Annotated in this window: 181 protein-coding genes, 1 pseudogene and 1 riboswitch (2 of these 183 only partly in view); of the genes and pseudogenes, 129 read left to right on the top strand and 53 right to left on the bottom strand. The window is 72.1% G+C overall.

Features of this window, described 5'->3' with window-relative positions; genetic code table 11:
• From ACFYZA_RS32760 to ACFYZA_RS32715, 10 genes are all read left to right on the top strand, one after another.
• Window positions 1-535 carry the 3' portion of a HAMP domain-containing protein gene (locus ACFYZA_RS32760; protein WP_382593265.1) on the top strand. Its footprint begins 4,970 nt before the window's first position, so 535 of the gene's 5,505 nt are visible here — the last part of the coding sequence; its start codon lies off the left edge, out of view; its stop codon occupies window positions 533-535.
• A 244-nt stretch (window positions 536-779) separates the two neighbouring features.
• Window positions 780-1,454 carry a response regulator gene (locus tag ACFYZA_RS32755; RefSeq protein ID WP_344379412.1) on the top strand — a complete coding sequence of 225 codons (675 nt, stop codon included), beginning with the start codon at window positions 780-782 and terminating at the stop codon, window positions 1,452-1,454.
• A 123-nt stretch (window positions 1,455-1,577) separates the two neighbouring features.
• Window positions 1,578-4,346 (top strand): DNA translocase FtsK, encoded by a 2,769-nt coding sequence (locus tag ACFYZA_RS32750; RefSeq protein WP_388494307.1) that lies wholly within the window; start codon window positions 1,578-1,580, stop codon window positions 4,344-4,346.
• Window positions 4,347-4,740: 394 nt separating this feature from the next.
• Window positions 4,741-5,577: a RodZ domain-containing protein gene (locus ACFYZA_RS32745; protein ID WP_382593259.1), complete on the top strand. Its 837-nt coding sequence runs from the start codon at window positions 4,741-4,743 to the stop codon at window positions 5,575-5,577.
• Window positions 5,578-5,639: 62 nt separating this feature from the next.
• Window positions 5,640-7,109, top strand: coding sequence for a 30S ribosomal protein S12 methylthiotransferase RimO (gene rimO / locus ACFYZA_RS32740; protein ID WP_382593256.1), 1,470 nt, complete (start codon window positions 5,640-5,642; stop codon window positions 7,107-7,109).
• Window positions 7,106-7,774, top strand: coding sequence for a CDP-diacylglycerol--glycerol-3-phosphate 3-phosphatidyltransferase (pgsA, locus tag ACFYZA_RS32735; RefSeq protein ID WP_382593253.1), 669 nt, complete (start codon window positions 7,106-7,108; stop codon window positions 7,772-7,774). The genes rimO and pgsA overlap by 4 nt, the downstream gene beginning before the upstream one ends.
• On the top strand, window positions 7,771-8,280 hold the full coding sequence (locus tag ACFYZA_RS32730) for a CinA family protein (protein WP_382593250.1): 510 nt from the start codon (window positions 7,771-7,773) through the stop codon (window positions 8,278-8,280). Before pgsA ends, ACFYZA_RS32730 begins: the two co-directional genes overlap by 4 nt.
• Window positions 8,281-8,389: 109 nt before the next feature.
• The gene (locus ACFYZA_RS32725; RefSeq protein WP_100575835.1) at window positions 8,390-8,779 is read left to right on the top strand and encodes a helix-turn-helix domain-containing protein; all 390 of its coding nucleotides are present in this window, start codon (window positions 8,390-8,392) and stop codon (window positions 8,777-8,779) included.
• A 198-nt stretch (window positions 8,780-8,977) separates the two neighbouring features.
• The gene (locus ACFYZA_RS32720; protein ID WP_388494306.1) at window positions 8,978-9,448 is read left to right on the top strand and encodes a Dps family protein; all 471 of its coding nucleotides are present in this window, start codon (window positions 8,978-8,980) and stop codon (window positions 9,446-9,448) included.
• Between the two features lie 171 nt (window positions 9,449-9,619).
• Window positions 9,620-9,928 (top strand): hypothetical protein, encoded by a 309-nt coding sequence (locus ACFYZA_RS32715; RefSeq protein ID WP_388494316.1) that lies wholly within the window; start codon window positions 9,620-9,622, stop codon window positions 9,926-9,928.
• On the opposite strand, the gene ACFYZA_RS32710 is transcribed toward ACFYZA_RS32715, so the two are convergent.
• Both ACFYZA_RS32710 and ACFYZA_RS32705 read right to left on the bottom strand, forming a co-directional pair.
• Window positions 9,876-10,640 carry an SDR family NAD(P)-dependent oxidoreductase gene (locus ACFYZA_RS32710; protein WP_382593244.1) on the bottom strand — a complete coding sequence of 255 codons (765 nt, stop codon included), beginning with the start codon at window positions 10,638-10,640 and terminating at the stop codon, window positions 9,876-9,878. The two genes, ACFYZA_RS32715 and ACFYZA_RS32710, sit on opposite strands and share 53 nt — an antisense overlap.
• Before the next feature lie 206 nt (window positions 10,641-10,846).
• A complete protein-coding gene (locus ACFYZA_RS32705; protein ID WP_382593241.1) occupies window positions 10,847-11,614 on the bottom strand; it encodes a DNA-formamidopyrimidine glycosylase family protein in 768 nt (255 codons plus the stop codon).
• 219 nt (window positions 11,615-11,833) lie between these two features.
• Between ACFYZA_RS32705 and ACFYZA_RS32700 the strand changes: the two genes are divergently transcribed.
• Window positions 11,834-12,157 (top strand): hypothetical protein, encoded by a 324-nt coding sequence (locus ACFYZA_RS32700; RefSeq protein ID WP_388494305.1) that lies wholly within the window; start codon window positions 11,834-11,836, stop codon window positions 12,155-12,157.
• A 253-nt stretch (window positions 12,158-12,410) separates the two neighbouring features.
• Here the strand turns inward: ACFYZA_RS32700 and ACFYZA_RS32695 are convergent, their stop codons facing one another.
• Window positions 12,411-17,036 (bottom strand): ATP-dependent helicase, encoded by a 4,626-nt coding sequence (locus tag ACFYZA_RS32695; RefSeq protein WP_388494304.1) that lies wholly within the window; start codon window positions 17,034-17,036, stop codon window positions 12,411-12,413.
• 56 nt (window positions 17,037-17,092) lie between these two features.
• Between ACFYZA_RS32695 and ACFYZA_RS32690 the strand changes: the two genes are divergently transcribed.
• The 3 genes from ACFYZA_RS32690 (at window position 17,093) to ACFYZA_RS32680 (ending at window position 19,390) form a co-directional block, all read left to right on the top strand.
• Entirely contained in the window at window positions 17,093-17,920 is an 828-nt protein-coding gene (locus tag ACFYZA_RS32690; RefSeq protein ID WP_388494303.1) for an AraC family transcriptional regulator, read from the top strand.
• Between the two features lie 217 nt (window positions 17,921-18,137).
• Window positions 18,138-19,085: an AzlC family ABC transporter permease gene (locus ACFYZA_RS32685; protein ID WP_388494302.1), complete on the top strand. Its 948-nt coding sequence runs from the start codon at window positions 18,138-18,140 to the stop codon at window positions 19,083-19,085.
• Window positions 19,082-19,390, top strand: a complete 309-nt coding sequence (locus tag ACFYZA_RS32680; protein WP_382593230.1) for an AzlD domain-containing protein — start codon at window positions 19,082-19,084, stop codon at window positions 19,388-19,390. Before ACFYZA_RS32685 ends, ACFYZA_RS32680 begins: the two co-directional genes overlap by 4 nt.
• A gap of 102 nt (window positions 19,391-19,492) precedes the next feature.
• Here the strand turns inward: ACFYZA_RS32680 and ACFYZA_RS32675 are convergent, their stop codons facing one another.
• The gene (locus ACFYZA_RS32675) at window positions 19,493-20,425 is read right to left on the bottom strand and encodes a hypothetical protein (protein ID WP_388494301.1); all 933 of its coding nucleotides are present in this window, start codon (window positions 20,423-20,425) and stop codon (window positions 19,493-19,495) included.
• A gap of 80 nt (window positions 20,426-20,505) precedes the next feature.
• Between ACFYZA_RS32675 and ACFYZA_RS32670 the strand changes: the two genes are divergently transcribed.
• The 4 genes and pseudogenes from ACFYZA_RS32670 to recX form a co-directional block, all read left to right on the top strand.
• On the top strand, window positions 20,506-20,700 hold the full coding sequence (locus ACFYZA_RS32670; RefSeq protein ID WP_382593224.1) for a DUF3046 domain-containing protein: 195 nt from the start codon (window positions 20,506-20,508) through the stop codon (window positions 20,698-20,700).
• Between the two features lie 315 nt (window positions 20,701-21,015).
• Window positions 21,016-22,089: an AI-2E family transporter gene (locus ACFYZA_RS32665; RefSeq protein ID WP_382593277.1), complete on the top strand. Its 1,074-nt coding sequence runs from the start codon at window positions 21,016-21,018 to the stop codon at window positions 22,087-22,089.
• Between the two features lie 249 nt (window positions 22,090-22,338).
• Window positions 22,339-23,478, top strand: coding sequence for a recombinase RecA (gene recA / locus ACFYZA_RS32660; protein WP_388494300.1), 1,140 nt, complete (start codon window positions 22,339-22,341; stop codon window positions 23,476-23,478).
• Window positions 23,373-24,101 (top strand): annotated as a pseudogene (recX, locus tag ACFYZA_RS32655) (recombination regulator RecX); the annotation flags it as partial. The gene recA and the pseudogene recX, both read left to right, overlap by 106 nt.
• A 214-nt stretch (window positions 24,102-24,315) precedes the next feature.
• Here recX and ACFYZA_RS32650 read toward each other — a convergent pair.
• The 8 genes from ACFYZA_RS32650 to ACFYZA_RS32615 form a co-directional block, all read right to left on the bottom strand.
• Window positions 24,316-24,723 (bottom strand): rhodanese-like domain-containing protein, encoded by a 408-nt coding sequence (locus tag ACFYZA_RS32650; RefSeq protein WP_388494299.1) that lies wholly within the window; start codon window positions 24,721-24,723, stop codon window positions 24,316-24,318.
• Window positions 24,720-25,265 (bottom strand): cysteine dioxygenase, encoded by a 546-nt coding sequence (locus ACFYZA_RS32645; protein WP_388494298.1) that lies wholly within the window; start codon window positions 25,263-25,265, stop codon window positions 24,720-24,722. Before ACFYZA_RS32645 ends, ACFYZA_RS32650 begins: the two co-directional genes overlap by 4 nt.
• A 125-nt stretch (window positions 25,266-25,390) precedes the next feature.
• A complete protein-coding gene (locus ACFYZA_RS32640) occupies window positions 25,391-25,462 on the bottom strand; it encodes a putative leader peptide (RefSeq protein ID WP_309544753.1) in 72 nt (23 codons plus the stop codon).
• 131 nt (window positions 25,463-25,593) lie between these two features.
• The gene (locus ACFYZA_RS32635; protein ID WP_388494297.1) at window positions 25,594-27,321 is read right to left on the bottom strand and encodes an FAD-dependent monooxygenase; all 1,728 of its coding nucleotides are present in this window, start codon (window positions 27,319-27,321) and stop codon (window positions 25,594-25,596) included.
• A 143-nt stretch (window positions 27,322-27,464) separates the two neighbouring features.
• Window positions 27,465-28,379 (bottom strand): amino acid ABC transporter permease, encoded by a 915-nt coding sequence (locus ACFYZA_RS32630; RefSeq protein ID WP_388494296.1) that lies wholly within the window; start codon window positions 28,377-28,379, stop codon window positions 27,465-27,467.
• The gene (locus ACFYZA_RS32625) at window positions 28,376-29,023 is read right to left on the bottom strand and encodes an amino acid ABC transporter permease (protein WP_382593205.1); all 648 of its coding nucleotides are present in this window, start codon (window positions 29,021-29,023) and stop codon (window positions 28,376-28,378) included. The genes ACFYZA_RS32630 and ACFYZA_RS32625 overlap by 4 nt, the downstream gene beginning before the upstream one ends.
• A gap of 125 nt (window positions 29,024-29,148) precedes the next feature.
• A complete protein-coding gene (locus ACFYZA_RS32620) occupies window positions 29,149-30,069 on the bottom strand; it encodes a glutamate ABC transporter substrate-binding protein (RefSeq protein WP_382593202.1) in 921 nt (306 codons plus the stop codon).
• Window positions 30,070-30,315: 246 nt separating this feature from the next.
• Window positions 30,316-31,101, bottom strand: coding sequence for an amino acid ABC transporter ATP-binding protein (locus tag ACFYZA_RS32615; protein ID WP_382593199.1), 786 nt, complete (start codon window positions 31,099-31,101; stop codon window positions 30,316-30,318).
• A 295-nt stretch (window positions 31,102-31,396) separates the two neighbouring features.
• On the opposite strand from ACFYZA_RS32615, the gene ACFYZA_RS32610 reads away from it, so the two are divergent.
• Together ACFYZA_RS32610 and ACFYZA_RS32605 are read left to right on the top strand one after the other, a co-directional pair.
• Window positions 31,397-32,098 (top strand): response regulator transcription factor, encoded by a 702-nt coding sequence (locus ACFYZA_RS32610; protein ID WP_388494295.1) that lies wholly within the window; start codon window positions 31,397-31,399, stop codon window positions 32,096-32,098.
• 15 nt (window positions 32,099-32,113) lie between these two features.
• Window positions 32,114-33,517, top strand: a complete 1,404-nt coding sequence (locus ACFYZA_RS32605; RefSeq protein ID WP_388494294.1) for a sensor histidine kinase — start codon at window positions 32,114-32,116, stop codon at window positions 33,515-33,517.
• Between the two features lie 143 nt (window positions 33,518-33,660).
• Here ACFYZA_RS32605 and ACFYZA_RS32600 read toward each other — a convergent pair whose 3' ends face one another.
• A complete protein-coding gene (locus tag ACFYZA_RS32600) occupies window positions 33,661-34,653 on the bottom strand; it encodes a TAXI family TRAP transporter solute-binding subunit (protein ID WP_382593190.1) in 993 nt (330 codons plus the stop codon).
• 69 nt (window positions 34,654-34,722) lie between these two features.
• Between ACFYZA_RS32600 and miaB the strand changes: the two genes are divergently transcribed.
• Together miaB and ACFYZA_RS32590 are read left to right on the top strand one after the other, a co-directional pair.
• Window positions 34,723-36,210 (top strand): tRNA (N6-isopentenyl adenosine(37)-C2)-methylthiotransferase MiaB, encoded by a 1,488-nt coding sequence (miaB, locus tag ACFYZA_RS32595; protein ID WP_382593187.1) that lies wholly within the window; start codon window positions 34,723-34,725, stop codon window positions 36,208-36,210.
• 86 nt (window positions 36,211-36,296) lie between these two features.
• Window positions 36,297-37,001 carry a class III extradiol dioxygenase subunit B-like domain-containing protein gene (locus ACFYZA_RS32590; RefSeq protein WP_388494293.1) on the top strand — a complete coding sequence of 235 codons (705 nt, stop codon included), beginning with the start codon at window positions 36,297-36,299 and terminating at the stop codon, window positions 36,999-37,001.
• A 238-nt stretch (window positions 37,002-37,239) separates the two neighbouring features.
• Here the strand turns inward: ACFYZA_RS32590 and ACFYZA_RS32585 are convergent, their stop codons facing one another.
• Window positions 37,240-37,497: a gliding motility protein gene (locus ACFYZA_RS32585; protein WP_382593181.1), complete on the bottom strand. Its 258-nt coding sequence runs from the start codon at window positions 37,495-37,497 to the stop codon at window positions 37,240-37,242.
• 197 nt (window positions 37,498-37,694) lie between these two features.
• Here ACFYZA_RS32585 and miaA point away from each other — a divergent pair, with 197 nt between their 5' ends.
• The 6 genes from miaA (at window position 37,695) to hflX (ending at window position 45,871) form a co-directional block, all read left to right on the top strand.
• Complete coding sequence (gene miaA / locus ACFYZA_RS32580) at window positions 37,695-38,633, top strand: tRNA (adenosine(37)-N6)-dimethylallyltransferase MiaA (protein WP_388494292.1); 939 nt, start codon at window positions 37,695-37,697, stop codon at window positions 38,631-38,633.
• Between the two features lie 101 nt (window positions 38,634-38,734).
• Complete coding sequence (locus ACFYZA_RS32575; RefSeq protein WP_382593175.1) at window positions 38,735-39,319, top strand: hypothetical protein; 585 nt, start codon at window positions 38,735-38,737, stop codon at window positions 39,317-39,319.
• Between the two features lie 64 nt (window positions 39,320-39,383).
• The gene (gene dapF / locus ACFYZA_RS32570) at window positions 39,384-40,247 is read left to right on the top strand and encodes a diaminopimelate epimerase (protein ID WP_388494291.1); all 864 of its coding nucleotides are present in this window, start codon (window positions 39,384-39,386) and stop codon (window positions 40,245-40,247) included.
• Window positions 40,248-40,452: 205 nt separating this feature from the next.
• On the top strand, window positions 40,453-42,537 hold the full coding sequence (locus ACFYZA_RS32565) for a RelA/SpoT family protein (RefSeq protein ID WP_388494290.1): 2,085 nt from the start codon (window positions 40,453-40,455) through the stop codon (window positions 42,535-42,537).
• 141 nt (window positions 42,538-42,678) lie between these two features.
• Window positions 42,679-44,142 (top strand): M1 family metallopeptidase, encoded by a 1,464-nt coding sequence (locus tag ACFYZA_RS32560; RefSeq protein WP_388494289.1) that lies wholly within the window; start codon window positions 42,679-42,681, stop codon window positions 44,140-44,142.
• Between the two features lie 226 nt (window positions 44,143-44,368).
• Window positions 44,369-45,871, top strand: a complete 1,503-nt coding sequence (gene hflX / locus ACFYZA_RS32555; protein ID WP_382593163.1) for a GTPase HflX — start codon at window positions 44,369-44,371, stop codon at window positions 45,869-45,871.
• A 94-nt stretch (window positions 45,872-45,965) separates the two neighbouring features.
• Here hflX and ACFYZA_RS32550 read toward each other — a convergent pair whose 3' ends face one another.
• Both ACFYZA_RS32550 and ACFYZA_RS32545 read right to left on the bottom strand, forming a co-directional pair.
• Complete coding sequence (locus ACFYZA_RS32550) at window positions 45,966-47,135, bottom strand: trypsin-like serine peptidase (RefSeq protein WP_382593160.1); 1,170 nt, start codon at window positions 47,133-47,135, stop codon at window positions 45,966-45,968.
• A 169-nt stretch (window positions 47,136-47,304) separates the two neighbouring features.
• Window positions 47,305-48,528 carry a trypsin-like serine peptidase gene (locus ACFYZA_RS32545; protein WP_388494288.1) on the bottom strand — a complete coding sequence of 408 codons (1,224 nt, stop codon included), beginning with the start codon at window positions 48,526-48,528 and terminating at the stop codon, window positions 47,305-47,307.
• Between the two features lie 395 nt (window positions 48,529-48,923).
• Here ACFYZA_RS32545 and ACFYZA_RS32540 point away from each other — a divergent pair, with 395 nt between their 5' ends.
• From ACFYZA_RS32540 to ACFYZA_RS32520, 5 genes are all read left to right on the top strand, one after another.
• Complete coding sequence (locus ACFYZA_RS32540; RefSeq protein ID WP_388494287.1) at window positions 48,924-50,333, top strand: diaminobutyrate--2-oxoglutarate transaminase family protein; 1,410 nt, start codon at window positions 48,924-48,926, stop codon at window positions 50,331-50,333.
• Between the two features lie 37 nt (window positions 50,334-50,370).
• Window positions 50,371-52,239, top strand: coding sequence for an IucA/IucC family protein (locus ACFYZA_RS32535; protein ID WP_382593151.1), 1,869 nt, complete (start codon window positions 50,371-50,373; stop codon window positions 52,237-52,239).
• A gap of 546 nt (window positions 52,240-52,785) precedes the next feature.
• The gene (locus tag ACFYZA_RS32530; protein ID WP_388494315.1) at window positions 52,786-53,469 is read left to right on the top strand and encodes a GNAT family N-acetyltransferase; all 684 of its coding nucleotides are present in this window, start codon (window positions 52,786-52,788) and stop codon (window positions 53,467-53,469) included.
• A 60-nt stretch (window positions 53,470-53,529) separates the two neighbouring features.
• Window positions 53,530-55,530, top strand: coding sequence for an IucA/IucC family protein (locus ACFYZA_RS32525; protein ID WP_388494286.1), 2,001 nt, complete (start codon window positions 53,530-53,532; stop codon window positions 55,528-55,530).
• A 37-nt stretch (window positions 55,531-55,567) separates the two neighbouring features.
• Window positions 55,568-57,538 carry an ATP-dependent DNA helicase gene (locus ACFYZA_RS32520; RefSeq protein ID WP_388494285.1) on the top strand — a complete coding sequence of 657 codons (1,971 nt, stop codon included), beginning with the start codon at window positions 55,568-55,570 and terminating at the stop codon, window positions 57,536-57,538.
• A gap of 143 nt (window positions 57,539-57,681) precedes the next feature.
• Here the strand turns inward: ACFYZA_RS32520 and lexA are convergent, their stop codons facing one another.
• The gene (gene lexA, locus ACFYZA_RS32515; protein ID WP_382593142.1) at window positions 57,682-58,473 is read right to left on the bottom strand and encodes a transcriptional repressor LexA; all 792 of its coding nucleotides are present in this window, start codon (window positions 58,471-58,473) and stop codon (window positions 57,682-57,684) included.
• Between the two features lie 556 nt (window positions 58,474-59,029).
• On the opposite strand from lexA, the gene nrdR reads away from it, so the two are divergent.
• Both nrdR and ACFYZA_RS32505 read left to right on the top strand, forming a co-directional pair.
• Entirely contained in the window at window positions 59,030-59,551 is a 522-nt protein-coding gene (gene nrdR / locus ACFYZA_RS32510) for a transcriptional regulator NrdR (protein ID WP_388494284.1), read from the top strand.
• A 154-nt stretch (window positions 59,552-59,705) separates the two neighbouring features.
• On the top strand, window positions 59,706-62,600 hold the full coding sequence (locus ACFYZA_RS32505; protein WP_382593136.1) for a vitamin B12-dependent ribonucleotide reductase: 2,895 nt from the start codon (window positions 59,706-59,708) through the stop codon (window positions 62,598-62,600).
• Between the two features lie 104 nt (window positions 62,601-62,704).
• Here the strand turns inward: ACFYZA_RS32505 and ACFYZA_RS32500 are convergent, their stop codons facing one another.
• On the bottom strand, window positions 62,705-63,235 hold the full coding sequence (locus ACFYZA_RS32500; protein ID WP_388494283.1) for a TerD family protein: 531 nt from the start codon (window positions 63,233-63,235) through the stop codon (window positions 62,705-62,707).
• Window positions 63,236-63,628: 393 nt separating this feature from the next.
• On the opposite strand from ACFYZA_RS32500, the gene ACFYZA_RS32495 reads away from it, so the two are divergent.
• From ACFYZA_RS32495 to ACFYZA_RS32485, 3 genes are all read left to right on the top strand, one after another.
• On the top strand, window positions 63,629-64,234 hold the full coding sequence (locus ACFYZA_RS32495; protein WP_388494282.1) for a YdbC family protein: 606 nt from the start codon (window positions 63,629-63,631) through the stop codon (window positions 64,232-64,234).
• A 113-nt stretch (window positions 64,235-64,347) separates the two neighbouring features.
• Window positions 64,348-65,007 (top strand): histidine phosphatase family protein, encoded by a 660-nt coding sequence (locus ACFYZA_RS32490; protein WP_382593128.1) that lies wholly within the window; start codon window positions 64,348-64,350, stop codon window positions 65,005-65,007.
• 12 nt (window positions 65,008-65,019) lie between these two features.
• Window positions 65,020-65,937, top strand: coding sequence for an ADP-ribosylglycohydrolase family protein (locus ACFYZA_RS32485; RefSeq protein WP_388494281.1), 918 nt, complete (start codon window positions 65,020-65,022; stop codon window positions 65,935-65,937).
• On the opposite strand, the gene ACFYZA_RS32480 is transcribed toward ACFYZA_RS32485, so the two are convergent.
• Window positions 65,934-67,490 carry an MFS transporter gene (locus ACFYZA_RS32480; RefSeq protein WP_388494280.1) on the bottom strand — a complete coding sequence of 519 codons (1,557 nt, stop codon included), beginning with the start codon at window positions 67,488-67,490 and terminating at the stop codon, window positions 65,934-65,936. The genes ACFYZA_RS32485 and ACFYZA_RS32480 overlap by 4 nt on opposite strands.
• A gap of 300 nt (window positions 67,491-67,790) precedes the next feature.
• On the opposite strand from ACFYZA_RS32480, the gene ACFYZA_RS32475 reads away from it, so the two are divergent.
• The 3 genes from ACFYZA_RS32475 (at window position 67,791) to ACFYZA_RS32465 (ending at window position 70,066) form a co-directional block, all read left to right on the top strand.
• Complete coding sequence (locus ACFYZA_RS32475; RefSeq protein ID WP_388494279.1) at window positions 67,791-68,414, top strand: TetR/AcrR family transcriptional regulator C-terminal ligand-binding domain-containing protein; 624 nt, start codon at window positions 67,791-67,793, stop codon at window positions 68,412-68,414.
• A gap of 95 nt (window positions 68,415-68,509) precedes the next feature.
• Window positions 68,510-69,220: a ribonuclease HII gene (locus ACFYZA_RS32470; protein ID WP_382593116.1), complete on the top strand. Its 711-nt coding sequence runs from the start codon at window positions 68,510-68,512 to the stop codon at window positions 69,218-69,220.
• Window positions 69,221-69,442: 222 nt separating this feature from the next.
• On the top strand, window positions 69,443-70,066 hold the full coding sequence (locus ACFYZA_RS32465) for a hypothetical protein (RefSeq protein WP_388494278.1): 624 nt from the start codon (window positions 69,443-69,445) through the stop codon (window positions 70,064-70,066).
• A gap of 133 nt (window positions 70,067-70,199) precedes the next feature.
• Here the strand turns inward: ACFYZA_RS32465 and ACFYZA_RS32460 are convergent, their stop codons facing one another.
• On the bottom strand, window positions 70,200-70,841 hold the full coding sequence (locus ACFYZA_RS32460; protein ID WP_382593110.1) for a hypothetical protein: 642 nt from the start codon (window positions 70,839-70,841) through the stop codon (window positions 70,200-70,202).
• 217 nt (window positions 70,842-71,058) lie between these two features.
• On the bottom strand, window positions 71,059-73,230 hold the full coding sequence (locus tag ACFYZA_RS32455; protein WP_388494277.1) for a RecQ family ATP-dependent DNA helicase: 2,172 nt from the start codon (window positions 73,228-73,230) through the stop codon (window positions 71,059-71,061).
• Window positions 73,231-73,598: 368 nt separating this feature from the next.
• Here ACFYZA_RS32455 and ACFYZA_RS32450 point away from each other — a divergent pair, with 368 nt between their 5' ends.
• The 7 genes from ACFYZA_RS32450 (at window position 73,599) to ACFYZA_RS32420 (ending at window position 84,596) form a co-directional block, all read left to right on the top strand.
• Window positions 73,599-75,473 carry a DUF4192 family protein gene (locus ACFYZA_RS32450; protein WP_388494314.1) on the top strand — a complete coding sequence of 625 codons (1,875 nt, stop codon included), beginning with the start codon at window positions 73,599-73,601 and terminating at the stop codon, window positions 75,471-75,473.
• A gap of 182 nt (window positions 75,474-75,655) precedes the next feature.
• Window positions 75,656-77,686, top strand: a complete 2,031-nt coding sequence (locus ACFYZA_RS32445; protein WP_388494276.1) for a glycogen debranching N-terminal domain-containing protein — start codon at window positions 75,656-75,658, stop codon at window positions 77,684-77,686.
• A 95-nt stretch (window positions 77,687-77,781) separates the two neighbouring features.
• Window positions 77,782-78,546, top strand: coding sequence for an NUDIX domain-containing protein (locus tag ACFYZA_RS32440; RefSeq protein WP_382593098.1), 765 nt, complete (start codon window positions 77,782-77,784; stop codon window positions 78,544-78,546).
• 468 nt (window positions 78,547-79,014) lie between these two features.
• Entirely contained in the window at window positions 79,015-80,730 is a 1,716-nt protein-coding gene (locus tag ACFYZA_RS32435; RefSeq protein WP_388494275.1) for an ATP-binding cassette domain-containing protein, read from the top strand.
• Between the two features lie 160 nt (window positions 80,731-80,890).
• On the top strand, window positions 80,891-81,775 hold the full coding sequence (locus ACFYZA_RS32430) for a FadR/GntR family transcriptional regulator (RefSeq protein WP_382593092.1): 885 nt from the start codon (window positions 80,891-80,893) through the stop codon (window positions 81,773-81,775).
• A gap of 320 nt (window positions 81,776-82,095) precedes the next feature.
• Window positions 82,096-83,649, top strand: coding sequence for an RNA polymerase sigma factor (locus tag ACFYZA_RS32425; protein WP_382593089.1), 1,554 nt, complete (start codon window positions 82,096-82,098; stop codon window positions 83,647-83,649).
• 134 nt (window positions 83,650-83,783) lie between these two features.
• The gene (locus tag ACFYZA_RS32420; RefSeq protein WP_382593086.1) at window positions 83,784-84,596 is read left to right on the top strand and encodes a S1 family peptidase; all 813 of its coding nucleotides are present in this window, start codon (window positions 83,784-83,786) and stop codon (window positions 84,594-84,596) included.
• A 123-nt stretch (window positions 84,597-84,719) separates the two neighbouring features.
• Here the strand turns inward: ACFYZA_RS32420 and ACFYZA_RS32415 are convergent, their stop codons facing one another.
• Complete coding sequence (locus ACFYZA_RS32415) at window positions 84,720-84,950, bottom strand: hypothetical protein (protein WP_053725523.1); 231 nt, start codon at window positions 84,948-84,950, stop codon at window positions 84,720-84,722.
• Between the two features lie 433 nt (window positions 84,951-85,383).
• On the opposite strand from ACFYZA_RS32415, the gene ACFYZA_RS32410 reads away from it, so the two are divergent.
• The 6 genes from ACFYZA_RS32410 (at window position 85,384) to ACFYZA_RS32385 (ending at window position 92,548) form a co-directional block, all read left to right on the top strand.
• On the top strand, window positions 85,384-87,501 hold the full coding sequence (locus tag ACFYZA_RS32410; RefSeq protein WP_382600154.1) for a type IIA DNA topoisomerase subunit B: 2,118 nt from the start codon (window positions 85,384-85,386) through the stop codon (window positions 87,499-87,501).
• A 269-nt stretch (window positions 87,502-87,770) separates the two neighbouring features.
• On the top strand, window positions 87,771-88,286 hold the full coding sequence (locus tag ACFYZA_RS32405) for a DUF1453 domain-containing protein (protein ID WP_382600152.1): 516 nt from the start codon (window positions 87,771-87,773) through the stop codon (window positions 88,284-88,286).
• On the top strand, window positions 88,283-89,473 hold the full coding sequence (locus ACFYZA_RS32400) for a sensor histidine kinase (RefSeq protein WP_388494274.1): 1,191 nt from the start codon (window positions 88,283-88,285) through the stop codon (window positions 89,471-89,473). Before ACFYZA_RS32405 ends, ACFYZA_RS32400 begins: the two co-directional genes overlap by 4 nt.
• On the top strand, window positions 89,470-90,171 hold the full coding sequence (locus tag ACFYZA_RS32395) for a response regulator (protein ID WP_388494273.1): 702 nt from the start codon (window positions 89,470-89,472) through the stop codon (window positions 90,169-90,171). Before ACFYZA_RS32400 ends, ACFYZA_RS32395 begins: the two co-directional genes overlap by 4 nt.
• A gap of 116 nt (window positions 90,172-90,287) precedes the next feature.
• Window positions 90,288-90,953: a DUF485 domain-containing protein gene (locus ACFYZA_RS32390; protein ID WP_388494272.1), complete on the top strand. Its 666-nt coding sequence runs from the start codon at window positions 90,288-90,290 to the stop codon at window positions 90,951-90,953.
• Window positions 90,950-92,548, top strand: a complete 1,599-nt coding sequence (locus ACFYZA_RS32385; RefSeq protein ID WP_382600144.1) for a cation acetate symporter — start codon at window positions 90,950-90,952, stop codon at window positions 92,546-92,548. The genes ACFYZA_RS32390 and ACFYZA_RS32385 overlap by 4 nt, the downstream gene beginning before the upstream one ends.
• 115 nt (window positions 92,549-92,663) lie before the next feature.
• Here ACFYZA_RS32385 and ACFYZA_RS32380 read toward each other — a convergent pair whose 3' ends face one another.
• Complete coding sequence (locus ACFYZA_RS32380) at window positions 92,664-93,344, bottom strand: response regulator (RefSeq protein WP_382600142.1); 681 nt, start codon at window positions 93,342-93,344, stop codon at window positions 92,664-92,666.
• Window positions 93,345-93,508: 164 nt separating this feature from the next.
• Between ACFYZA_RS32380 and ACFYZA_RS32375 the strand changes: the two genes are divergently transcribed.
• The 3 genes from ACFYZA_RS32375 to ACFYZA_RS32365 all read left to right on the top strand — a co-directional run bounded on the left by ACFYZA_RS32375 (window position 93,509) and on the right by ACFYZA_RS32365 (window position 96,384).
• The gene (locus tag ACFYZA_RS32375; protein ID WP_382600140.1) at window positions 93,509-94,324 is read left to right on the top strand and encodes an ABC transporter ATP-binding protein; all 816 of its coding nucleotides are present in this window, start codon (window positions 93,509-93,511) and stop codon (window positions 94,322-94,324) included.
• The gene (locus ACFYZA_RS32370; RefSeq protein ID WP_388494271.1) at window positions 94,314-95,174 is read left to right on the top strand and encodes an ABC transporter permease; all 861 of its coding nucleotides are present in this window, start codon (window positions 94,314-94,316) and stop codon (window positions 95,172-95,174) included. The genes ACFYZA_RS32375 and ACFYZA_RS32370 overlap by 11 nt, the downstream gene beginning before the upstream one ends.
• A gap of 217 nt (window positions 95,175-95,391) precedes the next feature.
• Window positions 95,392-96,384: an ABC transporter substrate-binding protein gene (locus ACFYZA_RS32365; RefSeq protein WP_382600160.1), complete on the top strand. Its 993-nt coding sequence runs from the start codon at window positions 95,392-95,394 to the stop codon at window positions 96,382-96,384.
• Window positions 96,385-96,414: 30 nt separating this feature from the next.
• Here ACFYZA_RS32365 and ACFYZA_RS32360 read toward each other — a convergent pair whose 3' ends face one another.
• The gene (locus ACFYZA_RS32360; RefSeq protein ID WP_382600158.1) at window positions 96,415-97,092 is read right to left on the bottom strand and encodes a response regulator; all 678 of its coding nucleotides are present in this window, start codon (window positions 97,090-97,092) and stop codon (window positions 96,415-96,417) included.
• Window positions 97,093-97,103: 11 nt separating this feature from the next.
• Window positions 97,104-98,849 carry an ATP-binding protein gene (locus ACFYZA_RS32355; RefSeq protein ID WP_388494270.1) on the bottom strand — a complete coding sequence of 582 codons (1,746 nt, stop codon included), beginning with the start codon at window positions 98,847-98,849 and terminating at the stop codon, window positions 97,104-97,106.
• 344 nt (window positions 98,850-99,193) lie between these two features.
• Here ACFYZA_RS32355 and ACFYZA_RS32350 point away from each other — a divergent pair, with 344 nt between their 5' ends.
• From ACFYZA_RS32350 to ACFYZA_RS32320, 7 genes are all read left to right on the top strand, one after another.
• Window positions 99,194-103,468 (top strand): discoidin domain-containing protein, encoded by a 4,275-nt coding sequence (locus tag ACFYZA_RS32350; protein WP_388494269.1) that lies wholly within the window; start codon window positions 99,194-99,196, stop codon window positions 103,466-103,468.
• Between the two features lie 136 nt (window positions 103,469-103,604).
• The gene (locus ACFYZA_RS32345) at window positions 103,605-104,612 is read left to right on the top strand and encodes a LacI family DNA-binding transcriptional regulator (protein WP_382600132.1); all 1,008 of its coding nucleotides are present in this window, start codon (window positions 103,605-103,607) and stop codon (window positions 104,610-104,612) included.
• Between the two features lie 212 nt (window positions 104,613-104,824).
• Window positions 104,825-106,249: an extracellular solute-binding protein gene (locus tag ACFYZA_RS32340; RefSeq protein ID WP_388494268.1), complete on the top strand. Its 1,425-nt coding sequence runs from the start codon at window positions 104,825-104,827 to the stop codon at window positions 106,247-106,249.
• 63 nt (window positions 106,250-106,312) lie between these two features.
• A complete protein-coding gene (locus ACFYZA_RS32335) occupies window positions 106,313-107,257 on the top strand; it encodes a carbohydrate ABC transporter permease (protein WP_382600128.1) in 945 nt (314 codons plus the stop codon).
• Window positions 107,258-107,401: 144 nt separating this feature from the next.
• The gene (locus ACFYZA_RS32330; protein ID WP_382600126.1) at window positions 107,402-108,277 is read left to right on the top strand and encodes a carbohydrate ABC transporter permease; all 876 of its coding nucleotides are present in this window, start codon (window positions 107,402-107,404) and stop codon (window positions 108,275-108,277) included.
• A gap of 109 nt (window positions 108,278-108,386) precedes the next feature.
• Window positions 108,387-109,958 (top strand): glycoside hydrolase family 13 protein, encoded by a 1,572-nt coding sequence (locus ACFYZA_RS32325; protein ID WP_388494267.1) that lies wholly within the window; start codon window positions 108,387-108,389, stop codon window positions 109,956-109,958.
• Window positions 109,959-110,113: 155 nt separating this feature from the next.
• A complete protein-coding gene (locus ACFYZA_RS32320; RefSeq protein WP_382600156.1) occupies window positions 110,114-112,555 on the top strand; it encodes a discoidin domain-containing protein in 2,442 nt (813 codons plus the stop codon).
• Window positions 112,556-112,616: 61 nt separating this feature from the next.
• Here the strand turns inward: ACFYZA_RS32320 and ACFYZA_RS32315 are convergent, their stop codons facing one another.
• Entirely contained in the window at window positions 112,617-113,861 is a 1,245-nt protein-coding gene (locus ACFYZA_RS32315; RefSeq protein ID WP_388494266.1) for a citrate/2-methylcitrate synthase, read from the bottom strand.
• Window positions 113,862-113,992: 131 nt separating this feature from the next.
• Here ACFYZA_RS32315 and ACFYZA_RS32310 point away from each other — a divergent pair, with 131 nt between their 5' ends.
• Together ACFYZA_RS32310 and ACFYZA_RS32305 are read left to right on the top strand one after the other, a co-directional pair.
• Entirely contained in the window at window positions 113,993-115,150 is a 1,158-nt protein-coding gene (locus tag ACFYZA_RS32310; protein ID WP_388494265.1) for a citrate synthase, read from the top strand.
• A 13-nt stretch (window positions 115,151-115,163) separates the two neighbouring features.
• Window positions 115,164-116,306: a CobW family GTP-binding protein gene (locus ACFYZA_RS32305; RefSeq protein ID WP_388494264.1), complete on the top strand. Its 1,143-nt coding sequence runs from the start codon at window positions 115,164-115,166 to the stop codon at window positions 116,304-116,306.
• An 18-nt stretch (window positions 116,307-116,324) separates the two neighbouring features.
• Here ACFYZA_RS32305 and ACFYZA_RS32300 read toward each other — a convergent pair whose 3' ends face one another.
• On the bottom strand, window positions 116,325-118,787 hold the full coding sequence (locus tag ACFYZA_RS32300) for a DNA topoisomerase (ATP-hydrolyzing) subunit A (protein ID WP_388494263.1): 2,463 nt from the start codon (window positions 118,785-118,787) through the stop codon (window positions 116,325-116,327).
• A 208-nt stretch (window positions 118,788-118,995) separates the two neighbouring features.
• Between ACFYZA_RS32300 and ACFYZA_RS32295 the strand changes: the two genes are divergently transcribed.
• From ACFYZA_RS32295 to ACFYZA_RS32280, 4 genes are all read left to right on the top strand, one after another.
• Window positions 118,996-120,333, top strand: a complete 1,338-nt coding sequence (locus ACFYZA_RS32295; protein ID WP_382590372.1) for a M16 family metallopeptidase — start codon at window positions 118,996-118,998, stop codon at window positions 120,331-120,333.
• 17 nt (window positions 120,334-120,350) lie between these two features.
• Window positions 120,351-121,715 (top strand): M16 family metallopeptidase, encoded by a 1,365-nt coding sequence (locus ACFYZA_RS32290; RefSeq protein WP_388494313.1) that lies wholly within the window; start codon window positions 120,351-120,353, stop codon window positions 121,713-121,715.
• Window positions 121,716-121,939: 224 nt separating this feature from the next.
• Window positions 121,940-122,099: riboswitch (cyclic di-AMP (ydaO/yuaA leader) on the top strand.
• A gap of 13 nt (window positions 122,100-122,112) precedes the next feature.
• The gene (locus tag ACFYZA_RS32285; RefSeq protein WP_382590085.1) at window positions 122,113-122,877 is read left to right on the top strand and encodes a M23 family metallopeptidase; all 765 of its coding nucleotides are present in this window, start codon (window positions 122,113-122,115) and stop codon (window positions 122,875-122,877) included.
• A 181-nt stretch (window positions 122,878-123,058) separates the two neighbouring features.
• On the top strand, window positions 123,059-123,736 hold the full coding sequence (locus tag ACFYZA_RS32280) for a GntR family transcriptional regulator (RefSeq protein WP_388494262.1): 678 nt from the start codon (window positions 123,059-123,061) through the stop codon (window positions 123,734-123,736).
• Between the two features lie 209 nt (window positions 123,737-123,945).
• Here ACFYZA_RS32280 and ACFYZA_RS32275 read toward each other — a convergent pair whose 3' ends face one another.
• Window positions 123,946-124,227: an HPr family phosphocarrier protein gene (locus tag ACFYZA_RS32275; protein ID WP_100575907.1), complete on the bottom strand. Its 282-nt coding sequence runs from the start codon at window positions 124,225-124,227 to the stop codon at window positions 123,946-123,948.
• 152 nt (window positions 124,228-124,379) lie between these two features.
• Between ACFYZA_RS32275 and ACFYZA_RS32270 the strand changes: the two genes are divergently transcribed.
• The 4 genes from ACFYZA_RS32270 (at window position 124,380) to ACFYZA_RS32255 (ending at window position 129,956) form a co-directional block, all read left to right on the top strand.
• Window positions 124,380-127,355 carry a GNAT family N-acetyltransferase gene (locus ACFYZA_RS32270; RefSeq protein WP_388494261.1) on the top strand — a complete coding sequence of 992 codons (2,976 nt, stop codon included), beginning with the start codon at window positions 124,380-124,382 and terminating at the stop codon, window positions 127,353-127,355.
• 38 nt (window positions 127,356-127,393) lie between these two features.
• Window positions 127,394-127,981 (top strand): DUF5998 family protein, encoded by a 588-nt coding sequence (locus tag ACFYZA_RS32265; RefSeq protein ID WP_053725537.1) that lies wholly within the window; start codon window positions 127,394-127,396, stop codon window positions 127,979-127,981.
• Window positions 127,981-129,168 (top strand): alkaline phosphatase family protein, encoded by a 1,188-nt coding sequence (locus ACFYZA_RS32260; protein ID WP_382590096.1) that lies wholly within the window; start codon window positions 127,981-127,983, stop codon window positions 129,166-129,168. The genes ACFYZA_RS32265 and ACFYZA_RS32260 overlap by 1 nt, the downstream gene beginning before the upstream one ends.
• 137 nt (window positions 129,169-129,305) lie before the next feature.
• Window positions 129,306-129,956 (top strand): thymidine kinase, encoded by a 651-nt coding sequence (locus ACFYZA_RS32255; RefSeq protein WP_382590099.1) that lies wholly within the window; start codon window positions 129,306-129,308, stop codon window positions 129,954-129,956.
• A 173-nt stretch (window positions 129,957-130,129) separates the two neighbouring features.
• On the opposite strand, the gene ACFYZA_RS32250 is transcribed toward ACFYZA_RS32255, so the two are convergent.
• Window positions 130,130-131,335 (bottom strand): MFS transporter, encoded by a 1,206-nt coding sequence (locus ACFYZA_RS32250; RefSeq protein WP_388494260.1) that lies wholly within the window; start codon window positions 131,333-131,335, stop codon window positions 130,130-130,132.
• 109 nt (window positions 131,336-131,444) lie between these two features.
• On the opposite strand from ACFYZA_RS32250, the gene ACFYZA_RS32245 reads away from it, so the two are divergent.
• From ACFYZA_RS32245 to ACFYZA_RS32225, 5 genes are all read left to right on the top strand, one after another.
• Window positions 131,445-132,347, top strand: a complete 903-nt coding sequence (locus tag ACFYZA_RS32245) for a LysR family transcriptional regulator (RefSeq protein WP_388494259.1) — start codon at window positions 131,445-131,447, stop codon at window positions 132,345-132,347.
• The gene (locus ACFYZA_RS32240) at window positions 132,344-132,679 is read left to right on the top strand and encodes a hypothetical protein (protein ID WP_388494258.1); all 336 of its coding nucleotides are present in this window, start codon (window positions 132,344-132,346) and stop codon (window positions 132,677-132,679) included. Before ACFYZA_RS32245 ends, ACFYZA_RS32240 begins: the two co-directional genes overlap by 4 nt.
• A 99-nt stretch (window positions 132,680-132,778) precedes the next feature.
• Complete coding sequence (locus ACFYZA_RS32235; protein WP_388494257.1) at window positions 132,779-133,981, top strand: hypothetical protein; 1,203 nt, start codon at window positions 132,779-132,781, stop codon at window positions 133,979-133,981.
• A complete protein-coding gene (locus ACFYZA_RS32230) occupies window positions 133,978-136,185 on the top strand; it encodes a tetratricopeptide repeat protein (protein WP_388494256.1) in 2,208 nt (735 codons plus the stop codon). The genes ACFYZA_RS32235 and ACFYZA_RS32230 overlap by 4 nt, the downstream gene beginning before the upstream one ends.
• Window positions 136,169-136,699, top strand: coding sequence for a flavin reductase family protein (locus ACFYZA_RS32225; RefSeq protein WP_388494255.1), 531 nt, complete (start codon window positions 136,169-136,171; stop codon window positions 136,697-136,699). The genes ACFYZA_RS32230 and ACFYZA_RS32225 overlap by 17 nt, the downstream gene beginning before the upstream one ends.
• On the opposite strand, the gene ACFYZA_RS32220 is transcribed toward ACFYZA_RS32225, so the two are convergent.
• The 3 genes from ACFYZA_RS32220 to ACFYZA_RS32210 form a co-directional block, all read right to left on the bottom strand.
• Complete coding sequence (locus ACFYZA_RS32220) at window positions 136,662-137,084, bottom strand: helix-turn-helix domain-containing protein (RefSeq protein WP_382590120.1); 423 nt, start codon at window positions 137,082-137,084, stop codon at window positions 136,662-136,664. The genes ACFYZA_RS32225 and ACFYZA_RS32220 overlap by 38 nt on opposite strands.
• Before the next feature lie 181 nt (window positions 137,085-137,265).
• Complete coding sequence (locus ACFYZA_RS32215) at window positions 137,266-137,994, bottom strand: IclR family transcriptional regulator (RefSeq protein ID WP_382590123.1); 729 nt, start codon at window positions 137,992-137,994, stop codon at window positions 137,266-137,268.
• A gap of 162 nt (window positions 137,995-138,156) precedes the next feature.
• Complete coding sequence (locus ACFYZA_RS32210) at window positions 138,157-138,930, bottom strand: VOC family protein (protein WP_382590126.1); 774 nt, start codon at window positions 138,928-138,930, stop codon at window positions 138,157-138,159.
• A gap of 212 nt (window positions 138,931-139,142) precedes the next feature.
• Here ACFYZA_RS32210 and ACFYZA_RS32205 point away from each other — a divergent pair, with 212 nt between their 5' ends.
• Window positions 139,143-139,991: a sulfurtransferase gene (locus ACFYZA_RS32205; RefSeq protein WP_382590129.1), complete on the top strand. Its 849-nt coding sequence runs from the start codon at window positions 139,143-139,145 to the stop codon at window positions 139,989-139,991.
• 62 nt (window positions 139,992-140,053) lie between these two features.
• Here the strand turns inward: ACFYZA_RS32205 and sepH are convergent, their stop codons facing one another.
• A complete protein-coding gene (gene sepH / locus ACFYZA_RS32200; protein ID WP_382590132.1) occupies window positions 140,054-141,103 on the bottom strand; it encodes a septation protein SepH in 1,050 nt (349 codons plus the stop codon).
• Window positions 141,104-141,601: 498 nt separating this feature from the next.
• Between sepH and ACFYZA_RS32195 the strand changes: the two genes are divergently transcribed.
• On the top strand, window positions 141,602-142,672 hold the full coding sequence (locus ACFYZA_RS32195; protein ID WP_388494254.1) for a hypothetical protein: 1,071 nt from the start codon (window positions 141,602-141,604) through the stop codon (window positions 142,670-142,672).
• 9 nt (window positions 142,673-142,681) lie between these two features.
• Here ACFYZA_RS32195 and ACFYZA_RS32190 read toward each other — a convergent pair whose 3' ends face one another.
• Both ACFYZA_RS32190 and ACFYZA_RS32185 read right to left on the bottom strand, forming a co-directional pair.
• Window positions 142,682-143,992 carry a D-arabinono-1,4-lactone oxidase gene (locus tag ACFYZA_RS32190; RefSeq protein WP_382590138.1) on the bottom strand — a complete coding sequence of 437 codons (1,311 nt, stop codon included), beginning with the start codon at window positions 143,990-143,992 and terminating at the stop codon, window positions 142,682-142,684.
• On the bottom strand, window positions 143,961-145,199 hold the full coding sequence (locus tag ACFYZA_RS32185) for an MFS transporter (RefSeq protein ID WP_382590141.1): 1,239 nt from the start codon (window positions 145,197-145,199) through the stop codon (window positions 143,961-143,963). Before ACFYZA_RS32185 ends, ACFYZA_RS32190 begins: the two co-directional genes overlap by 32 nt.
• Window positions 145,200-145,395: 196 nt before the next feature.
• On the opposite strand from ACFYZA_RS32185, the gene ACFYZA_RS32180 reads away from it, so the two are divergent.
• Complete coding sequence (locus ACFYZA_RS32180) at window positions 145,396-146,553, top strand: ferrochelatase (RefSeq protein ID WP_388494253.1); 1,158 nt, start codon at window positions 145,396-145,398, stop codon at window positions 146,551-146,553.
• A gap of 10 nt (window positions 146,554-146,563) precedes the next feature.
• Window positions 146,564-147,364 carry an inositol monophosphatase family protein gene (locus ACFYZA_RS32175; protein ID WP_382590147.1) on the top strand — a complete coding sequence of 267 codons (801 nt, stop codon included), beginning with the start codon at window positions 146,564-146,566 and terminating at the stop codon, window positions 147,362-147,364.
• 83 nt (window positions 147,365-147,447) lie between these two features.
• Here ACFYZA_RS32175 and ACFYZA_RS32170 read toward each other — a convergent pair whose 3' ends face one another.
• The gene (locus ACFYZA_RS32170) at window positions 147,448-147,618 is read right to left on the bottom strand and encodes a hypothetical protein (RefSeq protein ID WP_167152800.1); all 171 of its coding nucleotides are present in this window, start codon (window positions 147,616-147,618) and stop codon (window positions 147,448-147,450) included.
• Window positions 147,619-147,962: 344 nt separating this feature from the next.
• Here ACFYZA_RS32170 and ACFYZA_RS32165 point away from each other — a divergent pair, with 344 nt between their 5' ends.
• The 4 genes from ACFYZA_RS32165 to ACFYZA_RS32150 all read left to right on the top strand — a co-directional run bounded on the left by ACFYZA_RS32165 (window position 147,963) and on the right by ACFYZA_RS32150 (window position 151,572).
• Window positions 147,963-148,616 (top strand): response regulator transcription factor, encoded by a 654-nt coding sequence (locus ACFYZA_RS32165; RefSeq protein WP_053725484.1) that lies wholly within the window; start codon window positions 147,963-147,965, stop codon window positions 148,614-148,616.
• Window positions 148,617-148,621: 5 nt separating this feature from the next.
• Window positions 148,622-149,863: a sensor histidine kinase gene (locus ACFYZA_RS32160; protein ID WP_388494252.1), complete on the top strand. Its 1,242-nt coding sequence runs from the start codon at window positions 148,622-148,624 to the stop codon at window positions 149,861-149,863.
• Window positions 149,864-150,256: 393 nt separating this feature from the next.
• The gene (locus ACFYZA_RS32155; RefSeq protein WP_100575921.1) at window positions 150,257-150,553 is read left to right on the top strand and encodes a DUF4193 domain-containing protein; all 297 of its coding nucleotides are present in this window, start codon (window positions 150,257-150,259) and stop codon (window positions 150,551-150,553) included.
• Between the two features lie 11 nt (window positions 150,554-150,564).
• Window positions 150,565-151,572 carry a hypothetical protein gene (locus tag ACFYZA_RS32150; RefSeq protein ID WP_382590157.1) on the top strand — a complete coding sequence of 336 codons (1,008 nt, stop codon included), beginning with the start codon at window positions 150,565-150,567 and terminating at the stop codon, window positions 151,570-151,572.
• A gap of 40 nt (window positions 151,573-151,612) precedes the next feature.
• Here ACFYZA_RS32150 and ACFYZA_RS32145 read toward each other — a convergent pair whose 3' ends face one another.
• Window positions 151,613-152,071, bottom strand: coding sequence for a DUF3093 domain-containing protein (locus tag ACFYZA_RS32145; RefSeq protein WP_382590160.1), 459 nt, complete (start codon window positions 152,069-152,071; stop codon window positions 151,613-151,615).
• A 57-nt stretch (window positions 152,072-152,128) separates the two neighbouring features.
• Between ACFYZA_RS32145 and ACFYZA_RS32140 the strand changes: the two genes are divergently transcribed.
• From ACFYZA_RS32140 to ACFYZA_RS32105, 8 genes are all read left to right on the top strand, one after another.
• Window positions 152,129-152,713, top strand: a complete 585-nt coding sequence (locus ACFYZA_RS32140) for a PaaI family thioesterase (RefSeq protein ID WP_388494251.1) — start codon at window positions 152,129-152,131, stop codon at window positions 152,711-152,713.
• Window positions 152,710-153,243, top strand: a complete 534-nt coding sequence (gene dut / locus ACFYZA_RS32135; RefSeq protein ID WP_120720889.1) for a dUTP diphosphatase — start codon at window positions 152,710-152,712, stop codon at window positions 153,241-153,243. The genes ACFYZA_RS32140 and dut overlap by 4 nt, the downstream gene beginning before the upstream one ends.
• Window position 153,244: 1 nt before the next feature.
• Window positions 153,245-154,024, top strand: a complete 780-nt coding sequence (locus ACFYZA_RS32130; RefSeq protein ID WP_382590167.1) for a DUF3710 domain-containing protein — start codon at window positions 153,245-153,247, stop codon at window positions 154,022-154,024.
• A gap of 327 nt (window positions 154,025-154,351) precedes the next feature.
• Window positions 154,352-155,107 carry an ABC transporter ATP-binding protein gene (locus tag ACFYZA_RS32125; RefSeq protein ID WP_388494250.1) on the top strand — a complete coding sequence of 252 codons (756 nt, stop codon included), beginning with the start codon at window positions 154,352-154,354 and terminating at the stop codon, window positions 155,105-155,107.
• Between the two features lie 143 nt (window positions 155,108-155,250).
• Complete coding sequence (locus ACFYZA_RS32120) at window positions 155,251-157,794, top strand: ATP-binding protein (protein ID WP_382590173.1); 2,544 nt, start codon at window positions 155,251-155,253, stop codon at window positions 157,792-157,794.
• Window positions 157,795-157,837: 43 nt separating this feature from the next.
• Window positions 157,838-158,530 (top strand): response regulator, encoded by a 693-nt coding sequence (locus tag ACFYZA_RS32115; RefSeq protein ID WP_382590176.1) that lies wholly within the window; start codon window positions 157,838-157,840, stop codon window positions 158,528-158,530.
• A 129-nt stretch (window positions 158,531-158,659) separates the two neighbouring features.
• Window positions 158,660-159,058 carry an OB-fold nucleic acid binding domain-containing protein gene (locus ACFYZA_RS32110; protein ID WP_100575930.1) on the top strand — a complete coding sequence of 133 codons (399 nt, stop codon included), beginning with the start codon at window positions 158,660-158,662 and terminating at the stop codon, window positions 159,056-159,058.
• 3 nt (window positions 159,059-159,061) lie between these two features.
• A complete protein-coding gene (locus ACFYZA_RS32105) occupies window positions 159,062-159,799 on the top strand; it encodes a DUF3159 domain-containing protein (protein WP_382590181.1) in 738 nt (245 codons plus the stop codon).
• A 78-nt stretch (window positions 159,800-159,877) separates the two neighbouring features.
• On the opposite strand, the gene ACFYZA_RS32100 is transcribed toward ACFYZA_RS32105, so the two are convergent.
• Together ACFYZA_RS32100 and ACFYZA_RS32095 are read right to left on the bottom strand one after the other, a co-directional pair.
• On the bottom strand, window positions 159,878-160,546 hold the full coding sequence (locus tag ACFYZA_RS32100) for a TrkA family potassium uptake protein (RefSeq protein WP_114039927.1): 669 nt from the start codon (window positions 160,544-160,546) through the stop codon (window positions 159,878-159,880).
• Entirely contained in the window at window positions 160,546-161,214 is a 669-nt protein-coding gene (locus ACFYZA_RS32095) for a TrkA family potassium uptake protein (protein WP_100575932.1), read from the bottom strand. The genes ACFYZA_RS32100 and ACFYZA_RS32095 overlap by 1 nt, the downstream gene beginning before the upstream one ends.
• Window positions 161,215-161,441: 227 nt before the next feature.
• Here ACFYZA_RS32095 and ACFYZA_RS32090 point away from each other — a divergent pair, with 227 nt between their 5' ends.
• Both ACFYZA_RS32090 and ACFYZA_RS32085 read left to right on the top strand, forming a co-directional pair.
• The gene (locus ACFYZA_RS32090) at window positions 161,442-163,487 is read left to right on the top strand and encodes an APC family permease (RefSeq protein ID WP_382590186.1); all 2,046 of its coding nucleotides are present in this window, start codon (window positions 161,442-161,444) and stop codon (window positions 163,485-163,487) included.
• Between the two features lie 145 nt (window positions 163,488-163,632).
• The gene (locus ACFYZA_RS32085) at window positions 163,633-165,003 is read left to right on the top strand and encodes a class I SAM-dependent RNA methyltransferase (protein WP_388494249.1); all 1,371 of its coding nucleotides are present in this window, start codon (window positions 163,633-163,635) and stop codon (window positions 165,001-165,003) included.
• Between the two features lie 220 nt (window positions 165,004-165,223).
• On the opposite strand, the gene ACFYZA_RS32080 is transcribed toward ACFYZA_RS32085, so the two are convergent.
• A complete protein-coding gene (locus ACFYZA_RS32080) occupies window positions 165,224-166,171 on the bottom strand; it encodes a methionyl-tRNA formyltransferase (protein ID WP_382590204.1) in 948 nt (315 codons plus the stop codon).
• Window positions 166,172-166,434: 263 nt separating this feature from the next.
• Here ACFYZA_RS32080 and ACFYZA_RS32075 point away from each other — a divergent pair, with 263 nt between their 5' ends.
• From ACFYZA_RS32075 to ACFYZA_RS32040, 8 genes are all read left to right on the top strand, one after another.
• On the top strand, window positions 166,435-167,802 hold the full coding sequence (locus ACFYZA_RS32075) for a lysine N(6)-hydroxylase/L-ornithine N(5)-oxygenase family protein (RefSeq protein ID WP_382590207.1): 1,368 nt from the start codon (window positions 166,435-166,437) through the stop codon (window positions 167,800-167,802).
• A gap of 128 nt (window positions 167,803-167,930) precedes the next feature.
• Entirely contained in the window at window positions 167,931-168,989 is a 1,059-nt protein-coding gene (locus ACFYZA_RS32070) for a FecCD family ABC transporter permease (protein ID WP_388494312.1), read from the top strand.
• On the top strand, window positions 168,986-170,047 hold the full coding sequence (locus ACFYZA_RS32065) for a FecCD family ABC transporter permease (RefSeq protein ID WP_388494248.1): 1,062 nt from the start codon (window positions 168,986-168,988) through the stop codon (window positions 170,045-170,047). Before ACFYZA_RS32070 ends, ACFYZA_RS32065 begins: the two co-directional genes overlap by 4 nt.
• A 40-nt stretch (window positions 170,048-170,087) precedes the next feature.
• Complete coding sequence (locus tag ACFYZA_RS32060; RefSeq protein WP_388494247.1) at window positions 170,088-170,933, top strand: ABC transporter ATP-binding protein; 846 nt, start codon at window positions 170,088-170,090, stop codon at window positions 170,931-170,933.
• A 107-nt stretch (window positions 170,934-171,040) separates the two neighbouring features.
• The gene (locus ACFYZA_RS32055) at window positions 171,041-172,102 is read left to right on the top strand and encodes an iron-siderophore ABC transporter substrate-binding protein (RefSeq protein ID WP_388494246.1); all 1,062 of its coding nucleotides are present in this window, start codon (window positions 171,041-171,043) and stop codon (window positions 172,100-172,102) included.
• A complete protein-coding gene (locus tag ACFYZA_RS32050; protein WP_388494245.1) occupies window positions 172,099-173,886 on the top strand; it encodes an ABC transporter ATP-binding protein in 1,788 nt (595 codons plus the stop codon). Before ACFYZA_RS32055 ends, ACFYZA_RS32050 begins: the two co-directional genes overlap by 4 nt.
• Window positions 173,887-173,943: 57 nt before the next feature.
• On the top strand, window positions 173,944-184,860 hold the full coding sequence (locus ACFYZA_RS32045) for an amino acid adenylation domain-containing protein (RefSeq protein WP_388494244.1): 10,917 nt from the start codon (window positions 173,944-173,946) through the stop codon (window positions 184,858-184,860).
• Window positions 184,847-186,550, top strand: coding sequence for an ABC transporter ATP-binding protein (locus ACFYZA_RS32040; protein WP_388494243.1), 1,704 nt, complete (start codon window positions 184,847-184,849; stop codon window positions 186,548-186,550). The genes ACFYZA_RS32045 and ACFYZA_RS32040 overlap by 14 nt, the downstream gene beginning before the upstream one ends.
• A 99-nt stretch (window positions 186,551-186,649) precedes the next feature.
• Here the strand turns inward: ACFYZA_RS32040 and ACFYZA_RS32035 are convergent, their stop codons facing one another.
• Window positions 186,650-187,795, bottom strand: coding sequence for an alpha/beta hydrolase-fold protein (locus tag ACFYZA_RS32035; RefSeq protein ID WP_388494242.1), 1,146 nt, complete (start codon window positions 187,793-187,795; stop codon window positions 186,650-186,652).
• Between the two features lie 191 nt (window positions 187,796-187,986).
• Here ACFYZA_RS32035 and ACFYZA_RS32030 point away from each other — a divergent pair, with 191 nt between their 5' ends.
• The 4 genes from ACFYZA_RS32030 (at window position 187,987) to ACFYZA_RS32015 (ending at window position 190,855) form a co-directional block, all read left to right on the top strand.
• Window positions 187,987-188,199 carry an MbtH family protein gene (locus ACFYZA_RS32030; RefSeq protein ID WP_382590232.1) on the top strand — a complete coding sequence of 71 codons (213 nt, stop codon included), beginning with the start codon at window positions 187,987-187,989 and terminating at the stop codon, window positions 188,197-188,199.
• A gap of 88 nt (window positions 188,200-188,287) precedes the next feature.
• Window positions 188,288-189,868: an amidohydrolase gene (locus ACFYZA_RS32025; protein ID WP_388494241.1), complete on the top strand. Its 1,581-nt coding sequence runs from the start codon at window positions 188,288-188,290 to the stop codon at window positions 189,866-189,868.
• Window positions 189,865-190,095: a hypothetical protein gene (locus tag ACFYZA_RS32020; protein ID WP_388494240.1), complete on the top strand. Its 231-nt coding sequence runs from the start codon at window positions 189,865-189,867 to the stop codon at window positions 190,093-190,095. The genes ACFYZA_RS32025 and ACFYZA_RS32020 overlap by 4 nt, the downstream gene beginning before the upstream one ends.
• A gap of 220 nt (window positions 190,096-190,315) precedes the next feature.
• Window positions 190,316-190,855: a GNAT family N-acetyltransferase gene (locus ACFYZA_RS32015; protein WP_388494239.1), complete on the top strand. Its 540-nt coding sequence runs from the start codon at window positions 190,316-190,318 to the stop codon at window positions 190,853-190,855.
• A 60-nt stretch (window positions 190,856-190,915) separates the two neighbouring features.
• Here the strand turns inward: ACFYZA_RS32015 and ACFYZA_RS32010 are convergent, their stop codons facing one another.
• The 5 genes from ACFYZA_RS32010 to ACFYZA_RS31990 all read right to left on the bottom strand — a co-directional run bounded on the left by ACFYZA_RS32010 (window position 190,916) and on the right by ACFYZA_RS31990 (window position 196,129).
• Window positions 190,916-192,070, bottom strand: coding sequence for an acetylornithine transaminase (locus tag ACFYZA_RS32010; protein ID WP_388494311.1), 1,155 nt, complete (start codon window positions 192,068-192,070; stop codon window positions 190,916-190,918).
• A 44-nt stretch (window positions 192,071-192,114) separates the two neighbouring features.
• The gene (argB, locus tag ACFYZA_RS32005) at window positions 192,115-192,987 is read right to left on the bottom strand and encodes an acetylglutamate kinase (RefSeq protein ID WP_388494310.1); all 873 of its coding nucleotides are present in this window, start codon (window positions 192,985-192,987) and stop codon (window positions 192,115-192,117) included.
• Between the two features lie 56 nt (window positions 192,988-193,043).
• Window positions 193,044-194,195, bottom strand: a complete 1,152-nt coding sequence (gene argJ, locus ACFYZA_RS32000) for a bifunctional glutamate N-acetyltransferase/amino-acid acetyltransferase ArgJ (RefSeq protein WP_388494238.1) — start codon at window positions 194,193-194,195, stop codon at window positions 193,044-193,046.
• Window positions 194,192-195,232 carry an N-acetyl-gamma-glutamyl-phosphate reductase gene (gene argC / locus ACFYZA_RS31995; RefSeq protein ID WP_388494237.1) on the bottom strand — a complete coding sequence of 347 codons (1,041 nt, stop codon included), beginning with the start codon at window positions 195,230-195,232 and terminating at the stop codon, window positions 194,192-194,194. The genes argJ and argC overlap by 4 nt, the downstream gene beginning before the upstream one ends.
• A gap of 156 nt (window positions 195,233-195,388) precedes the next feature.
• Window positions 195,389-196,129, bottom strand: a complete 741-nt coding sequence (locus ACFYZA_RS31990) for a DUF2470 domain-containing protein (RefSeq protein ID WP_388494236.1) — start codon at window positions 196,127-196,129, stop codon at window positions 195,389-195,391.
• Between the two features lie 304 nt (window positions 196,130-196,433).
• Between ACFYZA_RS31990 and ACFYZA_RS31985 the strand changes: the two genes are divergently transcribed.
• Window positions 196,434-197,900 (top strand): DUF4157 domain-containing protein, encoded by a 1,467-nt coding sequence (locus ACFYZA_RS31985; protein ID WP_388494235.1) that lies wholly within the window; start codon window positions 196,434-196,436, stop codon window positions 197,898-197,900.
• 108 nt (window positions 197,901-198,008) lie between these two features.
• Here the strand turns inward: ACFYZA_RS31985 and katG are convergent, their stop codons facing one another.
• The gene (gene katG, locus ACFYZA_RS31980) at window positions 198,009-200,243 is read right to left on the bottom strand and encodes a catalase/peroxidase HPI (protein ID WP_382590257.1); all 2,235 of its coding nucleotides are present in this window, start codon (window positions 200,241-200,243) and stop codon (window positions 198,009-198,011) included.
• Between the two features lie 584 nt (window positions 200,244-200,827).
• Here katG and ACFYZA_RS31975 point away from each other — a divergent pair.
• From ACFYZA_RS31975 to ACFYZA_RS31955, 5 genes are all read left to right on the top strand, one after another.
• Window positions 200,828-201,280, top strand: a complete 453-nt coding sequence (locus ACFYZA_RS31975; RefSeq protein ID WP_388494234.1) for a Fur family transcriptional regulator — start codon at window positions 200,828-200,830, stop codon at window positions 201,278-201,280.
• A gap of 101 nt (window positions 201,281-201,381) precedes the next feature.
• A complete protein-coding gene (locus ACFYZA_RS31970) occupies window positions 201,382-201,771 on the top strand; it encodes a cell division protein SepF (protein WP_161251283.1) in 390 nt (129 codons plus the stop codon).
• Between the two features lie 192 nt (window positions 201,772-201,963).
• The gene (locus ACFYZA_RS31965) at window positions 201,964-203,130 is read left to right on the top strand and encodes an AAA family ATPase (RefSeq protein ID WP_388494233.1); all 1,167 of its coding nucleotides are present in this window, start codon (window positions 201,964-201,966) and stop codon (window positions 203,128-203,130) included.
• Complete coding sequence (locus ACFYZA_RS31960; protein WP_382590268.1) at window positions 203,127-203,510, top strand: nucleotide pyrophosphohydrolase; 384 nt, start codon at window positions 203,127-203,129, stop codon at window positions 203,508-203,510. Before ACFYZA_RS31965 ends, ACFYZA_RS31960 begins: the two co-directional genes overlap by 4 nt.
• 125 nt (window positions 203,511-203,635) lie before the next feature.
• On the top strand, window positions 203,636-204,127 hold the full coding sequence (locus tag ACFYZA_RS31955; RefSeq protein WP_382590271.1) for a DUF6099 family protein: 492 nt from the start codon (window positions 203,636-203,638) through the stop codon (window positions 204,125-204,127).
• Window positions 204,128-204,214: 87 nt separating this feature from the next.
• Here the strand turns inward: ACFYZA_RS31955 and ACFYZA_RS31950 are convergent, their stop codons facing one another.
• Window positions 204,215-204,538, bottom strand: coding sequence for a hypothetical protein (locus ACFYZA_RS31950; protein ID WP_388494232.1), 324 nt, complete (start codon window positions 204,536-204,538; stop codon window positions 204,215-204,217).
• Window positions 204,539-204,787: 249 nt separating this feature from the next.
• Between ACFYZA_RS31950 and ACFYZA_RS31945 the strand changes: the two genes are divergently transcribed.
• The 7 genes from ACFYZA_RS31945 to ACFYZA_RS31915 all read left to right on the top strand — a co-directional run bounded on the left by ACFYZA_RS31945 (window position 204,788) and on the right by ACFYZA_RS31915 (window position 215,124).
• Window positions 204,788-205,717, top strand: a complete 930-nt coding sequence (locus tag ACFYZA_RS31945) for an LLM class F420-dependent oxidoreductase (RefSeq protein WP_382590277.1) — start codon at window positions 204,788-204,790, stop codon at window positions 205,715-205,717.
• A gap of 1 nt (window position 205,718) precedes the next feature.
• A complete protein-coding gene (gene mmuM / locus ACFYZA_RS31940) occupies window positions 205,719-206,744 on the top strand; it encodes a homocysteine S-methyltransferase (protein WP_388494231.1) in 1,026 nt (341 codons plus the stop codon).
• 111 nt (window positions 206,745-206,855) lie between these two features.
• On the top strand, window positions 206,856-208,415 hold the full coding sequence (locus ACFYZA_RS31935) for a 3' terminal RNA ribose 2'-O-methyltransferase Hen1 (RefSeq protein WP_388494230.1): 1,560 nt from the start codon (window positions 206,856-206,858) through the stop codon (window positions 208,413-208,415).
• Window positions 208,412-211,072 carry a polynucleotide kinase-phosphatase gene (locus ACFYZA_RS31930; protein WP_388494229.1) on the top strand — a complete coding sequence of 887 codons (2,661 nt, stop codon included), beginning with the start codon at window positions 208,412-208,414 and terminating at the stop codon, window positions 211,070-211,072. Before ACFYZA_RS31935 ends, ACFYZA_RS31930 begins: the two co-directional genes overlap by 4 nt.
• 90 nt (window positions 211,073-211,162) lie before the next feature.
• Window positions 211,163-212,395: an arginine deiminase gene (locus ACFYZA_RS31925; RefSeq protein WP_382590289.1), complete on the top strand. Its 1,233-nt coding sequence runs from the start codon at window positions 211,163-211,165 to the stop codon at window positions 212,393-212,395.
• Between the two features lie 107 nt (window positions 212,396-212,502).
• Window positions 212,503-213,525, top strand: a complete 1,023-nt coding sequence (gene argF, locus ACFYZA_RS31920; RefSeq protein WP_382590292.1) for an ornithine carbamoyltransferase — start codon at window positions 212,503-212,505, stop codon at window positions 213,523-213,525.
• A gap of 156 nt (window positions 213,526-213,681) precedes the next feature.
• Complete coding sequence (locus tag ACFYZA_RS31915) at window positions 213,682-215,124, top strand: amino acid permease (protein WP_388494228.1); 1,443 nt, start codon at window positions 213,682-213,684, stop codon at window positions 215,122-215,124.
• 54 nt (window positions 215,125-215,178) lie between these two features.
• Here the strand turns inward: ACFYZA_RS31915 and ACFYZA_RS31910 are convergent, their stop codons facing one another.
• On the bottom strand, window positions 215,179-215,616 hold the full coding sequence (locus ACFYZA_RS31910) for an ATP-binding protein (protein WP_382590298.1): 438 nt from the start codon (window positions 215,614-215,616) through the stop codon (window positions 215,179-215,181).
• Between the two features lie 269 nt (window positions 215,617-215,885).
• Here ACFYZA_RS31910 and ACFYZA_RS31905 point away from each other — a divergent pair, with 269 nt between their 5' ends.
• Window positions 215,886-216,713 carry an enoyl-CoA hydratase family protein gene (locus ACFYZA_RS31905; protein WP_388494227.1) on the top strand — a complete coding sequence of 276 codons (828 nt, stop codon included), beginning with the start codon at window positions 215,886-215,888 and terminating at the stop codon, window positions 216,711-216,713.
• Window positions 216,698-219,013, top strand: coding sequence for a bifunctional salicylyl-CoA 5-hydroxylase/oxidoreductase (locus ACFYZA_RS31900; RefSeq protein ID WP_388494226.1), 2,316 nt, complete (start codon window positions 216,698-216,700; stop codon window positions 219,011-219,013). Before ACFYZA_RS31905 ends, ACFYZA_RS31900 begins: the two co-directional genes overlap by 16 nt.
• Window positions 219,014-219,037: 24 nt before the next feature.
• On the opposite strand, the gene ACFYZA_RS31895 is transcribed toward ACFYZA_RS31900, so the two are convergent.
• Window positions 219,038-219,880 carry a PaaX family transcriptional regulator C-terminal domain-containing protein gene (locus ACFYZA_RS31895; protein WP_388494225.1) on the bottom strand — a complete coding sequence of 281 codons (843 nt, stop codon included), beginning with the start codon at window positions 219,878-219,880 and terminating at the stop codon, window positions 219,038-219,040.
• A gap of 4 nt (window positions 219,881-219,884) precedes the next feature.
• Window positions 219,885-221,501 carry an AMP-binding protein gene (locus tag ACFYZA_RS31890; protein WP_388494224.1) on the bottom strand — a complete coding sequence of 539 codons (1,617 nt, stop codon included), beginning with the start codon at window positions 221,499-221,501 and terminating at the stop codon, window positions 219,885-219,887.
• Window positions 221,502-221,633: 132 nt separating this feature from the next.
• Here ACFYZA_RS31890 and ACFYZA_RS31885 point away from each other — a divergent pair, with 132 nt between their 5' ends.
• Both ACFYZA_RS31885 and ACFYZA_RS31880 read left to right on the top strand, forming a co-directional pair.
• Window positions 221,634-222,743, top strand: coding sequence for an acyl-CoA dehydrogenase family protein (locus ACFYZA_RS31885; RefSeq protein ID WP_388494223.1), 1,110 nt, complete (start codon window positions 221,634-221,636; stop codon window positions 222,741-222,743).
• Window positions 222,740-223,138, top strand: coding sequence for a RidA family protein (locus ACFYZA_RS31880; protein WP_382590317.1), 399 nt, complete (start codon window positions 222,740-222,742; stop codon window positions 223,136-223,138). Before ACFYZA_RS31885 ends, ACFYZA_RS31880 begins: the two co-directional genes overlap by 4 nt.
• Window positions 223,139-223,275: 137 nt before the next feature.
• Here ACFYZA_RS31880 and ACFYZA_RS31875 read toward each other — a convergent pair whose 3' ends face one another.
• Window positions 223,276-224,664, bottom strand: a complete 1,389-nt coding sequence (locus ACFYZA_RS31875) for an aminopeptidase P family protein (RefSeq protein WP_388494222.1) — start codon at window positions 224,662-224,664, stop codon at window positions 223,276-223,278.
• A 206-nt stretch (window positions 224,665-224,870) separates the two neighbouring features.
• On the opposite strand from ACFYZA_RS31875, the gene ACFYZA_RS31870 reads away from it, so the two are divergent.
• Complete coding sequence (locus tag ACFYZA_RS31870) at window positions 224,871-225,794, top strand: dihydrodipicolinate synthase family protein (RefSeq protein WP_388494221.1); 924 nt, start codon at window positions 224,871-224,873, stop codon at window positions 225,792-225,794.
• Window positions 225,795-225,814: 20 nt separating this feature from the next.
• Window positions 225,815-226,816, top strand: coding sequence for a proline racemase family protein (locus ACFYZA_RS31865; RefSeq protein WP_388494220.1), 1,002 nt, complete (start codon window positions 225,815-225,817; stop codon window positions 226,814-226,816).
• Window positions 226,817-226,922: 106 nt separating this feature from the next.
• On the opposite strand, the gene ACFYZA_RS31860 is transcribed toward ACFYZA_RS31865, so the two are convergent.
• Window positions 226,923-228,449, bottom strand: coding sequence for a helix-turn-helix domain-containing protein (locus tag ACFYZA_RS31860; RefSeq protein ID WP_382590329.1), 1,527 nt, complete (start codon window positions 228,447-228,449; stop codon window positions 226,923-226,925).
• A gap of 419 nt (window positions 228,450-228,868) precedes the next feature.
• On the opposite strand from ACFYZA_RS31860, the gene acnA reads away from it, so the two are divergent.
• A protein-coding gene (acnA, locus tag ACFYZA_RS31855; protein ID WP_388494219.1) for an aconitate hydratase AcnA crosses the window boundary here: on the top strand, window positions 228,869-230,686 show its 5' portion. The gene runs 912 nt beyond the window's last position; only the first 1,818 of its 2,730 coding nucleotides appear in the window; it begins with the start codon at window positions 228,869-228,871; the stop codon falls past the right edge of the window.

Raw genomic sequence — 230,686 nt, 5'->3', positions numbered from 1 at the left:
CGGGACGCAGCCCGCGACGGCCGGACTGTTCCGCAGGCGCCGCAAGGCACTCGGCAACGACGGCCCCAAGGAACCCGCCCTGACCGGCGAACCCGTGGGCTCCGGCGAAAGCTGGGAGCAGAGCGAACCGGAGCGCACCCCCGCCAAATCGTTCCACTTCGGCGGCGAGAAGGTACTGATCGTCGACGACGACGTACGCAACGTCTTCGCGCTCACCAGCGTCCTCGAACAGCACGGGCTCTCCGTGCTGTACGCGGAGAACGGGCGGGAGGGCATCGAGGTCCTCGAACAGCACGAGGACACCGCCGTCGTCCTGATGGACATCATGATGCCGGAGATGGACGGCTACGCGACGACGTCCGCGATCCGGCGCATGCCCCAGTTCGCCGGCCTCCCCATCGTCGCGCTCACCGCGAAGGCGATGAAGGGCGACCGCGAGAAGGCCATCGAATCCGGCGCCTCCGACTACGTGACCAAGCCCGTCGACCCCGACCATCTGCTCTCCGTCATGGAGCAGTGGATGCGAGGAAAGTGACCGCCGGGCGCCCGGGCGGCCGGGCGGTGCTGACTGACTGTGGCCGAAGGCGTGTGAGGCGACGGTATTCGGGGAACCTTCTGGTCTCCCACTACGTTTCTGCTACGTGCACAGTGACATCGCGGTGACAGGGTGTGGCGACAGGCGGGGTGCGGCTACCATGACCGGCACAAGGACGGGCGACGCAAGGGAGTCGTCCCCTGGGGCGGCGCCCGGTGCACTGCCGGGGCGAGGAGGACGGGCCATGGTGCAGAAGGCCAAGATCCTCCTGGTCGATGACCGGCCGGAGAATCTGCTGGCGCTGGAGGCCATCCTCTCTGCGCTCGATCAGACACTGGTGCGGGCATCGTCAGGGGAGGAAGCGCTCAAAGCGCTACTGACGGACGATTTCGCGGTCATTCTGCTGGACGTCCAGATGCCCGGAATGGACGGGTTCGAGACCGCCGCGCACATCAAGAGGCGCGAACGCACACGGGACATCCCGATCATCTTCCTCACGGCCATCAACCACGGCCCCCACCACACCTTCCGGGGATACGCCGCAGGCGCCGTGGACTACATCTCGAAGCCGTTCGACCCCTGGGTGCTGCGCGCCAAGGTGTCGGTCTTCGTCGAGCTGTACATGAAGAACTGCCAACTGCGCGAACAGGCCGCCCTGCTCCGGCTCCAGCTGGAAGGCGGCACCCACGGCGGCGCCGCCAAGGAATCCGCCGGCCTCCTCGCCGAACTCTCCGCACGGCTCGCGGCAGTTGAGGAACAGGCCGAAGCGCTCTCCAAACAACTCGACGACGACTCCGCCGACGCCGCGGCCGTCGCCACCGCCGCCCACCTCGAACGCAAGCTCACCGGCCTGCGCCGAGCACTGGACGCCCTGGAACCCGGCACCGGCGGCGCGCCCACCCTCCCCTCCCAGAACTGACAGCCACACAACTGACGCCGCGTCCGCCTGACGCGGCGTCAGCAGCCGTGCCGCGTACGACACGGACGGGTGAAGCCGTAGGCACACGTGTCCACCGCCGCCGACCCAGGTAACCTCAGCACCATGGCCTCACGTACGTCCGGCAAGGGTTCCCAGGGCACGGCGGGCACCGCGAAGCGCACCGGCCGTACCCCGGCGAAGAAGGCTGCGCCCGCCAAGAAAGCCACCGCACCCAAAGCACCCGCCAAAAAGACAGCACCCAGAAAGCCACCCGCGAAAAAAGCCGCCGCCCCCAGGCCCGCACCCCAAGCGGCACCCTCCCCGACCGGCGGCGTCTACCGGCTCGCCCGCGCCATCTGGCTCGGCGCCGCCCACGCCGTAGGAGCGATGTTCCGCGGCATAGGACGCGGAGCCAAAGGACTCGACCCCGCCCACCGCAAGGACGGCGTCGCACTGCTGCTCCTCGGCCTCGCACTGATCGTCGCCGCCGGCACCTGGTCCAACCTGCGCGGCCCCGTCGGCGACCTCGTACAAATGCTGGTCACCGGCGCCTTCGGCCGCCTCGACGTCGTCGTACCGCTGCTCCTCGGCGCCATCGCGATCCGGCTCATCCTCTATCCCGAAAAACCCGAGGCCAACGGACGCATCGTCATCGGCCTGTCCGCCCTCGTCCTCGGCATCCTCGGCCAGGTCCACATCGCCTGCGGCTCACCCGGCCGCAACGACGGCACCGCCGCCATGCAGGACGCCGGCGGCCTCATCGGCTGGACCGCGTCCAAACCCCTCGAATTCACCCTCGGCGACGTCCTCGCCGTCCCCATGCTCGTCCTGCTCACCGTCTTCGGACTGCTCGTCGTCACCGCCACCCCCGTCAACGCCATCCCACAACGGCTGCGCCTGCTCGGCGTCAAACTCGGCGTCCTCGAACCCCTCCCCGGCGAACTCGGCGAGGACGAGACCTACGACGACGAATGGCGCGAGGACGAACCCGCCCCGCGCCCCCGCCGCCGCGCCGCCGCCCCCGCCGCACACGACCCCCAATGGGCCGAGGAAGAAGCACTCACCCGACGCCGGACACCCCGGCGCGGCTCGGTGCAGCCGGCCTTCGAGAACGGCCTCGACCCGGTCGACGTGGCCGCCGCCGCGGCCGCCGCCCTCGACGGCGCCGTCATGAACGGCCTGCCGCCCTCGCCCGTCGTCGCCGACCTCACCCAGGGCGTCACCGGCGAACGCGACAAGGAACAGCCCGAAGCCACCCCGCTGCCGACCGCCCGCGCCGCCGAAACCCCCGCACCCGCCCCACCCAGGACCCCGAAGGCCACACCCGGCGCACCCCCCGTCGTACCCGACCTGACGAAGCCGCCACGCGAAAGCACCGAAGCGCTGCCCCCGCGCGCCGAACAGCTCCAGCTCGCCGGGGACATCACCTACGCGCTGCCCTCCCTCGACCTCCTCGAAAAGGGCGGGCCCGGCAAGACGCGCAGCGCCGCCAACGACGCCGTCGTCGCCTCGCTGCAGAACGTCTTCATGGAGTTCAAGGTCGACGCCAACGTCACCGGCTTCACCCGCGGCCCGACGGTCACCCGCTACGAGATCGAACTCGGCCCCGCCGTCAAGGTCGAGCGGATCACCGCCCTCGCCAAGAACATCGCGTACGCCGTCGCCAGCCCCGACGTACGGATCATCTCGCCGATCCCCGGAAAGTCGGCCGTCGGCATCGAGATCCCCAACACCGACCGCGAAATGGTCAACCTCGGCGACGTGCTGCGCCTGGCCGACGCCGCCGAGGACGACCATCCGATGCTGGTGGCACTCGGCAAGGACGTCGAGGGCGGCTATGTGATGGCCAACCTCGCCAAGATGCCCCACGTCCTGGTCGCCGGAGCCACCGGTTCCGGAAAGTCCTCCTGCATCAACTGCCTCATCACCTCCGTCATGGTGCGGGCCACCCCCGAAGACGTCCGCATGGTGCTCGTCGACCCCAAGCGGGTCGAGCTGACCGCCTACGAGGGCATCCCGCACCTCATCACGCCGATCATCACCAACCCGAAGCGCGCCGCCGAGGCACTCCAATGGGTCGTCCGCGAGATGGACCTGCGCTACGACGACCTCGCGGCGTTCGGGTTCCGCCACATCGACGACTTCAACGAGGCCATCCGCAACGGCAAGGTGAAACTGCCCGAGGGCAGCGAGCGCGAGCTGACGCCGTACCCGTACCTCCTGGTGATCGTCGACGAGCTCGCCGACCTGATGATGGTCGCCCCGCGCGACGTCGAGGACGCCATCGTCCGCATCACCCAGCTGGCCCGCGCCGCCGGCATCCACCTGGTGCTCGCCACCCAGCGGCCCTCCGTCGACGTCGTCACCGGCCTGATCAAGGCGAACGTGCCCTCACGGCTCGCGTTCGCCACCTCCTCGCTCGCCGACAGCCGGGTCATCCTCGACCAGCCGGGCGCCGAGAAGCTGATCGGCAAGGGCGACGGGCTCTTCCTGCCGATGGGCGCGAACAAACCGACCCGCCTCCAGGGCGCCTTCGTCACCGAGCAAGAGATCGCGGCCGTCGTCCAGCACTGCAAGGACCAGATGGCCCCGGTCTTCCGGGACGACGTCACCGTCGGCACCAAGCAGAAGAAGGAGATCGACGAGGAGATCGGCGACGACCTCGACCTGCTGTGCCAGGCCGCCGAACTCGTCGTCTCCACCCAGTTCGGCTCGACGTCGATGCTCCAGCGCAAGCTCCGCGTCGGCTTCGCCAAGGCCGGCCGGCTGATGGACCTGATGGAATCGCGCAACATCGTCGGCCCCAGCGAAGGCTCCAAGGCCCGCGACGTCCTGGTCAAACCGGACGAACTCGATGGAGTGCTCGCGGTGATCCGGGGGGAGGCTCCCTGAGTGTGCCGGACAGCGGGAGCGGCGGCGGTGGTGGACGGTCGGCGGACAGAATCCGTCGACTGTCATCGCGCTGTCAGCTGACAGATTCTGTCGCCTGACCTCCCGCTCCCCGCCGCCGGGACCGCCGCCCCACCCGCCGCGCTCCAAGCCCCCACCCGGCCGCGTGTCGGCCGACCGGCCCAAACAGCACTCGTACGGGATCCCCGAGCAACCGTTTCCCTTGGCCGTACGTCAAGTTGAGGGAGGCGTGGAAGCAAGCGCGGCCACCGCTCCGTTGCCAGGGGCACCGGCCATACCGATGGCGTACAAACTCCGCTCCACCGGTTGCCCCACTCTTTCGTACCCCCCCTAGACTGAACACCCAGCAGGTGGCTCACGCTCGAAAGGCGCCCCCGTGTCCATCGGCAACTCTCCCGAAGACGACCGGCCTTCGATCGAAGACGACGGGCCATCGATCGGTCGTGTCCTCCAGCAGGCCCGTATCGCCGCCGGACTGACGGTCGACGAGGTCAGTTCCGCCACCCGGGTGCGCATCCCCATCGTGCACGCGATCGAGGAGGACGACTTCTCGCGCTGCGGCGGTGATGTGTACGCGCGCGGACACATCCGCACGTTCGCCCAGGCCGTCGGCCTCGACCCGGCCCCCTTGGTCGACCAGTACGACGCCGACCACGGCGGCCGTCCCGCTCCGACCCCCGCGGCCCCCCTGTTCGAGGCGGAACGTATCCGCCCCGAGCCGCGCCGCCCCAACTGGACCGCCGCGATGGTCGCCGCCATCGTCGTGGTCGTCGGCTTCGTCGGCTTCACCATGTTCAGCGGCGGCAGCGACAAGAAGAGCGGCAGCTCCGTCGCCGAAGGCCCCGCCCAGCAGAAGCCCCCCGCGCAGCCGGCCAGCCCCACCCCGTCCAAGCCCGCCGCCCCCAAGCCCACCCCGAGCCCCTCGGACAGCGCGATCGCCGCCGTCCCCGCCGACAAGGTCACCGTCAAGGTCACCGCGATCAACGACAAGAGCTGGATCTCCGCCAAGGACCACAACGGCAAGATGCTCTTCGACGGCCTGCTCCAGAAGGGCGAGGCCCAGACGTTCCAGGACGGCCAGCAGGTCGACCTGATCCTCGGCAACGCCGGCGCGATCGAGCTGTACGTCAACGGCAAGAAGATCGACAGCAAATTCGAGGACGGCCAGGTCGAGCGCCTGAGCTACACCAAGGGCGACCCCCAGGTCGGCTGACCCCACCCGGCCCACGACCCTCGCGGCGGGGGCGTGGGCCAGGACAAAGTAGTCTTGAGTCCATGCCCGAACGCCGCACCGTCGCCCTTGTCACTCTTGGCTGCGCCCGTAACGAGGTGGACTCGGAGGAGCTCGCAGGCCGCTTGGCAGCGGACGGCTGGGAGCTCGTCGAGGACGCATCGGACGCGGACGTCGCCGTCGTCAACACCTGTGGATTCGTCGAAGCCGCCAAGAAGGACTCCGTCGACGCCCTCCTCGAAGCCAACGATCTGAAGGATCACGGCAGGACCCAGGCCGTCGTCGCGGTCGGCTGCATGGCCGAGCGGTACGGCAAGGACCTCGCCGAGGCGCTCCCCGAGGCCGACGGCGTCCTCGGCTTCGACGACTACGCCGACATCTCCGACCGCCTCCAGACCATCCTCAACGGCGGCATCCACGCCTCGCACACCCCCCGCGACCGGCGCAAGCTGCTGCCGATCAGCCCGGCCGAGCGGCAGAGCGCCCCCGACGTGGCGCTGCCCGGGCACGCGCAGGACACCCCGCCCGAAGACCTCCCCGACGGCCTCGCGCCCGCCTCCGGGCCGCGCGCCCCGCTGCGCCGCCGGCTCGGCACCAGCCCCGTCGCCTCCGTGAAGCTGGCCTCCGGCTGCGACCGCCGCTGCTCGTTCTGCGCCATCCCGTCCTTCCGCGGCTCGTTCATCTCGCGCCGCCCCAGCGACGTGCTCGGCGAGACCCGCTGGCTGGCCGAGCAGGGCGTCAAGGAGGTCATGCTGGTCTCCGAGAACAACACCTCCTACGGCAAGGACCTCGGCGACATCCGCCTGCTCGAGACGCTGCTGCCCGAGCTCGCCGACGTCGACGGCATCGAGCGCGTACGGGTCAGCTACCTCCAGCCCGCCGAGATGCGTCCCGGCCTCATCGACGTCCTGACCTCCACCGACAAGGTCGTCCCGTACTTCGACCTGTCCTTCCAGCACTCGGCGCCCGGGGTGCTGCGCGCGATGCGGCGCTTCGGCGACACCGAGCGGTTCCTCGAACTGCTCGACACGATCCGCGCCAAGGCACCCACCGCCGGAGTGCGCTCCAACTTCATCGTCGGCTTCCCCGGCGAGACCGAGGCCGACTTCCAGGAGCTGGAACGCTTCCTCACCGCCGCCCGCCTGGACGCCATCGGCGTCTTCGGCTACTCCGACGAGGAGGGCACCGAAGCGGTCGGCTACGAGGGCAAGCTCGACGCGGACACCATCGCCGAGCGGCTCGCCCACCTGTCGCGCCTGGCCGAGGAGCTCACCGCGCAGCGCGCCGAGGAGCGCATCGGCGACACCGTGCGCGTCCTGGTCGAGAGCGTCGACGAGGAGGACGGGGCGGTCGGCCGCGCCGAGCACCAGGCGCCCGAGACCGACGGCCAGGTGACCTTCACCGAAAGCGCGGGCCTCGCCCCCGGCCTTATGGTCGAGGCCAAGGTCGTCGCCACCGAAGGTGTCGACCTCGTGGTCGAGTTGCTCGGCGGGGTTGAGGAGGCGGGCAGATGACCGGAGTCCCGGCATCGGCGGCGGGCGGTACCGGCCGGACGCCGGCGCCCGGCGGCAAGCTGGGTGCTGCGGCCGTCAACCAGGCCAGCCTCTGGAACATCGCCAACATCCTCACCATGATCCGGCTCGTCCTCGTGCCCGGCTTCGTCATGCTGCTCCTCGCGGACGGCGGCTACGACCCGGCGATGCGGGCCTGGGCCTGGGCGGCCTTCGCCGTCGCCATGATCACCGACATCTTCGACGGGCACCTGGCCCGCACGTACAACCTGGTCACCGACTTCGGGAAGATCGCCGACCCGATCGCCGACAAGGCGATCATGGGCTCCGCGCTGGTCTGCCTCTCGCTGCTCGGCGACCTGCCGTGGTGGGTCACCGGCGTCATCCTGTTCCGGGAACTCGGCATCACGCTCATGCGTTTCTGGGTCATCAGGCACGGGGTGATTCCGGCCAGCCGCGGCGGCAAGCTCAAGACCCTCGCCCAGGGCACCGCGACCGGCATGTACGTCCTGGCGCTCACCGGGCCGCTCGCCACCCTGCGGTTCTGGGTGATGGCGCTCGCCGTGGTGCTCACGGTCGTCACGGGGCTCGACTACGTGCGCCAGGCGATCGTCCTGAGACGCAAGGGACTCGCCGCGCAGCGCGAGGCCGCGGGATCCGCGTTGTGACCGAGGCGGCCCGGCTCCTGCGACTGCTCACGGAGCGTGACGAGACGCTCGCCGTGGCGGAGTCCCTGACGGGTGGCCTGGTGGCCGCCGAGCTGACGTCGGTGCCCGGCGCCTCACGGGCGTTCCGCGGCTCCGTGACGGCGTACGCCACCGAGCTCAAGCGGGACGTCCTGGGCGTGGACCAGACCCTTCTGGCCGAGCGCGGCGCGGTCGATCCCGAGGTCGCGCTGCAGATGGCGGCAGGGGTGCGCGAGGTGCTGGGGGCGAGCTGGGGGATCGCGACCACCGGGGTCGCGGGACCCGAACCGCAGGACGGCAAGCCGGTCGGGACGGTATACGTTTCGGCCGTTGGTCCGGCGGGAGCGAAGAAAACCGTCGCATTGAGGTTGAACGGCGACCGGGCGGAAATTCGTATGGAGAGTGTACGCAGCGTGCTCGAACTGCTCTCCAGTGAACTCCGCAAGGATGGGCGGGCACAGGATACGGAACAGAACGGGGGGATTTGATGTTTGCAGCCCTGAGTGAACACGACATCGCTCCCCGCACGGCCGCGGCGCGAGGCGGTACGGTGGGGCGTGAAGGATGCGGCTACGCGGTCCGAGGAGGGAGCCACCGATGATTCTGCTCCGTCGCCTGCTGGGTGACGTGCTGCGTCGGCAGCGCCAGCGCCAGGGCCGTACTCTGCGCGAAGTCTCCTCGTCCGCCCGAGTCTCACTCGGCTATCTCTCCGAGGTGGAGCGGGGGCAGAAGGAGGCATCCTCCGAGCTGCTCTCCGCGATCTGCGACGCGCTTGACGTACGGATGTCCGAGCTCATGCGCGAAGTGAGCGACGAGCTGGCACTTGCCGAGCTCGCTGCCTCTGCGGCGGCGAGCGACCCGGTGCCGGTACGTGCGCCGGTACGTCCGATGCTCAATTCGATCTCCGTGTCGTCGGTGACTGGTGTGCCGACGGAGCGGGTGACGATCAAGGCGCCCGCGGAAGCGGTGGACGTCGTCGCGGCCTGATCTTCAGGCGCGCACCCAGGCTTGCACTGAGCCCCGGCCGGTCTTCCAAGACCGGCCGGGGCTCTGCTTTTCCCGCCGCGCCCGATTCGGGGCTTCTGTGGCAGGGTGGTAGGAGATCGCGCATACGTCTGCATATGCCGCACGGGTGTTCCCCTCGCGTGGTGGCGCCGCGGGCGTTCCGTCCAGTGGAGGAAACGCATGTCCTACATCAAGAGCCCGCTGTCCGACGCCGACCTCAAGGTGGTCGGCGACGCTCTGCAGGGTGCGCTGGTCGACCTCGTGGACCTCTCCCTGGTCGCCAAGCAGGTGCACTGGAACGTGGTGGGCCCCCGCTTCCGTTCCGTCCACCTCCAGCTCGACGAGGTCGTCGACACCGCGCGCCTGCACTCGGACACGGTGGCCGAGCGGGCCTCCGCCGTCGGCGTCAGCGCGGACGGGCGAGCCGCCACCGTGGCCAAGTCCAGCGCGATCGGCACCGTCCAGGACGGCTGGATCAAGGACACCGACGCCGTGAAGATCCTCGTCGACGGGCTCGGCAAGATCATCGCCCGGATGCGCGAGCGCATCGAAGCGACCGCCGACCCGGACCCCATCACCCAGGACATCCTCATCGGCCTGACCGCCGACCTGGAGAAGCACGCCTGGATGTTCCAGGCAGAGACCGTCTGACCCCGGTGAACACCACGACAACGCCCCACCGCACGCGAATACCCCACGCGCGGGCCGGGTCGTACGCGATGAAGCGCGGGGAAACCGGAGCGCGCCGGGCCTGCACCCGGTGCGCCCTCCCGGCGCCTGGTCCGGCGGTCTAGCGTCGGCCCGAGGAGGCGACCCATGGCGGTGGCGGTGCGTTGGATGCCCGCGCTGGTGGTAGCGGCGCTGTGGTGGTGGGCCGTGCTACGGATGGCCCTGGTGCCCGGCCAGACCGGGTGGGTGGAAGGAGCGATGGTCGCGGGCGGCTGGGGCCTGAGCCTGCTGCCCGTCCACGTGGCGGCCGCGGCCGGCGCCCGGCCCGGACCCCCTGCCAGCCCCCAGCCCTCCACCAGCCCCCGGCCCTCTTCTGCTGGCCCCAAGGGCTCCACCACCGGGGGCAGGGCTACCAGGGCATGGAGACGCCGCCGTTCGGACGCAGGATCTGACCCGTCGTGAACGCCGAGGCGTCCGTCGCCAGATACAGCACCGCCTGGGCGATGTCCTCCGGCTGCCCCAGCCGGCCGAGCGGCGACAGACGCAGCATCATCGACTCGATCTGATCCTGCTCCTCGGCGGCGTGCTGATCGGTCATGGGGGTGCGCACCCAGCCGGGCGCGACCACGTTGGCACGGATGCCGTGCGGGCCCAGCTCGGCGGCGAGCGTCCGGGTGAGCTGCACGACGGCGACCTTCGAGACGCTGTAGCAGAACAGTCCGGGCCGCGAGGAGTCCACCGCGCCCGAGGCCATCGTGACGAGCGAGCCCCGTATGTTGTGCGCGATCATCGCGCGGGCCGCCTCCTGACAGGCGTGCAGCACACCCCGGAAGTTGACGGCGAGCACCCGGTCCAGATCGGCGTCCTCGGTGTCCAGGACCGAGCTGGTGTGCATGACACCCGCGATCGCCGCCAGCACGTGAACCGGCCCGGCCGTCTCCATCGCCGCCCTGACCTGCGCCCGGTCCGCGACGTCCAGCGCGTGGACGTGAGCGGTACCGCCCGCTTTCACGATCGACGCCCGCGTCTCGTCCAGACCCGCCTCGTCGAGGTCCGCACAGTGCACCGCCGCACCCGCCCGCGCGAGCAGCAGGGCGCTGGCGCGGCCGATCCCGCTCGCCGCACCGGTGACGAAGGCCGTGCGGTCACTGAGGTCGTACGCCGTGAGGGGCATTCCCGGACCGTACGACTGGACCTGACGGGGCGTCAATAACCGTGCGGGGGGCGGTGAATGGGGCCGCTCGCCCCGTGACCTCCGGTCACGTCCGGGCCGGATGCGGACCGGGTCGGCTCTGCCCCGGACCGGATCAGTCCGGATCAGTCCGGATCAGTCCGGAGCGGACCGGATCGGACCGGCTCTGGGCTGGGCCCGGGCAGGACTCAAAGGGCGGGTGCGGGCTGGCACTTGGGGCACCAGTAGGTCGGGCGCTCGCGCCCCGAAGGGTCGCGCTGGGCGGCCGTACGAATGGGGGTACGGCAGCGCGGACACGGCCGGCCGGCCCGGCCGTAGATGTACGTCTGGCGGACCGGGCGGTCCTTGTTGGCCTCCAGAAACTGCTTCGAGGTGGCCACCAGGCGTTCGGGCGCCGGGAATTCACCGATCGCCAGCCACGGGACGACCCGCAGCGCGAAACAGATCTCCGACTTGAACACATTGCCGACCCCGGCGAGGTTGCGCTGGTCGAGCAAGGCGTCGCCGATGGTGCGGTCCGGGTCCCGGACGAGGTTGCGCAGGGCCGTCTCCGCGTCCCAGTCGGGGCCGAGCAGATCGGGGCCGAGATGTCCGACCGCCTTGAACTCGTCCTTCGTACGCAGTAGTTCGAGCACGGGCAGCCGGTAGCCGACGGCCGTGTGCCCGGCGTTCGCGAGGATCGCCCGGATCTGGTGGGAGGGCCCGCCGTTCCAGCGCTCACCGGGCCGGTAGATCCGCCAGGACCCGTCCATCCGCAGATGGGAGTGCAGGGTCAGACCGCCCTCGACGCGTGTCAGGAGGTGCTTGCCGCGCGGCGTCACCTCCAGGACCGTCCGGCCCGTCAGATCCGCCGTGGCGAACCGTGGCACCCGCAGATCGGACCGCGTCAGGACCTCACCGGCCAGCGCCGTGTGCAGCCGCCGCGCGGCCTGGTAGACGGTGTCGCCTTCGGGCATGGGTCCATTCTGCCGGGGCCGGGAGCGGGTCGCCTGCGCTCGGGGCCGGGGACTTCGCTCGGTTCGTGTGGGGGAGGGGCGGGGGGTGAGGGGTGAGGCGCCTGTCGGGAGGGGCTCGCGCCCGGCACCTGGGCCCTGGGTGGGAGTCGGGGTGGGCGCGTGGCGGCGGGGGGGGGTGCCCCTATCTGTTTGGTCAAGGTGCTGAGCCAGGATGGCGGCATGACGACCTGGTTCCGCACCTATTACGAGGACGAAGATCTGTGGCTGTATTTCGAGGCCGATGGTGAGGGTTGGGCAACGCGGCAGGTTGAGGTCCGTAGGCAGGACTCACGTCCGGTGACGGCGGCCTCTCTGGAAGAGGTGCTGCACTTGCGTGATCATGCCGATCTCGCCGCCATGTTCAGCTATGAAAGGCAGTTCGGGGTCCTTGCTGAAGGTCCGATGGACGGCTGGCAGGACCAGCCCGAGGCAGCCGAGATCTCCGCGGAGGAGTTCGATCGGGTGTGGACTGAGGCCCGCCAGGTTCTCGGCGATTCAGGCTGACCTGGCGGGTTGAGGCTCGTAGAAGGCCCCATTGCGGAGCCACGAGAGAGGTAACGGGGGGGGGTACCACCCGGGGGTCGGAGCCGCTGCGGGCATGTGACCGCAGGGGCTTCCGCCCCCGGGCCGGCGCCGGAGCGTTGGCCGGTGCCGGTGCCGGTGCCGGTGCCGATGCCGATGCCGGTGCCGGTGCCCGTGCAGCGGGGGAGGGGGCAGGGCGCGGGCGCCGGTTCAGGCAGCCCAGCCCCCCACGCGGTCAGGGTCTCAGGCGCAGCCCCCTCGGTGTCGCGACGAAGCCCGCCGCTTCCAGAGGGCGGGCGAACGGGGACGTCAGGGCGGAGTCCCCGTTGGCGCGCTCCACCGTGATCGTGCCCAGCCGGCCCGCCCGGGCCGCCCCGGCCAGGGCCCCGGCGGCCGCCGTCAGCGCCGGATCGTCGGGCTCGGCCGCCCAGGCCAGCAGCGATTTCCCGCCGCGCTCCAGATACAGCACCAGCTCGCCGTCGACCAGCACCACCATGGAGCCCGCCTTGCGGCCCGGTTTGTGCCCGGCTCCGCCCGGCGGCTCGGGCCACGCGAGCGCCGCACCGTAGGCATTGGCCGGGTCGGCCGCCGCGAGGACCACCGCCTGCGGGGCGGTGTGCGCGTCCGCACCCCGGTCCCGCGCGGTCGCGGCCGCCCGCAACCGGTCCACCGCGCCGTCCATCGCGAACTGGGCCGCGCCCAGACCCTCGACCACATAGCCCCGCCGGGCCTGCCCGCTGTCCTCGAAAGCGGCCAGGGTCCGGTACGTCGCCGAGAAGCCGCCCTCGACGCCCTCGGCCTGCACCGCGCCCCGCGTCACCACCCCGTGCCGGTCCAGAAGCGTGCGCGCCAGCGCATGGGCGCGATGCGTCGGATCGGGCTCACGGGAAGGGAGCAGCGACCAGCGGCCCGAAACGGTCGGCGGCCCGGTGCGCGAGGCCGTGCGGGCCGCCGCGGTCAGCGTGCCGTAACGGCCGCGCGGCACCGGCCGCTTGGCACGGTGAGCGGTGGAGCCCGCCGTGCGCCCCGACCCGAGGAGCGCGCGCAGCGGCGCCAGCGTGTCGTTGGTGAGCCGCCCGGACCAGGCCAGATCCCATACGGCGTCGGCGAGTTGGGGATCGGTGGCCTCGGGGTGGGTGGTGGCCCGGACCTGATCGGCGAGCTGACGGAAGAACAGGCCGTAGCCCGGAGCCAGCGCGCTCAGCACCGACTCGTGCAGCGCCGTCAGCTCCAGCGGATGCGGCGGCGGCAGAAGCAGCGGCGCCGCGTCCGCCAGATACAGCGACACCCAGCCGTCCTTACCGGGCAGGGCGCCCGCCCCGGCCCACAACACCTCACCGGTCGTGGTCAGCTCGTCCAGGAGCGCCGCGCCATAGTCCGACACCCGCGACGGCAGGATCAGCTTCTCCAGAGCCGAGGCGGGCACCGCCACGCCCTGCAGCTGCTCCACCGCGCGGGCCAGGCCGTCGATGCCGCGCATGCCGTGGCCGCCCAGCTGCTGCCACTGGGGCAGGAACGTGGCGAGGGCCGCGGGCGGCACCGGCTCCAGCTCCTGGCGCAACGCGGCCAGCGAGCGGCGCCGCACCCTGCGCAGGATCGTCGCGTCGCACCACTCCTGGCCGATGCCCGCCGGATGGAACTCGCCCTGCACGACCCGGCCCGACGCCGCCAGACGGTGCAGCGCCCCGTCCGTGACGGCGGCGCCGAGCCCGAACCGGGCCGCGGCCGTCGCCGACGTGAACGGGCCGTGCGTGCGCGCGTACCGGGACAGCAGATCGCCCAGGGGATCCTTCACCGGCTCCGTGAAAGCCTCCGGCACCCCCACCGGAAGGGCCGTGCCCAGAGCGTCCCGCAGCCGGCCCGCGTCCTCGATGGCCGCCCAGTGGCCGGTCCCGGCGATCCGCACCCGGATCGCGCGGCGCGCGGCCTCCAGCTCCTCGGCCCAACCGAGCTCCGCGCCCCGCTCCGCCAACTCGGCGTCCGTGAGCGGACCCAGGACCCGCAGCAGGTCGGCGACACCCTCGCCGTCCTTGACACGACGCTCCTCGGTGAGCCACTGGAGCTCCCGCTCCAGCTCGGTGAGCACATCGGCGTCGAGGAGCTCGCGCAGCTCGGCCTGGCCCAGCAGCTCGGCGAGCAGACGCGAGTCCAACGACAACGCGGCGGCCCGCCGTTCGGCGAGCGGCGAGTCCCCCTCGTAGAGGAACTGCGCGACATAGCCGAACAGCAGCGAGCGCGCGAACGGCGACGGCTCGGGCGTGGTCACCTCGACCAGGCGCACCCGGCGCGCTTCGAGGTCGCCCATCAGCTCGGTCAGGCCCGGCACGTCGAACACGTCCTGAAGGCATTCGCGGACCGCCTCCAAAACGATCGGGAACGACCCGAACTCGCTCGCCACCTGCAACAGTTGAGCCGCGCGCTGGCGCTGCTGCCACAGCGGAGTGCGCTTGCCCGGGGTACGCCGGGGCAGCAACAGGGCGCGCGCCGCGCACTCACGGAAACGGGAGGCGAACAGCGCCGAACTGCCCACCTGATCCGTGACGATCTGCTCGATCTCGCCCTTGTCGAAGACGGTGTCCGCCGCCCCCACCGGCGCCTGCTCACTGTCGTACGTCGCATCGGCGGCCGCCGGATCCTGATCCAGCAGATCCAGGCCCATCAGATCCGCGTCCGGCAGCCGCAGCACAATGCCGTCGTCGGCATGCATGACCTGCGCGTCCATGCCGTACCGCTCCGCCAGACGGGCACCGAGCGCCAGCGCCCACGGGGCGTGCACCTGGGCACCGAAAGGAGAGTGGATGACGACACGCCAGTCGCCCAGCTCGTCCCGGAACCGCTCCACCAGGATCGTCCGGTCGTCCGGAATGTGGCCGCAGGCCCGGCGCTGCTCGTCGAGATAGCCGATCAGATTGTCCGCCGCCCACGCGTCGAGCCCCGCGCTCAGCAGCCGCAGCCGCGCGTCCTCCGGGCTGAGCGAACCCACCTCACGCAGGAACGCGCCCAGCGCACGCCCCAGTTCGAGCGGACGGCCCAGCTGATCGCCCTTCCAGAACGGCAGCCGCCCCGGCACCCCCGGCGCCGGCGACACCAGAACCCGGTCACGCGTGATGTCCTCGATGCGCCACGACGTGGTGCCCAGCGTGAAGACATCACCCACCCGCGACTCGTACACCATCTCCTCGTCGAGCTCCCCGACCCGGCCGCCGCCCTTCTTCGGATCGGCCCCCGCCAGGAAGACACCGAACAGACCGCGGTCGGGAATGGTGCCGCCCGAGGTGACGGCCAGGCGCTGCGCGCCGGGACGGCCGGTGACCGTGCCCGCCACCCGGTCCCACACCACCCGCGGACGCAACTCCGCGAACGCGTCCGAGGGATAGCGGCCCGCCAGCATGTCCAAAACCGCCGTGAACGCCGACTCGGGCAGCGCCGCGAACGGGGCGGCCCGGCGCACCAGCGCCATCAGGTCGTCCACCTGCCAGGTGTCCAGCGCCGTCATCGCGACCAGCTGCTGCGCCAGCACATCCAGCGGATTGGACGGAATGCGCAACGACTCGATCGCCCCCGACCGCATCCGCTCGGTGACCACCGCCGACTGCACCAGATCGCCGCGGTACTTGGGGAAGACCACCCCGGTGGACACCGCACCCACCTGATGCCCCGCCCGGCCCACCCGCTGCAGCCCCGAAGCCACCGACGGCGGCGACTCCACCTGCACCACCAGATCCACCGCACCCATGTCGATGCCCAGCTCAAGACTGGAGGTGGCCACCACCGCCGGAATCCGGCCCGCCTTCAAATCCTCCTCCACCACCGCCCGCTGCTCCTTGGACACCGAACCGTGATGGGCCTTCGCGAGGAGCGCCGGGGCGCCGGTGGCGGCCCCCGAGCCGCCCATCAGATCAGCCGGCGCATGATGCTCGGGAAGCGGCGCCCCCATCGCGCGCTCGTACGCGATCTCATTGAGCCGGTTGCACAACCGCTCCGCCAGACGGCGGGAGTTGGCGAACACGATCGTCGAACGGTGCGCCTGCACCAGATCGACGATGCGCTCCTCCACATGCGGCCAGATCGACGGCTTCTCGGCACCCTCCTGCGCGTCCGCCGCAGGCGAGCCGCCCAGCTCGCCCAGATCCTCCACCGGCACCACCACCGACAGGTCGAACTCCTTGGTGGAGGGCGGCTGCACGATCTCGACCTTGCGCTGCGGCGACAGATAACGCGCCACCTCGTCCACCGGCCGCACCGTCGCCGACAGACCGATCCGGCGGGCCGGCTTCGTAAGGAGCTCGTCCAGCCGCTCAAGCGACAACGCCAGATGCGCGCCCCGCTTGGTGCCCGCCACCGCGTGCACCTCGTCCAGGATCACCGTCTCGACACCCGCGAGCGCCTCACGCGCCGCGGACGTCAGCATCAGGAACAACGATTCCGGCGTCGTGATCAAAATGTCCGGCGGCCGCGTCGTCAGAGCCCGGCGCTCGGCGGGCGGGGTGTCCCCCGAGCGGATACCCACCCGCACCTCCGGCTCCGGCAGCCCCAACCGCACCGACTCCTGCCGGATCCCCGTCAACGGAGAGCGCAGATTGCGCTCCACATCGACCGCCAGCGCCTTCAACGGCGACACGTACAGCACCCGGCAGCGCTTCCGCGTCTCGGCGGGCGGCGGTGTGGCCGCCAGCCGGTCCAGCGCCGCCAGGAACGCGGCGAGCGTCTTGCCCGACCCCGTCGGAGCGACGACCAGGACGTCCGAGCCCTCCGCGATCGCCCGCCACGCGCCCTCCTGCGCCGCGGTGGGCGCGGTGAAGGCCCCCGTGAACCAGCCGCGCGTCGCGGGCGAGAAGGAATCCAGCGCTGTCCGTGCCATGGTCCCCATCGTGCACCCACCCACTGACAATGGCCCGGAGCTGCGAGAATGGCAGGGTGAACGGGGTCGAGGAATGGGCACGGCACTGGCAGTACCACGAGCTGCCCGGCCTCGATCTGCTCCGCGCCCGCTACATCCGCCACTCCTTCCCACGCCACGCCCACGAGGGATTCGTCCTCGGCGCCGTACGCACCGGCATCGAGGACGTGGTGCTGCCCGGCGAGACCGTCCGGGCCCGCCCCGGCACCGTCGTCATGATCAACCCCGAGGTGCCGCACGCCGCCCACGCCGGAGCCCCCGAAGGCTGGACGTACGCCACGCTCTACCCCTCGGCCCGCCTGATCGCCGACATAGCGGCCGAGACGACCACCCTGCACGGCACCCCCGGATTCGCCGAGACCATCATCGAGGACCCCGACACCGCCCTGCTCATCCAGGACGTCCACCGCGCCGCCGAACAGGGCAACGCGCTCGCCGCCGACACCGTCTTCCGCATCGCCGTCGCCCGGCTCCTGCGCCGCCACGGCCGCGACCTGCCCCAGCGCACCCCGCGATCGGCCGGCGCCCGCACCGCGGCCGCCGCACGCCTCCTCCTCGTCGAACGCCTCGGGGACCCGCCCTCCCTGGAACAGCTCGCCACAGAACTCGGCACCAGCCCGTTCGCCCTGCTGCGCGCCTTCAAAGCGCAGTACGGGCTGCCCCCGCACGCCTGGCTGACCGGCGAGCGCGTACGCCGGGCCCGCCGCCTCCTGGACGAGGGAACACCGCCCGCCGACGCCGCCCTCGCCGTGGGCTTCAGCGACCAGCCGCACCTCAACCGCCACTTCACCCGCATCGTCGGCGTCACCCCCGGCGCCTACCGCCGCGAACGCACAGCGACCTAGGCGCGCCCCTGCGTTCGCGGGCCTCCCTCTGCGGACGCGCGGGCCCGCCAACACGCCAACACAGGGAGGCGCCGGCCGGGCCCGTGCCCGTGGTTGCCCGTGGCCCTTTTTACGCCTGTGGCCCCCGTGGCCCCCGTGGTGCGCGCCCGTCCTGTGATTGCTTGCGGCGCAAGAACGTACAAGAAGCCGAGCGCCGCCCTCCTCTACCGTCCACGACGTGGCAACAGAACAGACAGCACCCCCCAAGACACCGCCCAGGGCCGAGGACAAGGCCGACGCGGCCGTCGTCCGCGACGCCCTGGGCGTCGGCGTCGCCGTGGGACTCTCCGGCTTCGCCTTCGGAGTGACCTCGGCCGGATCGGGACTCGGCCTCCTCCAGACGTGCGCGCTCAGCCTCCTCGTCTTCACCGGCGCCTCCCAGTTCGCGCTCGTCGGCGCCCTCGCCGCCGGCGGCAACCCCTTCACCGCCGCCGCCGGCGCCTTCTTCCTCGGCGTACGCAACGCCTTCTATGGGCTGCGCCTGTCCCAACTGCTCGCGCTGCCCAAGGCGTTGCGCCCCCTCGCCGCCCAATGGGTCATCGACGAGACCACCGCGGTCACCCTCGCCCAGCCGACCAGGCGGGCCGCCCGGATCGGCTTCACCGTCACTGGCGCCAGCCTTTACGTGCTGTGGAACCTGACCACGTTCGCCGGAGCCCTGGGCGCGCGTGCGCTGGGCGACACCGACGCCTGGGGGCTCGACGCCGCGAGCCCCGCCGTCTTCCTCGCCCTCCTCGCCCCCATGCTCAAGACCACCACCGAGCGCGTCACCGCCGCCCTCGCCGTCGTCCTCGTGCTGGCCCTGCTGCCCGTGCTGCCCGCCGGCGTACCGGTCCTGGGCGCGGCCCTCGCCGCACCCGTCGTGCTCTTCCTGAAAGGACGCGGCACCCAGGGCACAGCCGCCACGGTGACCGCCACGGGCGACGCGGAGCACAGGGACCGCCCCCAGGACACCCCTGATCCGGGCACGCCCGGCGACGGCACCACCGGCCCGATCCCCTCCACCACCGACGTCACCGGCCCGGCCCCCTCCACCACCGGCGTCACCGGCCCGCCCGCCATCGACCACATCCACCCGGGCCCGTTCGGCGACGTCGGGAACTCCCCGAAGGGACAAGCACGTTGAACGTCTGGATCGCCATAGCCGCCACCGCCCTCGGCTGCTACCTCGTCAAGCTCCTCGGCCTGCTCGTCCCCGCAGGCGCCCTGGACCGGCCCCTGGTCAAACGCCTTGCCGCACTGCTGCCAGTGGCCCTGCTGGCCGCGCTCACCGCGCAACAGACCTTCAGCACCGGCCACCAGGTGCTGCTCGACGCCCGGGCGGCCGGACTCGCCGCGGCGGCCGTCGCCCTGGTGCTGCGCGCCCCGTTCCTGGTGATCGTCGCCGCCGCCGTGCTCGTCACCGCCGGCGTACGCGCCCTCGGCGGCTGAGCGGGCGTACGGGCCGACGGACAGCGCCGGGCCTGGGGGAGCGCCCCGCAGGGACGCCACGGCGCGCACACCGTCCTTCCCGGCGCCACCGGCCCGCCCGCGTCACCCCAGGGGACGGCCGTAGGCGCGCAGCGTGCGCAGCGCCTCGACGGTCACCATCGGACGGCACTCCAGCTCCGTACCCGGCGCCCACGCCCGCCAATGGACCGGCCAGCCCCCGTCCTCGCGCTGCTCGGCCGCCAGATGGTCGAGCGAGCGCCCCATCTCCTCGTCCGTGAACCAGCGCCGCGCCAAGGACTCCGGCACCCGCGCGTAGTCGTGCGGAAAGTGGTGCTCGCCCGGGGCGTATCCCTCGGCGACCGGATACTCGGCGATCCGCGCCGGATCGAGCACCGCGAGCCCCTGCTCCCGCACCAGCCGGCCGAGCCGGTCGGCGGCCGCCTCCGCCCGGGAACGGTCCGGGGCGCCGTCCAGGAAGGCGACCGCCGCCTCCACCTCGTAGGGATGCGAGCTCTCCAGGGCGTCGACCGCGGCCCAGCAGAAGTCGGTGGCCCTGAAGAGCCAGGCGTGCCACACCTGGTTGCGGTGCAGCAGCCCCACCACGGGGCCGGTGGTCAGCAGGGCGCTCGGCGGGTCGTCGACGACGGGCACGAACGGCGCCGCAGGATAGCCGCGCTGCGAGGGGTGCAGCGCGGGCAGCGCGCCGTCCTTGGTGGACACCTCCGTCAGATAGCGGCACATCCGCTCCACCCGCTGCCCGCCCAGCCGGCCGACCGAGTCCAGGACCCGCAGCGCGTGCGCGGTGTGCAGGGGCTGGCTGACCGGGCCCCGCAGATCGGGTTCGAGCGCGTGGCCGTAGCCGCCGTCGTCGCCCTGGTAGGCGGCGAGCGCCGCCTCGACGGCGTCGGCGTCCTTGCCGAGGAAGTGGTAGGCGAACCGGCGCTGTTCGAGCACCCTGGCCGTCAGCCACACGAAGTGCTCGGCGCGCGCCAGCGGGGAGTCGGGGGAGTGGGGGGATGCCCCGGAACCAGCCATGGTGGAGACGGTAGGGCCCCCGGAGCCGCGGACAAGCCCCACGGACGGGGCTGCACTCTCAGGGGCGGGATACTTGAGTCATGCGGTTGACGATTTTCTGGGAGCGGATGGCCGACCACTTCGGCGCCGGGTACGCGGACTCCTTCGCGCGTGACCATGTGATGACGGAACTGGGCGGGCGCACCGTGCACGAGGCACTCGACGCGGGCTGGGAGGCGAAGGACGTCTGGCGCGCGGTCTGCGCGGCCATGGACGTCCCCGCCGAACACCGCTGAGGACCCACCGGCCGCAAGCGGTACGCGGGCGCTGCCGCCCGGCCTCCGGCAGGCCGGACCGCGGTACGCCGACCGCCTTCGGGTGAACGGCACGGCCGCGGCTGACGGGGCGGCCCCGCGCCCCCTCCAGGACAGGCGTGGCGGCCCGCTGTCACACCCATGGGCGAGACTTGCCCCGTGGCACCGACTGATGAGACCAACCCCGACGACCGCGCGTCCGGCCCCGAAACCGGCCCGGCGGACGCCCCGGCCGGCGACCCGCCCGCCTCCGGCAGACCCCCGGCGAACCTCCTCGGGCCCGCCGGCCCCGCCCGCATGCCCCGCTGGCTGCCACGCGCCGTGGTGCTCGTCCTGGCCCTGTACGCCTGCTTCCAGCTGGGCAGCTGGGCCTTCCACCAGCTCATCGGTCTGCTGATCAACATCCTGATCGCGTTCTTCGTCGCGCTCGCCATGGAGCCGGCCGTCGGCCGGATGGCGGCCCGCGGCATGCGCCGGGGCCTCGCCACCTTCCTGGTCTTCCTCGCCCTGGCGATCGCCACGGTCGGCTTCGTCGTGCTGCTCGGCTCGATGCTCGCGGGACAGATCGTCGACATCGTCGAGCAGTTCCCCAAATACCTCGACTCGGTGATCAACTGGGTCAACCACACCTTCCACACCGAGCTCTCGCGGGTCGAGGTCCAGGACAGCCTGCTCCACTCCGACTGGCTGCAGAAGTACGTCCAGAACAGCGCGACCGGCGTGCTCGACGTCTCCGCGACCGTCCTCGGCGGCCTGTTCCGGCTGCTGACGATCTTCCTGTTCTCGTTCTACTTCGCCGCCGACGGGCCCCGGCTCCGCCGGACCATCTGCTCCGTGCTGCCGCCCGCCCGCCAGGCGGAGGTGCTGCGGGCATGGGAGATCGCGGTCGACAAGACCGGCGGCTACCTCTACTCGCGCGGCCTCATGGCCCTCGTCTCCGGCATCGCGCACTACGTCCTGCTGCAGATCCTGGGCGTCCCCTACGCCCCGGCCCTGGCGGTCTGGGTGGGCCTGGTCTCCCAGTTCATCCCCACCATCGGCACCTACCTGGCGGGCGCCCTGCCCATGCTGATCGCCTTCACGGTCAACCCCTGGTACGCGCTGTGGGTCCTCGGCTTCGTCGTGGTCTACCAGCAGTTCGAGAACTACATGCTCCAGCCGAAGCTCACCGCGAAGACCGTGGACATCCATCCGGCGGTCGCCTTCGGCTCGGTGATCGCGGGCACGGCCCTCATGGGCGCGGTCGGCGCCCTCATCGCCATCCCCGCGGTCGCGACCCTGCAGGCCTTCCTCGGCGCCTACGTGAAGCGGTACGACGTCACGGACGACCCCCGCGTCCACGGCAGACACCAGGCCCGCGGCACGTCCTGAGCGGGCTTGGAGCGGGCCCGGCGCGGTTCGCGGGCGCGGGCGGAGCGGGGTACTCCGCCCGGCGTGGTGCGCTTGACACCAAAATCGAACATCCATTCTGATTGAGGTCCAGCCCTGTGTTTGCACGGGTTCCACCGCGTTTCCGGTGGAGTTATCCACAGGCTGGAAGGACGTCGGGGCCCATTGTCAGTGGCAGGGGTTAGCGTCTTTGACGTGAAGCGATCGACTCAAGCAAATCGGGTGGAACCCATGGCAGGAACCGACCGCGAGAAGGCGCTCGACGCCGCACTCGCACAGATTGAACGGCAATTCGGAAAGGGCGCGGTGATGCGCCTGGGCGAGCGGCCGAACGAGCCCATCGAGGTCATCCCCACCGGGTCGACCGCCCTCGACGTCGCCCTCGGCGTCGGCGGCCTGCCGCGCGGCCGCGTGGTGGAGGTCTACGGCCCGGAGTCCTCCGGCAAGACGACCCTGACCCTGCACGCCGTGGCCAACGCCCAGAAGGCCGGCGGCGCCGTGGCGTTCGTCGACGCCGAGCACGCCCTCGACCCCGAGTACGCCAAGAAGCTCGGCGTCGACATCGACAACCTGATCCTGTCCCAGCCCGACAACGGCGAGCAGGCCCTCGAAATCGTCGACATGCTGGTCCGCTCCGGCGCCCTCGACCTCATCGTCATCGACTCCGTCGCGGCCCTGGTGCCGCGCGCGGAAATCGAGGGCGAGATGGGCGACTCCCACGTCGGCCTCCAGGCCCGCCTGATGAGCCAGGCCCTGAGGAAGATCACCAGCGCGCTCAACCAGTCCAAGACCACCGCCATCTTCATCAACCAGCTCCGCGAGAAGATCGGCGTGATGTTCGGCTCCCCCGAAACCACCACCGGTGGCCGGGCACTGAAGTTCTACGCCTCCGTACGCCTCGACATCCGCCGCATCGAAACACTCAAGGACGGCACCGACGCGGTCGGCAACCGCACCCGCGTCAAGGTCGTCAAGAACAAGGTCGCCCCGCCCTTCAAGCAGGCCGAGTTCGACATCCTCTACGGCCAGGGCATCAGCCGCGAAGGCGGCCTCATCGACATGGGCGTCGACCACGGCTTCGTCCGCAAGGCCGGCGCCTGGTACACCTACGAAGGCGACCAGCTCGGCCAGGGCAAGGAGAACGCCCGCAACTTCCTCAAGGACAACCCCGACCTCGCCAACGAGATCGAGCGGAAGATCAAGGAAAAGCTCGGCGTCGGCGTCCGGCCGGAGGAGCCGGCCACCGACACCAAGGACGGCAAGGACACCAAGGACGCCGCAGGCGACACCACACCGGCAGCCGACGCCGCCGCGGTGCCCGCCCCGGCCACCAAGGCCAAGACGGCCAAGGCCGCCGCCGCCAAGAGCTAGCGGTGACCCGCAGGACCGAGTGGGCCGACCCCGAGGAGCCCAGCCCCCCACGGGGCCGCTCCCGACGGGCCGGCCCGGACGGAACGGCCGACGCCACCACGGCGAAGGCCGACAAACAACCGCCGCCACAGGACCCGGCTGAGCGGGCGCGGGCCATCTGCCTGCGCCTGCTCACCGGGACCCCCCGCACCCGCAAACAACTCGCCGACGCCCTGAAGAAACGGGAGATCCCCGATGAGGTGGCCGAAGAGGTCCTCTCCCGCTTCGAAGAAGTCGGCCTGATCAACGACGCGGCGTTCGCCGACGCCTGGGTGGAATCCCGCCACCACGGGCGCGGCCTCGCCCGCCGCGCCCTCGCACGCGAACTGCGCACCAAGGGCGTCGACACCACGGTCATCGACGAAGCCGTCGGCCAACTCGACTCCGACCAGGAGGAGGACAGGGCGCGAGAACTGGTGGCGCGCAAACTCCGCTCCACCCGCGGCCTCGACCGCGACCGGCGCCTGCGCCGCCTCGCCGGCATGCTCGCCCGCAAGGGCTACCCCGAAGGCATGGCCCTCAGAGTGGTCCGCCAAGCACTACAAGAAGAAGGCGACACCGCCGACGACCTGTACGAGCCCTGAGCCGTACGCGCCCGAGCCACGGGGGGCTCGACGCGTACGGCCCCTACCCGGGCGACCACCCGGCACCCCGGGCACGACCACCCCGGCACGGCTCCTACCGGCGCCGACAGCCCATTCGGCACCCCGGCACACAAGCAGCGCCAGGAAAACACGCCCGCCTCGCCACCACCCGCCTCGGGACCCGGCAGGCGCCCGCCCCACGCGCGGTCACACCTCAGCCGGCCGGGGCCGAGACCGGCAGACCCGCAGCCCGCCACGCCTGGAAACCACCGATCAGATCCGTCGCCCGACGCAGACCCAACTGCCGCAGCGACACCGCCGCGAGGGACGACGCGTACCCCTCGTTGCAGATCACCACCACCCGCAGATCATGCCCCGTCGCCTCCACCGCACGATGGCTGCCCTGCGGGTCCAGACGCCACTCCAACTCATTGCGCTCGACGACCAGCGCACCCGGAATCAACCCGTCCCGATCCCGCAGCGCCGCATACCGGATGTCCACCAACAGCGCCCCGCCCACCGCCTCCGCGAACGCCTCCCGCGCCGTCACCCGGTCCAAATCGGCCCTGACCCGCTCCAGTAACTCGTCGATCCCCTCGGGCACCCCCCGCTCCGCGCTCACTGCCAGTCCTCCGGACGCTCGACCTGCTCGATACGGAGCACCGCACCCGTACGGCTGTACCGCCGGATCAGCGGCAGCGGCGGATAGTAGGCGTGCACCGAGATCGCATGCTCGGTCCGCGACTCGTTCCGCACCTCGTGCACATGGTGCGGCCCGAACGCCCGGCCCCCACCCGTCCCCAACTCCCTTGAACGGTCCACCCCTTCGGCGAGCTCCAGCGTCCTCCAGCCCTCCGTGGGCAGCCGGGCCGCCAGCGAGTCCTCGCGCAGCACACCCGCCGCCGTCGCGAACGCACCATGAGAACCGCCATGATCGTGCCAGCCCGTCCCGGTACCCGGCGGCCAGCCGATCAGCCAGGCCTCACTGCCACCCGGACCGTCCAGCCGCACCCAGGTACGCCCCTGCTCATCGAGCGGCAACTGGGCGACCAGAGCGGCATCCGCCGCGGTACGGCGGGCGAAATCGAGCAGCTCCGCCTCACTCGGCGCGGAACCGGCAATGGAACCGGATCCGGACACCGGCGTGGCGGCGGGGGCGGACACGGATGGGCTGACAGAGGTGCTTACGGAGAGCGACACGAAGGACCGTCCTGAGGGAGTTCGCGAATGCGCGCGTACGGCCCGCGGCGACACAACGGCGCGGCGGCACGGCGCGAGGGAAAGGCGAATCAGCAGGACGGACGACACACGCAGCCCGCATAGCGGACGAGGTCCATATGGACCCTCCGCCACAGGCGCACATCGGTGTCGGTCACGTTCCGGAGTAGACCATGTACGCCTGCGTCGGTCAATCGGCGTTCGGATGGCGGATAACAGATGCCGGACGGCAGCTCAGCGATGACAGATCACCGATGACAGCATTCGACAACTGTCACTTGACGTCAGCCGTCCGCCCCGCCTCCTCCACCTCAGCCACCACACCCCCAGAACCACCAGCACCCCCGGCCCCAGCCCCACCAGCACCGGCCCCACCAGCACCGGAACCGGAACCACCCGCACCCGCGCCCCCCGCGCCCCCGGAAGCCCCCGCACCCCGGCCCGCACCACCCCGCACCGCCTCGGCCGCAGCCAACAGCTCGGCCGGCTGCACACCGTTGAACGCCGCGACCAGATGGCCGTCGGGCCGAACAAGCAGGACCGCATGCGCGGGCGCCCCGGGATACGCCTCGGCGACCAGCAGCTCCGCATCCAACGGAAGAGCGCCCACCGCGGCGTCCAGCGCCGGCATCACCCCCGCCGTCAGCCAGTGACGGCGGTCCCACACCCCCGTGCCCGGAGCCACCAGGACCACAAGCAGCCGGCCCCGCCCGAGCCGGTCGCTCAACGGCACCGTCGCACCATCGGGCGCCATGACCAGGACGTCCGCCGCCGGCCCACCCCACTCCGTACCCACCGCAATGTGCGACGGAGCCGGCTGCGGCGCCAAAGGCGAATCCGGGTAGGCCGGGGGAGCACCCAGCGGACCGCGCCCCAGATGGCCGTCGGTCACCAGAGCGTCGTGACCCCGCGCCGTCCCCGGGATCCAGCCGCGCAGCCCCGCCCCGCCCCGCAGGATCGGCAACGACTGGTCGGCCGCCCGCAACCGGGCCGCCACCGCCGCACGCCGCTCCGCCTGATAACTGTCCAACAGCGCCTCAGCGGCCCCGTGATGCCACACCCGGGCCACCTTCCAGGCCAGGTTCCGCACGTCCCGCAGACCCTCGTCCAGAGCCTGCGTGCCGAGCGCACCCAGCAGATGCGCCGCGTCCCCCGCCAGAAACGCGCGCCGCACCCGCCACCGTCGCGCCAGCCGGTGATGCACCGTATGAACGCCGGTGTCCAGGAGCTCATACGGCGGAGTGTCACCACACCAACCCGCCAGCGTGTCCCGGATACGGCCCACCAACGCGTCCGGCGTGACCAGTTCGGCACGCGGCGGAAGCAGCCAGTCCAAGCGCCACACACCATCCCGCAACGGCCGCGCCGTCACCTCGTCACCCCCCGCCCGCCACGGCGGCAACCGGTGCGACAACGCCTCACCCGGCCACGGCAGTTCGGTACGCAACGCCACAACCGCCTGACGCTCCACCGCGGTTCGGCCCGTGAAACGGACATCGAGGAGCTTGCGGACCGTGGAACGCGCACCGTCGCAGCCGACCACGTAACTGCCCCGCCACCACGTCCCGCCCGGCCCCGACGTGTGCGCGGACACACCCTCCGCGTCCTGCTCCAGGGCGTCCAGACGGCTGTGCGTCACGATCCGCACCAGACCGGACGCGGTGACCGCGTCCCGCAGACCGCGGGTCAGCGCGTGCTGCGGCACATGCACCGGCGAAGGACCGGCATCCACACCCTCACCGAACTCGACGCGACGCAGCAGCTGACCCCGCCTCATGGACCGCCAGGCCACCCAACGGGCCCCCTCGTCCCGCACGGCCGCACACCCCAGGCCCGCCACGAACGACGCCGTGTCCGGACGCAGCACCACCGTGCGCACCCCCCGCGGCTCCTCCTTGCCCGGCCCCTCGTCCAGAACCACGGACGGCACACCCTGCGCGGCCAACGACAGAGCGAGCGCCAGTCCCACCGGACCGGCGCCCACCACGATCACCGGGTCCACGGCGTGGCTCCCGAGACACGTCGGGACGGCTTGCAGGTGGCGCGGAGAACCCGGTGCACGATCACAGAACGTATGCAACCCACTGCGCGTGCTTGCGTCAAGTGACGGAGGCAGCGACGCGAACGCCACTGCCTCATATGCCGTCAGTTCGTCGCGGCAGGCGCCACATCCGGACCATCGGCCCCATCGGCGGCCCTCGCCGAACCCGGCCCGTCACCGGAGCCCGGAGCAGCCGCCACCCCCATCGCGATACCGGTCTTCGCCCGGCGCCCCCGCTTCTCGATCCACGTCGCCAGCGCCGACAGCAACAGACACATCGCCACATAGATCGTGCCGATCACCACAATGGTCGACACATACGGGTACTGGCCGTTGACCTGCGTGTTGCTCGCGATCAGACGGGCCGTCTGCAGCAGCTCCGGATACAGGATGATGAACCCGAGCGACGTGTCCTTGAGCGTCACCACCAGCTGACTGATGATCGTCGGCAGCATCGCGCGAACGGCCTGCGGCATCAGCACACTGACCATGACCTGCGTCTTGCTCATCCCCAGCGCGTACGCCGCCTCACGCTGCCCCTTGGGCACCGCGTTCACACCCGCGCGCAGCACCTCCGCCTGCACACACCCGTTGTAGATCGACAGGCCGAGAGCCAGCGCCCACATCGAGTAGTCGGCGAGGAAACCGATCCACACCGCGTAGATCGTGATCAGCAGCGGAATGGAACGGAACAGCTCGATGAACGCGGTCGCCACCCACCGCACCGGCTTGTGGTCCGACAGCCGGCCCACCACCAGCACCACACCCAGCACCAGCGAACCGACCGCGGCGAGACCGAACGCCTTCAGCGTGGCGAGCACCGCCTCGGCGATGTTCTGCCGGATACCCGCGTAGTTGAAGATGTCCCACATGGCGTAGTCGAGATCGCCCTTGGCCGACAGCCGCACCACGGCGACCACCAGCAGCGCGACCAGCGCCAGCGAACCGAGCACCGCATAGACGCGGTTGCGGACAACGGCCTTGGGACCGGGGGCGTCATAGAGAACGCTGGCACTCATCGGGCGACCTCCATGCGGCGCTCCAGAAGACGGAAGAGACCGCTCATCGCGAAGGTGACGACCAGATAGCCGAGCGCCACCCACAGGAAGACCGGCACGATGTCGTAGCCGTCCTCACTCATCAGCTTCTGCCAGCCGAACAGCTCGGCGACACTGAAGGCACCCGCGATCGCCGAGTTCTTCGTCAGCGCGATGAAGATCGAACTCAGCGGCGGGATGACCGTCCGGGTGGCCTGCGGCAGCACGATCACGCTCAGGGTCTGCGTGAAGCTCATACCGATCGAACGAGCCGCCTCCGCCTGCCCCAGCGGCACCGTACTGATGCCGGACCGCACGGCCTCGCACACGAACGACGCCGTGTAGAAACCGAGCGCCAGCGAACCCAGCAGGAACGGGCTCATACCGGGGAAGAAGATCTCCGGCACGACGAAGAAGAAGACCAGGAAGAGCAGGGTCAGCGGCGTGTTGCGCAGCAACGTCACCCAGGCCGTGCCGAAGAACCGCAGCGGCGGCACGGGCGAGACCCGGAAACCGGCGAGCAGCAGTCCAAGGACCAGGGCGATGACCGAACTGACGGCGGTGATCTCCACGGTGCCTATGAAGCCGTCGCGGAACTCCGCGAAATGGTCGAGCAGTACGTTCATGAGGTCTCCGCGTCGGCGGGCAGCGGCTGGGGCAACGGGTGGGGCTTCAGGGATTCAGGCCCGGACCCCGGACGGGGCGGACCCGGCGCCCCGTACCGGGTACGGGGCGCGTCGAACGGCGTCGCTCAGTAGCGGGCGACGGCCGGCGGAGCCTGGTAGGTCGAACCGGACAGGCCGAGCGTGGCGTCGTAGATCTTCTTGTACGTGCCGTCCTGCTCGTGCTTCTCCAGCGCGCTGTCGATGAAGTCGCGCAGCGCCTTGTCGTCCTTGTTCATGCCGATGCCGTACGGCTCCTCGGTGAACGGCTTGCCGACGACCCGCAGCTTCTTGTTGTTCTTGGCGGCGTAGCCCTTGAGGATCGCGTCGTCCGTGGTCACCGCGTCGACCTGCTTGGACAGGAGCTGCTGCACACAGTCCGAGTACTTCGCCAGCTCGACGACGGACGCGCCGTACTCGGGCTTCTTGATCTCCTGCAGCGGCGTGGAACCGACGATCGAGCAGACCTTCTTGCCCTTCACCGCGTCCTTGCCGGTGATCGAGGTGTCGTCGCTGCGCACCAGGAGGTCGGCGCCGGCCTTGTAGTACGGCCCGGCGAAGCCCACCTGCTGCTTGCGCTTGTCGTTGATCGTGTACGTGCCGACGTAGTAGTCGACCTGGCCCTTGGAGATCGCCGTCTCGCGCACACCGGAGTCGACGGTCTTCCACTCGATCTGGTCGGCCTTGAAGCCCAGGTCGGCGGCGATCATCTTGGCGATCTCGACGTCGAAGCCCGAACGCTCCTTGGTCGACTGGTCCTCGAAACCGAGGTAGGGCTGGTCGGCCTTGGAGCCGATGATCAGCTTGCCCCGCGACTTGGCCGCCTTGAAGGTCGGCGAGTCGAGCGTGACGCTCGAGGCGACGGTGTACGTCGGCAGCTGCGGCGCGCCACTGGAGCCCGGCTGGGCGGACTGCTTGTCACCGGCGGAGCCGGACTTGCCGCCACAGGCGGTCGCGGTCAGGGCGAACACGGCGATCGCCGCGACGGCGGCGGACTTGCGGAGCATCATGGCGAACATTCCTTGTGTCGTTGGTCGGTGGACGTCATCGGGTGTCGGCGGACCGGCCGGGCCGGCCGGGTCGACCGGTTTCGCCAGCAACTGCCCGGCAACAAGAGCCAGTTGACATTGGATCTCTGTCATCTGTCAGCTGTTGTCCGATAGCCGTCGGTTGTCGGCCCTCGGCTGTCGTCGCCGGGCCGCATCGGACCGCCGGCCCCGGCCGGCCGATCCTCGTCAGTCGTCAGTCGTCAGTCGTCAGTGGTGCAGGATCTTCGAGAGGAAGTCCTTGGCCCGGTCACTGCGCGGGTTGCTGAAGAACTGGTCGGGCGTGGCCTCCTCGACGATCTTGCCGTCGGCCATGAAGACGACCCGGTTGGCCGCGGAGCGGGCGAAGCCCATCTCGTGCGTGACCACGACCATCGTCATCCCGTCCCGCGCCAGCTGCTGCATGACCTCGAGGACCTCATTGATCATCTCCGGGTCGAGCGCCGAAGTGGGCTCGTCGAAGAGCATCACCTTCGGATCCATCGCCAACGCCCGCGCGATCGCCACGCGTTGCTGCTGACCGCCGGAGAGCTGCGCCGGGTACTTGTCGGCCTGCGTCCCGACACCGACCCGGTCCAGCAGCGCCCGCGCCTTCTGCTCGGCGGTCTGCTTGTCGGCCTTGCGGACCTTCACCTGGCCCAGCATGACGTTCTCGAGGACCGTCTTGTGCGCGAAGAGGTTGAACGACTGGAAGACCATGCCGACATCGGCCCGCAGCCGCGCCAGCTCCTTGCCCTCCTGGGGCAGCGGCCTGCCGTCGATCGAGATCGCGCCGGAGTCGATCGTCTCCAGGCGGTTGATGGTGCGGCACAGCGTGGACTTCCCGGACCCCGAGGGCCCGATGACGACGACGACCTCGCCACGGGCGATGGTCAGGTCGATGTCCTGGAGCACATGCAGCGCGCCGAAGTGCTTGTTGACGTTGTTCAGCACGACCAGGTCACCCGACGCGGGTACGGCGTCCTCGGTCCCCTTGGCCACTGATACTCCGCTCATCGGCTTCTTGCTCCGTCCCACTCGGTTGGGGAGGAACGTAGTGGTGAGTTGTGACCAGCGTCATTACATCTGAGCGGAACTTGAGCATAACGATCCGGTTGCGCGGCGGCACTCAGGGTGAGCGCACCCCCCGGCGGAATACCGGCTCCGTAACGGATGGCGCACTGGGGCGGGCGCCCCCTTGACCGCAGTGGCGACCATGGGCATGGATTCGGGAGTACATGCCGTGATGCGGCCGATGAACATTTCGTGCGCGGGCCCGAAGGGGCCCGGGCGCAGCCAGAAAAGGGGGGCCATGAGACTGCTGCTCGTCGAGGACGACGACCACGTCGCCGCCGCCCTGTCCGCCGTGCTCGCCAAGCACGGCTTCGAGGTGAAACACGCACGCAACGGCGAAGAGGCACTCCAGGCACTGCTTCCGGACGAGCGCTGCGCCAGACCGCCCTTCGGAGTGGTCCTGCTCGACCTCGGACTGCCCGACCAGGACGGCTACGAGGTCTGCGGCAAGATCCGCAAGCGCACCTCCATCCCCGTGATCATGGTGACCGCCCGCGCCGACGTCCGCTCCCGCATCCACGGCCTCAATCTCGGCGCCGACGACTACGTGGTCAAGCCCTACGACACCGGCGAACTCATCGCCCGTATCCACGCGGTCATCCGACGCCCCCCGCCCGGCGCGCGCCCCGAGTCCGCCGAGACCGAACTGCGCTTCGGCCGCGTAGGGATCGAACTGCCCACCCGTCGCGTCAGCGTCGACGGCGAAGGCGTCCAGCTCACCCGCAAGGAGTTCGACCTGCTCGCACTCCTGGCCCAGCGCCCCGGCGTCGTCTTCCGCCGGGAACAGATCATCAGCGAGGTGTGGCGCACCAGTTGGGAAGGGACCGGCCGCACCCTCGAAGTGCACGTCGCGTCCCTGCGCTCCAAACTGCGCATGCCCGCACTGATCGAAACCGTGCGCGGCGTCGGCTACCGGCTCGTCGTGCCGGCCGCCCTCTGAGGCCCGAGAACCCCGGTGCGCACCCGACTCCTCCCGCTCCTCATCTTCCTGCTCGCGCTCGTCCTGGTCGCGTTCGGCTTCCCGCTCGCCCTGAGCGTGGCCCACGCGCAGCAGCAGGCGGTCGTCGTCGACCGCATCGACGACACCGCCCGCTTCGCCGCCCTCGCCCAGTTCGTCACCGCCCCCGACGGCAACGACACCAACAGCGCGGAACGGCTCACCACCCTGGAAGAGGAGCTGTCGCGCTACTCGACCCTGTACGGGATCAACGCGGGCGTCTTCTTCCGCAACGGCAGCGCCATGGCTAGCGCCCCCACGGGCTGGCAGGCGCCCGCCAAGGGGCAGGGCTACCTCGCCTTCCACGAGGCGCTCGCCGGACGCCGCAGCCACGACCCGGCCCAGGTCTGGCCCTGGCAGCGCGGCCGGCTGATCGTGGCCTCGCCCGTCGTGCGCGAGGGCGACGTCATCGCGGTCGTCGTCACCGACTCACCCACCGGAAGCATGCGCTCCAACACCCTGCGCGGCTGGCTGCTCATCGTGGCGGGCGAACTGGCGGCGATGCTGCTCGCGGTCGGCGCGGCGGTCCGGCTCACCGGCTGGGTGCTCAGGCCCGTACGCGTCCTGGACGCCGTCACCCACGACATCGCCACCGGACGCATGAACTCCCGCGTCGCGGCCGCCGGCGGACCTCCGGAACTGCGCAGGCTGGCCCACTCGTTCAACGAGATGGCGGACAACGTCGAGGAAGTCCTCGAACAGCAGCGCGCGTTCGTCGCCGACGCCTCCCACCAGCTGCGCAACCCGCTGTCCGCCCTGCTGCTCCGCATCGAGCTCCTCGCACTCGAACTCCCCGAGGGGAACGAGGAGATCGCCTCCATACGCACCGAGGGCAAGCGCCTGGCCCAGGTCCTCGACGACCTCCTGGGCCTGGCGCTCGCCGAACACGCCGCGGCCGACCTCCAGCTCATCGACATCGGGGCGCTCGCCGGGGAGCGGGTCGCCGCCTGGCGGCCGCTCGCCGAGGACAAGGGCGTACGGCTGTTCGCGGACGGCTCGGCCGCCGCCACCGGCTGGGCGGACCCGGTGGCGCTGTCCAGCGCGCTCGACGCGGTGGTCGACAACGCGCTGAAGTTCACGCCCGAGGGCGAGGAGGTCCGGGTCACCGTGACGGCGCGGGGGCCCCGGGTCGGCGTGACGGTCACGGACCGCGGTCCGGGCCTGACCGACGAGGAACTGGGCCGCATCGGCGACCGCTTCTGGCGCGCTGGCCGCCACCAGAACATCAAGGGCTCCGGCCTCGGCCTCTCCATCTCCCGCACCCTGCTCGCGGCCGGCGGCGGGACGATCGCCTACGCCCACCACGAACCGAACGGCCTGCGCGTGACGGTCACGGTGCCGCGTACGCAACCGGAGCCGTGAGGCGTGACGAGCGGGGTGCGCGATGCCTGCCGGGGGCGCTGGTCAACTGAGCTCTGTTTTACGGCAGTTGAGGGTTCGCGGATGACGGGCGGCGGATGACGGCTGACAGATATCAGATTCTGTCGGTCAGAAGCTGACGACCCTCACGGCTTCACCGACCGGTAGTAGTCCCGCGCCCCGTCGTGCAACGGCAGCGGGTCCGTGTAGATCGCCGTGCGCAGATCCACCAGCTGCGCCGCGTGCACTTCCCGCCCGATCCGGTCGCGGCTGTTTATCACGGTACGGGTGAAGCCCTCGGTCAGTGCCGCGTTCGTGCGATCCGTGGTGACCAGCAGGTTCGCCACGGCGATCGTCGGTACGGGGACGCCCCGCTGGGCCTTGGGGTACGCGTCGGCGGGCATGGTCGCCGCCCGGTAGTAGCCGGTGCTGCCGTCCGCCTTGTGCAGCGCCGACACCAGGTCGGCGAGCGGGACGAGCCGGATCGGGTACGCCTCGGACAGCCGGAGGACGGCCGTGGTCGGCAGGCCCCCGGACCAGAAGAACGCGTCGATCTGCTTGTTCCGGAGCAGGTCGGGCATGGTGTCGATGCCCGCGGGGACGGGGCTGATGTCCTTCAGCGGGTTCAGCCCGGCGGCCGGGAGCAGCCGGTCGGCGAGCAGCCGAACGCCGGAGCCCGCCTGGCCGACGGCGACCCGCTTGCCGCGCAGGTCCGCCACCGAGCGCACGGGGGAGTCCTGGGGCACCACCAGCTGGACGTAGTCGTCGTACAGCCGGGCGCAGCCGCGCAGCCGGTCCGCGCCCGGGTTGTTGTCCTTGCGGAACTTGTCGACGGAGTCGGCCGTGGCGATGGTGAAGTCGGAGACGCCGTTGGCCAGGCGTTCCAGGTTCTGCTGGGAGCCCTGGCTGGTGCGGAGGGTGACGTGCAGGTCCGGCAGGTCCGAGGCCAGCGCCTGTTGGAGGAGTTCGCCGTAGCGCTGGTAGACCCCGGTGCGTACCCCCGTACTGAAGTCGATCTTCCCTGCGGGGGAGCGGCCGCCGAACGGCAGCAGCCACCACAGGAGCAGCCCGATGGCCACCACGACGGCGGCGGCCGCCGTGAGGAGGCGGCGGCTGGGCCGGGACAGTGCGGGGAGCATGGCTGGATCCTGCCAGTTCAACGCCCGCGAGGACCAGGGGGTGGCGGGCCCCGTACCCTGGTGTACGAGATGAGTGCGAAGACTTACGAGGTGCGCACCTACGGGTGCCAGATGAACGTCCACGACTCCGAGCGGCTGTCCGGCCTTCTTGAGGGGGCCGGTTATGTCCGTGCGCCCGAGGGTGCCGACGGCGATGCCGATGTCGTCGTCTTCAACACCTGCGCGGTGCGGGAGAACGCCGACAACAAGCTGTACGGCAATCTCGGCAGGCTCGCCCCGATGAAGACGAAGCGGCCCGGCATGCAGATCGCCGTCGGCGGCTGCCTGGCGCAGAAGGACCGCGACACCATCGTGCAGCGGGCCCCCTGGGTCGATGTCGTCTTCGGCACGCACAACATCGGCAAGCTGCCGGTGCTCCTGGAGCGCGCCCGCATCCAGGAGGAGGCGCAGGTCGAGATCGCCGAGTCCCTGGAGGCGTTCCCGTCCACGCTGCCGACGCGGCGCGAGTCCGCGTACGCGGCCTGGGTGTCCATCTCGGTGGGCTGCAACAACACGTGCACGTTCTGCATCGTTCCGGCGCTGCGCGGCAAGGAGAAGGACCGCCGCCCGGGCGACATCCTGGCCGAGATCGAGGCGCTGGTCGGTGAGGGCGTCTCCGAGATCACGCTGCTCGGGCAGAACGTGAACGCGTACGGCTCGGACATCGGTGACCGTGAGGCCTTCAGCAAGCTGCTGCGGGCCTGCGGGAACATCGAGGGCCTGGAGCGGGTCCGCTTCACGTCGCCGCATCCGCGGGACTTCACGGACGACGTGATCGCCGCGATGGCCGAGACGCCGAACGTGATGCCGCAGCTCCACATGCCGTTGCAGTCGGGCTCGGACACGGTGCTCAAGGCGATGCGCCGCTCGTACCGGCAGGAGCGTTTCCTCGGGATCATCGAGAAGGTGCGGGCCGCGATTCCGCACGCCGCCATCTCCACCGACATCATCGTGGGCTTCCCCGGCGAGACCGAGGAGGACTTCGAGCAGACCATGCACACGGTCCGCGAGGCGCGCTTCGCGAACGCGTTCACCTTCCAGTACTCCAAGCGTCCCGGCACTCCGGCGGCGACCATGGACGGGCAGATCCCCAAGGAGGTCGTCCAGGAGCGTTACATGCGCCTGTCCGCCCTTCAGGAGGAGATCTCCTGGGAGGAGAACAAGAAGCAGGTCGGCCGCGTCCTCGAGGTCATGGTCGCCGAGGGCGAGGGCCGCAAGGACGGCTCCACGCAGCGCCTGTCCGGCCGCGCTCCCGACAACCGTCTGGTCCACTTCACCAAGCCGGACCAGGAGGTGCGTCCGGGCGATGTGGTGACCGTCGAGATCACCTACGCCGCCCCGCACCACCTGCTCGCGGAGGGCCCGACGGGCGCGGTGCGCCGCACGCGTGCGGGGGACGCCTGGGAGAAGCGCAACGCCGCCCCCGCGCAGAAGGGCGCCGGTGTGATGCTCGGTCTGCCGTCGATCGGCGCTCCGGCGCCGCTGCCGGAGCCCACGGGCGGCTGCTCGGTCCTGTAGCCCGGTAGGGGCGGCGGTGGCGGGGCCCGGCCGAGTACGCGGTCACGGCGGGGCTCCGGCGCCGGAACGGGACTAGGCTGCGGATCATGCTCGTAGCCGCCGCTGTCTGCCCCTGCCCGCCCCTCCTGGTGCCCGAGGTGGCCGCCGGTGCCGCGCCGGAACTCGACGCGGCCCGCGACGCCTGCGCCGATGCCGTGGGCCTCCTCGCCGCTTCCCGGCCCGACCTCCTCGTCGTGGTGGGGCCGGCGGAGCAGGGGGGCACGTTCCGGCAGGGGGCGCGGGGTTCGTTCGCCGGGTACGGGGTGGACCTCTCCGTGCGCCTGGGGCGGGGTGAACCGGCCGGTACCCGGCAGCTGCCGGTGTCGCTCGCGGTCGGCGCCTGGCTCCTGGAGCGCGCGCGGTGGGCGGACGCGCCGGTCGAGGCCCTCGCCGTCGCCGAGGGCCTTGAGCCCAAGGCCTGTGTCGGTGCCGGAGAGGAACTCGCGTCCCGGGCCGCCCGGGTCGCGCTGCTGGTGATGGGCGACGGCAGTGCCTGCCGCACGCTCAAGGCGCCCGGCTATCTGGACGAGCGTGCCGCCGGTTTCGACGAGGTCGCCTCGGCCGCGCTCGGCGCCGCCGACACCGCCACCCTGATGGGTCTTGACGACCGGCTCGCGCGCGAGCTGAAGGTGGCGGGACGCGCGCCCTGGCAGGTGCTCGCCGGCGCGGGCAGTGATGCCGCGCTCGCCGGACGGCTCCTCTATGAGGACGCGCCCTACGGAGTCGGCTACTTCGTCGGCGTCTGGTCCTGAAACCTGCGGGCACGGTCTGTTTCCGGCCATTCGGCGGCCGGGTCGCCGCCGGTCTTCGCGGCCGCATGGCCGACCGCCTTCGCGCGCTTTGACCGACCGCCTTCGCGCCCTCTTGGCCGGCCGGCTTCGCAGCCGCGTCGCCGACCGACCCCGCGGCCGTGCCGCCGACGCACCGGAGGGCCGTGGAGCAGGACAGCTCCACGGCCCTCCGGTGCGCGTCGTTCAGGACGCGGGGCGACTACTTGCGGGCGCCTTCGCCGGCCTCGTTGTCCGCCGCGGCCTCCGCCGACTGCTGCTTGGGGATCTCGACCCCCTCGGCGGCGGCCTCGGCGGGCTCCTCCGCGCCGCTCTCCCGCGTGCCCTCGGACGCCTCTCGGGCCTCGGCCGCCGGCGCCTCGGCGGAGGTGTCGGGGCTGTCCCCGGCCTCCGGCTCGGCGGTCAGCGTCGTCCCCGTGGCTTCCTCGGCCGAGGCCTCGGCGGCCTTACGGCGAAACATTGAAAAAACGCCCATATCTACTCCAAAACGTACTCGTGTGGGCGAAATCCCGCGCCGACCGGAGCGCCTCATTGCGTCGCCCGGCGGCACCGGTCGACAAACCGGCGTTCGGAACCTCGCAACAGGCAACGAACCCGGCCGTGTGCCGTCACGTAGCTCGTTCGGGGAGGACCCGTGAGGTTTGCGAGACTGTGTCAGTGAGAAGTGCAGCTCCCGCACCGCGGGTCATCGCCGTCGTCGGCCCGACAGCGGCCGGAAAGTCCGATCTGGGCGTCCACCTCGCCCAGCAGCTGGGCGGCGAGGTCGTCAACGCCGACTCCATGCAGCTCTACCGGGGGATGGACATCGGTACGGCCAAGCTGACGCTCGACGAGCGCGGCGGCGTCCCGCACCACCTCCTCGACATCTGGGACGTGACGGAACCGGCCAATGTGGCCACCTACCAGCAGCTCGCCCGCGCCGAGATCGACCGGCTGCTCGCCGCGGGGCGCACCCCCGTCCTCGTCGGCGGATCCGGGCTCTACGTACGCGGCGCGATCGACGTGCTCGAATTCCCCGGCACCGACCCGGAGGTACGCGCCCGCCTGGAGGGCGAGCTGGCGGAACAGGGCCCCGGCGCCCTGCACACCCGCCTCGCGGCCGCCGACCCGGCGGCGGCCCGCGCGATCCTGCCCAGCAACGGCCGCCGGATCGTCCGCGCCCTCGAAGTGATCGAGATCACCGGCCGCCCGTTCACGGCCAATCTCCCCACCCACGAATCGGTGTACGACACCGTGCAGATCGGCGTCGACGTCGGCCGTCCGGAACTCGACGAACGGATCGCCCTGCGCGTCGACCGTATGTGGGAGGCCGGCCTCGTCGACGAGGTGCGCACCCTTGAGGGGCGCGGTCTGCGCGAGGGGCGCACCGCGGCGCGGGCGCTCGGCTACCAGCAGGTGCTCGACGCGCTCGCGGGCGAGTGCACCGAGGAGGCGGCCCGGGCCGAAACGGTCCGCGCCACCAAGCGCTTCGCCCGCCGTCAGGACTCCTGGTTCCGACGCGATCCCCGCGTCCACTGGCTGAGCGGAGCGCTGGCGGACCGGGCGGAACTCCCGCGCCAGGCGCTGGCGTTGGTCGAACGAGCGGTTACAGCCTGATCACGTGATGGCATCGGGACGCTCCGCCGGTCATCGCGGCACTCCCGCCCGTGCCATCATCAAACGTCGATCGACCAGTGGAGTCCGAGTTGGGAGGGCGCGTGGCGATGGAGGCCGGCCCTCGCGACAGAGAGCAGGGATCGCGGCAGGACACCGCGCGCCCCGGCTCGACGGGCCCCCATGCGCCGGTGCCGCACCCGGCGCAAGCGGAATCCGCCGAGGACGCCGCCCGAGCCGGGCACGCGCCTGACGAAGCGTCGCCGACGCTGGGCTCCGCGCTCCTCGGCACCTCGGGCCTGAGCCCCGACGGCCCGGAGGACGGCACCGTCGGCGCGGTGCCCGACGGCGGTGAGGTCGAGGTCGAACTGCGACCCCAGCGCCGCCTGCGGATCTGGCAGCTCGCCCCCATCGTGATGCTCGCGGCCCTCGGCTCGCTCATGTTCGCCTTCCCCCTCGCCTTCGAATTCGGCGACGGCGGACCGGTCGTGGCCATGCTCGGACTCCTCATCAGCTGCTGCGCCGCCGGCTGGGGCATGATGGCCGCCCGCCGCGTCGGCCACACCTGGCCCGGACTGCCCGGCCGGGGATCGCGCGAGCGCCCCAACTGGCGCGTCCTCGCCCTGTACGTCGGACTCGCCGCGGTACTCGTCGCGCTCGCCGTCTGGCGCGTGGCCCGGCTGCGCTGAGCTCCGCCGCAGCTCACGAAGGCCACAGCGGCCGTCTGCCGGCGCGTCCCCGTACGATTGACGCGTGAACACTGCGCCCATCGCCTTCCTCAAGGGTCACGGCACCCAGAACGACTTCGTGATCGTCCCCGACCCGGACAACGCGCTCGACCTGCCCGCCGACGCGGTCGCCAGGCTCTGCGACCGCCGGGCCGGAATCGGCGGCGACGGGCTGCTCCACGTGGTGCGCAGCGCCGCCCACCCCGAGGCGAAGGCCATGGCCGGCGACGCCGAATGGTTCATGGACTACCGCAACAGCGACGGCTCGATCGCCGAGATGTGCGGCAACGGAGTCCGGGTCTTCGCCGGGTACCTCGTGCGCGCCGGGCTCGTCGAACAGGGCGACCTCGCGATCGCGACCCGTGGCGGTGTCAAGAAGGCGCACATCGCCAAGAACGGCGACGTCACCGTCTCCATGGGCCGCGCCCGGCTGCCCGAGGCCCAGGCCACCGTCACCGTGGACGGCCGCAGCTGGCCCGCCCGCAACGTGAACATGGGCAACCCCCACGCGGTGGCCTTCGTGGACGACCTCGACCACGCGGGCGACCTGCGTTCGGTGCCCCCCTTCAGCCCCGCGGCCGTCTACCCGGACGGGGTGAACATCGAGTTCGTCGTCGACCGCGGCCCCCGCCACGTGGCCATGCGCGTCCATGAGCGCGGCTCCGGCGAGACCCTGTCCTGCGGCACCGGCGCCTGCGCGGTCGCCGTCGCCGCCGCCCGCAGGGATGGAGCCGACCCGGCGGTCACCGGCAGCCCCGTGACGTACACCGTCGACCTCCCCGGCGGGACGCTGGTCATCACCGAGCACCCGGACGGCGAGATCGAGATGACCGGCCCCGCGACGATCGTCGCCGAAGGCGTCATCGACCCCTCGCTCCTGGCCCGCTGACCGGCCGGCGGGGCGCCCGCCCCGCCTCGACCACAGCGCGCGGATTCGAAACGGCGGTGGCCGAAACCTTCGCTCGAATGGGTGATCCGGTTCACGCTGGGCGAGAGCGGGACTGCGCCACGTGGTGGGGTCGGTAGCATCAAGCACCGGTCCGAAGGGGCACGCCGGTCCCTCATCACCGGTCGATGCCGCCGGAGGTGCCCCCATGAGTGCAGAGGCTCCACATCCTGGTGCTCCCAGCCGCCGACGCGGCCGCCCCCGGATCGACCTCCGCCGCCTCGGCCGCGCCGCCCTCCTCGGCCCCGTCTCCCGCGACCGGCTGCCCGACGCCATCGGGCACGTGGCCGACGCCCACCGGGCCCACCACCCCGACGCCGACCTGGCCGTGCTGCACCGGGCGTACGTCCTCGCGGAAACGTCCCATCGCGGCCAGTTCCGCAAGAGCGGCGAGCCCTACATCACGCATCCGCTCGCCGTGACCCTGATCCTCGCCGAACTGGGCGCGGAAACAACGACGTTGACCGCCTCCCTGCTCCACGACACTGTCGAGGACACCGAGGTGACGCTCGATCAGGTACGGGCCGAGTTCGGCGAGGAAGTCACCTATCTGGTCGACGGCGTCACCAAACTGGAGAAGGTCGACTACGGGGCGGCCGCCGAACCCGAGACCTTCCGCAAGATGCTGGTCGCCACCGGCGACGACGTACGCGTCATGTCGATCAAACTCGCCGACCGGCTGCACAACATGCGCACCCTCGGCGTGATGCGGCCCGAGAAACAGGCCCGGATCGCGAAGGTGACCCGGGACGTACTGATCCCGCTCGCCGAACGGCTGGGCGTGCAGGCCCTCAAGTCCGAGCTGGAGGACCTGGTCTTCGCGATCCTGCACCCCGAGGAGTACGAGCGCACCCGGATGCTGATCGCGGCCAACTCCGGCACCCTCGACCCCCTCACCGGCATCGCCGACGGCGTACGCGCGGTGCTGCGCGAGGCCGGCATCAACGCCGAAGTCCTCATCAGGCCACGCCACTTCGTCTCCGTGCACCGGGTGCAGCTCAAGCGCGGCGAACTGCGCGGGAGCGACTTCGGCCGCCTGCTCGTCCAGGTCGGGGAGGACGCCGACTGCTATGCGGTCCTCGGCGAACTGCACACCTGTTTCACGCCGGTCGTCTCCGAGTTCAAGGACTTCATCGCCTCACCCAAGTTCAACCTGTACCAGTCGCTGCACACCGCGGTCGTCGGCCCGGGCGGCGAGGTCGCCGAAGTCCTCATCCGTACGCACCAGATGCACAAGGTCGCCGAGGCCGGCGTCATCGCGCTCGGCAACCCCTACGCGGGCGGGCTCGGCGAGGGGGCGCAGCAGGCGGGCGACGAGCGGGAGGACCCCACCCGGCCGGGCTGGCTCTCCCGCCTCCTGGACTGGCAGCAGAACGCTCCCGACCCCGACACCTTCTGGTCCTCGCTGCGCGAGGAACTCGCGGGCGACAGCGAGATCACGGTGTTCTGCGCCGACGGCCACACCCTGGTCCTGCCGGCCGGCGCGAGCTGTGTGGACGCCGCGTACGCGCAGTACGGCGCGGTCGCCCACGGCTGCATCGGCGCCCGCCTCAACGGGCGCCTGGCGACGCTCAGTACGGTTTTGAACGACGGTGACACCGTGCAGCTGCTGCTGGCCCAGGACGCCGCTTCCGGGCCGTCCGCCGACTGGCTCGACCACGCCAGGACCCCGGCCGCGCGGATCGCGATCAGCGGCTGGCTCGCGGCCAACCCGGAGGGCGTCAAGGTCCCGGCCGCGGCTCCCCGGCCGCAGGTCAACGTCCCGGCCGACCGCCGCTCGGGCGGCAACGCGGTGACCGACCTGCCCGATGTGACGGTCCGGCTCGCGGGGTGCTGCACGCCGGTGCCGCCGGACACCGTCACCGGGTTCTCGGTCCGTGGCGCCGCGGTGACCGTCCACCGCCAGGAGTGTCCGGCCGTCGCCCGGATGAAGGCGGTCGGGCGGGCGCCCGTGGAGGTGCGCTGGGGGGACGCGGCCGCCTGCCGGGTCACCCTGGTCGCCGAGGCCTTCGGCCGGCCCCGCCTGCTCGCCGACCTCACGGAAGTCATCGCGGGCGCCGACGCGGCCGTCGTGTCGGCCACCGTGGAGCCCCCCAGCGAACAACGCGTCCGCCACACCTACACCCTCCAACTCCCGGACGCGGCGGGCCTGCCCGCGCTGATGCGGGCCATGCGGGACGTGGCGGGGGTGTACGACGTGAGCCGGGCACAGCATCCGGCGGCGGCGGGCTGACGATCGGCAGATGGCAGATGGCAGATGGCAGCTGACAGACTTCAGATGTCAGGTGTCAGCTGACAGATTTCAGCGCCCCGTTCGGGTGGCGCGCATGCGAGTCGGCCGGGCGGGGTCCCCTGCCGCTGGTAGCGGTAGTCCATGCCGCTCACCCCCCGCCGCCCCCGCTCCCGCCATCTGCGTGCCGTGCTGCTCGCCGCCGCCGCGGCGTCCGTCGTCGCCGCGGCGCTGCCCGCCCCGGTGCCGCTGGGCATCGGGGACCCGCTGTTCCCGCATCTGGGCAACCCCGGGTACGACGTCCTCTCGTACGACATCGGGCTGTCCTACCCGGGCAACAACAAGACGCCGCTGGAGGCCGTCACCACCATCGACGCCGTCGCGACCGACGCTCTGGAGCGGATCAACCTGGACTTCGCCCGGGGCGTCGTGCACGGCGTGGAGGTGAACGGGCGGGCGGCGCGGTTCGAGAGTGCCGACGAGGACCTCGTGATCACTCCGCGGGATCCCGTCCACGCCGGTGAGCGGGTGCGGATCACCGTGCGGCACACCAGCGACCCGGACGCGGCCACCGACGGCGGCTGGGTGCGCACCACCGACGGTCTGGTGATGGCCAACCAGGCCGATGCCGCGCACCGGGTGTTCCCCTGCAACGACCACCCTTCCGACAAGGCGTACTTCACCTTCCGCGTGTCCGCCCCGTCGGACATGACGGTCGTCGCGAACGGGGTGCCGGCCGCGCGGCAGCGCGAAGGCGGGCGGACCGTGTCCACGTACCGCAGCGGCCACCCGATGGCGACCGAGCTGGCCCAGGTGTCGATCGGGCGCTCGGCGGTGCCGCGCCGCGAGGGCCCGCACGGGCTGCCGATCCGCGATGTGGTCCCGGCCGTCGACAAGGATCTGCTGGAGCCCTGGCTGAAGAAGACGCCGGGGCACATCGAGTGGATGGAGCGGCAGGTCGGGCGGTACCCGTTCGAGACGTACGGGGTGCTCATCGCGGGCGCCGAGACCGGGTTCGAGCTGGAGACGCAGACCCTGTCGCTGTTCGAGCGGTCGCTGTTCACGCGGCCCGAGTTCCCGGCCTGGTACGTCGACTCGGTGATGGTGCACGAGCTGGCCCACCACTGGTTCGGGGACAGTGTCACGCCCCGCTCGTGGTCGGACCTGTGGCTGAACGAGGGGCACGCCACCTGGTACGAGGCGCGCTACGCCGAGGAGTTCGGCAAGCGCTCCCTGGAGCAGCGGATGCGCGGCGCCTATGCCCTGTCGGACGGCTGGCGGGCCGCGGGCGGGCCGCCGGCGGCGCCCCGGGCGACCGCGCCGGGGCAGAAGATCGGCATCTTCCGGCCGGTGGTCTACGACGGGAGCGCGCTCGTCCTGTACGCGCTGCGGCAGGAGATCGGGACGAAGGCGTTCGAGCGTCTGGAGCGGCGCTGGGTGCGTGACCACCGCGACTCCACCGCGTCGACGGCCGACTTCTCCGCGCTGGCCTCGCGGATCGCGGGCCGTGACCTGTCCGGGTTCTTCCGGGCGTGGCTGTACGGGGAGAAGACGCCGCCGATGCCCGGGCACCCTCAGTGGCACAGCCAGGCGCCCAAGCACGCCTGACCGGCCGGGGGCCCCGGGGGCCGGCGTGCGGGTCTCGGGGAGGCCGCAAGGGCCTGAAAACCGGGATGACGGGCCCCGAGGCACCGTGCGACCATCGTTCACGTCGGCGGCGCTGCCGGGGCCGGTTCCGTTCGGGAATCATTGGGGCTCATTACGCGTTGTGACCGACACAGCCGGAATTCTCTCGGGGACTCCGGTCCGGAATTCCAACGACGTAAAGGATCCAATGACCTCCTCTTCATCCCCTTCCCAGGACGAGCAGAGCTTCGCGGACACGCACCGCACCGAGAGCCTTCGGGCCGATGCCCTGATGGAAGAGGACGTCGCCTGGAGCCACGAGATCGACGGAGCGCGGGACGGCGAACAGCTGGACCGCTCCGAGCGTGCCGCCCTGCGGCGCGTGGCGGGCCTCTCCACCGAGCTCGAGGACGTCACCGAGGTCGAGTACCGGCAGCTGCGCCTGGAGCGTGTGGTGCTGGTCGGCGTGTGGACCACGGGGACGCTCAAGGACGCGGAGAACTCGCTCGCGGAGCTAGCGGCCCTCGCCGAGACGGCGGGCGCCCAGGTGCTCGACGGCGTCTACCAGCGCCGTGACAAGCCCGACCCGGCCACCTACATCGGCTCCGGCAAGGCGCAGGAGCTGCGGGACATCGTGCTCGAGACCGGCGCGGACACGGTGGTGTGCGACGGTGAGCTGAGCCCCGGCCAGCTGATCCATCTGGAAGACGTCGTCAAGGTGAAGGTGGTCGACCGGACCGCGCTGATCCTCGACATCTTCGCCCAGCACGCCAAGTCCCGGGAGGGCAAGGCGCAGGTCTCGCTCGCCCAGATGCAGTACATGCTGCCGCGGCTGCGCGGCTGGGGTCAGTCGCTGTCCCGTCAGATGGGCGGCGGCGGTTCCAGCGGTGGCGGCGGTATGGCCACCCGTGGTCCCGGTGAGACCAAGATCGAGACGGACCGGCGGCGGATCCGCGAGAAGATGGCGAAGATGCGCCGGGAGATCGCGGAGATGAAGACGGGCCGCGAGATCAAGCGTCAGGAGCGGCGTCGCAACAAGGTGCCGTCGGTCGCCATCGCGGGCTACACCAACGCCGGAAAGTCCTCGCTGCTCAACCGCCTCACGGGCGCGGGCGTGCTGGTGGAGAACGCGCTGTTCGCCACCCTCGACCCGACCGTGCGCCGGGCCGAGACGCCCAGCGGGCGGCTGTACACGCTGGCGGACACCGTCGGATTCGTCCGGCACCTGCCGCACCACCTGGTCGAGGCGTTCCGTTCCACCATGGAGGAGGTCGGCGACTCCGATCTGATCCTGCATGTGGTGGACGGCGCGCACCCGGACCCGGAGGAGCAGCTGGCCGCCGTGCGCGAGGTGATCCGCGAGGTGGGTGCGGTGGACGTGCCGGAGATCGTCGTGATCAACAAGGCGGACGCGGCGGATCCGCTGGTTCTGCAGCGGCTGCTGCGCATCGAGCGGCACTCCATCGCGGTCTCGGCGCGTACGGGTGCGGGCATCGAGGAGCTGCTCGCGCTCATCGACGCAGAGCTGCCGCGCCCCCGGATCGAGATCGAGGCGCTGGTGCCGTACACGCACGGGCAGCTGGTCGCGCGGGCGCACGCCGAGGGCGAGGTGATCTCCGAGGAGCACATCGCGGAGGGCACCGTGCTCAAGGCGCGGGTGCACGAGGTGCTCGCCGCCGAGCTCGCCCCTTATGTGCCGGCCGCGCACTGAGCGTGGGTAGTGCCGTGCAGAGCATGCCGTGAGGCCCGCTCCCTCTTCGGAGGGGGCGGGCCTCACGGCGTGTGCGGTTACCCGCGGCGGGGTGTCACCGGCCGCCGTACTTCGCGCTCATCGAGTCGAAGAGGGCCTTCGCGCCGGCGCCGAGCTGGGGGCCGGCCAGCCAGCCCGAGGTGACCGGGCCGATCGAGGTGTTGGAGACCAGCTGGGCCTTGCCGTCGGGGCCGTTCATGAACCAGCCGCCGCCGGAGGAGCCGCCGGTCATGGTGCAGCCGATGCGGTACATCGCGGGTGTGCCGGGGCTGATGGACAGCTGGCCGGGGCGGTCGACGCACTTGAACATCTGCAGGCCGTCGTACGGGGGCGCGGCCGGGTAGCCCCAGGCGCCCATGGAGGCGACGGAGTGGGCCTTGGGGGCGGAGAAGTTGACGGTCAGCGCGTTGCCGACGGTCTCCTCCAGGGACTTGGTGCCGTTCTCCGGCTTCACGTGGAGCACCGCGTAGTCGTAGGGGGCGCCGGTGCCGCCGGTCGGGCCGCCGTCCTTGATCCACTCGCCGGACGTGGAGGCCCAGTCGGCCCAGAAGACGCCGTAGGGCGCGATCTGCTGCGGGCGCGCGTTGTTGAGCGCGGCCGCCGACTTGCCCTGGTCGTTGTACGAGGGGACGAAGGCGATGTTGCGGTACCAGCCGCCGGAGCCGCCCTGGTGGACGCAGTGGCCGGCGGTCCACACCATGTTGGACCTGCCGGGGTGGGCGGGGTCCTTCACGACGGTGCCCGAGCAGACCATGGGGCCCTCGGGGGAGTCGAAGAACACCTTGCCGACCGGGGCCGCGTAGTTGTGGTAGGGCAGCTTCTCCTGGACGGCCCGGACGGGCGCGGGCTCGGGGTCGGAGATGCCCGTGCCGCCGCTGGTGTCACCGGCCGCCATGGTCTTCTGCGGGTCCTTGGCGGACTTCATCCGGTCGGGCTTCCACAGGCCGTCGATCACCGGGTTGACGAAGTCCTTGGCCTCGCGCAGCCAGGTGTCCTTGTCCCAGTTCTGCCAGCCGCCCTTCTTGTACTTGTCCAGGTCGACCCCGTGCTTCTTGAGGGTGTCGGCCAGGTCGGAAGGTCCGGTGGAACTGCCGCCGGCCTGGGCGGAGTCGGAGGCGGACGGCTTGCTGTCCGCGCCGTCCCCGCCCGGGCCGCACGCGGTGGCGGTCAGTGCGAGAGCCGCGGCCAGGCCGGAGACGGCAAGCAGCGGACGTATGGATCGCATGAAACGATTCCCCCTGATGTGCCTGCCCCGACGGGACAGGTTCTGCCATGTACTTGTCATGGCGGTGGGCGGACCGGTTCCGGGCCGCCCACCGCGGCCCCCACTATGCCTGCTCGGCACGAGGGGTACGAACGGGGGTCCCGGCGTTCACAGGACCCCCGCAAAGCGGCTACCGCCCGGCGTACTTGGTGCTCACCGAGTCGTAGACACCCTTGGCCTCCTTGCCCAGGCGCGGGCCGGCCAGCCAGCCCGCGGTGACCGGGCCGATCGAGGTGTTGGACACGAGCGAGGGCTTGCCGTCGGAGCCCGTGGCGATCCAGCCGCCGCCGGAGGAACCGCCGGTCATCGTGCAGCCGATCCGGTACATGGTCGGCAGGCTCGCGGCGAGCGAGAGCCGGCCCGGCTTGTCCTTGCACTGGAACAGCTTCTGACCGTCGTACGGCGGCGCCGCCGGGAAGCCGTTGGCCGACATGGAGCTGATCTTCGGCACGGCCGGGGCGTTGAAGTCCACCGGGAGCGCCCCGCCGACGGTCTCCTCGAGGGACTTGCCGTTCGAGCCCTTCTCCGGCGTCATGTGCAGCACCGCGAAGTCGTACGGAGCGCCCTGGCCGCCGGTCGGGCCGCCGCCCTCGATCCACTGCTGCGAGGTCTGCGCCCAGTCGGCCCAGTAGACGCCGTACGGGGCGATCTGCTGCTTGGTGGCCTTCTCCAACTGGGCCGTCGGCAGGCTGGAGTTGTTGTACGAGGGGACGAAGGCGATGTTGCGGTACCAGCCGCCCTTGGCGCCCGCGTGCACACAGTGGCCCGCGGTCCACACCATGTTGGACTTGCCGGGGTGCGCCGGGTCCTTGACGACCGTCGCCGAGCACACCATCGAACCCTCGGGGCTGTCGAAGAACAGCTTGCCCAGCTCCGGCAGGTTCTGGTGGTACGGAGCCTTCACCGCGGCGGCCTTCACGGGCGCCGGCACCGGGTCGGTGATGCCCTTGTCGCCGGAGATGTCATTGGGGACGGCCTTCTCGGGGGGCTTGTCCGCCTTGCGCATCCGGTCCGGGTCCCACAGGCCCTGGATGATCGGGTTCACATAGTCCTTGGCCTCACGCAGCCAGGTGGCCCTGTCCCAGTTCTTCCACTCGCCGTTCTTCCACTTGTCCAGGTCGATCCCGTGCTTCTTGAGCTGGTCCAACACGTCCGGCGGGATCTGGAGTTGGCCGGTTCCGCTCGCGGTCGCCGAGGCCGACGGCTTGCTGTCGGCCTCCGAGTCGCCGGGACCGCAGGCGGTGGCGGTCAGCGCGAGCGCGGCCGTCAGACCGAGGGCCGCGAGCGCGGGCGAGACCCTCCGGCGCGTTCCCCTCCCCGCGCGCTCGGCGCTGGACGGGCGTATGGGTCGCATGTCGAATTCCCCCTGGAACTTCGTCTTCACAGCGTCTTCGTCTGTCTTCGTCTTCTGAACTCGTAAAACTCATGAACCGCGGCTCCGAGGACCGGTGCCGCGGCGGCCCCCACTATGCCGGTGCCGGTGGGGACGGCCGGCGGCAGGTCCGCGGTTCCGTCCCGCGAGCACCGCCGGGGTCGTCCGGACCGTCCGGCCGCCGCGACCGCCGGGCCGTCCGGCCGCCCGGGTAAGGCGAACCTTGCTTCGGGGCAAGGAACTTCCGGTCGGCCCGTGATCCGGCGGTGCCGGCGTCGTTGGTACGTACGGGGGACATCAGCACAGCGTTCAGCGCGGGAGTACGAGCCGCGCAACGGACGCGATACGGAACCGTCACAGCGGGAGGACCAGCAGTCGTGGCCGTGACCGAACCAGCAATGACCGCGCTGCCCGGCGCGCCCGAGGGCATCCTGCGCAGGCAGTCCCTGAGGGAGTCGGCGGCCCGCACCTATGCGCGTTCGCTGCCGATCGTGCCCGTGCGGGCGCGGGGGCTGACCATCGAGGGCGCGGACGGGCGGCGCTATCTCGACTGCCTCTCGGGCGCCGGGACACTGGCGCTCGGCCACAACCACCCCGTGGTGCTCGAAGCGATCCGCGAGGTCCTCGACTCGGGGGCGCCGCTGCACGTCCTCGACCTGGCGACGCCGGTCAAGGACGCCTTCACCACCGAGCTCTTCGCCACCCTGCCGCGCGAACTCGCAGAACACGGGCGGATCCAGTTCTGCGGACCGGCCGGCACGGACGCGGTGGAAGCCGCCCTGAAACTGGTGCGCACCGCCACCGGCCGCACCGGCATGCTGGCCTTCACCGGCGCCTACCACGGCATGACCGCGGGCGCCCTCGCCGTCTCCGGCGGCGCCCGCGACGTCCAGGTGACCCGGCTGCCCTACCCGCACAACTACCGCTGCCCGTACGGAGTCGGCGGCGACCGGGGGGCCGAGATCGCCGCCCGCTGGACCGAGAACCTCCTCGACGACCCCAAGGGCGGCGTCCCCGCCCCGGCCGGAATGATCGTCGAACCGGTACAGGGGGAGGGCGGCGTGAACCCGGCGCCCGACGGCTGGCTGCGCCGGATGCGGGAGATCACCACGAGCCGCGCCATCCCGCTGATCGCCGACGAGGTGCAGACGGGCGTCGGCCGCACCGGCACGTTCTGGGCCGTCGAGCACAGCGGCGTGGTGCCCGATGTGATGGTCCTGTCCAAGGCCATCGGCGGCTCGCTGCCGCTCGCCGTGATCGTGTACCGCGACAGCCTCGACGTGTGGAAGCCGGGCGCGCACGCGGGGACGTTCCGCGGCAACCAGCTCGCCATGGCGGCGGGCGCCGCCACGCTGGCGTACGTCCGAGAGAACCGGCTCGCCGAACGGGCGGCCGTCCTCGGGGCGCGCATGCTCGGCCAGTTGCAGGGGCTCGCCGCCGACCACCCCTGCATCGGCGACGTACGGGGGCGGGGCCTGATGATCGGCGTCGAACTCGTCGACCCCGAGCGCGAGGACCTCACCTACGGCAACCCGCCGCCGCCCGCACCCGCCCTCGCCGCCGTCGTCCAGCAGGAGTGCCTGCGGCGCGGGCTCATCGTCGAGCTCGGCGGCCGGCACTCCAGCGTCGTACGGCTGCTGCCGCCGCTCACCCTCACCGACGAACAGGCCGTGGCCGTCCTCGACCGGCTCGCCGACGCGGTGGCCGCCGCCACCCGCACCCCGCACCCGGGGGCCGACGCGGGGGCCGGCGCACACCACCGCGCCGAGACCGGACCGTCCCACTGATCCAGGACCACCCCACGAGCTCCCAAGGAAGACCGCCGTGAATCCCACCCCCGCACCCGATGCGCACGAGGGCGAAGGCCCCCTCGGCGCCCCCCGCGGCCCGCTCGTGGCCGAGTCGACGACGGTGCCGCGCCAGAAGGCCGGGATCCACGGCGAACGACTGACCGCCCGCACCGGACCCGACCCGCTCGACGCCGCCGACCCCGAGGCCGCCGCCGAAGCGGCCGCCGTCGAGAACCTGCTGCGCTGCTGGGTGCGCGAGAACGACCTGCCCGCGCCCGACGGCCCGCTCCTGCGCATCGCGCTGCCCGCCAGCGGCACCGCCCTGCTCGTGCCCGTGCCGTACTGGTCGCCCACCGGCTGGCACCGGTTCGCCCGGCCCGCCCTGCACGGCGGCCCGGCCGGCGCCCCGCCCGCCGACGCCGTCACCGTCGCCGCCCTGCTCGGCCGCGAGGCCGGCCTGAGCGAGAGCGCCGACCTGGTGGGACGCGTCGCCGACTCGGTGCGCCGCACCGCCGACTTCATCGCCGACCGGCGCACCCGCCCCGGCCCGCGCGACACCGCCGACCTCTTCCTCACCGCCGAACAGTCCCTCCTCCTCGGCCACCCCCTGCACCCCACCCCGAAGAGCCGCGAAGGCCTGTCCGAGACCGAAGTGCGCCGCTACTCGCCCGAGTTGTACGGCTCCTTCCCGCTGCACTGGATGGCGGTCGACCCCGCCGTCCTCGCCTCCGACTCCGCCTGGACCGAGGGCGGCCGCACGGTGAGCGCCGCCCGGCTGGCCCTCCGGTTCGCCGACGGCCTCCCACTCCCGCCCGGCGCGGTCCCGTTGCCCCTGCACCCCTGGCAGGCCCGCGACCTCGTCCAGCGCCCCGCCGTCGCCGCCCTGCTCGATGCCGGACTCCTGCGCGACCTCGGCCCGCACGGCGAGCACTGGCACCCCACGTCCTCCGTCCGCACGGTCCACCGCCCCGGCGCCGACGCCATGCTGAAGCTGTCGCTCGGCGTCCGCATCACCAACTCCCGCCGCGAGAACCTCCGCAAGGAACTCCACCGGGGCGTGGAGGTCCACCGGCTGCTGCGGGCCGGGCTCGGCGAACAGTGGCAGTCCGCCCACCCCTGCTTCGACATCGTCCGCGACCCCGCCTGGCTCGCCGTCGACACCCCGGACGGCGAGCCGCTGCCGGGGCTCGACGTGGTGGTGCGCCACAACCCCTTCGCGCCCGGCGACGACGCCGTCTGTGTCGCCGCCCTGACCGCGCCGCGCCCCATGCCGGGCCGCACCGGGATGCACTCGCGGCTCGCCGAGGTGGTGGGCCGCCTCGCCGCCCGCACCGGCCGGCCCACCACGGCCGTCTGCGCCGAGTGGTTCCTGCGCTACCTCGACCAGGTCGTACGCCCGCTGCTCTGGCTGGACGGCACGGCGGGCATCGCCCTGGAGGCGCACCAGCAGAACACCCTCGTCCTGCTCGACCCCGACGGCTGGCCCGTCGGCGGCCGCTACCGCGACAACCAGGGCTACTACTTCCGCGAGTCGCACCGCGAGGCCCTGGAACGCCGTCTTCCGGGGATCGGCGCCACCAGCGACACCTTCGTCCCCGACGCCGTCACCGACGAACGCTTCGCCTACTACCTCGGCATCAACAACATCCTCGGCCTCATCGGGGCCTTCGGCGCGCAGCACCTCGCCGACGAGCGCGTCCTGCTCGCCGCCCTGCGCCAGTTCCTCACCAAGGCCATCGGCCTCGGCTCGCCCCTGCCCGCCCAGCTCCTGGACAGCGCGACCCTGCGCTGCAAGGCCAACCTGCTGACCCGGCTGCACGGCCTCGACGAACTCGTCGGCCCGGTCGACACCCAGTCCGTCTACGTCACCATCACCAACCCCCTTCACACCAACGGCACTTGACCCGTACGCACTGCTGAGAGGAGCGTCGCCGTGCCCCCCACCGATGCGAGCACCGACGCCGGCGCAGGCCCCGGCCCCCTACCGGGGGAGGCGGCCGACGACACCCTGGACCTGGAGCTGCCCGACGAACTGGTCGCGCTCCTCGACGGCAAGACCGCCGAGCCGCGCGACGACCCGGCCCCGCCCGCCGGCCCCGCCCCGGTCGCGGGCCCGGACTCGCGGACCGTCGCGGGGCTGCCGACGGAGGCCGGCTCCGCCTGGGCCTCCACGGCCAGGGCAGCCGCATCGCACGCCGCACCACACCCCGGCCCGGGCGGGACCGACCACCCGGCTCCCGAAGCCGATACCGATGCAGACACCGGAGGCGATACCGGCGCCGGTGTGGCACCGGGCGCCGGTGTGGCGCGGGGGTCCGAGACGTTGCCGGGGCCCGGCCGGTTGCCGGGACTTGAGCCGTTGCCAGGGTCCGAGCGGTTGCCGGGACCCGTCCCCTCGCTGAGCCGGGGCGCTGCGCCCGCGCCCTCGTCGAACCTGGGCCCTGCGCCCCTGCCCCTGCCGGGGTCCGAGCCGGAGCCCCTGCCGGGGCCGAGCCCCGTGCCGGGAGGAGGGCCGGTGCCGGGGTTGCTCGGCGCCCTCCGGCCGGCCCACCCCGCGGCAGCGGACCTCCTGGACTCACCCCGTGACTGGGCCCCCGCCCGCACCTCGCTCGGCGCGTTCGACCTCGTACCCGTACGTCCCGATCGCGATCTCGCCCTCCTCTCCCAGTGGATGAACGACCCCGCCGTGGCCGCCTTCTGGGACCTGGCGGGACCCGAATCCGTCACCGCCGCCCATCTGCGCGACCAGCTGGACGGCGACGGCCGCAGCGTGCCGTGCCTCGGTGTCCTCGACGGAACCCCCATGAGCTACTGGGAGATCTACCGCGCGGACCTGGACCCGCTGGCCCGGTACTATCCGGCCCGCCCGCACGACACCGGTATCCATCTGCTCATCGGCGGCGTCGCCGACCGTGGCCGGGGCGTCGGCACCACCCTGCTCAGGGCCGTCGCCGACCTGATCCTCGACAACCGTCCGCACTGCCCCCGCGTGATCGCCGAACCCGATCTGCGCAACACCCCCTCCGTCTCCGCGTTCCTCAGCGCCGGCTTCCGCTTCCACGCGGAAGTCGACCTGCCCGACAAGCGAGCCGCCCTGATGGTCCGCGACCGCGCGCTCAGGAACCTGCTGTGAACGCCCCGCCGCTCCGCATACACCCCCAGCCCCGAATCGGTTCCACCCCGAGGAGTCTTCGTGCCGAACCCTGCTTCCCCCCATGACTCCCGCGGCCTCCTCGACTCCGAAGTCCCGCCCGGGCTGCTGGCCCCGCCCGAGCTGAACCGCGAGGCCTGGGACCGAGCGGGACGCCTCCTCCTCGCGAAGATGATCGGCGCCTTCGCGTACGAGGAGATCGTGCGACCCACGGTAGAACCCGCCACTGACAATGCCGGTCCGGCCGGGGAAAGTGCAGGTCAGTACGGGTTCACCCTGGACGACGGCAGCACGCTGACGTTCCTCGCGCGGCGCGGCGCCTACGGCGGCTGGCAGGTGGACCCGGATTCGGTACGGCGGACCGAGCGGACCGAGCGGACCGAGCGGACCGAGCGGACCGAGGGGGCTGGGCAGGATGAGCCGGCCGGGCGGGCCGGGCAAGCCGCCCCGAGCCCCGCCCCGGCAGGAGACCGGCCCCGCACGCCCGGCCACCCCCTCCCGTCTCCCGAGCCCTTCGGCGATCCCATCCGGTTCCTCGCGCTCGCCCGCCGGACCCTCGGCGTCGACGGCGCCACCTTCGGCCACCTCGTACGGGAACTCACCGCCACCCTCGCCGCGGACACCCGGCTGCACTCCACCGCGCTGTCCGCGTCCCAGCTCGCCGATCTGGGCTACGCGGAGCTGGAGGGCCACCAGACCGGGCACCCCTGGCTCGTGCTCAACAAGGGGCGGCTCGGCTTCTCCGCCGACGACGCCGCGCGCTGGAGCCCGGAGGCCCGCACCCCGGCCGCACTGCCCTGGATCGCCGTCCGCACGGACCTCGCCGGCTACCGGGGCGTCGCCTCGCTCGCGACGCCGGACCTGCTCTACGCGCGCGAACTCGACGCCCCCGTCCGCGAGGCGTTCGCCGCCGCGCTGCGGGCCCGGGGCCTGGACCCGGCGGCGTACCTGTACCTGCCGATCCACCCCTGGCAGTGGACGGAAATGATCCTGCCGCTCTTCGCCCCGGCCGTCGCCGGCCAGGCGATCGTGCCGCTGCCGAGCGACGGCGACGTACGCCTGCCGCAGCAGTCCATCCGCACCTTCCTCAACCTGTCGCGGCCCGAGCGGCACACCGTGAAACTGCCGCTGTCCATCCTCAACACCCTGGTCTGGCGCGGCCTGCCGACCGAGCGCACCGTGGCCGCGCCCGCCGTCACGGCCTGGGTGCGGGGACTGTGCGAGCGGGACGCCTTCCTGCGGGACGAATGCCGGGTGATCCTGCTCGGCGAGGTCGCCTCGGTGGCCGTGGAGCACCCGGTCTACGACCGCGTAGCCGAAGTCCCTTACCAGTACAAGGAGTTGCTGGGGGCGATCTGGCGCGAGCCGCTGCCGCCGCGGCTCGCGCCGGGCGAGCGGGCCCGCACCCTCGCCGCACTCCTTCACACCGACCCCGAGGGCCGCGCCTTCACGGCCGAGCTCGTCGCCCGCTCGGGTCTGGCGCCCGAGGTGTGGCTGCGGCGGCTCTTCAACGCCCTGCTGCCGCCGCTGCTGCGCTTCCTCTACCGGTACGGGACCGTGTTCTCGCCGCACGGGGAGAACGCCATCGTCGTCTTCGACGACCGGGACGTGCCCGTACGGCTCGCGATCAAGGACTTCGTCGACGACATCAACGTGAGCGCCGAGCACCTTCCCGAGCACGACTCGATGCCCGACGACGTGCGCGCGGTCCTGCTCACCGAGGAGCCCTCCTTCCTCACCCAGTTCATCCACTCGGGGCTCTTCGTGGGCGTCTTCCGGTTCCTGGCCCCGCTGTGCGAGGACCAACTGGGCGTTCCCGAGGCCGACTTCTGGGCGCTGGTGCGCGAGGAGATCCTGCGCCACCAGGCGCGCTTCCCCGACGAGAAGGAGCGCTACGAGACGTTCGACCTGCTCACACCCCGGATCGACCGGCTGTGCCTGAACCGGAACCGGCTGCACACCGACGGCTACCGGGACCGGCCCGAGCGGCCGCACGCCACCGTCCACGGCACCGTGGCGAACCCCCTCGCACCTGCGGAGTGATCGGATTGTCAGTGGCGAGCCTTAGGCTGGTCCGGCTATGACGAAGCCTTCACTCCCCGAGCTCCTGCACGCCGCCGTCACCACCGTCGGCGGCGTGGAGCGGCCTGGCCAGGTCACCATGGCCACGGCTGTCGCCGACGCCGTCGACGACAGCTCCCACCTGCTGGTCCAGGCCGGGACGGGCACCGGAAAGTCCCTCGGCTATCTGGTGCCGGCCCTGGCACACGGGGAGCGCGTCGTGATCGCGACGGCGACGCTCGCGCTCCAGCGCCAGCTCGTGGAGCGCGACCTGCCGCGCACGGTGGAGGCACTGCATCCGCTGCTGCGGCGCCGCCCCCAGTTCGCCATGCTCAAGGGCCGCTCCAACTATCTGTGCCTGCACCGCCTCCATGAGGGTGCGCCGCAGGACGAGGACGAGGGGCTCTTCGACCAGTTCGAGTCCGCCGCGCCCACCAGCAAGCTGGGCCAGGACCTGATCAGGATGCGGGACTGGGCGGACGAGACGGAGACCGGCGACCGGGACGCCTTGACGCCGGGCGTCTCGGACAAGGCGTGGAGCCAGGTCTCGGTGTCGTCGCGCGAGTGCCTGGGCGCCTCGAAGTGCGCGTACGGGGCGGAGTGCTTCGCGGAGATGGCCCGCGAGCGCGCCAAGCTCTCCGATGTCGTCGTCACCAATCACGCGCTGCTCGCCATCGACGCGATCGAGGGCGCCCCGGTGCTTCCGCAGCACGAGGTGCTGATCGTCGACGAGGCCCACGAGCTGGTCTCGCGGGTCACCGGCGTCGCCACCGGCGAGCTCACCCCCGGCCAGGTCAACCGGGCGGTGCGGCGCAGCGCCAAGCTGGTCAACGAGAAGGTGGCCGACGGGCTCCAGACCGCCGCCGAGGGCTTCGAGCGGGTCATGGAGCTGGCTCTGCCCGGCCGTCTGGAGGAGGTCCCGGAGGATCTCGGCTATGCGCTGATGGCGCTGCGCGACGCCGCCCGTGAGGTCGTCTCGGCGCTCGGCGGTACCCGCGACAAGTCCGTCCAGGACGAGGACGCCGTACGCAAGCAGGCCCTCGCCATGCTGGAGACGGTGCACGGCGTGGCCGAGCGCATCACCAACGGCTCCGAGTGGGACGTCGTCTGGTACGAGCGCCACGACCGCTTCGGCGCTTCCCTGCGGGTCGCCCCGCTCTCGGTGTCGGGCCTGCTCAGGGAGAAGCTGTTCACGGACCGCTCGGTCGTGCTGACCTCGGCCACCCTCAAGCTGGGCGGGGACTTCAACGGGGTGGGCGCCTCCCTCGGCCTCTCCCCGGAGGGCACCGAGGGCGAGGACGTCCCGCGCTGGAAGGGCCTGGACGTCGGCTCGCCGTTCGACTACCCCAAGCAGGGCATCCTGTACGTCGCGAAGCACCTGGCCACCCCGGGCCGCGAGGGTTCGCGCGGCGACATGATGGACGAGCTGGCCGAGCTGGTGGAGGCGGCCGGCGGCCGCACGCTCGGCCTGTTCTCCTCGATGCGTGCGGCCCAGGCCGCCGCCGAGGAGCTGCGGGGCCGCCTCGACAACCCCATCCTGTTGCAGGGCGAGGAGACGCTCGGCGAGCTGATCAAGGCCTTCGCCGCCGATCCGAAGACCTGTCTGTTCGGCACGCTGTCCCTGTGGCAGGGCGTCGATGTGCCGGGGCCGAGCTGCCAGCTGGTGGTCATGGACCGGATCCCCTTCCCGCGCCCGGACGACCCGCTGATGAGCGCCCGGCAGAAGGCGGTCGAGGAGGGCGGCGGCAACGGCTTCATGGCCGTGGCGGCCACGCACGCCGCGCTGCTCATGGCGCAGGGGGCGGGCCGCCTCGTCCGGGCGACCGGGGACCGGGGGGTGGTCGCGGTGCTGGATCCCCGTCTGGCCAACGCCCGCTACGGCAGCTATCTGCGGGCCTCGCTGCCCGATTTCTGGTACACCACGGACCGCAATCAGGCGCGCCGCTCGCTGGCCGCCATCGACGCGGCCGCCAAGGCGGACGGCAAGTAGGGCCCGGTCAGCGGGCCCGGTCAGCCCTGGCGCCGCTCCTTCCTCCGGGGAGGGGCTGCGCCTGCGGGGCGCCTCTGGGACACAGCAGGGCCCCGGGACCGGCGCAGGAGGTCCCGGGGCCCGGTTCAGAGCCGGCGGAGGGGTCAGACCCGCCGGAGCACCGCCACGACCTTGCCCAGGATGGTCGCTTCGTCGCCGGGAATCGGCTGGTAGGCGGCGTTGTGCGGGAGCAGCCAGATGTGGTTGTCCTCGCGCTTGAAGCGCTTGACGGTGGCCTCGCCGTCGAGCATCGCGGCGACGATGTCGCCGTTCTCGGCGACGGGCTGACGGCGGACCGTGACCCAGTCGCCGTCACAGATCGCGGCTTCGATCATCGAGTCGCCGACGACCTTCAGGACGAACAGTTCGCCGTCGCCGACGAGCTGGCGGGGGAGGGGGAAGACGTCCTCGACCGACTCCTCGGCGAGGATCGGGCCACCGGCGGCGATCCGGCCGACCAGCGGCACATAGGACGCGGCGGGCTTGCCTGCGGTGTCGGTGGGCTGGCTGCTCGGCTGGTCGGAGCCGCGCACCTCGTAGGCGCGGGGCCGGTGCGGGTCGCGCCGCAGGAAGCCCTTGCGCTCCAGGGCCATCAGCTGGTGGGCGACGGACGAGGTGCTGGAGAGGCCGACCGCCTGACCGATCTCCCGCATCGACGGCGGGTAGCCACGGCGCTGCACGGAGTCCCGGATGACCTCGATGACCCGCCGCTGCCGGTCGGTGAGGCCGGAGCTGTCCGCCCTGATCCCTGGGGGCCGGCCTGGCAGGGAGCGGGCGGGCCGTGTGGCGTCCGCCCCCTGGTTCGAGACTGCGTCGTTCATGGCATGCACCGGCTCAAGTCGGGTCTGGGAGCGGTCCTGGGCAGTGATGGTGGCACTGTCTGCGGTGGTGGTCACGTCGGCCCCTCTCGAATTGGTCTCCCTAGCTGGACAACGGTAGTAGCTTTCGAAAGGTTGCGCCAAACACACGTTCGAGTGAAAAATCGCAGAACGCGCTACGCGGCCCTGAGGGTGGGTGTATGTGCGAGTCCCGATGAGGGGCCCGTCGAACGGCAATTCGGTCCATTACGGTACCCTTCACCGCTGAGGCGGACGCGGGGCGACCGGCCTCTCGGGGACCGTTGCGGCGGCCGCCGCGTGTCGCGTGCGACGACGGCGCCACGCGGCACAGTCTGTCATCCGGCACCCCGCGATCGGGTGCTGCGACGCGCTTCCCGTAAGGTCCTCGGCGGCCGGAAAGCGCCGGGCCCGAGGTCGGGGGCTGGCGACACGCGGTAGGGCCGGATAAGCGGCAAAACCCTAGATCTAGTGGTTGGATTGGTGCAGCCACCCAGAAGTTGTGGTCCCTGGTCCTTCAAGACCCTGGCCATCACCTATGCTTGTGGTCGCTTCCCGGGCAGTTTCCAGGCCTGGTGGGGCTATTCAGTCGTGCTGTGAAGGAGGGTTGGGAACCATGCACTGCCCCTTCTGCAGGCACCCCGACAGCCGTGTCGTCGACAGTCGTACGACCGACGACGGCACGTCGATCCGCCGGCGCCGCCAGTGCCCCGACTGCTCCCGTCGCTTCACGACGGTGGAGACGGCCTCGCTGATGGTCATCAAGCGATCCGGCGTGACCGAGCCCTTCAGCCGCACCAAGGTCATCTCCGGCGTCCGCAAGGCGTGCCAGGGGCGGCCGGTCACCGAAGACGCCCTCGCCAAGCTCGGCCAGCGGGTCGAGGAGGCGGTGCGCGCCACCGGAAGCGCCGAGCTGACCACCCACGACGTGGGCCTTGCCATACTCGGCCCGTTGCAGGAGCTCGACCTCGTCGCGTACCTGCGCTTCGCGTCCGTGTACCGGGCCTTCGACACCCTCGACGACTTCGAGGCGGCCATCGTGGAACTCCGCGAGCGGCAGCCTCCTGGGGACCAACCTGACGAGTGCGTGGCCGGCGTGACCCCCGAGGTCCCCGCGCCCGCCACCGCTGCCGACTGACCGAGGGGCCCGCGCGGCCCGCGGTCGCCGATCGGCGGCAATCCAAGACCTGCCAGGGGTGCGTTTCGGCTGCGCCCGTGGCAACAGACAAACACCGTGCCTTGGGAACATTCAGGCACTTTTGGGCGTTTTTGCCCGCGTATGGGAGGCGGCAATGACAGAGACGGCGAGCGGCCCGGCACGAGGCTCCCGAGCCAAGGGATCCAAGGCCACCAAGGGTCTGCGTATCGAGCGCATCCACACCACCCCCGGCGTGCATCCGTACGACGAGGTGTCCTGGGAGCGCCGTGACGTCGTCATGACCAACTGGCGCGACGGCTCGGTCAACTTCGAGCAGCGTGGCGTCGAGTTCCCCGACTTCTGGTCGGTGAACGCGGTCAACATCGTCACCAGCAAGTACTTCCGCGGGGCCGTCGGCACCCCGCAGCGCGAGACCGGTCTCAAGCAGCTCATCGACCGGATCGTGAAGACCTACACGAAGGCCGGCGAGGACCACGGGTACTTCTCCTCGCCCGCCGACGCCGAGATCTTCGAGCACGAGCTGGCGTACGCCCTCCTGCACCAGATCTTCAGCTTCAACTCGCCGGTGTGGTTCAACGTCGGCACGCCCCAGCCGCAGCAGGTCTCGGCCTGCTTCATCCTGTCCGTCGACGACTCCATGGAGTCGATCCTCGACTGGTACAAGGAAGAGGGCATGATCTTCAAGGGCGGCTCCGGCGCCGGCCTGAACCTCTCCCGCATCCGCTCCTCCAAGGAGCTGCTGTCCTCCGGCGGCAACGCCTCGGGCCCCGTCTCCTTCATGCGCGGCGCCGACGCCTCGGCCGGCACCATCAAGTCCGGCGGCGCCACCCGCCGCGCGGCCAAGATGGTCATCCTCGACGTCGACCACCCCGACATCGAGAACTTCATCGAGACCAAGGTGAAGGAAGAGGAGAAGATCCGCGCGCTGCGTGACGCGGGCTTCGACATGGACCTGGGCGGCGACGACATCACGTCCGTCCAGTACCAGAACGCCAACAACTCGGTCCGTGTGAACGACGCCTTCATGAAGGCGGTCGAGCAGGGCGGGAAGTTCGGCCTCACGTCCCGCATGACCGGCGACGTCATCGAGGAGGTCGACGCCAAGTCGCTCTTCCGCAAGATGGCCGAGGCCGCCTGGGCCTGCGCCGACCCGGGCATCCAGTACGACGACACCATCAACCACTGGCACACCTGCCCGGAGTCCGGCCGCATCAACGGCTCGAACCCGTGCAGCGAGTACATGCACCTGGACAACACGTCCTGCAACCTCGCGTCCCTGAACCTGATGAAGTTCCTCAAGGACGACGGCCTGGGCCACCAGTCCTTCGAGGTCGAGCGCTTCGCCAAGGTCGTCGAGCTGGTCATCACCGCGATGGACATCTCGATCTGCTTCGCGGACTTCCCGACGCAGAAGATCGGCGAGAACACCCGCGCCTACCGCCAGCTGGGCATCGGCTACGCCAACCTCGGCGCCCTGCTGATGGCCACGGGTCACGCGTACGACTCCGACGGCGGCCGCGCGCTCGCCGGTGCCATCACCTCCCTGATGACCGGCACCTCCTACAAGCGCTCCGCCGAGCTCGCCGCGGTCGTCGGCGCGTACGACGGCTACGCCCGCAACGCCGAGCCGCACCAGCGCGTCATGAAGCAGCACGCCGACGCCAACGCCGCGGCCGTCCACGTGGACGACCTGGACAACCCGATCTGGGCCGCCGCCACGGAGGCCTGGCAGGACGTGATCCGGCTCGGCGCGAAGAACGGTTTCCGCAACGCGCAGGCCTCGGTCATCGCGCCCACCGGCACCATCGGTCTCGCCATGTCGTGCGACACCACCGGCCTGGAGCCCGACCTCGCCCTGGTCAAGTTCAAGAAGCTGGTCGGCGGCGGCTCGATGCAGATCGTCAACGGCACGGTGCCGCAGGCGCTGCGCCGGCTCGGCTACCAGGAGGAGGCGATCGAGGCGATCGTCGCCCACATCGCCGAGAACGGGAACGTCATCGACGCCCCGGGTTTGAAGACCGAGCACTACGAGGTCTTCGACTGCGCCATGGGCGAGCGTTCCATCTCCGCGATGGGTCACGTCCGCATGATGGCGGCCATCCAGCCGTGGATCTCGGGCGCCCTGTCCAAGACGGTCAACCTGCCGGAGACGGCGACCGTCGAGGACGTCGAGGAGGTCTACTTCGAGGCGTGGAAGATGGGCGTCAAGGCGCTCGCCATCTACCGCGACAACTGCAAGGTCGGCCAGCCCCTCTCCGCCAAGACCAAGGAGAAGGAGAAGGAGGCGGTCACCGCCAAGGCCGAGGAGACCATCCGCACCGCGGTCGAGAAGGTCGTCGAGTACCGCCCGGTCCGCAAGCGTCTGCCCAAGGGCCGCCCGGGGATCACCACCTCGTTCACGGTCGGTGGCGCCGAGGGCTACATGACGGCCAACTCCTACCCGGACGACGGTCTGGGCGAGGTCTTCCTGAAGATGTCCAAGCAGGGTTCCACCCTCGCGGGCATGATGGACGCCTTCTCCATCGCCGTCTCCGTGGGCCTGCAGTACGGCGTGCCGCTCGAGACGTACGTCTCGAAGTTCACCAACATGCGCTTCGAGCCGGCCGGCATGACGGACGACCCGGACGTGCGGATGGCGCAGTCGATCGTCGACTACATCTTCCGCCGCCTGGCGCTGGACTTCCTGCCGTTCGAGACCCGCTCGGCCCTCGGCATCCACTCCGCCGAGGAGCGCCAGCGTCACCTGGACACCGGTTCGTACGAGCCGGCCCTGGAGGACGACGAGCTGGACGTCGAGAGCCTGGCCCAGTCCGCCCCGCGCCAGAGCGAGCCCCTGAAGGCCGTCGCCGCCCCCAAGGCCGTCGCGGTCGAGGCCCCCAAGGTCGCGCACAACTCGGCGGAGCTCGTCGAGATGCAGCTCGGCGTCAGCGCCGACGCGCCGCTCTGCTTCTCCTGCGGTACGAAGATGCAGCGGGCCGGCTCCTGCTACATCTGCGAGGGCTGCGGCTCGACCAGCGGTTGCAGCTGACACCCGGGCAGCGCCTATGGGTGAGCGCCACGCACTGAGCTGAGCGCACCGCACTGAGGGGACCGGCACCCGCCGGTCCCCTCAGTCGTGCGCACCGGGCGGGCTCAGGCGGGCGCCGAACCCATGGCGGCGATGAAGGCGTCCGGGTCAAGGGTGAATCCGCGCAGATCCGCCCGGAATTCCCACGCACCGGACGTACTCCGCCGGAACTCGGCGACCGTGGCCGCGCTGGCCCCGGCGACCTCGGCGAAGCCGTGCTGGGCCAGCTCGGTGTAGCCCTCGCGGATGCGGACACCGGGGGCCGCCACCTCGCCGAAGACCAGGGGTCCGGACCCCTGCTGGATGACCACCCCGATCACCACGCGCGCGTGCTCCTCGGGCATCCGGCCCAGTTCCACGGTCATGACCTCGTCATAGCCCAGGCCCTGGCCGGTGCGGCTGTCGCGGTCGAGGGAGATCGTGCCCTCGGGGGAACGCCGGTCGTAGTACACCCAGTAGTCGGGCGGGCCGTAGGGGGCCGCCGCCGGATAGACCCCCGCGACCAGATCGAGGTCGTGGGCGGGGGAGCCGAGCGGGCTCGGGTCCCATCGCAGTGCCACCTCGACCGTGCCGAGCCCCTTGCCGATACCGCTCATGCCCACGCCCTCCCCAGGTCCGTCGCCCCCGCGAACCCCCATGCTGCCACGCCCTGTTGGGCCTGCGGGGCGAAGTGGGTGCCGACGGGCCCGCGCTCGGAGTGCGCCGGGCGGTCGTCAGGGATGAGCTCACCACCGTTCGCGACGACGGCACCGAGGAGCGTCGCCGGGTGTCCGCCGACGAGCTCCCAGGGGCGTTGTCAGAGGCCTTCGATATCGTGATGGACCAGGAAGAAGTCGCACAACTGGGCCCAGTGGGAGGCGGGTTGGACGTCCGGGAGAGTCGTGCCCGTGTTCGGTGGTGCACAGGGGTTCGGGGCGTACGGCATATTCCCGCGGACATAGTCCGCCGGAGCCTGACGGGGGCGTGGTGGTGCGCCGTACGATGGCGCGGTGCTGGTCAAGTGGATTCGCTGCACCGTGGTGGACCGCCGCGGTTTCGAGCGCGGGCAGCGGAAATGGGCGGGGCTCCTCGGCGAGCCCGGTTTCCGTGGACAGGGCGGCGGCTGGAGCCGGAGGCGGCCGGAAGTGGCCCATGTCTTCGGCTTCTGGGAGAGCCGCGCGTTCTACGACTCCTTCATGGCGCGGGGGCACGACCGGCTCGCCGCCGCCCAGTCGGGCACGTACAAGGACATCGAGACCAAGCTCTTCGACCACCGCTTCGACGTGAAGACCGGCTTCGAGCCGCGCTTCACCGACGCCGACGTGGTCCGGATCGCGCACTGCACGGTGCACGAGGAACGGGTCGAGCACTTCGCGCTGATGCAGCAGAAGGTCTGGAACCCCGCGATGGCGGGCTCCCCGGGCATGCTGCGCGGGGTGTTCGCCGAGGCGCCGGGACATGAGTTCCTGGTGCTCTCCATGTGGCAGTCGGCCGCCGAGCGCGGCAAGTACCGGGCCGACCGGCTGGAGCGGCTCTCGCTGCGCGCGGAGACCGATACGGACGTCGCGGCGCTCACCGGTGACGTCGTGCGGCTGGACGCCGACTGGACGGTCTGACACCCGGTTCCACCGCCCGCGCAGCGGCGGTCCGGTGCGCTCCGAGCGGCGTCTACGCCGGATGGAGGCCGGACAGGTGCTCGATCGGGGCGCGGGCGATCTAGGGTTTGGGCATGGCAAGACCACGGCGCATCGTCCTCGTCCGGCATGGCGAGTCGGAGGGCAATGCCGACGACACCGTGTACGAACGCGAGCCCGACCATGCGCTGAGGCTCACCGAGACCGGGCTGCGCCAGGCCGAGGCCACGGGGGAGCGGCTGCGGGCGATGTTCAAGGACGAGGGCGTCAGCGTCTACGTCTCGCCCTACCGCCGCACCCACGAGACGTTCCGCGCCTTCGGCCTCGACCCCGCGCAAGTGCGCATCCGGGAGGAGCCGCGACTGCGCGAGCAGGACTGGGGGAACTGGCAGGACCGCGACGACGTCAAGCTGCAGAAGGCCTACCGGGACGCGTACGGGCACTTCTTCTACCGCTTCGCCCAGGGCGAGTCGGGGGCCGATGTCTACGACCGGGTCGGTGCGTTCCTGGAGAGCCTCTACCGCAGCTTCGAGGCCCCCGACCACCCGCCCAACGTGCTCCTGGTGACGCACGGGCTCACCATGAGGCTGTTCTGCATGCGCTGGTTCCACTGGAGCGTGGCCGACTTCGAGTCGCTGTCCAATCCGGGCAACGCCGAGACCAGGACGCTGCTGCTCGGGGCGGACGGGCGGTACTCGCTCGACCGGCCGTTCCAGCGGTGGCGTGCCCCCGAGCCGTACGGGATCACCGGATAGAGTGGGTGTGCGATGACCGCTGACTCCTCCACCGAATCACTCGACACGCGCTTCGTACGCGCCCTGGGCAGCCTGCGCGGCCTGTCCGTCGGGGACGCACTGGGCTCCCAGTTCTTCGTCCCCGCCCACTACCCCCTCCTCAAGCGCCGGGAACTGCCCGAAGGCCCCTGGCAGTGGACCGACGACACCGAGATGGCCTGCTCGGTGCTGGCCGTGCTCGCCTCGCACGGCCGGATCGACCAGGACGCGCTCGCGCTGTCCTTCGCCCACCACCACGACTTCGACCGGGGCTACGGCCCGGCGGTCAACCGGATGCTGCGTCTGGTCCGGGAGGGCGGGGACTGGCGGACGCTGGCCTCCGCCCTGTTCAAGGGCCAGGGCTCCTGGGGCAACGGCTCCGCGATGCGGATCGCGCCGCTCGGCGCCTGGTACGCGGACGACCCCGAGCAGGCCACGCACCAGGCCGAGATCTCCTCGTACACCACCCACCAGCACCGCGAGGCCGTCGTCGGGGCCATGGCCGTCGCCGCGGCAGCGGCCCTGGCCGCCGCGCCCGCGGGTCCCCCCGCGCCGGGCGATCTGCTCGACACGGTGATCGCGCTCGTGCCGCGCAGCGCGGTGGGTGCCGGGCTGCGGCGGGCGCGCGACATGCTCGACTACGACGACGCGGCGACGGTGGCCGCGGTGCTCGGCTCCGGGCGCCGCACCAGCGCGCACGACACCGTGCCGTTCGCGCTCTGGTCGGCGGCCCGCGGGCTCGGCGACTACGAGCGGGCGTTCTGGACGACCGCGCAGGTCGGCGGCGACGTGGACACGACCTGCGCGATCGTCGGCGGAATCGTCGCGGCCGCCCGGGCCGGCGCGCCCCCCGCCGCCTGGGCCGAGCGCACCGAGGACCTGCCGGACTGGGTCCCGGCGAGCGCGGCCTAGAGCGCGGCCCCGGGCGAGCCGCTCAGCGCCTCCAGGTCGCTCTTGCGCACCTGGATGACGAACACGGCGGTCAGGATCGCGAGGGCGACCAGCGCGACGGCGGCGATGAACGCGACGCCGATGCCATGGGCGAGCACCTCGTCGCTCCACGGGGCGGGCAGCCGGCGGGAGTTGAGGAACGCGGCCTTCTGCTCGGGTGAGCCGTGCGCCAGGAAGTCCTTGACCTGGATGGTGGCCTCGTCGCGGCTCGCGGTGCCGAACACGGTCGTCAGGATGGACAGGCCGAGCGCGCCGCCGACCTGCTGCGTGGCGTTCAACAGGCCCGACGCGGCGCCCGATTCACGGTCGGCGACACCGGAGACCGCGGTCAGGGTGAGGGTGACGAAGTTGAGGCCCATGCCGAAGCCGAACAGCAGCATCGGGCCGAGGATCCCGCCGGCGTACGAGCTGCCCGGATCGATCCGGGTCAGCCACGCCATGCCGGCGCCGGTGAGCAGCGTGCCGGTCACCATGAAGGGTTTCGGGCCCAGCTTCGGCAGCAGGTTGGAGGAGATCCCGGCGCCGGTGACGATCGCGAGCGTCACCGGAAGGAAGGCGAGGCCCGCCCTGACCGGGCTGTAGTGCAGCACGTTCTGCACGAACAGGACGATGAAGAAGAACATGCCGAACATCGCGGCGGCCAGGCTGAGCATCATCACGTACGTGCCCGACCGGTTGCGGTCGGCGAACATCCGCAACGGCGTGATGGGTTGGGCCGATCGGCGCTCCACCGCGACGAACGCGAGCAGCAGCAGCACGGCCCCCGCGAACGAGCCGAGCGTGAGCGCGTCGCTCCAGCCGTCCGACGAGGCCCGGATGAACCCGTAGACCAGCGCCGCCATGCCGAGGGTGGAAGTGAGCGCGCCGGTCAGGTCGAAGCGGCCCGGGTGACGCTCGGACTCCTTGATGTAGCGGGGTGCGAGGGAGGCGATGAGGACGCCGATGGGCACGTTGACGAACAGCACCCAGCGCCAGTTCAGCCAGTCGGTGAGCATGCCGCCCGCGAGCAGGCCGATGGCCCCGCCGCCGGCCGACACGGCGGCGAACACGCCGAACGCCCGGTTGCGCTCCGGGCCTTCGGGGAACGTCGTCGCGATCAGGGCGAGCGACGTCGGCGAGGCGATGGCGCCGCCGACGCCCTGCAGGGCGCGCGCGGCGAGCAGCTGCCAGGGCTCCTGGGCGAACCCGCCGAGCAGTGAGGCGAGCGTGAAGAGCAGGATGCCGGTGGTGAACATCCGGCGCCGGCCGAGCAGATCGCCGGCCCGGCCGCCGAGCAGCAGCAGCCCGCCGAACGTGAGCGCGTAGGCGTTGATGACCCAGGTGAGGTCGTTGGTCGAGAAGCCGAGGGCGGTCTGGATGTGGGGCAGCGCGATGTTCACGATGCTGGCGTCGAGCACCACCATCAGCTGGCACGCCGCGATCACGGCCAGGGCTATGCCGGGCCGGGCGGGGCGGTCCTCGCGCAGGGTGCGGGATGCGGCTGGTCGGGCCGTGTCGGTCGGGTTGGGCGTCACTGGGTCCCCCTGAGAGCCGTAGTGAACGCATCCGTTCACTAATGACCGACGATAGTGAGGCGCCGGGAGCGAACACAAGGCTTTTCAGGGGGAGTTGGGGGCATGTTGGCCAAGCGTCCGCCTCGGCGCCGGATGCCCAGGGGGCCGGACCGCGTCTGGAACATCCGGGCGGGCCGGGGTCACCATGGGGGTCCCGGGCGTCCGTCCCCGTACGCTGCGATCACCGCCCCGGGCGGTGGCACCCCCGTCCCCAACAGGGGATATCCGTCCCCGCGGAGAGTCCCCAACGGAGAGTGGAAGATGGCCGCTTCGCGCTGCACCGACACCGGGGCGCAGCCCGTCTCGCCGCGCCGCCGGGGGCCCGTTCTGGAACGGGCGATCCTCGACGCCGCCCTGGAACAGCTGAGCACGGTCGGCTGGAGCGGCCTCACCATGGAGGGCGTGGCCGCCGGCGCGGGGACCGGCAAGGCCGCCGTCTACCGCCGCTGGCCCTCCAAGGCGGAGCTGGTCGCGGACGCGCTGCGCTCCGGCTTCGCCGGCCTCGACGACGCGCCGGACCACGGCTCCGTACGTGAGGACCTCTACCAGCTGTGCCTGCGCATCCGCGGCACCATGTACTCGCGCTCCGGTCACGCGCTGCGCTCGGTGCTTTACGAGTGCGACGGCGCGGCGGCCGACGGGTTCCAGGAGCTGATCCTGCACCGGGTGATCGAGCCGGCCAACCGGCTGCTGCGCGAGGTGGTGCGGCGCGGCGTCGAGCGGGGCGATGTGCGACCCGATGTCACCGGGGACCTGGTCTTCGACGTGATCCCGGGGCTGATGATGTACCGCTCGAAGCTGTGCGGAAGCGAATGGAGCGAGGCGGACATCGCCGCGATGGTCGACCAGGTGATGGTGCCGCTGCTGCGTCCCCGCGCGGGCTGACGGCGTCTGGGGCCCCGGCTCGGAGCGGCCCGCCGGCGGCAAGGGGTGACCTGGGTGTCGCGGGCGGCCCCGGGCGGCGTAACCTTGCAGGCGCCATGCCGTACGAACCACCCACCCACAGCGTCGAGCGCTCGATTCGCGCCACCACCGGGGCCAAGATCGTCGCCGGTGTCGACGAAGTCGGACGCGGGGCGTGGGCCGGTCCCGTCACGGTCTGCGCGGCCGTCACCGGACTGCGCCGCCCGCCGCTCGGGCTCACCGACTCCAAGCTGATCAGCCCCAAGCGCCGCACCGAGCTGGCCGCGGTCCTGGAGGGCTGGGTCACCGCGTACGCGCTCGGCGACGCCTCGCCCGAGGAGATCGACGAGCTGGGCATGACCGCGGCCCTGCGGCTCGCCGCCGTGCGCGCCCTGGAGGCGCTGCCGGTGCGGCCGGACGCGGTGATCCTCGACGGCAAGCACAACTATCTCGGTCTGCCCTGGCAGGTCCGTACGGTGATCAAGGGCGACCAGTCCTGTATCGCGGTGTCGGCCGCCTCGGTGATCGCCAAGGTGCGCCGGGACGCGATGATGGCCGAACTGACGGGCGCCCAGGGGGAGTACGCGGGGTTCGGCTTCGCCGAGAACGCCGGCTATCCCTCGCCCGTGCACAAGGCGGCCCTCGAAGAGCAGGGCCCCACCCCCTACCACCGGCTGTCGTGGTCGTATCTGGACGCGCTGCCCCGGTGGCGGCATCTGAAGAAGGCGCGGCTGTCCGCTGAGGCGGCCGCACTCGAAAGCGGGGGACAGCTCGGCTTCGACTTCTGACCCGGAGGACGGGCGGGGCCCCTCGGTTCCCGGTCCGTTGTCCGTACGGTGCGGCCCCGTTCCCGGAGCCTTCCGGTCCGTTTCGCGGACGTGTGAAAGTACCCCCGCGCGTCCCGAAATCCCTGGACTTTCCCGCCCAGTTGCGGGGAGACTCCGCCACGATCGCACCTTTGTGCCCACCCGCCGGTGACGCCTTCACCGGCATTTGATAGACATCCACTCATGCCTCTCATCCCCGAGGAGCCTCAGATTCACGAGAGTGCCCAGGGTCCCCGCGTCACCCCGGCCGCCGGCCGCACCGCGCAGACCCCTCGCCCCGTACCCGGCCCGCGTACCGCGGCCGCACCGCGTCCCGGACATCCGGGCCCCGGACCGGCCCGGCCCACGCCCCCCGCGCAGCGGTCGCACACCTCCGTCGCGCAGACCCCGCCGCCCGGGCCGCCGAGCCCGGCCGGACCGCAGATCCAGCTGATCCCGGCCCCCGCCGACGGCGCGCTCGACGCCGCGGGCGAGGCGGTGGACCTGCTGCTCGACACCGGCCGCGCGCCGGGCGACATCCTGGTCCTCACCACCGGTGACCCGCACCCGTGGGCGGCGCACGAGCTGTCCTTCGGCGAGGACGCCTACTGGGCCCAGCACGACGCCCGCGACGACGTCTTCTACGCCGCCGCGGCCGCCGTCGAGCGGGCCTCGGCCCGCCCGGTGGTCGTCGTCGCCGTCAACGGCGACGCGGCCGACGACGCGGCGGCCCGCGCACTGCCGCTCGCCCTGGCCCGCGCCGGGACGCTGCTCATCGTGTGCGGCGACCCGCAGCGGATCAACGCGGCGCTCGGCGCCGGAGTCTGAGCTCCGGTCCGGTCGCCGGGTCCCGCGCGTCCGACCGGGCGCGCGGGCCGGCCGTGCCGCGCGCCCGGCCACGCCCGGGGCCCGGGCAGGCCGACGGCCGGACGGACCCGGTGCCCGGCCGTGCCGGAACGGTTCAGCGCGCGGCGGTGCGCCGCCGCATGTCCACGGTGGCCGTGCCCGAGCGCAACGGCAGCGGCTCTGCCAGTTCCTTCCCGGCGTCGGCCAGTGAGCCCGGCCCCGAGATGGAGCTGGGACGGCGGCCGCCGCGGCCCTCGCCGAGCACCTGCCAGCCGTCACGCGTGAGCGTGATGTACGCGCCGCAGCGCAGCCCGTGCAAGGTGCAGGCGTCACGCAGGCCCCACATCCAGGCCCCGTCCTCCTCCGTCCACCGCTCGTCGCCGTCACGGCAGTAGAGCAGTACGGCGGTACGCACCGGGGTCCGGCGGCGCAGATCGTGCGGGATGACCCGGCGCAGCTGCGCGAGCAGCGCGTTGCGGAACTCCCAGCCGTCGGCCGGCGCCGCGCGGCGGGCGAACGACGCGCTGGCGGCGAGCCGTTCCTCGTGGTCGAGGACCGCGACGACGGCGGTCGTGGGTGTCGGCCGGTGCCGGGCGTGCAGCCCGCTGACGACCTCGCGGGGATTGCGCAGCAGCGGAATGCCGGCCGCTGCCCACTCGGCGGGCTCCAGGATCCGCCCGAAGCGGTTCGCGGAGTCGGCCGATACGCGGGTGGACGCCGCTGCCGAGGCGGCGGACGGAGCGAATCCGAAGGTCACGGTCCTCCCTTCCGAATACGCGCCCACAGTGCGGGCGGTGCCGGGTGGGGGCGCACCACGGCACAGCCCTTCAGGACCTCAGGGGGACCGTGCGGGGGCGGCTCCAATTCTTCCCGTCGCGAGGTCGGGCGGCAACGAGCAATTGACGTCGCTGACCTGAATCGACGGGTATGGCACTCATATCCCTGCCCAGCGGCACCCCCGGTCACCCCTGCCCTCACGCCTGGACCGCGAGGACCAGCGGGAACACCCCCTCGGCTCCGGAGCGGCGCAGCAGCCTGGCGGCGACCGCCAGCGTCCAGCCGGTGTCGGACGCGTCGTCGACCAGCAGGACCGGCCCATGGGTTTCGGCCAGGGCGGCGGACAGCGCCTCGGGCACGACGAAGGCGTGGTGCAGCGCGCGCACCCGCTGGGCGCTGTTGGACTGCGCGATGCGCTCGCCCGCCGGGCCGTCGGCGTATTCCAGCGAGCCGAGCAGCGGCATCCGGCCGATCTCGGCGATCCGCGCGCCGAGCGAGGAGACGAGCGCGGGCCGGGTGCGCGAGGGCACCGTCACCACACCGGCCGGCCGGGGCGGCGCGTCGGGACCGCCCGAGGCCCAGCCGCCCCTGCCCTTGGCCCAGTCGGCGAGGACGCTCACCACGGCCTGCACCACATCGTCGGGCACCGGCCCGTCGGGGGCGCCCGGCGCCAGCATCGGGCGCAGCCGGTTGCCCCAGCCGATGTCCGAAAGGCGGCCCAACGCCCTTCCGGAGAAGGCCAGTTCACCCGCCGGGATGCGGCCCTTCAGATCGATGCCGATCGCCGCGAGCCCGGTGGGCCACATCTTGCGCGGCTCCACCTCCACGCCGGGCCTGGTCAGCTCGCCGCGCGCCTCGTCCAGGGCGGTGCCGGACACATCGGCGGTGAAGCGGGCGCCCGCGCAGTTGTCGCAGCGTCCGCACGGCGCCGCCTGGTCGTCGTCGAGCTGGCGGCGCAGGAACTCCATCCGGCAGCCCGTCGTCGAGGCGTAGTCGCGCATCGCCTGCTGCTCGGCGGAGCGCTGCCGGGCCACCCACGTATACCGCTCGGCGTCGTACACCCAGGGCTCGCCCGTGCTGGTCCAGCCGCCCTTGACCCGGTGCACCGCGCCGTCCACGTCGAGCACCTTGAGCATCGTCTCCAGGCGTGTGCGCCGCAGCTCCACCAGTGGTTCCAGGGCCGGCAGCGACATCGGGCGGTCGCTGTGCGCCAGTACGTCCAGGGTGCGCCGGACCTGCTCCTCGGGCGGGAAGGCCACCGACGCGAAGTACTTCCAGATCGCCTCGTCCTCGCGGCCCGGCAGCAGCAGCACCTCGGCGTGGTCCACGCCACGGCCCGCGCGGCCCACCTGCTGGTAGTAGGCGATGGGTGAGGACGGCGAGCCGAGGTGGACCACGAAGCCCAGGTCGGGCTTGTCGAAGCCCATGCCGAGCGCCGAGGTGGCGACCAGCGCCTTGACCCGGTTGCCGAGCAGATCGTCCTCGGCCTGCTGGCGGTCCGCGTTCTCCGTCTTGCCCGTGTACGAGGCGACGGTGTGCCCGCGCCGGCGCAGATACGTGGTGATCTCCTCGGCCGCCGCGACCGTCAGGGTGTAGATGATCCCGGAGCCCGGCAGCTCGTCGAGGTGGTCGGCGAGCCAGCCCAGGCGATGGGCCGCGTCCGGCAGCGAGACCACGTTGAGGCTGAGGCTCTCGCGGTCCAGGGGCCCGCGCAGCACCAGCGCGTCCGAGCCGCCGCCGGTGCCGAGCTGCTCGGCCACGTCCGCCGTCACCCGGGCGTTCGCGGTCGCGGTGGTCGCCAGCACCGGTACCCCCGGCGGCAGTTCGGCCAGCATCGTACGCAGCCTGCGGTAGTCGGGGCGGAAGTCGTGGCCCCAGTCGGAGATGCAGTGCGCCTCGTCCACCACGAGCAGGCCGGTGGCCGCGGACAGCTTCGGCAGCACGTTGTCCCGGAAGTCCGGGTTGTTGAGGCGCTCCGGCGACACCAGGAGCACGTCCACGGCGCCCGCCGCGACCTCCTCCTGAACGGTGTCCCACTCCTCGGGATTGGCCGAGTTGATCGTCCGCGCGGTGATGCCCGCCCGGGCCGCCGCGTCGACCTGGTTGCGCATCAGCGCGAGCAGCGGCGAGACGATCACCGTGGGGCCGGCGCCCCGGGCCCGCAGCAGGGCGGTCGCCACGAAGTACACCGCGGACTTGCCCCAGCCGGTGCGCTGCACCACGAGCGCCCGCCGCTTGTCGGCGACCAGCGCCTCGATGGCCCGCCACTGGTCCTCGCGCAGCCGCGCGGTGCCGGTGGCGTCCCCGACGAGACGGGCGAGGACGGTGTCGGCCTCGGTACGCAGTTCCGCGTTGCTCGTGTGCTCCATGCCCCCATACAACAGGACGGGTCCGACAATCGCGGAACGAAGCGTTCCTGATCGGTCGTTCTCGCTGGTCGTTCTCGCTGGTCAGGTTGCTGGTCGCGGTGCTGGTCGGGTTGGTGGTCGCGGTGCTGGTGAGGTGGCTGGTGACGTTGGCGGCCGGGCCGGGGGCGCGGGTCGGTTCGGTGGGCAGGGCTTTCGCCGGCCGCCCGGGCGGTGGCCGCAGTGGCTCTCGCGAGGGGTTCTGCTGCCTGCGGGGCATCGTGCCGGGCGGCGCCGACATTTGTATGACCAGCGCCTTTGTCCTGTGGACAACGTTATCCACAGGGGTGGTGGGAACCGCGTGACCGCGAAACCCTCGGGACATGCGAGACATGAACGAACACGACGAATCCCGCGACTCCCACGACCCCCGAGACGCCAGGACCGAGGACTCCGACTCCGGGTTCTACGGGGCCGCCGGGCCCGAAGGCCCCGAGGGGTCCGGACCCGAACGCCTCGGACCCGGGCCTTACGACTCCGTGTCCCACGGGCCGGAGACTCCCGCGCCCGCGTTCCGCGACTCCGTGTCCCACGGCTCGCCCGCCGAGCCCCGGATCACCCTGCGCGGCCCGGCCGAACTGGCCGACGCGCTGCCGTACTTGCTGGGCTTCCATCCGACCGACTCGATCGTGCTGGTCGCGCTGCACGGCGAGAACGGCCGGTTCGGTGGCCGGGTCAGGGTGGGGCTGCCCGCCTCGCCGCAGGAGTGGCCCGACATCGCCGACCAGCTCGCCGACTGCCTGGTGACCGGAAGCGAGCGGCGCGGGACCCGGCCGGACGGCATCGTCGTCTTCCTCTGCCAGGACCCGTCGGTGGACGGCACCGGTCGCCAAGTCATGGAGTGGCTGCGGCCGTTGGCCCAGCGGCTGCGCACCGCCTGCGGCGGCCTCGACGTCCCCGTACGTGAAGCGCTGTGCATTTCCGACGGCCGCTTCTGGTCGTACTGCTGCCCCGACACCCGCTGCTGCCCGGCCGAGGGCAACGTCCTCGCCCTGCCGGGTACCTCCGTGATGGCGGCCGCCGCGACCTATGCGGGCATCCAGGTGCGGGGATCCCTGCGGGAGATGGAAGAACGGCTAGCCCCGTGGCGGTCCCCGGCGGCGGTGGCCGAACAGGAGCGGGCCCTGGACGCCGCGGCCGCGGAGATGTTCCCCCGGATCCTGGGCGAGGGCGACCGGCGGACCGTGGCCGACGAGACGCTGGAGCTGGCGGCCCGCCTCATGCGGCGCATCGCGGAGGCGCCCTTGCCGACCCGTGGAACGGACTCCGCCCCCGTGACGGGCCGCGGCTCGGGCACCCTGCTGCTCGGCGGAAACGCGGCGGACGAACTGGACGACGGGCTCATCGCCCATGACGAGGCGGCGGCCGTGATCCTGGGCCTCCAGGACCGTACGACCCGCGACTGGGCCGCCGAATGGATGGAGGAGCCCGACGCCGGTCCCGCCCTGCGCCTGTGGCGGGCGCTGGCCCGCCGCTGCGTCGGACCGTACGCGGACCATGCCGCCGCGCTGCTCACCCTCGCGGGCTGGGTCTCCTGGTCGACCGGCGACGAGCCGCACGCCCGAGTGGCCTTCGGCCTCGCCCTGCGGGCCGATCCCGACTACCGCTTCGCCTACCTCCTCCACCAGGCCTGCAACCAGGGCCTCGACCCGGAAGAGCTGCGCATCTGCCTACGAGAGGAACGCGCCGCGCGACTCGCGGGCCCGGATGGCGCGTCCGTGCCCGAGGCTGCCGGGTCCCTATCTGAGGGCGCGTCAGCAAACCCGGTCAGTGCCGGACTTGAGGGGCGCTCCGGATCCGAGGCCACCTCCGTACCCGCGGCCACCGCCGCGCCTGGGGTCACCTCCGTGCCTGCGGCTACCTACCCGTCCACGGCTACCTCCGTGCCTGCGGTCGCCCCCGGGCCCACGGCCACCTCCGCGCCCGCAGCCGCCCCCGTGCCCGAGGGCTCCGCCGTGCCCGGGGTCGCCGTGGTGCCGGCCGGGTCTGCCCGGCGGTCGGCTCCGCGCGTCAAGTCCCGTCCCGGTGCCGCTTCGGCCGCACGGAATCTCGACTCCAACAGGCCTCGCCAGAAGGGTAGTTCGGGCCTTGGCGGATCCGGGCGTCCCGAGCCCGAACGGCCCGGGGCCGCCGGCCCCGGGCCGGAGGCGGCGCGGCGGCGGCGGGTGCGGCGCCGGGGCGGGGAGCCGGTCACGGGGGAGGGGTGACGGCGGGATGCGGCCGGTCGGCCCCGGGGTGGGGGCCGGGAGGGCGACCCGTCCGTGACCCGGTCGAGGCCCGCGGCGTTCACGTGGGGGCGGCGCGGCACCGGGTACCGCATCGCACCGAACGCGGCCGTGCCCGCGATCACCCTCGTCCCCGCCGCCCGGACCGCGCAGAAGGGTACGCAATGGCGCCCACCGCACCGCCCCCGCCCGGTACCGGGAGTCATCCGGGACCGGCCCCGGCGAAGCCCGCCGGGCCGCTCGGCGAGCTGCCGGCCGTGCACGCCGCCGTGATCTGCGTGGCCCTGCCGGGCCTCGCGGTCTCGCCGGAACACGGTCAGCTCACCGGACACGGCCTCGAAGGCTTCTACCAGCACGGCCGACGGCTGCTCTCCCGCTGCCAGTTGAGGGTGGCCGGCCGCGACCCGATCGCCGTGCAGGGCAGGCCGATATCGGCCGACCGGGCCCGGTTCCTCGCGGTGGTGCGCACGGCGGCGGACAGCGGGCCCGACCCCGAGATCGCCGTCGAGCGGATCCGCCACGCGGACGGCACCGAACGCATCACCCTGACCAGTTCGTCGGCGCGGCCGCTGCGGCTCCCGGTGGAGATCGCGCTCGGTACCGACCTGGCCGACCTCGGTGCGGTCGCCGCCGGGCGTGCCGGGCCCGAACTGCCCGCCAGCGTCCATGACTCGGGCATGCGCTGGACGTCGGGCGGGGCCCACAGCGCGGTGACCGCGCAGCCCCCGCCGACCGACGCGCTCGCCTCCGCCGGGGTACTGCGCTGGGCGGTGGAGCTGCCGCCGGGCGGCTCGTGCACGATCCGGCTGAACATCAGGAACGGGCGGCCCGTGCGGTCGCCCGGGCAGGGGGCGAGCCCCCTGCCCTCCCCGCAGGAGGCCAGGGCCGAGGGCGACGACCCGCGCGTGGCGGCGCTGCTGCACCGCAGCATCGACGACCTGCGGGCCCTGCTGATCCGCGACCCGGCCCGCCCGTCCGACCTGTACGCGGCGGCCGGAGTCCCCTGGCGGTGCGGGCAGGCGCCCGCCGAGGCGCTCTGGGCGGCACGGATGGCGCTGCCCCTGTCCACCCGGCTCGCCGGGGCCACCCTGCGCACCCTGGCCAGGACCCAACTGGGCGGTCCAGGGCCAGAGTTGGGGCGCATCCCCGGACCGTTCAGGGACGCTGGGCCCTATCTGCCGCCGGGCTGCACGGGGGTGGAGGCCACCCTCGCGTTCCCGGTCGTCCTCGCGGAGGCGCGGCGCTGGGGGCTGCCCGAGTCGGAGGTGGCCGAGCTGCTCCCCGCCGCCGAGCGGTGCCTGGGCTGGCTGGCGGCGGCCTTCGGTGACGACGGCTACCTCGCCGAGAGCGGCCCCGTCGCCGCCGGGCTCGTCCGCGCCGAGACCCAGGCCCACCTCCACCGGGCGGCGCTGCTCGGCGCGGAACTGCTGAGCGAGTGCGGCCGGCCGGGCGCGGATGCCTGGCGCGCGCGGGCCGGGGCGCTCAGGGAACGTTTCCGGGCGGAGTTCTGGCTGGACGACCTGGGTGGCGGCCGCCCCGTCGCGGCCCGTACGGCCGACGGGCGGCCCGTGCCGCTGCTCGGCGCGGGCGCGGCCCACCTGCTGGACACCGGACTGCTCGGCGGCGGGCGCCTCGCCCCCGGGCTGCTCGACAAGGTGCAGACCGAACAGCTGGCCCGGCTGCTCGGAGGCCCCGCGATGGACTCGGGGTGGGGGCTGCGCGGGCTCGCGGTCAAGGAGCCCGGGTACAACCCCTTCGGGCACCGGGCCGGGGCGGTGCGGGTGCACGAGAGCGCGGTCGCCGTCGCGGGCCTGGCCGCCGCCGGGTACGAGAAGGAGGCCGTGGCTCTGCTGCGGGGTGTCCTGGCCGCCTCTGAGGCCTTCGGCCACCGGCTGCCCGAGATGTACGCGGGGGAGCAGCGCACGGAGGGCAGTGTGCCGGTGCCGCATCCGGCCGCCTGCCGTCCCGCGGCGGTGGCGGCCGCGGCCGGCATCCAGTTGCTGACCGCGCTGGCCGGGATCCGTCCGGACGCCCCGGCCGGGTCCGTCGCGCTCGATCCGATGCGCTCGGCCCCGCTCGGCTCGGTCCGGTTCGCGGGCCTGAGCGTCGCGGGGGAGCCGTTCACCGTGCGGGTCAGCAGGCTCGGGGTCGGCATGGTCGAGCAGGCCGCCACCCGGCTCCAGCTGGGGGGCTGAGCGTGGCGGGCGGCCCGGGAGGTGCGCCAGGAGAAGAAGTGCCGGACGGTGTCGAAGGGAGTGTTTATCGTCAGGCAGACGACTATGATCGCCGCATGTCGCCCTACGACCCGTCGGCCTTTCCGCCCTTCGCCGTGACCGTCGACCTGGTCGTGCTGACCGTGCGCCGCCACGCGCTCTGCGCGCTCGTGGTGCGCCGAGGGGAGCCACCGTTCCAGGGGCGCTGGGCGCTGCCCGGCGGATTCGTCCGCGACGACGAGGACCTGTCGATGGCGGCGGCCAGGGAGCTCGGCGAGGAGACGGGTCTGTGCGCCTCGGACCCGGCGGCCCCCGCGCTGGCCAACGGCGCTCACCTCGAACAGCTCGCCACCTACGGCGACCCCCGGCGCGACCCCCGGATGCGGGTGGTCAGCGTGGCGCACCTCGCGCTCGCCCCCGACCTGCCCGCACCGCGCGCCGGCGGCGACGCGCACAGCGCGCGCTGGGCCCCCGTCGAGGACCTGCTCGGCCAGGAGGGCGGCTTCGGGCGCGACGGCGAACAGCCCGCGCCGCTCGCCTTCGACCACGCCCGGATCCTGGCGGACGGGGTCGAACGAGCCCGGTCGAAGATCGAATACTCCTCGCTCGCCACCGCGTTCTGCCCGGCCGAGTTCACCGTCGGCGAGCTGCGCCGGGTGTACGAGGCGGTGTGGGGCGTCGCCCTCGACCCGCGCAACTTCCACCGCAAGGTGACCGGCACCCCCGGGTTCCTGGTCCCGGCGGGCGGCACGACGACCCGGCAGGGCGGCCGCCCCGCCCAACTGTTCCGAGCCGGCGGCGCGACGCTCCTCAACCCGCCGATGCTGCGCCCCGAGGTGTGAGGGCGCGGCCCGGCGGCGCACGCTGACGCCGGCGTCCGACGCGGCGGAACCCCGGGAAGCGCGGGCACCCGAGGCCGGACCACGCCGGCCTCCGTGGCAGCGCCGACTCGCCCGCGGCCGCACGCGAGGCCTCGGCCAGGGCGCACGCTCGCCCCGCACCCGTACGCGTGGCCTCGGTCAGGGCCTCGGCTCGCCCGCGGCCGCACGTATGGCCTCGGCCAGGGCGTGCACCCGCCCCACACGAGTACGCGAGGGCTCAGCGAAGGCGTGCACCCGCCCCGCATCCGTATGCGGAGGCACCCCCCCACCAGCACCGCTGCCCTGTGCCGCGCGCCTCCGTTCGCGCCCAAAGGCCTGACATCCGGGGCCACATCACCCCAACCCTGCGTCAAAAGTCCGAAATGTCGCGTTATCTTGCTGCGGTAACCGCCCTGCCGCCGAGCGGTCTCAACTACCGCGAGAGAAACGATGCTCCAGGCAATCGGACTCACCAGCGCCCCCCGCCGAGACCTACCGCCCGCCGTGGACGACCTCACCTTCGAGGCGAGACCCGGGCAGCTCACCGCGCTGCTCGGGGCCCCGGGCTCGGGCCGGACGACGGCCCTGCGCCTGATGCTCGAACTCGAACCGGGCCGGGGCGTGACCTACTTCCGCGGCCGCCCCCTGCATGAACTCGCCCACCCCGCCCGCGAGGTGGGCACCCTGCTCGGCGATGTGCCCGGCCATCCCGCGCGCACCACCAGGGGCCAGCTCAAGCTGATGTGCGCCGTCGCCGGGGTCCCGGTGTCGCGCGCGGAGGAGATGCTGGAAGTCGTCGGCCTCTCCGGCGTCGCCGATCAGCGCCTCGGCACCCTCTCGCTCGGCATGGACCGTCGTCTCGGCCTCGCCGCCGCCCTGCTCGGCGACCCGCACACCCTCGTGCTCGACGAGCCGGCCGAGGGTCTCTCGCCCCGTGAGAACGCCTGGCTCTACGGGCTCCTGCGCGGCCACGCCGACCAGGGCGGCACCGTTCTGTGCACCTTCTCCGACCCCAAGGAGGCGGCCCGCTTCGCCGACCGCGTGGTCACCATCGACGGCGGCCGCCTCGTCGCCGACCAGGACGGCATCGAGTTCGCCCGTACCCGGCTGCGGCCGCGCGTCGCCGTCGCCACCCCGCACGCCGCCCGCCTCGGCGCCCTGGTCAGCCGTGAGGCGCGCGCCGCGCAGCGCGCCGTCGAAGTGGTCGCCGAGGACGGCAGCCACCTGTCCGTGTACGGCAGCAGTTGCGCGGAGATCGGGGAGACGGCCTTCCGCAACGGTGTGCTGCTGCACCGGCTCGCCGACGAGATCGGCGACACCGGCCCGAGCGTCACCGTCCCACCCCAGGAACGCCCCCGCAGTTCCCACCCGTTGCCCATCGCCCCGCGCCCGGCCCGCACCCCGCTGCGTCCATTGCGCTACGAGCTGCGCAGGCTGCTCGGCGTACGCACAACCTTCCTTCTGGCGGCGGGCGTTCTGGCTTCGTCGGCGGTTCTCGCCGTACTGCTCGCGCGGTCCGGACAGACCGAGCCGCCCCGGCTCCTCGCCGCCTGGCCCGGCCTGCTTCCCCTGCCGCCCGCCGCGCTCGGCGCGGGCCTGTTCGGCGCGCTCGCCTTCGGGGACGAGTACCGCTACCCAGCGCTCGCCGCCGACCGCGGCACCGCCCCGCGCCGGCTCGGCCTGCTCTTCGCCAAGCTGGTCGTGAGCGCCGCGACGGCCCTCCTGCTCGCGGCCCTCGCGGTCGCCGTCGACTACCAGACCCTGCGCCTGGTCTACGGCGCCGGTGTCATGGGGCCGGCGCGGGAATGGCTTGGCCTGAGCGCGAGTTGGGCCGGACTCACCGTCGGCTGCGCCTGGGCCGGGCTGCTCGCCGCCGGGATCTTCCGGGCCACCAGCGCGGGCCTCGCGGCCGTGCTCGCCGTGCCCGTCGTCGTCGTACCGCTCCTGAGGAAGGCCGTGGACGGGCACTCGGTGCGATCCGTCGCCGGGCTTCCCGACCGGCTGCGCGACCTGGCCTGGGTGCGGTGGCCGCACGCGCTCGACCACTGGCTCATCGTCGCGCTGCACCTGGTCGCCGAACCGGTCGGAGCCGCACTGGCGCTCTCCCTCACGGTTCTGATCTGCGCCTATCTCCTCACCGGCCTGCGGGCCAGGGCCCGTTGGTGAACCCCGCGCGGCCCGAGAGCGAGGTTCTGTCCGCAACTCCCTTGGGAATGCCCGCTTCTTTCCGATAAAGCGTCAATTGCGGGGGTGGCGGTGATCACCCTTTCGTGTGCTTTTCACCAAAGACCTCAAGGGTCACGGGAGTCCCGCCGACAAAGGGTGCATGAGCACCCTTGCGCACACCATGATGACCGCCCGCACCGCCGACGCCGGCCTCGCGGCCCCGGGCGAACTCGACCGCTACCCCTACGGGGAGGCGCGTTCCTCCGACCGGCTCGGCGCCCCCTCCTGGGACGGCGGCGACACGGAACTGGGCCGGGTTGGCCGCCGTGCGGCGGGCAGCCGCGGCCGCGGTCTGCACGGCCAACTCGTCCAGCAGCTCGGTCAGATGATCGTCTCCGGCGACCTCGGCGCGGACCGCCCGCTCGTCCCCGAGGAGATCGGCCAGCGCTTCGAGGTCTCCCGCACGGTCGTCCGCGAGTCCTTGCGCGTGCTCGAGGCCAAGGGCCTGGTCAGTGCCCGGCCCAACGTCGGCACCCGGGTCCGCCCGGTCAGCGACTGGAACCTGCTCGACCCCGACATCATCGAGTGGCGCGCCTTCGGTCCCCAGCGCGAGGACCAGCGCCGCGAGCTGGCCGAGCTGCGCTGGACCATCGAGCCGCTGGCCGCCCGGCTCGCCGCGGGACACGGCCGCGAGGACGTGCAGCAGCGCCTCGGCGACATGGTGGAGATCATGGGCCACGCCCTCGCTCAGGGTGACTCGATCACCTTCTCGCGGGCCGACGCCGAGTTCCACTCACTGCTCATCCAGCTCGCCGGCAACCGGATGCTGGAGCACCTCTCCGGCATCGTCTCGGCCGCCCTTCAGGTTTCCGGCTCCCCGATCACCGGCTGTGACCGCCCCTCGGACGCCTCGGTGGCGCACCACGGGCGGATCGTGGACGCCCTCGCCAACGGCGACCCGATGGCGGCCGAGGCGGCCGTGCGTCAACTGCTCACCGTGCACCCCGAGGTGGAGCGCGTCGTCCCCGCCCCGCGCGAGCACTGAGCGGAGCCCCGCCGACCAGGCGTGCCGCCGGATCCCGGAAGGGGTCCGGCGGGCTCGAATACGGGGTATCTGTCCCTTGTGGGCCCTTGGTCGCCTTTGGGGTGTGACTCGGGCCACGAAGATTGCGCGTAACACTCCTCGGAACCATGCGATGACTTAAGAGGTAACAGCCGAGGAGGGAATACAGCGGCCATGCGTGGCGCTGTGCAGCTCCGAGGTTCAGCCCGCGCCCCCGGCACATCCCCAGCCGGTGGTCGTCGGCTCCGGCCTGATCCTGGGCGGGGCCGGAAGCCGTTTTCCATCGTTTCGAGAGGTTGTTCGTGTCGGCCAGCACATCCCGTACGCTCCCGCCGGAGATCGCCGAGTCCGAGTCTGTGATGGCGCTCATCGAGCGGGGAAAGGCTGATGGACAGATCGCCGGCGATGACGTGCGTCGGGCCTTCGAAGCCGACCAGATTCCGCCGACCCAGTGGAAGAATGTTCTGCGCAGCCTCAACCAGATCCTCGAGGAAGAGGGTGTGACGCTGATGGTCAGTGCCGCGGAATCACCGAAGCGCACCCGCAAGAGCGTCGCAGCGAAGAGCCCGGCGAAGCGCACCGCCACCAAGACGGTCGCGGCCAAGACGACCGTGACCACCACCAGGACCGTCGCCGCCTCCGCGGCCCCAGCCGAGAGCGTGGACGTGTCGGCCGACGAGGCCGACGACGCTCCCAAGAAGGCCGTCGCCAAGAAGGCGGCCGTGAAGAAGACCGCCGCCAAGAAGACGGTGGCCAAGAAGACCGCGGCGAAGAAGACCGCCGGCAAGAAGGGCGACGACGAGGAGGTCGTCGAGGGCGAGGAGCTCCTCGATGACGCCGCGCCCGGCAAGGGTGACGACGAGGAGCCCGAGGGCGAGAGCAAGGGCTTCGTCCTGTCCGACGAGGACGAGGACGACGCTCCGGCCCAGCAGGTCGCCGTCGCCGGAGCCACCGCGGACCCGGTCAAGGACTACCTGAAGCAGATCGGCAAGGTCCCGCTCCTCAACGCCGAGCAGGAGGTCGAGCTCGCCAAGCGCATCGAGGCCGGCCTGTTCGCCGAGGACAAGCTGTCGAACGCGGACAAGCTGGCGCCGAAGCTCAAGCGCGAGCTGGAGATCATCGCCGAGGACGGCCGCCGCGCCAAGAACCACCTCCTGGAGGCCAACCTCCGTCTGGTGGTCTCGCTGGCCAAGCGCTACACCGGCCGCGGCATGCTCTTCCTGGACCTCATCCAGGAGGGCAACCTCGGTCTGATCCGCGCGGTCGAGAAGTTCGACTACACCAAGGGCTACAAGTTCTCCACGTACGCCACCTGGTGGATCCGTCAGGCGATCACCCGCGCCATGGCCGACCAGGCCCGCACCATCCGTATCCCGGTGCACATGGTCGAGGTCATCAACAAGCTCGCGCGCGTCCAGCGCCAGATGCTCCAGGACCTGGGCCGTGAGCCCACTCCGGAGGAGCTGGCCAAGGAGCTCGACATGACCCCGGAGAAGGTCATCGAGGTCCAGAAGTACGGCCGCGAGCCGATCTCGCTGCACACCCCCCTGGGTGAGGACGGCGACAGCGAGTTCGGCGACCTCATCGAGGACTCCGAGGCGGTCGTGCCGGCCGACGCGGTCAGCTTCACGCTCCTCCAGGAGCAGCTGCACTCGGTGCTCGACACCCTGTCCGAGCGTGAGGCGGGCGTGGTGTCCATGCGCTTCGGCCTCACCGACGGCCAGCCGAAGACCCTGGACGAGATCGGCAAGGTCTACGGCGTGACCCGCGAGCGGATCCGCCAGATCGAGTCCAAGACCATGTCGAAGCTGCGCCACCCGTCGCGTTCGCAGGTCCTGCGCGACTACCTCGACTAGGTCGCGGTCGTCCGTACGTCTCAAGAGCCCGGTCTCCTTACGGAGGCCGGGCTCTCGCGCGTTTCAGCGGGTGCGGCGGGGGGTGCCCTGAATGACGCTGGGTGTGCCTGTGTCACCGAGAGTCAGGAGACCCTATGCCCCGCCGCATCGCCCGGGCCGTCTCAGGGGCGGCCGCCCTTGGGTTCATCGCGCTGGGGGCGCCGCTGCCCGCGGCCGCCGACGAGGTCGTCATCGGTGGCCGGCCCGTCAAGATCTCGGAGAGCCCCTGGGTGGTGGCGCTGTCCAGCCGTGACCGGTTCGGAGGTACGCGCGCGGGCCAGTTCTGCGGGGGAGTGGTGGTGGGTCCCACCACCGTCCTGACCGCGGCCCACTGCCTGCGCAGCGACGTCCTGGGCGCGGACGTGTCCAAGGTGCGGGACCTCACGGTCATCGCGGACCGCACCGAGCTGCGGTCGACCGCCGGCGAGGAGATCCCGGTGAGCTCCACCTGGACCAACCCCGGCTACAACCCGGGGACCAACGCGGGCGACCTCGCCGTGCTCACCCTGGCCCGGCCGCTGCCCGCCGCGTCCGCGATCCCGGTGGCCGCGGCGGGCGACCCGGCCTATCGGGCGGGCACCCGCGCCACGGTCTACGGCTGGGGCGACACCTCGGGCGCCGGCAGCTATCCGACGGCGCTGCGCGCGGCCACCGTGTCCGTCCTGCCGGACGCGGACTGTACGCGCGCCTACCCGCCGAACTCGGACGGGACGTACGAGGTGTCCACCATGCTGTGCGCAGGCGATCCCAGGGGCGGCTACGACGCTTGTCAGGGCGACAGCGGCGGGCCGCTGGTGGCCCAGGGGCGGCTCATCGGCCTGGTGTCCTGGGGGAACGGCTGCGGGCAGGCCGACAGCCCCGGGGTGTACACGCGGGTGTCGGCCATCGCCAGGCCCTCCGGCGGCTGACCGGGACGGGCGGGCCGCCCGGCCGGCCGCCGGACATGAGAACGGGCGGCCACTCCCCCTGCACGGGGAGTGGCCGCCCGTCGCCGGTCCTGGACCGGCCCTGGCTCGTCGTGATGCGAGGTCTCAGCGATCCTCGTCGCCTGCGGACTCGGGCACCGCCGTGAGGCGGTCCGTCTCGTCCTGTATGTCAGCGGCGATCTTCTTCAGTTCCGGCTCGAACTTACGTCCGTGATGAGCGCAGAAGAGCAGTTCGCCGCCGCTGGTGAGGACTACGCGAAGGTAGGCCTGTGCGCCGCAGCGGTCGCAACGGTCGGCGGCCGTCAGGGGGCTCGCGGGGGTCAGAACAGTAGTCACGTCGCCTCTTCTCTAGCTCGACGAGCTGTCGTACCAGGGTCAACATCCAACCAGGCCGAAAACGTTCCCGCTCGTGGCTTTTCCTCGAAAGTTCTTGGTCAAGGTGGCTGTCTGCTGCCGGTTGGCGGCGAATGAGCCGTATTGCGGAGCTTTACGGGTTTCGCGTTGCTTGTCTCGTTTGGCCCTCCCGGCGGGGTTGCCGGTTGTTCATGAGGACGTGCCCGGAGCCTAAATGGTTCATGCCTGAATGGGAACGTGATATCCGCATCACCCCAACGAGGGATCGAACATGCTTGCGACGCTGGACTAGCATGAGGATTCGCGAGGGTGGCGTGACAACGGCTCTACCAGGCCTCGGTACCCTCTGACCGGCGACCGACGCCGGCCCCTTACCCATCGGGGCGCAATTGAAATTCAGCGAGGAGCGAACTGCGTGACCGCCGAGACGTCCGTTCCGTCCACTGCGCTGCTGAGCGGGGCAGACCGCGACGGCTCCAACTACACCGCTCGGCATCTGCTCGTTCTCGAAGGCCTGGAAGCGGTCCGCAAGCGGCCCGGCATGTACATCGGGTCCACGGACAGCCGAGGCCTGATGCACTGCCTCTGGGAAATCATCGACAACTCCGTCGATGAGGCCCTGGGCGGCCACTGCGACCACATCGAGGTGATCCTGCACGACGACGCCTCCGTCGAGGTGCGGGACAACGGCCGGGGCATCCCCGTCGACGTCGAGCCCAAGACCGGGCTCTCGGGCGTCGAGGTCGTCATGACCAAGCTGCACGCCGGCGGAAAGTTCGGCGGTGGCTCCTACGCCGCGTCCGGCGGCCTGCACGGCGTCGGCGCCTCCGTGGTGAACGCGCTCTCGGCCCGTCTGGACGTCGAGGTCGACCGGGGCACCACCCACGCGATCAGCTTCCGGCGCGGGGTCCCCGGCATCTTCACCGAGCAGGGGCCCGACGCGCCCTTCGACCCGGGCAACGGGCTGCTCAAGGGCAAGCGCGTGCCCAAGGGCCGCACCGGCACCCGCATCCGCTACTGGGCCGATCGCCAGATCTTCCTGAAGGACGCGAAGCTGTCGCTGGACACGCTGTACCAGCGGGCGCGGCAGACGGCGTTCCTGGTGCCGGGTCTGACGATCGTGGTGCGGGACGAGCGGGGTCTCGACGGCGAGGGCAAGACGGAGGAGACGTTCCGGTTCGACGGCGGGATCAGTGAGTTCTGCGAGTACCTGGCGCAGGACAAGGCCGTCAACGACGTGCTGCGCCTGTCCGGGTCGGGGACCTTCAAGGAGACCGTGCCGGTCCTGGACGACCGCGGGCACATGACGCCGACCGAGGTCACCCGCGAGCTCGGCGTGGACATCGCGCTGCGCTGGGGCACCGGCTACGACACGAACCTGAAGTCGTTCGTGAACATCATCGCCACCCCGAAGGGCGGCACCCACGTCTCCGGGTTCGAGCGCTCGGTGACCAAGACGGTCAACGAGGTGCTGCGGGCGGCGAAGATGCTGCGGGTCGCCGAGGACGACGTCGTCAAGGACGACGCCCTCGAAGGCCTCACCGCGGTCGTCACCGTGCGCCTGGCGGAGCCGCAGTTCGAGGGCCAGACCAAGGAAGTGCTGGGCACCTCGGCCGCCAACCGGATCGTGGCGAACGTGGTCGCCAAGGAACTCAAGGCGTTCTTGACGTCCACGAAGCGCGACGACAAGCAGCAGGCGCGGTCGGTGATGGAGAAGATCGTCGCCGCCGCGCGGACGCGGATCGCGGCGCGCCAGCACAAGGAGGCGCAGCGCCGCAAGACGGCCCTGGAGTCCTCGTCGCTGCCGGCGAAGCTGGCGGACTGCCGCAGCGACGACGTCGAGCGCAGCGAGCTGTTCATCGTCGAGGGCGACTCGGCGCTCGGCACGGCGAAGCTGGCCCGCAACTCGGAGTTCCAGGCGCTGCTGCCGATCCGGGGCAAGATCCTCAACGTTCAGAAGGCGTCGGTCTCCGACATGCTGAAGAACGCGGAGTGCGGGGCGATCATCCAGGTCATAGGGGCCGGCTCGGGCCGTACCTTCGACATCGACGCGGCCCGCTACGGCAAGATCGTGCTCCTGGTCGACGCGGATGTGGACGGCGCGCACATCCGGATCCTGCTGCTGACCCTCTTCCAGCGCTACATGCGGCCGATGGTGGAGGCGGGGCGGGTCTTCGCCGCGGTGCCGCCGCTGCACCGGATCGAGCTGGTCCAGCCCAAGAAGGGCCAGGACAAGTACGTGTACACGTACTCGGACAACGAGCTGCGCAGCACCTTGCTGGAGTTCCAGCGCAAGGGGGTCCGCTACAAGGACACCATCCAGCGCTACAAGGGCCTCGGTGAGATGGACGCCGACCAGCTCGCGGAGACCACGATGGACCCCCGCTTCCGGACCCTGCGCCGGATCAACATCGGGGACCTGGAAGCCTCCGAGCAGGTCTTCGACCTCCTCATGGGCAACGAGGTCGCCCCCCGCAAGGAGTTCATCACCAGCTCCGCCGCCACCCTCGACCGCTCACGCATCGACGCCTGACCCCGGCCCGCCGGGCCTGACGGACGCCGGTCCGCGGAATGCTCCGCGGGCCGGCGTCCGCCCTTTCCGCCTTCCGCCACCAGGTGCCGCCCGCCCCCAGGGCCTTCGCGCACCGGGTCTCCACCCACGGGTGGAGAGGAAAGCTCCACCCGCGATCCACCCCTGGCCCGATGCCTCTGACCAGGTCGTTTCCGTAGCGTCGTAGACGTACAGAGATTCCGGTTCCCGGCTTCTCGTCCGCTTCGTCTTCTCGTCCTCCGGAGGCTTCGATGTCCGCGCTCAACGTCCTGGTGGCAGTAGCGGTGGTGGCGCTGATCCTGGTCCGTCAGGTGAAGCCGCAGCAGCTGGGAGGCCCGGGCCGCAAGTGGTGGCTGGTGCCCGCCGTGCTGGCGTTCTTCGCCGTGAAGGACGGCGGGCTCATCGACCACGACCACCAGGCCGGATCCGTCACCCTGCTCGGCGCCGAGCTCGTGACCGGTGTGCTCATGGGCGTCGGCTGGGCCTGGACGTCGCGGATCTGGACCGAGCCCGACGGCACGGTGTGGTCCCGCGGCACCAAGGCCACCGCCGGCATCTGGGTCCTCGGCATCGCCCTGCGCGTGGGGCTCGCGGGCCTCGGCGCCCTGGCCGGGATCCACATGGGCACCGGCGCCATCCTGCTGGCGCTCGCCGCCTCCCTCCTCGTCCGCGGCGGCATCCTGATGTGGCGGGCCCAGCCGGCCCTCGCGTCGTACGGTGTTGCTGCCGCAAGCCCCGCCCAGCAGGTGTGGAAGGACCGCGTGTGACCCTGGAGAACTGGCTCAGCTGGCCTTCGCGGGAAGCGCTTTCCCGCGAAGGCCTCACGCGCGCCAGACGCAATCTGGCCCGGGCCGTCCGGGCCGTGGTGTTCGCCGCGCTGCTGTGGTCCACCTTCACCGGCGAGCAGGCCCCGGGGGGCTGGGCCTGGGTGGGCGGCGTCGCGCTCGTGCTGGGCTGCGTCCTGCTGGGCCGCGCGTTCTTCCGTTTCACCTTCGACCACCGGCTCTGGCCCGCGCTGGCCTCGCTCCTGCTGGTGATGGGGGCCGCGGCTGGGGCGAGGGCGGCGGGCTGGCCGGTGCTCGCCCTGGTCCTGTTCTGCGGCTGCGCGGTGACCGCCCTGGAGCGGCTGCCGCTGGGCGCCGCCGTGCCCTGCACCGCGGTGGCGCTGGCCGCGTACTCCCTTGTCAACAACGACAATTGGCTGACCACCGCGGTGACCGCGATCGGGCTAGGGCTCGCCGGATACGTGCTGCGCCTCGACGCGGAGGCCCGGGGCAACGCCCAGCGGCTCCTCGCCCAGGAGCGGGCGGCGCGGGCCGCCGAGGCCGAGTCGGCCGCGCTCGGCGAGCGGGCCAGGATCGCCCGCGAGATCCATGACGTACTGGCCCACAGCCTCTCGGCACAGCTCGTCCACCTGGAGGCGGCGCGGCTCCTGATCGAGCGGGAGCCGCCCGGTGAGTTCCGGGAGAAGATCCTGGAGCGGGTGGTGGCCGCCCGGGGCATGGCGCGGGAGGGGCTCGCCGAGACCCGCCAGGCGCTGTCCGCGCTGCGCGGCGAGATGACCCCGGTGGAGGACTTCCTGCACACGCTGATCGAAGGAGCGGGCGCCGGCACCGGCTTCGCCCCGGGCACCGGCGTCCGGGTCCAGGGGGAGCGCAGGGCGCTGCCCGCCGAGGCCTCGCAGGCCGTGCGCAGGGTGGCGCAGGAGGCCCTCACCAATGTGCGCAAGCACGCGCCGGGCGCGGCCGTCGCCGTACGGCTCGAGTACCTGCCCGATGAAGTCGCCCTGGAAGTACGGGACTCGGGCGGTCGCAAGCGGGCGGGAGAGCTCGCTGTCAGTGGCTGCGGTTACGGTCTTCTGGGAATGAGGGAGCGCGCCGAACTGCTCGGCGGCACCCTGGAGGCCGGGCCGGAGGAGGAGGGCTTCGTGGTGCGACTGAGGGTGCCCGCATGACCGGGAGCGGGGCGGCGGGGACACGGGAGCCGATCACGGTGGTCGTGGCCGACGACCAGTCCGTCGTGCGCGAGGGCATCGTGATGCTGCTCGGGCTGCTCCCCGGCATCGAGGTCGTCGGCTCGGCGCGGGACGGCGAGGAGGCGATCGCCCTCACGGCCCAACTGGCGCCGGACATCGTCCTGATGGACCTGCGCATGCCGCGCTGCGACGGCGTCGAGGCGACCCGGCGCATCCGCGCCGAGCACCCCGGCACGGAGGTGGTGATCCTCACGACGTACGCGGACGACGACTCGCTCTTCCCGGCCCTCCAGGCCGGGGCCCGGGGCTATCTGACCAAGGACGCCGGGGGCGACGAGATCGTCAAGTCGATACAGGACGTGCTGGCCGGACAGGCGGGCCTCGCCCCCTCCGTCCAGCGCCGCCTCCTGGAGCGGGTGACGGCGCCGCCGCCCGCCCCCGTGGCCCCGGCCGAGCTTCCCGACGGGCTCACCGCGCGCGAGGGCGAAGTGCTCGGTCTGGTCGCGGAGGGGATGTCCAACTCCGAGATCTCCCACGCCCTGCACATCTCGACGGCCACGGTGAAGACGCACATCAACAACATCTTCGGCAAGACGGGGATGCGCGACCGCGCCCAGGCCGTGCGCTACGCCTACCGGCACGGGCTCTCGCGGCCGCCGGGCCGCTCCCACCCCTGAGGCATCTTCATCACCTAATGGGGTGAAGCGGGCGGCATTGCACCGTCGAGGGCCTCTCCCTCGGCCCATCCTTGGGCACGCGGCCGAACGGGGCCGAGGGCAAGGAGAGTTGTTCGGTGGAGAAGCAGGAGGGGCGCGATCCCGCGGCGGCGCGGATCGACGACCCCTGGTACGACGCCCTGGCCTCCGGCTGGGGCGAACTGGACGGCGAGCCGGGGCCCGCGACCGTGCCCGCCCAGCAGCGCGCCGACGAAGGCGAACGCCTCAGCCCCGCGGAGATCTATCTCGAAGTGCACCGCAGCGCGGCCTTCCAGGAGGTGCGACGCCGCTACCGCAGGTTCGTCGTCCCGGCCACCGCCGCCTTCTTCGCCTGGTACCTCGCCTATGTGATCACCGCGGTGAGCGCCCCCGGCCTCATGTCCCGCCCGGTGGCCGGTGCGGTGAACGTGGCGATGATCGCCGGACTGGCCCAGTTCCTGTCCACGTTCCTGCTGACCTGGGCGTACGCCCGCCACGCGCGGCTGCGCCGGGACCGGGCCGCGCTGGAGTTGCGCTGGGTGGTGTTCGAGCAGAACCAGCAGAACCAGCACGGGCGCACTGCCCCGTACGGCCAGGGCGTCACCGGTGTCAACGGCGCCGCCGGCATCAACAGCGTCAACGGCATCAACGGCGTCAACGGCAGTCGGCCCGGTCAGGGCAAGCAGCACGGCCACCGGGCCGAACCGGGCCGTCGGGCCCGGCGCGAGGACGGACAGGGAACGACACGGGAGACCAACAGGTGATCGTCGGCGGGGACCATCAGACTCTGGCGCTGCTGCTGTTCAGCGCGTTCGTGGCGGCCACGCTCGCCATCACCACCTGGGTGAGCCGCAACCGGCACGGCTCGGCCGAGGAGTTCTATACCGGCGGGCGGCTCTTCTCGCCCATGGAGAATGGTTTTGCCATCGCGGGCGACTACATGTCGGCCGCCTCCTTCCTCGGCATCTCCGGGCTGATCGCGCTGTTCGGCTACGACGGCATGCTGTACTCGGTCGGCTTCCTCGTCGCGTGGCTGGTGGTGCTGTTCCTGGTCGCCGAACTGGTCCGCAACTGCGGCAAGTTCACGCTCGCCGACGTGGTCGCGGCCCGGATGAGCGAACGCCCGGTGCGGATCGCGGCGGGAACTTCCTCGGTCACCGTGTCCGTTCTCTATCTGGTCGCGCAGATGGTCGGCGCGGGCAGCCTGGTCGCCCTGCTGCTCGGCGGCACCAGCGACGCCGCGCGCAACTGGACGGTCATCGGGGTCGGCGCCCTGATGGTGGTCTATGTGTCGCTCGGCGGGATGCGGGCCACCACCTGGATCCAGATCGTGAAGGCCGTCCTGCTCATGGCGGGCACGATCACCCTCACCGTGCTCGTGCTGCTGCGCTTCCACGGCGACATCAACGCACTGCTCGACTCGGCGGCCGATCACAGCGGCCACGGAAGGGAGTTCCTCGCACCCGGCCTGAAGTACGGCGGGGACTGGACGGCCCGGTTCGACTTCATCAGCCTGGGGCTCGCCCTGGTCCTGGGCACGGCCGGGCTGCCGCACATCCTGTCGCGCTTCTACACCGTGCCGACCGCGCGGGCGGCACGCCGCTCGGTCGTCTGGTCCATCGGCCTCATCGGCGGCTTCTATCTGATGACGATCGTGCTCGGCTTCGGCGCGGCCGCGCTGGTCGGCTCCGCCGAGGTCAAGGCGTCGAACCCGGCGGGGAACACGGCCGTCGCGCTGCTCGCCTACAACCTGGGCGGCGGCGCGGGATCCACCGGTGGCACGGTGCTCTTCGCCGTGGTCGCCGCCGTCGCCTTCGCGACCATCCTCGCCGTGGTCGCGGGCATCACCCTCGCGTCCTCGGCGTCCGTCGCCCATGACCTGTACGCCTCGCTGCGGCGCCGGCACGCGAAGCAGCGCAGCGAGGTGGCGGTGGCGCGGGTCGCCTCGGTGGGGATCGGCGCGGTGGCCATCGGCCTCGGCCTCCTCGCCCGGGACCTCAATGTGGCCTTCCTGGTGGGCCTGGCCTTCGCGGTGGCCGCCTCGGCGAACCTCCCGGTGCTGCTCTACTCCCTGTTCTGGCGGAACTTCACCACGCGTGGGGCCGTGTGGTCGGTGTACGGGGGCCTGGTCCCGGCGCTGGTCCTGGTCCTGGTCTCGCCGGTGGTCTCCGGCAGCCCCGAATCCCTGTTCCCCGGCGTGGACTTCCAGTTCTTCCCGCTGCAGAACCCGGGGCTCATCTCCATCCCGCTGGGCTTCCTCGCGGGCTGGCTCGGCACGGTCACCTCGCGCGAAGTCCCGGACGAGGCGAGGCATGCGGAGGCGGAGGTGCGGGCCCTCACGGGGGCGGGGGCCGTCTAGGCCCCCGGGCCCCCTCGATTCCTGGGGCTTCGCCTCAGACACCCTGAGGGGCGGAGCCCCGCGAACCCCCCGCCAGGGGCTCCGCCCTCTGCACCCCGTCTCGGGGCTCGCCCCCTCACACCGCCCAGGCGTAACGGTGTTCCGGTCGGCCCGTCTCGCCGTAGCGCAGGGTCAGGCACAGGCGGCCCGACTGTTCGAGGAGGCGTAGATAGCGCTGGGCCGTCGAGCGGCTCAGGCCCGTGCGGTCGGCGACCTCGTGGGCCGACAGCGGGTGGTCCGCGGAGTGCAGCACCTCGCGGATCAGCTCGGCCGTCGGCACCGAGTGGCGGCTGGGCAGTCCGGTGCGCAGGGCCGCGAAGATCCGGTCGACCTGATCCTGGTCCTGGGCCGCGAGCGGGTCGCCGATGCCGGCCGCCCGGTCCACCGTGCGCCGCAGCGTCGCGTACGAGTCCAGCTTGGCCCGCAGGCCCGCGAACGTGAACGGCTTGACCAGATAGTGCAGGGCGCCGTGGCGCATCGCGGACCGCACGGTCGCCACATCGCTCGCCGACGTCACCATGATCACGTCGCTGCGATGGCCCCGCTCACGCATCCGGCGGACCAGACTGAGCCCCGTCTCGTCGGGCAGGAAGTGGTCGAGCAGCACGAGATCGACCCGATGGCGCTCCAGTGCGGCCAGTGCCTGGGCGGCGCTGTGCGCACGCGCCACGACCCGGAACCCGGGAACCTTCCCGACGTACGCCGCGTTGATCTCGGCGACACGGAAGTCGTCGTCCACGACCAGGACGTCGATCAAGGCGCTCTCCTCACTCCCCCCGCCGGCAAGGGCGGCTGCTCCCGGGCGGGCCCCCGCAGTTGTATCGCGCGCAAAACGAGCACAACAGGGGTCAGCGCGCAGAAGTGTGTCCAGCGCACACAAGGCTGACGCCCCGGCGTGGGCCGCACCTACGGTCCCGCTCCATGAGCATTGACACGAGCCCAGCGATCGAGCTGAGGGGCGCGGGCAAGGCGTTCCGTACGCCGTCGGGGGCGCTGCACACCGCTGTACGGAACCTTGATCTGACCGTCGGGCAGGGCGAGTTCGTGGCGGTCGTCGGCCCCACCGGCTGCGGCAAGTCGACCACGCTGACCCTGGTGAGCGGCCTGGAGGAGCCCACCGAGGGCGAGGTCCTGGTGGCCGGGGAGCCGGTGGAGGGCATCGGCGACAAGGTCGGCTTCGTCTTCCAGCAGGACGCCGTCTTCCCCTGGCGCACCGTGCTGTCCAACGTCATGGCGGGCCCGCGCTTTCGCGGCGTACCGAAGGGCGAGGCGAAGGAGGCGGCCCGGACCTGGCTGTCCCGGGTCGGCCTCTCCGCCTTCGAGGACCGCTATCCGCACCAGCTCTCCGGCGGCCAGCGCAAGCGCGTCGCCCTCGCGGCGACCTTCGTCAACGACCCCGGCATCCTGCTGATGGACGAGCCGTTCTCGGCGCTCGACGTGCAGACCAGGGCCCTGATGTCGGACGAGCTCCTCGACCTGTGGTCCGGCACCGGGGCGTCCGTCGTGTTCGTCACACACGACCTGGAGGAGTCCATCGCGCTGGCCGACCGGGTCGTCGTGATGACGGCGGGACCGGCCACCGTGAAGCGGATCTTCGACATCGACCTGCCGCGCCCGCGCAAGGTCGAAACGGTGCGCCTCGAACCGCGGTTCATCGAGATCTACCGGGAGATCTGGGAATCGCTCGGCGAAGAGGTCCGCATCACCCGGGAGCGGGGTGCCGCCGATGTCGCCTGACACCGTCGCCGCGATCGGGGTGAAGGCCGGGACCCGCACCGTGGAGCGTGCCCGGGCCGCCCGCAACCGCAGGCTCCTCGTGCAGGGCAGCCGGGTGCTGCTCCTCGCGCTGGTCGTCGCGCTCTGGGAGATCCTGGCCCGCGCCGAGGTCATCGACCCGTTCAACTTCTCGATGCCGTCCGCCATTTGGGACCAGATCCGGGAGTGGGCCGTGCACGGCACGGCGCAGGGATCGCTCTGGGAGCAGATCTGGTACACCCTCTACGAGGCGTTGCTCGGCTGGATCCTGGGCGTGACGGCGGGGGTCGTCCTCGGCATCACGCTGGGCCGCATCCGCTTCCTCGCCGAGGTGCTCGGCCCGTACATCAAGGTGCTCAACGCGATTCCGCGCATCGTCCTCGCGCCGGTCTTCCTGATCTGGTTCGGGCTCGGGCCGGCCTCGAAGGTCGCGTCCGCCGTCGTCCTCGTCTTCTTCCCGGTCTTCTTCAACGCCTTCCAGGGGGCGCGCGAGGTGGACCGGAACCTGGTGAACAACGCCCGCATCCTGGGCGCGAGCAACCGTCGGGTGACGCTCCAGGTGGTCGTGCCGTCGGCCACCTCGTGGATCTTCACCAGCCTGCACGTCAGCTTCGGCTTCGCGCTGATCGGCGCGATCGTCGGCGAGTACATCGGCGCGACCAAGGGCCTCGGCCTCCTGGTGGCCGCGTCCCAGGGGACGTTCAACGCGGCCGGGGTGTACGCGGCGATGGCCATCCTCGCGGTGGTCGCGCTGTTCACCGAGGGGCTGCTCACCTTCGTCGAACGGCGCCTCTTCCGCTGGCGCCCCGCGGAGGCGGGCACCGACCGCTGACCCCCGCCGAGCGCCGCCGCGGCCTACCGCTGCCCCCGTACACCAGTGAACGATCACAGGGACGTGATGATTGATGATCATGCCGAGCAAGCCCACCACCCCACCGAGCCGCACCAACTCCCGTGCCCCGCAAGCCCGTTCGCGGCGCGCCGCCGTGCACGGCCTGCGCAACGTACCGTCGGCCGTGCTCGCGGGCGGGCTCTGTGTCGCCCTCCTGATGACGCTCTCCGGATGCGGTGGCAGCTCCGCTTCGGACGCCAAGAGCGCTTCCGGCGAGGCCAAGGTCAAGGTGATGGTCGGTGGCCTCGACAAGGTCATCTACCTGCCCGCGATGCTGACCCAGCAGCTCGGTTACTTCAAGGCCGAGGGCCTGAACGTGGAGCTGCTCACCGAGCCCGCGGGAGTGCAGGCCGAGACGGCGCTGATCTCCGGCGACGTCCAGGGCGCCGTCGGCTTCTACGACCACACCCTCGATCTCCAGGTCAAGGGCAAGAAGGTGGAGTCGGTGGTGCAGTTCTCGCACGCGCCCGGCGAGGTGGAGGTCGTGTCCAGCCAGGCAGCGGGCGGCATCGCCTCGCCCAAGGACTTCAAGGGCAAGAAGCTCGGGGTCACCGGGCTCGGCTCCTCCACGGACTTCCTCACCAAGTACCTCGCCGTGCGGGACGGCGTGAAGACGAGCGAGTTCACGCCGGTCGCGGTGGGGGCGGGGCAGACGTTCATCGCCGCGCTGAAGCAGGGCTCCATCCAGGGCGGCATGACCACCGATCCGACGGTCGCCACCCTCGTGGACCAGAAGCTCGGCAAGGTCCTGATCGACATGCGGACGCCCGAGGGCTCGCAGGAGGCGCTGGGCGGCCCTTACCCGTCCTCCAGCCTGTACATGAACGCGGACTGGGTCGACGGCCACCGGCAGACGGTGCAGAAGCTGGTCAACGCCCTGGTGAAGACGCTGCGTTGGATGTCCACGCACAGCGCCGAGGAGATCGCGGCGAAGATGCCCGCCGACTACGCGCAGGGCGGCAAGGCCCTCTACGCCCAGTCGATCAGGAGCACGCTGCCGATGTTCACCAAGGACGGCGTCATGCCGGAGAACGGCCCGGAGACGGTCGAGAAGGTCCTCAAGGCGTTCAACCCCAATCTCAAGTCCGCCAAGGTCGATCTGTCGAAGACCTTCACGACGGAGTTCGTGAAGAAGGTCCCGCAGGGCTGAGCCCGTCGGCCCCGTGAGCCCCGCCGGTGTCTACAGCGACGCCGCCCACGCGTAGCGGTGTTCCGGCCGGCCGGTCTCGCCGTAGCGCAGGCCCAGACGGACACGGCCGGCCCGCTCCAGGAGTTTCAGATAACGCTGGGCGGTCTGGCGGCTCACCCCCGCCCGCTCCGCGATCTCCTGGGCCGACAGCGGGCCGTCGGCCTCCTTCAGAACCCGGCGCAACAGGTCGGCCGTGGTGGGGGAGTGGCCCTTGGGAAGGTCGGGTTCGGCGGGGACGGACAGGGCGCCGAAGATGCGGTCCACCTCCGCCTGTTCGGCCTCGCCGCCGCCGTCCAGGGTGCGGCGCAGCGCCGCGTACGCCTCCAACTTGGTGCGCAGACCGGCGAAGTTGAACGGCTTCACCAGGTACTGCAGGGCGCCCTGGCGCATCGCCGCCTGCACGGTGGCGATGTCCCGGGCCGCCGTCACCATGATCACGTCGGTCCGGTGGCCGAGACCGCGCAGCTCCCGTACGAAGGCCAGGCCGTTCTCGTCGGGCAGGTAGTGGTCGAGGAGCACCAGGTCCACCGGGCGCTCGGCGATCGCGGCGAGCGCCTCCGCTGCCGAATGCGCCTGGGCCACCACCCGGAATCCGGGAACTTTCCGGGTGTAGGCGGCATTGATGTCGGCGACCCGGGGGTCGTCGTCCACGACCAGTACGTCGATCAACGCGTGCTCGGTCATCGGCTCTCCTCGGCAAGCGTGTCCCGGCTCCGGTCCGCCGCGCCGCCCGGCACGCCGCCGGGCCCATCGCCCGCCCTGCCGCCCGGAGCACCGCGTGGCCCGTCGTCCGGCACTGGGCGCAGTTCCTCGCTCAGCGCGTCCGGCAGCACCACGGTGAACTCCGCGCCGCCCTCGGGACTCGTCCCGACCCGGGCGCTGCCGCCCATTCGGTCCGCGAAGCGGCCGACCAGAGCGAGGCCCAGGCCGCGTTTGCCGTGGGCGGGGGGCTCCTTCGTCGTCCAGCCCTCGGTGAAGACCAGTTCGCGCCGGTCGGCGGGGATGCCCGGGCCGTTGTCGCGGACCCGTACGACGACGGTGCGCCCGCGCGCGCTCAGCTCCACCTCGACCGCCCCGCCGGGCGCACCCGCCGTCGCGTCGAGCGCGTTGTCGACGAGGTTGCCGGTGACCGTGACCAGGCCCCGGGGGTCGACGAGCCGGTCGGGCAGGCTGGTGGCCGGGGACAGGCTCAGGGCGACCCCGCGTTCGGCCGCGACCGTCGCCTTGCCGACGAGCACCGCGGCGAGCAGCGGGTCCCTGACCTTCTCGGTGACCTGCTCCGCCGTGGCCCGGTGCACCCCGACCACCTCGGTGATGAACTCGACGGCCTCCTCGTACAGCTCCAGTTCGAGCAGCCCGAGCAGGGTGTGCAGCCGGTTGGCGTGCTCGTGGTCCTGGGCGCGCAGCGCGTCGATGAGGCCGCGCGTCGAGTCCAGCTCGCGCCCCAGGCGCTCCAGTTCGGTGCGGTCGCGCAGGGTGGCGACGGCGCCCCCGTCCTCCGTCGGCATCCGGTTGGCGACCAGGACGCGGTGACCGCGCACGGTCAGCAGGTCGGTGCCCTCGACCCGCCCGGCCAGCACATCGGTCGTACGCCCCGCCCCGAGCACCTCGTCCAGGGGCCGGCCGCCGGCCTCGGGGCCGACGCCCAGCAGGCGCATCGCCTCGTCGTTGAGCAGTCTGACCCGGCCGTCGCGGTCGAGCGCCACCACGCCCTCGCGGATCGAGTGCAGCATCGCCTCGCGCTCCGCGAGCAGCCCCGAGATGTCGGAGAAGGCGAGGTCACGGGTCTGTTTGTGGATGCGCCGGGCGATCAGGTACGCGGCGAGCGCGCCCACCGCGAGGGCGCCGCCCGCATAGGCGAGCAGGCCCGGGATCGCGTTGAGGAGCCTGGCCCGCACGCTGTCGTACTCGATGCCGACCGAGACGGCGCCCACGATCGTGCCGTCGGCCCGGCGCAGCGGGACCTTGCCCCGGGCCGAGCGGCCCAGGGTGCCGCTGTCGATCTCCATGACGTCGTGCCCGGCCAGCACGTCGTCCGGGTCGGTGGAGACGACCCGGCCCAGCTCGGCGAGGTCGGGGTGCGACCAGCGCACCCCGTGGGTGTCCATGACGACCACGTACTCGGCGCCCGTCGCCCGCCGGATCCGCTCCGCCTCCCGCTGCACCGGCCCCTCGGGGGACGGCCGCGAGGCGAGCAGGTCGTCGGCGATCTGGGGCTGGGCCGCGGTGGACGCCGCGATGGCGAGGGCGCGCCGCATGGCCTGGTCGTCGAGCTGGGCACTGAGCGGGGCCAGGAAGAGCCCGGTCGCGAGCACGGCGACCCCGCCGGCGACGGCCAGCTGCATGAGCAGCACCTGCGAGAACACCCGCCGAGGCCAGCCCAGGCGAAGCCGTCGCGCGGCGGGCCTGGGTGGTGGGGCTGTCATGGACAGGCACGTTAGACGGCCCGGGTCGCATCCCGAAATCCCCGGCGGCGCACCGGTTCCGGCCGACGAAAGTCGCTTGCGTTGTTTGCGGATATCTTGCGGGCGCCTGTCGGGTCGGCGGGAAAACCGCAGCATGCACGATGACGCGGGAGAAAGCGATCGTTCCGGTGCGTGGGGCGGCCCCGGCCCGGGATATTCCGGGGCGGTCGCAGGGATGGACGCGCTAACACATCTCTGCAACTCTCTCACCGCTCAGCGCAAATTATGTAGAACTTCCCTGCAGAAACCCTAGTCGCGCAGATCGGGGACACATGAGAACGCACCGTTGGAGAGGGCGCACGCGGATGAGGGTGCTCGCCGCGACCCTCGCCACCAGCCTGTTCATGATCGGTTGGCCCGCGCTCACCGCCTCGGCGGCCGGCGGCCCGGACCTGGCCGCCGGAAAGCCCGCGTCGGCCTCCGGCGCGAACGGCACCTACATCGCCAAGAACGTCACCGACGGCGACCAGTCCACCTACTGGGAGAGCGCCGGCAGCGCCTTCCCGCAGTGGGTGCAGGCCGACCTGGGCGCCATGAACAGCGTCGACGAGGTCGTCCTGAAGCTTCCGGCCTCCTGGGGCGACCGCAAGGAGACCCTGTCCGTGCAGGGCAGCGCGGACGGCACGAGCTTCAGCACGCTGGTGGGCTCCACCGCGTACAGCTTCACGCAGGGCTCCGGGAACACGGTGAAGATAGGCTTCGCCGCCTCGCAGGCCCGTTTCGTGCGCATCGACATCACGGCGAACACCGGCTGGCAGGCGGCCCAGCTCTCCGCCCTCGAAGTGCACGCGGCGAACGGTTCGAGCAGCGCCAACCTCGCCCTCGGCAAGACCCTCACCGCGAGCAGCAGCACCCAGACCTATGCGGCGGCCAACGCCAACGACGGCAACAAGGCGAGCTACTGGGAGAGCGCCAACAACGCCTTCCCGCAGTGGATCCAGGCCGACCTGGGCGCGACCGTGCCGGTCGACAAGGTGGTCCTCAAGCTGCCGGACGGCTGGGGCGCGCGCACGCAGACCCTCAAGCTCCAGGGCAGTGCCAACGGCACCGACTTCACCGATCTGACCGCCTCGCAGGGCTATGACTTCACCGCGGGCAACGGCCTCACCGTGCCCATCGCGTTCAACGCCGCCACCACGCGCTATGTGCGGGTGCTGATCACCGGCAACACGGCCCAGCCCGGCGGGCAGCTCTCCGAGCTGGAGATCTACGGCCCCACGAGCGGGGACACCCAGCCGCCGACCGCGCCCAGGAACCTGGCCTACACCGAGCCCGGCACCGGACAGATCAAGCTGACCTGGGACGCGGCCACCGACAACACCGCCGTCACCGGTTACGACGTCTATGCCAACGGCGAGCTGCGCACCAGCGTGGCCGGCAACGTCACCACGTACACCGACAGCCAGCCGGCGAGCGCCACGGTCGCCTACTACGTGCGGGCCAAGGACGCGGCCGGCAACCAGTCGCCGAACAGCAACACCGTGACCCGCAAGGGCAGTTCGGGCGACACCCAGGCCCCGACCGCACCCGGGTCGCTCGCCTACACCGAGCCGGCCGCCGGGCAGATCAAGCTCACCTGGACGGCCTCCAGCGACAACGTCGGGGTCAGCGGCTACGACATCTACGCCAACAACCAGCTGCTCAAGAGCGTGGCGGGCGATGTCACCACGTACACCGACAGCCAGCCGGCCACGGTGACCGTCTCCTACTACGTGCGGGCCAAGGACGCGGCGGGCAACCAGTCCGGTGCCAGCAACACCGTGACCCGTAACGGCAGTTCGAGCGGTGACGGCTCCAACCTGGCGGTGGGCAAGCCGATCGCGGCCTCCTCGTCCACGTTCACGTTCGTCGCCGAGAACGCCAACGACAACAACACGGCGACGTACTGGGAGAGCGCGGCGGGCGGCTACCCGAGCACCCTCACCGTCAAGCTCGGCGCCAACGCGGACACCAACACCGTGGTCCTGAAGCTCAACCCGGACAGCGGCTGGGGCAGGCGCACCCAGAACATCGAGGTGCTCGGGCGCGAGCAGAGCGCGTCCGGCTACACCTCCCTGGTCGCGGCCAAGGACTACACCTTCGACCCGGCGAGCGGGAACACGGTGGCCATCCCGGTCGCGGCGCGGGTCGCCGACGTCCAGCTGAAGTTCACGTCCAACACCGGTGCGACGGGCGGTCAGATCGCCGAGTTCCAGGTCGTCGGGGTGCCCTCGCCCAACCCGGACCTGGAGGTCACCGCGCTGACGGCGGCTCCCTCCGCCCCGGTCGAGTCGGATGCGGTGACGCTGTCGGCGACCGTCCACAACAAGGGGACGAGCGCCTCGCCCGCGACCACCGTCGCCTTCCAGCTCGGCGGGTCCAAGGCGGCCACCGCGAACGTCGGCGCGCTCGCGGCCGGTGCCTCGCAGACGGTGAGCGCCTCGATCGGCACGCACGACGCGGGAACCTATCCGCTGAGCGCGGTCGTTGATCCGGACAACACCGTCATCGAGCAGAACGACACCAACAACAGCTTCACGGGCAGCCCCCTGGTCATCAAGCCGGTCGACTCCTCCGACCTGATCGCCTCCGGGGTCAACTGGACGCCGAGTGCCCCCTCGGCCGGCCAGGCGGTCGCCTTCTCCGTGACGCTGAAGAACCAGGGCACGCTCGCCTCGGCCGGCGGCAGCCACGCCATCACGCTGACCCTGCTCGACGACAAGGGCGCCACCGTCAAGACGCTCTCTGGGGCCTACAGCGGGGCGCTCGCGCCCGGCGCCACCGCCGCCCCGGTGAGCCTCGGCAGCTGGACGGCGGCCAACGGCAAGTACACGGCGAAGGTGGTGATCGCGGACGACGCGAACGAACTTCCGGTCAAGCGCGCCAACAACACCAGCCAGCAGGCGTTCTTCGTCGGGCGAGGCGCCAACATGCCGTACGACACCTATGAGGCGGAGGACGGTGTGACCGGCGGCGGCGCCCAGGTCGTCGGGCCCAACCGCACCATCGGCGACCTCGCGGGCGAGGCGTCGGGCCGCAAGGCCGTGACCCTGAACTCCACCGGAAACTACGTGCAGTTCACGACGCGGGCCGACACCAACAGCCTGGTGACCCGCTTCTCCATCCCCGACTCGGCGGGCGGCGGCGGCACCAGCGCGAACCTGGACATCTACGTCGACGGCGTGTTCCGCAAGGCCATCGACCTGAGCTCGAAGTACATGTGGCAGTACGGCGCCGAGGCGAGCCCCAACAACTCGCCGGGCTCCGGCGGCCCGCGCCACATCTACGACGAGGCCAACGTCCTGCTCGGCGACACCGTGAAGGCGGGCAGCACCATCCGCCTCCAGAAGGACGCCGCCAACTCCTCCACGTACGCCATCGACTTCATCAACCTGGAGCAGGTCACCCAGGTTCCCAACCCCGACCCCGCGGCCTACGCCGTGCCCGCCGGCACCGCCCAGCAGGATGTGCAGAACGCCCTGGACAAGGTGCGGATGGACACCACCGGCAAGCTCGTCGGCGTCTATCTGCCGCCCGGCACCTACACCACCAGCAACAAGTTCCAGGTCTACGGCAAGGCCGTGAAGCTGGTCGGGGCGGGCCCCTGGTTCACCCGCTTCGCCACCCCGCCGGACCAGGAGAACACCGACGCCGGCTTCGACGTCCAGTCCTCCGCCAACGGCTCCTCCTTCACCGGATTCGGCTTCTTCGGCAACTACACCTCGCGCAACGACGGCCCCGGCAAGGTCTTCAACTGGTCGAACGTCGCCAACATGACGATCGACAACGTGTGGGTCGAGCACATGATGTGCCTGTACTGGGGCACCAACACCGACCACATCACCATCAAGAACACCCGGGTCCGCGACCTGTACGCGGACGGGATCAACCTCACCAACGGCAGCAGCGACAACACCATCAGCAATGTCGAGGCCCGCTCCACCGGCGACGACAGCTTCGCGCTCTTCCCCGCCACCGACATCAACAACGCCGACGAGACCGGCAACGTCTTCGAGAACCTCAGCGCCCTGCTGACCTGGCGGGCCGCCGGGTTCGCCGTCTACGGAGGCACCGCCAACACCTTCCGGAACCTGTACGCGGCGGACATGCTGACGTATCCCGGACTGACCATCGGCACGCTCAAGTTCGGCTCCATCCCCGCCCTCGGCTTCGGGACGGATCCCACCAACTTCCAGGGCGTATCCCTGGTGCGCTCCGGCGGCCACTTCTGGGGCGCGCAGGCGTTCGGCGCGCTGTGGATGTACTCCGCGGAGTACGAGTTCCAGGGGATCCGCATCAGCGACCTCGACATCACCGACCCGACGTACTCGGGAATCATGTTCCAGACCAAGTACAACGGCAGTACGCCGCTGTATCCCATCAAGGACAGCGTGCTCACCAATGTGAGCATCAGCGGGGCGAAGAAGAGCGGGGACGCCTTCGACGCCAAGTCCGGCATCGGCATCTGGGTCAATGAGCTGCCCGAGCCCGGGCAGGGTCCCGCCGTCGGCGAGGTCACGTTCAACAACCTCAAGTTGAGCGGCAACGCCCAGGACATCAGGAACACCACCTCCACCTTCAAGATCAACACCAACCCGTAGAAGGAGGCCGCCACGGCTGCCGCCCCGGGGCTCCCGGGGCGGCCTGCCGCATGCCCGTGGAGTGGCTGGGACCCCTCCACGCATCGGCTCGACATCAACGCAAACGGCTTGCATGGCTTGCGCTAGTCTTGCGCTCATGACGCGACGACTTGCTCAGGTGGCGAAGAAGGTTGGAGTCAGCGAGGCCACGGTCAGCCGGGTGCTCAACGGCAAACCGGGAGTCTCCGAATCCACCCGGCAGGCCGTGCTCACGGCACTTGACGTGCTCGGCTACGAGCGCCCCACCCAGCTGCGCGGCGAACGCGCGCGTCTGGTCGGCCTGGTCCTGCCCGAGCTCCAGAACCCCATCTTCCCGGCGTTCGCCGAGGTCATCGGCGGGGCGCTCGCCCAGCAGGGGCTGACCCCCGTCCTGTGCACCCAGACCAAGGGCGGCGTCTCGGAGGCCGACTACGTCGACCTGCTCCTCCAGCAGCAGGTCTCCGGCGTCGTCTTCGCGGGCGGTCTCTTCGCGCAGATGGAGGCCCCGCACGGGCACTACCAGCAGCTCGCCGACCGCAAGGTCCCGGTCGTGCTCATCAACGCGGCCATCGAGCACCTCGACTTCCCCGTCGTCGCCTGCGACGACGCGGTGGCGATGGAACAGGCCTGGCGCCACCTGGCCTCCCTCGGCCACCAGCGCATCGGCCTGGTGCTCGGCCCGCCCGACCACGTCCCCTCGCGCCGCAAGCTGGACGCGGCCCGCGCGCTCGCGGTGGCGGCCGGCACCGACTTCGCCGAGGACCGCGTCGAGCGCGCGATGTTCTCCCTGGAGGGCGGCCAGGCCGCGACCTCCCGCCTGCTGGAGCGCGGGGTCACCGGCATCATCTGCGCCAGCGACCCGCTCGCCCTCGGCGCCGTACGGGCGGCCCGCCGGCGCGGTCTCGACGTACCCCGCGACGTCTCGGTGGTGGGCTACGACGACTCCGCGTTCATGAACTGCACCGAGCCCCCGCTGACCACCGTGCGCCAGCCCATCGAGGCGATGGGCCGGGCCGCCGTCGAGCTCCTGTCCGCCCAGATCCAGGGCGGTGTGGTGCCCCCCGGCGAGCTGCTCTTCGAGCCCGAACTGGTGGTGCGGGGCTCGACCGCGCAGGTGCCGCGCTAGCCGTTTGCGTGTAACTGTCATCCAGCGCGCCGGACGATGCCGTCCGGCGCGCTGTCGCGTGCGCTCGTCGCATCCCTTGCGTACAACGGCCTGTCGAAGTTTTACGAAATTGGCGCGAGATATTGCGCAGTTGTGGCGCCGGTGGTTGAGTGTGCCGCGCCCCGCTGCCGTCAGCGACGGGCCTTCCACGCTCCTCCCGAAGGGGTCCTCCGATGAGACGCACCTCGTTCCGCCCCGCACGACAGATACGCCGCACCGCCGTCGGTGCCCTGGCCGGCGCCCTCGCCCTCACCGCCCTCGCCGCCTGCGGCACCAGCAGCAGCGACACCGGCAACGGCGACAGCAAGCCCGGCACCGGGTCGAGCGACCCCGCGGCCCCGCTCGACCCGAAGACCACGGTGGACCTCACCATCGACTGCATGCCGCCGGCCGCGAAGGCCGCCGAGCTCAAGGAGTGGAAGCAGGACGTCGCGACGTTCAACAAGACGTACCCGAACGTCAGGATCGTCGGTAAGTCCACGCCCGGGCAGTGCGAGGAGCCCCCGCGCTTCACCGCCGCCCTGAAGGCGAAGTCCCAGCCGGACGTCTTCTACTCGTACTTCACCGATCTCCAGCAGGTCCTGGACAACAACGGCGCCGCCGACATCTCGGCCTACGTCACCGACAAGTCGGTCCCGGCCCTGAACAGCATCGACCCGGCCGTGATGGGGGTGTACAAGAAGGACGGCAAGATGTACGGCCTGCCCACCAGCAATTACCAGATGGGCATCATGATCAACCGGAAGCTGTTCAAGCAGGCCGGGCTCGACCCCGACAAGCCGCCCACCACCTGGGACGAGGTCCGCACCGACTCGCAGGCGATCGCCAAGCTCGGAGGCGGCGTCTACGGATACGGCGAGTACAGCGCCGAGAACACCGGCGGCTGGCACTTCACCGCCGCGATGTACAGCCTCGGCGGCGACGTGGTGGGCACCGACGGCAAGGCCGCCTTCGACAACGCCGCCGGCAAGCAGGTCCTCCAGCAGCTGCACGACATGCGCTGGACCGACCAGAGCATGAGCAAGACCCAGCTCCTGAAGTGGGGCGACCTCCAGAAGCAGATCACCGCCGACAAGCTCGGCATGTTCCTCGCGGCCCCCGACGACATCGCGTACATGGTCCAGCAACTCGGCGCCAAGTACGAGAACTTCGGCATGGGCCCCATCCCCGGCGGCAAGGCCACGCTCACCGGCGGCAACGGCTACATGATCAAGCAGGGCAGCTCGCCCGACAAGATCAAGGCCGCGATCGCCTGGCTCAACTTCAAGAACCTCAGCCCCGGCAAGGGCCAGTTCGAGTGGGCCCGCACCAAGGCCGACCAGCTGCCCGTCGGGGTGCCGCAGCCCAACTTCTTCACCGGCGACGTGAAGGCCGCCGACCTCAAGTCGCGCACCGACAACGCCACCATGCCGGTCGCCAACTTCGCGCCCTACCTCGCCAACCCCATCCCGGGCAAGGCGGAGCCGCCGAAGGCGCAGGAGGTCTACAAGGTCCTCGACAACGCGATGTCCGCGGTGCTCACCAACAAGGACGCCGACATCGCCAAGCTGCTCTCGACCGCCCGGACGCAGGTCGACCAGGTCCTGGCGAACCAGTAGCGCGCACGGCGGCAGGGGCCGGAAAACCCTCCGGCCCCGCCCGCCCCGGATTCAGGAGTGACGATGTCGGCCTCCACACTGCCCACCCGGGAAGCGACCCGGCCGCACCCGGGCGCCGAGCTGCCCAGGCAGAGCGGATTCGCCCGAGCGCTGCGGCGCAACCTCACCGCGCACGGCTTCCTCATCGGTGCCGTGCTCTGCTTCGCGTTCTTCTCCTGGTACCCGATGGTGCGGGAGTTCCTGCTCGCCTTCCAGAAGACCAAGGACGGCCGCACCACCTGGGCCGGCTGGTCCAACCTCTCCTACGTCTTCCACGACCCGGCGTTCTGGCAGGCCTGGCGCAACACCCTGCTCTTCACCGGCCTCGCCCTGGTCCTCGGCTTCGTACTGCCGTTCCTCGTCGCCGTCCTGCTCAATGAATTCCGGCACGGCCAGGGCTACTTGAGGCTGCTCGTCTACCTCCCGGTGATGCTCCCGCCGGTCGCTTCGGTGCTGCTCTTCAAGTACTTCTACGACCCCGGATACGGCCTGTTCAACCGGATCTTCGAACTCCTCGGGCTGCCGGCCCAGCAGTGGCTCCAGTCCACCGACACCGCCATGCTCTCGGTGGTGATCGCCGCGACCTGGATGAACATGGGCAGCGCCACCCTCGTCTACCTCGCCGCCCTCCAGGGCATTCCCGGCGAGCTGTACGAGGCGGCCGAACTCGACGGCGCCGGACTGCTGCGCAAGATCTGGCACGTCACCGTGCCCCAGACCCGGCTCGTGCTCTCGCTGATGTTCCTGATGCAGATCATCGCGACGATGCAGGTCTTCACCGAGCCCTTCCTGCTCACCAACGGCGCGGGTCCCGAGGGCTCCACGACGACCGTGGTCTATCTCATCTACCAGTACGCCTTCAACTTCAACAACTACGGCGGCGCGGCCGCGCTCGGCCTGTGCCTGCTCGTCCTGCTCGCCGGCTTCTCGGCGGCGTACGTGCGCCTGAGCCGGGACAGCGACGGCTAGCTCCGCCGGACGTGAGGATCTCGGCTGCGGGCCGTCCGGGGCTGGTCGCGCAGTTCCCCGCGCCCCTTGGGGGCACGCGGCACCTCATCGGACCTCCGTACGCCCCTCCGCCACAAGACGACTGGAACACGGACTGAGGACCCCATGTCGACACGCACACTCATCTCGCCGGCCACCCTCGGCCGCACCCGGGGCAAGGTCGTCTACTGGACCGTCTTCGGGCTCGTCATGCTCCTGTTCACGCTCGTGTTCGTCGGGCCGCTGTACTGGATGGCCGTCAACGGGCTGAAATCCACGGAGGAGTTCACCAGGATCCCGCCGACCCTGGTGCCGCACGGCGTGCACACCGACAACTTCACCAACGCCTGGCGCGTGATGGACTTCGCCAAGCTGCTGCTCAACACGCTCTGGTACGCGTTCGGGGCGCTCGCCTTCCAGCTCGTCCTCGACGTGGCCGCCGCCTACTCGCTGTCCAAGCTGCGCCCGGTGTTCGGCAAGGCGATCCTCGGGATGATGCTGGCCACCCTCATGATCCCGGCCGCCGTCCTGGTCGTACCGCAGTACCTGACCGTGCTCGACGTGCCGATCTTCCGGCGGAACCTGCTCAACACCCCGTGGGCGATCTGGCTGCCGTCCGTCACCAACGCCTTCAACATCTTCCTGCTCAAGCGGTTCTTCGACTCGATCCCGCGCGAGCTCCTGGACGCCGCGTCCATCGACGGGGCCTCGCCGCTGCGGACCCTGCGCTCGGTGGTGCTGCCGATCTCCCGGCCCATCCTGGGCGTCGTGTCCATCTTCGCGGTGGTCGGCGTCTGGAAGGACTTCCTCTGGCCCATGCTCACCCTGCCCGACCCCAGCAGACAGACCCTCAACGTGGGCATCTACTCGCTCGCCCAGGGCGTGCCCGAGAACTGGCTCACGGCGGCCCTCGCCATGGCGTCGATCCCCACCCTCCTCATCTTCATCGTGTTCCAGCGCAACATCATGAGCGGTCTCACCGCGGGCGGACTCAAGGGCTGACGCCCCGCACCCGCCCTCCCCGCACTCCGCCGCCGGCCCCACCCATCCCGCCCCCGCTGAACGACGGGGGGCCGGCGGCGGGATCCCACCTGCCCGAAAGGACCGTCACGTGGCAGCCCACGAAAGCGACGACTGGTGGCGCTCGGCCGCCATCTACCAGGTCTACGTACGCAGCTTCGCCGACGGAGACGGCGACGGCACCGGCGATCTCGCGGGCGTCCGGGCGAAGCTGCCCTACCTCGCCGAACTGGGCGTCGACGCCCTGTGGTTCACGCCCTGGTACCTCTCCCCGCTCGCCGACGGCGGCTACGACGTGGCCGACTACCGGGCCATCGACCCCGCGTTCGGCACCATGGCCGAGGCCGAGAAGCTGATCGTCGAGGCGCGCGAACTCGGCATCCGCACCATCGTCGACATCGTGCCCAACCACCTGTCGGACCAGCACTCCTGGTTCCGGGCGGCGCTGGCCGCCGGCCCCGGCAGCCCCGAGCGGGAGCTCTTCCACTTCCGGCCCGGCCGCGGCGAGCACGGCGAACTGCCGCCCAACGCCTGGCCTTCGCAGTTCGCGGGGGAGACCTGGACCCGGGTCGAGGACGGCGAGTGGTACCTCCACCTGTTCACCCCTCAGCAGCCCGACCTCAACTGGGACCACCCCCAGGTGCGCCGGGAGCACGAGGACGTCCTGCGGTTCTGGTTCGAGCGGGGCGTGGCCGGCGTGCGCATCGACTCGGCGGCGCTGCTCGCCAAGGACCCCGAGCTGCCCGAGTTCGTCGAGGGCACCGGCCGCCACCCCTTCATCGACCGCGACGAACTCCACGACATCTACCGCTCCTGGCGATCCGTCGCCGACGAGTACGGCGCGGTGTTCGTCGGCGAGGTGTGGCTGCCCGACAGCGAGCGCTTCGCCCGCTACCTGCGCCCCGACGAGCTGCACACCGCCTTCAACTTCACCTTCATGACCTGCCCTTGGGACGCCGGCCGGCTGCGCGCCGCCATCGACGACACCCTCGCCGAGCACGCCCCGGTCGGCGCGCCCGCCACCTGGGTCCTGTGCAACCACGACGTGACCCGCACGGTCACCCGCTACGGCCGCGCCGACACCGGGTTCGACTTCGCCGCCAAGCGCTTCGGCACCCCCACCGACCTGGCGCTCGGCACCCGCCGGGCCCGCGCCGCGGCCCTGCTGTCGCTGGCGCTTCCCGGCTCGGTCTACCTCTACCAGGGCGAGGAACTGGGCCTGCCCGAGGCCGACATCCCCCCGGACCGCATCCAGGACCCGATGCACTTCCGCTCCGGCGGCGTGGACCCCGGCCGGGACGGCTGCCGCGTTCCGCTGCCCTGGACGGCCGAGCCGTGGGCCACGCCCTGGCTGCCTCAGCCCGCCGACTGGGCGCACTACGCCGCCGACCGGCAGGCCGGCGACCCGTCCTCCATGCTCGCCCTCTACCGCCGCGCCCTGCTCCTGCGGCGCACCCAACCCGGCTTCGGGGACGGCGAGTTGACGTGGCTGGAGGCTCCGGAGGGGGTGCTCGCGCTCGCCCGCGAGGACGGTCTTCGCTGTGTGGTCAACCTCGCCGACGAGCCGGTGCCGCTGCCCGCGCACCGCGCCCTGCTGCTCGCGAGCGGACCGCTGGCCGAGGGACTGCTGCCGCAGGACACGGCGGTGTGGCTGCGCGCGTGAGCGTTTCCCGGGGCGCGGCGCCCCGGTGGGGCGCCCGACCCCGTCCGCCCCGCCTCCGCTCCCGCCCCGGTCCACCACCCCGTCCCCGCTCCCGCCCCCTGCCACCCCCCATGGATCCCCGCTCCCACCCCCACGAAGGAAGGACTGTCATGGGCATGATCAGAGCCGCGATCGGTGCCGCACCTCAGGAGTCCCCACCACCACCCGCCGCGCCCCTGCGGCGCACCGCGTCCGCAGGGCGGGCCGCCGCCGCGGTCGCGGCGCTCGCCTGTGTCGTCGCGCTCGGCGCGGTCGGACTCGGCGGCGGCGCCCCGGCCTCGGCCGCCGAATCCACCCCGCTGTCCCCGCTGGCCGTCGCGGGCCGGGGCGCCACCGTGCCGTTCACCGAGCTGGAGGCGGAGGCCGCCGCCACCAACGGCACGGTGATCGGCCCCGACCGCACCTACACCTCGCTGCCCTCGGAGGCCTCGGGCCGCAGCGCGGTGAAGCTGGGCGCGGCCGGCCAGTACGTCGAGTTCACCCTCACCAAGCCCGCCAACGCCGTGGACATCCGCTACAGCGTCCCGGACAACGCGGCGGGCACCGGCATCAGCGCGCCCGTCGAGCTCAGCTCGGGCGGAGCCAAGCTGAAGGACCTCACCTTCACCTCCAAGTACGGCTGGTTCTACGGGAGTTACCCCTTCCAGAACCAGCCGGGCGACAAGCCGCACCACTTCTACGACGAGACCCGCACCCTCTTGGGCAAGACGCTGCCCGCCGGCTCGAAGGTCCGCGTCACCCTGCCCTCCACCAGCGCGACCCCCTGGGCCGTGGTCGACCTCGCCGACTTCGAACTCGTCCCGGACCCGGTGGCCCGGCCCGCCGGCTCGCTCTCCGTGACGGACTACGGCGCCGACGCGAGCGGCGCCGCCGACTCGACCTCCGCCTTCCAGCAGGCGGTCGACGCGGGCAAGGCCCAGGGCAAGACGGTCTACATCCCGTCCGGCACGTTCAAGCTCACCGACCACGTGGTGGTGGACCAGGTGACGCTGGCCGGGGCGGGCCCCTGGTACTCGGTCCTGACCGGCCGCAGCTCCACCGACCGCACCCGGGCCGCCGGGATCTACGGCAAGTACGTGAGCGGCGGCGGCTACAAGGGCGGGATCCGCCCCTACGAGTCGGGCGGGCCCAGCCGCAACGTCGTCCTGAAGGACTTCGCGCTGATCGGCGAGATCACCGAGCGCGTGGACGAGGACCAGGTGAACGGGATCGGCGGCGCACTCAGCAACTCCACCGTCGACGATGTGTGGCTCCAGCACACCAAGGTCGGGGCCTGGATGGACGGCCCCATGGACGACTTCCACATCAAGAACAGCCGGATCCTGGACCAGACGGCCGACGGCGTCAACTTCCACTGGGGGGTGACCCATTCGTCGGTGGAGAACACCTTCCTGCGCAACACCGGTGACGACGGGCTCGCCATGTGGTCGGACACCGTGACCGACGCCAACAACACCTTCAAGAACAACACCGTGGTGGCGCCCGTCCTCGCCAACAACATCGCCCTGTACGGCGGCAGGGACAACGCGGCGACCGACAACGTGGTCGCGGACACCGTCACCAACGGCGGCGGCCTGCACGTCGGCAACCGGTTCGACGGCGTCAACCCCGGCAGCGGAACCGACGTCCAGGGCACCATCACGCTGGCCCGCAACACCACCATCCGGGCCGGCAACGCGGACCTCGGCTGGCCGTTCCCGATCGGCGCGGTCTGGTTCGACTCCCGCAACAGCACCATGGACAAGGCGACGGTCAACGTGACCGACACCGACATCCTGGACAGCTCCTACGCGGCCATCCACTTCGTGTCCGGCACCACCAAGGGCGTCAACTTCAACAACGTCAACATCGACGGCACCGGCACCTTCGCCCTCCAGTTCAACGATCCGGCCCAGCTGAGCATGACCGGGGTCACCGCGAAGAACCTCGGGTTCTCCGAGCCGGTCTACAGCTGCCTCGGCGGCAACCTCGCCCTCACCCAGGGCGCCGGCAACTCCGGCTGGAACGGCAAGCTGCCCGCCACCTACTGCGGTGAGTGGCCCCAGCCCAACTACAACCACGGCGGCACCACCACACCCCCGAGCAGCCCGCCGCCCACCGGGCCCACCTCGCCGCCGCCGAGCAGCCCGCCCGCCGACCCCGACCTCGCCAAGGGACGCCCGGTCACCGAGACCTCGCACACCCAGGTCTACGACGCCGCCAAGGCCGTCGACGGCGACGCCAACAGCTACTGGGAGAGCGCCAACAACGCCTTCCCGCAGTCGATCACCGTCGACCTCGGCTCGGTGCGCGCCGTCGGGAAGCTGGTCCTGAAACTGCCGCCCGCGACCGCCTGGGGCGCCCGCACCCAGACGCTCTCGGTGCTCGGCAGCGCCGACAACGGCACCTACGGACAGCTCGTCGCGAGCCGGGGCTACACCTTCGACCCGGCCACCGGCAACCAGGTCGCCATCACCCTGCCGGCCGGCACCAGCACCCGCTATCTGCGGCTCACGGTGACCGCCAACACCGGCTGGCCGGCCGCCCAGTTCAGCGAGTTCGAGGCGTACGCGCCCTGACGGGAGGGACGGGAGCGGGGTGGCCCGGCCGGCGCTGTGGAGCGCCGGCCGGGCCACCCGGTCATCCGGGCAGGGGGCGGGGCGGGCGCGGGCCGGTGTAGTGGCCGCTCGGGCGCATCCTGAGCGGGCGTTCCGCGTACTCCTCCAGGGCGTGGGCGATCCAGCCGGCCGTGCGGGCCACCGCGAACACCGTCTCGCCCGCCTCGGCGGGCATCCCGAACGCGACGCTCATGACGGCGAGCGCCAGATCGACGTTGGCGTACAGGGCGGTGTGCCGGGCCGTCGTCTCGACGACATCGCGTGCCGCGGCCAGCGCGTCGGCCGCCTGCGGGATGGCGCCGAGCAGCGCGAACAGGGCCTGGGCGCGCGGGTCTTCGCGCGGATACAGCCGGTGTCCGAGGCCGGGCACGCGCCGCCCGGAGCGCAGATGGTCGGCGACGACCGGGGCCGCTCCGCCGCGTTCGAGGACCTCGGCCAGGGTGCGGTGTGCCAGTCCGCTCGCGGCGCCGTGCAGCGGCCCCTCCAGCGCGCCGAGTCCGGCCGAGACGACGGCGTAGGGATGGGCGCGGGCGGAGGCCGCGACGCGGGCGGCGAGCGTGGAGGCGGCCAGATCGTGGTCGATGAGCAGCGCGAGTGCCATGTCGAGCAGGCGAATTGACGACTCGTCAGGAACCTGCGGGGTGAGGCGCTGCCACAGCTGGCGGGCCAGGCGGCCCTCGCTCGGGGCCTCGCCCCGGCCCCCGCCGCCCACGGTGGGCAGGGCGCCGACCAGGGTCGGGATCAGCGTGCGGCCGCAGCCGAGCACCGCCGGCGGGTCGAGGTCGAAGCGCAGCGGATCGGCCGCCGAGACCGCGACGGCGGCGACCCTCAGCCGGTCCATCGCGCCGCTGTGCGCGGGCAGCGCCGCCACGGCGTGCCGGGCCGCGTCCAGGAACGGACGGGGCGCGGTGAAGCGCGGTTCGCGGGTCAGCTCCCCGGTCCACACCCACTCCGCGACCTCCTCGAAGCCGTAGGCACCGGCGAGTTCGACCGCGTCGACGCCGCGGAAGTAGTAGCGGTCCTGGTCGATCAGGGTGATGGCGGTGCGGAACGACAGCTCGCCGCCCGGCGCGGGGGCGGCCGGCTCCCGGCGGGCGCCGCGCCGCGCGAGCGCGTCGACTTCGCGCGGGTCGAAGGTCGAGCCCCGGCCGCCCGGGGCGCGCTCACTGCTCAGCTGGCCCCGGCTGACGTACGCGTAGACCGTCTCGGGCTTCACGCCGAGCCGCGCCGCCGCCTCGCGGGTGGTGAGCCGTGCCTGATCCGTCATGGGGCCACCGTATCCATCGTGATGTTGAGCGCAGATCCATATTGATTCAATCAACATTGACAGCTCTGGAGTCAATCATAGACAGTCGAGTCAATGTGAGGAATGGAAGAGGATCCGAAGGAGGCAGCCACATGGCCGGCACCATCACCGCCCCCGCCGCGGTACCCCGAGGGCTCGCGGGCGTCGTCGTCACGGACACCGAACTCGGCGACGTCCGAGGGCGCGAGGGCTTCTACCACTACCGCCAGTACTCGGCCGTCGAGCTCGCCGAGAGCCGCACCTTCGAGGACGTCTGGCACCTGATGTTCCACGGCGGCCTGCCCGACGCCGAGGCCCGCGCCGCCTTCACCGCCCGCACCGCGCGCCTGCGCCACCTGCCGGCGGGCGTCCGCGAGGCGCTCCCCGGCATCGCCCGCACCGGCTCCCCTTCGGGCCCGCTCGCCGGGCTGCGCACCGCGCTCTCCCTGCTCGGCGCGGCCAGGGGCTTCCGGCCGGTGTACGACCTGGACGCCACCCGGCGCGCCGAGGACGCGCTGGCGGCCTGCGCCGCGGTGCCCACCCTGCTCACCGCGCTGCACCGGCTCGGCCAGGGACTCGAACCCGTCGAACCCCGCGACGACCTGCCGTACGCCGCCAACTACCTCTACATGCTGACCGGTCGTGAGGCCGAGCCCGACCGCGTCCGGGCCGTCGAGCAGTACCTGATCTCCACCGTCGACCACGGCTTCAACGCCTCCACCTTCACCGCCCGCGTCGTCGCCTCCACCGGCGCCGACGTCGCGGCGAGCCTGGTGGCCGCCGTCGGCGCGCTCTCCGGACCGCTGCACGGCGGCGCCCCCAGCCGCGCCCTGGACACCCTGGACGCGATCGGCACCCCGGACCGCATCGACGGCTGGATCCGCGAACGCGTCCTGGCGGGCGATCGGATCATGGGCTTCGGGCACCCGGTCTACCGCACCGAGGATCCCCGCTCCCGCATGCTGCGCGGGATCGCGGAGGGCTTCGGCGGACCGCTGGTGGGCTTCGCCGTCGAGGTGGAGCGCCAGGTCGAGGCGATCCTGGCCGAGCTCAAGCCGGGCCGCGAGCTGCACACCAACGTGGAGTTCTACGCCGGGGTGGTCATGGAGCTGTGCGGGCTGCCCCGCGAGATGTTCACGCCCACCTTCTGTGCCGCCCGGGTGGTCGGCTGGAGCGCCAATATCCTGGAGCAGTCGGCGGACTCGAAGATCATTCGTCCGGCGGCCCGCTACGTGGGCCCGCCCCCGCCGCAGCCCGTACCCGCAGTCTGAGGAAGGCCCCCAGGTGAACAGCCCGAGCAGTCAGATCCCCGTCATCGTCCTCGCGGGCTTCCTCGGCTCGGGCAAGACCACCCTGCTCAACCATCTGCTCCGGGCCTGCCGGGGCACCCGGATCGGGGCCGTCGTCAATGACTTCGGCTCCATCGAGATCGACGCCATGACGGTGGCGGGACAGCTCGGCGACTCCACCGTCTCGCTCGGCAACGGCTGTCTGTGCTGCGCCGTGGACGCGAGCGAACTCGACGTCTACCTGGACCGGCTCACCCGCCCCGCCGCCCGCCTCGACGTCATCGTCATCGAGGCGAGCGGCCTCGCCGAACCGCAGGAGCTCGTGAAGATGCTGCTGGCCAGCGAGAACCCGCGCATCGTGTACGGGGGCCTGGTCGAGGTCGTGGACGCGGCCGAGTACGACGCCACCCGGGAGCGGCACCCCGAGATCGAGCGGCACCTGGGCGTCGCCGACCTGGTGGTGCTCAACAAGACGGACCGGGTGGCCCCGGCGGACCTCGCCCGGCTGCGGGCCTCCCTCGCGACGACGGCCGCGGTGGTGGAGTCCGCGTACGGCAGGGTCGACCCGGAGCTCTTCTTCGACCGGCGGCCCGTCACCGAACGGGTGGGCCAGCTCGCCTTCGACGATCTCCTGGACGACGGGGCGCCGGGCTGCGCCGAGGACCACGAGCACCACGGGGGATGCCACGGCCACGCCGCGCATCTGCACGCCGGCTACGAGTCCGTCGCGTTCACCTCGGACGTACCCCTGGACCCGCGCTCCCTGATGGCCTTCCTCGACACGCGGCCCGAGGGCCTCTACCGCATCAAGGGATTCGTCGACTTCGGCGCCGCCGACCCCCGCAACCGCTACAGCCTGCATGCGGTGGGCCGGTTCCTGCGCTTCCACCCCGAACCGTGGCCGAGCGGGCAGGAGCGCCGCAGCGAACTCGTCCTCATCGGCGCCGGCATCGACGCGCCCGCTCTGGAGAAGCAGCTCGCCGGGTGCGTGAGTGCCCGCCCCGACGAGACCCCCGCCGACCACGCCATGTGGGGCGTCCTGCGCTACGTGCCCGAGCCCGAGGACCCGGCGGATGATGCGGACGGCGAACCGGAAGAAGCCGGGGAGTTCGCTGAACTCCCCGGCTCCATCGGCTAGTCGACGCTTCTTCCCGCGTTACGAGGACGGGCCCGCGAGGACCGCCACGGGGGAGGGCAGCGGTGTGCCCGAGCCGTCACGGCGCGGATCGATCTCCGGGAGCTGGGCCGGGGCGCCGTTGGTCTGGGCGGCGCGGGCCGGGGCCGGGCCCGCCCACGCGAGCACCAGCTTGTCCTCGCCCTTCAGGAACCGCTGACAGCGCACCCCGCCGGTGGCCCGGCCCTTGCGCGGGTACTGGTCGAAGGGCGTCAGCTTCGCCGACACCGCGGCGTCACCGAGCAGCGTCGCCCCCGAGCCCGCCACCGAGAACACCACCGCGTCCCCCGCCGGGTCGACGGCCGTGAACGAGATCACCTTGGCGCCGTCGGTCAGCTTGATGCCGGCCATGCCGCCCGCGGCCCGGCCCTGGGGCCGGACCTGGCTCGCCTGGTAGCGCAGCAGCTGGGCGTCGTCGGTGATGAAGACCAGGTCCTCCTCGCCGGTGCGCAGCTCGGCCGCGCCCACGATCCGGTCACCGTCCTTGAGGGTGATGACCTCCAACTCGTCCTTGTTCGCCGGGTAGTCGGGCACCACGCGCTTGACCACGCCCTGCTCGGTGCCGATCGCGAGGCCCGGCGAGGACTCGTCGAGCGTGGTCAGGCACACCACCGTCTCGTCCGGCTCCAGGGAGGAGAGGAACTCCGAGATCGGGGCGCCGCCCGACAGGTTGGGCGCGGACGCCGTGTCCGGGAGCTGCGGCAGGTCGATCACCGCGAGCCTGAGCAGTCGTCCGATGGACGTCACCACGCCCACGTCACCTCGCTGGGTGGCGGGCACCGCCGAGACGATCACGTCGTGCTTGACCCGCTTGTCGTCCTCGCCGGCCACGTACGGCTCGCCGCCCGCCGTACGGGCCAGCAGACCCGTCGAGGAGAGCAGCACCCGGCACGGGTCGTCCGCGACTTCGAGGGCGACGGCCGCGATCGGGGCGCCCGCCGACTCCAGCAGGACCGTGCGCCGGTCGGTGCTGAACTTCTTGGCCACCGCCGCCAGTTCGGCCGAGACCAGCTTGCGCAGCTCGCTGTCCGAGTCGAGGATCCCGGTCAGCTCGTCGATCTCGCCGGTCAGCCGGTCGCGCTCGCTCTCCAGCTCGATCCGGTCGAACTTGGTGAGCCGGCGCAGCGGCGTGTCCAGGATGTACTGCGTCTGGATCTCGCTCAGCGAGAAGTGCTCGATGAGCCGCTCCTTCGCCTGCGCCGAGTTGTCACTCGACCGGATGATCCTGATGACCTCGTCGATGTCGACCAGGGCCACCAGCAGGCCCTCGACCAGGTGCAGCCGGTCCCGGCGCTTGGTGCGGCGGAACTCGCTGCGCCGGCGCACCACGGTGAAGCGGTGGTCGAGGTAGACCTCCAGGAGCTCCTTGAGGCCGAGCGTGAGCGGCTGGCCGTCCACCAGGGCCACGTTGTTGATGCCGAAGGACTCCTCCATCGGCGTCAGCTTGTAGAGCTGCTCCAGGACGGCCTCCGGGACGAAGCCGTTCTTGATCTCGATGACCAGACGCAGGCCGTGCGATCGGTCGGTGAGGTCCTTCACATCGGCGATGCCCTGGAGCTTCTTCGAGCCGACCAGGTCCTTGATCTTGGAGATGACCTTCTCCGGGCCGACCGTGAACGGCAGCTCGGTGACGACCAGGCCCTTGCGGCGGGCCGTCACGTTCTCCACCGAGGCGGTGGCGCGGATCTTGAACGTGCCGCGGCCCGACTCGTAGGCGTCCTTGATGCCGCCCAGGCCCACGATGCGCCCGCCGGTCGGCAGGTCGGGGCCCGGCACGAAGCGCATCAGCGCCTCCAGGTCCGCCTCCGGGTGCCGGATCAGGTGGCGGGCCGCGGCGATGACCTCGCCCAGGTTGTGCGGCGGCATGTTGGTGGCCATGCCGACCGCGATGCCGGACGACCCGTTCACCAACAGGTTCGGATAGGCGGCCGGCAGGGCCACCGGCTCCTGCTCCTGGCCGTCGTAGTTCGAGGCGAAGTCGACGGTGTCCTCGTCGATGGACTCCGTCATCAGCGAGGTGGCGTCGGCCATCTTGCACTCGGTGTACCGCATGGCGGCCGGCGGGTCGTCGTTGCCGAGCGAGCCGAAGTTGCCGTGGCCGTTGACCAGCGGAAGCCGCATGGAGAACGGCTGAGCCATGCGCACCAGGGCGTCGTAGATCGACGCGTCGCCGTGCGGGTGCAGCTTGCCCATCACCTCGCCGACGACACGGGCGCACTTCACATAGCCCCGGTCCGGGCGCAGGCCCATCTCGTTCATCTGGTAGACGATGCGGCGCTGGACGGGCTTCATTCCGTCCCGCGCGTCCGGCAGGGCCCGCGAGTAGATCACGGAGTACGCGTACTCGAGGAAGGAGCCCTGCATCTCGTCGACGACGTCGATGTCGAGGATCCGCTCCTCGAAGTCGTCGGGCGGCGGCGGGGTCTTCGTGCTGCGGCGGGCCATCGCGGCTGCTGCTCCTTCACGTACCGGATCGGATCTCTGATGCCGACCATTGTGGACCGTCCCACTGACAACGCCGACCGCGACCCGGGAACTTCGCCAGGTGCCCGCGCGCTTGCATACAGTGGCAGGACTTCTTTACGTAAGGCTTCTCCCGCCAGTACTTCACACAGCGGTACTGCGCATCGGATACGAAGGGACGTACATGCCCATGGGTCACACGGCCACAGCGCAGGCCGGCTCCGGCGGTCTGACAGCGACCGAGCACCGACTGGCCAACGGCCTGCGCGTGGTGCTCTCCGAGGACCACCTGACCCCGGTCGCGGCGGTGTGCCTCTGGTACGACGTCGGTTCGCGCCACGAGGTCAAGGGCCGCACCGGCCTCGCCCATCTCTTCGAGCACCTCATGTTCCAGGGTTCCCACCAGGTGCACGGCAACGGCCACTTCGAGCTGGTGCAGGGCGCGGGCGGTTCGCTGAACGGCACCACCAGCTTCGAGCGCACCAACTACTTCGAGACCATGCCCGCCCACCAGGTCGAGCTCGCGCTCTGGCTGGAGGCCGACCGCATGGGCTCGCTGCTCGCCGCGCTGGACGAGCAGTCGATGGAGAACCAGCGCGACGTCGTCAAGAACGAGCGCCGCCAGCGCTACGACAACGTCCCCTACGGCACCGCCTTCGAGAAGCTGACCGCCCTCGCCTACCCGGAGGGCCACCCCTACCACCACACGCCGATCGGCTCGATGGCGGACCTGGACGCGGCCACCCTGGAAGACGCCCGGAACTTCTTCCGCACGTACTACGCGCCCAACAACGCGGTGCTCTCCGTGGTCGGCGACATCGACCCCGAGCAGACGCTGGCCTGGGTGGAGAAGTACTTCGGATCCATCCCCGCCCACGACGGCAAGCAGCCGCCGCGCGACGGCTCGCTGCCCGGCACCATCGGCGGACAGCTGCGCGAGGTCGTCGAGGAGGACGTCCCGGCGCGCGCCCTGATGGCCGCCTACCGGCTGCCCCACGACGGCACCCGCGAGGCGGACGCGGCCGACCTGGCGCTGACCGTCCTCGGCGGCGGCGAGTCCTCCCGGCTGCACAACCGCCTGGTGCGCCGCGACCGCAGCGCGGTGGCCGCCGGCTTCGGCCTGCTGCGCCTGGCCGGCGCACCCTCGCTCGGCTGGCTCGACGTCAAGACGTCCGGCGGGGTCGAGGTCGAGGACATCGAGAGCGCAGTCGACGAGGAGCTCGCGCGGTTCGCCGCCGAGGGCCCGACCGCCGAGGAGATGGAGCGCGCCCAGGCCCAGTTGGAGCGCGAATGGCTCGACCGCCTCGGCACCGTGGCCGGCCGCGCCGACGAACTGTGCCGCTACGCCGTCCTGTTCGGCGACCCGCAGCTCGCCCTGACGGCGGTCGACCGCGTCCTGGACATCACCGCCGACGAGGTCCGGGCGGTCGCCGCCGCGAAGCTGCGCCCCGACAACCGGGCGGTCCTGGTGTACGAGCCCACCGCGGCACCCGAGGCAGGCAACGAAGAGGAAGAGGCGGGCCAGTGACGGACGCTGTCGTGACCATGGAGTTCCACCCCCAGCCGGCCGCCGGCCCCGCCACGCCGTGGGCCTTCCCGGCCCCCGAGCGCGGCACGCTCGCCAACGGCATGACCGTGCTGCGCTGCCACCGGCCCGGCCAGCAGGTCGTCGCCGTCGAGGTGTTCCTCGCGGCCCCGCTCGAAGCCGAGCCCGCGGGCCTCGACGGCGTCGCCACGATCATGGCGCGCGCCCTGACCGAGGGCACCGACAAGCACTCGGCCGAGGAGTTCGCCGCCGAGCTGGAGCGCTGCGGCGCCACCCTCGACGCGCACGCCGACCACCCCGGCGTCCGGGTCTCCCTGGAAGTGCCGGTCTCCCGGCTGCCCAAGGCGCTCTCGCTGCTCGCCGAGGCGCTGCGGGCCCCGGCGTTCGCCGACTCCGAGATCGAGCGCCTGGTGCGCAACCGGCTCGACGAGATCCCGCACGAGCAGGCCAACCCGGCCCGCCGCGCCGCCAAGCAGCTCTCCAAGGAGCTCTTCCCGGCCTCCGCGCGCATCTCCCGGCCCCGCCAGGGCACCGAGGAGACCGTCGAGGCCATCGACGCGGCCGCGGTGCGCGCCTTCTACGAGGCGTACGTGCGCCCCTCGACGACCGTCACCGTCGTCGTCGGCGACCTCGCGGCCACCGACCTCGACGCGATCCTCGCGGACACCCTGGGCGACTGGACCGGCGACACCGCCGAGCCGCGCCCGGTCCCGCCGATCACCGCCGACGACCGCGGCCGGGTCGTCATCGTGGACCGGCCCGGCGCCGTGCAGACCCAGCTGCTCATCGGCCGCATCGGCCCCGACCGGCACGACCGGGTCTGGGCGGCCCAGGTGCTCGGCACGTACTGCCTGGGCGGCACCCTGACCTCGCGTCTGGACCGCGTGCTGCGCGAGGAGAAGGGCTACACCTACGGGGTGCGGTCCTTCGGCCAGGTGCTGCGCTCGGGTCCGGACGGCGGCGCCGCGATGCTCGCCATCAGCGGCTCGGTCGACACCCCGAACACCGGTCCCGCCCTGGAGGACCTGTGGAAGGTGCTGCGCAAGCTCGCCGCGGAGGGTCTTGACGACGCCGAGCGCGAGACGGCCGTGCAGAACCTGGTGGGCGTCGCCCCGCTCAAGTACGAGACCGCGGCGGCCGTCGCCGGGACGCTCGCCGACCAGGTCGAGCAGTTCCTTCCCGACGACTACCAGGCCCAGCTGTACGCCCAGCTCGCGGACACCGGCACCGTGGAGGCGACGGCGGCCGTCGTCAACGCCTTCCCGGCCGACCGCCTCGTCACGGTCCTGGTCGGCGACGCCGCGCGGATCGCGGAGCCGGTCAAGGCGCTCGGCATCGGTGAAGTCACCGTCGTCACGGGCTGATTGAGGCTCCGGGCCGGCCGAGCGGGCCCGGCACGGACGAGGACACGGAGGACCCCGGAGGCGCATGAGCCGCCGGGGTCCTCCCGTATGTCCGGTTTATTGGGGAGGTTGCCCGTCTGTGATGTGGCGTGCGCTACAAAATCCTGTGTGTGTTTGGTGATTGAAAGATCAGCGGTTTAGCGTCGGTCCCGCTGTCCGTCACCACCCGTCGCAGCCGCGGCACCGGACAGTGATCGCCGAGTCCCCGATGGCGCGAGCCAGGGGAGCCGGGGACCCACTCAGTCCCTGGGGTGAATCGGACGCCTCCGCCCGCGGAGGAGCCCGTAGGAGACCTTCCTGCTCCGAACCCGTCAGCTAACCCGGTAGGCGAGATGGAAGGAAAGGACACCGCCGCTACATGGCGTTCACCCGTGCCACCGGGAAGCATCGCGCGCCCAGCCGAATGACGCGCCGCAGCGCGAACATCGCGGGCATCGCCACCCTGGCCACCGCCGGAGTCGTAGGCACCCTCGCCTCCCCGGCCGTCGCCGCCCCGAGCACCACCACCGACACCGGCCTCAGCCAGGCCATCGTCATCGGCGACTCCCTCGCCGACCAGCTGGGCGCCCAGGCCGACGCGCAGAAGCAGGCCGCCGCGAAGGCCCGGGCGAAGGCGGAGGCCGAGGCCGCCGCCAAGCGCAAGGCCGAGCAGCGCGCCCAGGAGGCGCGCGAGGCCAAGGAGCGCGCCGCGCGCGAGGCGGAGCGCAAGCGCCTCAACACGTTCGTGGCCCCCATATCCGGCAGTTATGTGTCCACCGGCTACAAGACCGGCGGATCCCTGTGGTCCTCCGGCAGCCACACCGGCATCGACTTCCATGCGGGGATCGGCACTCCGGTCCACGCGGTGGGTCTGGGCACCGTCGTCGAGGCCGGTGACGGTGGCGCCTACGGCAACAACATCGTGATCCGGATGCACGACGGCACGTACACCCAGTACGGCCACCTCTCGGTCATCCAGGTCTCCGTCGGCCAGTCCGTGGAGCCGGGCCAGCAGATCGCCCTGTCGGGCAACACCGGCAACACCACGGGTCCGCACCTGCACTTCGAGGCCCGCACCGGCCCGGAGTACGGCTCGGACATCGACCCGATCGCCTATCTGCGTTCGCACGGCGTCGGCGTCTGAGACGGCACCGGCGCTCCCCGCGCACACCGAAGGCCCCCGGCACCGAGCCGGGGGCCTTCGTCATTGGCCAAAAGATATGCCTTGGTTCCGGCCCGTCACGTGGAATTAACAGGGCCTGCAATAGAGTCACGAAAAAGCCTTGGTCGACCGCGTTCCGCGGGGAATGAAGCGGAGGTTCGCCATGCGCATTCCGGCGCATTCGGTATGCACGGCCATACGCGACGACATCGTCACGGGTGTCTTCGAGCGCGGCGGCCGGCTCACCGAGGAAGTACTCGCCCGGCGTTACGGGGTCTCCCGCGTCCCGGTCCGCGAGGCGCTGCGCACCCTGGAGTCGGAGGGGTTCGTGACCACCCGCAGGCACGCGGGCGCGTGTGTGGCCGAGCCCACCGAGGTGGAGGCCGCCGACCTCCTCGAACTGCGCCTCCTGCTGGAGCCGTTGGCCGCCGCCCGGGCCGCGCGCCGGCGCACCGAGGCCCATCTCAAGGTGCTGCGCGGCCTGGTGAGACTGGGTCAGGACCGGGCCCGGCGGGGTCAGGGCGAGGATCTGCGCTCGCTCGGCGGCTGGTACCACGAGACGCTCGCCCAGGCCTCCGCGAGCCCCGGACTCATCGCGATGCTCACGCAGTTGCGGCACAAGGTGGCCTGGATGTACGCGGTCGAGACGCCGTCCCGCCCCACCGAGGCCTGGGCCGAACTCGGCGCCATCACCGACGCGGTGACCCGCGGCGACGCCGAACGTGCCCGCTCGCTCACGGCCCTCCACGCCGAGGGGTCCTTTTCCGCCCATCGGCTGCGCACGGCCGTACCCGTGAGGTCTTCGCAACATCCCGTCAACATCGCGAGTGCCCGCGCTTAACGGCGGCGCCGTATACAAGAAGGGGCCGGCGTCGTGCTGCCCGGAATTGACGGCTCGGCGTTCCCTATTGATTGACGGGCCCGCATTCCCCTGCGTGAGCCCGCACCTCATTCCCCCTGCCTGAGCCCGCACCCCATTCCACGGCAAAACAAAAGGACCGCCGAGCCCGTATGCGGGTTCCGCGGTCCTTCGGTGTGACGTCGACCGGATCAGACGGTCTCGGGGAGCTCCTCGAGACCCTCGGCGACCAGCTTGGCCAGCCGGTCGAGCGCGGCGTCCGCGCCCTCGGCGTCGGAGGCCAGCACGATCTCCTCGCCGCCCTGCGCACCCAGGCCGAGCACCGCGAGCATGGACGCGGCGTTGACCGGGTTGCCGTCGGCCTTGGCGATCGTCATGGGGACTCCGGCGGCCGTGGCGGCACGGACGAAGATGGACGCGGGGCGGGCGTGCAGGCCCTCGGCCCAGCCGACGTTGACGCGGCGCTCAGCCATGGTGTTGCCCTTCGAAATCTCTGACGGTTGTCTAGACCAGTCTCTCATGTGGTGCGCGGTGCTCGTACCGACCTTAGGCCCCTGTGCGCCGCCGATCGGCCCTCCCCACCTTGCCCCGGCGCGTACGGCCCCGCGACCCGTACGCTTTCGGTATGACGACGGCGTCCGACCCCGCGTACCCCGCTCACTGGGAGGCCGACGTGGTGCTCCGCGACGGCGGCACCGCGCGCATCAGGCCCATCACCACCGAGGACGCCGAGCGCCTGGTCTCCTTCTACGAGCTGGTGTCGGACGAGTCGAAGTACTACCGCTTCTTCGCGCCCTACCCCCGCCTGTCCGCCAAGGACGTCCACCGCTTCACCCATCACGACTACGTCGACCGGGTCGGGCTCGCGGCCACCGTCGGCGGCGAGTTCATCGCGACCGTCCGCTACGACCGGATCAACGCCCAGGGCCGCCCGGCCTCCGCCCCCGCCGACGAGGCCGAGGTCGCCTTCCTGGTCCAGGACGCCCACCAGGGCCGGGGCGTCGCCTCCACGCTCCTCGAACACATCGCGGCGGTCGCCCGCGAGCGCGGGATCAGGCGGTTCGCCGCCGAGGTGCTGCCCGCCAACAACAAGATGATCAAGGTCTTCACGGACGCCGGCTACCAGCAGAAGCGGTCCTTCGAGGACGGCTCGGTCCACCTCACCCTCGATCTGGAGCCCACCGCCGAGTCCCTCGCCGTGCAGCGCGCCCGCGAGTACCGCGCCGAGGCGCGTTCCGTGCGGCGCCTGCTCACGCCCGGCTCGGTCGCGGTCATCGGCACCGGCCGCGCCCCCGGCGGCGTCGGCCGCGCGGTCCTGCGCAACGTCCTGGACGCCGGGTTCACCGGGCGTACGTACGCGGTGAACAACGCGCTGGGTCCCGGGCCGCACGAGATCGAGGGCGTCCCGGCGTACGCCTCGGTCGGCGCGATCGGCGAGCCGGTGGACCTGGCGATTCTTGCGGTGCCCGCCGAACGGGTGCCGGAGGCCGTCGCCGACTGCGGCGAGCACGGCGTCCAGGGCCTGGTCGTGCTCTCGGCCGAATATGCGGAGAGCGGCGAGAGCGGCCGCGAGCGCCAGCGCGCCCTGGTCCGCCAGGCCCGCAGCTACGGGATGCGGCTGATCGGCCCGAACGCGTTCGGGATCATCAACACCGCGCCCGGGGTGCGGCTGAACGCCTCGCTCGCCCCCGAGGCGCCGCCCGCCGGGCGCATCGGCCTGTTCACCCAGTCCGGCGCGATCGGCATCGCCCTCCTTTCGGGCCTCTACCGGCGGGGCGCGGGCCTGTCCACGTTCATCTCCTCCGGCAACCGTGCGGACCTGTCGGGCAACGACTTCCTCCAGTACTGGCACGAGGACCCCGACACCGATGTGGTGCTGCTGTACCTCGAATCCATCGGCAACCCGCGCAAGTTCACCCGCCTCGCCCGGCGCACGGCCGCCGCGAAGCCCGTGGTGGTGGTCAAGGGCGCCCGGCACAGCGGCACCACCCCGCCGGGCCACGCCGTCCCGGTGACGCGGGTGCCGGACGCCACCGTCTCGGCGCTGCTGCGCCAGGCGGGGGTCATCCTGGTCGGCACCGTCACCGAGCTCGTGGACGCGGGCCTGCTGCTCGCGGGCCAGCCGCTGCCCGCGGGTCCGCGGGTGGCGATCCTCGGCAACTCCGAATCGCTGGGCCTGCTGACGTACGACGCCTGTCTGACCGAGGGGCTGCGCCCGCTCAGGCCGCTCGACCTGACGACCGGCGCGACCCCGGCGGACTTCCGGGCGGCCCTCGCCGCGGCCCTGGCCGACGACGCCTGCGACGCGGTCGTGGTCACCGCCATCCCCTGGGTCGGCGAGAGCGGAGCGCTGGAGTCCGGCGACGGCCAGGTCCTCGCCGACGCCCTGCGCGAGGCCGCCGCCACGGCCCCCGCGAAGCCGGTGGCGGTGGTGCACGTGGAAATCGGCGGCCTGGCCGAGGCCCTCGCGGCAGCGGCCCGCACGGTCCGGCCGGCCACGCCCGCCGCGCCAAATCCAGCCCGCCCGACTTCACCCGATCCAGCCCCTCCAACGCCGTCAAATCCAGCCCCTCCGGCGTTTGAGGAGCGGGGGTCCGGGGGCAGAGCCCCCGGCACGCCCACCGGCGGTCAGCCGAAAGGCGACGCACTCCCGACCCGTGAGGCAACCCGCCCACCCACCGGCGGGCAGCCGAACAGCGAGAACACCGACCCCACCCCGCCCCGTGAGGCAGCCCGCATTCCCGCCTACCCCGCCGCCGAGCGAGCGGTGCGCGCGCTGGCCGAGGCCGTCCGCTACGCCCGCTGGCGGCGGGACGCGGCCGAGCCCGGCAGGGCGGGGGAGTACGACGACATCGACGAGCCGGGCGCCGCCGCCCTGATCGACCGCATCCTCGGCCCCGCCCCCGACGCCCGCGGCACCACCCTGTCCGCCGAGGACGCCGGGGAGCTGCTCGGCCGGTACGGCATCGCGGTCCGTCCCACGCTGCCCGCGCCCGACCCCGACCGCGCCGTCGAGGCCGCCCGCCGCCTCGGCTTCCCCGTCGCGCTCAAGCCCACCGCCCCGCACCTGCGCCACCGCCCCGACCTCGGCGGCGTACGCCTCGACCTGGCGGACGAGCGCCAACTCGCCCGTGCATATGCCGAATTGACGGCCGCCCTCGGCAAACCCGAGGAGCTGGGGCCCGTCGTGCAGGCCATGGTCCCGCGCGGGGTGGACACCGTCGTGCGTGCCTCGATCGACTCCGCGGTCGGCGCCGTGCTCTCCTTCGGCCTGGCCGGCGCCGCCTCCGAGCTGCTCGGCGACACCGCGCACCGGCTGATCCCTGCCACCGACCGTGACGCCCGTGAGCTGCTGAGATCCATCAGGACGGCGCCGCTCCTGTTCGGCTGGCGGGGTTCCGCGCCCGTCGACACCGCGGCCCTCGAAGAACTGCTGCTGCGGGTGTCGCGGCTGGTCGACGACCATCCCGAGGTGGTCGCCGTGGGCCTTGAGCCCGTCATCGTCGCCCAGCACGGCCTCTCGGTGCTCGGCGCGACCGTCCGCCTCGCCCCCGCCCCGCCCCGCACCGACCTCGGCCCCAGGCGCCTGCCCAGCTACTGAGGGCCGCCCGCCTCCAGGGGCAGCTTAAGATGGACCTCATGGCGAAGACCGGTACGACGACCCAGGGGCTCCGCGCGGCGATCGAGCGCAGCGGCTACTACCCGGCCCTTGTGGCCGAGGCGGTGGAGGCCGCAGTCGGCGGCGAGCCGATCGCGTCGTACCTGGTCCACCAGGAGACCACCTTCGACGCCAATGAAGTACGCCGTCACGTGACGGTCCTGGTCCTCACGGACAACCGTTTCATCGTCAGCCACACCGACGAGCAGAACGCCGACACCAGCTCCCCGACGCCGTACGCGACCACCTCCACCGAGTCCGTGAAGCTCGGCCGGATCTCGTCCGTCGTGGTGAGCCGCGTCGTCGCCAACCCCGAGTCCTACACGCCCGGCACGCTGCCCCGCGAGGTCGTCCTGACCATCGGCTGGGGCGCGGTCGCGCGGATCGACCTGGAGCCCGCCGCCTGCGGCGACCCCAACTGCGACGCCGACCACGGCTACACCGGCAACTCCACCGCCGACGACCTGAGCCTGCGCGTCAGCGAGGCCGGCGACGGCCCCGACACGGTCCGCCAGACCCTGGCCTTCGCGCAGGCGCTGTCCGAGGCGACCGCGGCGACCGGCCGCTGATGGCCCAGCCCGCCTGGCACGATCCCGAGCCCCTCGCCCTCGACACCGCACCCGTCCCCGAGTACGGCACCGGATCGCTCGCCGATCTGCTGCCCACCCTCGTTGCGGGCCAGGGCGTGCCCGGTTTCGAGCCGCGCATCGCCGAGCTCGCCCCCGCCGACCGCAACTGCGTCTTCCTGATCGACGGCCTCGGCTGGGAGCAGATCGGGGCGCACCCCGACGAGGCGCCCTATCTGCACGCGCTGCTCGCCACCTCGCGCGGCGGCACCGGCCGGCCCATAACCGCCGGGTTCCCCGCCACCACCGCGACCTCGCTCGCCTCGGTCGGCACGGGCCTGGCCCCCGGCGAGCACGGGCTGCCCGGCTACACCGCGCGCAACCCCGACAGCGGCGAGCTGATGAACCAGCTCCGCTGGAAGCCCTGGACCGATCCGCACACCTGGCAGCCGTACCCCACGGTCTTCCAGCTCGCCGACCGGGCGGGCGTGCACACCGCCCAGGTGTCCTCGCCGACTTTCGAGCACACCCCGCTCACCAAGGTCGCGCTCAGCGGCGGCACCTTCCGGGGCCGGCTCTCCGGCGAGGAGCGCATGGACCTGGCGGCGGCCCAACTCGCCGCCGGAGACCGGTCGTTGGTGTACACGTACTACTCCGACGTCGACGGCAAGGGCCACCGCTTCGGCGTCGACTCGGACGCCTGGCGCGGCCAGCTGATGTACGTCGACCGGCTCGCCCAGCGCCTCGCCGAGCAGCTCCCGCCGCGCGCGGCCCTGTACATCACCGCCGACCACGGCATGATCGACATCCCCTTCGACGAGCAGTCCCGCATCGACGTCGACGAGGACTGGGAGCTGCGCGCCGGCGTCGCCCTGCTCGGCGGCGAGGGCCGGGCCCGCCATGTGTACGCCGTGCCGGGCGCCGTCTCCGACGTGCTGACCTGCTGGCGCGAGGTGCTCGGCGAGCAGTTCTGGGTGGCGAGCCGCGACGAGGCGATCGCCGCGGGCTGGTTCGGCCCCCGGATCGACGAGCGGGTGTACGGCCGGATCGGCGACGTGGTCGCCGCCGCCCGCGACGACGTCGTCATCATCGCCTCGCGTCGCGAGCCCCACGAGTCCCTCATGGTCGGCAACCACGGCTCGATGACCCCGGCGGAGCAGCTCGTACCGCTCCTCGAAGTACGCTCGTAACCACCCCCCCCAGATCTGAAAGGCCGTCACCCTCCCATGCCCGAGCTGGTGTTCTTCTCCGGAACGATGGACTGCGGAAAGGGCACCGGCTCGCTTGGCTGCGGTCTTTGTCCGATCCGAAAGGTCTCGCTGTCCTGATGTCTGAACTGGCCTTCTTCTCGGGAACAATGGACTGTGGAAAGTCGACTCTGGCGCTTCAGATCGAACACAACCGGTCGGCGCGTGGTCTGCAGGGGCTGATCTTCACGCGCGACGACCGTGCGGGGGAGGGCAAGCTGTCGTCGCGTCTGGGGCTGGTGACCGACGCGGTGGAGGCGGGGCCGGGCCTGGATCTGTACGGGTACGTGGTGGAGCAGCTGTCGGGGGGCGGCAGGGTCGACTACGTGATTGTCGACGAGGCCCAGTTCCTGCTGTCCGGGCAGATCGACCAGCTCGCCCGGATCGTGGACGAGCTGAACATGGACGTCTTCGCGTTCGGTATCACCACCGACTTCCGTACCAAGCTCTTTCCCGGCTCGCAGCGCCTGATCGAACTCGCCGACCGTGTCGAGACGCTGCAGGTCGAGGCGATGTGCTGGTGCGGCGCCCGTGCCACCCACAATGCGCGCACCGTGGGCGGGGAGATGGTGGTCGAGGGCGAGCAGGTCGTAGTGGGGGACGTGGACCGGCCCGTGGCGGAGGTCGGCTACGAAGTGCTGTGCCGGCGCCATCACCGCAGGCGGATGACGAGCGCCGCGGCCCGTGCGGGGGCGCTGTCTCCGGACGTGCTGCCGGTCGCTTCCAGCTGATTCGGCGGGACTCGGCGCGGTGCTCTCCCGCCGGCGCCGGTGTTCCGGCCGCATGCCGCCGCGGTGGCACTGCTGTCACGGAACGCAGCGGCATGCCGCGGTCGGCTGCGAAGCCTTCGGCCCGCCAGCCCCGATCCGGGGCGGCGCGGCCCCGGGGCGGGCGCGGCCCGGTCTCAGAAGCGCCCGGACGAGGGGGCCTTGCCCAGCGCCGTCACCGCGAGGGCCGCGATGGCGAGCCCGCCGCCCAGCCACATCACCGCGGTGACCCCGGCGCCGTCCGCGACCAGCCCTCCGGCCAGCGCGCCCAGGGCGATCGCTCCGTTGAAGACGCCGACGAACAGGGAGGACGCGGCCTCCCTGGTCCCGGGAGCCGAAGCCAGCAGCCAGGTCTGGGTGCTGACCGACACGCCACCGTAGGACAGGCCCCAGACGCCGAGCAGTACACCGGCGGTCAGGACAGAGCCGCCGAGCACCGGCACCAGCGTGACCGTGGCCGCCAGCACCGCGCTGATCACCAGCAGGGTGGAGCGCGGTGACCGCCCGGCGCCCGCGCCGGCCGCGAAGTTGCCCGCCACACCGGCGACTCCGTACACCAGCAGCAGCGTGCCGATCATCCCGGCGGATGCCCCCGAGACCTCCTCGAGTACAGGGCGCACGTATGTGTAGGCGGCGAAGTGCCCGGTGACCAGCAGCGCCACCACGGCCAGTCCAGTCCGCACCCGCGCCTCGCCGAACAGCCTCATCACACCGCCGAGCCGGACGTCCTGCTCGGCGGGCAGCCTTGGCAGCAGAGCCGCCAAGGCGACCAGAGCGACCAGGGCAAGCGCGCCCACCGTCACGAACGCCATCCGCCAGTTGGCCAGTTCACCGATGTACGCACCCGCCGGGACGCCCAGCACCGACGCCACCGCGATACCGCTGAAGATCAACGAGGTCGCCGAGCCGATCGACTTCGGCGGCACCAGACGTACCGCCAGACCCGCGGCGATCGCCCAGACGCCGCCCATGCCCATGCCGACCAGGACGCGGGCGGCCACCATCACGGCGAAGTGCGGAGACCACGCGGCAAGCAGGTTGCCCACCGCCAGAACCGCCATCAGCGCACAGAGCACCGCCCGCCGGTCGAACCGCCCCCATAGCGGTGTCAGCAGCGGCGCCGACACCGCACCGACCAGGCCGGTGACGGTCAGGGTCAGTCCGGCCGTGCCCTCGGTCACCTTCAGCGCGTCCCCGATGGGCGTCAGCAGGCCCACGGGCAGCATCTCGGACGTCACCACCGTGAACGTCGCGCTCGCGACGGCCACGACGTCCAGCCAGCCGCGGGTCGCCGAGCGCTCCGGCACCCCAGCGGTGCCTGCTCTTTCCTCAGTCTGTGCCATGCCACCAGCCAACCCGTCCCGACCTGCGGGAACAACGGCCGATCCCTCATCCTTCGATAAGGGGGACTACTCGATCGAACGCGCGGAGCGATGGTGTGGACAAGCGACCATGAGCGGTGTCGAGATACGCGAGCTGGAGTCATTCCTCGTGCTCGCGCAGGAGTTGCACTTCGGACGGGCGGGCGAGCGGCTGTACGTCTCCCAGAGCCGGGTCAGCCAGCTGCTGCGTTCCCTGGAGAGCCGCATCGGCGCGCCGCTCGTCGAACGCACCAGCCGTCGGGTGCGCCTGACCCCGCTCGGCGAGAGCTTCCTCGCGAGCCTGCGCCCCGCGTACGACGCCCTGCGCGCCACGGTCGACGAGGCCAGGGCTGTCGCCCGGGGCATCGGCGGAGAGCTGCGCATCGGCTTCCAGGGCACCGTCGACGACGACCTGAGCCGGGCGATCGCCCTGTTCGGGGACCGGTATCCCGACTGCGCGATCAGCGTCGTCGAGATTCCGCTCTCCGACCCCTTCGGGCCGCTGCGCCGCCAGGAGGTGGACTGCGCGGTGGTCCTGCTGCCGGTGGCCGAGGACGACCTGGCCCTCGGCCCGGTCTTCTCCCGGCAGCCGCAGACCCTCGCCGTGTCGGTCCGGCACCCCTTCGCCGCCCGGGACTCGCTCTCCGCCGAAGAGCTCGCCGACTGCCGCCTCATCGGCATCGACGGTGGCGCCCCCGAGTACTGGCGGCAGGCCCAGGCCCCCGGCGTGACCCCGGGCGGCCTCCCCGTGCCGGCCGGGCCCAGCGTCAACACCCTTCAGGAAGGGCTGAGTCTGACGGCGGCCAACCTCGGCGCCATGCTGCTGTGCCGGTCCACGGCCGACTACCACGGGCGCCGCGACTCGCTCACCTTCGTTCCGGTGCGGGGCCTGCCCCACTCCGAACTGGGCCTCATCCGTCACCGCACCCGGCCCTCCGCGCAGGCGGAGGCCTTCGCACTGGCGGTCAACGAGACCGCCGGGCCGGCAGCTTGACCGCGAGACCCTCTGCCGTCCTTCCCCTGTCCTCGCGGCTCGGCCCGGTGACCGGCGTCTTCGCCTTCGGCATCACCACCGTGGCCCACCGGGCCCAACGGGCCCTGGAACCAGGCCTGTTCGCCGCTCGTCCCGCGAACGGTACGAAGGTGTTCGGCATCGGTTCGCCCGAACACCACGACCGCTCACGTCCGTGTACTCCTGGGTTGTCGCCGCCTCAGCGGCCGACTCCCCTCAAGGAGGACACCATGAAGAAGATCATCGTGCGCAAGACCGGTTCCATCCGTCTGACCGCGCCGTGCCAGACCCACTACAACCTCTTCGCCTTCTGACCGGTACGCGTCGCGACGTGTGCGCAGCGGGGCCCGCGCCTTGTGTCATCCGGGGCGCGGGCCCCGTCCCGATCCCGTACACCTACCGGGAGGCGTCCCGTGCTCCTCGACCGTCCCCTCTCCTTCCACCGGCTGAGTTTCGTGCCCGACGGCGACGGCGTCCTGGTCGGCCGGCCCGACACCGACGACTTCGCCGTACTGCCGCCCGACGGGGCCGCCGCACTGCGGCGGATGACCGAGGGCGAGAGCCCCGCGCGGGCCGCCGCCTGGTACGCGGAGCACTACGGCGAACAGCTGGACATGGCCGACTTCCTCGACACCCTCGGCGAACTCGGCTTCCTGCGCGGCGCCGACGAGCCCGGCCCGCCGGAAACCGGCCCCGCCGCGCCGGTCCGCTTCCAGCGAACGGCCCGCGTCGTCTTCTCGCGCCCCGCGCTCTGCTGCTACGGCGTGCTCATCGCGGCCTGGCTCGCCGTCATCGCCACCACCCCCGGCCTCGCGCCCCACCCGGGCCAGGTCTTCTACACCGACTCACTGCTCCTGGTCCAACTCGTCGTCGTCTTCGGCCAGTTGCCCTTCGTCGGCCTGCACGAGGCGTGCCACGTGCTGGCCGGGCGCAGGCTCGGCCAGCCCAGCGAACTCGGCATGGGCACCCGGCTCTACATCGTGGTCTTCGAGACCCGGATGAACGGCCTGCTCACCGTCGAGCGCCGCAAGCGGTATCTGCCGTTCCTCGCCGGGATGCTGATCGACCTGGTCGTGGTGAGCGCCCTCGGCCTGACCGCGTTCGCGCTGCGCGGGCCGGACGGCGCCGAACCGGTCGCCGGGCGGCTCCTGCTCGCCGTGGCGTTCCCGATCCTGATCCGCTGCGGCTACCAGCTCTTCCTGTTCCTGGAGACGGACGTCTACTACGTCTTCGCCACCGCGCTCGGCTGCCACGATCTGCACGCGGCCACCCGCGCCCTCGTCCTGAACCGGCTGCGCCGTCTCGCCCGGCGCCCCGGACGCGTCGACCTGACCCAGTGGACCGAGCGGGACCTCGCCGTCGCCCGCTGGTACGCCCCGTTCTTCACCGTCGGGGTGGCGGTGCTCCTCGCCATGGCGCCGCTGGTGTTCGTGCCCCTCTTCGTGCGGACCGTACGGCTGCTCGCGGACGGGATCTCCTCGGCGGGCAGCGGACTGCCGTTCTGGGACAGCCTGGTGTTCGCCGCGCTCAACATCGTGCAGATCGCCTTCTGGGCCTGGCTGACCGTGCGGGTCCACCTCCGTCGTCGTCGAACCGCCCGGGGAGTCACGCCATGACCGCTCGCCACCTCGCCGTCACCGGCGCCCGCGCCGCCGACCGCCGGGCCGCGCTCGACGCCGGGGGCCCCTACGAGTTCACCACCACCTGCCACCAGTGGCTGCGCGGCCCCTGCACCGCCCTCACCGCGCTCCTCCACCACTATGTGCCCGAGGCCTGGGAGGCCGGCCCCGGCCTGGTCGACGAGCACCGGGCCACCCTGCTCTACCTCGTCCCCGACCTGTCCGAACGCATCGGGCCGCCCCCGCCCTCGCTGGTGAACGACACCCCGCACGAGGAGCGCACCCGGTACTTCGCCGAGCGCATGATCCGCGCGACCAGCCACGGCGTCGTCGACTTCCTGCTCGCCCACGCCCGCCGGCGCCCCGGCCCCCCGCCCGCCCTCGCCTTCGACGACGTACACGCGGCCTCCGGCACCGAGCAGGAGTTCCTCGCCCTGCTCCTGCGGCGCGCCGACCCCCGGGTGCTGAGGGTCGCGGTGGCGGTGGGGGAGGGGCCGCTGATCCCCGAACTGGCCTGCGCCATCGGGGAGTTCACGGACTCCGTCGCGGCCCCCGCGACGGCCCGTCCCGCGCCCGCGCCCGACGCCCGCGCCTACGTCCGGTCGGACTGCACCAGCGACGACGTCGAGGCGTACGCCGCCTACCGCGCGCTGACCGAGGAGGCGCGGGCCGCGCTGCACGACGAGCGCGCCGCCGAGCTGGAGGCACGGCCCGACCGGGGGCTGCTGATCGGCGCCATCCCCAACCACCGTGAGCGAGGCGCCGATCCGCACGGCGCGGGCCGCCGGGCGCTGCGCACCGCACTCGAACTGTGCGTGGCGATCGGCTACTCGGAGGCCACCGTCGACCTCGGCACGCGCGGCCGCGCCCTGTGCGACCCGGACGCCGACGCCGAGGACTACTGCCACTTCACCGCCAAGGCCGCCAGCGCCCTGGTCCCGCTCGGCCGTTACGAGGAGTGCGTGAGCCTCTACCGGGAGCTGCGCCGCCGCTACCCGACACCCCGGGTGCAGATGTCGACCAGCTACGCGCTCGCCGTGCTGCACACCCGCTTCCTGGAGCCGAGGGACCACGACCTGGCCCTGGAACACATGAACAACGCGCGGGCGCTGGCCGCCCTGGAGCCCGACCCGGTGCTCGGCGCCTACTACCAGGTGTTCCAGGACAACGGCCTCGCCCTGGTCGCGATGCACCGCGGCGACCTGGAGCTCTCCCACGACCTCACCACGCGCGGCATCGAGCGCCTGGAGCGCGAACTGCCGCCCGACCGCTACGTGGTGCACCGCTCCCAGCTCCTGCACAACCGGGCCCGGGTGCGCTTCGCGCTCGGCCGGCTCGACGAGGCGTACGCCGACTTCACCGAACTCATCGCCCGGGACCCCCACTACGTCGAGTACCACGTGGACCGCGCCAACGTCTGCCGCCGGCAAGGGGATCTGGCGGGCGCGCTCGCCGGGTACGACCGGGCCGTCCAGGTCTCGGTGCCCATGCCCGAGCTCTTCCACAACCGGGGCGACGTACGGGCCGAGGCGGGGGACGTCGAAGGGGCGCTCGCCGACTTCGCCCGCGCCCTCGACCTGGAGCCGGGCGAGCCGGCGCCCCGGCTCGCCCGGGTGGCCCTCCTGATCGAGGCCGACCGGCCGCGCGAGGCGCTCGCCGACGTACGGGCGGGCCTCGGTCTGCTCGGCGAGGACGCCCGGCTGCTGTGCCTCGCGGGGCTCGCCGAACAGGCCCTGGGGCGGCCGGAGCCGGCCCGGGCGTGCTACGACCGGGCGCTGGCCGCCGATCCTTCGAGCGTCCCGGCGCTGACGGACCGCGCCGTGCTCACCTTCGAACAGGGCGACCCGCGCGGCGCGGTGGCCGATCTGACGGCGGCCCTCGCGCTCGGCGGCGAACACCCCGACGTGCTCTACAACCGGGGCTTCGCCCTGGCGGCCGCGGGCGAGGCCGGGCAGGCGCTCGCCGACTTCACCCGGGCGCTCGCCCTGCCCGGCGCGGACCTGGCGGGGCTGCTCTGCCGCCGGGCGGAGTGTCTGGCCGGGCTCGGCGAGAGCCGCCGGGCGGCCGACGACCTGCACGACCTGCTCCGGCTGCACGGCGCGGGCCTGCTGCCGGACGCCGAACCGGCCGAGGCGCTCGGCCTGTTGAAGGGGCTCGACACGGCGGGCGTGGGAGGTGGCCGCGATGGCGGTGGACGCTGACACCTTCCGGGCGGCCATGGCCCGGGTGGCGGGCCCGGTCGCGGTGGTCACCGTGCGGGACGCCCACGGGGTGCCGCACGGCATGACGGTGAGCTCGCTCTGCTCGCTCTCCCTGGAGCCGCCGCTCGTCCTGTTCTGCGTGGCGGACGGCGCCTCCTGCCACCGGGTGCTCCGCACGGCGCGCCGGTGGTGCGTGAGCGTGCTCGCGGCCGGACAGGAGGACATCGCGCGGCGGTTCGCCGCCCGGGGCGAGGACCGCTTCGCCGGACCGGGGCTCGACGTCCTCGGCGGTCTTCCGGCGGTGCGGGGCTCGCTCGTCCGGCTCCTGTGCGCATACGAACACGTCCTCGCGGCCGGCGACCACAGCATGGTGATCGGCCGGGTCGTCGAGGCCCAACTCCCGTTGGCGGACAGCCCGTTGCTGTACCACGCGCGCGGCTACCGGAGCCTGGCCCCGGCGGCCGCGCACCCGGCACTCAGCGCGCCCCGCGGCGCACGGCTGCCCACAGGATGACCACGGCGAGCGTGGCCGGAACGCCCAGCATGAAGCCGAGCACCGCCGCCGCGCCGTCACCGGCCGGTACCGGCCCGGCCCGGCGGGGCTCGGGCGGCGGCCCGGGGGTGTGGGCGAGCAGCGCCGTCGCCCGCTCGGCGAGCGCCTCGCGGCGCAGCCGGGCGAGCGTGCCGCCGGGGATTTCGAGGGCCGCCTCAAGGGCCCCGTCCAGGTCCGGCGGCGGCAGCCGTCGGCCCTGCTCGTAGTCGGAGATCGGACTGTGCGCGGACAGGCCGACCCGGCGGGCCAGGACGCGCATCGACTGCCCCGTCTCGATCCGTCTGCGGCGCAGCAGGCGGGCCAGCTCGCCCGCCGCCCCGCTCACGGGCCCGGACGCGGCCGTCATGCGCCGCCCCTGCCCGGCCGGTGGCCGGCGCCCCACACCTCGGGCGCCACCACCCACACCACCACGGCCGCCAGAACATGGAAGTTCCAGCGTCGTGAACTGCTTCCCCCGCTCATCGCTTTCCCCCTCGCGTCGCGGCATTGTGTGCCGATGGAAGACTGGCCCCACGGGCCCGGCGCTGTCATGCGCGGTTCCGCTGAGCGGAACGGCCGGACCGCAGCCCGCCGCTGATGGCGCACCCCGCCTGCCGGACCGCCTCCGAGAACCGCTCCAGCGGGCCGGCCGGGTCGACGAGCGCGCACACCGCCGCCACCGGACGCCCCCGCGCGCCGAGGACCGGCGCGGCCACGCAGCTCACCCCTTCGATCAGCTCCTGCCGGTCGAAGGCGATGCCCCGCTCCTGGATCGACGCCGCCTCCCACCGCCAGCCCGAGGGCAGCGGCCCGAGAAGGGGGCTCGGCCGGGCCTCGGCGACGAGCAGCTTGCCCGCGGCCGTCGCCCACGGAAAGACCGAGCCGGCCCGCACCGGCATCCGCTCGTCGAGTGCGCCGGGGGCGGCCTGCGCGATCAGGGTCCGGCCCTCCCACAGCACCGCGAGCGTCACCGTCGCACCGGTCGTCGTCGCGAGCCGGCGCAGCGGGGCCCGCGCCGCGGCCCCGAGCCGGGGGTGGGGCTGCCAGGCCTGGCCGAACCGGAAGAGGCGCGGCCCCATCCGGTACTGGCCCCGCGTCCGCTCCACCGCGCCGAGTTCCATCAGTTGCTGGAGCAGGCGGTGGGCCGTGGCCTTCGGCAGCCCGCTCTCCACGGCGAGCCGGGTCACCCCGGCCTGTCCGAGTCGTTCGATCGCGGCCAGCAGGGCGAAGGCACCTTCCAGCACGCTGCGCGCCCCCGGCCGTCCTGCGTCCCTCATGCGTTTCCCCCCGGCGGTCAGTGTCCCGCAGGGGCGCCGCCGCGGAACCCCCCGCGACCGGGCGCCCGGAAGGACGGAGACGCCTTTCGTACGCCACGGTGGACCGGGTGCGTGCCCCGGCTCAGTCGGCCGCAACTGCCCCTCTGGACGCCGGAGTTGGAGTCAGGGGGTCGAGCGTACGAGGGTGAACACCGCCCCCTCCGGGTCGGTGACCGTCGCCGTGCGTCCGCTCGCCCCCTCGCGGGGCTGCTGGAGCACCTGCCCGCCGAGCTCGGCGACCCGTCCGGCCGACTCGTCGACGTCGGCGACCTCGAAGTGGGTCATCCAGTGCGCGCCCTTGTCGCGCGGCAGCGCGTTGCCCACGCCGTGCAGCGAGGCGACGGGGTGGCCGTCCAGATGCAGCGTCACATAGTCGAAGTCGGCCGAGACGACCGGCTCCAGGTCGTAGCCGAACACCGCCTGGTAGAACTTGCCGACCGACGCGGTCTCGCGCGTCACCAGCTCGTTCCAGGCGGGGGTGCCGGGCGCGCCCGCGACGGCGGCCCCGATGTGCTCACCGCCCTGCCAGATCCCGAACACCGCCCCCACCGGGTCCGAGGCGATCGCCATCCGGCCGGCCTCGCCCGCGTCCAGCGGGCCGACTCCGACGGTGCCGCCGCAGTGCCGGATGGTCTCGGCCGTCGCGTCCGCGTCGTCGGCCGCCAGATAGGTGGTCCAGGCGATCGGCAGATGCCGGTCGGGCGGCAGCTGGCCGATTCCGGCCACCTCCTCGCCGTCGAGCAGCGCTCGCACATAGGGGCCGAGCTGCTGCGGGCCGGGCCGGAACTCCCAGCCGAACAGTGCCCCGTAGAACTCCTGGGTCGCGGCCAGACCGTGCACCATGAGACTCACCCAGCAGGGCGTGCCAGGTGTGCGCCGGGTCTCCGACTGGGTCATCGTCACTCTCTCCTAGGCCGTCGCCGTACTGCTGCTCTCGGATGCGGTCCAGGGAACCTGCGCACCCGGGCCGATGCTTCCACCACCTTCGCCGCAGAGCGCCCCGGCCGCGCCGCTTTTGGCGCGTTCCCGCAGGAGGTTGCCCGCTTTGGTACTTCTCATCCTTTTCCTGCGCGTTACCTTGCCGGTGGACTCTGCGCGAGGATGACCCCATGAATGCCATCATCACCGCACCCGAACTCGCGGCCGAGACGGCCGGGCCGCGGCCGCCGGTCCTGCTCGACATCCGCTGGCAGTTGAGCCTGGCGAAGGCGGCCGGCGCACCCGCGTTCGACGGCCGCGCCGAGTACGAGGCCGGGCACCTGCCCGGTGCCGTGTTCGTCGACCTGGACGCGGAACTGGCCGGACCGCCCGGATCCGGCGGCCGCCACCCGCTTCCGGACGTGGCCGAATTCGGCCGGGTGATGCGCCGGGCGGGCGTGACGGCCGGGACCCCCGTCGTCGTGTACGACGGCGGCCAGGGCTGGGCGGCGGCCCGCGCGTGGTGGCTGCTGCGTTGGACGGGCCACCGTGACGTCCGCGTCCTCGACGGCGGCCTGGCCGCCTGGACGGGCGAGCTGAGCACCGAGATCCCGGCGCCCGCCGAGGGCGACTTCCGCCCCGAGCCGGGCGCGGTCGAGCTCCTCGACGCGGACGCGGCGGCGGACCTGGCCCGCACCGGAGTGCTCCTCGACGCCCGCGCGGGGGAGCGCTACCGAGGGGACGTGGAGCCGATCGACCGGGTCGGCGGGCACATCCCGGGCGCCCTCTCGGCGCCGACCACCGAGAACGTGGGCCCGGACGGCCGGCTGCTGCCCGCCGACGAACTGGCCGCCCGTTTCAAGGCGCTTGGCGCCTCGGGCGGGAGGGTCGGCGTGTATTGCGGCTCCGGTGTCTCCGGCGCCCACGAGGTGCTGGCCCTTGCCGTCGCGGGCATCCCGGCCGCGCTGTACGCCGGTTCGTGGTCCGAGTGGTCCTCGGACGAGTCCCGCCCGGTCGCGACGGGCCCCGACCCGCGGTAGCGCACAAGGCAGCGGGCCCGTACGCGTCCTGCGTACGGGCCCGGCGTCTGTCCTGCGAACGGTCAGTCCTGCTTCTTGCGCCGCGTGCCGAACACGATCTCGTCCCAGCTCGGCACCGCGGCCCGCCGCCCCGGCCGCACCCCGTCGGCCTCGGCCTGGCGGTCGGTGGTGCCGGTGAGCCGGTCGCGGTGGCCGGCCACGGTACGGGGCATCAGGACGTCGGCGTACGCCGAGCCCGCTCCCGCCGAAGCGGCCGGTGCGGGCGGTTCCTCGATACCGGGCTCGACGGCGGCCGGCTCGAGCTCGGGCGGCTCGGGCGGCGCCGAGGGGCGCTCGGGCACGACCATGTCGCCCCGGAAGCTCGGCACGGCTTCGAGCAGGCTGGTCAGCGAGTCGCTCTCGTCCACCGCAGGCTCGGGCGGCGGCGGCGCCGGACGCTCCAACTGCCGGTCCAGGGCGCGGTCGAGCGGCCGGTCCCGGGGCAGCCGGGCGATCCGCGGCACGAACGGGAAGCTCGGCTCGGGAACCGTGGTGATGGTGTCGTCGGACTCGCCGATCAGCGAGCGGGCCTCGTCGTCGACGGCCTGGACGAGCCGGCGCGGCGGGTCGTAGGTCCAGCTCGCGGAGTGCGGCTCGCCCGCGACCAGGTACACCAGCAGGACTTCCCAGGTGCCGTCGTCGCGGCGCCAGGAGTCCCATCCCACGCTGTCCTTGTCGGCGCCGCGCAGCAGCAGCCGCTCCTGGACCGCCTCGCCGAGCTGGGGGCCGGTGTTCTCGCCCGGACGCCGCACCGGAGTCTTCCGCGCCCGCTCCGCCATGAAGGCGCGCTCCGCGAGCACGGGGCCTTCGAAGCGTCGTACGCGGTCGACCGGGATCCCGGCGAGCTGGGCGACCTCCTCGGCGGAGGCGCCGGCTCGTATGCGCGCCTGGATGTCGCGCGGGCGGAGGTGGCTCTCCACCTCGATCTCGATCTGTCCGAGGCGGGCTCGGTCGTTGCGCACAGCGGCCCGGAGCCGCTCGTCGATCGGAAGCGTGTACTCCGTGCTGTCCGCAGCCTTGAGCACCAGTCGTGTGCCGTCGTTGGAGACGGCCACGACACGCAGTTCGGGCATGGGGACCTCCCGGGTGGTGCCTGCCGACGTCACGTGCGTCGCTGCTTCCGCTAGTCGAGTGTGGCCTGCCCGGGTGCAGCCTGCCACAACATTGCCGAGTTGCCCGGCGTGTCGGGCATGGGCCCTGGAACGCCGTTATGGCACGGTTACCTATTCGCAACGCAGAGTGACCGGGGTGGTCACTCTGTGCAGCAGGCCCCCGTGCGGTGCCGCGGCGCCGCCGGTTCGAGTGCCGCGTTCGGCCCCCTCCCGTAGTCCCGGATACCCGTGTGGGACCCGGGGCCCAGGGCTCGCCACAGTACTCCATTCGGGCCACCTGGGTGGACCGGCACGCCGCCGAAGTTCTCGTGGCGTACGGGAGTTGAGCCTGCCCCGGCGCGGCCGTCCCAGGCCCCCACGTGTCCTGCTTCACACAATCCCCGGAACCGGAACTATTCCTTTCGCTCAAATGTCCTTTCTCTGTGCAAGACGGACCAGAAGGGCGAACAAGGGCTGGGCATGACTGACAAGGCGGACACCGGGACGGAAGAGAAGAAGCGCATCGATCTGAGCGTGCCCCAAGTGGCCGGCAGCGCGCTCGCGGCGGTCGCCGCGGCGGTGCTCGCCTCCACTCTGGGCGTGTACGGGACGTTCATCGGCGCCGGTGTCGTGAGCGTGGTCGCCACCTGCGGGGGCACCGTCTTCCAGTACTTCTTCAAACGCACCGGCGAGCAGCTCCGCGAGGTGACGGTCCAGGCCAAGGTCGGCGCGCGCCAGGTGCCGGTGCTCTCCCCCTACAAGCGGGACGGCGGCGGGCCGGGGCCGGGGCCGGCGGCCGACGCCGAGCGCACCCAGTTGCTCGGGCAGGTCGACGCGGACCGCACGCGGATGCTGCCGCGGGCGGACGCCGAGCGCACCCAGCTGCTCGGCCGGCTCGACCCCGACCGGACGCGGATGCCGGGGCCCGTCGACGCGGACCGCACGCAGATGCTGCCGCGGGCCGACGCCGACCGGACCCAGTTGCTCAAGTCGGCCGACGGGGGGTCGCTGCCGCCCGGCGCGGAGCCCGCCAAGGAGTTCAACGAGGCGACCGTGCACGGCTCCCGGCTGCGCGGCTGGAAGCGTCCGCTGCTCGCGGCGGCCGTCGTCTTCGGGGTGTCGATGGGCGGCATCACCGCGTACGAACTGATCTCCGGCGGCGAGGTCGGCGGCAACGGCGGCGGGACCACCCTGACGTCCGTGTTCACCGGAGGCTCCAAGAAGCAGGAGCCGCAGGCGCCCTCGGACCCGGGTGACTGGGGCGACAAGTCGCCCGGCACCGGCACCGGCGGTTCGCCGGCTCCGAGCGGGAGCCACGAGAAGGGGACGACCGGGGGAGACCCGGGCACGAGCGACCCGTCGTCCTCGCCGTCCCCGTCCAAGTCCGGCGGACCGGGATCCGGTTCCGACTCGGGGACCGGCACCGGCTCGGGCGGCACCACCCCGACCCCGACGCCCACGCCGTCCGGCTCCCAGAGCTCCGGCCCCGGCAAGGGCACCTCCGACCCGGGCACCCCGGACCCGAAGTCCGGGGCGAGCACCGCCCCGTAACGTGCCGGATCAGTCGCCGAGCACCCGCCGCAGATACGCGTTGGCGAACCGGCGCTCCGGGTCGAGCCGGTCGCGCAGCGCGGTGAACTCGGCGAAGCGCGGGTAGACCTCCGCGAAGTAGGCCGCGTCACGCGTGTGGATCTTGCCCCAGTGCGGGCGCCCCGCGTGCGCGGTCATGATCCGCTCGACGGCGGTGAAGTACGCCTGGTAGGGCGTGCCCCGGTACATGTGCACGGCGATGTACGCGGTCTCACGGCCGGAGGCGGTGGAGAGCGCGATGTCGTCGGCGGGCGCGGTACGGACCTCCACCGGGAAGCTCACCCGCAGCGGCGAGCGCTCCACCAGGGCCTTCACCTCGCGCAGCGCCCCGACCACCGCCTCGCGCGGCAGGGCGTACTCCATCTCCACGAAGCGGACCCGGCGGGGGCTGGTGAAGACCTTGTACGGGATGTCGGTGTAGGTGCGGGCGGAGAGCGCGCGGCTGGAGACCTTGGCGACGGCCGGGATGGTGGCGGGTACCGCCCGGCCCAGCGAACACACCACCTGGAACAGCCCGTTGGACATGAACTCGTCGTCGATCCAGCCCCTGAGCCTCCCCGGCGGCGCGGCCGGGCCGGCGCTGCGGTTGTTGCGCTTGGTGTTGCAGTTGCCGGTGTGCGGGAACCAGTAGAACTCGAAGTGCTCGTTCTCCGTGAAGAGTTCGTCGAAGTCGGCGGCGACCCTCTCGAAGGCCATCGGCTCCTCGCGGGCCGTGAGCAGGAAGACCGGCTCCACGGCGAAGGTGATCGCGGTGACGACGCCGAGCGCGCCGAGCCCGATCCGGGCCGCCGCGAAGACCTCGGCGTTCTCCTTCTCGGAGCAGGTGAGCAGCGAGCCGTCGGCCGTGACCAGCTCAAGTGCCTTGATCTGGGCGGCGATCGAGGCCGAGTCGCGGCCGGTGCCGTGCGTGCCGGTGCTGGTGGCGCCCGCCACCGTCTGCTCCATGATGTCGCCCATGTTCGTGAGCGAGAGGCCCTCCCGGGCCAGCACCGCGTTCAGCCGCTTCAGCGGGGTGCCCGCCTCCACCGTGACGGTCATCGCGGCGCGGTCGATCTCGCGGATGCCGGTCAGCAGGTCGGGACGTATGAGCACGCCGTCGGTGGCGGCGGCCGCCGTGAAGGAGTGGCCGGTGCCGACCGCCTTCACCGTCAGGCCCTGCTCGGCGGCGCGGCGCACCGCCTGCGCCAGTTCGGCCGCGGAGGCCGGGGACACTTCCCTTGTCGGTCGCGCGGTGACGTTCCCCGCCCAGTTACGCCAGGTGCTGCCGTTCGCTCCGCTCATCTGCTTCGAGCCCCTCCCGATGCGTCACCGGCCTGCGAAGCCGGCGGTACCCCGAGAACGCCACCGCCGCCGCGAGCGTTCCCGACACGCCGGCCACCAGGTACCCCGCCTGCGCGCCCGCCGCGTCCACCACCCAACCGGCGGCGGAGGAGCCGAGCGCCACACCGACCGCGAGCCCGGTACTGGTCCAGGTCATGCCCTCGGTGAGCTTGCTGCGCGGTACGTGCTGCTCGACGAGGGCCATCGTCGTCACCATCGTCGGTGCGATGAAGAGGCCCGCGACAAAGAGCGCCACGGCGAGGAACGGCAGGTTCCCGGCCAGTTGGAGCGGGATCATACTCACCGCCATCGCGCAGACACCGGCCAGCCACCTGGTGGACGCCGCGCCCTTGAGCCGCAGCAGCCCGAACACCGCTCCCGCGAGGCAGGAGCCGAGCGCGTACACGGCCAGGACGAGGCTGGCCAGCGCCTTGTGGCCGCGCTCGTCGGCGAAGGCGACGGTCACCACGTCGACCGAACCGAAGATCGCGCCGGTGGCGACGAAGGTGGCGACCAGGACCTGGAGCCCGCGCGAGCTCAGGGCGGACCGGCCGCTGTGGTGCTCGTGCGGATGCGGTACGGGTTCGGTGCCGCGCTGGGCGGTCAGCCAGAAGACGCCGACGACCAGGAAACAGGCGGCGATCAGGGGGCCCGCCTCGGCGAACCAGGCGGTGGAGAGGCCGATGGACAGGATCGGCCCCAGGATGAAGCACAGCTCGTCGACGATCGACTCCCACGAGTACGCCGTGTGGAGGTTCTGCCGGTCGCCGCGGTAGATCGCGGCCCAGCGGGCCCGGACCATCGAGCCGACGCTCGGCACACAGCCCGCGCCCGCCGCGAAGACGAAGAGCGTCCAGTCCGGCGCGCTCTGCTGGGCGCAGACGAGGAGCCCGGTGACGGCCGCGACGGCGACCAGGGTCGCCGGGCGCAGCACCCGGCGCTGGCCGTGCCGGTCGACGAGCCGGGATATCTGGGGGCCGATCACGGCGGCCGACATGGCGAGGGTCGCCGAGAGCGCCCCGGCCAGTCCGTAGCGGCCGGTGAGCTGGGAGATCATCGTCACGATGCCGATGCCCATCATCGACAGCGGCATCCGGCCGAGCAGGCCGGCGGCGGAGAACCCCTTGGTGCCGGGGGCGGCGAAGATCGCGCGATAGGGACTGGGCAACGGGGGCTCCGGGATCCGGCGTGACGCGTGTAATTAATGCCTAAAGCTTACGACGCTGAAGTAGTCCGGCGCACCGCCTTTTCCGGCTCGACTTCGCCTCGTCGCGCGACCCCCGCCGAGCCGCGCGGACGCGGCGCGGGTCGGGTTCCCGTGGCTCGGTTCCGCGCCTGTCACCGGCGGATGGCAGGATCGGGTCATGTCCGAACTGCGTGATCCAGCTCCCGGAGCGGCCGCGGCCGCCGCCCCGTACGACGCCCTGCTGCTGCTCTCCTTCGGCGGTCCCGAAGGCCCCGACGACGTGGTCCCGTTCCTGGAGAACGTGACGCGCGGCCGGGGCATCCCCAAGGAGCGGCTCAAGGAGGTGGGGCAGCACTACTTCCTGTTCGGCGGCGTGAGCCCCATCAACGAGCAGAACCGCGCCCTGCTCGACGCGCTGCGCAAGGACTTCGCCGAGAACAGCCTGGACCTGCCGGTCTACTGGGGCAACCGCAACTGGGCGCCCTATCTGACCGACACCCTGCGCGAGATGGCCGCCGACGGCCGCCGCCGCATCGCGGTCCTCGCCACCAGCGCCTACGCCTCGTACTCGGGCTGCCGGCAGTACCGCGAGAACCTCGCGGAGTCCCTGGCCGCCCTGGAGGCCGAGGGCCTGGACGTGCCGAGGGTCGACAAGCTGCGGCACTACTTCAACCACCCGGGCTTCGTGCGCCCCGTGGTCGACGGCGTCCTCGCCTCGCTCGCCGCGCTGCCCGAGGACGTCCGAGCCGGCGCCCACCTCGCCTTCACCACGCACTCCATCCCGGAGGCCGCGGCCGACACCTCGGGCCCCGTCGAGGAGCACGGCGACGGCGGCGCCTATGTGCGCGAGCACCTGGACGTGGCGCGGGTCGTGGCGGACGCGGTCCAGGCCGAGACCGGCGTCGAGCACCCCTGGCGGCTGGTCTACCAGTCGCGCTCCGGCGCCCCGCACATCCCCTGGCTCGAACCCGACATCTGCGACCACCTGGAGACCCTGCACGGCGAGGGCGCCCCGGCCGTCGTCATGGTCCCCATCGGCTTCGTCTCCGACCACATGGAGGTCCTGTACGACCTCGACACGGAGGCCACCGCCAAGGCCGCCGAGCTCGGCCTGCCCGTCGCCCGCTCCGCGACCGTCGGCGCCGACCCGCGCTTCGCCGCGGCCGTGCGCGAGCTCGTCGTCGAGCGGGCCGCGGCCGAGCGCGGCCGGCCCGTCGAGCGGTGCGCCCTTGGATCACTCGGCCCCTCGCACGACCTCTGCGCGGTCGGCTGCTGCCCCGCCGCCCGCGGCGCCGTCAAGCCCGCGGCCGCCGGAGCCGACAGCCCGTACGCGTAAGGGAGCACCCATGACCGACCCTCTGCACCGCGAACTGCTCGGCCTCGCCCTGGAGGCCGCCCGGCGGGCCGGCGAGCTGCTGCGCGACGGCCGCCCGGCCGACCTCGCCGTGGCCGCCACCAAGTCCAGCCCCATCGACGTGGTGACCGAGATGGACATCGCTGCCGAGAAGCTGATCACGGGCTACCTCGCCGAGCACCGCCCCGACGACGGGTTCCTCGGCGAGGAGGGCGCGTCCAGCGAGGGCACCAGCGGCATCCGCTGGGTCATCGACCCGCTGGACGGAACCGTCAACTACCTGTACGGGCTGCCCACTTGGGCCGTCTCCATCGCCGCCGAGCAGAACGGCGAGCGGGTCGCCGGCGTGGTCGCCGCCCCGATGCGCGGGGAGACCTATCACGCGGTCCTCGGCGGCGGCGCCTTCGAGGGCGGGCGCCCGCTGCGCTGCCGCCCGCCGGCCCCGCTGTCCCAGTCCCTGGTCGGCACGGGCTTCGCCTACGTCCAGTCGGTCCGCGCCCACCAGGCCGAGGTGGCCCAGCGCCTGATCCCGCGGTTCCGCGACATCCGGCGCGGCGGCTCGGCCGCGATCGACCTGTGCGACGTGGCGGCCGGCCGGCTCGACGGGTACTACGAGCGCGGCCTGAACCCGTGGGACCTGGCGGCCGGCGACCTGATCGCCCGCGAGGCCGGCGCCCTGACCGGCGGCCGCCCCGGCGAGGCCCCCTCCCGGGACCTCACCGTCGCCGCCTCCCCGGACCTCTTCGGCCCCCTCCAGGCCCTGCTGGAGGAGTACGGGGCCTGGCACGACTGAGGGGCCCGGGCGCGGCCCCCAGGCAGGACGAAACCCCGGCGCCGTCCCGTGGCGCCGGGGTTTCCTGGTGGGTCGGGGTGGGGTCAGACGGCTGCGGCTACCTCTACGCCGTGCTCGGCGGCCAGACGGTGGAGATCGTCCAGCTCGGCCTGCTCGACGTCGGCGAGGAAGTCGTCGCCGGTCTCACGCGCCCGTGTGAGGTCGGTTTCCGTGGTCCTTATGCGCTGCAGAAGTCCTGCGGTGAAAGCGTCCATGGTGCGCCCCCTCGTCGTGGGTCGGTGGCACGGGATGTGCCGACGGTGGGTCGCGACCACGACGTGAGGATGTGGCATGCCACAGACAGGGCGTGATCGCGGGGTGTGCAGTCGTCCTCCCCAAGCCCACTCTCAAAGAAACCTCAACTGCCGCGCCAATCCTGTTCATTCCCGCGCGGGCGCCCGCTCCTGGCCGAAAACCGCAGGTGGGTGGCGGGCCCCGGTCCGGCACCGTCTTACCGCCGGTTTATGGCCGTAAGGGGCAGGATGGAAGCTCACAGTCACTGGTTCAGTGCACAGATCTGCCCGCGCGCGACGCGGGTCCCTAGGGAAGGAAATGCGCCGTGCGCGTACTCGTCGTCGAGGACGAGCAGCTGCTCGCCGATGCGGTGGCCACCGGACTGCGCCGGGAGGCCATGGCCGTCGACGTCGTGTACGACGGCGCCGCGGCCCTGGAGCGGATCGGTGTGAACGACTACGACGTGGTCGTGCTCGACCGGGACCTCCCGCTCGTCCACGGCGACGACGTCTGCCGCAAGATCGTCGAGCTGGGCATGCCCACCCGTGTCCTGATGCTGACGGCGGCCGGAGACGTCAGCGACCGGGTCGAGGGCCTGGAGATCGGCGCGGACGACTACCTGCCCAAGCCGTTCGCCTTCACCGAGCTGACCGCCCGCGTCCGCGCGCTCGGCCGGCGCACCACCGTCCCCCTGCCGCCCATCCTGGAGCGGGCCGGCATCAAGCTGGACCCCAACCGCCGCGAGGTCTTCCGCGAGGGCCGGGAGATCCAGCTCGCGCCCAAGGAGTTCGCGGTGCTCGAAGTGCTGATGCGCAGCGAGGGCGCCGTGGTCTCGGCCGAGCAGCTCCTGGAGAAGGCCTGGGACGAGAACACCGACCCGTTCACCAACGTCGTCCGGGTCACCGTCATGACCCTGCGCCGCAAGCTCGGCGAGCCCCCGGTGATCGTCACCGTGCCGGGCTCGGGTTACCGGATCTGACGGCGGTGGCCGCCACCCCCGCGCCGCCGACGGCGCCCCCGAAGCCCACCTGGGCCCCGAAGTCGGCCGAACCGCCCTTCCCGTGGCTGCGGCCGACCATCCGGATACGTCTCACGCTGCTCTACGGCGGCATGTTCATGATCGCCGGAATACTGCTTCTGTCGATCATCTATCTGCTGGCGGCGCAGGCCCTGCACACCGGCGGCAGCGCCCCCTTCAAGATCGTGGGCGGCCAGAACATCACGGTCTCCAGCAGCATCTGCCAGCTGCCGAACCAGGGCACGTCGGGGGAGTTCAACGACGCCATCAGCGTCTGCATGGCCCAGCAGCGCCAGCACGCCCTGGACAACCTCCTCAGCCGCTCCCTGCTCGCCCTGGTCGGCCTCAGCGTCATCGCCTTCGCCTTCGGGTACGCGATGGCCGGCCGCGTCCTGTCGCCGCTCGGCAGGATCACCCGTACCGCCCGCCGCGTGGCCGGTACGGACCTGACCCGGCGGATCGAGCTGGACGGCCCCGACGACGAGCTCAAGGAGCTCTCCGACACCTTCGACGAGATGCTGGACCGCCTGGAGCGGGCCTTCACCGCCCAGCAGCGGTTCGTCGCCAACGCCTCGCACGAGCTGCGCACCCCGCTGGCGATCAACCGCACGCTGCTCGAAGTGCACCTGTCCGACCCCGGCGCCCCCGTGGAGCTCCAGCAGCTCGGCAAGACGCTGCTCGCCACCAACGAGCGCAGCGAGCAGCTCGTGGAGGGCCTGCTGCTGCTCGCCCGCAGCGACAACGAGATCATCGACCGCAAGCCGGTCGACCTCGCCGAGGTCGCGTCCCGCGCCATCGACCAGGCGAGGGCGGAGGCCGAGGCCAAGGGCGTCGAGGTGCGCGGCGAGCGCGGCCCCGCCGTCGTGCAGGGCAACGGCGTGCTCCTGGAGCGCATCGCGCTCAACCTGGTGCAGAACGCCGTCCGCTACAACATCGTGGAGGACGGCTGGGTCGAGGTGGTCACCGAGCTCAGGGACGGGCACGCGACGCTGCTCGTCACCAACACGGGGCCGGTGGTCCCGGCCTACGAGATCGACAACATCTTCGAGCCGTTCCGGCGGCTGCGCACCGAGCGCACGGGCAGCGACAAGGGCGTCGGGCTCGGCCTCTCGATCGCCCGGTCGGTCGCGCGGGCCCACGGAGGCCGTATCATCGCGGAGCCCCGCGAAGGCGGCGGCCTCGTGATGCGTGTCACCCTGCCGGTCTGAGACGCTGCTCGAAGCCGTTTTGGCAGTTCGCTTTGCGCGGAATTTTCGGGAACTGTTCCTGTGAGTTTCGTGTGTGATCAGTCACAGGGGCAAACTTCCGGCCACCTACTCTCCGTGATCGCTGAATCCCCTGGAATCCCGGTAAAAGTCCGGGTTTCCAGGGGGTGAGATCACGGGAAGTACACGGGGTGGCACGGGTGAAGTGCGACATTAGGACCGTGTACGGTCCCGATCGCCATCCAAGACGATCACTCTTGAGGAGTGCGGTTGGGTGTCGATTGAGTAACAGACCTTGATGTGAGGCAAAATCTCCGCCTCAGGTCGGGCACAAGTCCGGCCTCTCACGCGTTACGTGCGCTGAGACACCGCAACTACCCAGAGGGGGAGAGCGACATGGCAACGGACTACGACACCCCACGCAAGACCGACGACGACGTCGATTCCGACAGCCTTGAAGAGCTGAAGGCCCGGCGTAACGACAAGTCCACCTCGACCGTCGACGTCGACGACTTCGAGGCCGCCGAGGGCATGGAACTGCCCGGCGCGGACCTGTCCAACGAAGAGCTCGCCGTCCGCGTCCTGCCCAAGCAGGCCGACGAGTTCACCTGCATGAGCTGCTTCCTCGTGCACCACCGCAGCCAGCTGGCCCGGGAGAAGAACGGCCAGCCGATCTGCCGCGACTGCGACTGAGCAGGCAAGCCGTGACAGGCGCGAAACCGCCCCGGAAGCGACCGTTCCGGAGGAAGGGTGCCCCGGGTTCCACCGAGGCCCCACAGGGCGGCACAGGCCCGGCAGAAGGCGTGGAAGCCCCCGCCGAGCCGGACCGTCTCCCTGCGGTGAGCGCGGTCGAGGGTGCACGTGACGCCGAGCGGGGCCACCAGGCCTCGCTCGAAGCAGCGCTCACGGCACCGGAGACGGCAGAGGCGGGGCCCGCGGCCGGGGCCCGACGCCTGGACGCCCTGCGCAAGGGCGCTCTGGAGAAGGGCGTTCCCGCCCTGAAGAAGAGCGTTCCGGTGCTCAAGAAGGGCGTACGCAAGAGCGGCGAGGGCCTGAAGGCCTCGCTCGGCCACCTTGCCGACCGCGTCATCGACGTCGCCCCCCGCATTCCCGTGCGGGATCTGGCGACGTTGCGCACGCAGTTCCCCGGCCTCGGCCCGGAGGAGATCGCCGACAAGCTGATCGCGGGCGCCGCCAACGGCACCTCCACGGTCGGCGCGGGAGTCGGCGCGGCCGCGATGATGCCCGTCCCGCCCGCGATGCCCGCCGAGCTGGCCGCGGAGATCACCGGCGTCGCCGCCATCGAGCTGAAGCTCATCGCCGAGCTGCACGAGGTCTACGGAATGCGGCCGCCCGGCAACCTCAAAGAGCGTTCCATGGCGTATCTGACGTCCTGGACCGAGGAGCGCGGCATCGACGTCACCAAGCCGACGACGCTGAACTTCGCGCTCGGCGGCCAGATGAAGCGCGAACTGCGCCAGCAGATCATGAAGCGCCTGGTCCGCAACCTGCCGAACCTGACACCGTTCATGGTCGGCGCGGCGGTCGGCGCCGTGATGAACCGCCGCGACACCAAGAAGCTCGCCGGGCACATCAGGAAGGACCTGCGCGAACGCCAGGTGCCCTGGGACGCGCTGCCCGAGCTGCCCGCCCTCGAACAGCCGGAGAACCCGCTGCCGCAGGCGCCGGGCCCCAGGGAACTCGGCCACTGACGGGCCGGGCACACCGCCGACGGGCGCTTGTTCGCCGGCCTCAGGCCGTGCGCACCGCGTTCAGGGCCGCCTTGAGCGCCTCGGGGTCACGGGTCGAGAGGTAGGCGTACGGAGTCGGGTCCGCCGGATCCGTGATCTGCACCTTCACCGCCGTCGGGATGTAGGCCCGCAGCAGCATGAACGCGCGCGGATCGGCCTTGTGCAGCCGCCAGGCCCGCGCCTCGTCGGCGTCCAGGACCTCGGCCTCGCCCAGCGCCCGGACCGGAATCCGGGCCTCGCCCGCGACCAGCGTGTCCGGGAGCACCCGGATCCGCACCGAGCCGTACGAGCTGACCACCACCCACGACACCGCCGTGCCGCCCACGAAGCCGGCCAGCATCGGCAGGGTGCCCACCGGCAGCAGCATCAGGGCGCACGCGAAGCCGACCAGCAGGGAGATGAACCACCAGGAGCGGGGCGCGGTGAGGCGTTCTGCGTACTGCGGGGCGTTGGGCTGCATGGAAGCTAGCTTGGCACGGCGCGACCTGCCGCTTGACCGCGGGTAAGGTCTGCGCCTGTGACTGCTACATCTGCGTCCCTGACACCCCCGGCCGACGCCATAGCGCCGGTGCGGCACCCCGAGGCGCCCGCATCCGGCGAGCTGCTCGGTGCGCACTACGGGCACTGCTTCGGCTGCGGCGACGGACAGCCCCATGGACTGCACCTCGCCGCCCGTGCCGGAGAAGGCGTGACCGTCACCGCCGAGTTCACCGTGCGGGAGGCCCACCAGGGCGCCCCGGGCCTCGCCCACGGCGGGGTCCTCGCCACCGCGCTCGACGAGACGCTCGGCTCGCTGAACTGGCTGCTGCGGGTGATCGCGGTGACCGGCCGCCTGGAGACGGACTTCGTCCGCCCGGTCCCGGTCGGCACGGTGCTGTACCTGGAGGCCGAGGTCACCGCGGTCGCCGGACGCAAGATCTACTCCCGGGCCACCGGCCGCACCGGCGGTCCCGAGGGACCCGTGGCGGTCCGTGCCCAGGCCCTCTTCATCGAGGTGAAGGTGGACCACTTCATCGACAACGGACGTCCGGCCGAGATCCAGGCCGCCATGTCCGACCCCGACCAGGTCAGGCGCGCCCGCGCCTTCGAGGTGAACCCGTGACGCGTGAACCCGTAGATGTCCTCATCCGCCGAGTCGACCCGGAGGTGCCGATCCCGGCGTACGGGCACCCGGGCGACGCCGGAGCCGATCTCGTGACCACCGAGGCCGCCGAGCTCGCGCCGGGCGAGCGGGCGGTCCTGGCGACCGGCGTCTCCATCGCGCTGCCCGACGGCTACGCGGCCTTCGTGCACCCCCGTTCCGGGCTCGCCGCCCGCTGCGGTGTCGCCCTGGTGAATGCCCCGGGGACGGTGGATGCCGGGTACCGTGGAGAGATCAAGGTGATCGTGGTCAACCTCGACCCGCGCGAGAGCGTGCGGTTCGAGCGTTTCGACCGCATTGCCCAACTGGTCGTCCAGCAGGTCGAGAAGGTGCGCTTCCACGAGGTGGCGGAGCTTCCCGGCTCGGCGCGGGCCGAGGGGGGCTTCGGGTCCACCGGCGGTCATGCCGCCGTGGACGGTTCGGCCGCCACTGGCGGCACTACGGGTGGGAATCGATACGCTTCGGTCGTATCCGACCGGGAAGGACAGTGACGTGTTCGGACGTCGCAAGAAGAGCGGTACCGCCGAGGACTCGGCGGGCGAGGCCGAGCAGGTTGTCGAGGGCACCGAGGCCGACGAAGCAGCGGCCGGAGCCGGTGACGAGGCCCAGGTGCGCAGGGTGAACCTGCCGCCGGCACCCCGTCCCGACGGACCCTGGGACGTCTCCGAGGTGACCGAGCCCGGCGAGGGCCGGGTGGACCTCGGCGGACTCTTCGTCCCCGGGGTCGAGGGCATGGAGCTGCGGGTCGAGGTCGCGGGCGACGCGATCGTGGCGGCCACGGTCGTCCTGAACGACAGCGCGGTCCAGCTGCAGGCCTTCGCGGCACCGAAGAAGGAAGGCATCTGGGGCGAGGTCCGCGAGGAGATCGCCTCCGGCATCACCCAGCAGGGCGGCATCATCGACGAGGTCGAGGGCCCGCTGGGCTGGGAGCTGCGCGCGCAGGTCCCGGTGCAGCTGCCCGACGGGGCCAACGGGGTCCAGATGGTCCGCTTCGTGGGCGTCGACGGCCCGCGCTGGTTCCTGCGCGGTGTCATCTCCGGCCAGGGCGCGGTGCAGCCGCAGGCCGCCGGGCTGCTCGAGACGATCTTCCGCGACACCGTCGTGGTGCGCGGCGAGGGCCCGATGGCGCCCCGCGACCCGATCGTCCTGAAGCTGCCCAACGACGCGCAGATGGTGCCCGAGGGCGTGCAGCAGGAGGACCAGGAGGGCTCGCGCTTCTCCGGCGGCATGGGCCAGCTCCAGCGCGGTCCCGAGGTCACCGAGATCCGCTGACCCCGCCCCTTCCGTGCCCGACGGGCCGCGCCACCTGACCGGGGCGCGGCCCATCGGCGTATCCGGAGCTTCCGGTTCCGAGCCGCGCCGGCCGTCCGCTGAGCCGCCGCCCGTCCCGGGCGGCCGCCTCCGCGGCCGCCCGCCGTCCTGGACGCCAACCGGGCCTCCCCGCCCGGCACTTGACGGGCGCGGCCGGTGCCGCGTTGCCCCCGCGGCCCCCGTCCGCCCGGGCATCGCGGGCAGATCTCCGGCGATCCATTGCCCGGCCGGGCACAATCCACCCATACTGGCGCCCGGTCGCGCACACGTACGTACGGGGGGACACGCATGACGCAGGGCACCACGGCACAGGGCGGCGGGACGGCCGTCGCGGGGGAGCGGACGGGCGGGCCGATGGTCCGGGTCGAGGACCTGCACCGCTCGTACGGCAGCGGCGCCGCCGCCGTGCACGCGCTGCGCGGGGTCTCCTTCGAGGTGCCGCGCGGCGAGCTCGTCGCCCTCAAGGGGCGCTCCGGCTCCGGCAAGACCACGCTGCTCAATCTGCTCGGCGGGCTCGACCGGCCCGACGCGGGTACGGTCACCGTCGACGGCACCGACATCGTGGGCCTGGCCGAGGAGGGCCTGCTCGAACTGCGCCGCGACCGGATCGGCTTCATCTTCCAGTCCTTCGGCCTCATCCCCATCCTCAGCGCCGCCGAGAACGTGGGCGTTCCGATGCGGCTCAAGAAGGCCGACCCGCGCGAGCGCGAGGAGCGCGTCGCCCTGCTGCTCTCCCTCGTCGGCCTCGGCGACCACGCCAAGCAGCGCCCGGGCGAGCTCTCCGGCGGGCAGCAGCAGCGCGTCGCCATCGCCCGCGCCCTCGCCAACCGGCCCGCGCTGCTCATCGCGGACGAGCCCACCGGCCAGCTCGACGCCGACACCGGGCTCGCGGTGATGGAGCTCCTGCGCGCCGTCGTCCGCAGCGAGGGCGTCACCGTCCTGGTCGCCACCCACGACAGCCAGCTCCTCGGCTTCGCCGACCGCGTCCTGGAACTCAGCGACGGACACCTCGTCGACCACGGGCCCCAGCTGAACAGCGCGTGAGCACGGGGGCGGGCGTCAGAATCGCGTCAATACGCGGCCCCCGCCCCACCCCCACCCCATTTGCCGGAATTGTTGGCCGTAAGGTCGACGCAGCGTACGCAGCCGCCTGCGTACTGAGCTGAATTCTGAAAGACAATGGGGCCATGGCACGCGGCAAGCTTCGGATCTACCTCGGCGCGGCACCGGGCGTCGGCAAGACATACGCCATGCTCTCCGAGGCCCACCGCCGGGTGGAGCGCGGCACGGACTGCGTCGTGGCGTTCGTCGAGCACCACGGCCGGCCCCGCACCGAGGTCATGCTGCACGGCCTGGAGCAGATTCAGCGGCGCGAGATCGAGTACCGCGGCGGCGTCTTCACCGAGATGGACGTCGACGCCGTCCTGGAGCGCGCCCCCGCCGTCGCCCTGGTGGACGAACTGGCCCACACCAACGTCCCCGGCGCCCGCCACACCAAGCGCTGGCAGGACGTCGAGGAGCTGCTCGCCGCCGGCATCGACGTGGTGTCCACCGTCAACATCCAGCACCTGGAGTCCCTCGGCGACGTCGTCGAGTCCATCACCGGGGTGCGCCAGCGCGAGACGGTGCCCGACGAGGTGGTGCGCCGGGCCGACCAGATCGAGCTCGTCGACATGTCGCCCCAGGCGCTGCGCCGCCGCATGGCGCACGGCAACATCTACCAGTCCGACAAGGTCGACGCGGCCCTGTCCAACTACTTCCGGCCCGGCAACCTGACCGCACTGCGCGAACTCGCGCTGCTCTGGGTCGCCGACCGCGTCGACGAATACCTCCAGCAGTACCGCGGCGAGCACGACATCAAGTCGACCTGGCAGGCCCGCGAGCGCATCGTCGTCGGCCTCACCGGCGGCCCCGAGGGCCGCACCCTCATCCGCCGGGCCGCCCGGATGGCCGCCAAGGGCTCCGGCAGCGAGATCCTCGCGGTGTACGTGGCCAGGAGCGACGGGCTCACCTCCGCGTCGCCCAAGGAACTCACCGTCCAGCGCACCCTCGTCGAGGACCTCGGCGGCAGCTTCCACCACGTCATAGGCGACGACATCCCGGCCTCGCTGCTCGCCTTCGCGCGCGGCGTCAACGCCACCCAGATCGTGCTCGGCTCCAGCCGCCGCAAGGCCTGGCAGTACATCCTCGGGCCGGGCGTCGGGCAGACCGTGGCCCGTGACTCCGGGCCCGACCTCGACGTCCACATCGTCACCCACGACGAGGTCGCCAAGGGCCGCGGCCTTCCCGTGGCACGCGGCGCCCGCCTCGGGCGGGCCCGCATCGTGTGGGGCTGGGCGGCCGGAGTGGTCGGCCCCGCCCTGCTGACCGTGCTGCTCACCAACGTCGACGCGGACCTCGGGCTCGCCAACGACATGCTGCTCTTCCTGACCCTGACGGTGGCCGCGGCCCTGCTCGGCGGCCTGGTCCCGGCGCTCGCCTCGGCCGCGTTCGGCTCGTTCCTCCTGAACTACTACTTCACCCCGCCCGTCCACAAGATCACGATCGCGGATCCCAAGAACATCGTCGCCATCGTCATCTTCGTCCTGGTCGCGGTGTCGGTCGCCTCCGTCGTCGACGTCGCCGCCCGCCGCACCCACCAGGCCGCCCGGCTGCGCGCCGAGTCCGAGATCCTCTCCTTCCTGGCCGGCAGCGTCCTGCGCGGCGAGACCAGCCTCGACGCCCTTCTGGAGCGCGTCCGCGAGACCTTCGCCATGGAGTCGGTCGCCCTCCTGGAGCGCGCCGGGGACGTCGAGCCCTGGACGCGGGCGGGCAGCGTGGGACCGCATCCGGTCGCCCGGCCCGAGGACGCGGACGTGGACATGCCGGTCGGCGACCACATGGCGCTCGCCCTGTCGGGGCGCGTGCTGCCCGCCGAGGACCGCCGGGTGCTCGGCGCCTTCGCCGCGCAGGCCGCCGTCGTCCTGGACCGACGGCGCCTGGTGGGCGAGGCCGAGGAGGCGCGCAAGCTCGCCGAGGGCAACCGCATCCGCACCGCCCTGCTCGCCGCCGTCAGCCACGACCTGCGCACCCCGCTCGCCTCCATCAAGGCCGCCGTCACCTCGCTGCGCTCCGACGACGTGGAATGGTCCGAGGAGGACCGCGCCGAGCTCCTCGAAGGAATCGAGGGCGGCGCCGACCGCCTCGACCACCTCGTCGGCAACCTCCTCGACATGTCCCGCCTGCAGACCGGCACCGTCACCCCGCTCATCCGCGAGATCGACCTCGACGAGGTCGTGCCCATGGCGCTCGGCGGCGTCCCCGAGGACAGCGTCGTCCTCGACATCCCCGAGACGCTGCCCATGGTCGAGGTCGACCCGGGCCTCCTGGAGCGGGCCGTCGCCAACATCGTCGAGAACGCCGTCAAGTACAGCCCGCTCGACAGCCCCGTCACCGTCGCCGCCAGCGGACTCGCCGAGCGCGTCGAGATACGGGTCACCGACCGCGGCCCCGGCGTCCCCGACGCCGCCAAGGACCGCATCTTCGCCCCCTTCCAGCGCTACGGCGACGCCCCGCGCGGCGCCGGCGTCGGCCTCGGCCTCGCCGTCGCCCGCGGCTTCGCCGAGGCCATGGGCGGCACGCTCGCGGCGGAGGACACCCCCGGCGGCGGCCTCACCATGGTGCTCACCGTCCGCGCCGCCCCCGGTCCCGGCCGGGCCCCCGCCGGCCTCTCCGCGCAGGTCACCTCATGAACCCCACCGCATCGACAGCCACCGCAGAAGGCAGGTATCCCAGATGACCCGGGTGCTCGTGGTCGAGGACGAGCCGCAGATCGTGCGCGCGCTCGTGATCAACCTCAAGGCGAGGAAGTACGAGGTGGACGCGGCCCCCGACGGCGCGACCGCCCTCCAGCTCGCCGCCGCCCGCCACCCCGACGTGGTCGTGCTCGACCTCGGCCTGCCCGACATGGACGGCGTCGAGGTCATCCGGGGCCTGCGCGGCTGGACCCGGGTCCCCATCCTGGTCCTCTCCGCCCGGCACACCTCCGACGAGAAGGTCGAGGCCCTCGACGCGGGCGCCGACGACTACGTCACCAAGCCCTTCGGCATGGACGAGCTGCTCGCCCGGCTGCGCGCAGCGGTGCGCCGGGCCGAACCGGTCGGCGGCGCGGACGGCGCCGACGACGTGGTGACGGTCGAGACCGAGGGCTTCACCGTCGACCTCGCCGCCAAGAAGGTCAACCGGGACGGCCGCGACGTACGCCTCACGCCCACCGAATGGCACCTGCTCGAAGTCCTGGTGCGCAACACCGGCCGCCTGGTCAGCCAGAAGCAGCTGCTCCAGGAGGTCTGGGGCCCCTCCTACGGCACCGAGACCAACTATCTGCGGGTCTACATGGCCCAGCTGCGCCGCAAACTGGAGCTCGATCCCTCGCACCCGCGCCACTTCATCACCGAGCCGGGCATGGGCTACCGCTTCGAACGCTGATCCCGCGCACCTCCCGGGGCCCGTGCCGCACCGGGGCGAGCCCGTGTCGCACCGGCGCTGTATCCCCGCCCTGTACGTGCTGACCACACGCTTTGATCCGGCGGGGGAGTACCCCGGTACGCTTTCTGTATGAGTGCTGACCTTCGTACCGAGAAGCCCGCGGGACGCTTCCGCCGGATGCTCGACCGGCTGTCCACCTCGCAGGAGGACCTGCACTCCGCGGAACTGCAGGAGGACACGCAGGCCACGGGGTGCACCCGCATCTCCGAGTGCAGCGACCGCCAGATAGTGAAGGTGACTGGTACCTTGCGGACCGTCACCCTGCGTCCACGGGCGGGTGTGCCGGCCCTTGAGGCAGAGCTCTTCGACGGCACCGCCCCGCTGGACGTGGTGTGGCTGGGACGGCGCTCGATCGTGGGCATCGAGCCGGGCCGCAAGCTCATCGCTTCGGGCCGGATCTCCTTGAGCCACGGCCGACGGGTCCTCTTCAACCCCAAATACGAACTCCGACCGCTCGGACAGGAGTAGCCGGTGACGTCCGTCGACAAGCCGACCACCACCCCCACGCCCGCCCCGCCCGCCGACGCGAAGGCGGTGACCGAGGCCGCGCTCTTCGAGGCGTTCGGCGGGGTGCGCGGCATGGTGGAGACGGTCCTTCCGGGACTGCTCTTCGTCACGATCTTCACGATCAACAAGGACCTGCACACCTCGGCGATCGCCGCCCTCGCGGTGTCGCTGCTGCTCGTCGTGGTCCGCCTGGTCCGCAGGGACACCATGAAGCACGCCTTCAGCGGCGTCTTCGGCGTGGCCTTCGGCGTGGTCTTCGCGATGATGACGGGCAACGCCAAGGACTTCTATCTGCCGGGCATGCTCTACACGCTCGGCCTTGCGGTCGCCTACATCGTCACCACGGTGTGCGGGGTGCCGCTGATCGGCCTGATCCTCGGCCCGGTCTTCAAGGAGAACCTGTCCTGGCGCACCCGCAACCCGGGCCGCAAGAAGGCGTACGCGAAGGCCAGTTGGGCCTGGGGGCTCATCCTGCTCGCCAAGTGCGCGATCCTCTTCCCGCTGTACTGGTGGGCCAACACCTCGCAGCTGGGCTGGATCCTGATCGCCCTGAAGATCCCGCCGTTCCTGCTCGCGGTCTGGCTCACCTGGGTCTTCCTCGCGAAGGCCCCGGCGCCGATCGACGTCTTCGCCGAGATGGAGGCGGAGGAAGCGGCCGAGAAGGCCCGCAAGGCCGCCGCGCGCGGCGAAGCCGGAGCGTAACTCCCGTACGCCGCACGGCGAAGGGCCCGCGACCGTCACGGTCGCGGGCCCTTCGTCCTGTGTGTCCCGTCGGCGGGATCAGTCCTCGCGGCGGACCGAGAGGAGGTCCTCCAACTGCTCCTCGCGGGCCTGCGCGGCCACGAACAGAAGCTCGTCGCCCGCCTCCAGGGTCTCCTCCTGGCTCGGCGTCAGCACCCGCGTGCCCCGGATGATGGTGACGAGCGAGGTGTCCTCGGGCCACGCCACATCGCCGACCTGCGTGCCGGCGAGCGCCGACTCCGGCGGCAGCGTCAGCTCGACCAGGTTGGCGTCACCGTGGCTGAAGCGCAGCAGGCGTACGAGATCGCCGACGCTCACCGCCTCCTCGACCAGGGCGGACATCAGACGCGGCGTCGAGACGGCGACGTCCACGCCCCACGACTCGTTGAACAGCCACTCGTTCTTAGGGTTGTTGACCCGGGCCACCACCCGCGGCACCCCGTACTCGGTCTTCGCGAGCAGCGAGACGACCAGGTTCACCTTGTCGTCGCCGGTGGCCGCGATGACCACGTTGCAGCGCTGCAGCGCCGCCTCGTCGAGCGAGGTGATCTCACAGGCGTCCGCGAGCAGCCACTCGGCGAGCGGGACCCGCTCCACCGAGATGGCGGTGGGCGCCTTGTCGACGAGGAGCACCTCGTGCCCGTTCTCCAGGAGCTCGCCCGCGATGGAACGGCCCACCGCGCCGGCCCCGGCAATCGCCACACGCATCAGTTGCCGCCCTCCTCGGGACCCTGGGCGAACGCCGCCTCGACCTTTTCGACCTCGTCGGTACGCATCATGACGTGCACCAGGTCACCCTCCTGCAGGACCGTCTGGGACGTCGGAAGGACCGCTTCGCCCAGCCGGGTGAGGAACGCGACACGTACGCCGGTCTCCTCCTGCAGCTTGCTGATCTTGTGGCCGATCCAGGACGTCGAGGTGTGCACCTCGGCGAGCTGCACGCCACCGCTCGGGTCGCGCCACAGCGGCTCGGCGCCGGACGGCAGCAGCCGCCGCAGCATCTGGTCCGCGGTCCAGCTGACCGTGGCGACCGTCGGGATGCCCAGGCGCTGGTAGACCTCGGCCCGCCGGGGGTCGTAGATCCGCGCCGCCACGTTCTCGATGCCGAACATCTCGCGCGCGACGCGGGCCGCGATGATGTTGGAGTTGTCGCCGCTGGAGACCGCCGCGAACGCGCCGGCCTCCTCGATGCCCGCCTCGCGCAGGGTGTCCTGGTCGAAACCGACACCGGTGACCCGGCGCCCGCCGAAGCCCGAACCCAGCCGACGGAAAGCGGTGGGGTCCTGGTCCACCACCGCGACGGTGTGCCCCTGCTGTTCCAGGGCCTGCGCGAGAGCGGCTCCCACTCGCCCGCAGCCCATGATGACGATGTGCACGTCCCCTTACCCCGCACTCCTGGTCGCCCCGATGACCTGCGCAAACACCCTGCTCACTACTTCCTTCTCGGCTAGCCGGGCAACAGCGTGGCAACCGAAATCCACGTTGCCGCGTGATGAGCTTATGCGGCCCGCCCGGGGATGCACTCACTCAGTGCCCCCTGGCGCATCACCGCCCGGGGGAGGCGGGTGGGCCTTATTCGGACAGAGCGCTTACGATCCTCTGCGTGTCCAAACTGACCGACGTGCCCAAACGGATCCTGATCGGCCGGGCGCTGCGCAGCGACAAGCTGGGAGAAACGCTCCTCCCCAAGCGCATCGCACTTCCCGTCTTTGCCTCCGACCCGCTCTCGTCCGTTGCGTACGCACCCGGAGAAGTACTCCTGGTGCTCTCCGTGGCGGGTGTGTCGGCGTACCACTTCAGCCCCTGGATCGCGCTCGCGGTCGTGGTGCTGATGTTCACCGTGGTCGCCTCCTACCGGCAGAACGTGCACGCCTACCCGAGCGGCGGCGGCGACTACGAGGTCGCCAACACCAACCTCGGGCCGAAGGCCGGACTCACCGTCGCGAGCGCCCTGCTCGTCGACTACGTGCTGACCGTGGCCGTCTCCATCGCCTCGGGCATCGAGAACCTCGGCTCCGCGATCCCGTTCATCGTCGAGCACAAGGTGCTCTGCGCGGTGGCCGTGATCGTCCTGCTCACGCTGCTGAACCTGCGCGGCATGAAGGAGTCGGGCAAGCTCTTCGCGATCCCGACGTACGTCTTCGTCGCCGGCGTCTTCGTCATGATCGCCTGGGGCGCCTTCCGCGGGATCGTGCTCGGGGACACCATGAAGGCACCGACCGCGGACTACACGATCAAGGCCGAGCACCAGGGCCTCGCGGGCTTCGCCATGGTCTTCCTCCTCCTGCGCGCCTTCTCCTCCGGCTGTGCCGCGCTCACCGGAGTCGAGGCGATCAGCAACGGCGTCCCCGCCTTCCGCAAGCCGAAGTCGAAGAACGCCGCCACCACGCTCGCCCTGATGGGCGGCCTCGCCGTCACCATGTTCTGCGGCATCATCGCGCTCGCCATGTCGACCCATGTGCGCATGGCGGAGAAGCCCGGCGAGGACCTGCTGCACAACGGCACCCCGCTCGGCTCCGGCTATGTGCAGAACCCGGTGATCTCGCAGGTCGCCGAGGCCGTCTTCGGCCACGGCAGCTTCCTGTTCATCGTGCTCGCCGCGGCCACCGCCCTCGTCCTGTTCCTCGCGGCGAACACCGCGTACAACGGCTTCCCGCTGCTCGGCTCGATCCTCGCCCAGGACCGCTATCTGCCCCGCCAGCTGCACACCCGCGGCGACCGCCTCGCGTTCTCCAACGGCATCGTGCTGCTCGCCGGCGCCGCGGTGCTGCTCGTCGTCATCTACGGCGCGGACTCGACCCGGCTGATCCAGCTGTACATCGTCGGCGTCTTCGTCTCCTTCACGCTCAGCCAGACCGGCATGGTCCGCCACTGGAACCGCCATCTGGCCACCGAGCGCGACCCCGCCAAGCGCCGCCACATGGTCCGCTCCCGCGCGATCAACGCGTTCGGCGCGTTCTTCACCGGCCTGGTGCTCGTCGTCGTCCTCGCGACGAAGTTCACCCACGGCGCCTGGGTCGCGCTGCTCGGCATGGTGATCTTCTACGGAACGATGACCGCGATCCGCAAGCACTACGACCGGGTCGCCGCCGAGATCGCCGCCCCCGACGAGCCCACCGACGACAGCCTGCGGCCCTCGCGCGTGCACTCGATCGTCCTGGTCTCCAAGGTCCACCGCCCCACCCTGCGCGCCCTCGCCTACGCCAAGCTGATGCGCTCCGACCAGCTGGAGGCGCTGTCCATCTCGGTCGACCCGGTCGAGACGAAGGCCCTCAAGGAGGAGTGGGAGCGGCGCGGCATCAACGTACCGCTGAAGATCCTCGACTCGCCCTACCGCGAGATCACCCGGCCGATCATCGAGTACGTCCGCAGCCTGCGCCGCGAGAGCCCGCGCGACGCGATCAGCGTGTTCATCCCCGAGTACGTCGTCGGCCACTGGTACGAGCACCTGCTGCACAACCAGAGCGCGCTGCGGCTCAAGGGCCGTCTCCTGTTCACCCCCGGCGTCATGGTGACCTCCGTCCCCTACCAGCTGGAGTCCTCCGAGGCCGCTAAGAAGCGGGCCCGCAGGCGTGCGGACTGGAACGCTCCGGGCGCGGTGCGCCGCGGCCCGGTGGCCCGGCCCAAGGAGCCCAGCAACAAGAGCTGAGCGGCCCGGGCGCGCGGGCGCGCCGCGGTGCCGAGCGGCGCGGGCGCCGTGCCCGTGGCGGGCGGCCGGGCGACACCCACGTAGACTGGTGGGCTGTTCGCCGGGCCGCCGCCGTTCTTCCCCTCATCTCTGGAGTCACCCACCCATGCAGCAGAACGCACCCGAGTCGTCGGCACCCGAGCCGACGGCATCCGAGCCGTCGCTGTCGTCGCTGGTCGGTGAGGAGTACGAGGTCGAGGTCGGCCCCGTCGCGCACGGCGGCCACTGCATCGCCCGCACCGCCGAGGGCCGCGTCCTGTTCGTGCGCCACGCCCTGCCCGGCGAGAAGATCGTGGCCCGCGTCACCGAGGGCGAGGAGGACTCGCGCTTCCTGCGTGCGGACGCGGTACGCGTCGTGGAGGCGTCCAAGGACCGCGTCGAGGCCCCCTGCCCCTTCGCGGGCCCCGGCAAGTGCGGCGGCTGCGACTGGCAGCACGCCAAGCCCGGCGCCCAGCGCCGCCTCAAGGGCGAGGTCATCGCCGAGCAGCTCCAGCGGCTCGCCGGCCTCACCCCCGAGCAGGCCGGCTGGGACGGCACCGTCATGCCCGCCGAGGGCGACAAGCTCCCCGCGGGCCAGGTCCCGGCGTGGCGCACCCGCGTCCAGTACGCGATCGACGACGAGGGCCGCGCGGGCCTGCGCAAGCACCGCTCGCACGACGTCGAGGTCATCGACCACTGCATGATCGCCTCCGAGGGCGTCTCGGAACTGGGCGTCGAGAAGCGCGAGTGGCCGTCGCTGGCCTCGGTCGAGGCGATCGCGGCCTCCGGCTCGCACGACCGCCAGGTCGTCCTCACCCCGAAGCCGGGCGGCCGACTGCCCCTGGTGGAACTCGACAAGCCGGTGTCGGTGCTCCGAGTCGAGGAGAAGGACGGCGGAGTGCACCGCGTGCACGGCCGCGCCTTCGTCCGCGAGCGCGCGGACGGCCGCACCTACCGCGTCGGCATGGGCGGCTTCTGGCAGGTCCACCCGCAGGCCCCCGACACCCTGGTGAAGGCCGTGATGCAGGGCCTGATGCCGCGCAAGGGCGAGATGGCGCTCGACCTGTACTGCGGCGTCGGCCTGTTCGCCGGGGCGATCGCGGAGCGGGTGGGCGAGACGGGCGCGGTGCTCGGCATCGAGTCCTCCAAGCGCGCCGTCGAGGACGCCCGCCACAACCTGGCCGACCTGCCCCGCGTCCGCGTGGAACAGGGCAAGGTCGAGCAGGTGCTGCCCCGCACGAAGATCAGCGAAGCCGACCTCATCGTCCTGGACCCGCCCCGCGCCGGCGCCGGCAAGCAGACGGTCAAGCACCTCGCGGCCCTGGGCGCCCGCCGCATCGCCTACGTGGCCTGCGACCCGGCGGCCCTGGCCCGCGACCTGGCGTACTTCGCGGAAGCGGGCTACAAGCCGCGGACGCTGCGGGCGTTCGACCTGTTCCCGATGACGCATCACGTGGAGTGCGTGGCGATTCTGGAGCCGGTGCGCGAGGAGGGCTGATCCGGTCGCCGTGCGGTCGGTTTCCCGTGTGATGCCGGCCTCGGGGCTCAACCTTCCCTCCAGGCAAGGGAATTGACCTACCGTCAGTTCCAGCCTCTACCCGAACTCCCTTGGCCCCGCCCGCGAAAGCGAACTCCCGCAGCGCCCCGCCCAGCCGGACGGCACCGACCCGCCCCGGGACCGTCCGGGGCGGGTCGGCGGGCAGGTGGGGCCTAGGGGGTCAGGGGTGGGTGGTGAGGTAGCCGCCCATGGAGGTGAAGTACTCGGCGGCGGGTAGTTCCCGGCCGTCCTCCGTGCGGACGCGGGTGATGGCCAGGCCGTGGTTGCGGCCCGTGCGGGCGTCGGCGCCGGCGACGATCACCACGCCCTCGCCCTCGCGGTAGAAGATCCGGCCGGGGGTGCCGCCGTAAAGGCCCTCGGAGACGACCGCGGAGAGCACCTCCAGGCGCTTGCCCCGGTGGAAGGCGAAGGCCGCCGGGTAGGGGGCGGACTGGGCGCGGACCAGGCGTTCCAGGACCTCGGCGGGCCAGTCCCAGTTGATCCGGATGTCCTCCTCGGCCCGCTTGTGGAAGAAGCTGGCCTGCGTCCGGTCCTGCTTGGTGAACTCCGTCTGCCCGGAGGCGATCAGGTCGAGCGCGCCGATGGTGACCGGGGCGATGAGGTCGACCGTCTTGTGGAAGAGGTCGGTGGCGGTGTCCCGGGGGCCGACGGCCACCGCCTCCTGGCGCACGATGTCGCCGGCGTCGAGCACCTCGTCCATCATGTGCGCCGTCACGCCGACTTCGGGCTCGCCGTTGATGACGGCCCAGATCAGCGGCGAGAAGCCGGCGTACTTGGGCAGCAGCGAGTCGTGCACGTTCAGGGTGCCGTGCTTCGGCAGCGTGTAGATGCGGGGCGGTATCCAGGTGCGCCAGTTGTTGGCGACGATGATGTCCGGGTCGGCTTCCTTGAGCCGCTGGAACAGCTCCTCGTCGTCGGGGCGGTTGCGGATGACGACCGGAACGCCGTGCTCCTCGGCGAGTTCGGCGACCGAGTCGCTCCAGATCTTCTCGTAGGCGTGCTCGCTCTTGGGGTGCGTCACGACCATCACGACGTCGTGCTCGGAGTCCAGGAGCGCCTTCAGGGTGCGATGGCCCCAGGTCTGATAGCCGAACATGACGACCCGCATCGGGGTTCCTCCTCAGAAGAGCGAAACAATCAAGGTAAGTAAAGCAAGCCTTACCTAACAGTGCAACGAGGCCGATTCTGGGCCGGATTGACCCCGGGGTGCTCCTCCCTGTCCGCTTTGTCTGGTCGACAGTCTCGCCTCAATCAGGTTAGCCTCACCTAAGTTCCGCTCGGCTGCCGGTCACCGGTGCGCCTGGACTCCCCCTTTTCCCCACCCTCGACACGGCGCCCGACAGGCGGCTGTCCCGCACGAATGGGAGTGACATGTCACAGGCTCTTCCTGGCGACGCACCAGTGATCCACGATCTGATCGGCATCGGCTTCGGCCCGTCGAACGTGGCCATGGCGATCGCGCTGAGCGAGCACAACGCGCGCGTCGGGAGGCAGGAGGCGGTCACCGCTCACTTCTTCGAGCAGCAGCCGAGCTTCGGGTGGCACCGCGGCATGCTCATCGACGACGCGACGATGCAAGTGTCCTTCATGAAGGACCTGGTGACGCTGCGGAACCCGACGAGCGAATACAGCTTCCTCTGCTATCTGCAGAGCAAGGGACGCCTGATCGACTTCGTCAACCACAAGAACCTTTTCCCGCTCCGGGTGGAGTTCCACGAGTACTTCGAGTGGGCCGCGGCGAAGGTCGACGACATGGTCTCGTACGGCCACCAGGTCGTCGCCGTCCAACCCGTCGTGCGCGACGGCGTGGTGGAGTACGTCGACGTGACGGCCCGGTCCGGCGACGAGGTCGTCACGCACCGCGCCCGCAACCTCATCGTCGGCACCGGGCTGCGCCCGGTCATGCCGGAGGGCATCGAGCGGACCGACCGCGTCTGGCACAACTCGGACCTCCTGAAGAAGGTTGACGCCCTGGAGGGCACCGAGCCCACCCGCTTCGTCGTCGTCGGCGCCGGCCAGAGCGCGGCGGAGAACGTCGCTTACCTGCACCGCCGCTTCCCCGACGCCGAGGTCTGCGCGGTCTTCTCGCGCTACGGCTACAGCCCGGCGGACGACAGCAGCTTCGCCAACCGCATCTTCGACCCGCAGGCGGTCGACGAGTACTTCACGGCGCCGGAGGACGTCAAGCGCCGGCTGATGGGCTACCACGGCAACACCAACTACTCCGTGGTGGACATCGACCTCATCGACGACCTGTACCGGCAGGCGTACCGGGAGAAGGTGCTCGGCGAGGAGCGGCTGCGCTTCCTGAACATCTCGCGCCTGACCGGCGTCGAGGAGACCGCCGACGGGGTCCGGGCCACCGTCACGTCCCTGGTCACCGGCGAGGAGAGCGTGGTGGACGCCGACGTCGTCGTCTGCGCCACCGGGTACCTCCAGGCCGACGGCCTCGGCCTGCTCGGCGAGGTCGCCGAGCGGTGCCACCGCGACGAGCAGGGACGCGTCCGCGTCGAGCGCGACTACCGCGTGGCGACCGACCCCGAACTGCGCTGCGGCATCTACCTCCAGGGCGGTACCGAGCACACCCACGGCATCACCTCCTCCCTGCTGTCCAACACCGCCATACGCGTCGGCGAGATCCTGGACTCGATCCTCGACCGCGACCTCAAGGGCGTGGCCGACGAGACGCGGCCCGTCGCGGGAGCGGCCGGCGGCGGCGTTCCGCAGCCGGCCCGCTAGCCGGAACACCGCCCGAGAAAGGAACGCCCGTGCCCCCTCGTACGAGCCGTCGCGTCGGCGGCCCGGCCCCCGGCGACGACGAGGTGCCCGGTCAGCGGGGCGGCCGGGCCCGGGTAGCCTTCGTCGGCATGGGCACGACTACAGTGGAACGCCCGGCGCTGGTCAGGGTCGTTGTGGCCCGGCGGCGCCGGATCGCGGGTTTGGCAGTCATCCTCGCGGTCCTCGCGGTCGCCGCGGTGGTCTCCATCGCCGTGGGCGCCCGCGCCCTGAGCCCCGCCGAGGTGTGGCACGGGCTGTTCTCGGGGTCGGACCCGGACCAGAAGCTCACCGACATCAGGCTCATCGTGCAGACCGTGCGGCTGCCCCGCACGGTGCTCGCGGTCGTGGCCGGCGTCGCGCTGGGCGTCGGCGGTGCGCTGATCCAGGGATTCACCCGCAACCCCATCGCGGACACCGGCCTGTTGGGGGTCAACACCGGCGCCTCGTTCGCCGTCGTGACGGCGATCTCCCTGCTCGGGCTCACCGACCCGTTCCAGTACCTCTGGTTCGCGTTCCTGGGCGCCGCGCTCGCCGGTGTCGTCGTGTTCGGGCTCTCCAGCATCGGCCGGGGCGCCGGCAATCCGCTGACGCTCGCCCTGGCCGGGCAGGGGGTCACGGTGTTCCTCGCGGCGATGACGACGGCGGTCGCGCTGTCGGACAAGGCGGCCCTGAACGCCCTGCGGTTCTGGAACGCCGGCTCGGTGGCGGGCGTCCCGTTCCGTGTCATCTGGCCGGTGACCGCCTTCGTCGTCGTCGGTCTCGTCATGGCCCTGGCCGTCCTGCCCTCCGTCAACCTGCTCAACCTGGGTGACGACGTGGCGCGGGGCCTCGGCGTGAACATCACGCTCATCCGGACCGTCGGCATCGTCGCCATCACCCTGCTCGCGGGCGCGGCCACGGCGGCGTGCGGCCCCATCGCGTTCCTCGGGCTCATGGTGGCGCACGTGGCCCGCTACCTGGCCGGGCCCGACTACCGCTGGCTGGTGCCGTACGCGGGTCTGCTCGGCGCGGTCGTCCTGCTGGTCTGCGACATCGTGGGCCGCGTGGTGGTGCGGCCGGGCGAGCTGGACGTCGGCGTCCTCGTCGCCCTGCTCGGCGCCCCCTTCTTCGCGGCCCTTGTCCTGCGAGGAAAGTTCAAGAGCGCATGAACATGACCGTGGTGAAGCCGGCCGTGACGCCGGGGGTGCGGCTCGGGGGCGTGTCGTTCGTCTGGCGGCCCAGGGTCGTCCTGGTCACGCTGCTCCTGCTGGCGGCGACGTTCCTGCTGTTCTGCGTGTCCATCGCGGTGGGGGACTTCCCCATCGGCCTGCCGAGGGTCATCGCCACGCTGTTCGGCGGGGGCGAGCGGGTCGACGAGTTCGTGGTCATGGACCTGCGCATGCCGCGGGCGCTGGCCGGGCTCGTCGTGGGCATCGCCCTCGGGGTCTCCGGGGCGCTCACCCAGTCCATCGCCCGCAACCCGCTGGCCAGTCCGGACATCCTCGGGATCACCGGCGGCGCCGGCGCGGTCGCGGTGTTCCTGGTGACGGTGTCGGGCGGGGCCGCGACCGCGGTCAACGGCTCGGTCGGCCTGTCCGGGGCGGCGCTCGCGGGCGGTCTGGGCACGGGTCTCCTGGTGTACTTCCTGGCGTGGCGGCGCGGGGTCGACGGTTTCCGGCTCATCCTCATCGGCATCTCGGTGAGTGCCGTGACGCAGGCGATCACCACCTGGCTCCTGGTCACCGCCGACATCAAGGACGTGGCGCGCGCCCAGGCGTGGCTGGTGGGCTCGTTGGACAACCGGTCGTGGGACGAGGTGGGGGTGGCGCTCTGGGGCACTCTCGCCGTCATGGCCGTCGTGGCCTGCGTCGCCTTCCAGTTCAAGCCCCTGCACTTCGGCGACGACGTGGCCGCGGGGCTCGGCGTCCGGTACGCGCTGGTGCGGGCGGTCCTGCTGCTGTGCGCGGTGCTCCTCGCCGGATTCGCCGTGAGCGCGGCGGGTCCCGTCCCGTTCGTGGCCATGGTGGCCCCGCAGGTGGCGGCGCGTCTGACGAAGCATCCGACGCCGCCCCTGGTGGCCTCCGGCACGGTGGGGGCGCTGCTGCTGATCGGCTCGGACCTGGTCGCCCGTACGGCGCTGCCCATCACCCTGCCGGTCGGCGTGGTCACCGCCGCGATCGGCGGGCCGTTCCTCGTCTACCTCCTGGTGCGGGCGAACCGCCGCTAGATGGTAGAAAGGTTAGGCAAGCCTAATCAGAGGGGGAGCCATGGCCGTTGAGTACATCACCGCGACCGAGCCCGGGGTCGCCGACGTTCCGCGGCTCGCGGCCAGGGGCGTCACGGTCGGATACGGCGACCGCACGGTCATCGACGCCCTCGACGTGACGATCCCGCCGGGCGTGGTGACCACGATCATCGGCCCCAACGGGTGTGGAAAGTCAACCCTGTTGAGGACCCTGACGCGGTTGCTCAAGCCGACCCGGGGATCGGTCGTCCTCGACGGCGAGGACATCGTCCGGCTCAAGACCCGGGACGTGGCGAAGAAGCTCGGCCTGCTGCCGCAGTCGCCGGTCGCGCCGGAGGGCCTGACCGTGGCGGACCTGGTCGCCAGGGGCCGTCATCCGCACCAGAGCTGGCTGCGCCAGTGGTCCTCCGACGACGTCTCGGTCGTGGAGCGCGCGCTGGATCTGACCGGGATTTCCGACCTGGCCGACCGCCCCGTCGACTCGCTCTCCGGGGGTCAGCGGCAACGCGCCTGGATCTCGATGACGCTCGCTCAGGGCACCGACCTCCTGCTCCTGGACGAGCCCACCACCTATCTGGACCTGGCGCACGCCATCGACGTGCTCGACCTGGTCGACGACCTGCACGAGTCGGGGTGCACGGTGGTCATGGTGCTGCACGACCTCAACCTGGCCACGCGCTACAGCGACAACCTGATCGTGATGAAGGCGGGTGCGGTCCTCGCGCAGGGCCACCCGCGCGATGTGGTCACCCCCGAGCTGCTCCACGAGGCATTCGGCCTGCGGGCCAAGGTGATTGAGGATCCGGTGGGCGACCGGCCGCTGATCGTGCCGATCGGCCGGACCCATGTCCCGAGCCTGGGCGACTGAACTTCGCGGCCTCAAACTTAGGCTAGGCTTACCTTACTGACGCAAGCTAAGGTTTGCCTGCCCTGATGCGGGGCCGCGGTGGACAGTACGAAAGCAAGGGATTCCGGATGCTCCTCGACCGAACGACACCTATGACGTCCTGGCGGCGGCTGGCGGCGACCGTGTCCGCCGCGGCCCTCGGAGTGGGGCTCCTCGCGGGGTGCGGTTCCGACTCGGCGGACAAGGACACGAGCGGCGGCGCCAACGCCCCTGCCGCCGCCGGTGCGTTCCCGGTCACCGTGGAGCACGCGTTCGGATCCACGAAGGTCGACAAGGCCCCGCAGCGGGTCGTGACGGTCGGCTACACCGACGACCAGGACGTCCTCGCGCTCGGCGTCAAGCCGGTCGGCATGGTCGACCAGTACCCGAACCCGTCGGGCCAGAGCCCCGACATCAACACGCAGTGGCCCTGGGTGAAGGACAAGTGGGGCACCGCCAAGCCCGACGTCATCATGAACAACGGCGACACCGGCCCCAACTTCGAGAAGATCGCGGCGCTCCGGCCCGATCTGATCGTCGCGGTCTACTCCGAGATCGACAAGGCCGCGTACGACAAGCTCTCCAAGATCGCCCCGACGATCGGCCGCACGAAGACCGAGAAGGAGCCGTTCAGCGCTCCGTGGCAGGACAACGCCCTCCACATCGCGAAGGCGCTCGGCAAGGCCGACGAGGGCAAGCAACTGGTCCAGGGCATCCAGGACAAGCTCGCCGGGGTCAGGAAGGCGCACCCCGAGTTCGCCAACCAGACCGCGGTCGCGCTGTCCTGGTACAAGAACTCGGTCACGCCCTTCACCACCAAGGACGTTCGCGGCCAGCTCCTGAGCGGCATGGGCTTCAAGGGCCGGCCCGAGATCGACAAGATCGCCGGATCCGACTTCTCCACCCAGCTCTCCCCGGAGCGCATGGACCTCGTCGACGTCGACCGCGTCTTCGCCATCAACGACAAGGCCGACACGGACGCCCTCAAGAAGGACAAGCTCTTCTCCAACCTGAAGGTCTCCAAGGCCAACAAGGTGTCCTACCTGCTCGACAGCGAGGGCCCGGCGGCCGGCGCGGCGATGTCGCAGGCCACCCTCCTCTCGCTGCCCTACGCCATCGACCAGCTCGTCAAGTCGGCCGGCCAGGCGTGAGCGTCACCGAAACGCGCGCCGCCCCGGCCACCCTGCGCACCACGGGTGGCCGTGAGGCGGCCCGCTGGGTCGCGGCGCACTGCCGCGAGATGCCCTGGCTCACGGCCGCCACCGTGTTCAGCACGGTGGCCGGGGCGGCGCTCCAGATGCTCCCGGTGCTCCTGCTCGGCCAGGTGGTCGACGGAGTGGTCGGGGGCCGGCCGCGCTCGGCCCTGGTCACGACGGGGGTGGTGATGGTGGCCGCCGCGCTGCTCGGCGCGGCGGCCACCGCCGTATCGACCTACCTCATCGGGCGGCTCGGCGCCGACCTGCTCGCCCAACTGCGCGAAGGCGCGGTCCGGGCCGTCCTCGGGATGCCCATCGCCCGGGTCGAACAGGTGGGCCGCGGCGATGTGCTGTCCCGGGTCGGCGACGACGTCGCCGTCCTGTCCAAGGGCATCCGCTCGGCCATCCCCACGGTGTTCTCGGCGGGCATCCTGGTGGCCGTCGCCACGATCGGCATGTTCGGGCTCGACTGGCGGCTCGGCCTCGCGGGGGCCTGCGCGCTGCCCGCCTACGCGCTGGCCCTGCGCTGGTACCTGCCCCGGTCCGCCCCGCTCTACCGCAAGCAGCGGCTCGCCCAGGCCGATCGCGCGCAGGCGCTGATCAGCGGCCTGAACGGCATCGACACGGTGCGGGCGTACCGCCTGGAGGGCGCCTTCCGCGAGAAGGTGGCCGACGACTCGAAGCGGGTGCGGGACTACGGGATCGAGGTGTTCCGCTTCTTCGGCCGGTTCGTCGGCAGGGAGAACCGCGCGGAGTTCATCGGCCTGGTGCTGATCCTCGTGGTGGGCTTCGTCCTCCTGGAGACCGGTTCCGCGAGCCTCGGTGACGTATCGGCGGCCCCGCTGGTCTTCCACCGCCTGTTCACACCGCTCGGCGCGATCATGTTCACCTTCGACGAGGCGCAGAAGTCGGGCGCGAGCCTGACCCGGCTCGTCGGGGTGCTGACCGAGCCGGCGGCGGAGCGGCTGGTCGGTCAGGCGGACACCGCACCGCGGCAGGGCAGTTCGTACCCCGTGACGGTGAAGGGCCTGACGTTCTCCTACCCGGGGGCGGAGGAGCCGGTCCTTCGGGACGTCGGCCTGACGATCCCGGCGGGCGGCTCGCTCGCCCTGGTGGGAGCGACGGGCGCGGGCAAGACGACGCTTGCCGCCCTCATCGCCGGCATCGAGACCCCGACGGCCGGGTCGGTGCGCATCGGGTCGACCGATCTCGCCGATCTGGACGAGGTCGGGGCGCGGGCGCTGGTGAGCGTCCTGACCCAGGAGACCCACGTCTTCTCCGGCCCGCTCGCCGACGACCTCCGGCTGGCCGCGCCGGGGGCGAGCGACGCCGAACTCACCGACGCGCTGCGCACGGTGGGCGCCGACGGGTGGGTCGAGGCGCTGCCCGACGGGCTCTACACGGCGGTCGGCGAGGGCGGCGAGCGCCTGGACGGTATGAAGGTCGCCCATGTGGCCCTCGCCCGGCTCGTGTTGGGCCGTGCGCCGGTGGTGGTGCTCGACGAGTCGACCGCGGAGGCGGGCAGCGAAGGCGCCGCCGAGCTGGAGCGCGCCGTCCAGGCCGCCTGCGCGGGCCGCACCACGCTGTTCGTGGCGCACCGGCTGACCCAGGCGATGGCCGCCGACCGGATCGCCGTGCTCGATGCCGGGCGGGTCGTGGAGCAGGGCACGCACGAGGAGCTGGTGGCCCTGGGCGGCCGTTACGCGCGGCTCTGGCGGGCCTGGAGAGACGGTAGTTAGGTAACCCTAATTTAGGTTAGGGTTACCTTCGTGCCTTGGAAGGGTGTTGAGTCTTCGATGATGGAACCGAGCGCTCGTCTCGTGCTGTTCTCTCCCGCGCGACTGGCCGATGTGCGCCGGCGCCTGGGCGGCTACTCCGACCGGACCGTCGCCGAGGCGGGCGCCATCGGTCTCGCGTACTGGGCGGCGGGCCGGAGCCCGGCCGGCCTCGACCTCGCTCCCGGCACGCCGTTCGCGGACGTCGTCGCCCGGGTCGACAACGGCCTGGGCGCGCCCGGCGGTTGGGAGGTCGGCGCGGCCGGCCCGGACGGCATCCGCATCGCCGTGCCGGACGGCGTCCTGGTGTCCGACGCCCAGCTCGCCCTCGACGACCTGGCCGACTTCCCGGACCGGCCCCTCGCGGCCATCGGCCCCTCCGGCGTGACGGAACGGCTGAGGACCCTGGCCGAATGGAACGACACCGGGTCCGACCGGGTCCGCCCGACCATCGTGGAGATGTTCCGCGAACAGGCGCGGCTCAGGCCGGACGCGGTCGCCATCGTCGACGAACACCGCTCACTGACCTACCGCGAGGCGGCGCGGAAGTCGGCCCAACTGGCCCACCAACTCAGGGGACTCGGGCTCACCGCCGAGCAGGTCGTCGGCATCTCGCTCGGCCGCTCCGCCGACCTGGTGATCGGCCTGCTCGGAGTGCTCCAGGCCGGCTGCGCGTTCGTGCCGCTCGACCCGCAGTGGCCCGCCGCGCGCCGCGCCGTCGTCATCGACGACGCCCGCGTCGTGGTCCAGCTCAACGACTCCGGCGCACACGACCCGGCCGAACCCGCCGCCGTCGCCGTCGATCTCGACGACTGGCAGCACGGCGACCAGCCCGACGAGGACCCCCAAGTCCCCGTCCGCGGCGACGCGTTGGCCTACGTCATCTTCACGTCCGGTTCGACCGGCCGGCCCAAGGGCGCGATGATCCGGCACGAGGCGATCAGCGAGCGCCTGCTGTGGCAGGTCGACGAGATCCTCGGCTTCGGCCACGACGACGCCTCGCTCTTCAAGGCGCCGCTGTCCTTCGACATATCCGTCAACGAGATCTTCCTGCCGCTGGTGTGCGGCGCCCGCCTGGTGGTCCTGCGCCCCGGCGGTGAGCGCGACCCGCACCACATGCTGGGCGTGATCGCCGAACAGCGCGTCACCTTCACCTATCTCGTCTCCTCCATGCTCGACGTCCTCCTGGAGATGGCGGGCGACTCCGACCGCCTCGGCAGCCTGCGGCACGTGTGGTGCGGCGGCGAGGTGCTCACCCCGGAGCTGTACGAACGGTTCCGCACCCGGCTCGGCATCCCGATGTACCACGGCTACGGCCCGGCCGAGACGACGATCGGCGTCTCCCACGTCATCTACCGGGACACGGCCGAGCGCCTGTCGACGTCCATCGGCAAGGCCAACCCCAACACCCAGCTGTACGTCCTGGACGACGAGCTGCGCCCGGTCCCGGTCGGCGTCGGCGGCGAGCTCTACGTGGGCGGCTTCCTCCTGGGGCGCGGCTATGTGGGCGCGCCCGGCCTGACCGCCTCGCGGTTCGTGGCGAACCCCTTCGCCGACGACGGGTCGCGCCTCTACCGCACCGGCGACCTCGCCCGGTTCGCCCCGGACGGCTCGCTCGACTTCCTGGGCCGGGCCGACAACCAGGTCAAGGTCCGCGGCATGCGGCTCGAACTCGAGGACGTCGAGGCCGGTCTCGCCGAGCACCCCCACGTCCGGCACACCTGCGTCGTCGCCAAGAAGAACAGCGCGGGCGGCACCTACCTCGTGGGCTACGTGATCCCGGCCGCCGGCCATGAGGACCTGCGGGCGGACGAGGTCAAGGCCTGGGCCGCCGGCCACCTGGTGGAGTACATGGTGCCCGCCCACCTCGTCGTGATGCGGGAGTTCCCGCTCACCGCGAACGGCAAGCTGGACCGGCGCGCGCTGCCCGAGCCCGAGATCGTGACCGGCTCGTTCGTCCGGCCCTCGACCGACGACGAGCGCGCCGTGTGCGCGGCCGTCGCCGCCGTCCTGCGCCTGGAGGAAGTCGGCGTCGACCAGGACTTCTTCCAGCTCGGCGGGGACAGCATCCTCGCCATCTCGCTGCTGAGCGCGCTGCGCGAGGCGGGGCTCTATGTCAGCGCGGGGCAGATCTTCGCCAACAGCGTGCTGGGCGCACTCGCGGCCGTGGCGAGCCGCGAGGACGTGTCGGGGGTGGACCACGCCGACGTCGCCACCGGGCCCGTCACCGCGTCGCCCATCGTCCAGTGGCTCGGCGAGACCACCGACGCCATCGACGGATTCGTCCAGTCCGTCGTCCTGAACACCCCGGCGGACCTCACCGCCGCCACCCTCGACGCCGTCCTCACCTCCGTCGTCGCCCGGCACGACATGCTGCGCGCCCGGCTCGTGCGCGGCGAGCGCTGGAGCTTCGACATCCCGGAGGCCGACACGGCCACGGCGGGCTGGCAGGAGAGCGACCTGCCCCTCGACGCGTGCGTCGCCCTCGCCACCGAGGGACTCGACCCGGACCACGGCGTGATGCTGCGGGCCGTCTGGCGCCGCGCGGCACGCCAGCTGGTCCTCGTCGTCCACCACGTGGTGATCGACGGAGTGTCCTGGCGCGTCCTGATGGAGGACCTCGCCACCGCCTGGCGCCTGGCGTCCGCCGGCGAAACCGTCGAACTCCCTCCGGCCGGCACCTCGTTCCGGCGCTGGACCCAGCTCCTGGAGCGCGCCGCCTTCGACGCGGACCGCGCCCACTTCGAGCGCCCCCTGCCGGGGCCGGACGCGCCGCTGGGCCGGCGGGCCCTGTCCGCCGACGACACCGTCGAGCGGGAACGGCAGCGGACCTTCACGGCCGGACCGGGCCTCACGGCCGCGCTGCTCGGCGAGGTCCCGGCGAAGTTCCACGCGGGCGTCAACGACGTGCTGCTGACCGCGCTCGCCGTCGCCCTCGCCCGCCGGCGCCGCGACCTCGGCCAGGACCAGACGTTCGCGCACATCGAACTGGAGGGCCACGGACGCGAAGGCCGTCACGTGGCGGCCGCCACCGGTGTGGAGGCCGAACTCTCGCGAACCGTCGGCTGGTTCACCACGCTGTTCCCGGTGACCGTGGACCCCGGCACGGCAAACGACCTCACCGCCCCCGCGTACCTCGCCGCCGCACTCAAGGCGGTCAAGGAGGACCTCGCCCGCGTACCGGGCAACGGCGTCTCCTACGGCGCCCTGCGCCACCTGGCCGGCGTCTCCTTCACCGCCCCCGCGCCCCAGGTCCTGTTCAACTACCTGGGCCGCTTCGACGCGGGCGCCGCAGGCGACTGGCAACTCGCGGGAACCACCGGCCAGTTGGGCGAGAAGCGCGACCCGAGGATGCGCCTGCCGCGCGCCCTGGAGTTCAACGCGATCGCCGAACCCGCCGCCACCGGCGAGTACCAGCTCGTCACCACGATCTCCTGGCCCGAGGGGATGTTCACCGACGAGGACGTGGAGACGCTCGGCAGCTACTTCCAGAGCGCCCTCACCGGCCTCGCCGCGCTCGACCACGGCGGCCACTCGCCCAGCGACTTCCCGCTGGTGCGGCTGACCCAGGCCGACGTCGACGCCCTGGACGGCCCCGGACTGCGCGACGTCCTGCCGCTGACCCCGCTCCAGGAAGGCCTGTACTTCCACTCGGTCTACGACGACGACTCCGCGGGCAGCTACGTCGAGCAGCAACTCCTCACGCTGGAAGGCGACATCGACGCCGACCGGCTGGCGGCCGCGGCGACCCGCCTGCTCGCCCTGTACCCGAACCTCGCCGCGCGGTTCACCGCCCTCGACGACGGCCGCGTCGTCTCCGTCCTGCGGGGCGGCGCCGAGGCGCCCTTCACCGCGGTCGAGCGTCCCGGCATCACCGACGAGGAGATCCGCGAGCACGCCGAGCGCGACCGCCGGGCCGGCTTCGACCTGGCCACCGGACCCCTGATGCGGTTCACGCTGTTCCGCGACCCGGAGTCCGGGCGGGGCGTCCTGGTGCAGACCGTGCACCACCTCATCGCCGACGGCTGGTCGGTGCCGCCGATGCTGCGCGCGCTGCTCGCCGAGTACCACGCGCCGGGAACCGTGTACCCGCTGGGCACATTCGCCGACTACGTCGGCTGGCTCGCGGGACGCGACGCCGACGAGAGCGACCGCGTGTGGGGCGCCGAGCTCGCCGAGCTGCCCGGCCCCTCGCTGGTGGCGGCCGGGCACACCCCGTCCGACCGGTTCGCCGACACCTCCCTGGAGGCGGCGCACGACCTCGACGCGGCCGTCCGGTCGGCCGGCGCGACGCTGAGCGTCGCCGTGCACAGCGCCTGGGCGCTGACCCTGGGCGACATCCTGAACTCCTCGGACGTCGTGTTCGGCTCCACCGTCTCCGGCCGCGACGCGGACGTGCCCGGCATCGCCGACATGGTCGGCCTGTTCATCAACACCGTTCCGCTGCGCGCCCGTTGGGGCGCCGGAACCACCGCGCGCGAGCTGCTGTCCTCGGTGCGCGAACACCAGGGCGCGGTCCTGGCGCACCAGCACGTCTCGCTGGCCCGGATCGGCCGGCAGGCCGGCGTCGGCTCCCTCTTCGACACCCTCGTGGTGTTCGACGTGGCGACCGACGTCAGTGCCCTGCGCCGCCCCGGCGACACGCTCGTCGTCACCGAACTCGTCAACGAGGGCGCCCCGCACTACCCGCTGACGCTGGTCGTGGAGCGCTCCCCGGACGGGCGCCCGAGCTTCAACCTGATCTACGACGGCGAACTGCTGCGGGAGAGCGGCGCACAGGACCTCCTGCGCCGGTTCACCCACACCCTCACCGGCCTCCTCGACCGGCCCGACGCACCCGTCCGCGACCTCGTGCCCCGGGCGGCCGGGAGCCCCGCGCCGGTCACCCCCACGACCCTCGGCGCCCTCTTCGACGCCGCGGCGGACCGCGACCCGGCCGCCACCGCCGTCACCCAGTGCGCCCTCGACGGCACCACCCGGTCCCTGACCTACGGTGAACTGGCCGCCGCCAAGGACGAGTTGGCCGCCGCCCTGCGCGCGGCCGGGGTCCGGCCGGGCCGGCGCGTGGCCGTCGCGGTCCCGCGCACCATCGAGCAGGTCGTCGCCCTGGTCGCGATCGTCAGCGCGGGCGGCGCGTACGTACCCCTGGACCTGGCGTACCCCGACGAGCGTCTCGAGTACGTCCTCGCGGACGCCGCGCCCCAGGCCGTCCTCGTCGACCCGGAGCAGCGGGAGCGCTTCACGGCACTCCTGGAGAAGGCCGGCGTCCCGGCCCGTGTGCTCGTCCAGGGGGACGAGCCGGCGCGGGCCGCGGACGTCACCCCCGCGCCCCCGGCCACCTGGCACGACCCCGCGTACGTGATCTACACCTCCGGCTCGACCGGCCGGCCCAAGGGTGTCGTCGTGCCGCACTCCAGTGTGGTGACCCTGCTCGCCAACACCCGGCCCGACATGGACTTCGGCCCGGCCGACGTGTGGGTCCAGTTCCACTCCTACTCCTTCGACTTCGCGGTCTGGGAGCTGTGGGGCGCCCTGGTCCACGGCGGCGAACTGCTGCTCCCGGACTACGGGTTGACCCGCAGCCCGGTGGACTTCCACCGCCTCGTCCGCGAGCACGGGGTGACCGTCCTCAACCAAACCCCTTCCGCCTTCTACCAGTTCATCGAGGCCGACCGGCTCGCGGCCGAGCCCCTCACCGCCCTGCGCCGCGTCATCTTCGGCGGCGAGGCCCTCGACCTCGGGCGGCTGCGCGGCTGGGTCGAGCGGCACGGCACCGCCGCGCCCGAGCTGGTCAACATGTACGGGATCACCGAGACCACCGTGCACGTGACCCACCGGGTGCTGACCGACGACGACTTCGGCCCCGGCGACGACGCCAGCCCCATCGGCGGCCCCCTGCCGGGCCTGGTCACCTACCTCCTCGACGACCGCCTCGCGCCGGTGGCGCCGGGCCGGGAGGGCGCCATCTACGTGGCCGGCGACCAGGTGTCGCTCGGCTACCTGGGCCGGCCGGGCCTCACCGCGGGCCGGTTCGTGGCGAACCCGTTCACGAACGACGGCGCCCGCATGTACCACACGGGCGACCTCGCCCGCCGCACCCTCGACGGCGAGCTGGAGTTCACCGGCCGCGCCGACGACCAGGTCCAGCTCAAGGGCTTCCGCATCGAACTCGGCGAGGTCGAGTCCGCGATCCGTGACCTGGCGGGCGTCGTCGACGTGGCCGTCACCGTCGCCGACAGCGGCGACCACCTCGTCGCGCACGTCGTGGGCCGGGTGCCCGGCGAACTCGCCGCGCTGCTCGCCGAGCGGCTGCCCGTGCACATGGTCCCGGGCCGGGTCCTGCCGGTGGACGCCCTGCCGCTGACCGTCAACGGCAAGCTGGACCGCAAGGCCCTCGCCGCACGGGCCGCACAGGACGACACCCCGGTGGCTGTCACCGGCTCCGCCCTGTCCTCGCTCGTCGCCATCTTCGCCGAGACGCTGAACCATCCCGGCGCGGACGCCGAGACCGACTTCTTCGGCGCCGGCGGCGACAGCATCGTCGCCATCACCGTCGTCAACCGGGCCAGGGCGCTCGGCCTGCCGATCGCGCCCCGCGACGTGTTCCTGCACAAGACCCCCCGGGCACTGGCCGAACTCCTCGGCGCCCGCGCCCCGCAGACGCCTTCGGCCTCCGCCCCGCCCGCGCCCGCGCCCCGCGCGGACGGCCCGCTGCCGCCCACGCCGGTCATCCTGCGCCAGCGCGAACTGGGCGGCTCCCTCGACCGGTTCGCCCAGGCGCGGACCATCGAGGTGGCCGAGGGCACCACGCCCGCCGGCATCGAACGCGCCGCCGACGCGCTGCTCGCCGCCCACCCCGCCCTGCGGATGCGCCTGAACACCGGGCACGGCGTGTGGACCCTGGTGACCGAACCCGCCCGCGCGGCCGTCCTCCTCCACTCGGCGGCGGCCGACGCCGAGACCGCCGCGAACGAGGCGGCGGCATCGCTCGACCCCGCGTCGGGGAACGTCACCGCGTTCTCCTGGCTCGCGTCGAGCCGCACCCTGGTGATCACCGTGCACCACCTCGCGGTCGACGCGGTGTCCTGGCTGATCCTGCTCGACGACATGGCGGCCGCACTGCGCGGCGAGCCCCTCGCGCCGGCGACCACGTCCTACGCCGAGTACGCCGAGGCACTGACCCTGCGCGCCGCCGAGGAGACCGACGGCCTCGGGCACTGGACCGACACCCTCCAGGCGCCCCCGCTGCTGCCCGCCGTGGGCGGCCTGCGGGACACCACCGTGGTCGTCGGGCCCGGCCTCGGGGACCGGGTGACGCGCACCGCGCCCGCCGCCCTCGGCGTCGCGCTGACCGAGCTGCTGTGCGGCGCCCTGCGCACCGCCCTGACCGCGATCCAGCCGGCGCCCACCGACCTCGCCATCGAGCTGGAACGCCACGGCCGGTTCCCCGTTCTCGGACACCACGACTACACGCGCACGGTCGGCTGGTTCACCGCCATCGCGCCCGTCCGGCTCACCGCGCACACCGACCCCGTCGCCGCCGCCCGCGAACTCGCCGAGCGGCAGCCCGACGAGGCCGGACACCTCGCCTACGGCCGGCTGCGCTACCTCAACCCGCAGACCGCGCCGCTCCTGACCGCCCGGCCGCAGGTCCTGTTCAACTACCTCGGCCGGAGCGGCGAATCACAGGTGCCGCACATCACCGGCGGCGACCAGGGCAGCCCCTACGCCGTGGAGGTCAACGCCTGGACCGACGCGGCCACCGGCAGCCTGCACGCCGCCTTCACCCTCGCCGAGGAGATCCCCGACGAGATCACCGCGCACTGGTCGCGCGCCCTGGAAGCCATCGCGGACGCCGCCGACACGGCCGAGCGCACGGCACCGGTCACCCCGCTCCAGCGGGGCCTGTACTTCCAGGCCCAGATGGCGGGTTCGGCCGGGCACTACGTCGCCCAGAGCTACTTCGCCTTCGACCGGCGCCTGGACACCGACGCGCTGGCCGAGGCCATGGCCTCGGTGATCGCCCGGCACCCCGTGGTCGGCGCGGGCTTCCTCACCGACGACGACGGCAACCCCGTCCAGGTCCTCAAGGCCGGCCGGCGGATCACCGTCCACACGGTCGGGCTGTCCACCGAAGCGGACGTCGAGGCCCTGCGCGTCCGGGACCGCAACACCGGGTTCGACCCGGCCGAGCCGCCGCTGATCCGGCTGACCGTGATCCGGCTGCCGGACGGCCGCGACGGCCTGCTGCTCAGCTACCACCTGCTGCTGTGGGACGGCTGGTCCCGCGAGATCGTGCTGCGCGACCTGTTCACCGCGTACGAGGCCGTCCTCGCGGGCCGGCGGCCGGACAGCGACCCGGCCACGCCCGGATTCGAGGACTACGCCCGGGCGATCGCCGCCAGGGACCAGGCCGCATCGGAGCGGTTCTGGGCCGAGCACCTGGCCGGGCTCCCGGGCCCGACCCTGCTCGCCGGGCCGGCCCCGACGCTCAGTGACGACCTGCCGCCCGCCCTCGTCCACACGCTCTCCGCCGAGCGGTCGGCACAGCTGCGGGAGGCGGCCAAGGCACACGGCGTCACCCTGAACTCCGTACTGACCGGCGCGTTCGGGCTGCTGCTCGGCGCGCACACGGGCCGCGCCGACGCGGTGTTCGGCGTGACCGTCTCCGGCCGCGAGGGCGAGGGCCTGTCCGACATCGTCGGCGTGCTCCTCAACACCGTGCCGATGTGGACGCGGGCCCGGCCGGACGACACCGTCGCGGACTACCTGTCGGCCGTGCAGAGCGCCCGGGTCGCGGCCATGGAACACGAGCACCTCGGGCTCGGCGAGATCCAGCGGGCGGCCGGCCACGACGCCCTGTTCGACAACCTCTTCGTGCTCCAGAACTTCCTGGACATGGACGCCTTCGCCGAGATGAACGCCCGGCACGGCATCACCGCGGTGAAGTCCGACGACTCCACCCACTATCCGTTCACCTGGGTCGTCACCCCCGGCGAGCGCCTCACCGTCAAGCTGGAGCACCGCCACGGCGACAGCGACCGTGCCCGTCGTCTCCTCGACGACTACGTGCGCGTCCTCGGCGACCTCGCCGGTTCGACCGGACCGGTGGGGGCACTGCGCGGCCTCGGCCCGGTGCCCGAGCCCGTCCTCCGCACGGACATCGGCACGGACACCGTGGTCGACCGGTTCGACCTGGCGGCCGACAAGGCCCCGGAGCGGACCGCGCTCGTCGCGCACGGCCGGAGCATGACCTTCGCCCAACTCCGTGACCGCAGCCGCCAGTTGGCGGGCGTGCTCGCCGCTCGCGGCATCGGACCCGAGCGGACCGTCGGCCTCGCGATCCCGCGTTCGCTGGACTCGATCGTGGCGCTGTTCGCGGTGCTGCGCACGGGAGCGGCGTACGTACCGCTGGAGCTGGACCACCCGGACGAGCGGCTCGCGGCGATCGTCGAGGACGCCCGCCCTGACGTGATCCTCACCGTCGGCGCCGTGTCGCGGCGGCTGACCGGCGAGACGATCGAACTGGACCGGCCCCTGCCGCCGGCCGAGCCCTTCACGACGTTCGCCCCGGACGACCCGCGGCGCCTGCGCCACCCCGCGTACACGATCTACACCTCCGGTTCGACGGGGAAGCCCAAGGGCGTCGTGACCGAGTACGCCGGTCTCACCAACATGCTGATCAACCACCAGCGCCGCATCTTCGAACCCGTACTCGCCGAGCACGGCGACCGGCTCTTCAAGATCGCCCACACCGTCTCGTTCGCGTTCGACATGTCGTGGGAGGAGCTCCTGTGGCTCGCCGACGGCCACGAGGTGCACATCTGCGACGAGGAGCTGCGCCGCGACGCGCCCGCCCTCGTCGAGTACTGCGGTGAGCACGGGATCGACGTCGTCAACGTGACGCCGACGTACGCGCAGCAGCTGGTGGCGGAGGGCCTGCTCGACGACCCGGCCCGGCGCCCCGCGCTGGTCCTCCTCGGCGGCGAGGCCGTCACGCCCACCCTGTGGCAGCGGCTCGCCGACACGGAGGGAACGGTCGGCTACAACCTGTACGGCCCCACCGAATACACCATCAACACCCTGGGTGTCGGCACCTTCGAGTGCCAGGACCCGGTGGTGGGCGTGGCCATCGACAACACCGACGTGTTCGTGCTCGACCCGTGGCTGCGCCCGCTGCCGGACGGGGTGCCCGGCGAGCTCTACGTCTCGGGCGTCGGCATCGCCCGGGGCTATCTCGGCCGGCCGGCCCAGACCGCGCACCGCTTCGTCGCGTCCCCCTTCGGCGAGCCCGGCGAGCGGATGTACCGCACCGGCGACCTGGTGGTCCGGCGCCCCGACGGGAACCTGATGTACCTGGGCCGCACCGACCAGCAGGTCAAGATCCGCGGACACCGGGTCGAACTGGGCGAGGTCGAGGCCGCGTTCACTGCGCACCCGGCGGTGGCGTTCACCGCCGCCGTCGCCCAGCGCGACCCGGGGGTCGACGGCGCGTACCGGCTGGCCGCCTACCTCGTGCTCGACGGCGGCGCGGACCTCGCGACGGTCGCCGCCGAGGCGGGCAGGGGGCTGCCGGACTTCCTGCGCCCGACGCACTACGCCCAGGTCGACAGCATCCCCCTCACGGTGAACGGGAAGGCCGACACCTCGGCCCTTCCCGAGCCCAAGCCGCTGGGAGCGCTGACCACTTCGGGTGAGCGCGGCCCGGAGACCGAGACCGAGACCCTGGTCTGCGAGTTCTTCGCGGAGACCCTGGACCTGGACGACGACGAGGTGAGCGCGGTGGGCGACTTCCTCTCCCTCGGCGGACACTCCATGCTGGCCGTACGTCTGGTCGGGCTCCTGCGCCGGGAGTTCGGCCCCGTGATCACGATCCGTGATCTCTTCACCCTGCGAACCCCGGAAGCGATGGCGCGTCACATCGATGAGCACTCCTGACGTCCAGCGATCCCGCCGCCCGGGATCGGACATCCTGCGCACGGCGATACGCCGCAACGTCGGCGCCATGGTCTGGGGCACCGTCCTCATGGGCCTCTACCAAGCCGGCGAGACCGCCTTCCCGATCGCGCTCGGCCTGATCGTCGAGCACACGCTGAGCGAGCGGAGCACCACCTCGCTCGCCGTGTCGGTCGCGGCGCTCGCCGTGATCATCACGACGGTGTCCCTGTCGTGGCGGTTCGGGATGCGCATCCTGCAGAAGGCCAACACGACCGAGGCCCACCGCTGGCGGGTGAAGGTCGCGGCCTGCGGCCTCCAGCCGGTGGCGCGGAACACCGGTCTGAAGTCCGGCGAGGTGCTGACCATCGCCACCGAGGACGCCGACCAGACCGCCGACATCGTCGAGGTGGTGCCGATCCTGATCAGCTCCATGATCTCGGTGCTGATCGCGGCGGTCGCGCTGGGCATGGCGAGCCTGCGGCTCGGGGTGCTCGTCATCGTGGGGACCGTCGCGATCCTCTCGGTCCTCAGCGTGATGTCCAAGCGGATCGGCACCAGCACCAAGGAGCAGCAGGCCCGGGTGGCACGGGCGGGCGCGAAGGTCGCCGACCTGATCACCGGCCTGCGCCCGCTGCACGGCTTCGGCGGCAACCACGCGGCGTTCCGGTCCTACCGGAAGGTCAGCACGGAGGCGAAGGAGCAGTCGATCACCGTGGCCCGGGTGAACGGCGTCTACGCGGGCACGGCCCTCGGGCTCAACGCGATCCTCGCGGTCTCGGTGACCCTGACCGCCGGCTGGCTGGCCTTCGACGGCCAGGTCGGCATCGGGCAGCTCGTCATGGCCGTGGGCCTCGCGCAGTTCATCATGGAGCCGCTGAGGCAGTTCTCGGACATGCCGAAGTACGTGATGATGGCGCGCGCGTCGGCCGAGCGGATGGCCCTCGTCCTGTCCGCGCCGCCGGTGGCGGACCCGGGCTCGGAGCGCGTGGACCCGGGCGGGGACCTGGAGATCGACTGCGTGCGGTACGGGTCCCTGCGGGGGCTGAAGTTCCATGTCCCGGCGGGCGAGTTCACGGCGATCGCGGCCTACGAGCCGCGTGCGGCGGCCGAGATCGCCTCGATCCTCGCGGTGCGGGTCCCGCCGGACGCCTACGAGGGAGTGGTACGGGTCGGCGGGCGGCAGCTCGCGGGGCTCTCGGTCGACTCGGTCCGCGAGCACATCCTGGTGAACCCCTATGACGGGGAGATCTTCGCCGGGACGCTCCGCTCCAACATCGACCCCTCGGGGACGAGCCGGATGCTGCCCGAGGCGGTCGAGGCCTCCCTGCTGACCGATGTCGTGGCCCTGCACCGGCAGGGGCTCGACTACGAGGTGCGCGACCGCGGCTCGAACCTCTCCGGAGGGCAGCGTCAACGCCTGTCCCTGGCACGGGCGTTGGCCGCCGACACGGACGTACTCGTGCTGCGCGATCCGACGACGGCGGTGGACGCCGTCACCGAGCAGCTCGTCGCCCGCAACCTCGCCGAGCTGCGCCGGGGCCGGACCACCGTGGTGATCACCAGCAGTCCGGCGCTGCTCGACGCCGCCGACCGGGTCCTGGTCGTGGACGACGGAGTCGTCACGGCCGAGGGCACCCACCGCAAGCTGCTGGCGACCGACGAGGCGTACAGCGCGGCGGTGACCAGGTGAGCGACGGAAGCGGTGAACCGGTGAACCGGTGAGGACGGCCCGGGGGCCCGGCGGATCGCCGGGCCCCCGGGCCGTTGCCCGTCGGGTGGTGTCCGCCCGTCAGGCCAGGGCCCAGGCGACGTCCCGGAGCAGGGCCTGGCGCCAGCCGGCCCGGTCGTGGCCCGCCGCCGAACGCGAAACGCGCACGGTGGCACCGGAGTTCTTCGTGAGGGCCTCGACCGCTTCGCAGTGGGGGAGCATGCGCGTCTCGTGCTCGCCCAGGTCGAAGGCGATCCTCAGCCCCGCCGGGGCGGGGTGCTCGCGCAGGCGCGCGGCGATGGCGCCGCCGGCCGGGCCGCCCAGCGGGTCCGCCAGGTCCTCGGCGCCCGGTGTCCACCAGAACGACCCCGACTGGCAGGCGACGCGGGACACCAGGTCCGGGAACTCAAGGGCCGCGTACATCGCGCTCAGGCCGCCCAGGCTCTGCCCGGCGACCACCAACGTGCCCGTATCCGCGGGCACTTCACCGTCCGCCACCAGCGGAAGCAGTTCGTCCCGTACCGCCTCCCACCACCGCGGCCGGCACCCGAACTCGCCGAGCCGGTCCTTGGCCGGCACGAAGACCAGCGTGGCCGGGGGCATCTCGCCCGCGGCGAAGGCGGCGTCGAACGCGGTCATCGCCGGGTGCAGATGCAGCCAGTCGTCCCCGTCGAGCAGCAGCACCACCGGGCCGCCGCCGCCCACCGGGTGGACCCGCACGGTGCGCCGGCCGCCCAGCAGTTCACTGGCCCAGCGGACGCGGGTGCGGGGCAGCGGCAGCACATCGGCCGCGTCGACGGCCGGCCAGTGCGGCTGGGGCGGGGCGTCCGGGGTGGCGGCGATGGACCGCTCGCCGCCGGCGCCGACCGGGTTGAACGGGTCGGCGTACGAGACGTCCCCCACGAGGAACCGGTAGGTCACCCGGAGCCGGGCGGGCATGCGCACCTCGGCGTACCAGCAGTCCGTCTCGCGCCACCGGACCAGCGGAACGGGCTGTGACCAGCTCTCGAACTCGAGGACCGCGGGGGAGCCCCGCCACCGGAACAGGGCGGTCCAGCCTCCGTCCGCGGACGGCACGCAGGCGGGTGCCGCCGTCGCCCAGAACGCGTCGGTGCCGGGCCTGTCGGGCAGGCCGTACGCGTCGAACGGGGTCCCCGGACCGGCCGGTGAGCCGGAGGCGGTGCCGGTCCTGCCCGGGCTCCCCGACGGTTGTCCTGGCGCGTGCATCGGTGTCTCCTTGTGAGGACGAGAGGGAAACGTTAAGCTCTTCAATTAGGTGAGCCTAACCTAAGCATGGCTCGCCCGACGGCCGACTCATCCCGATCAACCACCCCCACGGGCGCGGCCCTTGCTGCCCGGTACGCGCCTGCGCCCGGACCGCGCGGGCGCCCCCGACGGGCTCCAGGAGGAACCCCCGCATGAGCACCAACCCGTTCGACGACGCCGACGGCCGCTTCCTGGTCCTGGTGAACGACGAGGGCCAGCACTCCCTCTGGCCGTCCTTCGCCGAGGTGCCCGGAGGGTGGACGGTCGCGCTGGCGGAGTCGACCCGCGACGCGTGCCTGGAGTTCATCGAGTCGAACTGGACCGACCTGCGCCCCCGTTCCCTCGCGGCGGCCGTGGACGCCTGACCGGGAACGCCCGGCGCCGCCCCGGCCCGCACGCCCGGGCCGGCCGGACCCGGCGGCCCGGGGGCCGCCCGCAACGGACGGACTTCCCATGCTGTGCACGAGGCTGACGAACGCGAACATCGTCACCATGGACCCGGACCGCCCGGCCGCCCGCGACCTGGGCATCTGGCGGGGCCGGATCGTGGGCCTGGACGAGGCCGTGACCTCCCTGCCCGCCCGCGAGGTCGTCGACCTCCAGGGCGCCACCGTGCTGCCCGGGTTCATCGACAGCCATGTCCACCTGGCGTGGGCCGGGCTGAAGCAGAACGCCCCGAGCGTCGCCCCGTGCCGGCGGGCCGAGGACGTGCTCGCGGCCGTCGCCGAAGCGACCTCGCGCACCGGCGCCCCCGGCGACTGGGTGGACGTGATGGGCTACGACCAGCGGGCCCTCGGCCGCCATCTGACCGCCGCCGAACTCGACACGGCCGCCCACGGCCGCAAGGTGTTCCTGATGCACGACTCGGGCCACGGCTGTGTCGTCAACAGCGCGGTCCTGGAGCTGCTCCCCGCCGGAGTCCCGCACCGGGACGGCTTCCTGGCCGAGGGCGCCATGGCCGCCGTGCGACGGCTCCGGCTGCCCTACGCCCAGGCCGACCTCGCCGACGCCGTCGAGCGGGCGGCCAGGACCTGCCTCGCCGAAGGCGTGACCGCCGTGGCCGAGGCGGGCATCGGGGGCGGTCTGCTCGGCCACAGCCCGGTGGAGCTCGGCGCCTATCAACTCCTGCGCGACCAGGGCAGGTTGCCGCTGCGGGTCCAGCTCATGGCGGCCGCCGACACCCTGCGCCCGCGCGCGGCACACCCCCGGGACGGCCTGCCGCGCGCCCTGGACCTGGGCATGCGCACCGGGTTCGGGGACGACTGGCTGTCGCTCGGCGCGCTCAAGATCTACACCGACGGCGGCATGATGGCCCGCACGGCCGCGCTCACCGAGCCGTACGCGGGCACGGACCACACGGGCCAGTTGCAGGACGACCCCGAACGCCTGGCCCAACTCGTCGTGGACGGCCATCTCGCCGGCTGGCAGCTCGCCGTCCACGCCATCGGCGACCGCGCCGCCGACCTCGCGCTCGACGCGCTGGAGCGGGCGCAGCGCCTGCGCCCCCGGCCCGACGCGCGGCACCGCATCGAGCACGCCGGACTGATCCGCCCCGACCAGCTGCCGCGCTTCGCGCGCCTCGGCGTCAGCGCGGTCGTCCAGCCGACGTTCCTGTACTCCTTCGGGGACGACTACGCGCAGGTGATGGGGGAGCGTCGGGCGCCCTGGATGTACCGGGGCCGCGGGTTCCTGGACCACGGGGTAACGCTCGTGGGCAGCTCGGACCGGCCCGTCACGGACGGGGCACCGCTGCGGGCCGTGCAGTTCATGGTCGAGCGCGCCTCCGCCTCGGGCCGGCCGATCGGGCCCGGGGAGGCGATCACCGTCGAGGAGGCGCTACACGCCTACACGGTCGCCGGCGCCCACGCCTGCCGATGGGACGCCGTCGCCGGCAGCCTCACCCCGTCGAAGCGCGCCGACCTGGTCGTCCTCGCCGAGGACCCCCGGCGCGTCGAGACCTCCCGGATCGGCGGCATCGAGATCGTGGCGACCTTCGTCGACGGACAACGAGCAACGGAAGCGGGAAAGCTGTGAACGGTCGGACGGACACCCTGGAACGCCTCTCCCCGCTGTGGGACGGGGCGGCTGTTCCGGTGCGCTGGGTGATCTGGCACCGGGGCGCGGACGAATCCATCGTCTTCGACCGGGAGTTCAACATCCCGTTCGATGTGGACGACGCGGTCCTCGGCGAGGTGATACGCCGGATGCGGGAGGCCGGGACCCCGGAGACCGACGCCTACCCCGGCCGACCTTGCGGGTAGCGCAGGAGAAGTCGGTGGCCCTCGTGCGTCTGACGGTCCGTCAGCAAAGCGGTGCCGTCGTCCTGTTGGGAGACGGCCGCCCGGGCGACTTGGCCCATTCACTCAGGTAAGGCTAACCTTACTTCGACCGTTCCATCGGGGCCGGCCGGCCCGCCGCGGCCCCCGGACTCCGTCCGGGAGATCCCCGCGCCCGCGAACGGCGACCCGAGGAAGGAACGCCTTGACCACGGCCACGCTGCCCCCTGCCGCCCCCGCCGCGCTGCCGCCCCGAGCCCCCGCCACCCGATGGCCCGGCGCTCTACGGCCCGCGGCCGCAGCCTTCACGGTGCGGCCGGCCCGCGAGGGCGACGGCCCCGCGCTCGCCGCCCTCTCCCGGCCGTTCGTCCGCGCGGGCGCGCTCCGTGAGCGCCCCCTCTCCCTGTACCTGGCCCGGGCGTCCGACTTCCTCGTCGCCCAAGCCCCCGACGGCACCCTCGAAGGCGGCCTCGGGCTGAGCGAACACGCCACGGACGGCGTGCTGTACAACTTCTGCGTCGCCGCCCACCGGCAGGGCTCGGGCATGGGCGGCCGCCTGCTGCGGGCGGCGCTCGCCCGGGCCCGCGGCCGCGCTCTGGGCAGGCTCTTCACCGCGACGACCGGGAGCGGCCGGCTCTTCCTCGGCCACGGCTTCGTCCCCGTCGCCCCGGAACTGGCCCCGCCCGCCTGGGCGCGCACCCTGGACCCCGGCCGCGACGCGCGCGTCCTGGCCCGCACGCTGTAGACGCCGAGGGGCGGGCCCCGAGAGGGACCCGCCCCTGGTGTGAGGGACCTCGGCCGGAGGTCAGGACGCGCCCGCGGCCGCGTGCACGGCGTCGAGGACCGGGGGCAGGGCCGCCACGAGGGCATCGGCCCGCTCCTCGGGCACGGTGAGTGCGGGGGCCAGCCGTACGACGCCGGGCCCGGCCGCGTTCACGAGGAACCCGGCGTCCTGGGCCGCCTGTTGGACCCGCGCGGCGACCGGCTCGGCGAGGACGACGCCCAGGAGCAGCCCCGCGCCCCGCACCTCGCGCACCAGCGGGTGCTCCAGCGCTTCGATGCCGTCGCGAAGCCGCTCGCCGACCCGCGTGACATGCGGCAGGAGCCCCTCCTTCTCGATGGCCTCCAGGACGGCGAGCCCGGCCGCGCACGCGAGGGGGTTGCCGCCGAAGGTCGAGCCGTGCTGACCCGGGGTCAGCAGCTCGGCGGCGGCGCCGAAGGCGACCGTGGCGCCGATCGGCAGTCCGCCGCCGAGTCCCTTGGCGAGGGTGACCACATCGGGCTCCACGCCCGGCTCCGCCTGGTGCGCGAACCAGTGGCCGGTGCGGCCGATCCCGGTCTGCACCTCGTCGAGCACGAGCAGACTGCCCGTGGCCCGGGTGATCTCGCGGGCGGCCCGCAGATAGCCGGCGGGGGCCGGAACGACCCCCGCCTCGCCCTGGACCGGTTCGAGGACGACCGCCGCGGTGCGCTCGGTGACCGCCGCCCGCAGCGCCTGTGTGTCGCCGTAGGGGACGTGGGTGACCTGCGCCGGAAGGGGTGCGAAGGGGGCCTGCTTGGCGGGCTGGCCGGTGAGGGCCAGCGCCCCCATGGTGCGTCCGTGGAAACCGCCTTCGGCCGCGACGAGGTGCGGCCGCCCGGTCCTTCGGGCGATCTTGAAGGCGGCTTCGACCGCCTCGGCGCCCGAGTTCGCGAAGAACACCCGGCCCGGCCTGCCCAGCAGGTCCACGAGCCGTTCCGCCAGCGCGACGGGCGGCTGCGAGACGAACAGGTTCGACACGTGCCCGAGCCGGGCGGCCTGTTCCGAGACGGCCGAGAGCAGGCCCGGGTGGGCGTGGCCGAGGGCGTTGACCGCGATCCCGCCGGTGAAGTCCGTGTACGCGCGGCCGGCTTCGTCCCACACCGTGCTGCCCTCGCCCCTGACCAGGGCCAGCGGGGGTGTGCCGTAGTTGTCCATCATCACCGCGCGCCAGCGGTCGGTGAGCCCGGTCGTGCTGTCGGCGGTCACGCGCCGTCCTCCTTGCCGCCGGGCCCCAGGGGCCCGGGCTCCTCGTCCGGCACCACCGTGGTGCCGGGTCCGTCCTCGGTGAACAGGCCGCGCAGCAGCGCGTGCGGCACCCGGCCGTCGATGACCCGCGCACGGGAGACCCCGGCCCGGACCGCCCGCAGGCAGCCCTCCATCTTGGGCAGCATGCCGCTCGCCAACTCCGGCAGCAGCGAGTCGAGTTGACTGGCCGTCAGGCGGTCGATGACGTCGGTGCTGCGCGGCCAGTCGGCGTAGAGCCCCTCGACGTCGGTCATCACCATCAGCCGGTCCGCGCCGAGGGCCACGGCGAGCGCCGAGGCCGCGAGATCGGCGTTCACGTTGTAGATCTGGCCGTCCTCGCCGCGTGCGACGGGCGAGATCACCGGGATGCGGCCTTGCTCGAGGAGCGTGCCGATCGTCGAGGCGTCCACGGCCACGATGTCGCCGACGAGGCCGATGTCCACCGGCCGGCCGTCCACCACGGCGGCCCGCCGCACGGCGGTCATCGTGTGCGCGTCCTCGCCCGACAGGCCCACGGCGAACGGGCCGTGGGCGTTGATGGCCCCGACCAGCTCCCGCTGGACCCGGCCGGTGAGCACCATGCGCACGACGTCCATCGTCTCCGGGGTGGTCACCCGCAGCCCGGCCTCGAAGCGCGTTTCGAGGCCGAGCCGGTCGAGCAGGGCGCTGATCTGGGGCCCGCCGCCGTGCACGACGACGGGCCGAAGGCCCGCGTGCCACAGCTCCACCACGTCCTGGGCGAACGTCCGGTGCAGCTCCGGGTCCACCATGGCGTTGCCGCCGAACTTGACGACGACCGTGCGGCCCTGGAGCTCCTCGAGCCACGGCAGGTCCGCCGCCGCATCCGGCGCGGCCGGTGTCCTCGGCTCCGCCGTTCCCGCGCCGCTCACGAGCTGTACGCGCTGTTCTCGTGGACGTATTCGGCCGTCAGGTCGTTGGTCCAGATGACGGCCGAGCTGTCGCCGGAGCGCAGGTCCACGGTGAGGCCGATCCGCCGGCCCGAGAGGTCGGCCTTGTCGCGGTCCTCGGCCCCGGCGCCGTCCCGGCACACCCAGACGCCGTTGATCGCCACGTCCAGGCGGTCCGGGTCGAAGGCGGCCGCCGTCGTGCCGATGGCGGACAACACCCGCCCCCAGTTGGGGTCTTCGCCGTGCAGCGCGCACTTGAGGAGGTTGTTGCGGGCCACGGAGCGGCCCACCTCGACGGCGTCCGCCTCCGAGGCCGCGCCGACGACCGTCACCTCGATCTCCTTGGACGCGCCCTCGGCGTCCGCCACCAGCTGGAGGGCCAGGTCCCGGCACACGGCGTGCACGGCCGCGGAGAGCGCCGCCGGCTCGGGCGTCACGCCCGAGGATCCCGAGGCGAGCAGCAGCACGGTGTCGTTGGTGGACATGCAGCCGTCCGAGTCCACCCGGTCGAAGGTGGTGCGCACCGCGTCGCGCAGCGCCGAGTCGAGGACACCGGCGTCGGCGTCGGCGTCCGTGGTCAGGACGACGAGCATGGTGGCGAGGCCCGGGGCGAGCATGCCCGCGCCCTTCGCCATGCCGCCCACCGTCCAGCCGTCGCCCGTGGCCACCGCGGTCTTGTGCACCGAGTCCGTCGTCTTGATCGCGACGGCCGCGTCCTGGCCGCCCTCGGCCGAAAGCCGGTCCGCGACGGCGGTGATGCCGTCCGCCACCCGGTCCATCGGCAGCCGCACACCGATCAGGCCAGTGGAACACACCGCGACGTCGTCCGGGTCCGTGCCCACGGCCCGCGCCGTCCGTTCGGCCATCAGACGGGTGTCCTCCGCGCCGCCGGGGCCCGTGCAGGCGTTCGCACCGCCGGAGTTGAGCACGACGGCGGATATCCGCCCGTCGGCGAGTGCGCGGCGGGACCAGCGCACGGGGGCGGCCTGTACGCGGTTCGAGGTGAAGACACCGGCGGCGGCGCGGGACGGCCCCCGGTTCACGACCAGGGCGAGGTCGAGGTCGCCGGAATCCTTGATGCCGGCGCTCACTCCGCCGGCGAGGAATCCCTGGGCGGCGGTCACACTCACGGAGCCACTCCATTCGTGGGCAGGCCAAGCCGTTCCGGCAGGCCGAGGGCGATATTCATGCTCTGCACCGCGCCACCGGCGGTGCCCTTCGTCAGGTTGTCGATGGCGCTCACACAGATCAGCCTGCGGGCGTCGGGGTCCACGGCGATCTGCACCTGGGCGGTGTTCGAACCGAGCACGGCGGCCGTGGACGGCCACTGGCCGGGCGGCAGCAGCCGTACGAACGGCTCGTCGGCGTACGCGTCCTCGTACGCGGCGCGCACCTCCTCCTCCCGCCCGCTCGCCGCGATGCCCGGGCGCAGCCGGGCCGAGCAGGTGGCGAGGATGCCCCGGGGCATGGGTGCCAGGGTCGGGGTGAAGGAGACCGTCACGTGCTCACCGGCCGCCAGGGACAGATTCTGGACCAGCTCCGGGGTGTGCCGGTGGCCGCCGCCGACCCCGTACGGGCTCATGGAGCCCATCACTTCGGCGCCGAGCAGGTGCGGCGCGGGCGACCGCCCGGCGCCGGAGGTCCCGCTGGCGGCGACGACGACCGCCTCGGGTTCGACGAGGGCGGCCGCGTGGGCGGGGAACAGCGCCAGGGTGACGGCGGTGGGGTAGCAGCCCGGCACCGCGATGCGCGTGGCATCCCTCAACTCGACCCGGGCGCCCGGCAGTTCGGGCAGCCCGTACGGCCAGGTCCCGGCGTGGGCGGAGCCGTAGAACCGCTCCCAGGCGGCCGGGTCGCGCAGCCGGAAGTCGGCGCCGCAGTCCACGACGAGCGTGCCGGGCGCCAACTGGGCTGCCAGGGCCCCGGACTGACCGTGGGGCAGGGCCAGGAACACGACGTCGTGGCCGTCCAGGGAGGCGGCCGAGGTGTCGAGGAGGATCCGGTCGGCGAGCTCCGTCAACTGCGGCTGTACGGAACCGAGTCGGCGGCCCGCGCTGCTGTGCGCGGTCACCGCGCCGATCTCCACCCCGGGATGCGAAGCCAGCAGGCGGAGCAGTTCCCCGCCCGCGTAGCCGCTGGCGCCGGCCACCGCGACCCGTACGGTCATGTTCGTCCATTCTCTGTGTGTGCGCGGACGCGGGAGCGCGGCAGCCCAACTCGGTAACTTAGCCAAGCCTAACCTAAATTGAGCAGGCTTATGCGGTGCGTCGGCGACCCCGGGCGTGCGGGCGCTCCTTGGCGTCGCCGGGCCGCCGGGGCCGGCTCAGCCGGTGGACCGGCTCCGCGCCGAGGGCGGGTGCCGACGGGCGCACCGGGCGGGAGCGGTGAGGAGGCGTCGGATCTGCTCGCCGGCGTCCGCCGGGTCCCGGACCGTGGCCGGGAACGGGAAGCGCAGGTCGCAGTGGCCCCGGCGGTATTCGCAGCGCAGGGTGATGCCGTGGCGGTCCAGGGCGAGCGGCGCCGTCCGCAGGACGCCGGTCGGCAGCCGGGAACCGGCGCGGACCACGAGCTCGGCCACCATGTCCCCGTGGGCGTCGGCCAGATGTGTCAGCAGGGCCGCCTCCTCGACGGCGAGCGGATCCGGCTCGGCGAGGGCGACCTCGTCGAGCCCGACGTCCAGCGTGCCCGCCGTCGTCCGCAGCGTCACGCGCGCGGTGTCGAGGCGCAGCCGCCCGCCCGGGCGGCCCCGGCCCTCCGGTGTCAGCCAGCCGGAGACCGTCACCCGGGCCCGTACGCGGTCACGGACCGCGGTCGCGGCGACGTCGGTGAACTCGAGCAGCGTCGCGAGGCTGCCGCGCGGCGCGGTGGCGACCTGCGCGGCCAGTGGGCCGTCCGCCGGCGGGTGCAGGGTGAGCCGGCCCTTCGGGTCGACCGCGTGCATGCCGAGCAGGTCGTAGCTCCGCGCCGGGGTGGTGAGGGACAGGGAGACGGCCCGCGCCAGCACGGAGCGGACGCGCTCGGCGGCGCTCAGCTCGGCCGGCCCGGCATCTGCGGCAGCACTCAAGGCAACTCCTCACGGGATCGGGCGCCGAACGCCTCGTTATTGAGGTAAGGCTAACCTAACTTGGAGGGGTGGGTGAGTCCAGGGTGACCCCGCGCCGACGTGCGGCGGCCCGTCCCGCCGCCCCGCCGCCGACGGCTGTCGCCCGGCCGGCCGTGAGGGCCCGTCGCCTTCCGCTGTCCGTCCGGGCACCACTTCCTACCCCTGAGGTCAACGCCCTCTGCCCGCGCGCCCCTTGCTTCGCGCGCCCGCCCCACATATCCAGGGAAGTTGACGATGTCAGGCCAGCAGTCGGAAGAGAGAGCCCGTGCACGATCAAGAGAAGGCCACACGGACCGGCGCCGCCGCCGGTCGTACTCCGCAGGGCGGGCGTGCGGCGAGGCCCGCCGCGCAGGTGCGGGGCGTGCTCGGCCTGCAGGCCAGTGCGGGCAACACCGCGGTCGTGCAGATGCTCCGCCAGGGCGACCACGCCTGGGCGCGGGAGGAGCACCAGCACGGCGCCGGATGCGGTCATGAGCGGGCCGAGCCGGTGCAGCGCTCCGCCGTGCACGACGTGCTGCGCGGCTCGGGGAGCCCGCTGGACGACAGCACCCGTAGCGACATGGAGGCGCGCCTGGGCGCGGACTTCTCCGATGTGCGCATCCACGACGACAGTGCCGCGAAGGCGTCCGCCGCCGAGGTCGGCGCCCGCGCCTACACCAGCGGCAACCACGTCGTCATCGGGGCGGGCGGCGGGGACAGCCACACCCTGGCCCACGAGCTGACCCATGTGATCCAGCAGCGCAAGGGCCCGGTCGCCGGCACCGACAACGGCGACGGCCTGAAGGTCTCCGATCCGTCCGACCGCTTCGAGCGCGAGGCCGAGGCGAACGCCCACCGCGTCATGTCGGCCGCCCCGGAAACCACCCAGGACGTACAGCGCGAGGTGGCGCCCGCCCCCACGACGGCCCCCCTCCCCGCCGTGCAGCGCGTCTTCGACCAGGAAAACCCGGGCAATCCCCAGAACGTCATGACGACCGAGCACTGGGAGCGCCAGGCCGGGGTCATGGGTGACGACGGCAAGGCCACCAAGGAGATGACCAAGAACAAGACCGACCTCATGGCGTCGGCCAAGAAGGCGAAGAAGGGCTACAAGGCCGACAAGCCGCGCACGATCGACGAGATCATCAAGACGGTCGGCCCGGCCCTGCTGCAGCAGCTCCAGGGCCTGCCGGAAACGTCCGGGCAGCTGGAGCTGTACCGGTCGATGAGCCTGGGCGAGGCGCAGAGCATCCTGACGTACTGGGGCACCGCCGAGGCGCGGACCGCCGTCGAGGAGTACATCCGGGGCGGCGAGGGATCGGCCAAGGACTTCCGGACCCAGGGCCTCAAGGGCATGACCGTCGGCTCCCACCTCGGCGACAGCGGGCAGGCGGACGCCTACTACGCCATGACGACGGAGAACTACCAGGTCCAGTTGCGGTTCACGCTGAAGCCCGGGGCCCACCAACTGCTGTTCAACTCGGACCACATGGCCCTGGGACCCGGCTACAAGACCGAGCTGATCCGCAAGGCCGAGGGCGGCGGCCACAAGAAGGCGAGCGCGAACGAGGGCACGCTGCCCGGCTACATCGGAGTGAAGGCCGAGGAGAACGAGCCCTACAGCATCGGCATCGCGCAGGGCGCCAACGGCAAGAACGGCCGCGAAGTCGGTCCGAGCCAGCTGCTGTTCCAGCTGTTCCTGCAGAACGTCTCGCTGGTGAAGGACAAGACGAACACCCTCGCGTCCGCATAAGAAGAGCCTGTAGACGTAAAGGGAGCCCGCAGAAAGGGGCCTGACGTAACGTCAGGCCCCGTTCAATGGTTCAGACGGCGCGCTCGGGCGCCGTGATCACAGGCGTGATCAGGCGACGTCGAACCGGTCCAGGTCCATGACCTTGGTCCACGCCGCCACGAAGTCGTGCACGAACTTCTCCTTGGCGTCGTCGCTCGCGTACACCTCGGCGACCGCGCGCAGCTCGGAGTTGGAGCCGAAGACCAGGTCCGCGCGGGTGCCCGTCCACTTGACGTCGGACGAGCCGGCCTCGCGGGCCTCGAAGGTGTTCTGGTCGGCGGACGTCGACTTCCACGTCGTGCCCAGGTCGAGCAGGTTGACGAAGAAGTCGTTGGTGAGCGTCCCCGGCCGGTCCGTGAACACGCCGTGCGCGGACTGCTGGTGGTTGGCGCCGAGCACCCGCAGACCGCCGACGAGGACGGTGAGCTCCGGGGCGCTCAGGGTCAGCAGGTTCGCCTTGTCGATCAGCAGGAACTCGGCCGGCAGCCGGTTGCCCTTGCCCAGGTAGTTGCGGAACCCGTCGGCCGTCGGCTCCAGGGCGGCGAAGGACTCCACGTCCGTCTGCTCCTGCGAGGCGTCGACCCGGCCCGGCGTGAAGGACACCTCGACGGCGACCCCGCCGTCCTTGGCCGCCTTCTCCACGCCCACCGTGCCGGCCAGCACGATCAGGTCGGCGAGGGAGACCTGCTTGCCGCCCGACTGGGCCGAGTTGAACGCCGAGCGCACGCCCTCCAGGGTCCGCAGGACCGTCGCCAGCTCGTCGGGCTCGTTGACCTCCCAGCCGCTCTGCGGCTGCAGCCGGATGCGCGCGCCGTTCGCGCCGCCGCGCTTGTCGCTGCCGCGGAACGAGGACGCCGACGCCCACGCCGTGGACACCAGCTGCGACACGCTCAGGCCCGAGGCGAGGATCCGCTCCTTGAGGGAGGCGATGTCCTGCGCGTCGATCAGGTCGTACGCGCGTGCCGGCAGCGGGTCCTGCCACAGCAGCTCCTCGGCCGGGACCTCCGGGCCGAGGTAGCGCACGACGGGGCCCATGTCGCGGTGGGTCAGCTTGTACCAGGCGCGGGCGAACGCGTCGGCGAACGCCTCGGGGTTCTCCAGGAAGCGCCGCGAGATCTGCTCGTACGCCGGGTCGACGCGCAGCGAGAGGTCGGTCGTCAGCATCGTCGGGGCGTGCTTCTTCGACGCGTCGAAGGCGTCCGGCACGGTGTCCGAGCCCGCGCCGTCCTTCGGCCGCCACTGGTGCGCGCCCGCGGGGCTCTTGAACAGCTCCCACTCGTAGCCGAAGAGGATCTCGAAGAAGCTGTTGTCCCAGGCGGTCGGCGTGTTCGTCCAGATGCCTTCCAGACCACTGGTGATCGCGTCGGCGCCCACACCGGTGCCGTGGGTGTTCTTCCAGCCGAGGCCCTGCTGCTCCAGCCCGGCGGCCTCGGGGTCGTCGCCGACGGCCTCGGAGGGGCCCGCGCCGTGGGTCTTGCCGAAGGTGTGTCCGCCGGCGATCAGCGCGACGGTCTCCTCGTCGTTCATCGCCATCCGACGGAACGTCTCGCGGATGTCGCGCGCGGCCGCGAGCGGGTCCGGGGTGCCGTTGGGTCCCTCGGGGTTGACGTAGATCAGGCCCATCTGGACCGCGCCGAGCGGGGTCTCCAGCTCACGGTCGCCGGTGTAGCGCTGGTCGTCGAGCCAGTTGGTCTCCGGGCCCCAGTACACGTCCTCGTCGGGCTCCCACACGTCCGCGCGGCCACCGCCGAAGCCGAACGTCTTGAAGCCCATCGTCTCCAGGGCGACGTTGCCCGTGAGGATCAGGAGGTCCGCCCACGAGATGCTCTGGCCGTACTTCTTCTTGACCGGCCACAGCAGCCGCCGGGCCTTGTCGAGGCTCACGTTGTCCGGCCAGCTGTTGAGCGGCGCGAACCGCTGCTGCCCGGCCCCGGCGCCGCCCCGGCCGTCACTGATCCGGTACGTGCCCGCGCTGTGCCACGCCATGCGGATCATCAGCGGGCCGTAGTTGCCGAAGTCGGCCGGCCACCAGTCCTGCGAGGAGGTGAGCACCTCGGCGATGTCCCGCTTGACCGCCGGGAGGTCGAGGGCCTTGAACGCCTCGGCGTAGTCGAACTCCCCGCCGAGCGGGTTCGACACGGCCGGGTTCTTGGCGAGGATCTTCAGGTTCAGCCGCTCCGGCCACCACTGGCGGTTTCCGCCGCCCTGGGTCGGGTGCGGGGCGCGCTCGTGCGCGACAGGGCAGCCGCCGCCTGAGCCGTCCGTCTTGGCGTCGGTGACGATTGCATCGGGGTTCTCGGACATGGCAATCCTTCTTGACTCGGTGGATCACGGTGCTGAGGAACTGCGGGCGGTGAATCGGCCGCGGCGCGCCCCGCCGGATGTCCACGGCCTCGTTACGGACTCGGGGCCGGGATGGTCAAGTAGCGGGCCGCGCACACGACTTGGCAGGACAATACGGCCCACGCGATCACACGCCCCGGAAGGCGGCGCGGTGACGGCGCGGTGGCTGCCCGCCCGGGTGACCGCCGGCGGCGCGGCACGCGGGCACGGGCCGGCACCCGGCACCTTCGCGGCGGCGATCCCCCATGACGTCTGTGTCTCCCGGGTGGGTTGAGTCCTGTTGCGGGTGGGACCGGTCTCGTCCGGCCCCTGGGCTGTCGGCGTCATCGATCCTACGATGGACCTAATCCAAGTCAAGAAGTACACCAATCCCGTATCCCTTCGGGCCCCCGCCCCGGATCCGGCCGGACCGCGAGACCTCCGGGCGCGGGCGCGGGCCCGGGCTCGGACCCGGGAGGAAACCCCCGACGGGTCCCCAACGCGGACGCCCACTGGCACACTTCGCGTAACGCATGGATCCCTGAACCGTGGACAGGTGAACCGGTATGAGTGACCTGCTCGAACGGCTGCGAGGGCGCGGCTGGCGGATGACCTCCCAGCGGCGCGTCGTCGCGGAGGTCCTGTCCGGCGACCACGTCCACCTGACCGCCGACGAAGTGCACGGCCGCGCGGCCGAGCGGCTCCCCGAGATCTCCCGGGCGACCGTCTACAACACGCTGGGCGAACTCGTCTCCCTCGGCGAGGTCCTGGAGGTCTCCACCGACGGCCGGGCCAAGCGCTACGACCCCAACGCCCACCACCCCCACCAGCACCTGGTCTGCTCCCACTGCGGCACCATCCGCGACGTCCACCCCCAGGGCGACCCGCTCGACGACCTCCCGGCCGGCGAGCGCTTCGGCTTCACGCTGGCCCGCGCCGAGGTCACCTACCGCGGACTGTGCCCGTCCTGCGCGCCGGGACCGGCCGCCGGAGAGGAAGACGTCGCCCGCCGGAAATGAGTCATAGCCGACACCCCGCGAGCCGTGTCGAAGTTGGGCTGAACGGGTGAGCGGCGTCATCATGGCCGGATGCAAATACAGCACGTGGGCGAGGTGGTCCGGTGAGCAGGTACGACGTCACCGACGAACAGTGGGAGGGGCTCGCCCAGGTCGTGCCGCTGCGCGGCCGCAACGAGTGGCCGTCCAGAGCCGACCACACCACGATCCCCGGCGACTACGCGACCGTCGAACAGCGGCGCTTCGTCGTCCTGCGCGTACAGATCTTCGCGGACGCGCGTGAAGTGGCCGAATACCTCATCGCCCAGATCCCGGTCCTCCTCGACCTGACCGGCGCCGACCCCGAAGTCGCCAAGCGGATCCTCGACTTCAGCACCGGAGTCGTCTTCGGCCTCGGCAGCGGAATGCACCGCGTCGACCGCAACGTCTTCCTGCTCGCCCCGGCCGGCACCGAAGTGGAAGGCATCGCCGCGGCGGCCGTCCCGCACCCCTGACGGCCCCGGCGCCGTCCCGCACCCCCGACCGCGCCGGGCCCCGCCCCGCCCGCTCCATCGCCCACGGGCCCGTCCCGTCCGCTCCACCGCCCCGCCCAGGACCGTCCCGCAGCGCTGTGCCGTCCCTCATTCGTAGGAAGGTCGACGAGGCGGAACGGTTCGTCAGTTTTCGGGCTGCGTACGGTCCCCGTCATGACCACCGCGACCACCAACAGTGACCGGACCGGCCGCCCCGATCGACCCACCGTCACCGAATTACGGCTCTCCGCCTTCCGCACCCACCGCGGCGCGGCCATCCCGCTCGGCCCCCTCACCCTGCTCACCGGGCCCAGCGGCAGCGGCAAGACCAGCGTCCTGGAGGCGTTCGAAGCCCTCGCCCGGCTCGGCTCCGGCGCGGCCCTCGGCTCGGTCTTCCGCGACCCCGCCGGCTGCGTGCCCGAACGCGCCGAGGCCGACGCCCAGGGCCGGCGCGGATTCAGGATCGGCTGCACGGTCGACGGCCCCGCCGGACCCGTCCGCCTCGACCTCGCCGTGCAGGCCGAACCGGAACTCCGCGTCGTCGGCGAACGTTTGACGAGCGAAGGACAGACCCTCCTCAGCACCGCACTGCGCGACCCGGGCCGCTCCACCGTCCAGGCGGCCTGGCACACCGCGGGCGCCGTCCCCGTCACGCGCGCCCCGCTGCCCGACGACCGGCTTGGCACCGCGCTGCTGCCGCTGCGCGTCGCGGGCAAGACCGAAGGACAGCTGCGCGTCCTGGCCGCCGCCGAACAGGTCGTCGTCGCCCTCCGCTCGGTCTTCCCCTGCGACCCCCAGCCCCAGCGGATGCGCGAACCCGTCGTCCCCGCCCAGGGCGGCAGCGGCGGCCGGCTGCGGCGCGGCTGCGACAACCTCGCCGACATCCTGCGGCGCACCCGCACCGAATGCGGCATCCGCCACGGCCGCCTCGTCGCCGCCGCCCGGGCCGGCTGCGTCGGCCCCGTCACCGGCCTGACCACCGAAGAACTCGCCGACGGCACGGTACGGGCCGTCCTCGCCCGTGGCGCCGCCCGGCACGGCACCCCCGTCGGCCGGCTCGGCGAGGGCGAACTGCGCTACCTCGCCCTGGCCCTCGTGCTGCTCACCGGACCCGGGGTCCTCGCCGTCGACACCGTCGCCGAAGTGCCGCCCGCCATGCAGACCCTGACCGTCCTCGCCGACGGCCTCGACCGCGCGCTCGACCCGCGCCAGAGCCGCGAACTCATCGCGCTGGCCGCCGAGATGTGCGCCCGCGGCCACATCCGGCTGCTCGCCGCCGTCGGCGACGGCGTGAGCGCCCCGCAGGCCCCCGGGGCGACGGTGGTAGACCTGGGGCCGTGAAAGACCGACTCGACGTACCGGCCCTGCAACGCAGACTCGCGGCCTTCGCCGCCGCCCGCGACTGGCAGCAGTACCACACCCCCAAGAACCTCGCCGCCGCCCTCAGCGTCGAAGCCTCCGAACTGCTCGAGATCTTCCAGTGGTTGACCCCCGAGCAGTCGGCCGGGGTAATGGCCGACCCGGACACGGCCCACCGCGTCACCGACGAGGTCGCCGACGTCCTCGCCTACCTGCTCCAGCTGTGCGAGGTGCTCGGCATCGACGCGCTGTCCGCGCTCTCCGCCAAGATCGACCGCAATGAACTCCGTTTCCCCGCCCCGGAACCGCCGAGGGCACCGAACAACGCGCCGACGAACACGGAGAGTCACTCTTCTGAGTGACCGAGATACTCACAATCGGCTTGCTGTGCACAGATTTCCGATTTCCTCTGGCTTTCCGGGCCACTCACGCTCACGCTAGGTAGTGGACGCGAAGCTCGGGTCCACCATACGAACGGGGAAAGCGGATGGATGCGGTACGGCTCCTGAAAGTCAGCCAAAACGCCCTGGCCCAGAGCCGGGCGGTGCTCGACATCGTGGCCGAGGCCTGGCAGGCACAAGCCCTCGCCCAGGCCATCGGCGGCCACCTCGCGGCCACCGGCCCGCCGGAACTGAGGGGAGAGGCCCGAGGCCTCGGCGAAGCCGGCAGCCGGGGCTGCGCCGTCCTCGACCACCCGGGCCTGCGACACGACGGCGTCCGCGCCGCCCAGCTGTCCGAAGTGACCGACGCCGCAAGCGCGTTGACCTCACTCGGCGCCCTGCTCGGCGATGTCGCCATGGCACTCGTCTCCGTGGCCTGCGCGACGGACGAGGAGGGGCTGTACTGGCAGTGCATAGAGGCCATCGACGCCGCCGACGAATCGAGCGACCGGGTGCGCGGAATGCTGCGCCGGCTCACCTTACGAGACCGGGACAGATCCCCCGAGGTGCTCCGCGACTCGGCCACCGGGCCTCCCTGACGCGGGGCCGAGCACGGGCCCGGCCGACGGGCGCTGCCACCCCGCCGGACCGCTGACCGCCCGAGGGGCACCCCGGGCCCGGCTCTCCTAGCGGCTCTCGCCCTCGCGCTGCTCGCGCTCCTCGGTCCCGTACGCCTGCCGCGATGCGCCGGAGCGGGAGCCGGAGTCGGAGCCGTCGTGGGAGGGGGAGGCGGAGTGGGAGTCGTCGTTGGAGTCGGAGCCTGTCTCGGACGACGTGCGGTCGGCGGTGGACTGCAGGTCCGCGTCGAGCTGGGTCAGATCCGCGCTCAGCGCCGCCATCAGCTCTTCCATCTGCTGCAACAGCCCCTTCGGCGCGCCCTCCCGCCCGGATGCGGACTGCGGCGCCGACTGCTGCGGCACCGTCTGTTCGGGTACGGCTTCCTGGGACATGGCGGCCTCCTCGGCCCGGGCCCTCCCGCGGGGCGGGCGGGGCGGAGAATCGGTCGACGCACCGGCCAAGGCCGCCGACACGCGGGCCGGGCGGTCCGGCTCCGCCCGAGCCAACGACCGCTCGGCGTTAACGTCACTGGTCAGAGGGGGCGCGACGGGCCAGGGCGGCGAATATTCACCCGACCGGGCATTCGTTGGGCGGGTGGCGCAGACGGGGTTGACGACGGTCCGACGGTGCAGGATGGAGGCATGGATCTTCGCATCTTCACCGAGCCCCAGCAGGGCGCCGGCTACGACACCCTCCTGACCGTCGCCAAGGCGACCGAAGACCTCGGCTTCGACGCCTTCTTCCGCTCCGACCACTACCTCCGCATGGGAACGGCCGACGGACTCCCGGGACCGACCGACGCCTGGATCACCCTGGCCGGCCTCGCCCGCGAGACCAAGCGGATCCGCCTCGGCACCCTCATGACGGCCGGCACCTTCCGGCTGCCGGGCGTGCTCGCCATCCAGGTCGCCCAGGTCGACCAGATGTCGGGCGGCCGGGTCGAACTCGGCCTGGGCGCAGGGTGGTTCGAGGAGGAGCACAAGGCGTACGGCATCCCCTTCCCCAAGGAGAAGTTCGCCCGGCTGGAGGAGCAGCTGGCCATCGTCACCGGACTCTGGTCCACCGAAGTGGGCCGCACCTTCGACTTCAACGGCACCTACTACCAGCTCAGCGACTCGCCCGCACTGCCCAAGCCCGCACAGACCAAGGTGCCCGTCCTGATCGGCGGACACGGGGCGACCCGCACACCGCGCCTCGCGGCGCAGTACGCGGACGAGTTCAACATCCCGTTCGCCTCCATCGAGGACAGCGAACGGCAGTTCACCAGGGTGCGGGCGGCCGCCGAGGCCGCCGGGCGCCGGGCGGACGACCTCGTGTACTCCAACGCGCTGGTCGTCTGCGTCGGCAAGGACGACGCGGAGGTGGCCCGCCGGGCCGCCGCCATCGGACGGGAGGTGGAGGAACTCAAGGCCAACGGACTCGCGGGCTCGCCCGCCGAGGTCGTGGAGAAGATCGGCAAGTACGAGGCGACCGGCTCGTCCCGCATCTACCTCCAGCTGCTCGACCTCGACGACCTGGACCACCTGGAGCTGATCTCCTCGCAGGTGCTGCCGCAGCTGACCAAGGCCTGAGGTGCGGCCCGCCCGGACACTCGCAGCGGCCCTCGCCGAGGGGCCGGTCGTCCTCGACGGTGGACTCTCCAACCAACTGGAGTCCCAGGGCTGCGACTTGAGCGACGAGCTGTGGTCGGCCCGGCTGCTCGCCGACGACCCGCGGCAGATCCAGGCCGCGCACACGGCCTACGTACGGGCGGGCGCCCAGGTCCTGACCACGGCCGGCTACCAGGCGACCTACGAGGGCTTCGCCCGGCGCGGGCTGAACCACGCCGAAGCCGCCCGGCTACTGACCAGCAGCGTCGAACTGGCGCGCCGGGCAGGGGAGTTGGGCGCGGGAGGACTGCCGTCGTCCGACTACGGGGGCGTGGGAGGAGTGCTGTCGTCCGACGGCGGGGGCGCGGGGAGAGGGGTGGGGTGGGGGAGGGGGGAGGGGGAGGCCCCCCAGCCCCCCGAGTTCTGGGTCGCCGCCTCCGTCGGCCCCTACGGTGCCTTCCTCGCCGACGGCAGCGAGTACCGGGGGCGTTATGGGCTGAGCGTGCGGGAGTTGGAGCGGTTCCATCGGCCGCGCGTCGAGACGCTGGTGGCGGCGGAGCCCGATGTGCTGGCCCTGGAAACGGTGCCGGACGCCGACGAGGCGGAGGCGATGTTGCGGGTGGTCGAGGGGTGCGGGGTGCCGGTGTGGCTCTCGTACAGCGTCGACGGCGGGCGGACCCGGGCCGGTCAGGATCTGGCCGGGGCGTTCGGGCTGGTGGCGGGGCTGGACCAGGTGGTCGCGGTCGGGGTGAACTGCTGTACCCCCGCCGATGCCGACCGGGCGGTACCGCTCGCGGCGTCGGTCACCGGCAAGCCGGTGGTGGTCTACCCGAACAGTGGCGAGCGGTGGGATGCGGAGGGCCGCCGCTGGGCGGGCGGTGCGACGTTCGACGCGGGGCGCGTGGGGGACTGGGTGGCGTCGGGGGCGCGGCTCGTCGGCGGGTGCTGCCGGGTGGGGCCGGCGGAGATCGCCCGGTTGGCGGCCCAGGTGCGCGGGGCGGCGGCGTAGAGCTGCCCAGTATGCCGGGTCCGGCCGGCGGCCTCACCGGGCTCACCGGTCCGCGCCGCGCCGGGGAAAAACCGCTGGTGGGCGGGGCGGCGGCCGCGTGATACTCGCGGGGTGTTCCTGACGATAACCACCACCGGCACCCCTGAAAGCCCTGCGACCGACCTCGGTTTCCTGCTGCACAAGCATCCCGACAACGCGCAGCGCTTCTCCACCTCCCACGGCACGGCGCACGTCTTCTACCCCGAGGCGACCGTCGAGCGCTGCACGGCCGCGCTGCTCCTGGAGGTGGATCCCGTCGCCCTCGTGCGACGGGGACAGGGCAAGGGCCGGGGCGGTGCACCTGACGCGGCGCTCGCGCAGTACGTCAACGACCGCCCGTACGCGGCGTCTTCGCTGATGTCCGTCGCGTTGTCCAGCGTCTTCAAGAGCGCGCTGCGCGGGGTGTGTGCCGCGCTGCCGGAGCGGGCGGCGGCGCCTCTGCCGCTGCGCGTCGAGGTGCCCGCGCTGCCGGCTCGGGGCGGTGTGGAGCTGGTGCACAAGCTGTTCGGGCCGCTCGGCTGGAGCTCGGTGAGTGCCGAGCCGGTCGTCCTCGACGCGCGGTTCCCGGAGTGGGGTGACTCGCGTTATGTGCGCCTCGTCCTTGAGGGCGAGCTCCGACTGGCGCACGCGCTGCGGCAGTTGTACGTGCTGCTGCCCGTACTCGACGACGCCAAGCACTACTGGGTCGCGCCGGACGAGGTGGACAAGCTGCTGCGCGCGGGGGACGGCTGGCTGGCCGAACACCCCGAGCAGAAGCTGATCACCAGCCGTTATCTGTCGCGGCGCCGGGGCCTGGCCCGGCAGGCGATGGAACGTCTGGAGCTGGTGCGGCTCGCGGAAGCCGACGGCCTGGACGTCGAGGAGATCGACAACGCCGTCGACGAGCACAGCGACACGGCCGAGAAGCCGGTGCCGCTCGCCGCCCAGCGGCGGGCCGCGATCCTTACGGCACTGGGGTCGGCCGGGGTGAGCCGGGTGCTCGATCTCGGCTGCGGTCAGGGGCAGTTGGTGCAGGAGCTCCTCAAGGACGCGCGCTTCACCGAAGTCGTCGGCGTCGACGTCTCCGTGCGCGCGCTGACCGTGGCCGCGCGGCGGCTCCGCATCGACCGTATGACGGAGCGTCAGTCGGGGCGCGTGGCGCTGACGCAGGGCTCGTTGGCGTACACGGACAAGCGGCTCAAGGGGTACGACGCGGCGGTGCTCAGCGAGGTGATCGAGCACGTGGACCTGCCGAGGCTGCCGGCCCTGGAGTACGCCGTGTTCGGCTCGGCCCGGCCGCGCACGGTGATCGTGACGACGCCCAATGTCGAGTACAACGTCCGCTGGGAGACGCTGCCCGCCGGACACGTACGCCACGGGGACCACCGGTTCGAGTGGAGTCGCGCCGAGTTCGCGGCGTGGGCGCGCGAGGTGGCCGAACGGCACGGCTACGGCGTCGAGTTCGGGCCCGTCGGCCCGGACGACCCGAAGGTGGGCCCGCCGACCCAGATGGCGGTGTTCACCCTGATCGCCACGGACCCCGAGCACGCCACCAACCCCGCGACGAACCGCACCGCAGCCACCCAGACCGGCCGGACAGCCCCGACCACCCCGACCACCCAGACCGCGCCGAAGGAGGCGACAGCAGCATGAGTTCCGAGACCGAGACCGAGAGCGAATCCGAGACCGCCCCCGGCAACGGCACCACCTACGGCACCGGCACCGCCACCGAGGCAAGTACCCAGGCCCCGGCCACCCCCGCCGCCGCATCCACCCCGGCCGCCACGCCCCGTACCCTCCCCGTCACCGATCTCTCGCTCGTCGTCCTCGTCGGGGCCACCGGATCGGGCAAGTCGACCTTCGCGCGGCGGCACTTCAAGCCGACCGAGGTCATCTCCTCCGACTTCTGCCGGGGGCTCGTCGCCGACGACGAGAACGACCAGGGGGCCAGCCGGGATGCCTTCGACGTGCTCCACTACATCGCCGGGAAGCGGCTCGCGGCGGGCCGGCTGACCGTGGTCGACGCCACGAACGTGCAGCCCGAGAGCCGTAAGCACCTGGTGCGCCTGGCCCGAGAGCACGACGTGCTGCCGATCGCGATCGTCCTGGATCTGCCGGAGGACGTCTGCGCCGAGCGGAACGCGAAGCGTCCCGACCGGGCGGGGATGCCCCGCCATGTGATCGGCCGGCACCGGCGTGAACTGCGGCGCGGACTGAGGGGGTTGGAGCGCGAGGGTTTCCGCAAGGTGCACGTCCTGCGGAGCGTGGAGGAGGTGGAGAGCGCCGAGATCGCCATCGAGCGGCGCTACAACGACCTCACCCACCTCACGGGCCCCTTCGACATCATCGGCGACATCCACGGCTGCCGGTCCGAACTGGACACCCTGCTGGGCAAGTTGGGCTACGTCGACGGTGTTCACCCCGAGGGCCGCACCGCGGTGTTCGTGGGAGACCTCGTCGACCGGGGGCCCGACAGCCCCGGGGTGCTGCGCCGGGTGATGCGCATGGTCGCCGGAGGCAGCGCGCTCTGCGTGCCCGGGAACCACGAGAACAAGCTCGGGCGTTACCTGAAGGGACGCAACGTCCAGCACACGCACGGCCTCGCGGAGACCATCGCGCAGCTGGAGAAGGAGGACGAGGGCTTCAAAGCGCAGGTGGGGGAGTTCATCGACGGGCTCGTCAGCCACTATGTGCTCGACGGCGGCAGGCTCGTCGTCTGTCACGCGGGTCTGCCCGAGAAGTACCACGGACGCACCTCGGGCCGGGTCCGTTCGCACGCGCTGTACGGGGACACGACCGGCGAGACCGACGAGTTCGGGCTGCCGGTGCGCTACCCGTGGGCCGAGGACTACCGGGGACGTGCGGCGGTCGTCTACGGACACACTCCCGTGCCGAACACCTCGTGGATCAACAACACCATCTGTCTGGACACGGGTGCCGTGTTCGGCGGGAAGATGACCGCCCTGCGCTGGCCGGAGCGCGAGCTCGTCGACGTACCGGCGGAGCGGGTCTGGTACGAGCCGGCCAGGCCGCTGGTCACCGAGGCGCCCGGCGGGCACGAGGGCCGGCCGCTCGACCTGGCCGATGTGCACGGGCGGCGGGTCGTCGAGACCCGGCTGATGGGCAAGGTCGCGGTGCGCGAGGAGAACGCGGCGGCGGCCCTGGAGGTCATGAGCCGGTTCGCGGTCGACCCGAGGCTGCTCGCCTACCTTCCGCCGACGATGTCGCCGACCGCGACCTCCGGTGCGGACGGCTATCTGGAGCACCCGGCGGAGGCGTTCGCGCAGTACGCGAAGGACGGTGTCGCGCGGGTCGTGTGCGAGGAGAAGCACATGGGTTCGCGGGCGGTGGCCCTGGTGTGCCGTGACGCGGAGGCGGCGCGTGAGCGGTTCGGGGTGGGGGGTCCGACGGGGGCGCTGCACACTCGTACCGGACGGCCGTTCTTCGACGACGCGGCCGTCACCGAGGAGATCCTCCAGCGGCTCCGGTCGGCGGTGTCCGGGGCCGGGCTCTGGGACGAACTCGGCACGGACTGGCTGCTGTTGGACGCGGAGCTGATGCCGTGGTCGCTGAAGGCGTCGGGGCTGCTGCGCTCGCAGTACGCGGCGGTCGGCGCGTCGTCCGGGGCCGCTCTTCCGGCCGCGCTGCGCGCCCTTGAGGCGGCGTCGGGCCGGGGCGTCGAGGTGGCGGGGCTGGTGGAGCGGCAGCGGGAGCGGGCCGCCGACGCGGCCGCGTTCACGGAGGCCTACCGGCGCTACTGCTGGACGACCGAGGGGCTCGACGGGGTGCGTCTGGCGCCGTTCCAGATCCTGGCCGCGCGCGGGCGCAGCCTGGCCGCCGTGCCGCACGACGAGCAACTTGCCTGGCTGGACCGGCTGGTGGAGCACGACCGGACGGGGCTGCTCCAGTCGACCCGGCGCCTCGTGGTCGACACCGGCGACGAGGCATCGGTGCGGGCCGGTGTCGACTGGTGGCTGGAGCTGACCGGCGCGGGCGGCGAGGGCATGGTCGTCAAGCCGCTCCAGGCGCTGGCCCGGGACGGCGGGGGGCGCCTGGTACAGCCGGGCATCAAGGTGCGCGGCCGGGAGTACCTGCGGATCATCTACGGTCCCGAGTACACCCGCCCGGACAATCTGGAGCGGCTGCGGCAGCGCTTCCTCGGGCACAAGCGGTCGCTGGCCCTGCGCGAGTACGCGCTCGGCCTGGAGGCGCTCGACCGGCTCGCCGACGGTGAGCCGCTGTGGCGGGTGCACGAGGCGGTGTTCGCCGTCCTCGCCCTGGAGTCGGAGCCGGTCGACCCCCGGCTGTGAGGGAGCGGCGGGCCGTTTCGGCGGCCCGCCGCGCCGTGCGGCGGCCGTGTTCGCCGGGTGAGCGGGGCTGCCGCGGGACAGGATGGGGGCATGGGATTCCATGTCGATTCCGAGACCGGGCGGCTGCGCCGCGTCATACTCCACCGGCCAGATCTGGAGCTGAAGCGGCTCACGCCCGGCAACAAGGACGCGCTGCTCTTCGACGACGTGCTGTGGGTGCGCCGGGCCAGACAGGAGCACGACGGATTCGCGGACGTGCTCCGCGACCGCGGGGTGGAGGTGCATCTCTTCGGTGATCTGCTGCGCGAGTCGCTGGAGATCCCGGCGGCCCGGGCCCTGGTGCTCGACCGGGTCTTCGACGAGAAGGAGTACGGTCCGCTCGCGACGGACCATCTGCGGGCCGCCTTCGAGGAACTGCCCGCCGCCGAGCTGACGGAGGCGCTGGTCGGCGGGATGACCAAGCGGGAGTTCCTGGAGAGCCATCCGGAGCCGACCTCGGTGCGCTTCCACGCGATGGACCTGGACGACTTCCTGCTCGGCCCGCTGCCGAACCACCTCTTCACGCGTGACACCTCCGCCTGGATCTACGACGGCGTCTCGATCAACGCGATGCGCTGGCCCGCCCGGCAGCGCGAGACCGTGCACTTCGAGGCGATCTACCGCCACCACCCGCTGTTCAAGGGGCCCGGGGCGGGCCCGTTCAACATCTGGTCGCGCGGGCAGAGCGACTATCCCTCGACCATCGAGGGCGGGGACGTCCTGGTGATCGGCAACGGTGCCGTGCTGATCGGGATGAGCGAGCGGACCACCCCGCAGGCCGTGGAGATGCTGGCCCGCGGCCTGTTCGCGGCGGGCTCGGCGAGGACCATCGTGGCGCTCGACATGCCGAAGCGGCGGGCCTTCATGCACCTCGACACGGTGATGACGATGGTGGACGGCGAAACCTTCACTCAGTACGCGGGCCTGGGCATGCTGCGCTCGTACACGATCGAGCCGGGCGCGGGCGAGCAGGAGCTCAAGGTCACCGACCATCCGCCGGAGCACATGCACCGTGCGATCGCGGCGGCCCTCGGCCTCGACCGGATCCGGGTGCTGACCGCCACCCAGGACGTGCACTCCGCGCAGCGGGAGCAGTGGGACGACGGCTGCAATGTGCTCGCGGTGGAGCCGGGCGTGGTCGTCGCGTACGAGCGCAATGTCACGACCAATACGCATCTGCGCAAGGAGGGCATCGAGGTGATCGAGATCCGGGGCAGCGAGCTGGGCCGGGGGAGGGGAGGCCCGCGCTGCATGAGCTGTCCGGTGGAACGCGATGCCGTATAGTGATGCGCTCTTACGTATAGACTTCCACTATTATTGAGGACCGGACGCCGTCGCTCGCGGGACGCCGTCCTCCCGTCCGCCCCTATCCGTCCCCAGGAGCAGCCACCATGGCGATAGACCTCGCAGGCCGCCACTTCCTCAAGGAGCTGGATCTCACGGCCGAGGAGTTCCTCGGGCTGGTCTCGCTCGCCGCCGAACTCAAGGCCGCCAAGAAGGCGGGCGCCGAGGTCCAGCGGCTGCGCGGGCGCAATGTCGCGCTGATCTTCGAGAAGTCGTCGACCCGCACCCGCTGCTCCTTCGAGGTGGCCGCCGCCGACCAGGGCGCGTCGACGACGTACATCGACCCGGCCGGTTCGCACATCGGCAAGAAGGAGTCCGCGCGCGACACGGCCCGGGTCCTGGGCCGGATGTTCGACGCGATCGAGTTCCGGGGCGACGCCCAGGAGACCGTCGAGACCCTCGCCGCGCACGCCGGGGTGCCGGTCTACAACGGGCTGACCGACGAGTGGCACCCCACCCAGATGCTCGCCGACGTCCTGACCGTCACCGAGCACACCGACAAGCCGCTGGGCGAGGTGGCCTTCGCCTATCTGGGGGACGCCCGCTTCAACATGGGCAACTCCTACCTGGTCACCGGCGCCCTGCTCGGCATGGACATCCGGATCGTGGCGCCCCGGGCGTACTGGCCGGCCGAGGAGGTCGTGGCGCAGGCGCGCGAGGCGGCGGCGGTCAGCGGCGCCCGCGTCACCCTCACCGAGTCCGTCGAGGAGGGCGTGGCCGGCGCGGACTTCGTCGCCACCGACGTGTGGGTCTCGATGGGCGAGCCCCAGGAGATCTGGGCCGAGCGCATCAAGGCCCTCGCCCCGTACGCGGTGACGATGGACGTGCTGCGGGCCACCGGCAATCCCGGCGTCAAGTTCCTGCACTGCCTGCCCGCCTTCCACGACCTGGGCACCCAGGTCGGCCGGGACATCCACGAGCGGTACGGCCTGACGGAACTCGAAGTGAGCGACGAGGTCTTCGAGTCGGCGCACTCGGTCGTCTTCGACGAGGCCGAGAACCGGATGCACACCATCAAGGCGGTGATGGTCGCCACCCTCGGCGACGGTTCATCCGGCGCCGGCGCGTAGCCGCCGGATAGGAATGCGCCCGATTGGGTGCACATGCGGCGGGGTGGCTACTATGTCGCTTCTTGGTGGGGTCCGAGCTCGCACGCTCGGACCCCGCTTTCTTTTGTGCGCGGCCCCTGCCGGCCGTGGCGTACCACCAGGAATGAGAACCACCCCATGCGGCGCCCCCACCTCGCCTCCCGCCCCGCCCCCCAGCTGCGGATCAAACCGCCGCGCCGGCTGATCGCCGAATCCGGCGCGGACCTCGAAGGCCATGGCCTGCGCCGCACGATGGGGCTCTTCCAGCTCGTGTGCTTCGGCGTCGGCGCGATCGTGGGCACCGGCATCTTCGTCGGGCTCTCCGACAGCGTCGCCAAGGCGGGGCCCGCGGTGGTCCTGTCCTTCGCGCTCGCCGCGGTCACCTGCGTCTTCACGGCGTTCTCCTTCGCCGAGCTGGGCGGCGCGATCCCCGTCTCGGGCTCCTCGTACTCCTTCGCGTACGCCACGCTCGGCGAGCGCACCGCGTTCCTGGTCGGCTGGTGCCTGCTCCTGGAGTACGGCGTGTCGGTGTCCGCGGTCGCGGTCGGCTGGAGCCAGTACCTCAACGAGCTCCTGAACAGCCTCGTCGGCTGGCAGCTTCCGGACGCGCTCTCCGCGGGCCCCGGCGACGGCGGCGTGGTCAACCTGCCGGCCGTCGTCGTCATCCTGCTCGCCGCGACCCTCCTGGTGCGGGGCGTGCGGGAGAGCGCGCGGGCCACCGCCGCGATGGCCGTGCTCAAGATCGGGATCCTGCTGCTGTTCCTGGCGATCGCCTTCACGGCGTTCCAGGCCGGCCACCTCTCGCCGTTCGCGACCCATGGCGCGGGCGGGGTCACGGCGGGCGCCTCGCTGGCGTTCTTCTCGTACATCGGCTTCGACGCGATCACCACGGCCGGCGAGGAAGTGAAGGATCCGCGCAAGAACGTGCCCATAGCGATCATGATCTGCATCGGCCTGGTCACGCTGCTCTACTGTGCGGTCGCCGTGGCCGCGATCGGCGGGCTCGGCGCGGACGCGGTCGGCGACAAGCCTGCCGCGCTCTCGCTGATCGTCAACCAGGTCACCGACTCCACGGTCGGCGGCGGCGTCATCGCCTTCGGCGCGGTCGTCGCGATCGCGTCCGTGGTGCTCGCCGTGATGTACGGGCAGACCCGCATCCTGATGTCGATGTCCCGCGACGGCCTGGTGCCCCGCGTCTTCGAGCGGGTCTCGCCGAAGACCGCGACGCCGGCCGCCAACACCTGGATCGTCGCGCTGGTCTTCGCGGTCCCGGCCGCCTTCGCCTCCCTGGACGCGGTGGTCAACCTGACCACCATCGGCACACTCGCCGTCATGGCCGTGGTGAACATCGCGGTCATCGCGCTGCGCCGCGGCGAGCCGGACCTGAAGCGCTCGTTCCGGGTGCCGCTCTACCCCGCGAGCCCGATCCTGGGCGTCGGCTTCTGCCTCTACCTGATGTACGGGACCGGCTGGGCGACCTGGCTCCAGTTCGCCGCCTTCCTGCTGGCCGGCTCGCTGGTGTACTCCTGCTACGGCCGCAGCCGCTCGCGCCTGGCCGGCTCCGCCGGTCCGGAAGCGTGAGCCGGACCGCCTCGCCGTCCCGGCCCGTCCAGCGGCATGCGCCGCCCCGCCTCGTCAGCCCGGCCGGCTCGGGAGGGTGAACCAGACCGCCTTGCCCTGCGCGGTGGGGCGGTGGCCGCAGGCCGAACTCAGGGTGCGGATGAGGAGCAGGCCGCGGCCGTGCTCCTGCCAGGGGTCGGGCGGTCCGCCCGAGCCGGTGGTCAGGTCGCCCGGCGGCAGCGGCGAGCCGTCGTGCACCTCGACCTGGCAGCCGGACGCGAGCAGCTCCACCACCAGCTCGATCGGCGCCTCACCCGTGGTGTGCTCGACGGCGTTGGCGACGAGCTCGGCGGTCAGCAGCTCGGCCGTGTCGCTGTCGGCGGGCGCGTCGATGTCCGCGAGCGCGGTACGCACCAGGGCGCGGGCGATCGGCACGGCGGCCGTGGTGTGGGGGAGCGGGATGCGCCACGCGGAGGGGGCGGCGTTCCGGTCCGGGCCGGAGGGCTTCGGCAAGGCGACTGTGTCCGTTCGGGGCGCGAGAGGTCGTCGGGTTGCGTGGGGTCGTCCTGCTTTCAACCTTACGAAGCCGGGCCGCGACCCAGTAGAGGACCCCGGCCGCAGTGGCCGGGGCCCTGGGGCACCGGGACGCGGGACCTTGGCCCTGGCGGCGGGGAGCGCTTATCGCGTACTCGTGACGACAGTCACACATGAGTGATACCTTCGTCGGGCAGGCAGCGAAAGCAGTGGCGGCACCTGCCGTCCCGCCGAAGGAGGCCGCCCGGATGAGCCCCTTTCCCAGCTCCGCGTCGCCCACCGAAAACTGGCGCCATCTGCGCCTGACGGTGTCCGACGGAGTCGCGACCGTCACGCTGGCCCGGCCCGAGAAACTCAACGCGCTGACCTTCGGCGCCTACGCCGACCTGCGCGACCTGCTCGCCGAGCTGTCCCGGGAGCGCTCGGTGCGCGCCCTGGTCCTGGGAGGCGAGGGGCGCGGCTTCTGCTCGGGCGGCGACGTGGACGACATCATCGGCGCCACCCTGGCGATGAACACCGCCGAACTCCTCGACTTCAACCGCATGACCGGCCAGGTCGTCCGGGCGATCCGCGAGTGCCCCTTCCCCGTGATCGCGGCGCTGCACGGCGTCGCCGCGGGCGCGGGCGCGGTGCTCGCCCTCGCGGCCGACTTCCGCATCGCCGACCCCTCGGCACGCTTCGCGTTCCTCTTCACCAAGGTGGGCCTGTCGGGCGGCGACATGGGCGCGGCCTATCTGCTGCCCCGCGTCGTGGGCCTCGGACACGCCACCCGCCTGCTCATGCTGGGCGAGCCGGTACGCGCCCCGGAGGCCGAACGGATCGGTCTGCTCAGCGAGTTGACGGACGAGGGCCGCGCGGATGAGCGCGCCGCCGAACTCGCCCGCCGCCTCGCCGACGGCCCCGCCCTCGCCCACGCCCAGACCAAGGCGCTGCTCACCGCCGAACTGGACATGCCGCTCGCGGCCTCCGTGGAGCTGGACGCGGCGACCCAGGCCCTGCTGATGAACGGCGAGGACTACGCCGAGTTCCACGCGGCCTTCACCGAGAAGCGCCCCCCGCAATGGCAGGGGCGCTAGCGATGCCGGCCCGCCGCGCCGGGCGCGCCCCCCTCAAGATCGCGGTGATCGGCGGCGGCCCCGGCGGGCTCTACGCCGCGGCCCTGCTCAAGCGGCTCGACCCGGCCCGCGAGATCACCGTGTGGGAGCGCAACGCGCCCGACGACACCTTCGGCTTCGGCGTCGTGCTGTCCGACGAGACCCTCGGCGGGATCGAGCACGCGGACCCCGCCGTCCACCAGGCGCTGCGCGCCGAGTTCGTCCGCTGGGACGACATCGACATCGTGCACCGCGGCCGCACGCTCACCTCCGGCGGCCACGGCTTCGCCGCTCTCGGCAGGCGCCGGCTCCTGGAGATCCTGCACGAGCGCTGCCAGGACCTCGGCGTCGATCTGCGCTTTCGCGCCGAGGCGCCGCCCGCCGCCGAACTCGCCGCCGCCCACGACCTGGTGGTGGCCGCCGACGGGGTGCACAGCCTCACCCGTGAGGCGCACGCCGCGCACTTCGCGCCCGTGATCACCGCCCACCGCTGCCGCTACATCTGGCTCGCCGCCGACTTCGCCTTCGACGCCTTCCGCTTCGAGATCGCCGAGACCGAACACGGGGTGATGCAGCTGCACGGCTACCCCTACTCGGCCTCCTCCTCCACGGTCATCGTCGAAATGCGCGAAGAGGTCTGGACGGCCGCCGGATTCGCCACGCTCGACGAGGCCGCCTCCGCCGAGCAGTGCGCCAAGATCTTTTCCGACGCCCTCGGCGGGCGGCCCCTGCACGGCAACAACTCCTCGTGGACCGCCTTCCGTACCGTCGTCAACGAGCGCTGGTCGTACGGCAATACGGTGCTGCTCGGCGACGCGGCGCACACCGCCCACTTCTCGATCGGGTCCGGCACCAAGCTCGCCGTCGAGGACGCCCTCGCCCTTGCCGCGTGCATCGAGGAGCAGCCCGATCTGCCCGCGGCGCTCGGCGCGTACGAGAGCGAGCGCCGGCCCGTCGTCGCCTCCACACAGCGCGCGGCCGCCGCCAGCCTGCGCTGGTTCGAGGAGCTTGAGCGCTATCTCGACCAGCCCGCCCGGCAGTTCGCCTTCAACCTCCTCACCCGCAGCCGCCGGGTCACCCACGACAACCTCCGTCTCCGTGACCCCCGCTTCACCGACTCCGTGGAGCGCGAGTTCGGCTGCCCGCCGGGGACCCCGCCCATGTTCACCCCCTTGCGGCTGCGCGGCCTCGAACTGAACAACCGTGTGGTGGTCTCGCCCATGGACATGTACTCCGCCGTGGAGGGCGTCCCCGGCGACTTCCACCTCGTCCACCTGGGCGCCCGCGCCCTCGGCGGCGCCGGCCTGGTCATGACCGAGATGGTGTGCGTCAGCCCCGAGGGCCGCATCACCCCGGGCTGCACCGGCCTCTACACCCCCGAACAGGCCACCGCCTGGCGGCGGATCGCGGACTTCGTCCACGAGCAGGCGCCCGGCACCGCCTTCGGCGTCCAGCTCGGCCACTCCGGGCGCAAGGGCTCGACCAAGCTGATGTGGGACGGCATGGACCAGCCGCTCGACGCCGGCAACTGGCCCGTCGCCGCCGCCTCCCCGCTCCCGTACCTGCCCGGCGTCAGTCAGGTCCCGCACGCCCTGGACCGCGCGGAACTCACCAGGATCCGCGAGCAGTTCACGGCGGCCGCCCGCCGGGCCGCCGACTGCGGCTTCGACCTCCTCGAACTGCACTGCGCCCACGGCTACTTGCTCTCCGGCTTCCTCTCCCCTCTCACCAACCAGCGGACGGACGAGTACGGCGGTTCCCTCGCGGCGCGCCTGCGCTTCCCCCTCGACGTCTTCGACGCGGTGCGCGAGAACTGGCCGGCCGAACGGCCCATGACGGTCCGCCTCTCCGCCACCGACTGGGCCGAGGGCGGCACCAGCGCCGAGGACGCCGTCGAGGTCGCGCGCGCCTTCGCCGCACACGGAGCCGACGCCATCGACGTCTCCACCGGCCAGGTCGTCCCCGAGGAGCGACCCGAGTTCGGCCGCTCCTACCAGACCCCGTACGCCGACCGGATCCGCAACGCGCTGGGCGTCCCCGTCATCGCGGTGGGAGCCATCTCGTCCTGGGACGACGTCAACTCCCTTCTCCTGGCGGGCCGCACCGACCTGTGCGCCCTGGCCCGGCCGCACCTCTACGACCCCCACTGGACCCTGCACGCCGCCGCCGAGCAGGGCTATGCGGGCCCCGGCGCGAGCTGGCCGCTGCCCTACCGAGCGGGCAGCCGCACCCCGCCGACGGGCCGCACGGACGCCCCGCGGCCGCGCCTCAGCCTGAGCTGACGCCCCCGCGAGAGGCCGCGAGCGCTACTCACGGCCCGGCAGCGTGCCCCGTACGAACGCGGCGCCGGCCTCGCGCAGCAGCCCGTGCAGCTTCCCGAACACCTCCGCGGAACGGGCGCCGGGCCAGCCACGGGGCAGCAGCTCGGCGGGCAGGCCCGGATCGGCGTACGGCAGCCGGCGCCAGGAGTCGAGGGCGAGGAGGTAGTCCCGGTAGGCGGCCTCGGCGTCGGCCGGGGTGCCGGCGCCGGCGGCCGAGGGCGACTCCCAGGCGCGCAGCACCGGTGCGTGGCGGTCCAGGAAGTCCTCGTGCTGCTTGGCGATGGCGGGCAGGTCCCACCAGCGGGCGACCGCCTCGGCGGTGGGCGCGAAGCCGAGGTGCTCACCCCTGAACAGCTCGACGTACGGCGCGAGTTGGAGCCGTTCCAGGGTGTGCCGGGTCTCGTCGTACAGCCGGGCCGGGGCGAGCCAGACGCCCGGCGCGGCGGCGCCGAAGCCGAGCCCGGACAGGCGCGAGCGCAGTACGTGCCGCTTGCTGCGCTCGGACTCGGGGACGGAGAACACCGCGAGCACCCACCCCTCGGCGGCCCCCGTCGAGGGGCGGGCGTAGATGCGCCGGTCGCCGTCGTCCAGGAGCTGGCGGGCGTCGGCCGACAGGGCGTAGCCCGCCGCTCCCGCCTCGGTCGGCCGGGCCTCCAGGAGCCCGCGCCGTTTCAGCCGGGAGACCGACGAGCGCACGGAGGGCGCGTCGACGCCGACTGCCGCGAGCAGCCGGATCAGCTCGGCCACCGCGAGGGAGCCGGAGGTCTCGCGCCCGTAGGCGCCGTACAGGGTCACGATCAGAGATCGGGGGGTGTGCTGCTCGGCCACGCGATCACTCTAGTTCCCGCAGCCGGAAGCGCTGGAGCTTGCCGGTGGGCGTGCGCGGCAGGGCGTCCAGGAAGACGATCTCGCGCGGGCACTTGTAGGGCACGAGCTCCCTCTTGACGAAATCGCGCAGCAGCGTTCTGGTGTCCTCGTCCCGCGCCGCGTCCGGTCTCAACACGCAGTAGGCGACGGCCACTTGGCCGCGCCGCTCGTCGGGCCGCCCCACCACGGCGGCCTCCGTGACGAGGGGGTGGCGCAGCAGGGCGTCCTCGACCTCGGGGCCCGCGATGTTGAACCCGGCCGAAATGATCATGTCGTCGGCGCGTGCCACGTACCGGAACCAGCCGTCGCCGTCGCGCACATACGTGTCACCGGTGATGTTCCAGCCGTCGCGGACGTAGACGCGCTGGCGTTCGTCGGCGAGATAGCGGCAGCCGACCGGGCCGCGCACGGCGAGCAGTCCCGGCTCGCCGTCCGGCACCGGCTGCCCCTGGGCGTCCACCACACGGGCCTGCCAGCCGGGTACGGGCCGTCCGGTGGTGCCGGGCCGGATGTCCTCGTCGGCCGCCGAGATGAAGATGTGCAGCAGTTCGGTGGCGCCGATCCCGTTGATGATGCGCAGCCCGGTGCGCTCCTCCCAGGCCCGCCAGGTCGCCTCGGTGAGGTTCTCGCCGGCCGACACACAGCGCCGCAGGGCGCTCAGGTCGTAGGCGTCGAGCTCGTCCAGCATCGTGCGGTAGGCGGTCGGCGCGGTGAACAGGACGGAGACCCGGTGCTCGGCGAGTGCGGGCAACAGCTCGCGCGGGCCCGCCTGTTCGAGCAGCAGGGCCGAGGCGCCGGCCCGCAGCGGGAAGACGACGAGACCGCCGAGCCCGAAGGTGAAGCCGAGCGGGGGGCTGCCCGCGAAGAGGTCGTCGGGCGTGGACCCCAGCACCTGGGCGGCGAACGTGTCGGCGATGGCCAGGACGTCGCGGTGGAAGTGCATACAGCCCTTGGGCCGTCCCGTCGTGCCCGAGGTGAAGGCGATCAGGGCGACGTCGTCGGCCGAGGTGTCCACCGCCGCGAAGCGCGCGGCGGGCGCCCGCTCGACCAGGTTCAGGAGATCGCCGGGCCCGTCGCCCCCGTACGCCGTGATGGCGAGACCCGGCGCCCCGGCCCGCTCCAGGTCGTCCAGGACCCGGGCGTCGCACAGGGCGTGGCTGATCCGCGCGATGGAGCACATGACGCCCAGCTCGTGGGCGCGCTGCTGGGCCAGTACGGTGACGGCGACCGCGCCCGCCTTCATCACCGCCAGCCAGCACGCGGCCAGCCACGGTGTGGTCGGCCCGCGCAGCAGCACCCGGTTGCCGGGCACCACGCCGAGCTCCCCGGTCAGCACGTGGGCGATCCGGTCGACCCGGTCGCGCAGTTCCCGGTACGTCCAGACCTCGCCCTCGCCGGTGCGGAAGACGGGGCGGTCCTCGCCGAAGCGCTCGATCGTGGCGTCCAGGAGTTCGGCGCCGCAGTTGAGCCGATCGGGGTAGTGCGGCCCCGGCGGTCCAAGGACGAGGCGCGGCCACTGGTCGGTGGGCGGCAGGTGGTCGCGGGGAAAGGTGTCGGCGTGCGCCGAGGTCTTCAGCTCCATACGGGATCGCCCCCTTGTCGCCTCTGGAGCGTATCGTTTGGCTGACGACAGTCAACAGTTCGCGATAGAGCGGTCCCTCTCGTAGTCGCGGCCGAGTGGGACAGTCGGAACCCGAGTCGGAAAGGGGTGGCCATGCCCGGATTCGCGCTGGCACCGGACCAGCTGGAGTGGTGCGGGGAACTGCGGGTGCTCGCCGGGGCGCGGCTGCGCCCCCTTGCGGACAAGGGTGAGCCAGGCCGGGTGAACCGGCCACTCGTCGAGGCGCTCGGCGAGCACGGTTTGCTCGCCCGCCTCTTCGGCTCCGGCGCGCTCGATCTGTGCCTGATGCGCGAGTCGCTGGCGTACGCGTGCACCGAGGCGGAGACCGCCCTCGCCCTCCAGGGCCTCGGCGCGCACCCCGTCGCCGCGTACGGGACGCCGGCGCAGCGCGAGCGCTGGCTGCCCGAGGTGACGGCGGGCCGCGCGGTCGCCGCCTTCGCGCTGAGCGAGCCGGACGCGGGCTCGGACGCGGCGGCGCTGAGCCTCAACGCCGTATCGGACAACGGCGGTTGGCGCCTGACCGGGGAGAAGTGCTGGATCTCCAACGCCCCCGAGGCCGACTTCTACACCGTCTTCGCCCGCACCACGCCGGACGCGGGCGCGCGCGGCGTCACCGCCTTCCTGGTCCCCGCCGACCGTCCCGGCCTGACCGGCACCCCGCTCGACCTGCTCTCCCCGCACGCCATCGGCAGCCTCGGCTTCGACGGCGTGCCGGTGGGCGCGGACGACATCCTGGGGGAGCGGGAGGGCGGCTTCCGGGTGGCGATGAACACGCTCAACCTGTTCCGGCCCAGCGTCGGGGCGTTCGCCGTCGGCATGGCGCAGGCGGCCCTCGACGCCACCCTCGAACACACCGCGCACCGCACTGCGTTCGGCGGCCCCCTCAAAGACCTTCAGGCCGTCGCCCACCGGGTCGCCGACATGGCGACCCGCACCGAGGCCGCCCGGCTCCTGGTGTACGCGGCGGCCGCCGCGTACGACCGGGGGGACGCCGGCATCGCACGCGGCTCGGCCATGGCGAAGCTGTTCGCCACCGAGGCCGCGCAGTACGTCGTGGACGCGGCCGTCCAGCTCCACGGCGCCCGCGCGCTGCAACGCGGGCACCTGCTCGAACACCTCTACCGCGAGGTCCGCGCGCCCCGCATCTACGAGGGCGCGAGCGAAGTGCAGCGCACGATCATCGCGAAGGAGCTGTACCGGTGAGCCTTGACCGAGTGAACCCCGCCGCGCTGTCCCCGGCGACCGGCTTCAGCCACGCCGTCGTCGCCACGGGCTCGCGCCTGGTCTTCCTCGCCGGGCAGACCGCGCTCGACGGGGACGGCAAGGTGGTGGGCGCCACGCTGCCCGAACAGTTCCGCACCGCGCTGGCCAACCTCCTCGCGGCGCTGGCCTCGGCCGGCGGCACGCCGGGCGACCTGGCCCGCGTCACCGTGTACGCGACGGACGTCGCCGACTACCGGGAGCGGGCCCGCGAACTCGGCGCGATCTGGCGGGAGTTGGCGGGCCGGGACTATCCGGCGATGGCGGTGATCGGCGCGGTGCGGCTGTGGGACAGCGCGGCCCTGGTCGAGCTGGACGGGTTCGCGGTCCTGGAGTAGGCCGGGGTCGGGCCCGGAGCGGTCCTGGTGCTGGCCCCGGAGTCGCGCGCCGGTCACGTGGGGCCGGGCGCTGGTCACATGGGGCCGGGCGCCGTTTACGCGGGGCCGGGAGCCGGGCACATGGGGCCGGGCGCCGGTCACGCGGGGCCCGGCGAGCCGCCCTCCAGCAGGCCTCCCATCCACTCCTCGATCCCCGCGACCGACCTCGGCAGCGCTCCCGACATCAACTCGGCGCCGGTCTCCGTGATGACGAGGTCGTCCTCGACGCGCACGCCGATCCCGCGCAGTTCGGGCGGCAGGGTCTCGTCGTCCGGCTGGAGGTAGAGGCCGGGCTCGACGGTGAGGACCTGGCCGGCTTCGAGGACGCCGTCGAGGTACGTCTCGGCCCGGGCCTTCGCGCAGTCGTGCACGTCGAGGCCGAGCATGTGCCCGCTGCCGCACAGCGTGTAGCGGCGGTGCAGCTCGCCGGAAGCGCTCTTCAGGACGCCCCATTCGGCGAGGCCCCCGGCGATCACGGCCATCGCGGCCCGGTGGAAGTCGCGGAAGGCGGCGCCCGGCCGCAGCGCCCTCATCCCCGCGTCCTGTGCGGCCAGGACCAGTTCGTACACCTGGCGCTGGACGGGGGAGAAGCGGCCGGACAGCGGGAGGGTGCGGGTGATGTCGGCCGTGTACAGCGTGTCGGTCTCCACGCCCGCGTCGAGGAGGAGCAGCTCCCGGGGGTCGAGCCGCCCGTCGTTGCGGATCCAGTGCAGCACGCAGGCGTGCGCCCCGGACGCGGCGATCGTCTCGTACCCGGTGCCGTTGCCCTCGGCGCGGGCCCGCGTCCCGAAGACGCCTTCGAGCAGCCGCTCGCCCCGCGCGTGGGCGAGCGCGCGCGGCAGGGAGCGTACGACGTCCTCGAAGCCCGCCGTGGTGTGGCCGACGGCCAGCTGGAGCTGAGCCACCTCCCAGGCGTCCTTCACCAGCCTCAACTCGCTCAGCACGGAGGCCAGTTCGGGATCGGTGGCCGCGTCGCGGCCGGGCGGCAGGGCGTCCAGTCCCGCCACGTGGACGCAGCGGATGCCCGTCAGGCGTTCGGTCTCGGCGAGGTCGGGGCGCCGGCCCACCCAGAACTCCCCGTACCGCCGGTCGCGGTAGAACGCGCCGTCGCCCTCCGCGCGCGGCGAGCGCGGCCGCAGGTACAGGACCGCCTCGTGACCCGCGCCGGACGGCTCCAGGACCAGGACGTGGCCCGGCTGGTCCTCACCGGTCAGGCCGGTCAGCCAGGCGTACGCGCTGTGCGGGCGGAAGCGGTGGTCGCAGTCGTTGGAGCGGACCCTCAACTCGCCCGCCGGCACGAGGAGTCGCTCGCCCGGGAAGCGCGCGGACAGCCGCGCCCGGCGCTGCCCGGTGACCTCGAACCCGGGCACCCGGGCGTCCTCGGGCAGCGGGGTCGGGGCCCAGCCACCGCTCATGAAGGCGGCGAGTTCGGGGCCCACGGGAAGGTCGTGGCTGCCGGTGTTGAGGGGCGCGGGGCGCTCGGCCATCGGGTCTCCCGGGGTGGGGGTGAGTGAGGGCGGATGCAGTGCAATGTCACATTACTACGTCGGCGCAAGTGGAGCCTGGGGCGGGAGGTGACCCCAAGTCCCGCTCGCGGCGCTGCCATTGGAGGCGAACGAAGCGAGGTCGCAACCCTTGTGGGCGGTCGCGACATCTCAGTAAAATGTCACACACCACACTAGGGAGTTCGACCATGACGACCACGACATCCGCGGCGCCTGCGCCCCCGCGCCCGCGCCCCTGGCACGGGATCCTCGTCGCGACCGCGCTGCCCCTGCGCTCCGACCTTTCCGTCGACTTCGCCTCCTACGCCCAGCACGTGCGCTGGCTGATCGACAGCGGCAGCGACGGCGTCGTGCCGAACGGCTCGCTCGGCGAATACCAGACCCTGTCCGACGAGGAGCGCGCCCGCGTCGTGCACACCGCCGTCGAGGCGGCGGGTGACGGCGACCGCGTGATGGTGGGCGTCGCGGCCTACGGCAGCGCGGAGTCCCGCCGCTGGGCGGAGCAGGCCGCCGGGGCGGGCGCGGGCTCGGTGCTGCTGCTCCCTCCGAACGCCTACCGCGCCGACGAGCGCTCGGTCCGCGCCCACTACGCGGAGGTCGCCAAGGCGGGGCTGCCCGTCGTCGCCTACAACAACCCGTACGACACGAAGGTCGACCTGACGCCCGCGCTGCTCGCGCAGCTCCACGCCGACGGCAGCATCGTCGCCGTCAAGGAGTTCAGCGGCGATGTCCGCCGGGCCTACGAGATCGCCGAACTCGCCCCGGAACTCGACCTGTTGGCGGGCGCGGACGATGTGCTCCTGGAGCTGGCACTGGCCGGCGCGGTCGGCTGGATCGCCGGTTACCCCAACGCGCTGCCCGCCGCCTGCGCCCAGCTCTACCACGCGGCCGTCGCCGGCGACCTCGCCACCGCCCGGCCCCTCTACCGCGCGCTGCACCCGCTGCTGCGCTGGGACTCCAAGACCGAGTTCATCCAGGCCATCAAACTCTCCATGGACGTGGCGGGCCGGCCCGGCGGACCCGTGCGGCCGCCCCGCCAGCCGCTCACCGCCGACCAGGACGCCGTGGTGCGCGCCGCCACCGAGAAGGCACTCGCCGAAGGCCACAAGTAGCCATTGCGGAAAGGGAGTTCATGCGGACCCGACACGTCTACCACGCGGTCGACTCGCACACCGAGGGCATGCCGACCCGCGTCATCACCGGCGGCCTCGGCGTCGTCCCCGGCGCCACGATGGCCGAGCGGCGGCAGTACTTCACGGACCACCTCGACCACGTGCGTACGCTCCTGATGTACGAGCCGCGCGGCCACGCCTCGATGAGCGGCGCGATCCTCCAGCCGCCGACCCGCCCCGACGCGGACTACGGCGTCCTCTTCATCGAGGTCTCCGGCGCGCTCCCGATGTGCGGCCACGGCACGATCGGGGTGGCCACGGTGCTGGTGGAGACCGGCATGGTGGCGGTCACCGAGCCCGTCACCACCGTGCGCCTGGACACTCCGGCGGGCCTGGTGAGCGTGGACGTACGGGTCGAGGACGGCGAGGCCCGCGCGGTCACCCTGACCAACGTGCCCGCGTTCTGCCTGGCGCTCGACCGCAAGGTCGAGGTCCCCGGCCTCGGCACGGTCACCTACGACCTGGCCTACGGCGGCAACTTCTACGCCTTCGTCGAACTCGAAGCGCTCGGCCTGCCCTTCGCGCGGGACCGCAAGGACGAGCTGCTCGCCGCCGGGCTCGCCGTCATGGACGCCGTCAACGCGGCCGAGCCCCCGGTACACCCCGAGAACCCGGAGATCGCCGGGGTCAAGCACGTCTACCTCGCGGCCCCGGGCTCCGACGCGACGCGCTCGCGGCACGCCATGGCCATCCACCCGGGCTGGTTCGACCGCTCGCCGTGCGGCACCGGCACCTCCGCGCGCATGGCCCAGCTGCACGCCCGCGGCGAGCTGCCCCTGCACCGGGACTTCACCAACGAGTCCTTCATCGGCACGGAGTTCACCGGCCGCCTCATCGCCGAAACGAGAGTCGGCCCCCTCCCCGCGGTGACCCCCACGGTCACCGGCCGAGCCTGGATCACGGGCACGGCCCAGTACTTCCTGAACCCTTCCGACCCGTTCCCGGCGGGGTTCCTCATGTGACGGCCGGGGGCCGGGCTCGTGGGGTGCGTCGGCGGCGCCGGCAGAGACAAGGAAGGGCGGGCGCCGACCGGCACCCGCCCCTCCGTACACCTGCTGCTTCGGGAACCTAGATGTCCCGGAAGATCTCGATCTGCGCCCCCACCGAGTTGAGCCGCTCGGCCAGGTCCTCGTAGCCGCGGTTGATGACGTAGACGTTGCGCAGTACGGACGTGCCCTCGGCGGCCATCATGGCGAGGAGGACCACCACCGCGGGGCGCAGGGCCGGGGGGCACATCATTTCGGCGGCGCGCCAGCGGGTCGGGCCCTCCACCAGGACCCGGTGCGGGTCGAGGAGTTGGAGGCGGCCGCCGAGGCGGTTGAGGTCCGTGAGGTAGATCGCGCGGTTGTCGTACACCCAGTCGTGGATGAGCGTCTTGCCCTGGGCCACCGCCGCGATCGCCGCGAAGAACGGCACGTTGTCGATGTTGAGGCCGGGGAACGGCATCGGGTGGATCTTGTCGATGGGCGCCTCCAGCTTGGAGGGGCGCACGGTGAGGTCGATCAGCCGGGTGCGCCCGTTGTCGGCGGCGTACTCGGCGGTGCGGTCGTGGTCGAGGCCCATCTCCTCCAGGACCGCGAGCTCGATCTCCAGGAACTCCACCGGCACCCGACGGATCGTCAGCTCGGACTCGGTGACGACGGCCGCGGCCAGCAGGCTCATCGCCTCGACCGGGTCCTCGGAGGGGGAGTAGTCGACGTCGACGTCGATGTCGGCCATGCCGTGCACGGTCAGGGTGGTGGTGCCGATGCCCTCGACCTTGACGCCGAGCGCCTCCAGGAAGAAGCACAGGTCCTGGACCATGTAGTTGGAGGAGGCGTTGCGGATGACGGTGACGCCGTCGTTGCGGGCGGCGGCGAGCAGCGCGTTCTCGGTCACGGTGTCGCCGCGTTCGGTCAGCACGATCGGGCGGTCGGGCGCGGTGCGCGACACCTCGGCGTGGTAGATCCCCTCGGTGGCCGTGATGTCCAGGCCGAACCGGCGCAGCGCGATCATGTGCGGCTCGATGGTGCGGGTGCCGAGGTCGCAGCCGCCGGCGTACGGCAGCCGGAAGCGGTCCATGCGGTGCAGCAGCGGGCCGAGGAACATGATGATGGAGCGGGTGCGGCGGGCGGCCGCCGCGTCCATCGCGTCGAGGTCGAGCACGGCCGGCGGCACGATCTCCAGGTCGGTGCCCTCGTTGATCCAACGGGTGCGCACGCCAATGGAGTTGAGGACTTCGAGGAGGCGGTAGACCTCCTCGATGCGGGCCACCCGGCGCAGCACCGTACGGCCCTTGTTGAGCAGCGAGCCGCAGAGCAGCGCGACACAGGCGTTCTTGCTCGTCTTGACGTCGATCGAGCCGGAGAGGCGGCGGCCGCCCACGACCCGCAGGTGCATGGGGCCCGAGTACCCGAGCGAGACGATTTCACTGTCGAGCGCTTCCCCGATGCGCGCGATCATCTCAAGGCTGATGTTCTGGTTCCCCCGCTCGATGCGGTTCACGGCGCTCTGGCTGGTGCCCAGAGCCTCGGCCAACTGCGTCTGTGTCCAGCCCCGGTGCTGCCGGGCGTCACGGATGAGCTTGCCGATGCGTACGAGGTAGTCGTCTGCCATGGGGGCAGGTTATCTCAGATATGAGATGACGCTCGCGCCCAGAGGGGCCAACGGGGTGAGGAACCGTCAATTCCGATACTGCGACTTCCGTACCGGGGCGGCAAACGGAAGGGGTCCATCCGGGGTCGGGGATTTTCCGGGTGCCGGGCGTGTCGCGCGCCGCGACAGTGGGAGGCGGAGGCGAACGTGTCCTGCGTCACCGGGACGGCTTACGGGCGCCACCGGGACGGCGTACGCCGTCCGGTCGCCGCCGCCCGCGCATGACCTACCGGCGGCCATGTACTAGAGTTATCTCGACATCGAGATATCTACCGGGGCGCACCGCAGCCGACGCTCGGTAAGGGTTACCTAACTTAGCCTTACCTCAGCGAATCGACAACATGTCGTGGCGGCAGGATTGTGGTGGAACGCGCACACTTATGAAGGAGACTGTCGTGTCGGCGAACAGCTTCGACGCCCGCACCACGCTGAGCGTGGGCGACGAGTCGTACGAGATCTTCAAGCTGGACAAGGTCGAGGGCTCCGCGCGCCTCCCTTACAGCCTGAAGGTTCTCCTGGAGAACCTGCTCCGCACCGAGGACGGCGCGAACATCACCGCCGACCACATCCGGTCGCTCGGCAACTGGGACTCCCAGGCCCAGCCCAGCGAGGAGATCCAGTTCACGCCGGCCCGCGTGATCATGCAGGACTTCACCGGCGTGCCCTGCGTCGTGGACCTCGCCACCATGCGTGAGGCCGTCAAGGAGCTCGGCGGCGACCCGGCGAAGGTCAACCCGCTCTCCCCGGCCGAGCTGGTCATCGACCACTCCGTCATCGCCGACAAGTTCGGCACCAAGGACGCGTTCGCGCAGAACGTCGAGCTGGAGTACGGCCGCAACAAGGAGCGCTACCAGTTCCTGCGCTGGGGCCAGACCGCCTTCGACGACTTCAAGGTCGTCCCGCCGGGCACCGGCATCGTCCACCAGGTCAACATCGAGCACCTGGCCCGTACGGTCATGGTCCGGGGTGGCCAGGCCTACCCGGACACCCTGGTCGGCACCGACTCGCACACCACCATGGTCAACGGCCTCGGCGTGCTCGGCTGGGGCGTCGGCGGCATCGAGGCCGAGGCCGCGATGCTGGGCCAGCCGGTCTCGATGCTCATCCCGCGCGTCGTCGGCTTCAAGCTGACCGGCGAGCTGAACCCGGGCACCACCGCGACCGACCTCGTCCTCACGATCACCGAGATGCTGCGCAAGCACGGCGTCGTCGGCAAGTTCGTCGAGTTCTACGGCGAGGGCGTGGCGGCCACGAGCCTCGCCAACCGCGCCACCATCGGCAACATGTCGCCGGAGTTCGGCTCCACCGCCGCGATCTTCCCGATCGACGACGAGACGCTGAAGTACCTGCGCCTGACCGGCCGCGACGCCCAGCAGGTCGCCCTCGTCGAGGCGTACGCCAAGGAGCAGGGCCTCTGGCTCGACCCGGCCGCCGAGCCCGACTTCTCCGAGAAGCTGGAGCTCGACCTCTCCACGGTCGTCCCCTCCATCGCCGGCCCGAAGCGCCCCCAGGACCGCATCGTCCTCGCCAACGCCGCCGAGCGGTTCGCCCAGGACGTGCGCAACTACGTCGAGGACGACGACGAGGCGGGCAAGGAGTCCTTCCCGGCCTCCGACGCCCCGGCCACCACCAACGGCGTGCCGACCCGGCCCACCCCGGTCACCCTCGCCGACGGCACCACCTTCGAGCTCGACCACGGCGCCGTCACCGTCGCCGCGATCACCTCCTGCACCAACACCTCGAACCCGTACGTGATGGTCGCCGCGGCGCTCGTCGCGAAGAAGGCCGTGGACAAGGGCCTGACCCGCAAGCCGTGGGTCAAGACCACCCTCGCCCCGGGCTCGAAGGTCGTCACCGACTACTTCGACAAGGCCGGCCTCACCCCGTACCTCGACAAGATGGGCTTCAACCTCGTCGGGTACGGCTGCACCACCTGCATCGGCAACTCCGGTCCGCTGGACGAGGAGATCTCGAAGGCGATCAACGAGCACGACCTCGCGGTCACCTCGGTGCTCTCCGGCAACCGCAACTTCGAGGGCCGGATCAACCCCGACGTCAAGATGAACTACCTGGCGTCCCCGCCGCTGGTCGTCGCGTACGCCATCGCCGGTTCGATGAAGGTCGACATCACCACCGAGGCGATCGGCACCGACACCGAGGGCAACCCGGTCTTCCTCAAGGACATCTGGCCCACCGAG

The organism is Streptomyces sp. NPDC001828 (genome assembly GCF_042892175.1).
Classification (GTDB): domain Bacteria; phylum Actinomycetota; class Actinomycetes; order Streptomycetales; family Streptomycetaceae; genus Streptomyces.
Note: the sequence above shows the minus strand (reverse complement) of the source record. Positions and strands in the feature narration are given on the sequence as shown.

What these genes read in the sequence shown, in the direction of transcription:
- ACFYZA_RS31945 (WP_382590277.1), top strand. Translation starts at nt 204,788, where the DNA reads ATGGATCTTCGCATCTTCACCGAGCCCCAGCAGGGCGCCGGCTACGAC.
- argC (WP_388494237.1), bottom strand. Translation starts at nt 195,232, where the DNA reads ATGACCGTACGGGTCGCGGTGGCCGGCGCCAGCGGCTACGCGGGCGGG.
- ACFYZA_RS32560 (WP_388494289.1), top strand. Translation starts at nt 42,679, where the DNA reads ATGCCGCTCACCCCCCGCCGCCCCCGCTCCCGCCATCTGCGTGCCGTG.
- ACFYZA_RS32335 (WP_382600128.1), top strand. Translation starts at nt 106,313, where the DNA reads ATGTCGGCCTCCACACTGCCCACCCGGGAAGCGACCCGGCCGCACCCG.
- ACFYZA_RS31915 (WP_388494228.1), top strand. Translation starts at nt 213,682, where the DNA reads ATGCGGCGCCCCCACCTCGCCTCCCGCCCCGCCCCCCAGCTGCGGATC.
- ACFYZA_RS31890 (WP_388494224.1), bottom strand. Translation starts at nt 221,501, where the DNA reads ATGGAGCTGAAGACCTCGGCGCACGCCGACACCTTTCCCCGCGACCAC.
- ACFYZA_RS32450 (WP_388494314.1), top strand. Translation starts at nt 73,599, where the DNA reads ATGAACGAACACGACGAATCCCGCGACTCCCACGACCCCCGAGACGCC.
- ACFYZA_RS32675 (WP_388494301.1), bottom strand. Translation starts at nt 20,425, where the DNA reads ATGGCTGGTTCCGGGGCATCCCCCCACTCCCCCGACTCCCCGCTGGCG.
- ACFYZA_RS32500 (WP_388494283.1), bottom strand. Translation starts at nt 63,235, where the DNA reads ATGAGCGGTATCGGCAAGGGGCTCGGCACGGTCGAGGTGGCACTGCGA.
- ACFYZA_RS32250 (WP_388494260.1), bottom strand. Translation starts at nt 131,335, where the DNA reads ATGGCACAGACTGAGGAAAGAGCAGGCACCGCTGGGGTGCCGGAGCGC.
- ACFYZA_RS32695 (WP_388494304.1), bottom strand. Translation starts at nt 17,036, where the DNA reads ATGGCACGGACAGCGCTGGATTCCTTCTCGCCCGCGACGCGCGGCTGG.
- ACFYZA_RS32350 (WP_388494269.1), top strand. Translation starts at nt 99,194, where the DNA reads ATGAGGGTGCTCGCCGCGACCCTCGCCACCAGCCTGTTCATGATCGGT.
- ACFYZA_RS32190 (WP_382590138.1), bottom strand. Translation starts at nt 143,992, where the DNA reads ATGAGCGGAGCGAACGGCAGCACCTGGCGTAACTGGGCGGGGAACGTC.
- ACFYZA_RS31865 (WP_388494220.1), top strand. Translation starts at nt 225,815, where the DNA reads ATGCGGACCCGACACGTCTACCACGCGGTCGACTCGCACACCGAGGGC.
- ACFYZA_RS31875 (WP_388494222.1), bottom strand. Translation starts at nt 224,664, where the DNA reads ATGGCCGAGCGCCCCGCGCCCCTCAACACCGGCAGCCACGACCTTCCC.
- ACFYZA_RS32080 (WP_382590204.1), bottom strand. Translation starts at nt 166,171, where the DNA reads ATGCGGGTCGTCATGTTCGGCTATCAGACCTGGGGCCATCGCACCCTG.
- ACFYZA_RS32550 (WP_382593160.1), bottom strand. Translation starts at nt 47,135, where the DNA reads ATGCGATCCATACGTCCGCTGCTTGCCGTCTCCGGCCTGGCCGCGGCT.
- ACFYZA_RS32610 (WP_388494295.1), top strand. Translation starts at nt 31,397, where the DNA reads ATGAGACTGCTGCTCGTCGAGGACGACGACCACGTCGCCGCCGCCCTG.
- ACFYZA_RS32215 (WP_382590123.1), bottom strand. Translation starts at nt 137,994, where the DNA reads ATGAGGGACGCAGGACGGCCGGGGGCGCGCAGCGTGCTGGAAGGTGCC.
- ACFYZA_RS32705 (WP_382593241.1), bottom strand. Translation starts at nt 11,614, where the DNA reads ATGCCCGAAGGCGACACCGTCTACCAGGCCGCGCGGCGGCTGCACACG.
- ACFYZA_RS32230 (WP_388494256.1), top strand. Translation starts at nt 133,978, where the DNA reads ATGACCGCTCGCCACCTCGCCGTCACCGGCGCCCGCGCCGCCGACCGC.
- ACFYZA_RS32075 (WP_382590207.1), top strand. Translation starts at nt 166,435, where the DNA reads ATGTCACAGGCTCTTCCTGGCGACGCACCAGTGATCCACGATCTGATC.
- ACFYZA_RS32255 (WP_382590099.1), top strand. Translation starts at nt 129,306, where the DNA reads ATGTCTGAACTGGCCTTCTTCTCGGGAACAATGGACTGTGGAAAGTCG.
- ACFYZA_RS32170 (WP_167152800.1), bottom strand. Translation starts at nt 147,618, where the DNA reads ATGGACGCTTTCACCGCAGGACTTCTGCAGCGCATAAGGACCACGGAA.
- ACFYZA_RS32085 (WP_388494249.1), top strand. Translation starts at nt 163,633, where the DNA reads ATGCAGCAGAACGCACCCGAGTCGTCGGCACCCGAGCCGACGGCATCC.
- ACFYZA_RS32315 (WP_388494266.1), bottom strand. Translation starts at nt 113,861, where the DNA reads ATGACGGATCAGGCACGGCTCACCACCCGCGAGGCGGCGGCGCGGCTC.
- ACFYZA_RS31860 (WP_382590329.1), bottom strand. Translation starts at nt 228,449, where the DNA reads ATGGCAGACGACTACCTCGTACGCATCGGCAAGCTCATCCGTGACGCC.
- ACFYZA_RS32025 (WP_388494241.1), top strand. Translation starts at nt 188,288, where the DNA reads ATGCTGTGCACGAGGCTGACGAACGCGAACATCGTCACCATGGACCCG.
- ACFYZA_RS32490 (WP_382593128.1), top strand. Translation starts at nt 64,348, where the DNA reads ATGGCAAGACCACGGCGCATCGTCCTCGTCCGGCATGGCGAGTCGGAG.
- ACFYZA_RS32725 (WP_100575835.1), top strand. Translation starts at nt 8,390, where the DNA reads ATGATTCTGCTCCGTCGCCTGCTGGGTGACGTGCTGCGTCGGCAGCGC.
- ACFYZA_RS32210 (WP_382590126.1), bottom strand. Translation starts at nt 138,930, where the DNA reads ATGACCCAGTCGGAGACCCGGCGCACACCTGGCACGCCCTGCTGGGTG.
- ACFYZA_RS32030 (WP_382590232.1), top strand. Translation starts at nt 187,987, where the DNA reads ATGAGCACCAACCCGTTCGACGACGCCGACGGCCGCTTCCTGGTCCTG.
- ACFYZA_RS32590 (WP_388494293.1), top strand. Translation starts at nt 36,297, where the DNA reads ATGCTCGTAGCCGCCGCTGTCTGCCCCTGCCCGCCCCTCCTGGTGCCC.
- ACFYZA_RS32485 (WP_388494281.1), top strand. Translation starts at nt 65,020, where the DNA reads ATGACCGCTGACTCCTCCACCGAATCACTCGACACGCGCTTCGTACGC.
- ACFYZA_RS32260 (WP_382590096.1), top strand. Translation starts at nt 127,981, where the DNA reads ATGGCCCAGCCCGCCTGGCACGATCCCGAGCCCCTCGCCCTCGACACC.
- ACFYZA_RS32060 (WP_388494247.1), top strand. Translation starts at nt 170,088, where the DNA reads ATGGCCGTTGAGTACATCACCGCGACCGAGCCCGGGGTCGCCGACGTT.
- ACFYZA_RS32175 (WP_382590147.1), top strand. Translation starts at nt 146,564, where the DNA reads ATGACCGACCCTCTGCACCGCGAACTGCTCGGCCTCGCCCTGGAGGCC.
- ACFYZA_RS32750 (WP_388494307.1), top strand. Translation starts at nt 1,578, where the DNA reads ATGGCCTCACGTACGTCCGGCAAGGGTTCCCAGGGCACGGCGGGCACC.
- ACFYZA_RS32375 (WP_382600140.1), top strand. Translation starts at nt 93,509, where the DNA reads ATGAGCATTGACACGAGCCCAGCGATCGAGCTGAGGGGCGCGGGCAAG.
- ACFYZA_RS32405 (WP_382600152.1), top strand. Translation starts at nt 87,771, where the DNA reads ATGTCCGCGCTCAACGTCCTGGTGGCAGTAGCGGTGGTGGCGCTGATC.
- ACFYZA_RS32475 (WP_388494279.1), top strand. Translation starts at nt 67,791, where the DNA reads ATGGCCGCTTCGCGCTGCACCGACACCGGGGCGCAGCCCGTCTCGCCG.
- ACFYZA_RS31965 (WP_388494233.1), top strand. Translation starts at nt 201,964, where the DNA reads ATGACCACCGCGACCACCAACAGTGACCGGACCGGCCGCCCCGATCGA.
- ACFYZA_RS32040 (WP_388494243.1), top strand. Translation starts at nt 184,847, where the DNA reads ATGAGCACTCCTGACGTCCAGCGATCCCGCCGCCCGGGATCGGACATC.
- ACFYZA_RS32010 (WP_388494311.1), bottom strand. Translation starts at nt 192,070, where the DNA reads ATGATGGACAACTACGGCACACCCCCGCTGGCCCTGGTCAGGGGCGAG.
- ACFYZA_RS32630 (WP_388494296.1), bottom strand. Translation starts at nt 28,379, where the DNA reads ATGAGTGCCAGCGTTCTCTATGACGCCCCCGGTCCCAAGGCCGTTGTC.
- ACFYZA_RS32280 (WP_388494262.1), top strand. Translation starts at nt 123,059, where the DNA reads ATGCGCATTCCGGCGCATTCGGTATGCACGGCCATACGCGACGACATC.
- ACFYZA_RS32700 (WP_388494305.1), top strand. Translation starts at nt 11,834, where the DNA reads ATGACGACCTGGTTCCGCACCTATTACGAGGACGAAGATCTGTGGCTG.
- ACFYZA_RS32625 (WP_382593205.1), bottom strand. Translation starts at nt 29,023, where the DNA reads ATGAACGTACTGCTCGACCATTTCGCGGAGTTCCGCGACGGCTTCATA.
- ACFYZA_RS31885 (WP_388494223.1), top strand. Translation starts at nt 221,634, where the DNA reads ATGCCCGGATTCGCGCTGGCACCGGACCAGCTGGAGTGGTGCGGGGAA.
- ACFYZA_RS32585 (WP_382593181.1), bottom strand. Translation starts at nt 37,497, where the DNA reads ATGTTTCGCCGTAAGGCCGCCGAGGCCTCGGCCGAGGAAGCCACGGGG.
- ACFYZA_RS32220 (WP_382590120.1), bottom strand. Translation starts at nt 137,084, where the DNA reads ATGACGGCCGCGTCCGGGCCCGTGAGCGGGGCGGCGGGCGAGCTGGCC.
- ACFYZA_RS32545 (WP_388494288.1), bottom strand. Translation starts at nt 48,528, where the DNA reads ATGCGACCCATACGCCCGTCCAGCGCCGAGCGCGCGGGGAGGGGAACG.
- ACFYZA_RS32300 (WP_388494263.1), bottom strand. Translation starts at nt 118,787, where the DNA reads ATGGCCCGCCGCAGCACGAAGACCCCGCCGCCGCCCGACGACTTCGAG.
- ACFYZA_RS32520 (WP_388494285.1), top strand. Translation starts at nt 55,568, where the DNA reads ATGACGAAGCCTTCACTCCCCGAGCTCCTGCACGCCGCCGTCACCACC.
- ACFYZA_RS32045 (WP_388494244.1), top strand. Translation starts at nt 173,944, where the DNA reads ATGATGGAACCGAGCGCTCGTCTCGTGCTGTTCTCTCCCGCGCGACTG.
- ACFYZA_RS32125 (WP_388494250.1), top strand. Translation starts at nt 154,352, where the DNA reads ATGACGCAGGGCACCACGGCACAGGGCGGCGGGACGGCCGTCGCGGGG.
- ACFYZA_RS32055 (WP_388494246.1), top strand. Translation starts at nt 171,041, where the DNA reads ATGCTCCTCGACCGAACGACACCTATGACGTCCTGGCGGCGGCTGGCG.
- ACFYZA_RS32070 (WP_388494312.1), top strand. Translation starts at nt 167,931, where the DNA reads ATGGGCACGACTACAGTGGAACGCCCGGCGCTGGTCAGGGTCGTTGTG.
- ACFYZA_RS32370 (WP_388494271.1), top strand. Translation starts at nt 94,314, where the DNA reads ATGTCGCCTGACACCGTCGCCGCGATCGGGGTGAAGGCCGGGACCCGC.
- ACFYZA_RS32620 (WP_382593202.1), bottom strand. Translation starts at nt 30,069, where the DNA reads ATGATGCTCCGCAAGTCCGCCGCCGTCGCGGCGATCGCCGTGTTCGCC.
- ACFYZA_RS32505 (WP_382593136.1), top strand. Translation starts at nt 59,706, where the DNA reads ATGACAGAGACGGCGAGCGGCCCGGCACGAGGCTCCCGAGCCAAGGGA.
- ACFYZA_RS32600 (WP_382593190.1), bottom strand. Translation starts at nt 34,653, where the DNA reads ATGCTCCCCGCACTGTCCCGGCCCAGCCGCCGCCTCCTCACGGCGGCC.
- ACFYZA_RS32285 (WP_382590085.1), top strand. Translation starts at nt 122,113, where the DNA reads ATGGCGTTCACCCGTGCCACCGGGAAGCATCGCGCGCCCAGCCGAATG.
- pgsA (WP_382593253.1), top strand. Translation starts at nt 7,106, where the DNA reads ATGACCGGAGTCCCGGCATCGGCGGCGGGCGGTACCGGCCGGACGCCG.
- ACFYZA_RS31950 (WP_388494232.1), bottom strand. Translation starts at nt 204,538, where the DNA reads ATGTCCCAGGAAGCCGTACCCGAACAGACGGTGCCGCAGCAGTCGGCG.
- rimO (WP_382593256.1), top strand. Translation starts at nt 5,640, where the DNA reads ATGCCCGAACGCCGCACCGTCGCCCTTGTCACTCTTGGCTGCGCCCGT.
- ACFYZA_RS31925 (WP_382590289.1), top strand. Translation starts at nt 211,163, where the DNA reads ATGGGATTCCATGTCGATTCCGAGACCGGGCGGCTGCGCCGCGTCATA.
- ACFYZA_RS32670 (WP_382593224.1), top strand. Translation starts at nt 20,506, where the DNA reads ATGCGGTTGACGATTTTCTGGGAGCGGATGGCCGACCACTTCGGCGCC.
- argF (WP_382590292.1), top strand. Translation starts at nt 212,503, where the DNA reads ATGGCGATAGACCTCGCAGGCCGCCACTTCCTCAAGGAGCTGGATCTC.
- ACFYZA_RS32720 (WP_388494306.1), top strand. Translation starts at nt 8,978, where the DNA reads ATGTCCTACATCAAGAGCCCGCTGTCCGACGCCGACCTCAAGGTGGTC.
- ACFYZA_RS32470 (WP_382593116.1), top strand. Translation starts at nt 68,510, where the DNA reads ATGCCGTACGAACCACCCACCCACAGCGTCGAGCGCTCGATTCGCGCC.
- ACFYZA_RS32440 (WP_382593098.1), top strand. Translation starts at nt 77,782, where the DNA reads ATGTCGCCCTACGACCCGTCGGCCTTTCCGCCCTTCGCCGTGACCGTC.
- ACFYZA_RS32290 (WP_388494313.1), top strand. Translation starts at nt 120,351, where the DNA reads ATGGAGTTCCACCCCCAGCCGGCCGCCGGCCCCGCCACGCCGTGGGCC.
- hflX (WP_382593163.1), top strand. Translation starts at nt 44,369, where the DNA reads ATGACCTCCTCTTCATCCCCTTCCCAGGACGAGCAGAGCTTCGCGGAC.
- ACFYZA_RS32120 (WP_382590173.1), top strand. Translation starts at nt 155,251, where the DNA reads ATGGCACGCGGCAAGCTTCGGATCTACCTCGGCGCGGCACCGGGCGTC.
- ACFYZA_RS32295 (WP_382590372.1), top strand. Translation starts at nt 118,996, where the DNA reads ATGGGTCACACGGCCACAGCGCAGGCCGGCTCCGGCGGTCTGACAGCG.
- ACFYZA_RS32395 (WP_388494273.1), top strand. Translation starts at nt 89,470, where the DNA reads ATGACCGGGAGCGGGGCGGCGGGGACACGGGAGCCGATCACGGTGGTC.
- ACFYZA_RS32665 (WP_382593277.1), top strand. Translation starts at nt 21,016, where the DNA reads ATGCCCCGCTGGCTGCCACGCGCCGTGGTGCTCGTCCTGGCCCTGTAC.
- ACFYZA_RS32710 (WP_382593244.1), bottom strand. Translation starts at nt 10,640, where the DNA reads ATGCCCCTCACGGCGTACGACCTCAGTGACCGCACGGCCTTCGTCACC.
- ACFYZA_RS32100 (WP_114039927.1), bottom strand. Translation starts at nt 160,546, where the DNA reads ATGCGTGTGGCGATTGCCGGGGCCGGCGCGGTGGGCCGTTCCATCGCG.
- ACFYZA_RS32225 (WP_388494255.1), top strand. Translation starts at nt 136,169, where the DNA reads ATGGCGGTGGACGCTGACACCTTCCGGGCGGCCATGGCCCGGGTGGCG.
- ACFYZA_RS32420 (WP_382593086.1), top strand. Translation starts at nt 83,784, where the DNA reads ATGCCCCGCCGCATCGCCCGGGCCGTCTCAGGGGCGGCCGCCCTTGGG.
- ACFYZA_RS32035 (WP_388494242.1), bottom strand. Translation starts at nt 187,795, where the DNA reads ATGCACGCGCCAGGACAACCGTCGGGGAGCCCGGGCAGGACCGGCACC.
- ACFYZA_RS31870 (WP_388494221.1), top strand. Translation starts at nt 224,871, where the DNA reads ATGACGACCACGACATCCGCGGCGCCTGCGCCCCCGCGCCCGCGCCCC.
- ACFYZA_RS32065 (WP_388494248.1), top strand. Translation starts at nt 168,986, where the DNA reads ATGAACATGACCGTGGTGAAGCCGGCCGTGACGCCGGGGGTGCGGCTC.
- ACFYZA_RS31975 (WP_388494234.1), top strand. Translation starts at nt 200,828, where the DNA reads ATGAGTGACCTGCTCGAACGGCTGCGAGGGCGCGGCTGGCGGATGACC.
- miaB (WP_382593187.1), top strand. Translation starts at nt 34,723, where the DNA reads ATGAGTGCGAAGACTTACGAGGTGCGCACCTACGGGTGCCAGATGAAC.
- ACFYZA_RS32195 (WP_388494254.1), top strand. Translation starts at nt 141,602, where the DNA reads ATGACTGACAAGGCGGACACCGGGACGGAAGAGAAGAAGCGCATCGAT.
- ACFYZA_RS32435 (WP_388494275.1), top strand. Translation starts at nt 79,015, where the DNA reads ATGCTCCAGGCAATCGGACTCACCAGCGCCCCCCGCCGAGACCTACCG.
- ACFYZA_RS32340 (WP_388494268.1), top strand. Translation starts at nt 104,825, where the DNA reads ATGAGACGCACCTCGTTCCGCCCCGCACGACAGATACGCCGCACCGCC.
- ACFYZA_RS32455 (WP_388494277.1), bottom strand. Translation starts at nt 73,230, where the DNA reads ATGGAGCACACGAGCAACGCGGAACTGCGTACCGAGGCCGACACCGTC.
- ACFYZA_RS32205 (WP_382590129.1), top strand. Translation starts at nt 139,143, where the DNA reads ATGAATGCCATCATCACCGCACCCGAACTCGCGGCCGAGACGGCCGGG.
- sepH (WP_382590132.1), bottom strand. Translation starts at nt 141,103, where the DNA reads ATGCCCGAACTGCGTGTCGTGGCCGTCTCCAACGACGGCACACGACTG.
- ACFYZA_RS31930 (WP_388494229.1), top strand. Translation starts at nt 208,412, where the DNA reads ATGAGTTCCGAGACCGAGACCGAGAGCGAATCCGAGACCGCCCCCGGC.
- katG (WP_382590257.1), bottom strand. Translation starts at nt 200,243, where the DNA reads ATGTCCGAGAACCCCGATGCAATCGTCACCGACGCCAAGACGGACGGC.
- ACFYZA_RS32330 (WP_382600126.1), top strand. Translation starts at nt 107,402, where the DNA reads ATGTCGACACGCACACTCATCTCGCCGGCCACCCTCGGCCGCACCCGG.
- ACFYZA_RS32155 (WP_100575921.1), top strand. Translation starts at nt 150,257, where the DNA reads ATGGCAACGGACTACGACACCCCACGCAAGACCGACGACGACGTCGAT.
- ACFYZA_RS32110 (WP_100575930.1), top strand. Translation starts at nt 158,660, where the DNA reads ATGAGTGCTGACCTTCGTACCGAGAAGCCCGCGGGACGCTTCCGCCGG.
- ACFYZA_RS32310 (WP_388494265.1), top strand. Translation starts at nt 113,993, where the DNA reads ATGGCCGGCACCATCACCGCCCCCGCCGCGGTACCCCGAGGGCTCGCG.
- ACFYZA_RS32365 (WP_382600160.1), top strand. Translation starts at nt 95,392, where the DNA reads ATGACGCTCTCCGGATGCGGTGGCAGCTCCGCTTCGGACGCCAAGAGC.
- ACFYZA_RS32275 (WP_100575907.1), bottom strand. Translation starts at nt 124,227, where the DNA reads ATGGCTGAGCGCCGCGTCAACGTCGGCTGGGCCGAGGGCCTGCACGCC.
- nrdR (WP_388494284.1), top strand. Translation starts at nt 59,030, where the DNA reads ATGCACTGCCCCTTCTGCAGGCACCCCGACAGCCGTGTCGTCGACAGT.
- ACFYZA_RS32145 (WP_382590160.1), bottom strand. Translation starts at nt 152,071, where the DNA reads ATGCAGCCCAACGCCCCGCAGTACGCAGAACGCCTCACCGCGCCCCGC.
- recA (WP_388494300.1), top strand. Translation starts at nt 22,339, where the DNA reads ATGGCAGGAACCGACCGCGAGAAGGCGCTCGACGCCGCACTCGCACAG.
- ACFYZA_RS31955 (WP_382590271.1), top strand. Translation starts at nt 203,636, where the DNA reads ATGGATGCGGTACGGCTCCTGAAAGTCAGCCAAAACGCCCTGGCCCAG.
- ACFYZA_RS32430 (WP_382593092.1), top strand. Translation starts at nt 80,891, where the DNA reads ATGAGCACCCTTGCGCACACCATGATGACCGCCCGCACCGCCGACGCC.
- ACFYZA_RS32265 (WP_053725537.1), top strand. Translation starts at nt 127,394, where the DNA reads ATGGCGAAGACCGGTACGACGACCCAGGGGCTCCGCGCGGCGATCGAG.
- ACFYZA_RS32320 (WP_382600156.1), top strand. Translation starts at nt 110,114, where the DNA reads ATGATCAGAGCCGCGATCGGTGCCGCACCTCAGGAGTCCCCACCACCA.
- ACFYZA_RS31900 (WP_388494226.1), top strand. Translation starts at nt 216,698, where the DNA reads ATGGCAGGGGCGCTAGCGATGCCGGCCCGCCGCGCCGGGCGCGCCCCC.
- ACFYZA_RS32245 (WP_388494259.1), top strand. Translation starts at nt 131,445, where the DNA reads ATGAGCGGTGTCGAGATACGCGAGCTGGAGTCATTCCTCGTGCTCGCG.
- ACFYZA_RS32755 (WP_344379412.1), top strand. Translation starts at nt 780, where the DNA reads ATGGTGCAGAAGGCCAAGATCCTCCTGGTCGATGACCGGCCGGAGAAT.
- ACFYZA_RS31905 (WP_388494227.1), top strand. Translation starts at nt 215,886, where the DNA reads ATGAGCCCCTTTCCCAGCTCCGCGTCGCCCACCGAAAACTGGCGCCAT.
- ACFYZA_RS32465 (WP_388494278.1), top strand. Translation starts at nt 69,443, where the DNA reads ATGCCTCTCATCCCCGAGGAGCCTCAGATTCACGAGAGTGCCCAGGGT.
- ACFYZA_RS32615 (WP_382593199.1), bottom strand. Translation starts at nt 31,101, where the DNA reads ATGAGCGGAGTATCAGTGGCCAAGGGGACCGAGGACGCCGTACCCGCG.
- ACFYZA_RS32180 (WP_388494253.1), top strand. Translation starts at nt 145,396, where the DNA reads ATGTCCGAACTGCGTGATCCAGCTCCCGGAGCGGCCGCGGCCGCCGCC.
- ACFYZA_RS32565 (WP_388494290.1), top strand. Translation starts at nt 40,453, where the DNA reads ATGAGTGCAGAGGCTCCACATCCTGGTGCTCCCAGCCGCCGACGCGGC.
- ACFYZA_RS32355 (WP_388494270.1), bottom strand. Translation starts at nt 98,849, where the DNA reads ATGACAGCCCCACCACCCAGGCCCGCCGCGCGACGGCTTCGCCTGGGC.
- ACFYZA_RS32270 (WP_388494261.1), top strand. Translation starts at nt 124,380, where the DNA reads ATGACGACGGCGTCCGACCCCGCGTACCCCGCTCACTGGGAGGCCGAC.
- ACFYZA_RS32445 (WP_388494276.1), top strand. Translation starts at nt 75,656, where the DNA reads ATGGCGCCCACCGCACCGCCCCCGCCCGGTACCGGGAGTCATCCGGGA.
- ACFYZA_RS32115 (WP_382590176.1), top strand. Translation starts at nt 157,838, where the DNA reads ATGACCCGGGTGCTCGTGGTCGAGGACGAGCCGCAGATCGTGCGCGCG.
- ACFYZA_RS32345 (WP_382600132.1), top strand. Translation starts at nt 103,605, where the DNA reads ATGACGCGACGACTTGCTCAGGTGGCGAAGAAGGTTGGAGTCAGCGAG.